Origin of the sequence: Paraburkholderia sp. Ac-20340 (assembly GCF_017104965.1) — a bacterium.
In the GTDB taxonomy this organism is placed as follows: Bacteria; Pseudomonadota; Gammaproteobacteria; order Burkholderiales; family Burkholderiaceae; genus Paraburkholderia.
In genome coordinates this window covers 393,026-623,711 of sequence record NZ_JAAGPR010000001.1, presented here as the reverse complement: position 1 = coordinate 623,711, position 230,686 = coordinate 393,026, and the positions used below count along the sequence as shown (strand labels likewise).

Below are 230,686 nucleotides of genomic sequence, written 5' to 3'. Positions count from 1 at the left end.
CACATGTGATCGTCGCCGCAAGCTGATGACGTCTCTGCGTTAAGTGCCTATGCCGTTGATCGCCGTGACTTTCCCGCATTGCGGGAAATAGATTCCTCTTTCCGCTCTAGGTTCGATCGGGCCTGCGAATATACACTCGCCCAAAAGCAAAATAATGAAGTGGGCGGAGACACAAGGCGCGAGCCATTCGCATGAGTCGGCCATTGCTTGCATCAATCCGTATGATGATTCCTATGTATTCCGAAATAATCGTGCGAATGATCGCAGGGATTTGCCTTGCCTGAAAAATCTAACAACGATGCAACCTACAGGAGCGGAGATTCAATGAACAAGATGTGGATGGGGATCGCAATGGCTGCGGTCGCGGCGTCGGCGCATGCGCAAAGCAGCGTGACCTTGTACGGCATTGTCGATAACGGGATTCAATACGAAACGGGTCAGCCCAAAGGGCATGTGTTCGGCGCGCAGAGTGGCGGTTGGGCGCAGTCCCGCTTCGGACTCAAAGGTGCTGAAGACATCGGCGGCGGAACGAAAGCCGTTTTCCAGCTCGAATCGCGGTTGAATACCCAGAACGGCAGTCTGGCGAATGGCAGCTTTTTCGAAGGCCAGGCCACGGTGGGTTTGCAGAACGATAGTTGGGGGCAACTCAAATTCGGCAATATGGGTTCGGCGGAGATCAGCCAGTATTCTGGCGACGTCGATCCGCAGCAGACCAAGAAATATGCGATTGGCACGCTGGTGCGCGGCCGGATCTTTTCGCAGGCTGGCAATGGCGTGGAATACCTCTCGCCGAAGATGGGCGGATTCATTGTGCAAGGCCAGTACGATCTGACCAATTCGCCTAAATGGAATGCCGGAACGCCGGGCAGTGCGCCAGGCCAACTCGGGTCATCCACGGGACTGGGCAGCGCGCAAGGCCGCACGGACGGCATCAAGCTGTCGTTCCAGAGCGGCGGGCTCTTCTGGCAGGCCACGTACGACGAAGTGCGTGATCCCAACGGTCAGTTCAGCAATGTCTATCTGGCTTCGCGCTCGATACTCACGGGCTTGACCTATGCGTTCGGGCCCGTGGTCGCCTACGTGGGATATCAACATCTGAGCGCACCCAATGCTTCGAATGAAGGTTATTTCGGCAGCGCCACGCCCACTGCCTTGCCTGCCGGTACATCGTTGCCCACGGCGGTCAATCATGAATGGATCGGCGCGATCTGGCAGAGCACACCGGCCCTTGCGATTACCGGTGCGGTTTATCATGCCAACGCCAATAACGGCAATGGCAATGCAACCTTGTTCACCTTGGGCGTGAATTACTCGTTGTCAAAGCGGACCTTGCTCTACACTGAACTGGGCTATGTGCGCAACAGTTCGACGTCGAATCTCGGCCTGGATGGCGGTCTGTACGGTGCGAATACGAATTTCGACCCAACGAGCGCGAGTGCGTCCAGTACGAATCCGAACTACGGCAAGAGTCAGTTTGGCGTGATTGCGGGGATCGCAACGCAGTTTTAACGTGAGGGGGAAGGGCGAGCAACGAAGCGTTCGCCCTTTGTTTTGAGGGAGAAAAGCGCGCAGCACTATCTACGGAAGCGTGTGGCCACATGCTCGGGAATATTCTCGGGCGTCACCACGACGACCGACGATGAAGGAGAAACCGCCGATTCCGGCAACAAGCGGTGAAAGTGCATGATGTGCTGGCATGCCGAGCGCATGTCCTGGCGCAAGTCGTGATAGAGAATGGCGTGAATCTTGCCTTCACGAAGCAGTTCGACATTGTCGCGATCCAGATCGTGCCCGATGTAGCACTTCGGCGTCTGCCCGTGAATCTCTAGCGCGCGCAGAATTGCGCGATTCCCGCCGCCCATGGAGTACACCGCAAGCACGTCGCGACGCGAATCTAGGGCTTTTTTTACGAGCTTTTCTGTGGGACCGTCGAGTCCGTGCCCACCACTCGCGTCGATCAGATCAAGGCGCGGATGGCGGGTTCGAAGCCCGCGCCGAAAGCTGATTTCGCGCTCCTCTTCGCCGCGAAAGCGCTCGTCGCTCATGGTGATCAGCACGCTGCCGGCAAGATCGCCAAGCCAGCGTTCGAGTAACCAGGCCGCCGTCGCTCCTGCTACGCGATTATCGAGCCCCGCATAAGCGATTCTTCCCGAGAGCGGTATGTCGGTGAAAATCGTGACCACGGGAATACCACTGCGTTTGAGTTCGCCAATGGCTTCCGTGATTTCGGGCACATCGCGCGCTTTCAAAAAAATGCCATGACTTCCGCGCTGGGCAATCGAGCGCAGCGCCGCGACCACTTCTGCCGTGGTCATGGTCTCCTGCATCAGAAAGCGCGGGCGGAAAATAGCGGGCTGCAGTGTAGGGAGTTCGGCCTCCAGTGCGTCGCGGATTTCATCGGCGAAACGATTGGGGGCCTCGACGATCACATCGACAATGAGTTTGCGCCCGGACGAATGCGCATAGTGCTCCTGCTGTTCCAGTTCCTTGATGGCCTGCTCGACGCGTTTGCGCGTCTGCTCGCGCACGTTGCCGCGATCGTTGATTACGCGGTCGACGGTCGCGACGCCCACCCCTGCCTGAAGCGCGATTTCCTTGATCAGAAAGCGATGGGCCACGAACTCATCTCCTCATTGATGGATTGCTGATGATCCGATGATAGCCGCGCCTACGCGAATTGAGCATTGAACGCATGGCAGAAGCATAGCGTTATGCCGGGATGTTTGAATAAAATCTCGGGTTATCCCCTAGTTTGATTGATTGCTGATGTGTTTTTGACGCATCAAAAACACATCGATTGCCGTATTCTTCCACTGACATGACCCGGATGGCAGGAGATGGACCAGTTCAAGGAAGTTCAGCTTTTCGTCGAGGTTGCAGAGACGGGGAGTATCAGCCGGGCAGCGGAGGCCGTCGAACTGTCGATCTCTGCTGCGAGCCGTTATCTGATTTCGCTGGAGTCGCGCCTGGGTGTGCAACTGGTGCGCAGAACCACGCGCAATCTCTATCTCACGGAAGCGGGCGCGGAATTCCACCGGCGCTGCAAATCCATTCTTGCGGATCTGGGCGAAGCGGAACTGGTCGTGAAAGACGCCGTGGCGCGCCCGAGCGGATTGCTCAGGGTGACTGCGTCGCTATCGTTTTGCATGCTGCATATCGCGCCGATGTTGCCGGAATTCAATGCACGTTATCCGGACATCAGTGTCGATGTGGTGGCCGCGAATCGCTATTACGACATCATCGAAAACGGTATCGATGTTGCGATCCGCACCAAAGTGCTGGAAGCCGACAGCAATATCACGGTGCGCCGGCTGGCTTCTACGCGACGCATTCTGGCGGCGTCGCCTGGCTATATTGCCGCGCACGGCGCGCCGCGCTTTCCCGCTGAATTAGGCAAGCATAAGGTGCTGAACTACGGCCTTGCCGATAATCCACGCGATCTTGCTTTTCAGCGCGACGGCGAATGCGTGGTGGTGAAAGTCAGGCCGTTGCTCGAATCGAACGATGGCCAGGTCTTGAGAGTTGCCGCGCTAGACGGTATGGGCATTCTGGTCCAGCCGAAATACATCATTTACGACGATCTCGTCGCTGGCCGTCTCGTGCCGGTGCTGGACGAATGGGATTTGCCGCGCCTGACCATGAATATCGCATTTCAGACGCGCTCGCATATGCCGGTCAAGGTTCGCCTCTTTATTGAAGCGCTCGCGGAACGCTTTCGCAAGCACGACTTCGAGCGGCTTTGGTCCGAGTAATGGCATATACCATCGCGTGAATGCGCTGCAGCCAGCGACTTTCCCGCGAAACGCGAAATAGATTCCCTTTTCAACTCTGTTTTGCCGGCGCGAGCGAATATAGACTTCCTTCAAAGCAGTACAAGAACACGGAAGGAGACGCTCAATGCAACAAGCTGGATCTCACGCCTCTCAATCGGCATCCTCGTATTTCGACGAGGCACGTTCCGCGGATGTTGTGAACGCTCGCATGGGCGCGGATGTCGATCCGCGACTCAAGCAGGTCATGGAGGTGCTCGTCAAGCACCTCCATGCCGCGGTCAAGGAAATCGAGCCGACTCACGAAGAATGGTTTGCCGCCATACGCTTTCTCACTGAAACCGGCCAGATGTGCAACGAATGGCGGCAGGAATATATCCTGTTGTCCGATATTCTCGGCGTGTCGATGCTGGTCGATGCGATTAATCATCGCCGGCCGAACGGCGCTACACCGAACACGATTCTCGGGCCGTTCTATGTCGAGAACGCGCCGCAATATGAAAACGGCGCGAACATCTGCCTTGATGGCAAAGGCGAGCCGCTGATCGTCGCAGGACGTGTCACCGACATTAACGGCCAACCGGTGCCGAACGCGAAGCTCGAAGTCTGGCAGACCAACGACGACGGTTTCTACGACGTCCAGCAGAAGGGTATTCAACCCGACTCGAATTTGCGCGGCGTGTTCACCTCGGATGCTACCGGTGCGTATTCATTCCGGTCAGTCAAGCCGCGCCACTATCCGATTCCCTCCGATGGCCCGGTGGGCAAACTGCTGGGCGCGATGGGCCGACATCCGAACCGTGCGGCGCATTTGCATTTCATCGTGACGGCACCGGGCTACGAGCCCGTGATTACGCATATCTTTACGCCGGATTGCCCGTATCTCCCGGAGGACGCCGTGTTTGGCGTCAAGAGCGATCTGATCGCCGATTTCAAACAGATCGACGATGCCGAGGCCGCAGAAAAAGCCGGTCTGGCAGCGCCTTTCTGGTCGGTGACGTGGGATTTTACGCTGGCACCTGTCACGAAATCGGCCTGAAGGTTTCGGTTTCTCCTGGCATTCCGAATTAATTTACCCACTGGATACTGGAAATGAGCACGAAAAGCAAAGAGCTTCTGGCCGCCTATTGGACGCTGGCTGGCGACGTCTATCCGGGGGCCCCGACGGAAATCAGCCCCTACACGCTGCGCGAACGCGCCGAGGCAGCATCGAAAGCGGGCTGGCGAGGCATCGGTCTGATTCTCGACGATCTCGAACACAGCGTCGATCAATATGGCGTCGCGGGCGTGAAGCAGATTCTCGACGATACGGGCATGAAGTATTTCGAACTCGAAATCCTGATGGACTGGTATCTCGATGGCGAAGTGCGCGCTAAATCCGATCATTTCCGCCGCCGTGTGATTGAACTGGGCGCGCAACTCGGCATGCGCAATCTGAAGATAGGCGCGAACCCCTTCGATACGACGCCAGCGGATTTCCCGCGCATGACCGCCGAATTCGCGACGCTCTGCGAAGACGTCGCAACGATTGGCGCAACGGTGGCGATCGAATTCATGCCGTTCTCGGTCATTCGCAATATCGGCGACGCTTTGCAGATCGCGCAAGGCGCCGACCAGCCCAATGGTGGCTTGATGGTGGATCATTGGCACGTCGCGCGCTTCGGCAGCCCGTATAGCGAAGTTGCGGCTATTCCCGCACGCTTTATCAAGGGCGTCGAACTGGATGACGTGGCCGCACAGATTCGCGGCACCTTGCTGGACGACTCGACTTTCAATCGGCAGTTGTGCGGCGAAGGCGTCGCCGACTGCCCGGCATTCGTTCAGGCGCTGGAACAGGCCGGCTGCGATCTGCCTTATTACGGCGTCGAATTGATTTCGGAGTCGTTCCGCAAGCTGCCATTGGAGCAAATGGCGAAGCGCGCGTATGACACCACCATCGCGCAATTTTCTGCCACGAATCGTGCCCTGGCCTGATCCGGTCATTTTCGCCGATCGAAACCACTGAATATCTCTGGAGACAAACATGATTCGAATCGCCGTCCTTGGCGCTGGCCGGATTGGCCGCATTCACGCCGGCAATGCCGCTGCCATTCCGAACGCGAAGCTCGTCGTGGTGGCCGATCCGGTGCCTGCTGCGGCCAATGCACTCGCGGAACGTCTGGGTTGCGAGGCATCCACCGATTGCATGGCCGTGCTTCAACGCAGCGATATCGACGCCGTCGTGATCGGCACGCCGACCGACACGCATATTGCGTTCATGCTCGAAGCGGTGGCACGCGGCAAAGCCGTGCTTTGCGAAAAGCCCATCGATCTCGACATGGAGAAGTCGCTGGCCGCCGCGCGCGAAGTCGAGCGTCGCAATGGCCGCGTGATGCTGGCGTTCAATCGTCGCTTCGATCCCACGTCGCAGGCGTTTCGTCAGGCCATTGACGCGGGCGATGTGGGCGAAGTGCGCCAGGTGATTATTTCGAGCCGCGACCCCGGCATGCCTCCGCGCGATTACGTCGAGCACTCGGGCGGCATCTTCCGCGACATGGTAATTCACGACCTCGATATGGCGCGCTGGCTGCTCGGCGAAGAGCCGGTGGAAGTGATGGCGATGGCGAGCCGTCTCGTCGATTCATCGCTCTCCGAACTCGGCGACTTCGATACGGTGATGGTCCAGTTGCGCACGGCATCGGGCAAGCAATGCCATATCAACTGCTGTCGTGAAGCGGTTTATGGCTACGATCAGCGCATGGAAGTGTCGGGCTCGAAAGGCATGCTGCTACAGGAAAATCTGCGCCCGTCCACGATCCGCCGATGGAGCAAGGAAGCGACCGATGTGCGCGAGCCGCTGCTCAACTTCTTCCTCGAACGTTATGTCGATGCTTACCGTAATGAGTTGCAGGCTTTTGTCGATGCGTTGAATAACGGCACGCCGCTGCCGACTTCGGTTGACGACGGCCTGAAGGCGCTGCGCCTTGCTGAATGTGCGCTTGAATCCGCCCGTTCCGGCAAAGCCATTACGGTCTAATTCACGAGCAGGAGGAAAAAAGTCATGGCGCACAACATTGATTCTGCAGAAACGATTGGCGTAGCGTGTCTGGGCATTACGCATCCGCACACATCGGGCCGGGTGAAAGCGATTCAGCGCAGAAGCGACGCGAAGATGCTCGGCGCGTGGGACACCAGCCCCTTGCTTACGCCCTTCGTGGATGCGTTAGGACTGCAGGCGCGCACGAAAGAAGAGATTCTTGCCGATAAGAACGTACATGTCGTGCTCGTGCATTCGAAGAGCGACAAGATGGCGGAACTGACCATCGAGGCGCTCGAAGCCGGCAAGGCAGTGCTGTGCGAAAAGCCGGCCGGGCGCAGTTCCGAAGACGCCAGGCGCATCATGCAGGCCGTCGAGCGCACAGGTGGGCTCGTGCAGGTGGGATATTGCTGGCGCTTTGCACCGTCGGTCGACGCGATGCAGGCTGCGCTGAAAAGTGGGCGTCTTGGCAAGGTCGTGCAGGTGCGTGCGCACGGCGGCTGCTCGCACGACGAAGCGGGAACGGCGCATATGACGCAGCCAGGCGATATTGGTGGCGCGGTGTTCGTGATCGGCTGCCATCTGGTCGATCGCATTCTGCTGCATTTCGGTACGCCGAAGTCAGTCAACGCGCGTATCACGAAGTTCCCCGATTTCCACGGCGACGAATCGCGTGAAGATGCCGCGGGCGCAGTGCTCAATTACGGCGACAAGATTGTGACCATCGACTTTATGTCGTGGGACGTGCTGCCATGGACGGAAAGCTGGGACATCACGGCTTATGGCACCGAAGGCATTATGTCGTCGCGTTCGCTGCCGGCCAGCTACAAGATTTACGACGCAGGCAAGGGCGATTATCCCGAAGGCTGGACCGAGTGGCAGGAAACCAGCTTCCCCGAAATCTGGGCCACGAAAAAAACCGAGTATTCGCCGGATATCGCTGAAATTGGCAACCCGGTGTATTTCGACCGCGAATCGACTGCGTTCTTCGACGCATTGCGCAATGGTACGCCGTCTGTCGTGCCAGCAAGTCAGGCCTACAACATCAGCCGTGTGATCGAGGCCATGTTCGCTTCGTCGAAAAAGGCAGGCGCCGAGGTCTTTATCGAGTAAGCGGAGTCAGCGGAAACCGGTCTCGTGGGAGGCCGGTTCATCCAGAATCATTCAATCAAAGATAATTAGTCATACTGATCAGGAGACAAGCATGAACATCGTCAAGCGTGCCGTAATTGCTACGGCTATCGGTATCGGCCTTTCCGCCATGTCGGTTTCTTTGTACGCGCAGGACAAGGGCGTGATCGGCATTTCGCTGCCGGACAAGACTGAGTCGCGCTGGCTGACCGATGGCAAGAGCATGGTCGAGGCGCTCAAGGCCAAGGGCTATAGCGCCGACTTGCAATACGCGAACTACGATGTGCCGACCCAGGTGAATCAGGTCGAAAACATGCTGGCCAAAGGCGTGAAAGCGCTGATCATCGCGCCGATCGACGGCAAGACGTTTTCGGATGCACTGGCCTACGCGCAGAAGAAACATATCAAGGTCATCTCCTATGACCGCCTGATCAGCCAGACCAGGGATGTCGATTACTACGCGACGTTCGATAACTATGGCGTGGGTGTGCTGCAGGCGCAAAGCATCGTGGCGCAATGGCAGAAGAAGGGCAGCAAGACGCCGTTCAATATCGAACTCTTCGGCGGTTCGTCCGACGATAACAACGCACACATGATTTACGCGGGTGGTATGTCGGTGCTCAAGCCTTATATCGATAGCGGCAAGTTCGTGATTCGTAGCAAGCAGGTGGCGTTCGAGAAGATCGCGACGCGCAACTGGGACGGCGCAACGGCGCAATCGCGCATGGACAATCTTCTCAGCGCCTTCTACGGCAAGGAGCATCTTGACGCCGTGTGGACGCCCAATGACGCGATTGCCATCGGCGTGATTTCTTCGCTCAAGGGCGTGGGCTATGGGACGGCCCAGGCGGGTATGCCGGTCGTCACGGGCCAGGATGCGGACGTGCAGAACGTCAAGGCGATCATGCGCGGCGAACAAACCACCACCGTATTCAAGGACACGCGCAAGCTTGCGAGCGTCACCGCCGATATGGTGGACGACGCGCTCGCCGGCAAGACGGTTCCCGTCAACGACACGAAAAGCTACAACAACGGCGTGAAGGTCGTGCCCACCTATCTCGTGAAGCCGGTGCTGGTCGATAAGGATTCGGTGCAGAGCATGCTGATCAACAGCGGTTATTACACGCAAGCGCAAGTCAAGTAATGGCGGCAGTGCGGTGACGTGATCGGGCGTGTAAAGCGCGAGCCTGTGAGAAGCGAGGAACAGAGAGATGGACACGATTCTGGAAATGAAAAGCATCCAGAAGACCTTCGGCCAGGTCAAGGCATTGAATAACGTCAACCTGCGCGTCAGGAAAGGCGAGATTCACGCGATCTGCGGAGAGAACGGTGCCGGTAAATCGACGCTCATGAAGATTCTGAGTGGCGTCTATGCCCATGGTTCGTATGCCGGCAGCGTGGTGTATGACGGCGAGGAACGCGCCTTTTCGGATATCACCGATAGCGAGGACGTGGGCATCATCATCATTCACCAGGAGCTGGCGCTGGTGCCGATGCTCTCGATTACCGAGAACATTTTTCTTGGCAACGAGCAGTCGCGGCGCGGCGTGATCGACTGGCAGGGGTCGCGTGCGCGCGCCAGGACGCTACTGGAGAAAGTCGGGCTGAACGATTCGCCGGACGCGCCAGTGGGCACGCTGGGTATCGGCAAGCAGCAACTGGTGGAAATCGCGAAAGCGTTGTCGAAGGAAGTGCGGCTGCTGATACTCGACGAACCTACGGCAAGCCTGAATGAGAAAGACAGCGAAACGCTGCTCGATTTGCTGCTCGATCTGAAAGAGCGCGGTGTGACGTCCATCATCATTTCGCACAAGCTCAATGAGATTTCGCGCGTTGCGGACAGCATCACTGTCATTCGCGATGGTTCTACGGTCGATGAACTGGATTGCCGCGCGCAAAGCGTGAGTGAAGACCGCATCATCAAGGCGATGGTCGGACGCGAAATGTCGGATCGCTATCCAAAGCGCACGCCTAATATCGGCGAAGTGATTTTCGAGGTGAAGGACTGGCGCGTCCAGCATCCCACGCAGCGCGATCGTGCGGTGATCAAGGGCGTCAATCTGCAGGCGCGCGCGGGCGAAATCGTCGGCATTGCGGGGTTGATGGGTTCGGGGCGAACCGAACTGGCAATGAGTGTGTTCGGCGGCACATATGGTCAGGACATCAGCGGGACGGTGCTGCTGCATGGAAAGCCGGCTGATGTTTCTTCCGTGCGTAAGGCGATCGATGCGGGCCTGGCGTATGTCACCGAAGACCGCAAAGGCAATGGTCTGCTGCTGGACGACGATATTCAGACCAATATCTCGCTGGCCAATCTCGCGGGCGTTTCAAAATATGGTGTCCTGAATGAACACGGTGAAGCCAGCATTGCAGCGGAGTACCTCAAGAAACTGAGAATTCGCGCGCAGGGCGTGTCCCATGTGGTGGGCAACCTGTCGGGCGGCAATCAGCAAAAGGTCGTGCTCAGCAAATGGCTGTTTTCCGAACCCGATGTACTCATTCTCGACGAGCCGACACGCGGTATCGACGTCGGCGCTAAATACGAAATCTACAGCATCATCAATCAGGCGGTTGCGGCGGGTAAGTGCGTCGTCATGATTTCTTCCGAGATGCCGGAGCTTCTTGGCATGTGCGATCGCGTTTATGTCATGAACGAAGGCCGCTTTGTCGGCGAGTTCAGCTCGGAAGAAGTCTCGCAGGAAAAGATCATGCGGGCAATCATGCGTAATGGAGGCATCTGAAATGCGTAAAGCTCTCTCGCCCATGGCTGAGCAGGAAGTGGAAGTCAAGAAAAGCGAAATCGTGGCGGCGTTCAAGCGCGGCGCCAGTGAATATGGGCTGCTGTTCTCGCTCATCGTCATTATGGTGTTCTTTCAGGTGGCGACGGGCGGCGTGCTCATGCAGCCGCTCAACCTGACGAATCTGGTGCTGCAAAACAGCTATATCGTCATCATGGCGCTTGGCATGCTGATGGTGATTGTGGCGGGGCATATCGATCTGTCGGTGGGTTCGACGGCGGGGCTCGTTGGCGCACTGGCTGCGGTGTTGATGGTGCAGTTCAATGTCAACTATGTGCTGGCCACGCTGATCTGCATTGCAGCCGGCGCACTGATCGGCGCCGTGCAGGGCTACTGGATCGCGTTCTGGAAGATGCCATCGTTCATCGTCACGCTGGCCGGCATGCTGGTGTTTCGCGGGCTGACCAATCTGGTGCTGCAAGGCCAGTCGATCGGCCCGTTTCCCGATAGCTTCGCTGCCGTGAGTTCGGGATTCATTCCCGATGTATTCAACGGTCAGGATCTGCATATCACGTCGATTGTGCTTGGCGTGCTGGTGGGCGCGGCGTTTTTCGCCATCGAGTGGCGCCACCGCGCGAGCGCCGCGAAGCACGGCATGGCCAAGGGTTCGTTTTCGATGTTCGTGGCGAAGAACGTCGTGCTTACCGCCTTGATCGTTTATTTCTGCTATCTGCTGGCGTCGTATCGCGGCTTGCCTACGGTGCTCGTCATCATGGGCGTGCTGATTGGCGTGTACACCTTCGTGATGAATCGTACGACGATCGGCCGCCGTGTCTACGCGGTGGGTGGCAATGCCAAGGCCGCGCGCCTTTCCGGCGTGAGCGTACCGGCCGTGAGTTTCCTCACGTTCGTCAATATGGGCGTGCTCGCCGCACTGGCAGGGATTATTTTCGCCGCGCGCCTCAATAGCGGTACGCCTAAAGCGGGGACCGGTTTCGAACTCGATGTGATTGCCGCGTGCTTTATCGGCGGAGCGTCGGCATCTGGTGGCGTGGGCAAGGTCGTGGGTGCCGTGGTGGGCGCATTCATCATGGGCGTCATGAATAACGGCATGTCCATCATGGGCATCGGCGTCGATTATCAGCAGGTGATCAAAGGCATCGTGCTGCTGGCCGCGGTGTTCGTCGATGTCTACAACAAGAACAAGGCTTAAGGCGCCGATATGATCAAGCACATCGTAATGTGGAAGGTTCGCGGCGAAACGCCCGAGCAGAAAAGGGAAACCGCGCAGTTCGTGAAAACGGCTTTCGAAAGTCTGGCGGGCAGGATTCCCGGACTGACGAAGCTGGAAGTCGGCATGGATGTCAGCAAGGTCGATTATGCGTGCGACGTCGTGCTGTATACGGAATTCGCCAGTCACGCAGATCTCGAAGCCTATGCTTCGCACCCCGAACATATGCGCGTCAAGCAGGTGCTCGGCGACTGCCGCATCGCACGACATCAGGTCGATTACGTCTGACACTTCGCGGAGAAACGGCTTATGTACGAGTTCACTTATACGACACATGCCGCGCGCGTGGTGTTTGGCGCGGGCAGCATGAATCTGGTCCAGCAGGAAGTCGAGGCGCTGGGCGCGCGCCGCGCGATTGTTCTGTGTACGCCGCAGCAGCGCGAGCAGGCGGAGGCAGTGGCCGCTTTGCTTGGCCCGCAAAGCGCAGGCGTATTCGATGGCGCACAGATGCACGTGCCGATCGAAAATGCGCGCCGTGCGCGCGAGTTCGCGAAAGAAGCTGGCGCCGATTGCGCAGTGGCGATTGGCGGCGGCTCGACCATTGGCCTTGGCAAGGCGATCGCGCTGGAGTCGTCGCTGCCTATTATCGCGATTCCCACGACCTATGCCGGATCGGAGATGACGCCGATCTTTGGCATAACTGAAGATGGCTTGAAGCGCACCGGCCGCGATGCCAAAGTGCTGCCGAAAACCGTGCTCTACGATCCAGAGCTATCGGCGGGGTTGCCTGCGCAGTTGTCGTTCGTCAGCGGCTTGAATGCCATTGCGCACGCTGCGGAAGGGCTGTACGCGAAAGACGGCAATCCCGTGATGGCCTTGATGGCCGAAGAGGGCATCCGTTCGCTGGCGAAGGGGCTGCGCGACATCAACAAGCGTCACCGGAACATGGAAGCGCGCAGCGATGCCCTGTACGGCGCGTGGCTTTGCGGCATGGTGTTGGGTAACGTCGGCATGGCGCTGCATCACAAGCTTTGCCATACGCTGGGCGGCACCTTCAACCTGCCGCACGCCGAAACGCATGCCATCGTGCTGCCTCACGCACTGGCCTATAACAGCACGGCGGCGGAAGACGCGATGCTTCGTATCGCCCGTGCGCTCGACACGACGAACGCCGCGCAAGGACTTTACGATCTGAGCCGTGAACTGGGTGTGCCCGCGAGCCTCGCTGAAATCGGGCTGCGCGAAGAAGATCTGGACCGCGCGTGCGAAGTGGCGATGTCCAATCCGTACTGGAATCCGCGTGCGATTGAAGCGGCACCGCTGCGCGAACTGCTGCAGCGCGCCTGGGCCGGACACCCGCCACGCGAATAACGCGCGCTTTTGCGCGAGCCGATAGAAAAATGGCGCTGCAGGCATGAAGCCCGCAGCGCCATTACGCATTGCACGATCAGCAAAACTACGGTGCCAGCTTCACACCGTAGCGATGCGATCAACGCTTAGATCTGCACCGTGTCGGCGACTTCCTTGAAGTCTTCGATCTTGTCGAAGTTCATGTACTGATAGATCTTGTCGCCATTCGCGGTGAGCACGCCCATATCGGCCATGTACTCTTCCTTGGTCGGGATCTTGCCCAGACGCGAGCAGATCGCTGCCAGTTCCGCCGAGCCCAGATACACGTTCGTGTTCTTGCCCAGACGGTTCGGGAAGTTACGGGTCGAAGTGGACATGACCGTTGCGCCTTCGCGCACTTGTGCCTGGTTACCCATGCACAGCGAGCAGCCCGGCATTTCGGTACGCGCGCCAGCCGTGCCGAACACGCCATAGTGGCCTTCTTCGGTCAGCTGCTTCTGGTCCATCTTGGTCGGCGGAGCGACCCACAGCTTGACCGGAATGTCGCGCTTGCCTTCGAGCAGCTTCGAAGCCGCACGGAAGTGACCGATGTTGGTCATGCACGAACCGATGAACACTTCGTCGATCTTCGCACCGGCGACATCCGACAGCGTCTTCACGTCGTCCGGATCGTTCGGGCAGGCGACGATCGGCTCATGCACTTCGGCCAGATCGATTTCGATGACGGCTGCGTATTCTGCGTCTGCGTCCGGCTGGAGCAGTTGCGGGTCGGCCAGCCACGCTTCCATCGCCTTGATACGACGCTCGAGGCTGCGCGGGTCCTGGTAGCCTTGCGCGATCATCCACTTCAGCAGCGTGATGTTGCTGTTGAGGTATTCGATGATCGGTTCCTTGTTCAGGTGCACCGTGCAACCGGCTGCCGAACGCTCTGCCGATGCATCCGACAGTTCGAATGCCTGTTCGACCTTCAGATCGGGCAGACCTTCGATTTCCAGAATGCGGCCCGAGAAGATGTTCTTCTTGCCTTGCTTGGCGACTGTCAGCGTGCCTTCCTTGATGGCCCACAGCGGGATGGCATTGACGAGGTCACGCAGCGTGACGCCCGGCTGCATCTTGCCCTTGAAGCGCACGAGCACCGATTCCGGCATGTCCAGCGGCATCGTGCCGGTAGCAGCCGCGAAGGCGACCAGACCCGAACCTGCCGGGAAGCTGATGCCGATCGGGAAACGCGTGTGCGAGTCGCCGCCGGTGCCGACGGTGTCGGGCAGCAGCATGCGGTTCAGCCACGAGTGGATCACGCCGTCGCCCGGACGCAGCGCGATACCGCCGCGCGTGCTGATGAAGTTCGGCAGCGTCTGGTGCGTCTTGACGTCGACCGGCTTCGGATACGCTGCCGTGTGGCAGAACGACTGCATGACGAGGTCGGCCGAGAAGCCCAGGCAGGCCAGGTCCTTCAGTTCGTCGCGGGTCATCGGGCCCGTGGTGTCCTGCGAGCCAACCGAGGTCATCTTCGGTTCGCAGTACGTGCCCGGGCGCACGCCCTGGCCTTCCGGCAGACCGCATGCGCGGCCGACCATCTTCTGTGCGAGCGAGAAACCCTTGCCGCTGTTGGCCGGCTGTTGCGGCAGGCGGAACAGCGTCGACGGTGCGAGGCCCAGCGCTTCACGCGCCTTGGCGGTCAGACCACGGCCGATGATCAGCGGAATGCGGCCGCCGGCGCGCACTTCGTCGAACAGCACGTCGGACTTGACCTGGAACGTGGAGATGACTTCGCCGTTCTTGAAGGCCTTGCCTTCGTACGGACGCAGTTCGACCACGTCGCCCATGTCCATCTGCGACACGTCGAGTTCGATCGGCAGTGCGCCGGCGTCTTCCATCGTGTTGTAGAAGATCGGAGCGATCTTGCCGCCCAGGCACACGCCGCCGAAGCGCTTGTTCGGGATGAAGGGGATGTCTTCGCCCGTGAACCACAGCACCGAGTTGGTTGCCGACTTACGCGAGGAACCCGTGCCGACCACGTCGCCCACATAAGCGACCAGGTGACCCTTTTCCTTCAGCGATTCGATGAACTTGATCGGGCCGCGCTTGCCGTCTTCTTCCGGCGTGATGCCAGGACGCGCGTTCTTGAGCATCGCCAGCGCGTGCATCGGGATGTCCGGGCGCGTGGTGGCGTCAGGAGCGGGCGACAGGTCGTCGGTGTTGGTTTCGCCGGTGACCTTGAAGACGGTGATGGTCAGGCTTTCCGGCACTTCCGGACGGCTCGTGAACCATTCTGCGTCGGCCCAGCTTTGCAGCACGGCCTTGGCGTTTGCGTTGCCTTTATCCGCGAGTTCCTTGACGTCATGGAACTGGTCGAACATCAGCAGGGTTTTCTTCAGCGCGTCGGCTGCAACCGTGCCGACTTCGGCGTCGGACAGCAGCTCGATCAGCGGGGCGATGTTGTAGCCGCCCAGCATGGTGCCGAGGAGTTCGGTCGCGCGGGCACGCGAGATCAGCGCGCAGGCGGTTTCGCCCTTGGCCACAGCCGCCAGGAAGCCAGCCTTCACGCGAGCCGCTTCGTCCACGCCAGCCGGCACGCGGTTGGTGATCAGATCGACGAGGGTCTGCTCTTCGCCTGCGGGCGGGTTGGTCAGCAGTTCAACCAGCTCGGCGGTCTGTTGGGCCGTCAGCGGCAGAGGGGGAATGCCGAGCGCGGCGCGCTGGGCTACATGAGCACGGTAATTTTCAAGCATGGGGGACCTGCTGATATTGCGTTTCAGGGGAAGGCTCTTCGGCACTCCGAGGCTGTGCCAGGCACTGCTTTGACCGCGATTTTAACGGGATTGAGCGCTCGCGTCAAATGTCTTATGTCTTATATAAGAGTTAAAAAAGCCTTCAAAATCATGGATGTAGCGACGGTAATGGTTTTTGTGCGGAAAACTGGCGGGATGCCCGAAGGCATGAGCGGGAAGGGGTGTTCTGGCCCCGTCTGCGGGGCGCGTGCGCGGTTTTCGGGCCGCTTCGGCAACCGCTCGCTGGCTTTGGCGCGGACCGGCCAGCGAGCGGTTCGGTGGAACTGGGTGGAACCGGTGGAATTGCGTTGCGTAGCGCGGATCAGGTATTCGAGCCGATCACGTTCAGGCCGCCGGCGCCGCTGAACGTCAGCGTGTCGTTGGTGTTCAGCACGTTGTCCCACGAACTGCCGCGCGTCGTCACGACCTGCGAGCCATTGGAAAACGCGCCGTCCGAACCCGAAGAAACGACGAGGCCGTTAAGGAACGGATTCTGCGAATTGCCGTATTCCACCGTTTGCCGTCCCCCCGGCGGCAACGTAACCGTCACGATCGGACCGGCTTGATTGGGTTCCGATCCCAGACGGGAAACGAGTTCGATTGAAAGTGACAGGCCGCTTTGGTTGATGAGCTTCTTGTAAGCCATGATTCGCTATCCTTAATAAAGTAAGGTGCCTCGGGCTGCCGCCGGTATTTCACGACTTCTGCAGGCGCGCGGCGGTTCGCGCCCGCTATGACTGGAATCTGGAAAAAAGCACACGTGATGGCGCCTGCGTTGCGTTATCGGCAATGCATTGGACGCTTCGAAAGCGATGATCGTGGGAGTTTTTTGCGTGCTTTGAATGGGCTCGCGCGCCGTGAAAATTCGTGGTTTTCAGGGCCGGTTCTCTGTCTTTTGTTCTGAGGAAAATATAGGCGATTCGCAGTGCCTGGCAGGGCGATAAAAGGGCTTCCTATCCAGGTAGATAGTTAGGGTTGCGGTTGACGGATATGCTGCAGGCATTCAATCGAATTGGATTGGCGTGATTGGCCAATTTCAGTAATTTACTTTTTCGATAATTGAATAAGGAATGCGTATTTTCGAAAAATCATATTTCGAAAATCGATGTCAGCATCACGGTGACATTCGCCGGCTGTGGTAGCCGTGTGCTTGCTGGTGCGGAATCTGTTCCGGGGTTTGCCCCGAAGCTTGCCCGGCCAGTTGCCATTCCCGCTAACCCGCATCGGGCAAAATAGGCGCGTCGAGACGCGGGTGGCGGCATCGCCCAGTCTCTGTGGTTCTCATCGGAATGTGGAGATGCGCTATGGAAAACTTCCCGCTACGTTGCCTGGCGCTTGCTGCGTTGGCGCTGTTGCTGGCTGGGTGTGCCGCCTATGGCGTGCCGCAGAACGGTCCGCATCTGAGCCCGACCGAGTGCCGCGATCTGGCGGCGCTCAGGACCAACGCGCCGCCCACGATGGCCGAACATCAAAGCGAACTGGCCGCGCTCAGGAAAGCGGGCTACAACCCTTCGCCGTGGAACGACGACCCGTACTATCCCGACGATCTGCAGGAAGCGCAGCGCATCGTCGATTACTGGTTCACCACGGAATGCCAACCGGGTGAGCGCCAGTGAAAGCATGAACTTGGGGGGGGTGGAACTCCTCGTCTTCTTGGCTCGACGGCGTTTCAGGTGGCGTCCGACCCCGTAAAAAATCTCACAGGGCAGCCTTGCTTTCCAATTAGATGATGACTACCATCTAATTAACGTCAAATCTGGAAGCAGCCGCCGCCATGAGAAAGTCGAAAGCCGAAACCGCCGAAACGCGTCGCCGCATCGTGGAAGTCGCGGCTGAAGCGTTTCGCGCCAACGGCATCCACGCCACGGGCCTCGCCGATGTGATGGCCGCAGCCGGGCTTTCGCACGGCGGTTTTTATCGGCACTTCGAGTCGAAAGATCAACTGGTGGCCGAGGCCTGCGAAGCCGGCACGGTCAGCATTCTCGAATCGCTGGAAAATGCCGCCGGGGCGAGCGTGGGGGCAGAAGGACTGCGCGCCGTGGTGGACGCTTACCTTTCCAGCGCGCATCGCGATGCGCCGGGCGCGGGATGCCCGCTTGCCGGCATGGGCAGCGAACTCGCTCGCGGCGACGAAGGCACACGTGCCGCGGCATCGCGTAGCGTCGAGGCGCTCGTGACCCTGCTGGCCTCGCGCACCGGCGATCCGCAGGAAAAGGCGAACCGCTCGCAGGCCGTTTTCGCACTCTCGGCGATGATCGGTGCGCTGACCGTCGCGCGCATCCTGAACGATCCCGAAGCGTCGGACGCGCTGTTGAGCGATGTCCGGCAGCAGATCGAAGCGATCGCACCGATCGAACCAATCGAACCAATCTAATAATAAGCATCTACGGATGCCGCTTTACTCGCTCCAAAATGTGCATATGCACAGATTAGAAATGCAGTCCCTCTGAACTCATGTAACGGAGAACCGTCATGCAACAACGCAAATACCTCATCACTGGCGCCACGGGCAAAACCGGCGTGCATATCGTCAATATCCTGCTCGAAGCCGGGCACGCAGTACGCGCGATGGTGCGCCAGGAAGACGCGCGTAGCGCAGCGCTGCGCGCAGCGGGCGCCGAAGTCGTAGTGGGCGATCTGCTCAATCACGACGACCTGATTCGCGCGACATCGGGCGTAACGGGCGCGTACCTTTGCTATCCGGTGTCGCCGGGCTTTATTCAGGGCACCGCGTATTTCGCCGAGGCGGCACGCCGCGCAGGACTCGAAGTCGTGGTGGAGATGTCGCAGATTTCCGCACGCGAGAATGCGAAAAGCCACGCCGCGCGCGATCACTGGATTGCGGAGCGCCTGCTCGACTGGTCGGGCGTGCCCACGATTCATATCCGCCCGACGTTCTTTTCCGAATGGCTGATTTTCCCGTGGGTGCGCGACACCATCGTCAAGGAAGGCCGGATTGCGCTGCCGTATGGCGAAGGGCGTCATGCTCCGATCGCGGCAGAGGATCAGGCGCGTTTCATTGCCGCCGTGCTGACGCAACCGGCAGCGCATATCGGCAAGGCATATGAGTTGTGCGGTCCCGTCGAGATGGATCACCACGCTATCGCCGATGAAATCAGCCGGATCATCGACCGCAAGATTGTGTATCGCCCGGACACGCTCGATCAATATCGCGCGCATCTGCAGCAGTATGGCCTTTCTGAATTCACGATCCAGCACTTTATTGAAGTTGCCGTCGATTACCAGAACGGCGTCTTCAAGGGCACCGACCAGGTGATCGAACGCGTGACCGGCCAGGCGCCGCAAACCGTGGCCGAATTCGTTCGCGCGCATCGTCAGCTTTTTCAGTCCTGATTCATTACGGCATCCTTATCAAGGTGATTAACATGAAAATCGCAAATTCCGTTGTATTCGTCACTGGCGCAAGCCGTGGTCTGGGTCTGGCTTTCGCGCGCGAAGCGCTGGCGCGCGGTGCGGCGAAGGTCTACGCGGGCGTGCGCAATCCGGCCGGCTTCAACGAGCCAGGCATCGTGCCGATTGCGCTCGACGTCACCGATGCGGCTTCGGTCGAAGCCGCCGCAAAAGCAGCGCCGGATGTCACGGTGCTGGTCAATAACGCGGGCATTGCCGAAGTGACCGGCTCGCCGCTGGCGCACGAAGCCGAAGCGCACGCGCGCCGCGTGTTCGAAACGAACTACTACGGCGTGATGCGCGTGACGCGCGCATTCGAGCCCGCGCTGCCCGGCGACGGACGCGGCGGCATCGTCAACGTGCTGTCCGACGTAACGTGGCGCACGGTGCCGATGCTCGCACCGTACGCCGCATCCAAAGCCGCCGCCTGGAGTTTCACCAACACGCTTCGCGCCCAGCTCAAGACGCGCAACATCGGCGTGGTGGGGCTGCATGTCGGCTTTGTGGATACCGATCTCACGAAAGACTTCGACGTTCCCAAGGCCAGTCCCGTCGATGTCGTCAGGCAGGCATTCGATGCGCTCGAAGCGAATGAAAGCGAAGTGCTGGCGGACGAGGGCAGCCGCACGCTGAAAGCGACGCTTTCACTGCCGGTGCCCGCTTATATCGATCCCGCCGTGCTCGAAGGAAAGTGAGCAACGCGCAATACGCCGCGGCTCACGCCTGGTTCACATCCGGTTTCTGCGCCACGTTTCGCTCGGCAATTCGCCGAACTGCTCGCGGTATTCGCTGGCGAAATTGCCGAAGTGCCAGAAACCCCAGCGCGTCGCGACCTCGGTAACGGTCGCGGCGTGCATCAATTCCTGGCGCACCCGCGCGAGCCGCACGGCGCGCATATAGGCGAGCGGGTTGATGCCCGTGGCCTCTTCGAAGGCGTATTGCAAGGTACGCCGGCTCGCATGCATGCGCGCGCAAAGCTCGGCCACCGAAAGCGGGCAATCGGGCGATCCTTCGACGATATCGCGCACGCTGCGCACCAGTTGCCAGTTCCGGGCGATGCGCGCCTCGCCGCGCTGCTGCGGGGCGATATCGGGAAACTCATGAAGCGCTTCGCTCAGTCCATAGACGATGGACTTTTCAAACGACGCCACGCTTGCGCGATCTGCGAGCAGACGTGGCGCCGCGCTCACGCTATCGAGCAAAACCCTTAGCACCGCGCGAAACCGTTCGAGCCGCTCTGGCGCGATGTTGACGATGCCCGATTTCGCGCCGATGCGCGCAATCACCGCTTCTAATTGAGCGCGCGTGGCCAGATCCGCCACGGCCTCGGGCTCGATTTCCAGATTGACGAACAGATGCTGGTCGGGCGAGAGAAATTCGAAACCGTCCTTGCCGGAGAACACGTGAAGCGCGTCGAGATGGCTCGTCTGTCCCGACAGCAGGGCGTGGCCTTCGAGCTGAAACGGAATGCCCAGCGCGAATTTGTGTTCCGAGACACAGCCGCGCTGATAGACCGTGCGGTTGAGCTTCTCGACCAGCACTTTCACGCCGCCCGCCATGAACCAGCGCACCGAGCCGTCGAACAGGCCGCGCGAAAGCTGGCAATAGCTCTGGTTCCATGTGTCGAGCAGCGCCGCCTGTTCGTCGACGCTGTGACAGCTTCGAAACTGTATGGCCTCGTCCGGCCAGTGGCCCGCTTCCATTGAGTCTCCAGATGGGTGAGGCCGGCAATGTGGCCCCGCGCTCGCGCTTCGCAACCCTGCTGCCGCTCACTGCGCGATTCCTGATTTTTACGGCAATTTTATTTTTTTGCCAAATTTGGATAGTTCCCGTTTTTTGGCGCACCTAACTTGTGCATACCTTGCATACGAACAGGAGCCAGGCATGAGTGAAAGGTCCAGAAAGCTGGAAGGCAAGATCGCGATTGTGTCGGGCGGAGCAACCGGAGCGGGCGGCGCGGCGTCGCTGCTGTTCGCCCGCGAAGGCGCCCAGATTGCCGTGGTCGACGTCAATCGCGGCGCGGGCGAGGAAGTGGTGGCGCGCATCCGCGCGGAAGGCGGCGTGGCCGAACTGTTTGTGGCGGACGTTTCACAACGCGCCGCCGTGGACGCTGCAGTAGAGGGAATCGTCGAACGCTTCGGCCGTATCGACACCTTGTTCAATCACGCGGGCAGTATCGTGGTGAAGCCATTTCTGGACACCACCGACGACGAATACGACTGGCTCATGAACGTCAACGTGAAGAGCATGTTCATGATGACGCGGGCCGTTTTGCCCCACATGCTGGCGGCGGGGCGCGGCTCGATCGTGTGTACGGCGTCGATATCCTCGGTGGCGGCCACGCCGCTGGAAGTGCTTTACTGCACCACCAAGGGCGCCTGTGCGATGTTCGCGCGCGCCATTGCCGTGGAGTACCGCGATCGCGGCATACGCTGCAATGCGGTGTGTCCGGGCTTCATCAACACGCCGCACGGGCAGCGCGAAATCAGCGCGCTCGCGAAATATGGCTTCGATGCCAGCGAAGCCGCGCTGTCGCTCCAGCAAGGGCGTCTGTGCAAACCGGAAGAAGTGGCGCAGGCCGCCTTGTTCCTCGCCAGCGACGACGCCAGTTTCATCAACGGCGCGCATCTTTTTGTCGATAACTGCTTTACGGCTGCGTGATACGGAATCCTGATCAATGGATAACGGCTTCGACGCTTCAACCACCTCGTTTGAAGGATCGTCACATGGACGCGAATACGATTGAACCGGCGGCGGAAAACGCCGACCACGACGTCTCGCTGCTACACAAGATGGGCTACGCCCAGGAGTTGTCGCGCCGCATGGGTGCGTTCTCCAATTTTGCTGTGTCGTTTTCGCTGATCTGTATTCTGTCCGGCGGCATTACCTCGTTCCAGATGGGCTTTTCCGCTGCGGGCGGCGCGTCGATCGGGCTGGGCTGGCCGTTGGGATCGCTGTTCGCGCTGGTCGTGGCGGCGGCCATGGCGCAGATTGCCTCGTCGTATCCCACCGCCGGCGGGCTCTATCACTGGGGCTCGATTCTGGGCGGGAAAACGTGGGGCTGGCTCACGGCCTGGTTGAATCTGCTCGGGCTGGTGTTCGTGGTCGCGGCCATCAATTACGGCACCTACGACCCGTTCTTTCGCACGCTGATTGCACCGATGTTCGGCGTGAATCCCGATTCGCTCGGCTGGTGGGATCAGACGATCTTTCTCACGCTGATTACCGCTTCGCAGGCGTTTCTGAATCATCGCGGCATCCGCATTACGAGCAAGATCACCGATCTTTCCGGCTACCTGATTTTTGTGGTGACCGTGGTGCTCGTGGTGTCCCTGCTCGCGTATTCGCCAGTGAAACTGGATCTTTCGCGTCTCTATACCTTTACGAACTTCACCGGCACGGACGGCGGCGCATGGCCGAAGCAGACCATGGCGATGGCGTTTCTCTCGGGCCTGCTGCTGACCGCTTATACGATTACGGGCTTCGATGCTTCGGCTCACACCTCCGAAGAAACCCATCAGGCGGCGCGTAACGTGCCGCGCGGCATCGTCGGATCGGTGTTCTGGTCGACGACGTTCGGCTATGTGATGGTGTGCGCCTTCGTGCTCGTCATGCCGGATCTCGCCGCGGCCGTGAAGCAGGGCACCGGCTTCTTCCAGGCCATCCTCGCGCCGATTCCCACGCCCTTGCGCATCACCATCGAGTTGCTGATGTTCTTCATCAACTACGCGTGCGGTCTGGCCGCCGTGACCTCGACTTCGCGCATGATGTTCGCATTCGCACGTGATGGCGGCCTGCCGGGATCGAAATGGCTGCGCAAGGTCAATCCGGCCCATCGCACGCCGGGCGTGGCGATCTGGACGTCGGCTGTGCTGGCGATTGCCGCGACGCTTTACGGCGATGCATTCACGGTCCTGAGCGCAGGCAGCGCGGTGTTCCTGTTCGTTTCGTATGCGATGCCGATTGCCGCGGGTATCCGCGCGGAAGGCCGCACGTGGACGGAGAAGGGGCCGTTCCAGCTGGGCAAACTGTCGAAGCCGTTTGCCATTGCGGCGGTGGTCGGGGCGCTGATTCTCGCGTATGTCGGCATTCAGCCGCCTAACGAGAAAGTGCTGTATCTGATCGGCGGGCTGCTGTTCGTGCTGCTGGCGATCTGGTACGTGGGCGGCGTGCGCAATCGCTTTGCCGGGCCGCCGGTTGCGCAAACGTCGGCACAGGCATCGCTGGCGCGCGAACAGCAACTGGAATTGGCCGAACGCGAAATCGGCGCTAAATAAAGGCGCTATTCAATCCTGCTGCGCGTGATCCATCGGCACGATCACGCGCACGCAGAGGCCGCCATCGGGATGATCGCCAATCTTGAGCGTTGCGTTGCACCGTTGCGCGAGACGACGCACGATCGACAGGCCGATACCCCAATGCGCGCCCAGCGCAAGGCCAGCCGCACTGGAAGGCGTGGTGAGCGGCGTATCGTCGAGCGTGCCCGCGCCGATGCCGCTGCCGTGATCGCGCACGCTCAGGACCCATGCGCGCGCGCCGCGCGCGGTGCGAATTTCAACGGGCGGCGCGCCGTGTGCAAGCGCATTGCCGACGAGATTTTCAACCAGCCGCGTCAGCGCCGAACGCGGCAACTGGAACGCGTCGCCGGCTTCGAGCTTGACGACGATGCGGGCATCGTCCGCCATCGCGCCATAGATAAAGCGGTCCTTCAGCCAGGCTTCCACGCCCACCGGCGCATGGATGGCGCCATGGCCGCCGGCCGTTTCCACGAACTGCCGCGCCACATCCTGAAAGTGATCGATATCTTCGACCAGAGCCACGCGCAGATTCCAGCGCGCCACATTCATGGCGTAGGCGCGCAGCCGGGCGGCGCGCGACTCGATCTGCCGAAGGAAACCGCCGAAGCATTCCGACTGGTCTTCCAGCATGCTGCTGCGGCGTTGCAGGAGGTCGCCCAGCGCGCGCGCCAGGCCGTGCAGTTCGCGCGGATGGCACGCGGGCTCAGTGACTTCGTGGCCCAAAGGCAGGCTCAAACTGGCGGTGAGTTCATGCAGATCGTCGCGGATTTCGCGCAGCCAGTAGCCGCGCAGCGCCACCAGAAACGCGCAGAACGCCAGCAGGCAGGCGGCGAATCGCGCGTCGAACCAGTGCGCCAACGTTTGCACGCTGGCGAACCCAGACGCGCCGGAATCGTTCAGATGCAGGGCGCCTGCAGCCGATTCGGCGTCCGTGGCCCAGACCGCGTCGCGCAGATGCGGTGCGACGCCGCGCTCGAGATCGACCATATGCGGCTTGATCGATACGGCCGCCACCACGCCTTCCGCTCGCATGGGCGGATCGAGTTCCGCGTCGGGCTGCCACGCCGGATGTTCCTGCAGCGAAACGGCCGGGAAACCAGCGCTGCCGGAAAAGAAGGGCGAATCCGCGTTGGGATCGCGAAAACCGACGTACGCCAGCATCAACGATGCAATCGATAACAGTGCGATTCTGGCTAGCAAGTCGGTCACCCCGTATTTTTTCTTGATATCGAATAGTTCGCTTTACGACGTCGGGCGTCGCGTGCGATAGCCGTAGTTTCGGACTATGACGGGCATTGTCCGCGATGCAGGGCGATTCAAAAGCGTCGAAAAAGGGCGGAAATGCAGGTCTTTTCCGCTTTTGAGCGGACGAAAAGCAGCGAAATGGAAGACCAGCACAAGCTGAACGCAAGGCGCAAGCAAGTGTGCGCAGCGTGAAAACGCGGCGTTCGGAGGGAGCGTTGGGCAGTGAAAGGCGCCGCGCACGTTGGTGCGCGACGCGTCTGGAACGCGGGCTCTTTAAAGCACGCGTTGGACCGTGCGTGCCGAGTCCGTGATGTCCTGGCCGAAGCCGGCAATCGTATTGCAGCCGGTCAGGCCGATCGTGGTAGCGGCGATCAGAAGGATCGCCAGAGTACGAATGTGCATGTCAAACCCCGCGTGATAAACGACGGCCGGCTTTGCGCTTTATTGCTTTCAGCTTTGCGTTCTGCGTTGCGTTGAGCTTTTGCGTTCTCTTCACCGGCACGGGCGGAAGTCTATCAGCACTCGGCGCTGCGGTGCCTTACATCGGCTTCTGGATAAAGCGCCGTTTATTGCGTCGCGTGCGTCGCGACTTCGTTCACACGCGGCGCACGCTTCGCACGCCAGCGTGCGTAGGCGGCGGTCAGCAGCGGGGCGAGCAGGGACGTCACGATGGTCGAGGCCGCAATCTGCGGCGTGGCCACGGCTACGAGCGCGCCCAGCCGCGGATCGACCGCTGCGATGGCCGTAGGAGTAGCGACGGCATTGCCAGCCGTCGTCGCGGCGGCAATGCCGCCCACGCCCGAACCGCCCATCAGACGCGAAGCCAGCACGTTGAAAAGCGCGCCCGCAGCCAGCGTAATCAGCCCGAGCACGATGCCCGAAAGACCGGCGCCGAGAATCGCGTGCAGATTGATCTGTGCGCCCAGTCCGAAGGCAAAAAACGGAATCAGCAGGTCGCCGCCCGATTTGAGGAACTTGCGCATGTCGGCGTCGAGATTGCCGAGCACCATACCGATCACGATCGGCAAGACTGTCGCGACCAGATCGAGTACGGGAATTTTTGCGAGGCCGGAAAGTCCGAGCGCCACCATCGTGACGAACGGCCCTTCGAGAATCGACAATACGGCAAGCGCGCCGCGATCCATTTCGTCGCCGAATTGCCGTGTAAGCGCCGCGTAAAGGCCCATATTCGCATTGGTGACGGCCGCGATGATCGCCATGCCCGACAAACCGAGAAAGCCTTCCGCGCCAAAGCATCGACTGACGACCAGACCAATCAGCACGCCGCTCACGAGTTTCGCAATCGTAATGGCCGCGCCATTGCGCAGTGCACGCGGCGCGGTGCGAAATTGAATTTCCGCGCCCATGCAAACAAAAAACACCGCCAGAATCGGCAGAGCACCGTGCGCGAGTTGCGTCGAAAAACTGCCGATGCCGAGCACACGCGGCGCAAATGTATTGAGCACGCTGCCCCAAAGCAGAGGAATGACCATCATGCCTCCGGGAAAGCGCTCAATGGCCTTTTTGATTTTCATCTTGAGTCTCCTTCGTTATTGTCCGGCGCGGGCGCGCGGTTTTGCCTGATGTTTTGCTCATGGCGCCCGGCCGGTTTCATCGGTCAACGCGATACTGCACGCCGCATTACATTTGCGCGCCAATCATCCACGGCACAAATTCCTCATTGCCGATACCGAGTGCCTCGCTCTTGCTTTTACCGCCCGAGGCGACTTCGACGATCATGCGGAAAATCTCTTCGCCCTTTTGCTCGACGCTGGCCGTGCCGTCCATGATGTCGCCGCAATTGATATCCATATCGTCGGCCATGCGGCGATACATCGGCGAATTGGTCGCGAGCTTGATGGACGGCGCGGGCTTCGCGCCAAAGCACGAACCGCGGCCCGTGGTGAACACCACGAGATTCGCGCCGCTGGCGATCTGGCCGGTTGCGCCCATCGGGTCGTAGCCCGGCGCATCCATGAAAACAAGGCCATTCGTGTCGATCGGCTCGGCGTAGCGATAAACGCCCATCAACGGCGACGATCCGCTTTTCGCAACGGCCCCGAGCGATTTTTCGAGGATCGTCGTGAGGCCGCCGGCCTTGTTGCCGGGCGTCGGATTGTTGTCGATACTGCCTTTTTCGCGCTGCGCGTAAGCTTCCCACCAGTGAATGCGCTCGACGATTTTTTCGCCCACTTCCTGGCTGATCGCGCGGCGCGTCAACAGATGTTCCGCACCGTAAATTTCAGGCGTTTCCGAAAGAATGGCGGTGCCGCCATGTCGCACGAGCAAATCGACGGCGGCGCCCAGCGCGGGATTGGCCGTGATGCCCGAATAGCCGTCGGAGCCGCCGCATTGCAGGGCGATATTGATGTGCGAAACCGGCAAAGGCTCGCGCACGGACTGATTCGCGACCGGCAGCATGGCCTTCACGGCCGCAATGGCGGCGTCCACGGTCTTTTGCGTGCCGCCTTCTTCCTGCATCACGAGCGGCACGAGCAGCGGGCCCGGCTCGACGCCTTCGGCAATGAACATCGCGCCCATCTGATTGGCCTCGCAACCCAAGCCGATAATCACGACGCCCGCGAAATTCGGATGCTTTACATAGCCGCCAATCGTGCGGCGCAATTGCGCGATCCCTTCGCCATGATGGTCGATACAGCAGCCGAAGCTGTGGGTGATCGGCACGATGCCGTCGACATTCGGATACGCGTCGAGCGCGCCTGGCGTGCTGAAATGCTGCGAAACCAGCTTGGTGACGGTGGCCGAGCAGTTCACCGTGCTGATCACGCCGATATAGTTGCGGGTCGCGACGCGGCCGTCCGCGCGGCGAAAACCATTGAACGTGAGCGGCATGCTGGCCGGCTCGACGCACGTGACGTCCTGGCCAAAGGCATAATCACGGTCGAATTCGCCGATCGAGAGATTGTGGACGTGGACGTGGTCGCCGGCACGAATCGGCTGTGTGGCAAAGCCGATGATCTGGCCGTAGCGGCGCACTGGCGCGCCCTGGGCAACGTCGCGGCAGGCGACCTTGTGGGCGGCGGGAATATCGGCGGCGCAAACAAGATTGTCGAAATCGGCGAGAATCGTACCGGCGGCAAGGGCGCCGCGTGCGATCAGCACGTCGTCGAGGTCGTGCAGTTTGATGGCGAGCGTAGCCTGGCTCATCGTGTCCTCCTGAATGTGGGGTCGGGGTGCCGGGCACGTCTCGTCGTAGTGGCTTGCGAGCGTTGACCGGCGTGGACACATGATCGGGCGGCCAGGAGACAGGCGCAAATTGGTCAGGCCACTTTATTCCGCGCCATCCAGGCAAAGCGAACAGAGAGTCGAAAGTGGAAAGTCGTTTAAAGAACACAGGCGCGCTGGCCCAGACGGTCAGGCGCATCGAGACAGGTATTCAGGAGGGGCTCTGGCTGGCTGAGGAGCGCTTGCCTTCCGAGCGTGCGCTCGCCGAGACCTATGGCGTGTCGCGCGCGACGGTGCGCGAGGCAATCGCGCGGCTCGCGAGCAAAGGCGTGCTGGAGACGCGGCGCGGCAGCGGCGTATATTTGTTGCGCGCGAAACCGGTTGGGCTGGCGGCGCCGTGGCTGCAGTTGATTGCCGATACGCCGCCATTGCGTTCGGAAACACTCGAATTCCGGCTGGTATTCGAATGCGCGGCGGCGCGTTTTGCGGCGCTTCGTTCGTCGGGGCATGAACTGGAGCGCTTTGAAACCATCCTCGAACGCATGCGCGATGCCGTAGCACGCGCCGATGTGGATGCCGAAGCCGCAACCGATGGCGAATTCCACACGGCGCTGACGGCCGCGTCGCATAACCGTTTGCTCGACCAGTTTTACGCGAGTGTGATTTCGATGTTGCGCGAGCATATCGCAAGCAATACTTACGATGCCACGGTGAACAATGCGAACGCGGCGACTCAGGCGCGCCGAAGGCTCGATCAGCACGAATCGATTTACTACGCGATTCGCGACCGCAATCCCGATGCGGCACAACAGGCGATGTATCTGCATATCGATTACGTGGGCAAGCAGTTCAATGTTTAAGCAGTGAATCAAGGAATGAAGGATGGACAAAGCAAAAGACGATGTGCCTGAAAACGGCGAATACGTAGCGATCTGCAAGGAAAACAATCCGCTTTCGGCGGCTGCAAATGGTCACAGCGAGGTATTCCCGCGCGCGCTGGTAATCGTGAAGGACGGTTGGGCCACGTTTTACCGCGACGGCGAGGAGATCTGGAATTGCAACGCACGCTATGCCGCGGCGAATTTCGTGCTTCAGAAGGAGTAAGGGGCGAGCAGGATTGCGCCCGGATGTGAATAGAGCAGCACACCGCTAACAATAACCTTGAAGCGTGCCGCGCATGACTCGCAATGACCCGCCCAGAGTATTCACTTCCAGGCGCCCTTATCGATGGGCACGGATTCTATTCAGCGTTCTGGTCATTGCGCTCGCCGCGGCGGGCATCGGCGGCTGGCTGACCTTGCGGGCCAGCTTGGCGCAACTCGAAGGCACGCATGCCGCGCCGCTTTCCGCCACGGTAACGATCGAGCGTGACGCATTGGGCGTGCCCACCGTGACCGGCCGCACACGCGACGACGTGGCCTATGCGAGCGGCTTCATTCACGCGCAGGACCGCTATTTCCAGATGGATTTGCTACGCCGGGTTGCGGCGGGCGAAGTGGCGGCGCTGATCGGACCGGCGGCGCTTGCGCTGGACCGGCGCGACCGGCCTTTGCGCTTTCGCGAGCATGCGCGGGCTGCGCTCGCGGCCTTGCCGGCGGAACAGCGGCAATGGATCGAGCGTTACACCGCAGGTGTCAACGACGGACTTCAGGCGCTGCGCGCGCGGCCGTTCGAATACTGGCTGCTGCACACGCGTCCGGTGCCGTGGCGCGCCGAAGATACCTTGCTGACGGTCTATGCGATGTATTTCGACCTTCAGTATGAACAGGTTGCGCACACGTTATCGCGTGCGGCATTGCGCGAGCGCGTTCCCGCCGATCTCTATACGTTCCTGCTCCCGGCGACTACGCATTGGGATGCGCCGCTCGATGGCGAACCGGCATCGGCGTCATGGCCTGTAGCGGTGCCTGCGTCGCCGCCGTGGCTTAAAAGCGCGATAAACACCGCCGCAACGAAGCCGGAAACCTTAGCAATACCAGGTAATCTGCCTGGCTTCATTGATGGAACCGGCCCTGCTGGATCGATGGTCGGCAGCAACAGCTTTGCCGTCGATGGCGCTCACGGCGCGCAAGGCGGCGCACTGGTGGCGAGCGATATGCACCTCGGTTTGTCCTTGCCGAACATCTGGTATCGGATGTCGCTGATTTATCCCGCAGCGGATGGCACCGAACGGCACATCACGGGCGGGAGTCTGCCGGGCACGCCGCTGGTCGTGGCGGGCAGCAATGGTCATATTGCGTGGGCATTCACGAACAGCTATGGCCGCTTTGTCGATCTGGTCGAATTGCAGCGTGATCCGGCCGATTCGCTGCGTTACCGCGTGCCAGGCAATACGTGGGAGAAGGCGCGAGTGATTCACGAGCGCCTCGAGGTGAACGGCGGTGCGAGCGTCGATCTACCCGTCGTTCAAACGCGCTGGGGCCCGCAAATCACGGCCGGTTCGCACGCATATGCGCTGCACTGGGTCGCGCAGGACCCGCAGGCAGTGAATCTGAATCTCGCGCTGCTCGAAGGCACGACAACCGTCGCCGATGCCTTGCGCGCCGCCACGACCTTCGGCGTGCCCACGCAAAACTTCACGGTGGCCGATGCGCAAGGCCATATCGGCTGGACGCTCGCTGGGCCATTGCCGCGTTTCGCCGATGCGGATATCGGCGCGAACACTACGGCGCTCGCCAGTTTGCCAACGGCTTCCAGTACGTATATCGGCTGGCAGGGTTATCGCGCGAGCGATGCGTACCCCATGCGTATCAATCCGCCAGTGGGCCGGCTCTGGACCGCGAATAACCGCACGCTGCCTTTGCAGGAAGCGGCACATATAGGCGACGCGGGCACTGACCTGGGCGCGCGCGCCACGCAGATCCGCAACGATCTGCTCGCGCTGCCGCAGGCCCGTGCGAGCGACATGCTGGCGATCCAGACCGACGATCGCGCTTTCTGGATCGACCACTGGAAGCGCATCGCGCTCGAAGCACTCGATGCGCACGCACTGGAAGGTCATCCGCAGCGCGCGCAATTTCGTCGTCTGATCGAAACATGGAATGGGCGCGCCGATGCCGATGCAGTCGGTTACCGCCTGGTACGTGCGTTCACGTTTTCGCTCTACGATGCGTGGTTCGGCGCGCTCGACAAGCAACTCGGCGCGATGGCGCCTGGCTTGAGCTATCACGCGGCGAATACGCGCAATGTCGCGACGATGGAAACACTCGCCGATCATCACGCGTGGATACCCGAGGGTTTTGCGAACTGGCAGGCGTTCATGCTGGACCGCATCGATCACTCGATGGCGCAATTGCCGAAGGGTATGAGTCTGGCTGACGCGCGCTGGGGCGAGCGCAATCGCTCGCAAATTGCGCATCCGTTCGCGCGCATGGTGCCGGCCTGGTTGCCGTGGGTGCGTGGCTGGCTCAGCACGCCGCCCGATGCGTTACCGGGCGACATCAATATGCCGCGCGTGCAGACGCCGAATTTTGGCGCGTCCGAGCGCTTCGTTGTGTCTCCCGGGCGCGAGCAGGAGGGCATCTTCGAGATGCCGGGCGGACAGTCGGGGAATCCGCTTTCGCCGTACTTTATCGCGGGACACGAAGCGTGGGTGCATGGCGAGGCGACGCCGTTCCTGCCCGGCACGCCGGTGCATACGTTGACCTTGACTGCCTCCGGCGAGCGGTCATCGCCGTAACCGGAGACAGTGAGCACAGGTTCAATGCGGTTTGTAGCCGTCCGTGAGCGTGCCGATAAACGCTATGATGTCCTGAATATCCTGATCCGACATCGCAGGCTTATCCGCGGGCTTGCGGTCGAATGGCGCATCGGCGTAATCGACATTGCCTTGCCAGGCCTTCGGAATATCGTTGTACACCTGCACCTTTCCCGAGGCATCGCGCGGATAGATCTTGCCCGGATCGGTATTGCGCAGATTGTAGAAGTCCATCACCTGCTTCAGGTCGTGATACACGCCGTTGTGAAAGTACACATGGCGAATCGCGCTGTTGCGCAGCGTCGGCGTGAGGAACATGCCGCAGTATTGCGTCTGCTTCGACAGGTCCTGGCGAATCGGTCCGCACAGGCCGAGGTCGAAGAATTTTGGATCGCGATTCGCTTCAAGGCGCGGATTGCGCGGCACGCCCAGCGCTTCGTATTGCGTATCGGTGAAAAGCGGCGGCAGGCCGTCCGAAGTCGGCTGGCTCAAATGGCAACCGGCGCAATTGGCTTTCTTCGAATCGTTGAACAGACGCAGGCCGCGCAGTTCCGCATGCGTGAGGCGCGCCTTGCCTTGCAGCCAGTAATCGTATTTGCTGGTGAAGGCGTGGAAGTCGGGTTCCTCGAATTCGTAGCGCCCGACGGCGAACATCGCCTCGGCGGTCAGCATGGTCGGATTGGCAAAAATGCGCGGGCCGAACAGCTTGCGGAAGCTGTCCGCATAGCTGGCGTGCGCGAGTTTATCGGCGACCGTGGCGGCGTCCGGGTTCGCCATTTCGGTGGGATTGAGCAGCGGCCCGAGCGCCTGGCGCTGATAGGAATCGGCACGGCCGTCCCAGAACAGGCCGCCTACGGGCACCATCGCGACTGTCGTGGGCGTGGCGCCCGCTACTTTGTCCGCGCGCTGCGTGCCCATTGCGGCTTGCGCGAGCGCGTTGAAATCGGGCGGGGCGGCGGCATCGGCGGCATCGGGGCCGATGCTGAACGGCGCCTGCCGGTACAGATACGCAAGCGAGGGCGGCGGCCGGTAGCTCTGGCGATCGAGGTTGGGCCCGCCCAGTTGCACGTCGAGATCGTTCGGCGGTCCGTAGGCGCGCGTCGCGCTATGGCACGACGCACACGACTGCTTGCCCGAGGCCGACAGCGACGTGTCGTAGAAAATCTGCTTGCCAAGTTTCGCGACCGCGCTCAGCGGTGCCTGCGGCGGCAGCACGAGCTGCACGGGATGCGGATTGGCGCCGGTGAGATCTTCCACGGCGTCGCCCACTTGCTCGGGCATGCGTTCGGGCCAGGCGAGCGCATAGCCGGCCAGCCCGGCGACGGCGACCAGTGCGAGCGCGCAGCCTGCAAGCAGGCGCTGGCGGCCGCGCGAGGGTCCTTTAAGTCCGTTAGGCCCGGTGGAATCGGCAGGAGACGACGTGCTGTACGGTTGCGTTGACATAAGCGGGTGATAAGCGATACCGGCGAAGCCCTTGAAAAACCGGGGCGATCGAGCCGGGTAAAAAATGCATCGATCCGACCGCGGCCGGACCGATGCACAAAGGAGCGTCCTGATGGGATGTCTCGCAACGGAACGCGCATCGATGGTCAGACGTTTTGCGCAGGTTTTACGCTTAGAGCGACGGCCCAGTGATCGCTGCCGGTGCGGCCGAAAGCTGCGTGCCCTTGTTCGAATCGAGGTACAGCGTCGCATTCGGCGACGTGCTCGCGAAGTTGAACAGGTTCATGATGCTGCCCGCATTCGCGTCGTTCGAACCCTGGCCGATCCGCGCGCCACCCAACCAGTTATCCTCGATAAATCGGACAACTGAGGATTGCGTGACGACCGTGGTGCTATCGACGAAGTTCGCCTTCGCATACGGCGAGATCACGAGGAACGGAATGCGCGTGCCCGGACCGCAGCGGCCGTTCACCGCGCCGCCGTTCACGCCCACGCCCTGTACCGCGCCCGTGGCGTTACAGACGCCCGCGCCGTTGAGCTGGTCGGCGCCCGTCACCGCGGTCTTGGTCGTCTGGCCGGTCGTTTCCGCCGAGGTTGAATCGAACGAGGAGGTCGTCGGCGCGATGTACTGGTGGTCATACCAGCCGTCCGAATCGTCGTAGGTCACGATCACGGCGGTGTCTTTCCAGTCCGGCTGCTGCTGCAGGAAGTTCACCACGCTCGTGACGAAAGACTGCTCGTCGAGCGGGTCGGAGTTGCCCGGGTGCGCGTCGGCAACGGCCGGTGCCTTCAGGAAACTCACCGACGGGAAGTTGCCCGCCTTGACGGCCGTGAAGAAGTCATTCACGTCGTACTGGTGATGCACCGGCGTGGCCGAATTGTCGAGCGGATCGGTGTAGCCGATCGCCGCCACCGAAGAGGGACGCGTATGCGCGAGGTTCTGCGTGCTCGTGTAGTACTGGAACCACGCGTGATGCTGCACATAGTCGTTTTCGCTCGCCCCGAGCACCGACGAATACGTCGAGCGATTGCAGCCCGTCGTGCCGTTCGCGTTCACGGTCTGCAGATTGAAGCCGCCCATGAAGCCGCCCCACGTGACGCCGCCCGAATTGAGCAGGTCGCCGATGTTCTTCGACTTCAGCGCCGCCGTGGTGGTCGAGCCGGCTGCGACCGTACAGGCGTCGCCGGTCGGGTCGAGGTCGCCGGTCAGCGTCCAGCCGCCTTGCAGGTCATACACCACATCGGTCGACGGGCTCGACGTGGCGCTGCCTGTCACCACCGCGCCGTTCTTCGTCACCACGGTGCCGTTGTGCTGGCCTGAGATCACCGAAATCGCGCCGGGCGTGGAGGGACCATAGGTGTCCGTGTAGGCGTTGTCGCTCATCGCAAAGTGCTGCGCGTAATTCCACAGCGCTGTGACGGTGTTGCCGTCGTAATAGCCCATCACGAGGCCCGGCTCGCCGAACGTATTGGCCGAACCCACCGCGTTGTTACCCGTGTTGAGCGGGAACAGATCCATCTTGCCGCCATCGGCTGCAAGCTGTTCGGGCGTGTAGTTGTGGTTCTGGCTTTCCGTGGCGGCCTGCGAACGATCGAGACGGAACGGGTTGATGTTCGTGCCGCTCGGGTTGTTCGTGTTCGAGACTGTCGGGTTGCTGGTCAGCAGTGCCGAGGTGAGGCCGTTGACCGTGGGCGTGCCCGAGGCGGCCGTGAAGACCGGCTCGCCTTCGGGATTCTGCGCGTTCGGGTAGGTGCCGAAGTAGTGGTCGAAGGACTCGTTCTCGCCAAAGATCACGACGAGGTGCTTGATCGGCGTGGCCGTTTTGAGGGCGTCCTGCGTCGATACAGCGGCAGTCGTCGAGGACGGATTGTTATTGCTGCTGCCGCAAGCAGCGATCACGGCGACAGCAGCAGCGATCGAAACGGACAGCAAAATCTTTCTTGAATGCATTTAGCGCACTCCAGGGTTTTTAATATGGCGCTTCGTCTTATGGGTCGAAAGCAGGCGGTTGTGTATTTGCAGAAAACGCAATGGTTGCTCTTTGATGGCGCCGTCAAAGTGGCCGCATTGAAGCATTTCATTGTGAAACTTTTATAAATAATTTCGAATAATTGCCGAGTAATATTCGGCAATTGTTGCGATAAACAAGCGGAATAGGCGTGACTTTCGCCCTGCATCAGGCAGGTAAATGAAAGCAATGAGCGAGGCGGGGCTTAAGAAGAAGTTACAGCGTGGAATGGATCGCCGAATGGGAAATGGCTTCCTGGTCGATCAATAAATCATTGATAAATCACTGTGAATGACAGATTCAGGCGGTGAAATAAAAAGTAAAAAACGTGTTATTAATTTATGGAAATATTTCAATTCAATTTCTGCGTGGTTTCAATTGCATTCTGCAATTGGACGTCTTTTGCCGATTTTTGCAGTTTTTGAATGGTTGTTCGCGCAACGGGTGCTAGTCGGCAATCGTCCGGCCAGGCACGGGAAAATGCACGCCGGCGCGTTGTGCGGCAGCGCGGATATGCGCCTCGATCGCCTCGCCCGCAATGGCCGGATCGCGCGTCTTGAGCGCCGCCACGATGGCGCTGTGCTCGCGGTAGGTCGAAAGCACAAGCTCGCGCCGGTAGAACGGCATGCGCTGGCTTTCCTTCATGATGTCCGCGCTGCTGCGCAGAATCGATTCGATCGCCGCGTTGCCCGCAAGACTGACGATGCGCATATGAAAGTCGAAGTCGAGTTGCGCGGCTTCGTCGAGTTCGTCGCAACTGAGCGCCGAGTGCAGCGCTTCCAGATTCGTCTCGAACCACGCCATGTCTGCGTCGCCGATCGCTAAGGCCGCCATGCGCGCCGCGAATCCTTCCAGCGCGTAGCGCATCTGGTACGTGTCGGGCAGGGAGGTCTGATCGGCGAATCGCCACGGATGTTCGCTGGCGGCCTGGGCGCTCGTCACGTACACACCCTTGCCCGCGCGGATCGTCAGCATGCCGAGCGCTTCCAGCGTGGATAGCGCCTCGCGCAGCGACGCGCGGCTGATCTCCAGTTCCTCGGAAAGCTGGCGCTGCGCCGGCAACAGGCTGCCGACCGGATACAGGCCGTTTTCGATCCGTTCGCGGATCGTGGCGATGGCGGCGTCGGTGACGGTGTGCGGAACGTTCTTCATTGGGGTGGGGCGCTCACGTGGTCTGACCGGTATTGTAGTCCGGCGCGCGAGCCGCACAGGCGCCGCGTGGTGGCCTCTACCGTGTTGTCGAGGGTAAACACGGTTTTTTGGCGCCTTGACTCCACTATATCGGCTTCCTACTATCCAACATAACAGCACTGGTCAGACCAGTCGGAACAGTTGCTCGCCCCCCTTGCAGGCTGTGCATGGGACGGGACTCGGCGATCAGGCGCCACGTCCCATCGACAAAGGAGAAAGTCGTGACGAAGTTCTTCAATTCGCTGTTTGGTCGGGTGGTCATTGCGCTCATCGCGGGCATCGCGGTCGGGGCGATATTCCCCCATTTCGCCCAGTCGCTCAGACCGCTAGGCGATGGCTTTCTCAAACTCATCAAGATGGTGATCGGGCCGATCGTGTTCTGCGTGGTCGTGAGCGGCATGGCGCACGCGGGCGACCTCAAGAAGGTGGGGCGAGTCGGTCTGAAGTCGGTGATTTACTTCGAAGCGATGACGACGGTTGCCCTCGTGATCGGCGCGATACTCGCTTACGTGACGCGGCCGGGCGCAGGTATGAATGTGAATCTGCATTCGCTCGACGCCGCTTCGCTCGCCACGTACACCGAGAACGCAAAGAGCCTGAAAGACACGGCCGCGTTCCTGCTGAAGATTATTCCCGATACCGCATTCGATGCTTTCGCGAAAGGCGACATCCTGCAGATTCTGGTGTTTTCCGTGTTGTTCGGCAGCGCGCTTTCGCTGCTCGGGCCGAAAGCGCAGCGCGTGAATGCGATTGTGGATGAACTCGCGCAGGTGTTTTTCCGCGTCATGGGTTTCATCATCAAGCTCGCGCCGCTGGGCGTGCTCGGTGCGATTGCTTTCACGACCGGCACGTATGGCGTGGCTTCGCTCAAGCAACTCGGTCTGCTGGTGATTGTGTTCTACGCGAGCTGTATCGTGTTCGTTGCGGTTGTGCTGGGTATCGTGATGCGTCTTGCGGGCTTCAATATCTTCAAACTGATTCGTTATTTGCGCGAAGAACTGTCGATCGTACTGGGCACCGCATCGTCGGATGCCGTGCTGCCGCAGGTCATGCGCAAGCTCGAATTCATGGGCGTGAAGGATTCCACCGTTGGCCTCGTGATTCCGACCGGCTATTCGTTCAACCTCGACGGCTTCTCGATCTACCTCACGCTGGCCGTGATCTTTATCGCGCAGGCCACCAATACGCCGCTTTCCGTGCATGACCTGATCGTGGTGGTGCTGGTTTCGCTCGTGACATCGAAAGGCGCGCACGGCATTCCGGGCTCGGCCATCGTGATTCTGGCCGCGACGCTTTCCGCGATTCCCGCCATTCCCGTGCTGGGCCTCGTGCTGATTCTGCCGGTGGACTGGTTTGTCGGCATCGCCCGTGCGATTACGAACCTGATCGGCAACTGTGTGGCAACGGTGGTGGTGGCGGTTTGGGAGCGCGATATCGACAAGGCGCGTGCAAAGCGCGTGCTGAATTTCGACGAAGGTTTTCTCTTTGTGCCGGGCGGCAACGAAGAAGCCGCGAATCAGGCCGATGCGCACGACGGTCTGCTCGGCGGCAAGCCCGCCCATGCATGAACATGCCGAACCCGCTGTAATCGATTCGAATAACTGAACATTTTATTTGCAGGAGACACAATCATGGCGATTCCGACGCTCGATCCCAATGCACCGGCTTTCACGCGCCGCTACATGAACCTTGCGGATTCGCGCCTTGGCGCCCGCGCGCTGGTCGCAAGCGATGAGTTTTTCGCGCCGAAGGAGCGCATGCTGGAACCGCAGGCCGCGGTCTTTATTCCGGGCAAATACGACGATCACGGCAAGTGGATGGACGGCTGGGAAACGCGCCGCAAGCGCACGACGGGCCACGATTTTTGCATCGTGCGGCTGGCGCGACCGGGCGTGATTTATGGCGTCGATCTCGACACCAGCCATTTCACCGGCAACTTCCCGCCGGCGGCTTCGATCGAGGCGTGCCATGCGGATAGCAGCGAAGACGCGCCGCCCGCCAACGCCGACTGGCAAACCGTTGTGCCCGCAACGACGTTGCAAGGCAACCAGCATCACTACATCGAAGTGAGCGATACGCGGGCCTTCACGCATCTGCGCGTGAATCTCTATCCCGATGGCGGTCTCGCGCGCCTGCGCGTCTATGGTCAGCCCAAACGCGACTGGAACGGTGTGGAGAAGGGCAGTCTCGTCGATCTGGCCGCCGTCGAAAACGGCGCGTATCTGGTGGCGGCAAACAACCAGCACTTCGGCATGGCGTCGACCTTGCTGATGCCGGGGCGCGGCGTGAATATGGGCGACGGCTGGGAAACGCGCCGCCGCCGCGAGCCGGGCAACGACTGGGCCATCGTGGCGCTGGCGCGGCCGGGCATCATCCACAAGATCGAAGTCGATACGGCGCACTTCAAGGGCAATTATCCCGACCGTTGCTCACTGCAGGCCGCTACCGTAACCGGCGGCACCGACGATTCGCTCGTCACGCAGGCGATGTTCTGGCCGGTGCTGCTGGACGAGCAAAAGCTCGAGATGGACAAACAGCACATCTTCGAAAGCGGCCTTGCGGCGCTCGGCCCGGTCACGCACGTGCGTTTCAATATCTTTCCGGACGGCGGTGTATCGCGTCTGCGTCTGTGGGGCGAACTCGCCTGAACGGAGACGTGCCATGCAAACCGTACAGGCCTTGCAACTGGAACCGCTCACGCGTGAAGCGTTCGCGCCGTTTGGCGATGTGATCGAACTCGACGGCGCGCGCCATTTTCCGATCAATGGCGGCACGACCGAACGCTTTCACGACCTCGCACATATCGACGTGGGCGAAGCGGGCGGCCGGCCGCTCGTCAGCGTGTTTCGCGCGCAGCCGCGCACATGGCCCGTGGCGATCACGATGATGGAGCGGCATCCGCTCGGCAGTCAGGCGTTCGTGCCGCTCGCGCCCACGCGTTATGCCGTAGTCGTGGCGCCCGCAGGCGAACTCGATGCCACGCAACTGCGTGCGTTCTGGGTGGACGGCACGCAGGGCGTGAATTATGCAAAAGGCGTCTGGCACCATCCCTTGCTCGCTTTCGACCGCGTGAGCGACTTCCTCGTGATCGATCGCAGCGGCACGCAGCCGAATTGCGATGAAACCGATCTGGCGATCGCGTGGGAGCTTGCCGAACCGCGTTGAATCATCACTCGAATCACGACTGCAGTCACCCCATGAATCCGCGCCCCAAAACGGCGCGGATTTTTTTCGACTTGCGCTGGCGAGCGCCTTCTGTTTAATCGCTATTGCGTTGGTCAACCGCGATAAGGAAAAGTTATCACGCTAAGAAAAAGTGATTTGGCGGATATTTTTGATGAACGAATACTCAATCACACCTTCATCAACGTCTACGCCGGAGCGCTTTTATGAACCCTGTGATTCTGCCCGCCGCGCCAGCCGACGCACCCTCACGCGCCACACCGGCCAGTCGCAACGTGCGGACGATCGCCGCCTGTTCGATCGGCAATGCGCTGGAAATGTACGACTTCACGGTGTACAGCTTCTTTGCGATGCTGATCGGCAAGCTGTTCTTTCCCACCGATAGCGCTTACGGCTCGCTGCTGCTGGCGGTCGGCACGTTTGGCATCGGCTTCGTCATGCGTCCGCTCGGCGCGCTGGTGATCGGCAGTTTCGCGGACCGGCGCGGGCGCAAGGCGGCGATGACGCTCACCATCGCCTTGATGGTCGTCGGCACGCTTGGCCTCGCGTTCGCGCCAACTTATGCCAGCGCGGGTACGTGGGGCTCGCTCGTGGTGGTCGGCGCGCGCATGGTGCAGGGCTTTTCGCTGGGCGGCGAAATTGGTGCCTCCACTTCGATGCTGATGGAGTCGGGCGGCTTCGGCAGCCGTGGCTTCCGGATCGGCTGGCAAGGCGCCAGCCAGGGCTTCGCGGCGGTGCTCGGCGCGCTCAGCGGCGCGGTGCTGTATGCAAGCCTCGACGCGGCCGCGCTCGAAAGCTGGGGCTGGCGCGTGCCGTTTCTGCTCGGCCTGTTGATCGCGCCGGTTGGCCTTTATATCCGCTCGCATCTGGACGAAACGCTCGAACGCGAGAGCAGCAGCGAAGCGCAACCGCTCACCGAACTCTTTTCCTCGCACAAGAGCAAGATCGTGCGTGGCGTCCTGTCGATCGTATCCGGCACGGTGGGCATGTATCTGATCGTGTTCTTCATGCCGACGTTTCTGGTGCGTGTGCTGCATCTGCCCGCATCGCTTTCGCTGATGGCGGGTTGCGTCTCCGGCGCGACCATGGCCGTGATGTGCATCGTATCGGGCCTGCTGGCCGACCGCATGCGTTCACGCAAGCCGATGGCGCTGACTTCGGTCGTGCTCACCGCGCTGTTGATCTATCCGGCGATCGCGCTCATGACATCGCATCCGGGCGTGCCGCTGGCCCTCGCGATTGTCGCGGTGCTGACGGCGATCAGCAGCCTGGGCGGCGCGCATCTGCTGCTCCTGCTCATGGAGATGTTCCCGGCGCGCGTACGCGCGAGCGGATTGTCCGTGATTTACAGCATCGCCGTGGCCTTGTTCGGCGGTACGGCGCAACTGATCGTGACCTGGCTGCTTGCCAAAACCGGCAACCCGATGTCGCTCGCGCTCTATATGGTGGTTTGCGGTTTTATCACCGTCTGCGCCATTTCCAGCCTGCCCGAGACGCGTACACGCGCTTCATGACACTCCGCGCGGCGCGCTGATGCCAGCGAAACGCCGCGCCTTCCGCTGCACTGACGATTCCTGAACGTAGCTGTGTCGCGCGCTCGCGAAATGCGGGCGGCGGGACACCGCTCGTCCCGACATTCGAATTTTTAACGACCCCACGCCAGCGGAGCTTCCGAATGAAATGCACTTTGCGCGCGCTTGTTGCCGCGCTTTCCACGGGCACCTGCCTGCACGCACTCGCCGAAGTCTCGCCGGGTGCGCCTTCCGACGCTGCCTCCACCACGGCCAGCACGGCCGGATCGCAGATGCAATCGACCTTTGCGTTCTGGGGATCGGGACTCGGGCCGCAGACACTCGGCGTCGCGCCGCAACGCACCTTCGTGACGCTCTACGGCACCGTGGATGAAGGCCTCAACTACACGCGCGGCGGCTCGCAGGGCGTCGTGCGCGTGCAGTCGGGCGGGGCGCTGACGTCGAAATTCGGCCTCTACGGCCAGGAATATCTGGGCAATAACTGGAGCGCGTTATTCCGGCTTGAAAATGGCTTTATGGCGAACACTGGCACGACGCAGGATTCGACGTCGATGTTCAATCGCGCATCGTATGTGGGTATGCAGAATCCGTTCTATGGACAACTCACGTTTGGCCGCCAATACACCTCGGGCGGCGCGGCGGCATTGGGCGCCGACCCGTTTCTCGGCCCGGCGCACGAATCCGCCTATACGTATTTGCTGGCCACTTCCGATCTGGGCACCGGCGCGAACAGCGATGCACTCGGTCGTCTGCCGAACACGATTCGTTATATCTCGCCACGTGTCGGCCACTTCGGTATCGACCTGAGCTACTCGTTCAAGCAGGACCAGGAAGTGGGACCGGCCGTGCATCAGCGCTCGGCGATGGTCTCCTATTCCGGGCGTCGCGTGATTATTTCGGCGGCGTTCGGGCAGGGCTGGTGCGATCCGGGCATGTCGGGCGATTGCAGCAGCACGGCCAACGATGCGCCGGGCAAACGCACCGACACCTATCTCGCGAGCGTGATGTTCGATGTCGGGCCGTTTATCGCGCAGGGTGCGTATATCCGCTACGTGCCGCAGGCGCAAACGAGTGCGATTGCGAATCTTTATCTGCTGGGCGTGCAGAAGTGGTGGGGCGTCGATCTCGTGCGCGCTTCCGCTGCGATGCGCGATACGACGATTTCGGGCGACTACGCTTACGGCGGCACCGTCGGTATCGATCATTTTCTTTCGAAGCGCACTTCGCTTTACGGCCGCGTGGGCGTGATGCGAAACGGTCCGCATTCGAGCATCACTTACAACTACGACAGCGGCTCGCCATCCGCAGCACCGGGCCGCACGTTCTCGAGCATCACGCTGGGCATGACGCATACGTTCTGAAAAAGAACGCGTAGCACAACCAGGCATCAATAAATCAATCTTCACTATCAGGAGCGCACCATGTCGATCGAGCTTGTCGACGATTTCATCGAAAGCAGCAAGCAACGCTACGTCACGCTATCCGACGATATCTGGCAATACGCGGAACTTGGCTATCACGAGCAGCAATCGGCGGCCGCACATATCGCCTTGCTGAAAAGCGAGGGCTTTCGCGTGCGCGAAGGCGTGGCAGGCATTCCGACTGCGTTTGTCGCGGAAGCGGGCTCGGGCGGCCCGGTGATTGCCATTCTCGGCGAATTCGATGCGCTTTCCGGGCTGAGCCAGGAAAGCCTTGCGCTGTCGTGCTGCCCGTCGAGCGAGATTGCCAATGGCAACGGTCATGGCTGCGGCCATCATCTGCTGGGTACGGCCGCGCATCTTGCAGCGGTTGCGGTCAAGGACGCGCTCGCGCGTGCCGGTATCGAAGGCACGGTGCGTTTCTATGGCTGTCCCGCGGAAGAAGGCGGCTGGGGCAAAACCTATATGACGCGCGCGGGGCTGTTCGACGATGTGTCCGCGGCCATCACATGGCATCCCGGCGTGGCCAATACGATCATGAATCTGGAAAGCCTGGCCGTAAAACAGGCGTATTTCCGCTTCAAGGGCGTGGCTGCTCATGCGGGCGCGTCGCCGCATCTCGGTCGCAGTGCGCTCGATGCGCTCGAACTCATGAATATCGGCACGAATTTCCTGCGCGAACATATGTTGCCCGACGCGCGCGTGCATTACGCGATCACGGATTCAGGCGGTATCGCGCCCAATGTCGTGCAGCCCAATGCGAGCGCGCTCTATATGATTCGCGCGCCGCGCAATCGCGACGTCAAGGAGCTTTACGAGCGCGTGTGCAACATCGCGCGCGGCGCTGCGTTGATGACCGATTGCCAGCTTGAAATCGAGGTGCATTCCGCGTGCTCGAACCTGCTGCGCAATCACACGCTCAATGAGTTGATGCAGGCGAAACTCGCGGAATTGGGCGCGCCGGCTTATACGCGCCAGGAACGCGATTTCGCCGATTCGATGCATCGCACCACACGCCCCGACGAGATCGAAATGGCGGGCCGCATGCTGCAAGCCGCGTGGCGAGAGCCCAAAGCGCTATTCGACCGCATCGACTCGCTCGATAACGATCGTCCCTCGCAGATGCATGGCTCGACCGATGTCGGCGATGTGAGCTGGGTGACGCCCACCGTGCAGTGCATGACTGCGTGCTTTGCATTCGGCACCTCGCCGCATTCATGGCAGTGGGTCGCGCAGGGCAAGAGCGCGATTGCGCACAAGGGCATGGTGCTGGCGTCGAAAACCATGGCGGCGACGGCGCTCGAACTGTTCTCGAATCCGCTGCTGCTGGCGGCCGCGCGCACGGAACTGAGCGAGCGTCTCGCGACCGAGCCCTACGTGTGCCCGATTCCGCAAGATGTCGAGCCGCCGTTGCCGCGTGCGGCCTGACGCGAACCGAAGCAAATTGAAGCGAACTAAAGCAAACTGAGCGCAACGGCTTTATGGCTTGTTATGCTGCCCCGTGACCGATCATCGAGCGGGGTTACCTTGAAGCTGCGACAACTCGAGGCGCTGCGCGCCATCGCCGAGGCGAAAAGCCTCCACGAAGCGGCGCGCCGCCTGTTCCTCACCCAGCCCGCGATCAGCCGGTCGATTCGCGAGCTGGAAATCGAACTGGGCTTGCCGCTGCTCACGCGTTCGGCGCGCGGCGCAAGCCTCACGCCGTTCGCGCATCAGGTGCTCAAGCGCAGCCAGGTCGTGCAGCGCGAAGTGGGCCGCATTCTCGAAGATGCCGCTGCCGCGCGCGGCGAACTGGCGGGGCAGTTGCGGATCGCCGTGACGCCGCCCGCCTCGACGCGCGCACTCGCCGATACGCTGCTGGAACTGGTGGCGGCGCGACCCGGCGTGCGGCCCGAAGTCATCGAATGGCGTGCGGAAAATATCGCCGATGGTCTCGACGACGGCACGATCGACGTCGGCGTTTTCACGCAGTATCGCGAGCCGCGCACGACGGCGTTCGAATGGGTTCGGCTCTATGAACTCGATGTGGTGCTGTCGATTCCCGCGAGCTGGCGCGGCAAGCGCACCATGAACGTGACGGAGATTCACGCGCTGCCCTGGATCGTGCTCGATGCGCCTGAAGACGACGCGGGTTTTGTCGCCACGTTCTTCGGCCGCTATGGACTGCCGTTGCCGAAACAGACGCTGCGCTGCAGCTCGATGAATCTCTATCTGGATCTGGCGATGCGGATGGAAGCGGTCGCCGTGTGGACCTCGCTCGCGCGGCCTTATCTGGCCGAGCGCGAACGCGCGGGGAGTGTGATTCTGCTCGACGTCGACGAACCATTGCCGCGCTCCGGCGTGTATCTGGCGTATTCGAGCGAGGATCTGCTGACGGCCACGGCGCAGGATTTTATCCAGCGATTGAGCGGCAAACTGATGGCCGACGAGCGCTCGCGCTCGCCAGCAGGTCTTATCTACGACGAATTCGTCTGACCGTATTTGTCTGACCGTATTTGCCTGACTACTGGCCGCGCCCGGCTGTCACATTCTTCATGCGCGCTTTTCAAGGCGCGCCTTTTAAAACAAATTTGTGCAGGCGTCTGCAATCGCCTTGCATCCCCATTGCGGCTTTCTACAATATAAGGCGATACGCAATTTTTGCCTTGCCGCGCGCTCACGCCCGCTTCAGCGATTCACTCAGTTCTCCGTCTACATTTTCTCTTTTCGTCGCGCCATTTCCTTTTTCGACTGCTACCGGCCATTGGCTACGAGCGATGGGCTACCGGCGGCCGTCCGTCCTGTCGACAGTGCCCAACGGAGGCAACCATGAGCTATCACCTTGAAGGCCGTCTGCTGGAGGTTTGCAACTGTCGCGTGCTGTGTCCGTGCTGGATTGGCGAAGATCCCGATTTCGGAACCTGCCAGTCGATCGTGGCCTGGCATTTCGATCAGGGTGCGATCGAAGGCGTCGATGTCGCCGGCTGCACGCTGGCCGCCGTGTGCAATATTCCGGGCAACGTATTGCAGGGCAACTGGGCCGTCGCGATCTATCTCAACGACGATGCCACGAAGGAACAGGAAGACGCGTTGCTCGAGGTCTACACGGGCAAGGCGGGCGGCCCGATTGCCGATCTCGCGAAGCTGATCGGCACGGTGGTGTCCGTCGAGCGCGCGCCGATCCAGTTCGATGTGGTGGGCGGCAAGGGTACGCTCAAGATCGGCCAGGATTATCACGCGGATCTGGAGCCTTACATGGGGCCCTCGGGTGCAAAGACGACCTTGTCGGATACGGTGTTTTCCACGGTTCCGGGTGCGCCGGTATTCGTCGGCAAGGCGCCGCTTTATCGTTCGAAGAATGCGGCGCTGGGCATCGATATGAGTCTGAAGGACCATAACGCATTGCAAAGCACGTTCCGTTTCGATTCTTGACGAGCGTGTGATTCGCGCGCATCGCGCGGGTCGACCATGCCCGACACTGCGCGACATCGGCGCATTTTCGTGCCCGTGCTCGGCGCGATGGTGCTGCTCGCGTGGCTGACCTTGTGGCTCTGGGCGCGCAGTCCGTACGGGCGTTATCTGGAGCATGGCGAGCCGCTTGCCGCTGGGCCCGCTGCCGCGCTATGCCGCGCCATTCCGGGCGGCTCGCCGGTCCTGCAAGCCGTGCTGTACGCGCTCTCGTGGACGCTGATGATCATGGCCATGATGCTGCCGACCACGCTGGCGCTGTTCAACGCGGTCGAGCGTATCGTCGCGGGGCGGCCTGACCGCTCGCGTGTGCTGTCGATGCTTTACCTCGGCTATATCGCGGCGTGGAGCGCCTTCGGGCTGCTGGCGCATGGATTGCACGCGCTGCTGCTGGAAGGCGTCGCGCGCGTCCCGGCGATGATCGGCAACGGCTGGTTGATCGGTGCCGTGACGCTTGCGAGTGCCGGTGCGTTTCAGTTCAGCCAACTTAAACATCGGTGTCTGGAGAAGTGCCGCATGCCGCTGGGTTTCGTGATCGGTCATTGGCATGGCGCAGCGCCTGGTCGCGAGGCGCTTTCGTTAGGCTGGCATCACGGGCTGTTTTGCGTCGGGTGCTGCTGGGCGTTGATGTTGCTGATGTTCGTGGTCGGCACCGGCAGTCTCGGCTGGATGCTGGTGCTCGCGTGCGTCATGGCGATCGAGAAGAACTTCGCCTGGGGACAGCGGCTTGGCGCACCGCTGGGAGCCGTGCTGCTGATCTGGGCGGCATGCATTGTCGCGAGCCATGCCTGATGCGCTTCTATTCAATCTTCGATGCCTGAGTGCGGATATGGACCCTCTTCAACCCGCCGCGCGCACCGTGTTGCTCACCAGCGTCACGATGGTGGCATTCGCTTCCAACTCGCTGTTGTGCCGGCTGGCTTTGCAGCACGGCAGCATCGACGCCGCCAGTTTTTCCAGTATCCGGCTGGTTTCCGGTGCGGTCATGCTGCTGATACTCGCGCGCGCGAACGCGGCCCGCACGCTGCCCGCGAAAGGCGACTGGCTCGCCGCTGTCATGTTGTTTGGCTACGTGGCATTTTTCTCGTTTGCGTATGTGACGGTGAGCGCGAGCACGGGCGCTTTGATTCTGTTCGGCGCGGTGCAATTGACGATGTTCGCGGCCGGTCTGCATGCGGGCGAGCAGTTCGCGACACCCGCGTGGCTGGGTCTCGTGCTCGCGCTTGCGGGTCTCATCTATCTGGTTTCGCCTGGCATTACCGCGCCCACTTCGGTGGGCGCCGCGCTAATGAGCGTGGCAGGCGTGTGCTGGGGCGTGTATTCGCTGCGCGGCCGTGGCGTGGCGAATCCGCTGGCGGCCACGGCGGCTAATTTCTTGCGCGCGGCGCCGTTGGCGCTGGTGCTGAGCCTGTTTTTACTGGGCCGTTCTCACGCCACGCCCGCCGGTATCGCGCTGGCGATCACTTCCGGCGCGGTGACATCGGGGATCGGTTACGTGATCTGGTATGCCGCGCTCAAAGGCCTCTCAGCCATGCGCGCCGCAACAGTGCAGCTTTCCGTACCGCCGATTGCCGCGTTTGGCGCGGTATTGCTGCTTTCGGAGGCGATCACGATGCGCCTCGTTTTGGCATCGGCGGCAATTCTTGGCGGCATTGCCATGGCGATGACGAGCCGCACGCAAAGCCAGCGCCCGGCACCGTTGCTCGATGAGCGTCAAAAACAGCCGCGCCGTAATGGATAGGACATGTAAAGCGGGATCGTTTAATAACGATTCAAATTCCCATTTAAATGATAAACGTTACTGTTTTGATTCAGGATCAAAGTATTGCTTAACGGCCAGGATACAAACTGTTTCAATTACGCTAACCCGCGCTCCACGCGTCTTTCACGGAATCCTAAAAGGAAATCGAAAGTAACGCTTCACGGCATTTTCTTATTCGGCTCCTTATCTCCTCTGGGGCACATTCGTGCCTCACTCAGAATTCCAATCAAGAGGTGAAGAATGAGCGAATCGAGAAAGTGGTTTGTAGCCAGGGCGATTTTCGGTGCGAGCATGCTGGCATTCGCGAGCATGAGCGCGATAGCGCAGGATCAGGATGGCGATCGCCATCGGCAATACACGCATGTGTTGTTGATCAGCGTGGATGGCATGCACGAGGCCGATCTGGAAAACTACATCAGGTCGCATCCGCAATCCACGTTCGCAAAGCTCGTCAAACACGGTGTCGAATACACGCACGCCTCCACGTCCAGACCTTCGGATTCGTTTCCTGGGCTTCTGGCGTTCGCAACGGGCGGCAGTCCGCTCAGCCACGGCGTTTTTTATGACGATACCTACGATGCCACGCTTTATCCGCCGGGCAGCAATTGCACCGGCACGCCCGGTACGGAAGTCAGCAATTTCGAAGCCCTAGACTGGGATCTGAGCCAACTCGATGGCGGGTCGCCGCCCGCAGGCGCAACCTATGATCCGCGCAATCCGCACATTAATCCGGCGAAGCTGGCGCTGCGCAAAACGTCCAGCGGATGCGAACCGGTCTGGCCGCATCGGTATATGAAGAACGGCACGAATACGATTTTCGAAGTCATTCATCAGGCGGGTCTGCGCACGGCCTGGTCGGACAAACATCCGGCTTACGAAATCATCAATGGACCTTCGGGTGTGGGGCTCGACGAACTCTATGCGCCCGAAATCAATTCGACTTCACTGCAGACCAATGGCTTTCCGGCTGCGCCCGCCGGCGACGACTGGACTTCCGATCCGCTCTATACGCGCACTTATGACGGCTTCAAGGTCAAGGTCGTGCTGAACTGGATTCACGGGCTCGATCAGACCGGCACGAAACAGGTGGGCGTGCCTGCCATCTTCGGCATGAATTTTCAGGCGGTGAGCGTGGCCCAGAAGGTCACGGTGGCGATGGAGGGCGCTTCCACGACCCGCGGCGGTTATCTGGATGCCGCCGCCACGCCGACACTGCCGGTCACGCAATCGCTCGATTATGTCGATGGCGCATTGGGGCAAATGTACGACGCGCTGAAAGCGAGCCATCTGCTGCATTCGACCTTGTTTATCGTCGGCGCCAAACACGGTCAGTCGCCAATCGACGTCAGCAAACTTCAGATGCTGAGCGGCTCGAAGAATGCCTATGCGAAGGCCGACGTCAGCGATGTGGCGGACCTCTTGACCAATGGCGGCGTGCCGGTTGCGCAGGAAACAGCGGACGACGTCTCGCTCATCTGGCTCAAGAATCACGGCGATGCGGCCAAGGCGGTGTCGATCCTGAGCGCCGATCAGGCAGGCAGCAATACCACCCATATCCAGACGCTCTATCACGACGCAACCTTGAAGACGATCTGGGGCAATCCTGCCGGCGGGCGCGTGCCCGATCTCATCGTTCAACCGATACCAGGCACGATTTACAGCAAGAGCGCGGCCAAACTGGCGGAACACGGCGGCCTGTCGGCGGACGATACGAACACCTTACTGGTGCTCTCCAATCCGCATCTGAAGAAGAATGTCGTCAATGCGCCGGTCACCAATATGCAGGTGGCGCCGACCATTCTCAGGGCGCTTGGGCTCGATCCGCGCAGGCTGGTGGCCGTTCAGCGCGAAGGGACGCAGACGCTGCCGGGACTCGAAACGTCGGATGACGAAGATACCGACGATTAAACTGTGAAATGGAATTGATGCAATAGAAAAAGCGCCGACGGTAAGGTTCGATTTAAAACCGTCGGCGCTTTTTGCTTTTTGTTTATGGCGTGTCGCTTGCTGTTTAACGCGCCATCAGATCCGCGCCTTTGCAACCCGGATCGGGTTTCTCGCCGAGCGAAAGCATCGTGAAGCCATTACGTTCCTGGCGCACGACGCCATATTGCGTATCGGCGTCGCCGGGCTTCTTCGTCTGCAAGCCGATCTCCACCTGATAGCGGTCTTTGCCGCTGGCACACGCACGCACGGGACCATAGTTGAGCAACTTGCTGTGGTCCTTGATGCTGGCCATCAGCGATTGGCGCGCGGCCAGTAGCGCGTCCGCAGCGTGCGGGTCGCTCCAGTTGCGTGCGCTGGCGTCATCCACGGTCAGCCATGCGTCGACGAAATCGCGCCCGTTGATGGCAGCCGGTTGAACGCGCTCGACCGTATCGCCCTTGACGCGGTAACGATAAACCGCCTTGCGCGTAATGAGTTCGGCGTCGAGCGGCGAGATGCTGGTGCGCAGTTCGAAACCATCCGGGCGAGCCTTCAGTGTCAGTCCGCCGCCGGTGACGTCCAGATCTTCGGCATAGGCATGATCGAGATGAAAGAGGCTGCGCTGCGCCTGCTTGTCGTCCGCGGGCGCGAGTACATCCAGGCCGAAGTTATGCCAGCGCGACGAACACCACGGCCCGCCATGTGCCACCGCAATTTGCCCGCCGGGCAGCACGGCGTACTGGAACGTATCGCCGAAAGCGCCCGAAATGCTGTCGTAATTGTCGCTCTGCCAACGCAGCACGCGACGCCATGTAGCGCCGTCCCATGCGTACGCAACGAGCAGATTGTCGTCGCCGCACGGAATGCCGAAGCCCGCACGTACGAGCATGAGCGGCTTGCTAGCCGCATTGCGCGTGACGCTCACATTGATCGCGCCGCCGATTGTGCCGCTGCTATCGGCGGCAGGCGGCGTTTTCACTACGCCGAACGACGCCTCTAACGCGCGCTGCAAGGCGTCGGGTTGCGCACGCGCGTCGCTGCACGAGAGGCGCGCGTCGATCGCGTTGACGAGCGCATCCTTGAACGCCCGCATTTCGGTGCGCTGCTGTGCCGATACCGATTCGCCGTCCGGGTCCGACTTGTCGGCCGGGGCGTTCTGCAGCCGATGCTGTGCTTCGATTGCGAGGCGGCCAGCCGCTTCCGCATCGACGCAACTGGTGGACGCCCAGGCGAAGGAGGGCGCGGCAATCATCGCAAGCAGCGCAGCCCGCAGCGAAATCCGTCTCATCCCTGCATATAACGAATGCGTTTTTGAATTCATATCGACTCGAAGTGAAAGGATGCGCGAGCGGGCGCTGATTTTAAAAACGGCGGCTATTTTATGCCAATGCGGCGTACCAGGTCGTTTTTGCGCCATCAATTCATTCATGACGCATCGGAGTCACGCGTTTTCTACATCATAATGATGGCCCGTTTGGTGGCCCATTTAACTTGCTCACTTCCGATGAAACGTCGCGCATCGTTGTACCATTCCCGCCGGTTGATCGCTGGCGTTGCCACGTGCCTTAGCCTTGCGCACGGCCCGCTCGCGCAGGCCGACGAAACCGTGCACTCGATCGACGGCGTGCGCGGTGCGTTACATTCGAGCGACACCCGCCAGATGTTCGACGCGTCGATGAGCGGCAAGCAGAACGACGGGTTCGGCACGAGGCTGCCGGCCGGTTTTACGACGGCGTTTCTGGTCGCACAGATGGCGCCGGGGGAAGACGCAGGTAGCGTTGTGATGGCGGGCGCGAAGCCTTGGCCGCTGCGCCCGCATAGCTACGTCGCGATGCTTTGCCTCGCCGATAATCCCGCCGATGCCGCCGAGGCCCGAAAGTATGGCGCACCTCCATGCGATATTTTGGGCGATGACGCCAGGGACGCGCGGCGTGTCTGGTTCGGCGTTTTTGAAAGTACGGAGGCGGGCGCACCGCGATTGGTGGCGCGCACCGAATCGCCGGTCGCAACACCGACCGACTGGAACGACACGAATATCGAACTGCCCGATAGCCTTGAAGAAGGCGCTGCGGGAAGCGACATGAAGGCCATGCCCACAAGCTGGTCGCGTTTCGATCTCGCCGCTTATCAACTGCGCACGGGCGAATACGCATTCGGTGTGCGTGCCGGCTGGAGCGTGGGTTACGCGGGCGGCGGAGCCGATTTCGAAGCGCTCTATCTTTTCGCCATCGACGGAAACACACTACATGTCGTCTTCGCGCAGCCAATGGCCTTCGACAAGATGATCGCTGGCGACTGGCACAAGGACGGCACGCGCAGCCACGACGTCGACGACGGAGCCAATGCGCTGACCGTGCTTCCTTCGACAACGGCGGGCTATCACGATCTCCAGCTGCGGGAGAAAGCGGGCGGCAAATGGCGTCGCACCTTTAAATGGTCGAGCGCGGACCATCGCTATCAATAAGCCGGCGGCCAGGGCAAAGCCGAGAGGAGGGCCGCAAGCCTTTCCGATGAGTTTTCGCGAACGCAGGCATCGGAATATGTCACTTGTCGCCCCAATTGTGGCTACTTAGGATCAATCCGACTAGTCGCGGTGGGAGCGCTCGGCACAGCCGACGCGGGCCCGGTCTTCACTCTCTCGTCGGATGCCCAGCATGATCGACCCCAATAAAAGCAGACGCGCCAGCCTCGCGGTATTCGCGCTGCTCTATCTCGGCTACTGCATTTCGTATATCGATCGCTCGGCGATTGCCTTGTCGCTGGTGGCGATCGGCAAGGAGTTTCACGTAGGCTCGGCGGCGCTCGGCGTGGTCATGAGCACCTTTTACATCAGCTACGCCGCCATGCAGATTCCTGGCGGCTGGATTGCCGACCGCTGGGGCAGCAAGAAAGTCATTGTCGTTTCGGTGGCGTTCTGGTCCGTGTTCACGCTGATGACCGGCCTCGCGTGGTCGCTGGCCTCGCTGATCGCGATCCGCTTTATCTTCGGTCTGGGCGAAGGCGGCTATCCTGGCGCTGCGGTCAAGGGCGTGACGGAATCTTGCGCGCGCGCCGATCGTCCGAAGATGTCCGCGTTGTTGATGTCGTCGAATTACGTGGGGAGTTTTATTGCGCCGCTCGCCATTGCGCCCCTCATTTTGCTGCTGGGCTGGCGTCATGCGTTTGTCGTGGCGGGTTGCGCCGGTCTGGTGTTCGCGCTCTTTTATCTGTTCGCGGTAAAAGATACGCATCAGAAACGCGATTCGACGGGCCGCACCGCGCGCATCGACGGCGCCGCCACGCGTGCGCTCCTCAAAATGCCGCTGATGTGGAAGATTTTGCTGACCTGGTTCGGCATGGGCATCGTCAACAAGGGACTCGATGCCTGGATGCCCGCCTATCTGCTGACCGAGCGCCATCTCGATCTCAAGGCGGTCGGTATGCTCACGCCCTTGCCATTCGTGGCGGCGAGTATTTCGACGGCGCTGGGCGGCTGGATTCTCACGCGCTGGTTCGATGGCCGCGAGAAGTGGTTGATGGCGGCCTGCTGCGCGATTTCAGGCTTCTTTCTCTATGAGATGTATACGGCTGAAACGGTGACGGGCGTGATTGCGTTTCAATCGATCGTCTACTTCTTCAAGTCGTTCGTGTTTGCAGGCGTATTCGCGCTGCCGGCTAAATTCCTGCCGCAAAAACTCATTGGCACGGGCGCGGGTATGGTGAATTTCGGCGGACAGGTCGCGGGATTCGTTGCGCCCGCGGTGATTGGCCTGCTGGTCTCCGTTACCGGCAACTACAACGCCGTATTTGGTTTCCTGATCGTGGCGACGGCGTTTGCGCTCGTGACCAGTCTGTCGATCCGTCTCTCGCCCGAAGCCGATGCACGACTGGGCGCGCCCGGCGAGGCCTGAGCGCATTGGCGGACAATGAGGCGCTATGATGGAGCATTCCGCGTATTCCCATCGATCCATCATGAGCGCCCGTATTCTTCAGGAAGCCGCTGTTCGCTACTTCCTCGAAGTGGTCAACACCGGTTCCGTTGCCGATGCCGCCAGCCGGCTCAATGTCGTGCCGTCGGCGGTGAGCCGCCAGATTGCGCGGCTCGAAAGCGAACTCGGTACGCCGCTTTTCGTGCGTCAATCGCGCGGCATGGTGCCGAGCAAGGCGGGTGAAATGCTCGCCGCCTACGCGCGCCGCTCGCAACTGGACGCCGAACAGATTTCACTGGAAATCGACGCCTTGCGCGGCGAAGCCGAACGCACGATCCGTATTGCCTGCACAGAAGGTTTCTCGGCCGCATTTTTGCCGCGTGCAATGGCGGAGTTTCGCCGCACGGTTGCGCCCGCTTCGTTTGAAGTCGTGCTCGATACGGCGGCAGGCGTCACGCAGCGCGTGCGCGAAGCCGAATGTGATATTGGCCTCACATTCAGTTTCGGGCCGGAAAAAGATATTCAGGTGGCGTTTGCCGCGCCTTCGCCGATCTTCGCAATCGTGGCGGCCTCGCATCCGCTTGCGCAATCGGCGCAGGTGTCGTTTCGGGAATTGCTGGCTTATCCGCTTGCCTTGCCGGGCGTTCAATCCACATTGCACAAGCTGATCGATATCTATTGCAGCCGCGAAGGCGTGGCGTGCAAAAGCGTGCTGAGCAGCGCCACGCTAGAAACGCTGCTGGGTTTTACGCTTGCCAGCGACGCCGTCACTTTCAGCGGCGAACTATTCGTGCGCCCGCGTCTCGCGAGCGGGGAACTGGTGGCGTTGCCCGTGCCGGAACTGACTGCGAGCGAGCGCACGGTGGAAATACAGACGCTTGCGCGGCGCGCATTGCCGCCCTTGCTGCAAGCGTTTATCGAACGTTTGAGCGGCGAACTGTCGTCGCATGTCGATTGAAAAAGCAGTGATCAAAAGTGAATTGACCTTTCGATAATCATCACTGGCGGTGGTATTGGTCGTCGTCTACATTGGGCGAACTCCTGCTTGCCGCTAAATGGACTGTCCGATGAACGATCGCCACGAACTCACCCGTCATAGCGCTGTCGCGCTGCGCGCGCTGTTGCAGACGCGCGAAATCTCCGCCGTTGAATTGCTCGAAGCCTGTATCGCGCGAATCGAAACACTCAATCCTTATGTGAACGCCATCACGGCCACGAGTTTCGAGCGCGCGCGCATCGAAGCCCGCGCAGCCGATGCGGCACTCGCGCGTGGCGAATCCGTTGGCGCCTTGCACGGTTTGCCGATCGGCATCAAGGATCTCGAAGAGACCGAAGGCCTCCTCACAACGTACGGCTCGCCGATCTATCGCGCGAATGTGCCGGCGCAGGACAACACGCTGGTGCGCCGTCTGCGTGCAGCCGGGGCGATCGTCGTCGGCAAGACCAACGTGCCGGAAATGGGTGCGGGCGCAAACAGTTTCAATCCGGTTTGGGGCGCGACGGGTAATCCCTTCGATCCGCGCCTGAATGCGGGCGGCTCCTCGGGCGGATCGGCGGCGGCGCTCGCGCTCGATCTGGTGCCGCTCGCCAGCGGCTCCGACACGGGCGGCTCGCTGCGCATTCCCGCTGCGAAATGCGGTGTCGTCGGTCTGCGTACCTCGCCGGGACTCGTGCCGAGCGATCGCAAACCGCTCGGCTGGACGCCGATTGCGGTCGTGGGCCCGATGGGCCGCAATGTCGAGGACACCTGGCTGCAACTCGCGGCGACAGTCGGCCAGTCGGGCAGCGATCCGCTCGGCTATCCGTTTGCCATGAATCCGACCATGGACGGCCGTGCGCTCACGGATGTATCGAAACTGCGTATCGGCTACACGGAAGATTTCGGCGTGTGCGAAGTCGATAACGATATTCGCGCCGTGTTTCGCCGCAAGATCGAATACCTGCGCCGCGAGGTGGCGATATGCGAGCCGATCGAGGTGGATTTCGCCGGCGCGCATCGTTGCTTCGACGTGCTGCGCGCCGAAGCCTTTGTCGCGGGCCTGCAAAAAGCCTATGAAGCCGACCCGGATTCGCTCGGACCCAATCCGCGCGCGAACTATGAAATGGGTATCAACCTCGGACTCGCGGATTGCGTGCGCGCGCATGGCGATCAGACGCGCCTGTTCCGCCGCTTCCAGACGCTATTCGATCGCTACGATGTGATTCTTTCGCCCACCACGCCGGTTTCGCCGTTCCCGTGGGTGCAGCCGTATCTGAAATCGGTGAATGGCGTCGAGCTGGAGAATTACTATCGCTGGCTCTCGCTCACTTATGTGGTGACGCTCGCGACCAATCCGGCCTTGTCGCTGCCGTGCGGTGTCGATCATCGCGGCATGCCATTCGGCTTGCAGATGATCGGCGCATTTCGCGGCGATCTCGCGCTGCTCGATGCCGCGCGTGCCTTTGAAACGCTGTTCGAAACTTCCGAAGAAACGCGACGTCCTATTCCCGACGCCGCGAAACTGCGCGCATCGAAAGTGGACCTGAAGTCCATCGTCACGCATCCGCCCGTGCTCGATGCTGTCGCGTCTTCCCATCACTCCGCCTCCGCTGTCTGAATTCAAAATGATCGAATCGATTTACGGCAAGCCGCTCGACACCTGGCTGCACGAATACCCGCTCCTGCGCGAACTCATGGCGCTCGAACCTGTCGAGTGGTTCAATCCGGCCGTCGCGCCGCTCGCTGAAGCGATTCACGACATTCCGCTCGACGCCGCCCATATCGCCGACGCGAGCGCGCGTCTGCAGCGATTCGCGCCGTTCCTCGCCGAGGCTTTCGACGATGTGCGCGCGGCGGGCGGCATCATCGAATCGCCGTTGACGGAAGTGCCCGCATTTGCACAGGCACTGAGCCAGCGCTACGACGTCGAAACGCCTGCACGTCTGCTGCTGAAACAGGATAGCCATCTGCCGATTTCCGGTTCGATCAAGGCGCGCGGCGGTATTTACGAAGTGCTCTTTCACGCCGAGCAACTCGCTATCCGTCACGGCCTGCTCAAAGAAGACGACGATTACCGCGTGCTCGCGGGCGACGCATGCCGTGCGCTGTTTCGCCAGCACAGTATCGCGGTGGGGTCGACGGGTAATCTGGGTATGTCGATCGGCATTGCCAGCGCAACGCTGGGCTTCGCGACGACCGTGCATATGTCCGCCGATGCGCGGCAGTGGAAAAAGGACCGTTTGCGCGCGCATGGCGTCACAGTGGTGGAATACGCGGGCGATTATGGCGAGGCAATCGAAAGCGGGCGGCGTCTCGCGGAAAACGATCCGATGTGCCATTTCGTCGACGATGAAAACTCGACGACGCTGTTCCTCGGCTATGCCGTCGCGGGCGAGCGTTTGAAGCGTCAGCTCGACGCCGCGAACGTGCGCGTGGATGCGGCGCATCCGCTCTTTGTGTATCTGCCGTGCGGTGTCGGCGGCGGTCCTGGCGGCGTGGCGTTCGGTCTGAAACTCGCGTTCGGCGATGCCGTGCATTGCGTCTTTGCGGAACCGACGCATTCGCCCTGTATGTTGATGGGCGTGCTCACCGGGCTGCACGAAGCGCTTGCCGTGCAGGACTTTGGCATCGACAACGTGACGGCCGCCGACGGTCTTGCGGTGGGGCGTCCGTCCGGTTTCGTGGGCCGCGCGATGCAGCGCATGATCGACGGCTATTACACGGTCGATGACCGCGAACTCTATGCGCTGCTCGCGCTGATGGCGCAAACGCAGGATATCCGTCTGGAGCCGTCTGCGCTGGCGGGCGCGCCAGGTTTCGCGCGCGTTTCGAAGGCGCCGCAGGACTATCGCGCGCGCATGCAGCTCGACGATACGGCCATGCAAAATGCCACGCATGTGATCTGGGCGACGGGCGGCGGCATGGTGCCGCCCGCGGAAATGAACGCGTATCTCGAGACGGGCCGCCAGGCGCTGGCCTAGAAAATGCGCTCGGGTTTGGTAGGCTTGACGGCTTCCAGCAGCGGTTTGCCGGTAGCGATCTCGCTGCCAACCCGCACAATTACGGCAGGCACGGCGATGATCGCGTGAATCACCATCGCTATCGCGAGATACACACCAAACTCCAGCCGCCGCAGCATACCGGGAGCACGGCCTTCCTTGTCGCCGAGGAAGGCCGCCTGCAACGACGCCACGTTTTTCCATTGCGCACGGTCGATTTCATCGCGCGTCGTGCGGCGATAGAGATTGCGGCTACGGCAACCCAGTGAAAATGCCCGCCACATTCTGCGTGGCTGCAAAATCCATCCTGTCGACAAGGCAATCAGATTCATGATGCCGAGTATCGGCGACGCCAGCATCGATCCGGTGCCCAGCTCCCACGCGCTGACTTCTCCTTCGCCAATTCGCCCCACGCTGTAACCCGTGATCATGTGGTGCAGATCGTGATATTTCAGGTAGCGATGCCGGGTTTCGATATTCGGCAATGGCACCAGCAGGCAACCGGTAAATACCGGCACTGTGCGCGGATGCGGGCCTTTCGAGGACGGCGCAAAACCGCAGCGTCGATAAAACTCGTTGAGTTCTTCCTGTAGCGTCATGGTCTCTATTCGATAAGCGTCGCGCTGATATTCATTTTAAATAGCGCGTGATTTGCGCGTCATTGGCGTGATTTGCGCGCGTTCATGCTTATACACCACACCGCTGAAATAGCGGTCCGCTAACGCGCAAGCGTCCAGATCAGCGAGCCTGAAAAGAGCGCGACCACGATCGACGCGCATCGCTGGATCATGGCGGGGCGCATACGCGGCAGCCGACCTTCGCGCGGCGCGGCGCCAATTGCGATCCAGATGCAGCCGATGGGAATCAGCAGCAGCGCGAAGATCGCCATGGCTTCCAGCCACGTTTCGAATGTCGTGAATGCTTCGGGCGGAAAAATCGATCCGGCAAACAGAATGGCTTTGGGATTGAGCACGGTTGCGCTGAACAGCGTGCGCGCGCCAATAACCCTGGCTGCGGACGTTTCGATCGAATTAGCCGTGAGCCACAGGCGGATGGCGAGCCACGCAAGGTAGAGCGCGCTGGCGAGGCGCAAGGTCCTGGGCAGCCATGCCAGCGACTGTGACGCGTGTGTGAAGCAGAGGCCCCACAACGAAATCGATACCAGATAGCCCGCCAGTTCCGCGACGCTCAGATGGGCGGAACGCCGGAAGCCCTGACCGAGGCCGGCGGCGGCGAGCAGGGTATTGGTCGGTCCTGGCATGAGCAGCACGATCGCGCTGCCCGACGCCATCAGCGCGGCGGTGGAAAAGGAGAGCATGGGAGGATAAGTGGGGTCAAACAAAAACCGGACAGGAATCAAAGAGCATTCAGACTGGATCGGTGCGCCATCACAGCCGTCGGGCGACATTTTAAGGCTTTCGCACCCGCGGCCGCATTCAGTCATATTCAGCGGAATTCAGGCGGAGCGGCACATCTCATTAGCGCGCGAGTGCATTGAACAGGAACGTTGCAATCACAACGTTATCGATCTGTCTATCTCGATTCACCCTTTTTGCGCGCGTGCGGTGAGCATGCAGGAATCCTCGATATTCGCTGGATCGACCGGATCGGCTGGATTGCAGCGGGTGGTCGTCACCGGCATGGGGATCGTCTCGTGCCTGGGCAATACGCTGGACGGCGTAGCCGCGCGCCTGCGCGAAGGGCGCGGCGGCATCACGCGCGTGGAGGCCTGGCGCGCGCGCGGCTTCGCGAGTCAGGTGGCGGCGGTCGCAACCGTGGAGGGCGAAACGCCGTTTGCGCGCAAGGCCGAACGCTTTATGGGCGATACCGCGCGCTTTGCCTGCCACGCCGCGCGCAGCGCCATCGCCGATGCGGGTATCGACGAAGCGGCTTTGCGGCACCCGCGTGTTGGCGCGGTGGTCGGCTCGGGCGTCGGCACGATGTCGGCGTATGACGCGGCCATGGCCTGCGCGCAGGCGCGCGGCGTGGACCGCGTGCCGCCCTATACCGTGCCGCAGGCCATGAGCAGTACCGCATCGGCGAATCTCGCGCATGTGTTCGGCATGGAAGGCGTGACGTATTCGCCGTCATCGGCCTGCACGACATCGGCGCTGGCGATCGGTCAGGCGATGCAGTTGATCCAGACCGGCCGTCAGGATGTGGTGCTGGCGGGCGGCAGCGAGGCGCTGCACGACAACATGACGTTGATGTTCGACGCCATGGGTGCGCTGTCACGCGGCTTCAACGACACGCCTGGGCAGGCGTCGCGGCCCTACGACGTGCGCCGCGATGGCTTCGTGATCGGCTCCGGCGCGGGGGTGCTGGTGCTCGAATCGCTTGCCCACGCGCAGTCGCGCGGCGCGCGTATCTACGCCGAACTGACGGGCTTCGGCCATTGCACGGACGGCGTGCAACTGGTCGCGCCGCAGGCGGGCGGGATTGCGCGCGCGATGCGTGCATCGCTCGACGAAGCGGCCTCGTGGCCCGATTACATCAACACGCACGCGCCTTCGACGCCTTCGGGCGATGTCGAGGAACTGCTCGCGCTGCGCGCCGTGTTTGGCGCGGCAGTGCCGGCGTTTTCGTCGACCAAGGCCTTGAGCGGCCATCCGCTTGGCGCCTGCGGGGCGCACGAAGCGATCTACACCTTGCTGATGATGCGCGACGGCTTTATCGCGGGCGCCGTGGGTATCGACGATCTCGATGCGGGCGCGGCGGAAATGCCGCTCGTGCGGGCGACGCGGCAGGCGCGCATGGCTTCGGCGATGTCGGTTTCGTTTGGGTTCGGCGGGAGTTGCGCGAGCCTGATGTTTCGCGCCTGGAACGACAAGTGACGTTGCAGGCAACCCTGAAAATGACGAGGAAAACCATGAGAACACCGAGCCTGACACTGAGCGCAGCCGCGCTGATCAGCCTGACGCTGGCCGCTTGCGGCACGGAACTGAAGACGCTGCCGTTGCAGGGCGCGTTGCATCCCGTTACGTCTGTTACGAATACCGCGAATGCCGCACCGGCTACGCCGAATGCGGTCTCCGATGTGGCGGTGTATTTCGGTGCGCAGCCGCATGCCGACGTCGTGCACCGTATCGGCGATGCGTCGCACGCTATCCGTGTCGCGCGCGCAACCGACGACGGCGATGTCGCCTGCAACAAGGCGCTCGCGGAAGGACTCGACAAGCTGCGCAACGACGCCCGCGAGAAGAAGGCGAACGCCGTCATCAACGTGACCACGCGCTTTCATGGCAGCCACTCGGAATCGTCCACCGAATTCAACTGCGGTCTGAGCCGCAGCGCCGCGGCGATCGTCGTGAAGGGCGATCTTGTCGTGCTGCAAGCCAATTGATTCATTGACCCAACGGAGAGCAAAAAAGATGAAGAAGCTTTGGATGCTGAGCGCGCTGTGCGCGGCTTTCGCAACGTCGCACGTCTACGCGCGCGATTCGGTGAGTACCTATGCGGTGGACGCCGCGCTCAAGAGCGAGCCAGGCAAGGTGAGCGACGATATCGGCCTGTATTTTGCGGGCCAGTCGCATCCGGCCGTGCAGAAAACCATCGGCGAGTTTGCGACCAACAAGAAGACCAATGCGTTCGGCAAGAGCGATGAAGCGGCCTGCCAGCACGTGTTTCTTTCGGCCGTGCTGGAACTGCAGGAACGCGCGCGCAAGGAAGGCGGCAACGCGGTCATCAACATCAAGAGCAACTACAAGAAAGACCTGCGCGCGAGCGCCACGGAATTCACCTGCGGCGCGGGCGCCGTGGTGGCGGGCGTCGCGCTGGTGGGCGACGTCGTGACGCTGAAAGCGAAGTAAGCGCGGAAACGCACGGCCTGAGTTGTTGAAGCGGGGGCCCATGCCAGCACGGGCTGCCGCTTCAATCGGCCTGATCGCTATTTGTCAGACCGTTGCGTCCGCTTTCACGGCTGCCACGTTGACAAGCGTTTCGCGCCGCTTGCCGGGCTTCGGACGATGCAGACCCAGACGCTCGAACAGCCCGAAGTCGGCGGCACGGCTCCACCACAAATAGGGGAGCGAGACATTGCGCTTTGTGAAGCGGAATCCGCCATGGCGTATCATTTCAAGATACTCGTCGGCGCTTTTCTGCACTTCCATCGGATGGCGGAACAGCAGGCGGATCACCCATGAACGAATGTAGGCCTCGGTGGACTCGGCGAATAACAGGATGCCGCCGGGTTTGAGCACACGATGGAATTCCGCGAGCGCGCGTTCCTGTTCGACCAGGTGATGAAAGGTCTGGTGACAGAACACGATGTCCGCGCTGGCCGAGGGCAGCGGCAGGTTCGCGCAGTCGCCATGCAGTACGTCGAATGCGATTTGCGATGGATTCGGACAGGCACGCGCGGCCTGCCTCGCAAGTTCGAGCGAATCTTCGTGATAGTCGATACCGACGATGCGACGCGGGTGAAACGCCTCTGCGAGCAGGTGAAACGATTTGCCCTGGCCGCAGCCGACATCGACGATCGTAGGAGCCGTGGGCAGAGGCGGGTCGATCAGGCGTTTGAGGTCGTTGATCGCGACACGCAGGACATGATGTTCCCACGTGTGCGTGCGGAGAAACCAGATGCCGAAGGCCGTCTCCGGCACGAACGGCACCTGCTTTGATTCGGAAACCGACATATTTTTTCCCCGATGCATTTCCGGTCCTGGAAGAGAAGGGGCATTGTAATGGCAAGGGCGGCGTGAATGGCGTGAGGTCGACGTCAAAGCGGTCATCGCGTCGCGCATTCGTGCGACGCACGCAGGAAGAGCTTAGGAATTATGGAACACAGTCAGGAAGAGACAGTAAAGGACGCTGCGATCCAGCGTGAAACGGTCGACGTGGCCATCATCGGCGCGGGTCCTTCGGGTGCGCTTGCGGCGGCGCTGCTGCGCAAGTCCGGCCGTTCGGTGCTGGTGCTCGAACGTCAGCATTTTCCGCGCTTTTCGATCGGCGAAAGTCTGCTGCCGCAGAGCATGGCGTACCTCGAAGAAGCGGGCATGTTGCAGGCCGTTGTGGAAGCCGGCTTTCAGTACAAGAACGGTGCGCAGTTCGTGTGGCGCGATCGCGCTACGGCCTATGACTTCCGCGATAAACATTCGCCGGGCTGGGGCACGACGTATCAGGTCGAGCGCGCGAAATTCGACGACGTGCTGATTCAATGCGCGGCTCAGCAGGGTGCGCAAGTGCGCTTCGGTCATACGGTGCTGGCGATGCATCCGGGCGACGCGCCGGTGCTCGAAGTGGCCGACGAAAGCGGCGCGCGCTACGACGTTCACGCGCGCTTTGTGCTCGATGCGAGCGGCTTTGGCCGCGTGCTGCCGCGTCTGTTGAATCTGGAAGCGCCAACCGGCATGCCCACGCGCGCGGCGATCTTCAGCCATGTGCGCGACGGCCTCGCACTCGACGACTTCGATCGCAACAAGATCTGCGTCGCGACGCATCCTGAGCATCGTGATGTGTGGTTCTGGATGATTCCGTTGGCGGGCGGCCGCTCGTCGGTGGGCTGCGTGGCCGACGCCGCGTTTCACGACATGCCTGAAGACGAGCGCGAGGCGCGTCTGCGCACGCTGATTCGCGAGGAACCGACGCTGAACCGTTTGATCGGCGACGCCCCTTTCGTGATGCCGGTGCGGCAGATCGGCGGCTATGCGGCCAATGTCGAACGTCTGCACGGGCCCGGTTATGCATTGCTCGGCAACGCGGGAGAGTTTCTCGATCCGGTATTTTCGTCGGGCGTTACGATCGCATTGCGTTCGGCGCGTCAGGCAGTCCAGGTGCTGGAGCGCGTGCTCGAAGGCGAGACTGTGGATTGGCACGCCGACTACGACGTGCCTTTGCGCAAGGGGATCGATACGTTCCGTGCGTTCGTCGAGCGCTGGTACACGGGCGAGTTGCAGGACATCATTTATTACCCGCGCCAGACGCCCTTGATTCGACGCATGATCTGCTCGGTGCTCGCCGGTTACGCATGGGATGAGAGCAATCCGTATGTGGCGGAACCGGATCGCCGGCTCAATACCTTGTACGAGGCCTGCAAGTCCTGAGCGAATGGCGCGGCAATACGCATCAGAACTTGTGCGTAATGCCGACGATGACGCCGCGCGCGGTCGCGCCCGGCGTCATGGCGATACCGGAATACTCCGTGCCGTTGAGCGTGTAGCTGGCCTGATTGCGGTTATCGATCAAACCGGCCGCAGCGTAGAGAATCGACGACTTCGAGAGAAAGTATTCATAGGACAGACCGATCTGTTGCGCGTTGTTGCCCTTTCCGGTGCGATCGTGCAGATAACCGTACATCACTGCGATCTCATTGGCCGGATTGAACAGGTAGGAAGCAGAAGCCGAATAGGTGGCTTCATTCTGGCTATGATCGGATTGGGTTTCCGTGTGATAGACCAGATAAAAGCGTGCCGCCTTGACCCGTAACGACGTGACGGCGGTGAAAACCTTCTGCATCGACGTGCCGGTTGCGTTGTCCTGCTGGTCGTAGCCGGCCGCAACGTGCCACGGTCCATTGATGTATTTCACCACTACGTTATAGGTTTGAATGCCGTTGGAGGGCTGCGTGGTGGAGTCGCGCAGGCCCACCAAAAATTGCGCGGTTAGGCCGTGCCAGTCTGGCGTAAACCAGGTAATGGCGTTGCTTGCCCGCACGGAGACATCGTCGAAATCGTTGAGCGGCGAGGCAATGGATTTCGCGGCCAGCGGATCGATTTCGCCGTCCAGATAGAGATATTGAGGCTTCTTTTGCCGGCCAAAGCGCAATTCGCCGAAGCTTCCCGACAAACCGACCCAGGCAAGACGATTGAATGCATCGGCTGAATTCTGTGCTGCGCCATTTACGGCGGAAAAGCCTTGTTCCAGCTGGAAATTCACATGAAGGCCACCGCCCAGATCCTCGTGGCCGATGAAACCATAGACGGTTGCGAACAGACCGCCCGACGAAGCGCGGATCACATGATTCGCACCGCCGCCGCTCTGATATTCGATGCCGTTATCGACGATGCCGTAGAGCGTGACGGAAGACTGGGCATGGGCGGGCTGGAAGGAAAACGACGAGATCGCGGCGGACGCGGCGAGAAGGGTCTTCTTCATTTATCTCCATGTCTGTTTATTGTCGGCACCCTGACGAAATCGCAAGGCCAGCCCATGGTAGGAAATTGAAGGAGCGGAGTCCCTGCAATAAATGTTGATTCGCTTGAATTTTTTGCTGATGCGAACGCGGGTGATGCGTGCGGTAATTTGTGGAGTGGTGTGTGGGTGGTCGGTTAATTTGACCGGTATGCACGTGGGTAAAGTCGTGCACAATAGCGCGCATGGATACTGCAGATCTTGAACGCCTCGTTACGCTTGCGATGCCCTTTGGGAAGTACAAAGGTCGGCTGATTGCCGATCTGCCTGGGCATTATCTCAACTGGTTTGCAAGGGAGGGATTTCCGCCGGGGGAGATTGGCAGGCTGCTCGCGCTGATGCAGGAGATGGATCATAACGGGCTGCGGGAGTTGCTGGTGCCGTTGCGGAAGCGGGGGTAGGTTTTGGTTTTTTTGTGCTGCTTTTTGGGCATTTCCTTGTTTTCGTGTCGGTCTATTAGCGTTGCCCCTGTGCGGGGCGGCACCTACTTTTCTTTGCAGCGGCAAAGAAAAGTAGGCAAAAGAAAGCCGCTCACACCGCCAGTGTGACGCAGTCGGCAAACCGCCTTTTAGGGGGAAAGGTATAGGAGCATCCGGTCCCTCGCACCCTACCACTAAGTGACAAGGCGCCCGCCCACCCGGGGGCGCTGCGCGCCCCGAGGGGCATAACGCAAACGCAAACCGAAGGTTTGCTGGATTCACGAAAACGCTTGAATTTCAGGGGTTTCCCACGCATACCCGGCCGTTGCACGCGCAGCGAGCAACGGGATGAATGACGGCTTTGTCACTCAGTTTGAAGGTGCGGGATGGCAGACGCCCCTATACCATTCCCCGCGTAAGGCTGTTTGTGGACTGCGTCATTCTGGCGTTTGTAGCGGCTTTCTTTTGCCTACTTTTCTTTGCCGCTGCAAAGAAAAGTAGGTGCCGCCCCGCACAGGGGCGACGCTAATAGACCGACACGAAAACAAGGAAATGCCAAAGAAAAAAACCACCTAAAGCACAACCAATTCCGCAACTCGGCCACAAAAAACCATCAAAAACTCTGCCAATCCGTCCCCGAAGGGACAGCAGCAAGCTGCATCGACCCAGACGACACCGAACTGCCACCAAGCGCACTACGCCCAACAACACCAACCCGCCGCCTAACATCCGCCGCAATAGCAACTCCCTTAGCCCCCAGCGACTCCCCCCCAGTCTTAAAGATCGACACAGCGGCCCGCAACGAAGCAGCCTGATCTGCCATAGCCTGAGCCGCAGCAGACGCCTGCTCGACCAGCGCAGCGTTTTGCTGAGTGACTTCATCCATCTGCGTCACAGCGACATTAACCTGCTCGATACCGGTACTCTGCTCGACCGAAGCCGAAGCTATCTCGCCCATAATATCCGTCACACGCTGCACCGAACGCACGACTTCGCTCATCGTTTGCCCAGCATCCTGCACAAGCGCAGAACCGCTTCGCACATGCCGCACCGACGTTTCGATCAACTCCTTGATTTCCTTCGCCGCACTCGCGCTACGCTGCGCTAACGTGCGCACCTCGCCAGCCACCACAGCAAACCCACGCCCCTGTTCGCCAGCCCGCGCCGCTTCCACAGCCGCATTGAGCGCAAGAATATTCGTCTGGAAAGCAATGCTTTCGATCACCGCGATAATCTCGGACACCTTCGATGAACTGGACGAAATGTCCTCCATGGTGCCGATCACGCGATGCACGACGTCGCCGCCGGCAGCGGCCGTCTGCGATGCCGTCGCTGCAAGCGTGCTGCCTTGACGCGCGTTGTCGGTATTCGCCTTGACCGTCGAGGTCAGCTCTTCCATGCTGGCCGCCGTTTCTTCGAGCGACGCCGCCTGTTCCTCCGTGCGCTGCGAGAGATCGAGGTTGCCTTGCGCAATTTCGCCGGCCGCCGAGGAAATCGATTCAGCAGATGATTTGATATCCTGAACAATGCTTGTCAGGTTCGAGCGCATGGCGTTGAGCGAGGCCATCAGACTGTGCTCGTCACCCGGCGTCAGTGCAATCGGCACAAGCAGGTTGCCTGCTGCGATCTGCCCGGCAATCTGCTGCGCGTCGCTGGGCTCGCCACCCAATTGACGCAACACGCTGCGCGTGAGGACAACCGCCGTCACGATCGCCACCACAATTGCCAGCGCAACCAGCGACCCCACCAGCGTGCGGATATTGCGGTACGTCGCAACCGCGTCCTTTTGCGCGACGGCGTTCGCATCGTCTTCCCGGTTAGCCAGTTCAACGGCCTTCGCCAGCCACGCGCGCTGTGGCGGGCGCGCTTCGGTCATGATCGTGTGCGTGGCGGTGGCGATATCGTCGGCGAGCGCCTGTTCGATAGCCTTGTTCATCGGCGGGATGGCAAGCGCCTCGGCGCGATCGACATCGGCGATCAACGTGCGCTCGGCATCGCTCGTATTGGTTTCGTGCGCGAACATGTCGCGCAACTGTCTGGCGGCATCGGCGTAAATCTGATTCTGTTTGTGGATTCGATCGACTTCGCCAAGCAGTTCCTGATGATCCTGCAGAAATGCGAGATTGCGCACGGCGATAGCGCGGTCCTGAATCGACGATTTCAATACATTGGCAAGCCGCGATTCGGTGTTGTTGACGCGCGCGATCTCGTCGAGTTTCGCGTTCAGTTCGGAAAGGCCATAAAACGCCAGGCCCGCTACCGCAACCAGCAAGAAGGTCAGCAAGGAGAAGCCCGCGATCAGGCGGGTCGATAGCTTCATGTTGCGCATAGGCCTCCCAGGCATGTGTCGAACGTTGTCGACGTATGGTTATGTCTGTGGTTACGGCATCATCCGGCGTTTCTGAAGGGTGATAGAAAGCTTGTTAGCGTCTATTCAGAAGGTGCTTAAATAGTTTGCCTCGTTGAGGAGGCAACGGACCTGCAGTAATTACCGATAATTACCAACGACTGCCCGCGACTTCATCGAAGACGTTGAGGTCGAACACGCGTTGCCTCTCGGGCGTAGCGAAGCCGCCGAAGTTCATCAATCATGAACATGAAAATATTGCCCCGATAATTTCCTGTTTTGATGTTTATAACACCAGAATTTGATCATTGTGTTTTCAATGTATTTTTCATGCAGGCGGAATGGAATTGATTGATGCCTGCCGGAATTTTCTGTGTTTTGATATGCTCCATCTCGTTGCTCGCGAAACTTAATTCAGATCATGTGAATTCATTTCCCTGATTTGTTAGTTAACATTATCGAAGCAATGAATTATCTGAGTTGCATATGTTGGCCATCAACGCATGCATAAAGACGGATTTTGCGAATTTATTTATTCGTGCAATGTCCCATATCCATAGATTTCCTCTGCATTGAGTTTTTCATACGGCAAATCGCCTTGGCGCTCAGGGGAGTGCAGACTTATGGAAGTCAAAAAGGGCTGTTCCGCATGGTTAACGCAGCTTGCTGCGATGACCTTGATTCATCGGGGTTGTCATGGGCATCGTCCAGCAACTCGGTGACGATTCCGGCCCGACGGCGGTTCATGCAAGGGCGCGGCTATTCAGCCCGTTAGCAGTGAGCTTAAAACCAGTTTGAAGCCAGATACCAACAATCCTTCGCTGGAGTGAACGCATGAAGCAATTGGCACGCCTTTCGCGCCTCGCCGCGGCAATGACGGCAATGGGTTTTGCATCTATTGTTTTTGCCGATGCAAGGTACAAGATGACAACACCGCTTCCCCCTCAGATCCTGACGCCATCGACGGTCGAAACGCGCATCGGCAAGCTGGAGTTCACGGATGGCGTGCCTACCCCGTCGACCGCGCAACTCGTGTATGACAACCTCGATTTTCAGCGTGGTGTCGAGGCGTTCCTGAACGGCATTCCTGGTGCATCGCTCGTGGCCATGCGCGAAGGCATACGCTCCTTCGGAGCCGACAACGGTACCATCGCGCTGGCTGAGACACTGACGGACTCGCGGACCTTGCTGCTGACCGCAAACACAGAGTCTGTCTATTTTTTTGGCTGGCTTGATCTGAAGAACGGACCGGTCGTGGTCGAAGGGCCGCCGAACGTACTCGGCGTGATTGACGACTTCTGGTTCCGATACGTTGCCGATTTCGGTAACGCCGGGCCCGATCGTGGCAAGGGTGGCAAATTCCTCGTCGTTCCGCCCGACTACAAAGGCGAATTACCCACGAGTGGTTACTTCATCGTCAAATCGCGTACTTACGGGAACGTGGTCGTCGGACGCGGCTTTCTCAAGGATGGCTCACCGGCGCCAACTGCTGCGAACATCAAGGCGCATCTGCGTGTCTATCCGTATTCCCAGCGCAATAACCCGCCGCAGACGCATTTCGTGAATTCCTCGGGCGCGCCCATCAACACGATTCATTCCAACGATTTCAGTTTTTACGAGGAAATCAATCAGATTGTTCAGGAGGAGCCGGCGGGGGCGTATGGGCCGGATATGACGGGAATCTTCCGGTCGATCGGCATTGAAAAGGGCAAGCCATTTGCGCCGGACGCGCGCATGAAGAAGATTCTTACTGAATCAGTGGCGGTGGGTAACGCGACGGCCCGGGCGATCGACTTCGCGACGCGTGATCCGGCAGCGCGCATTTATCCGGACCGGCACTGGAACACGCCATTCATTGGCGGCAGTTATCAGTGGCTCGCGAACGGCGCGCGCAATTTCGATGCGCGCACCATGTTCTTCTATGCTGCCACCGTCGATACGCCGGCGATGGCGGTGGCAATGCCGGGCGTCGGGTCTCAGTATGCGTCGGCTAACCTTGACGCCAGCGGACGGCCCTTCGACGGCGGCAAGGATTACGTGCTTCACGTTCCGGCAAACGTGCCGGCGAAGGACTTCTGGTCGATCGTCGTCTACGACACCCAGACGCGATCGATGCTCCAGACGGACCAGCAGTTCCCCAGCGTATCGAGCCAGAAAGACCTGAAAGCGAATGCCGATGGTTCATACGACGTGTATTTCGGGCCGAAAGCACCGGCCGGGAAAGACAGCAACTGGATTCAGACGATCCCGGGCAAATCGTGGTTCACCATCTTCCGTTTGTACGGGCCGCTACAACCGTGGTTTGACAAGACCTGGAAGCTTGAAGATATCGGAGAAGCTTCCGGTAAGTAGTATTCCGGACCTCTCTGGTTCCCGTGATTGTAAAACCCACTGCGCGAAAGCGACTCCCACAGAACGTCACGCCCGCTGATCGTATTTCCCTGATCAGCGGAGCAATCCGGACTCGTTGAGTTCCCCGCTTTTGGCTCGTTCTGCGATTCGGATAAAGGTGTCGGCGACCCATGGATCGAACAGGCTTCGTCGGCCATCGGAGATGATTTTCAAGGCTGTGTGGTGAGTGCGTGCCTTCGAATAGACGCGATTCTGCACAATGGCGTCGTACGTGTCGATGCGGCTATCAGTGTAGATATTGGCGCTGCGCAGGGCTGCGCCGACCTGCTGATCCGTGTAGGCCGCAGCCTGATCGGTGCTTTGCGTGACGGTCTGTGCGTGCACCGACAACTGGTTGTTCACCACGCCCAGTTGCTGCTCCAATGCGTAGATCTGGCCGCCATTCACTGCGTCGGTGCTTCCGCTGGTAATGGCGCCATCGGCTACGCCAGTGACGATACGTGCACCGTCGGTGCCCGCGACGTCGACAACCGAGCCGTTGGTGTCCGCCGCGACGGTGATCGCGCCTGTCGTCGCGTCCTGGCACACGAGCCCGATTTCGCCGTTGTTGATCTGCTGGTTCAAGGTCGTTACGCTATCTTCGATGTTCGTGACTCGACCATCGATGTTGGTCAGCGCATCGCCCACGTTCGCATAGGTGTTGTTGCAGATGTTGTACGTGGGGTTGCGCCAGTTTCCGTTTCGGGATCTTCTTGAACGCGCGACCGAATTCGCGTTGGAGCAGTTGGCGTTGGACAGGCTCGATGTGGAGGTGTCGGCGCGCGATGTCAGCCGTGGCCTGGTGGCGTTGCGCGTGGTCATTGGCCCGCGTGCCGCCAGTAAAGATCATCTGGCCGGCGAGTCGATTGAATATCCGCAGTTCGTCAAATCGTTGGCGACGAGTCTGGGTGCCAAGCTGGAAATACGCTGGGAAGGCCAGGACGCTTTCATGCAAATCGAAATACCGCTTACGCGCGCCGGAGGGGCAGTTCAGATGTAATGCGGCAAGCGTCGGCCGCCAGGCTTCGGGCATCGAACCCCGGAGCCTGGCGCAGCCCGGACTTGATTGCGATCGGTGACGCAGTGTTTCGTTCTACACAGTTTCCTGCGAGCTTGCCGGGAATCCCTTTTGCCCATGCGCAGCGCGCTTCTGGCCAAGCCAGCGTACGAGCTCATTGGGTGCCAGCGCTTTCGCGTAGTACCAGCCCTGGGCGTACTGTACGCCGCGCTCCAGCAGCCACGCCGCCTGAGCGGCCGATTCGACGCCTTCGGCGACGATCTCTACATTGAGTTCGTGAGCCATGGCAATGATGTGAGGCGCAACAATACTCGAAACGCTGTTTTGCACAACCGTATCGACGAACGACTTGTCGATCTTCAGGACATCGACCTCGAAGGTCTGGAGGTACGCGAGGCTGGAATAGCCGGTGCCAAAATCGTCGATGTAGACCGGGTGGCCTGCCGCCCTGAATGCAGCAATGACGCCCCGCGTGGAGTCCGCGTTCATCAAGCTGCGCTCTGTAGCCTCAATGCGGATCTGGTTTGGCGCGATGCCAGTCCCGTTGAGCGAAGAATCCACGAGATTCAGGAAGCGGAACGTCGACAGATCTTCGCTGCTCAGGTTGATCGTCACGTAGAAGGAGGGGGTGGCGACCAGCAATGCGCCCAACTGCGCGATGGTCTTCTTCAAGACAAGATCGGTCAGTGGTTGAATGAGTTGATTCTCCTCAGCGACCCGCACGAAGACTTCAGGCGATACGCTTCTCCCGTTCAACGTCCAGCGCACCAGGGCTTCAACGCCCACGCATTCGCCATCAGCCAGCCGGACGACGGGTTGATAGACCACATCGATCTTGCGCCTTGCAATGGCCCATTCGAGCGTCGCGGGAAACGAAAGTTGCCGCGTGACGCGCCGGTAGGTGAGCCAGCCTGACGTTGCGGCCACAACGACGCCAATCGATAGCCACGTCGCCAGCACTTTGGGCCAGTCTGCGAGAACACTGCTGCGCGGGGATCGGACAACGACGCCCAACGGACGTGTCGATGAGCGTGCGACAGCGTAATACCACTGGTCGCTCTCCAGATTTCCGTCATGCCTCCATGCGTCCAGCATTTCGCCACGGTCGGCGCCAGGTGAGATGGCCAGGAGCGTGTTGGTCGTCGTCTGGATCGCCGCGATGGGGCGTCGCGCTGGATCGATAAGATCGACATAGGAGCTTGAGTCAATCGCCACGTAATTGCCATTGCGGCCGATCTGGATGTCCTTACGTACCTCGCTCAGCGGACTCTGTTGCTGAAACCAGACGAGATACCCGTCTTCGCTGCGATAGTCCGGCGCCGGCAATTCGAGTTCCTTTGCGCGTACGTCTCCAAGCAGGGGCGAGCAGAGATAGCGGCCATTGGCATACGCGCCCGCATCCTGAACGTAGCGATAGTTGTAGATCACACGTGCTGCCTGATGCAGTCGCGCTGCCGAGCAGGCAGCACCAGGGAGCCGGTCAAGGTCGGATAGCGCGGCAAACGCCTGATAAGTCACCAGCTCCGCGCGTATGACCGCCTTGTTTGCAAACTCGAGCAATTCCGTTCGCTCGCGGCTTTCGACATCCTTGTTGGCGATATAGACGCTGATGAACACAGGGCCGATCGTGGCCAGGAATCCAAGTGCAATCGAAGTTGAAATCAGCGTGACGCGCTTGATCATGGCTAAGTCCAGCAGGATTGCATGCCTGGCGGTTTCTGGCGATTAACCAACTGCAGCTGGCGCCTGAATCAAAAGTAGCAAACGGACGAACTCCAGTCCATGTTCCGAAACTTTTCCGATTCCCAACCTGACGATGACATGAGACCGTCAGGCGCGATCAGGAAGCGCACGGGATTCGGGAGTGCCGATTCGGAGCACGGTTGCTCGTGAGCACGTTTAAGGAAGGAAAGGCAGGGAGGTGTGACGCGGTTTCATACATCGGAGTTTTATCGGAAAACGTATACATTATGATAATAATAATTATCCTTATACTTACATTACATAAGCATCGACCCGGCCAGTCAAACCAGCCCGCGCCACAAATCAAGCCCGATCCAACGCCTTGATCGCCAGCGCCGTCGCCGCTGCGCGCGTCTCCACGTGAAGCTTGCTGAACAGATGTTCGAGGTGCTTGTTCACCGTTCGCGGCGCCATGCCGAGAATATCGCCGATGTCGCGATTGGCTTTTCCTCGCGACACCCATAACAGCACTTCGGCCTCGCGTGCCGTCAGCGCGAAGCGGGCCGCAAGCGAGTTACGGTGCACATGGTCGTCGATTTCGGCGAGGATAATCATCCATTCGCCTGGTTGAAGCGCAGGCGTCACGCTCGCCGTGCGCCGCACGTGTCCCGCGACGATCTCGTGAACCGCATCGGCGGGGCTTCCGCGTGCGAGCCAATCGACGAACCAGGCACGCAGGAGCGGTGGCAGGAAGGCGGACACACCCGTCTTCGCCGAGCCCTCCGTGTCATCGTCCGGGTAGGCCGCAACGAGCCGCGCCGCGTGCGGACTTTGCCAATGAACAGCGCCGTCAGCGCCCACCACCAACGCCGCACGCGCATCGATCGACAGCGCTGCCTGCGCATAGAGCTGCGAACGCGAGCGCTGCACATGGGCGCCGATTCGCGCGCACACTTCCTCGGGCCGGACCGGCTTCGTCACATAATCCACGCCGCCTACCCGGAAAGCGCGCACCACGTGCTCGCTCTCCGTCAGCGCCGTCATGAAAATCACGGGCAGATGTTCGTGGCGCGCGTCCTGTTTCAGGCTGCTGCAGGTGTCGAAGCCGTCCATGCCCGGCATCATCGCATCGAGCAGCACGACGTCGGGCGTGACGCGCGCAAGGCGCTTGAGCGCATCTTCGCCCGAAAGCGCGACCAGCACCGCGTAGCCGTTCGCCTGCAGCGTATGGGAGAGAAACGCCAGATTGTCGGGCGTATCGTCGACGATCAGCACGACGGGACGATGGCCGACCCACGCGGGCATCGCGTCCGCGCGGCTCGGGTTGCATGCGTCACGCGCCGTCGGCGCGTGCAAGCAGGTCGAGTTCATGCTCAAGCTCCCTTAGCTGAAAGCGTTCCGCCAATTCCCGCAAGACATCGATCTGCTGCTGCAGGGCGGGCCAGGTCGCGCGCGTCGCGTCGAGCTGCTCGATCACGCCTTCGACATAGCCGACATCGAGATGCGCGCGCAGGCGTTCGACGACCGCCTTCGGCCAGACGGCAGGCGGTTCGGTAGGCCGTGGAAGCGCGGGCATCGAGATTTCGGATGCAATCCAGTCGAGTTCCAGCAACTGCGCGAGTTTGTCGACGAGCAGGCTCACCTGAAGCGGCTTGACCAGATAGCCGGCGCAACCGGTGGCGCTCGCGCGCTCGCGATCGTCGGCGAATGCATTGGCGGACAGCAGCAGGATGGGCGCGTTCGACAACTGGTTTTCGCGAATCAGCCGGCTGGTTTCGTAGCCGTCGAGCAGCGGCATGGAAATATCCATGATGATCGCGTCCGCCGTGTGGGTGGCGAGCCAGCGCAACGCGTCGGTGCCGCTCGCGGCTTGCGCGACTTCGAAGCCGAGCGGTGTCAGCAACTCCACGACGATGCCGCGGTGATCGGCGAAATCGTCGACCACCAGAATCGCGCGGCGCGGCCCCGTATAGCCGCGAATCGCCGCCAGCTCGGTGGGCGCAGCGACGCCGCTTTCGACCGCGGGCGCGAACAGACGCACCACGAAGCGCGTGCCGCGCCCGACCTCGCTGTCGACTTCGAGGCTGCCGCCGAGCGCCTGCGTCAGCAGCTGGCAGATCGTGAGGCCGAGGCCCGCGCCGCGATCGTGCGCGTGCGCAGCCTCGCCGCGTTCGAAGGGGAGAAACAGGCGCTCCATTTCCGCCGATGGAATGCCGGGACCGGTATCGGCGACTTCGAATTTGAGCGTGTCGAGCACATGGCTCACGCGCAGCGTCACCGTGCCGCTGGACGTGAAGCGGATCGCGTTGCCAATCAGGTTGGTGAGAATCTGGCCCATGCATTTCTGGTCGGTGCGCACCGTGGCGGGCAGGCGGCCGACCGTTTGCACATCGAAGGCGAGCGCTTTTTCCAGCGCCTGCGGCCGCAGCATCGACGTGACATGCGCGACGAAATCCGCCAAAGGCACCTTGGCGATATTCAATTGCAGTTTGCCCGCCTCGATGCGTGCGACGTCGAGCAGGCCGTCGACGAGCGCCAGCAGATGCTCGCCGCTGCGGTGGATCGTGCGTACCGCGTTGTAGCGCGTGGGCGTGAGTTCTTCCTTCGCCTGCAGCAGCAATTGCGCGTAGCCGAGAATGCTGTTCAGCGGCGTGCGCAATTCATGACTCAAGCCGGAAACGTAGCGGCTCTTGGCCTGGTTGGCCGATTCGGCGGCGGCCGTCGCGCGCTTGAGCGCGGCATCGGTTTTCTGGTGCGCGTCGATTTCGAGCATCAGCAGTTCGTTTTGCCGCTGCGACTCTTCCTGCGTGACGCGCCGGCTTTCGCGCTCCAGCACGAACCACCACGCCGCGATGCAGCCCACCAGCGAGAGCGCGAGAAAGATCTTCAGGAAGCTGCTGCCGAGTGCAGAGCCGATCGATGCGTCGGTGGCGGCTATCGACGTCGCGCTTTGCGACCAGATCAGATAGAGCACGCTCGACAGCACGGCGAGCATCGCCAGCACAAGGCTCGCGTAGTGAATCAGGCGCAATGCGCCGGGGCCGAGCCGTGCGCCCGGCAACACGCGATGGAGCGCGCGGTCGGCTTGCGAAACGAAGCGCGCGTGCGGCTTGCAGCGGTCGTGGCAACGCGAGTCGAGCGAGCAGCACAGCGAGCAGATGGTGCCGCCGTAGGCCGGGCAGTGAGCGGTGTCGTCGGGTTCGAAGCTGTTTTCGCAGATCGCGCAGCGCAGCGAGGTGGCGTCGCCGGTCGGTTGCGCTTCGCGCGCGATGTAGTAGCGCCCGCGCGTGGCGATGGCGAGCACGGGCGCGCACGCAAACGCCACGCCAAAAGCAATGAACGACGACATCGCCTTGGCAAGCACGCCGAACAGGCCGCTGTGCGCGAGCATGGCAACGGCCGCCGCGATCAGCATCGCGCCCACGCCCACGGGATTCACATCGTAGAGATGCGCGCGCTTGAATTCGATATGACGCGGGCTATAGCCGAGCGGCTTGTTGATGACGAGATCGGCGAACAGCGCGCCCACCCACGCAATCGCGATGTTCGCGTAGAGCGACAGCACCTTGCCGATCGCGTCGAACACGCCCATTTCCACCAGCAGCAACGCGATCATCACGTTGAAGACGAGCCAGACCACGCGCCCGGGATGACTGTGCGTGAGGCGCGCGAAAAAATTCGACCACGCGAGCGAGCCAGCATAGGCATTCGTCACGTTGATCTTCAACTGCGAGACGATCACGAACAGCGTCATCGCGGGCAATGCCCAGCCTGCGAGCCCGAACGGATCGAGCAGCAGATGGTAGGCCACGAGATACATCTGCGTGGGCTGCGCCGCGTGGCTCGCATCGACTTCGTACTGGAGCGCGACAAAGGCGAGAAACGCGCCGCCGAGCATCTTGAGCGCGCCCGGCACGATCCATCCCGGTCCCGCCGCGAGCAGCGCCAGCCACCAGCGCGTGCGGTTTTTCGCCGTGAGCGGCGGCAGGAAGCGCAGATAGTCCACCTGTTCGCCCACTTGCACGATCAGCGCGAACACAACGGTGGACGCCTGTCCGAATGCAATCAGGCTGAACGCGCGGCCTTGCGGCGCGAAGCCCGCGAAGGTCGTCCATTGCGCGAGCAGATCCGGGTGATGCCACAACACCGCCGCATAAGGCAGCACCAGCAGCACGAGCCAGAGCGGCTGCGTCCAGCTTTGCAGGCGGTTGATCAGCGTGATGCCGAACATGACGATCGGTATCACGACGAGCGAACTCACCACATAGGCGATCGCCAGCGATAGATGGAAATAGAGCTGGAGCGCGAGCGACATGATGGCCGCTTCGAGCGCGAAAAAAATAAAAGTGAACACCGCGTACAGCAGCGAAGTGACCGTCGAACCGATATAGCCGAAGCCCGCGCCGCGCGTGAGCAGATCCATGTCCACGCCGTAGCGCGCCGCGTAATAGCTGATCGGCAGGCTTGTGAGCCAGATCAGCACGGACACGGCCGCAATGGCCCAGAACGCGTTCGTGAAGCCGTAGTTCACGACGAGACTGCCGCCAATGGCCTCCAGCACCAGAAACGACACCGCGCCGATCGCCGTATTGGCGACGCGCAATTCCGACCAGCGCCGAAACGAGCGCGGCGTAAAGCGCAGCGCGTAGTCCTCCAGGGTCTCGTCGCCGACCCAGGCGTTGTAGTCGCGGCGCACCTTGACGATGCGTTGCGTGCTGGTCGCGCCCGCTGACGGGGGGCTCTGGGGCATGAGGATGATCCGTGTTGGTGCGCGGGCGGCAAGAGCGGGATGCGATGCAAATTACATTCCAGTTCATGCGCCGGGAATACGTCAATCGACGTATTCCGATCGTCAATTTGGCTTTCTACATTGCGTCCAACACTCGACCCAGCCCGCTGCGACCCGCACCGGGCACCCGATAAGGAGAACGTGATGTCCGCAGACGATCGATTCGATGACGATGCCCAGATGCCTTCGCTGCTGCGCCGGAAAATGCTCGGCGGTCTCGCCGCCGCGCCGCTGATGGCGCTGGGCCTGCCGCGCGGCGCGTTTGCGCAGACGCCGCCCACGGCGAAGGTCAATACCACGGGCCTCGCGGTGACGGACACCACGGTGACGGTCGGCCAGCTTCACTCGGCCACGGGCACGATGGCGATTTCCGAGACCGGCTCGATCCAGGCCGAACGCCTGGCTATCGAGCAGATCAACGCAATGGGCGGCGTGCTGGGCCGCAAGGTGCAGATCATTCAGGAAGACGGCGCCTCCGACTGGCCGACTTTCGCGGAGAAGTCCAAAAAGCTGCTGGAGAACGATCACGTCGCAGCGGTGTTCGGCTGCTGGACTTCGGCTTCGCGCAAGGCGGTGCTGCCGGTGTTCGAGAAGGACAACGGCCTGCTTTACTACCCGACCTTCTACGAAGGGCTCGAACAGTCGAAGAATGTGTTCTACACGGGCCAGGAAGCGACCCAGCAGATTCTCTGGGCGCTCGACTGGGCCTCGAACACGAAGAAGGCCAAAACTTTCTTCCTGATCGGTTCCGACTACATCTGGCCGCGCACCTCCAACAAGATCGCGCGCCGCCATATCGAACAGCATCTGCACGCGAAAGTGGTGGGCGAGGAGTATTACCCGCTCGGCACGACGGAATTCGCCTCGCTGATGAACAAGATCAAGCTCGCGCGCCCCGACTGTATTTTTGCGACCGTGGTGGGCGGCTCGAACGTGGCGTTCTACAAGCAGCTCAAGGCCGCGGGCATCACGCCGCAGAAGCAGTTCCTGCTGACGTTGTCGGTCACGGAGGACGAAGTGCTCGGCATCGGCGGCGACAACTTCGCGGGCTTCTATTCGTCGATGAAGTACTTCCAGTCGCTCGATAACGACAACAACAAGAAGTTCGTCGCGGCCTTCAAGGCGCGCTACGGGCAGAAGTCGGTGATCGGCGATGTGACCCAGGCCGCTTATCTCGGTCCGTGGATCTGGAAGGCCGCGTGCGAGCGCGCGGGTAGTTTCGACGTGGACAAGGTGGTCGCGCATTCGGCCGGTATCGAGGTGGCGAACGCGCCGCAAGGCTACGCGAAGGTCGATCCGAACCATCACCTGTGGAGCCGCTCGCTGATCGGCGAAGGGCAGGCGGACGGCCAGTTCAAGGTCGTCGCGCAGTCGGCGCAGCCGATCCAGCCGAATCCGTTCCCCAAGGGCTACATGTAATCCGTCAACCGCAGCGGCGCGGCGACGCATGACGCCGCCGCGCGAGGAGCGTTCGATGTCCGCTACCGATATTTTCAACATCACGCTGATGCAGGGCTTCGCCGGTTTGAGCCTGTTCAGCGTCCTGCTCCTGATGGGGCTCGGGCTCGCCGTGATCTTCGGCCAGATGGGCGTGATCAATATGGCGCACGGCGAGTTCATGACGATCGGCGCCTACACGGTCTACATGTTCTCGTGGTTCTCGCAGAACGTCTGGCATGCATTCACGCCCGTGTACTTCTTCTTCGCGATCCTGGCGGCGTTCGCGCTGTCCTTCGCCGCGGGCTGGCTCGCCGAATGGGCGCTGATCCGCCATCTCTACAAGCGGCCGCTCGACACGCTGCTCGCCACCTGGGGCCTGAGCCTCGGCATGCAGCAGGTGTTCCGCTCGACCTTCGGGCCGAAGGAAGTGAGCCCGGCGCTGCCCGACTGGCTGATGGGTTCCTGGGAGCCGAAGCCGGGCCTCGACATTCCCGTGAGCGGCATGTTCGTGATGGGCCTCGCGCTGCTGATGACGGGCGGCCTGCTGCTCATGCTCTATCGCTCGCGCTGGGGCTTGCGCGTGCGCGCCACGGTCGCGAACCGGCCGATGGCGAACGCCGCGGGCATCAACACGCGACGCACCGACCGCATGACCTTTGCGATTGGCTGCGGCATCGCGGGCGTGGCGGGCGCGGCGTTTACGGCCATCGGCTCGACCGGACCGACGAGCGGCTCGCTCTATATCGTCGATTCGTTTCTGGTGGTCACGTTCGGCGGCGCGGCGAGTCTGCTCGGCACGGTGGCTTCGGCGTTCGGCATCGCGCAGATGCAGTCGATCAGCGAGTTCTTTCTCTCGGGTTCGATTGCGCGCGTGCTCACGCTGCTGACCGTCGTGGTGATTCTCATGCTGCGCCCGCAAGGCCTGTTCGCCTCGAAGGTGCGGCGCGTTTAAGCGCGCGCGGTATTGCACATGGCGCACACGCCGCACAAGCCGCACCAGCCTCATTCACAGCTTCATTCGTATGGAGAGATGGACATGGAACCCATCCAACCCACGGCCGCCGGCGTTTCCCCGCGCTCCGGCCGCGGCGCGCCGCCAGCCGGCTGGCGCGCGCGCGTGGCGCGGCTCGACGCCTCCGGCTACGCGGGCATCGTGCTGCTCGCGCTGCTGATCGTGGTCGTGTTTCCGCTCGCGCTCGACACGTTCCGCTTGAACCTGATGGGCAAGTACCTGACCTATGCGTTCGTGGCGATCGGCCTCGTGATCGCGTGGGGCTATGGCGGCGTGCTCAGTCTCGGGCAGGGCGTGTTCTTCGGCCTCGGCGGCTACGCAATGGCGATGTTTCTCAAGCTCGAAGCATCCAGTCCGGCCGCCACGCGCACGCAGACCACGCCGGGCATTCCCGACTTCATGGACTGGAACCAGCTCACCGCACTGCCGGCGTGGTGGAAGCCGTTTCACTATTTACCGTTCTCGATCCTCGCGGTGCTCGTCGTGCCCACGGCGCTTGCTTTCGTGATCGGCTACGCCATGTTCAAGCGGCGCGTGGGCGGCGTGTACTTCGCGATCATCACGCAGGCGGTCGCGCTGATTCTCTCGGTGCTGATCATCGGCCAGCAGGGTTATACGGGCGGCGTGAACGGCATTACCGATCTGCGCACGCTGCTCGGCTGGGACATTCAATCCGATCACGCGAAGCTGGTGCTGTATTTCGTGAACGCCGTGCTGCTGATCGGCGCGCTGCTTGCCTGCCGCTGGGTCCAGCGCAGCAAGCTCGGCACGCTGCTGCTGGCGATGCGCGACAAGGAAGACCGCGTGCGCTTCTCCGGCTACGACGTCGCCATGTTCAAGGTGTTCGCGTTCTGCCTCGCGGCGCTGCTGGCGGCGATTGGCGGCGCGATGTTCACCCTGCAGGTTGGCTTCATGTCGCCGTCGTTCGTCGGCATCGTGCCGTCGATCGAAATGGTGATCTACGCGGCCATCGGCGGGCGCATGTCGCTGGTTGGCGCGGTGTATGGCGCGATTCTCGTCAATCTCGGCAAGAGCTGGTTTTCGGAGAGCTTCCCCAATCTCTGGCTCTATCTGATGGCGGCGATGTTCATCGGCGTGGTGATGGTGTTTCCGAATGGGCTGGCGGGCCTCTACGACGAGCATGTGCGCCCGCGCGTGCGGCGCCTGCTCGGCGCGGCGAACAAGGAGGCGTGAAGCATGAGCAATACCGACTTTCTGCTCGCGATCGAAGACCTGACCGTGTCGTTCGACGGTTTCAAGGCGATCGACGCGCTCAATCTCTATCTCGAACGCGGCGAACTGCGCGTAGTGATCGGCCCGAATGGCGCGGGCAAGACCACGCTGCTCGATCTCATCTGCGGCAAGACGAAGGAAACGGCGGGCAGCATCAAGTTTCGCAACGAGGAAATCACCAATCTCGCGGAATTCCGCCGCGTGCGTAAAGGCATCGGCCGCAAGTTCCAGACGCCGTCGATCTACGAAAACCTGAGCGTGGCGCAGAACCTGGAAGTGTCGTTTCCGCGCGGACGCAGCGTGTTCGGCGCGCTGGCTTACCGCGAAGACTCCGAAGTGGCCGACCGCGTGCGCGCCGTGGCCGACGAGATCGGGCTGGCGGCGTCGCTCGATATGGAAGCGGGGCTGCTTTCGCACGGCCAGAAACAGTGGCTCGAAATCGGCATGCTGCTTATGCAGGATCCCGAATTATTGATGCTCGACGAACCGATCGCAGGCATGAGTGTGCGCGAGCGCGAATTGACGGCCGATCTGCTCGACCGGATTTGCCGCAACCGCTCGATGATCGTGATCGAGCATGACATGGCCTTCGTCGAGCGAATCGCGCACAAGGTCACGGTCATGCATCAGGGCAAGATTCTCGCGGAAGGGCCGATGGCGCAGGTGCAGGCCGATCCGCGCGTGATCGACGTTTATCTGGGCCACTGAATTGGCCACTGAGTTGAGCATCGAACGACAACACGGAGAACACATCATGCTGGAAGTCGACGATCTCGTCGTCAGCTACGGGCAGAGCGAAGTGCTGCACGGCATCGGCTTTTCGGTTGCGCAAGGAGAAAGCGTGGCCGTGATGGGCCGCAATGGCATGGGCAAGACGACGCTGTTCAAGGCGCTGATTGGCATGCTGCCCGCCAGCCGCGGCACGGTGCGCGTGGGCGGCGCCGACGTTTCGAAGGACGAGAGCTATCGCCGCGTGTCCAAAGGCATCGGCTATGTGCCGCAGGGACGGCAGATTTTCGCTTCGCTGAGCGTCGAGGAAAACATCCAGACGGGCCTCGAAAACGCACAGAGCCAGCGCGTGCCCGACGAACTTTACGCGCTGTTTCCCGTGCTGTTCGACATGCGCAAGCGCAAGGGCGGCAATCTCTCGGGCGGTCAGCAGCAGCAACTCGCGATTGCGCGCGCGCTCGCGACCGACCCGAAGGTGCTGCTGCTCGACGAGCCCACCGAGGGCATTCAGCCGTCCGTCATCAAGGACATCGCCCGCGCGCTCAACCAGATTCGCACGAGCCGCAATATCGCCATCGTTGTTTCGGAGCAGGTGTTGAGCTTTGCGCTTGACGTCGCCGACCGGCTCTTCGTGATCGAAGGCGGGCGCTTCGTGCATCAAAGCACGCGCGATGCGGGCGACACCGAGCGCATCCGCGAATACCTCTCCGTCTGAGCGCGGCGCGGCTCTCGCGCGCCGCGCCGTATGTCAATCCGCGAAACCAGGAGCGAACGCAATGCCCGACACTCTCATCAAGGTCGATCTGAACCAGTCGGCCTACGAAAACGAACAGGTGCACAACCGCTGGCACCCCGACATTCCGATGGCCTGCTGGGTCAAGCCCGGCGACGATTTCATCCTCGAAACCTACGACTGGACCGGCGGCTTCATCAAGAACGACGACAGCGCCGACGACGTGCGCGACATCGACCTGTCGATCGTGCACTTTCTCTCCGGCCCGGTGGGCGTACACGGCGCGGAGCCGGGCGACCTGCTGGTGGTGGATCTGCTCGACATCGGCGCGAAAGACGACAGCCAGTGGGGCTTCAACGGCTTCTTTTCGAAGACCAACGGCGGCGGCTTTCTGACCGACCATTTCCCCAGCGCGCAAAAATCGATCTGGGATTTTCACGGCGTCTATACGAGTTCGCGCCATATTCCGGGCGTGAATTTCGCAGGCCTGATTCACCCGGGCCTGATCGGTTGCCTGCCCGATCCGAAGCTGCTGGAGACCTGGAACGCGCGCGAAACCGCGCTGATCGCGACCGAGCCCGAGCGTGTGCCGCCGCTCGCGAATCCGCCGTTCGCGGCCACCGCGCACATGGGCAAGCTCGCGGGCGAGGCGCGCGATAAAGCCGCCGCGCAGGGCGCACGCACGGTGCCGCCGCGCGAGCATGGCGGCAATTGCGATATCAAGGATCTGTCGCGCGGCTCGAAGGTGTTTTTCCCCGTCTACGTGGATGGCGCGGGCCTATCGGTCGGCGATCTGCACTTCAGCCAGGGCGACGGCGAGATCACCTTCTGCGGCGCGATCGAAATGGCGGGCTGGGTGCATATGCGCGTGAATCTGATCAAGGGCGGCATGGCGAAATACGGCATTCGCAACCCCGTATTCCAGCCCAGCCCGATCACGCCCAACTACAACGATTACCTCATTTTCGAAGGCATTTCCGTCGACGAGCAGGGCGGCCAGCATTATCTCGACGTGACCACTGCGTATCGCCAGGCGTGTCTGAACGCCATCGAGTATCTGAAGAAGTTCGGCTATTCCGGTGCGCAGGCGTATTCGCTGCTGGGCTGCGCGCCGGTGCAGGGGCATATCAGCGGCGTGGTCGATATTCCGAATGCCTGCGCGACCTTGTGGCTGCCGACGCAGATATTCGACTTCGACATTCGCCCTAACGCCGATGGCCCGATCCAGCACATCAAGGGCGGCGTGGATCTGCCGTGTTCGCCGGATCTCGCGAAGGCTTGAGTCTGCGGATGTTTTTAAAAGGAGGCTGTCATGCCGATCTATGACTTCGAGTGCGCGAATTGCGGGCCATTCTCCGTCATGCGCCGCATCGCCGAGCGCGACAAGCCGTGCCGTTGTCCCGCGTGCGGGGAGGAGGGCGGCCGCGTTATCGGCGCGCCCGCGCTGGCCTTGATGGCGGGCACGAGCCGCGCCGCGCACGCGACCAACGAGCGTGCTGCACATGCGCCGCGTCAGTCCGGCGACGGGCCGCCGCTGCGTCATCGCGCCGGTTGCAGTTGCTGTTCGGGCGGCGCGGCGAAGCTTGCCGGAGCGGCGTCGGACGGCCTCAAACGGCCGGCGGGACGGCCCTGGATGATCAGCCACTGAGTTGCGCCGCGCGCGAGTCTGCCACTCAAAGGCCGGGGACTTTGCGCGCGGCATCAACGCGTTCAAGGAGAAAGCGTCATGCGACATGGTGATATTTCGAGCAGCCGCGATTGCGTGGGCGTCGCGGTGGTCAATTACAAGATGCCGCGTTTGCACACCAAAGCGGAGGTGCTGGACAACGCGCGCCGTATCGCCGACATGGTGACCGGCATGAAGCGGGGTTTGCCGGGCATGGATCTCGTGGTGTTCCCCGAATATTCCACGCACGGCATCATGTACGACCGCGAGGAGATGTTCGAGACGGCGTCCACGATACCCGGCGAAGAGACGGATATTTTCGCGGCGGCGTGCCGCAAGGCCAACGTGTGGGGCGTGTTCTCGATCACCGGCGAGCGCCACGAGGAACATCCGCGCAAGGTGCCGTACAACACGCTCGTGCTGATCGACAACCACGGCGAGATCGTGCAGAAGTATCGCAAGATCATGCCGTGGACGCCGATCGAAGGCTGGTATCCGGGCGACCGCACCTATGTGACGGACGGGCCGAAGGGCCTCAAAATCAGCCTGATCATTTGCGACGACGGCAACTACCCGGAGATCTGGCGCGACTGCGCGATGAACGGCGCGGAATTGATCGTGCGCTGCCAGGGCTATATGTATCCGGCCAAGGAGCAGCAGGTGATGGTCGCGAAGGCCATGGCGTGGATGAATAACACCTATGTGGCCGTGGCCAACGCCACGGGTTGGGATGGCGTGTATTCGTACTTCGGCCACTCCGCGATTGTCGGTTTTGATGGGCGCACGCTCGGCGAATGCGGCGAGGAGGAAATGGGCGTGCAATACGCGGAGTTGTCTGTCGGCATGATTCGCGACGCGCGGCGCAACATGCAGTCGCAGAACCATCTGTACAAGCTGCTGCATCGCGGCTATACCGGCACGATCAATTCCGGCGATGGCGCTAACGGCGTGGCGGCCTGTCCGTTTGGCTTCTATCGGCGCTGGGTCGAGGACCCGGAGGGCACGCGCCGTAGCGTCGAAGCCCTGACGCGCGCGACGCCCGGAACCGCGGAATGTCCGATCGAAGGTATCCCGCACGGCGAATGAGTGTTGAGCGCGCGATCGAACCGTGAGCACGTCGATCGCTTCCGCTTAACCGTCCGTGGACCGGTGAGAACTAGCTCGCCGAATCCGGAAAATCCGGACGGAGTTCGGCTTCGATCTGATCGATCGTCGGGAGGCCTGTTTCCATCGCCGGCGGCACTTCGCGCATCAACTGGTATTCGGCCACGCCCATCGGCTTGGCCATGCCTCGCAAGGCATATTCGGCCACAAGCCGGTTTTTCTCCTTGCACAGCAGCAGCCCGATGGTCGGCTGGTCGTCCGGTGCCTTCACCTGCGCATCAATCGCGGACAGATAAAAGTTGAGTTGCCCGGCGTATTCCGGCTTGAAGGGCGTCGTTTTCAATTCGACGACCACGTAGCATCTCAGCTTCAGGTGGTAGAACAGCAGGTCGATGAAGAACTCGTCGCCGCCGATTTCCAGCCGGTACTGGCGCCCGACGAAGGCGAAGCCGGCGCCCAGTTCCAGCAGGAAGCGCGTGATGTGTTGCGTGAGCGCGCGCTCGATGTCGCGTTCCTGCGCGCTTTCGGTCAGGCCCAGAAAGTCGAAGATGTACGGATCTTTCAGCGCGTCCCGCGCGAGATCGGATTGCGGCGACGGCAGGCGATCGGCGAAATTCGTCACGGCGTTGCCTGCGCGCGAGTGCGCCGCGGTCTCGATCTGCATGACCAGAACGCTTCGCGACCAGCCGTGTTCGAGGGATTTTGCGGCGTACCAGAGGCGCGAAGGCGCGTCGTCGAGCTTGTCGAGCAAGGTGACGACGTGGGACCACGGCAATTGTGCAACGGGTTGTTGCACAAATTCCGGCTGCGGGAACGCCTGAGCCAGCGCGCGCATGTACTTGAGGTTGCGTGGCGAGAATCCACGCATGTCGGGGAACGCCGCCTTGAGATCGCGCGCGAGCCGGTCGATAACCCCGGCACCCCAGCCTTGAGCCAGTTGCCGCTCGAGAATGTCCTGACCGATCTGCCAGTACAGCGTCACCAATTCCCGATTCACGCTGGCGACGGCGCGTTGGCGCGCATGTTCGACGCGCTGTTTCACCTCGGCGAGCCAATGGCGATAGTCTTCGGCCCAGGCGGGATTGGCTGGTTCGTTGGTCATGCGCGGTTTGGTCGGACTGCGGTTGTGAAAATCAGGAGCAACACGTGCACAGCGTACTGGCAGACGAGGCGCCGTGCCAGCGATACGGGGTTGAGATTATAACATTCGACCCTAATGAAGATGCGATAATTAAGATTATGTTAAGTCATGGGTCGCGCCACAAAACCCAAAACAAAACGGCGCGGTCCCCACACCAGGCAGGCACCGCGCCGTCGACATAAACGCCAATCGTTCCTTAATTCACCGCCGCCTGCGCTGGCACACTCGTCTCGCTCCAGCCGCCGCCCAACACCTTATAAAGCGTGATCAGGTTCGAAAGCTGGGACATCGTGTCCGTCACAAGCTGCTGCTGCGCCGTATACAGCGAACGCTGCGCATCGAGCAAAGTCAGAAAGCTATCCGTGCCGCGCTGATATCGCGCCTGCGCAGTGTCGTAATACTCCTGCGCGGCCGTCACGTATTCGCGGTCGGCTGCCGTCTGCGCGACATACGTGCTGCGTCCCGCCAGCGCATTCGCCACTTCCTTGAACGCCGTCTGAATGGCCTGCTCGTAATTGGCGATCTCGATTTTCTTTTCGACGTTCGCCACATCGAGCGTCGCCTGGTTATAGCCCCATTCGAAAATCGGCACGCTGATAGTCGGCGCGAACGCCCACGCGCCGCTGCCTGCCTTGAACAGCCCCGACAAACCGGTACTCGACGTACCCGCCGTCGCCGTCAACTCGATCTTCGGGAAAAACGCCGCGCGCGCCGCGCCGATATTCGCATTCGCCGCCTTCAGCGTATGTTCGGCTTCGACGATATCGGGCCGGCGCGTCAGCAGATCGGACGGCACGCCCTCGCCGATATCGGCCAGCATCGACTGGCTTTGCATCAGCGTCGTGCGCGGCGGCAGATCGTCGGGCAACGGGCAGCCGATGGCGGCCACCAGATTGTTGCGATCCTGCGCCACGGCACGCGTGTACGCCGCCAGATCCGAACGCGCGCTCGCCAGCGTCGTGCGCGCCTGCTGCACGTCCTGGATCGACGAACTGCCGCGATCCATCATTTTCAGCGTCAGCTCGAAGGTCTGCTGATCGGCATCGACGGTGCGCTGCGAGATTTCGAGGCTGGCTTCATCGGCGAGCAGTTGCAGATAGTCCGTCGCCACCGTGGCGACCAGGCTCAACTGCGTGCTCGTGCGCGCGGCATCGGTCGAGAGGTACTGTTCGAGCGCCTGGCGCTTCAGACTGCGCAGGCGGCCGAAAAAGTCGATCTCCCACGACGACATGCCCACGCTCACCGAACTCGACGAACTGATCACGCCCGCCGATCGCTCGCGCGTCAGCGAACCCGAGGCCTCGATCGCCGGTCCGAGATTCGCGCGCGCGATGCGGTACTGCGCTTCGTATTCCTCGACGTCGAGCGCGGCCACGCGCAGATCGCGGTTGTTCTCCAGCGCCAGTTCGATCAGGCGCTGCAGGCGCGCGTCGCGGAAGAAATCTCGCCAGCCCATGTCCGCCGCGAGCGGCGCTTGCGCGTTCGCGGGGTTGTTCTGCGTAGCGCCTTGCGCGGCGTTTTGTGTCGTGCTGCTTCGATACGCGTCGCCGGTCGGCCAGCCGTTATCGACGGGCGCGGCGGGCCGCTGATACGCCGGGTCGAGCGAACACGCGCAGAGCGTGCTCGCGATCAAGGCGCTCATCCATTTGAGTTTCATGCTTCCCCCTTTTGCGCCTGATCGTCTTGCGCAGCGTGGCCATGCTCGCCAAACAGGCGACGCACCACGACGAAAAACACCGGCACGAAGAAGATCGCCAGCACGGTCGCGGAAATCATGCCGCCGGTCACGCCGGTGCCGATCGCGTGACGCGCGCCCGCGCCTGCGCCCGAGCTGATCACGAGCGGCAGCACGCCGAAGATGAAGGCCAGCGAAGTCATCAGGATCGGCCGCAAACGCATATGCGCGGCCTTGATCACGGCATCGAGCAACGAGTGCCCTTCGTCCTGCAGATCCTTGGCGAATTCGACGATCAGAATCGCGTTCTTGGTCGACAGGCCGATGGTCGCGAGCAGGCCTACCTTGAAGTAGATATCGTTGTCGAGGCCGCGCAGATGCGCCGCCGCCAGTGCGCCGAGCGCGCCCAGCGGCACCACCAGAATCACCGCGAGCGGCACCGACCAGCTCTCGTAGAGACCGGCCAGGCACAGGAACACGACGATGATCGAGATGGCATAGAGATACGCCGCCTGCGAACCCGCCTCCACTTCCTGGAACGATTGCCCGGTCCACTCCACGCCGAAACCGGCCGGCAGCTTCTTCGCGATCTCCTTCACGGCGGTCATCGCCTCGCCGGTACTCGAACTGCCGCCGGCCTGCGCGGACATTTCCATCGCGAGTTGCCGGTTGTAGCGCTCGATCTGCGGCGGGCCGAACGACCAGCGGCTGGTCGCGAACGCCGAGAACGGCACCATCTGGCCGTCGTAGCTCGACGTGCTGCTCGACGAATCCGAAGTCGACGAACTGCTCGAAGAAGACGTCGAAGAGGACGACGAACTCGACGAAGATGAAGACGAACTCGCGCGCACGAACCAGTTGTTGATATCGGACGGCATCATGCGGTACTGCGCCTCGCCCTGCACATACACCTTCTGGATACGCCCCGTGTCGATGTAGTTATTGACATACGAGGAGCCGAACGCCGTTTGCAGCGTGTCGTTGATATCCGATACCGAAAGCCCCAGCGCAGAAGCCTTTTCACGATCGATATCGACCGTGAGTTCCGGCGTGTCCTCCAGCCCCGAAGGCCGCACCATCGCCAGCGCGCCGTTCTTCGCGGCCAGCGCCATGAACTGGTTGCGCGCGGCCAGCAGCTTGTCGTGGCCCTGCCCCGCGCGATCCTCGATTTCGAAGTCCAGACCGCTTTGCGTGCCGAGTTCCTGAATCGCGGGCGGATTCAGCACGAACGTCTGCGCATCGCGATTCGCGCCCAGCTTGCGATTGGCACGCGCGATGATCTCGGCCGCGCTATCGTGCGCGCCGCGCTCGCTCCAGTCCTTCAGCGCGACGAAGGCCAGCGCGTTGTTCTGCCCTTGCCCGTTGAAGCTGAAGCCGTTCACGGTAATCATCTGCGCCACGCCCGGCTCGTCGTGCAGGAAGTAGTTTTCCGCCGCTTCCACAGCCTTGAGCGTGCGCGATGCAGGCGTGCCCACCGGCGTACTGATCGACACGAGGAAGTAACCCTGATCCTCATCCGGCAGATACGACGAAGGCAGCGTCACGTACAGCAACGCGACGAGACCGCCCATGCACGCATAGACCAGCATCCAGCGCACCGGCCGCGAAATCGCACGCCCGACGACGCTGCTGTAACGGTCGTTGCCCGACGCAAACTTGCGGTTGAACCAGCCGAAAAAGCCGCGTTTTTCGTGTTCGCCTTCCTCGACCGGACGCAGCAGCGTCGCGCACAGGGCGGGCGTGAGCGTCAGCGCGAGCAGCACCGAAAGCACCATCGCCGAAACGATCGTGATCGAGAACTGGCGATAGATCGCGCCAGTCGAGCCGGAGAAGAACGCCATCGGCACGAACACGGCGGTCAGCACCGTGGTCACGCCCACCAGCGCGCTGGTGATCTGCTTCATCGCCTTCTGGGTGGCTTCGCGCGGCGAAAGCCGTTCCTCGCTCATCAGGCGTTCGACGTTTTCCACCACCACGATCGCATCGTCGACCAGCAGGCCGATGGCCAGCACCATCGCGAACATCGACAGCACGTTGATCGAGAAGCCAATCACCGCCATCACGCCGAATGTGCCCAGCAGCGCGACCGGCACGACGATGGTCGGAATCAGCGTCGAGCGCACGTTCTGCAGGAACAGATACATGACGATGAACACCAGCACGATTGCCTCGAAGAGCGTCTTGACCACTTCCTCGATGGAGATGCGCACGAACGGCGTCGTGTCGTACGGGTAGTTGATCTTCACGTCGTGCGGCAGTTGCGGCTGGATTTCCGCGAGCTTCGCGCGCACTTCGCGCGCCACTTCCATGGCGTTCGCGCCGGTCGCGAGCTTGATCGCCACCGCCGAAGACGGCTGGCCGTTGTAGCGCGACGAGGTGTCGTAGCTGTCGCCGCCCACTTCCACGCGCGCGACGTCCTTCAGGCGCACTTTCGAGCCGTCGGTATTGACGCGCAGCAGGATGTCGCCGAACTGATCGGCTGTGGTCAGCAGACTGGACGAGCGGATCGTCGCGTTGATCGCCTGCGAGTCCGTCGCGGGCGCGCCGCCCACCTGACCCACCGAAAGCTGGATGTTCTGGTTGGTGATCGCCGTGGTGACGTCCGAAGTCATCAGCCCGAAGCTGCGCAGCTTGACCGGATTGAGCCAGATGCGCATGGCATGCTGCGCGCCGAACAGCGTCACGTCGCCCACGCCGTTCAACTGCGAGATCGGATCTTCGATCTGCGTGGCGATGATATTGCCGAGGTCGATCGAGTTATAGCTGCCGCCAGGCGACGACAGCGCAACGATCATCATGAAGTTGTTCGACGCCTTCGCAACCTGAATGCCCTGCTCCTGCACGGTCTCGGGCAGCGAGGACGTCGCCTGGCTCACCTTGTTCTGCACCTGGACCTGGGCGATGTCGGGATCGGTGCCCGCATTGAAGGTAAGCGTGATGGTCGCCTGTCCAGCCGAACTGCTGGTCGACGACATATAGAGCAGGTTGTCGATGCCGCTCAGTTTCTGCTCGATCACCTGCGTGACGGTGGCCGCCACGGTGTCGGCCGAAGCGCCCGGATAGGTTGCCGTCACCTGCACGGAAGGTGGCGCGATCGTCGGATATTGCTGGATGGGCAGCGTGGTCAGGGCCGCCGCGCCCACCAGCATGATGACGATGGCGATCACCCATGCGAGGATCGGCCGCTTGATAAAGAAGTCCGCCATGCGCCGCTCCTTATCGAGCTGCCGGGGCGGCGGCTGTCGAGGCTGCCGATGCCGCCGATGCCGCCGATGCGGAGGAAGCCGTCGGCACCGCAGAAGCCGTATCTGCCGCGACCTTCACCTTCGCGCCCACGCTCACGCCCTGCAGGCCGCTCACCACGACGCGCTCGCCGCTGTGCAGGCCGTCGGTGACGATCCATTGATCGCCGTAGGCATCGTCGGCCTTGACGCTGGCCTGACGCACGGTCGACGACGCATCGACCACATAGACGCTCGCCTGCCCGTCCGAGCCGCGCGTGACAGCGATCTGCGGTACGAGGATCGCGTTGTCGTCGGCGCCCTCTTCGAGCTTCGCGCGCACGAACATGCCCGGCAGCAATTCACGCTCGGGGTTCGGGAAGATCGCGCGCAGCGTGACCGAACCCGTGGTCGTATCGACCGAAATGCCGGAGAACTGCAGCGTGCCCGTGTGTGCGTAGGCCGTGCCGTCTTCCAGCACGAGGCTGACTTCCGCGCCGTTCTCGCCCGAGCGCTTGAGCTTGCCGGACGCCAGGGCCCGGCGCAGCTTCAGCCACTCCGCGCTCGAGCGCGTGACGTCCAGATACATCTGGTCGAAGGCGTGGATGGTCGCCAGCGCCGTGGTTTGATCGGAGGTGACGAGCGCGCCTTCCGTGACCGACGAGGCGCCGATACGCCCGGAAATCGGCGCGGTAATGCGCGTGCGGTCGAGATTGACGCGCGCCGACTCCAGCGAGGCCTGGTCGGCAATCACATCGGCTTCGTCTTCGCGCACGGCGGCGATCGCGTCGTCGTAGTCCTGCTGGCTCACGGCCTTGATCTTGACGAGATCGACGTAGCGGTCGGCCTTGGTTTTCGCCGATGCCAGCGTCGCCTTTGCCTTGGCGAGCGTGCCGCGCGCTTCGTCGTAGCTCGCCTGATAGGAGGCCGGATCGATCTGATAAAGCTGCTGCCCGGCCTTCACGTCCGAGCCTTCGACGAACAGGCGCTTCTGCACGATGCCGCTGATCTGCGGGCGCACGTCCGACACCTTGAGCGACGAGAGCCGCCCGGAAAGTTCGGTGGTCAGCACGATATGGGTTGGCTGCACGGTCTGTACGCCGACTTCGGCAGCCGGAGCCGCCATGGGCGCCTGCTGCTTGCTGCAGCCGGCCAGCGCCGCAATGCACGCGCCAACGAGAATGGCGCACGTCCTGATGGCAACGCGTGGCCGCGCCGCCCCTTGCCGCAGAGAGTGATTTGCCTTCATAAAAATGCCAAGGGTGCGAGAAGTTATTGTTGACATGCTTGATGTCGGAAAGCGTCTGGCTTGCCGATCGATGTCGATCGCATCGTCGACCGAGCGACCGATGATGCGACAAAGACTGCCAGGCTGGCTTACTGATTATTTCCGCGCTCAGGCCGCGGCCTGCATCTGCGCGAGATGCCGCAGCAGTTTGGTCACCATGACGGAGACGACGAGCGAGAGAATCACGAAAAATATCGCGAGCGGCGTCAAGGTCTGCACGGACACGAACCCGGCCAGACCCATCATCGCCGATGAAACCAGCAGCAGCGCGCAGCCCAGAATGGCGCTGGTCAGCCCGGCAATGTGCGGAAACAGCGAATTGCCTTTGGCCATCAGCGTGGGATACATCGCGCCAGCGCACAGACCCATCACCAGAACGGGCACGGCGAGCGTCCAGACCTTCAGGCCGACCGTGAGCGCGAGCACCAGCATGGCGATCGCCGCGCCGGCCATCACGCGCGTGCCGATGCGCAGGCGCTGCTCCGGCGTCGGCAGGCGCGGGCCGTGCAGGCGGTTCGACAGCCCGCCCAGAAAGTACATCATGCCGATGCCCAGTGCGAGGTAGCCGAAAAAGGTCGGCGGTTTGTGGAGCGTGTTTTGCACCATAAAGGGGCCGACGATGTTGAAAACGAGCAGGATGCTGTAGCAAAGTCCCTGGGCGAGAAAGCAGCTTTGAAACACCGGGCTCGACAGCACCTTGCCAGCGTTGTGCATCAGCGTGCGCGGTTCCAGGTGCACGGGCTGGCGCAGGGTTTCGCGGTAGCGCCACAAAAACACCCACATCACGACCGAACAGGCGAGCAGGAAAACGAGGCACGCCTGCCAGCCGAACCACGTCTGCAGATGCGCGCCGATCACCGGCGCGACGATCGGCGCAAGGCCCCACGCGATCGACATATAGGTGAAGGCGTGCATCAGCGCCAGGCCGGTAAAGGAATCGGTGATGATGGCTTTTGCCAGCAGATTGGTGGTGGCGATCCCGAAGCCCTGCAGGCAGCGGGCCGCGAGAAACAGGCCAATATTGGGCGCGGCGAGCGACAGCACGCAGCCGATCGTGTAGATCACGAGGCCGCCGGCCAGCACGCGCTTGCGCCCGTAGGCGTCGGCGATCGGGCCGAAAATCAGCTGGCCGAGCGCGTAGGCCGCCATATAGCCGGACACGCTGGACTGGATGGCCTGCGACGAGGTGGAGAAGTAATGCGCCATTGCGGGGAGCGCGGGCACATAAACGTCGATGGCGAACTGGCCGGCCGAGGCGAAGAGGCAGATCAGGATCAGCAGGAAACGCGGGGAATTCGATGCGCGCGCCAGACCCTCGGCGCGGTCGATGCTTTCGTGGCTCATGAGTACGTCGAAGTTACGATTTCGGCGCACATACTAGCATCGCGTTGCGGCCCGTTCCCCAATATCGGCCTGCCCGCAAGGGACAACTGAAGAAAAACAAATATCAGGGCACGGTCCTTGCTCTTAATTTTTGCTGGCGGCGCTCGTTAACCAAGGCAAGACCCAACAGGGCATGGCCGCCGCGAGGGCAATAGCGCTCCCCACTCCGGGGAACGGGACTCAATCGTTGGCTGATATTCGCTTCACGGGGAGCAAACAGGCATGGAACGCAATTACGACTACATGGGCTATGCGATTCGCGTCAGCACGGATTCTATTTCGGAGCCTGTGCTCAGACAAATGCGGATGAGCGACAGCGGTTATATCGCCATGGTTTCGATTTTCAAGCCGGACAGCGCGACGCCCTGCTTTCCCGACATGCGCCTGATGGATCTCGGCGACCGCTGGTTCAGGACGGAAGTCGATGCGTTGATGCGCGGTTATAGCGTGGGGCGTCGCATTGTCGAAGAGGCGCTGGGAAAGCGGGCGGCTGCCTGACGGTCGGTGCGTCCGCCAGAGGACTTTTTCGTATCCTCATGAGTCTCCTTAAAAAGGATGACTGATTAACTGCGCCGTTGAAGTGCGTGTTTTTTGTCGGGCAGCAGCGGTTTACGCGGGCATGGGTTCGGCCGATCGAGACACGCGGCGCGCGAACAGTTCGCGGATTTCCGCTTCGATGGAACCTTCGAAGATGAAGACGATGCGCGAGGTTGTATCGCCTGCTTCGTGCGCGTCGAGATACGTTTCCGGGTACAGATACTGTTGTACGCCGTGAATGACGATGGGCTTCGGCGACTCTTTTACGTTGAGAATGCCCTTGGTGCGCAGCAATTTTTCGCCATGCCGCCGCGCGAGTTGCTGCAGGAACGCCGTCACGTCGGGCCAGGAAAGCGGCTCGTCCACGCGCAGCGCGAGCGTGGAAACCGAATCGTGCGGCGCCTGCCCTTCGCGCCCGAAACCCTTCGTGGGTTTTTCCCAGCACACATCGGGCAGATGGCGCACGACCGCATAACGTTCGTGATCGAAAATCGCCTGCATGACCGCATCCAGATTCTGCGAATCCAGAATCCGCGCGCCGGGATTCAGCGCTTCCAGTACCGCTCTCATCACCTCGAACCTGCCGGACAGATCCGTCTTGGTCACGATGAGCTTGTCGGCGACGCCGATCTGCCGATGGCGCTCCGGCCGGTCGCGCGATGCATCGAGCGGCAGCACGCTGTCGACGGTCGCCAGCACGGTCTGCAGGCGGAACGCAGCGTTCAACGTTTCGTCCGCCAGCAGATGGCGCAGCATCGGCACCGGATCGGCGAGACCGGTGGTTTCGACCACGATGCGATCGAACGCCGGCAACTCGCCGCTGGCCGCCCGGCGGCGCAGCGACTTCAGCGTTTCCGACAGGTCGGTTTTCATGTTGCAGCACACGCAGCCGCTTTTGAGCAGATAGGTGTCGTCGTCCGGACGGCCGACCAGCAGATGATCGAGGCCGATTTCGCCAATCTCGTTGATGACGACGGCGGTGCGCTGCATGCGCGGGTCGGCGAGCAGGCGGCTGAGCAAGGTCGTTTTGCCGCTGCCCAGAAAGCCCGTCAGCAAGGTGACGGGAACGCGATTGGCGAACATGTTCGTGTGCTCCAGACGATCGGTGGCCCTAATCAGGCTTGCCAGGCTTCGTTGCGTTCGAACACGCGCTGCCCCTGCAGCACGGTGGTCAGCACCTGCGTGCCAGCGATCTGCTCCGGCGACGCCTCGAAAAGGTTGCGATCGAGCACGATGAAAGTCGCGTCCTTGCCGGGTTCGAGACTGCCGCACTGCGCGCTGCGGCCCACGGCAATCGCGCCGTTGAGCGTGAGCATGCGCACGCCCACCGACAAGGGCACGCTTTCGTCGCCGTGTTCGAGCATGCCCGCCAGCGCCGGGAAGAGGTTCGGCGTGGGCGGCAGCAGCCAGTCCGATCCCACTGTCATGGTCGCGCCATGCGCGTGCAAGGTGCGAAAGTCATAGGCGCGGCCCAGCGCTTCCTGATACTCGGGGATGTGCCAGATCGCCGGCGACATTTCGGCGATCACGCCGAGTTCGGCAAAGCGTTCGCGGTCGGCGTTCGAAACGTAGTGCGCGTGCGCGATATCGTGCATCTGGCCCGGCTTGCGTTCGACGCTGCTGGCGCGCTCGTAGTTATCGAGCCCGATACGCACCGAACCGTAACCGGTGCAGTGCGACTTCACGATCATGCCGTCCGCCGTCCACGCCCTGATCTTCGCGCTCAGTTCGTCGGAATCGAGCAGCAGGTTGTAGGTGATGGGCACATCGGTGTGCGGATCGAGCGGCACGTGGCTGAAGGTGGGCGCCATCGAGGTGCCGTCCAGCGCGACCTTGATCGCGTTCACGTTGACGCGCTTGCCCGCGTACTGCGCGCGTTCGGCAATCACACGCTCCTGTTCGTCGCGTTCGCATTGCGCGAGGATCAGCGAACCCCAGGGGATATGGCAGGTCAGGTTCAGGTTGAGATTGCCGGCATCGTCGAGGCACTTCGCCGCCGCCAGAAACGGCCGGTTCGCCGAGGCCTCCTGCACCGACGTAATCCCATAAGCGTTGCAGATAGCCGCGGCTTTGTGCAGCGCGAGCGCGTTCTCCTGCGCCGTGAATTCCGGCGCCACCATGTAGAGCGGCGCCCACGCCTGCTCGCGCAGCACGCCGGTAGGTTCGCCGCTCACTGCGTCCTTGACGACGGTGCCGCGCGGTGTGCTCGGCGTGTCGCGATCGATGCCCGCCGCCGCCAGCGCCAGGCTGTTGGCCATGACGTTGTGATACGAAAAATCGTGGATGACGATGGGCACGCCCGGCAGCACGTCGTCCAGCCATTGCCGCGTCAGCACATCGGCGGTGAACACCAGCGGGTTATAGACGCTGCCGAACAGCCAGCCGCGATCCGCATGCTTATGCCCGTGGTTGTCGCCGCGTTTGTCCCCGCGTTTGTGCCAGTAAGCGCGCAGTTGGGCGGCGAGTTCGTCCAGCGTCTGCGGATCGTCGAGCTGACACGAATGTTCCAGTTGCCGGCGCGCGGCCCAGATCAGGTGCGAATGCGCATCGTGGATGCCGGGCATGACCATGCGCCCGGCAAGATCGATCGTCTGCGCGTTACCCGCCGCCTTGAGCACCTCCGCGCTGCTGCCGATCGCGAGAATCTTGCCGTCCCGCACATGGATGGCTTCGGCCCATGGCTGGTCGTCGTTCACCGTGTACACCCGGGCATTGTGGTAGATCGTGTCTGACATTGACTGGCACCTGCAAGGTTGCGAGACATGGCGCAGACCGCCATGCGGTTAAGGCATCGGCATGCGCGTTCGAGCAATTCCAGAACACGACGTCGATGACGAGATGGGCTCAATCGCAAAACGCCGGTGAAATAGCGGCGAAAACCGCGCGCTATCGGCGCGGCTAAATGGCTAGAACGTCGACACGGTCGCTCAGAAACCCTGTTGCACGATCCAGTCCGCCGTTATGTCGACGGCCTTGCGCATCGTTGCGACCAGTTCGTCGATCTGCGCATGCGTCATCACCAGCGGCGGCGCCACGATCAGGCGGCCATTGGTCGAGCGCACGATCGCGCCCTGCTCGAACGCCACCGAGCGGCTATGCCAGGTGATATCGGCTTCATTGGCGTAACGCTCGCGCGTGCTCTTGTCCTTGACGAACTGGATCGCCGCGACCGCCCCGCCGCCCTGGATTTCGCCGATCAGCGGATGATCCGCGAAGGTTTCTCCGAGCAGCTTTTGCAGGTAAGGACCGGTATCCGTTTTCGTGCGCTCGACCAGTTGCTCGTTCTGCAGCACGTCCAGATTGGCCAGCGCGACTGCTGCGGCAAGCGGGTGCCCCGAATACGTCAGGCCGTGCGCGAAGACGCCGCCCTTCTCGACCAGCGCTTCGCCGATGCGGCGGCTCATGATCAGGCCGCCCATCGGCACATAGCCGGACGTCAAGCCCTTGGCGACGCAGATCAGATCGGGCGTGAAGCCGAAATAGCGATGCGCGAACCATTCGCCGGTGCGGCCAAAACCGCCGATCACTTCGTCGGCGCACAGCAGCACGTCGTACTGACGGCAGATGCGCTCGATTTCCTGCCAGTAGCCCTTGGGCGGGAAAATCATGCCGCCCGCGCCCTGGAACGGCTCCGCAACGAAAGCGCCGACGTTATCCGCGCCCAGTTCCAGAATCTTGCGTTCGAGCGATTGCGCGGCTTTCAGACCGAACGCTTCGGGCGTGAGATCGCCGCCGTTGGCGAACCAGTACGGCTCGTCCACGTGGGTGACGTTCGGGATCGGCAGATCGCCCATTTCGTGCATGAAACTCATGCCGCCCAGCGACGCGCTGCCGACCGTCGATCCGTGATAACCATTGACGCGGCCAATCAGGATTTTCTTGTTCGGCTTGCCGACGACGTCCCAGAAACGGCGCACGGTGCGGATCAGCACTTCGTTCGACTCGGAACCCGAGTTCGTATAGACGACGTGGCTGAACGGATCGCCCAGCAGACCGAACAGCCGCTCCGACAACTCGATGACCGAAGGATGCGTCGTATGGAAGAACATGTTGTAGTACGACAGTTCCTTCATCTGGCGCGCGGCGGCTTCGATCAGTTCGGGACGGCCATAGCCCACGTTCGTGCACCACAGACCCGACATGCCATCGAGATAGCGGTTGCCATCGGAATCCCAGAGATGACTGCCCTCGCCGCGCACCATCACGCGCGGGCCTTCGGCATTGAGCGCCTTCTGGTCGACGAACGCGTGGATGTGGTGCGCCGCGTCGGCGCGCTGGAAATCACGGGTCGTACGAAGCCCGGCCTGGGGAGCGTTCATAAAGCATCCTGAAGTGTTGTGATGGAAATCGCGCGAAGCCCGCAGCCGCACCGAACCATGGCCCGCCTGCAAGACTGTCTCCTTGAATGCTGATAAGTTTTTACGTCTAAAATATTTTTGTCAATTAAATATTTGTTCGACGCAAGCCCCTCCCTTATCCTTACGCTTCAGGAAACTTTGCAGAGGGACCGATGAGCGGTCTGCGAGAAAGACAGAAGCAGGAACGCCGGGCGTTGATTGCCGGCGCGGCGCTTGCGGAATTCAAGTCGAACGGTTTTGCCGCGACGACGGTCGAGAACATCGCCAATGCAGCAGGCGTTTCCCCGCCGACCGTGGTGAACTACTTCGGCAGCAAACAGGGCGTGCTGCTCGCGCTGCTCCAGGAACCGGATCATCGTTCGATCGAGGAATCCAGCCTGCGTGTGCGCGATTTCACCAACCCGGTCGATGCCCTGTGCGATCTCGAAATGACGGTCACGGGCAATCAGGTCAAGTCGATTCCCGCCTCGCTCTGGCGCGAGATCATCCCGATCTGGCTCAACGGCGATGCGCCCGAGGTGTTCCGTGCGTGGAACGATGCGGTCGTGGCGGGCGCGCAGGTGCTGCTCAAGCACTTCTGCGCGAATGGCGTCCTACGTAAGGATCTCGATGTCGAACTGGTCGCGCGCATGATCAACGACTGGGCGAACATCGCGTTTGTCCGCCTCGCTGCGCAGGACGAGCCGGATATGGCCGCGCATGGCGAGTACATGCGCAAGGTGTTCACGGTTCTGTGCGAAGGGATTGCGCGCTAAGCGGATCAAGCGTGCCTTCGCTTGGGGCTCAGCGCGCCGGAACACCGGCGAAGGTTGGATTTTGAGGATGTTGCTATAACGGTCTTCCCGTGCGATCAGCACGCATGCCGATGGCGCTCGTGGACAGAAAAACCGCTTGCCGCATTACGCATGTTTCTGGGACGCGACGCGGCATCACACGGCACTAAGCCGCGCTTTCCATCCGCGCATCGAACTCGGCGCGCGCGGCCTCGACGGCGTCCATATTGCGCAGCGTCCAGCCATACAGCGCCTTGAACGGCGCCTGCAACGAACGCCCGAGCGGCGTGATCTCATACTCGACCGCAACCGGCGACACCGGAATCACGCGGCGCGAGACCAGCCCATTGCGCTCCAGCCGACGCAGACATTGCGTGAGCGCCTTTTGCGTCACGCCTTCCAGATGGCGCTTGATGGCATTGAAGCGCATCGGGCCGCCATCGAGCACGGTCAGGATCATCATCGACCACTTGTCGGCGATCTGGTCGAACAGCAACCGGCTCGGACAATTCACAGAAAAATGCTCTCGGCAGTCGGGCATGGTTTCCTCAAAGATACCTGGGCGAAACAAAGTGCGTTATTGACGTCTGGTATCCAGAATATACCATTCGGGTTGCGGCTGAATTTCACGAAATTCCGCTGGATTTCAGCCAATTCCACTCGATACAACCCGATCCAACCCGATTCAATCGACACGGAGCCCACTTTTCCATGCCGTCGTTTTCGACCGATATCCTGTTTCAACCGTTCACGGTTGGCTCGCTGACCTTGCCGAACCGCATCGTCATGGCGCCGATGACGCGCTCGTTCGCGCCTGAAGGCATCCCCGGCGCGCACAACTCCGCCTACTATCGCCGACGCGCGGAAGGCGGCGTGGGCCTGATCCTTTCCGAGGGCACGGTTGTGAACCGCCCGGCCTCGCGCAACGATCCCGGCATTCCGTTCTTCCACGGCGACGAAGCGCTGTCGGGCTGGAAGCACGTGATCGACGAAGTGCATGCAGCGGGCGGCAAGATGGGTCCGCAGCTCTGGCACACGGGCGCGGTCAAGAGCTTCATGAGCGACTGGACGCCCGATGCGCCGGTCGAAAGCCCGTCGGGTTTCGATGCGCCTGGCGTGGAACGCGGCGTCGCGATGGCCGATGCCGATATCGCCGATACCATCGCCGCTTTCGCCCAGGCGGCCGCCGACGCCAAACGGCTCGGCTTCGACACGATCGAACTGCACGGCGCGCACGGCTATCTGATCGACCAGTTTTTCTGGGCCGGCAGCAATCAGCGTGACGATCGTTATGGCGGCCCGAGCATCGGCGAGCGTGCGCGCTTTGCGGCGGAAATCGTGGCGGCCGTGCGGGCGGCGGTCGGGCCGGATTTCCCGATCGTCATTCGCGTGAGCCAGTGGAAGCAGCAGGATTACAAGGCGCGCCTCGCGCATACGCCGCGGGAAATGGCGCAGTGGCTCGAGCCGCTCGTCGAGGCCGGTGCGAACGTGCTGCATTGCTCGCAGCGCCGCTTCTGGGAGCCGGAGTTTCCTGAAGTCGACGGTGAATCCGGGCTGAATTTTGCAGGCTGGGCGAAGAAGCTGACCGGCGCGGCGACGATCAGCGTGGGCTCGGTTGGGCTTTCCGGCGATTTTATGGCGGCGTTTGGCGGGGAAACGTCGAAGAGCGTTGGCCTCGATCGTTTGCTCGAACGCATGGAGCGCGATGAGTTCGATCTGATCGCTGTGGGCCGCGCGCTGATCAGCGATTCGCACTGGGTCGCGAAAGTGCGGGATGGGGATGTTGATGGGTTGAAGGGGTTTGAGCCTGGGGCGCTGAGGGAATTGGTTTAAAGGCCAGTTTGGGGCGTGAGTGGGGGCGCCGTACAGTTCAGCGAAGCTTTGCACCCTAACCTATGCCTCTGCGCCAAACCAGATTGAGCAGGTCCAGTATCGGGCACGGAACGCAGTTCGGTTTCGTGCCCGATACTTCGATTTCAGCTCACTCTGGCAAAGCACAGTTTTCTCTGCGTGAAACTCAACCTGCCTGCGCTGGTACGCGAGGGGGCGCCGGCTGCTGGACCTGTGTACCCATCTGTCCGGAGTCGCCCTTTAACAACGTGCGCGGCAACACGAAGCCGGTGAAGATGCGTTGAGTGAACGGGTTATTGGCCTTCTCGGCCGTAATGCGGTAGCGCATTGCACCACCGTCTTCGGCCGTGAAACTCAGATCCACGCTATTGGCTGTCGCACCATTCAACCGCGCGCGGCTGACAAGCCGGAATACCGACCACGCGCCCTGGTAGACGAGACTGCTGCTGTTGCCGCTTCCGTTTACAAGCGTGATGCGGCTTTCGGTACTGCTGCCCAGGCTGTTTGGCCAGATCAGGCTCACACTCGCACTCGGACCGTGGTCGTACGGAATCAGTTGTCCTTCCACACCCAGCAGGCTGCTGCGACGGTTCGGCGTCAGGCCGAGCGGCTCGACGTTGAACTGCACACCGAGCGCGCCTCGATTGTTGAAAAACGCATCGCGGATACGGCCAGCCGCCTCGAGCTGGGTCATCACGTCGGTACGCACGAGATATCCGCCACGACGTTCGGAGTACAGCGCGTCGAGATTGTCCTCCAGGAATACCTTGAGATACTTGTCGCGGAATTGCTGCAGCCTGCCTTGCGGCCCGAAGAATGCTTCAAAGTCCTCTAGCGATGCATCGGTGCGGCTTGCCGGGTCGAAGGGATATCGACCGGACAGATGAGTGTTGTAGAAACTATAGACGTCGGTGTCCCAACGCCGCTCAAGTTCGCGCAGCGCCTCGACCAACAAAACCTGCGAGGACTGATCTGCGATCGACTTGACTTGCTGGTTGAGCGGTTCGGGCAAACCAGCCGCAATACGTTGCAGGTTCGTGATGGGATCGGGTCCTTTGAGGGCGAAGCGGTCGAGCACGACAGTCAGCGCTGCTTTGCCGCGGTCCGGGCTGTCCTGAACGGATTTCACCACGTCACGCACGCTGGCGATGCCCGCCATCAGTTCATCGAGGTAGGCTGGCTTGCTACCGTTGACCGTCAGCAAGCCGGTGAGCGATGCAAACGGCCGACCGATGTCTGCTGCCTGGCTACGGTCGACATCACTGGGTTCTGTGACACTTTTGGTCTTCGATTCCGTGTCTTGCGCATAGAGGATTGTGTTATCCCGCGTTGTTTCCAGCAGACGCCGGATGGGAGCAGCAGGGCTGGTGAGGCTTTCCAGTACGCTCGCCGCCTGACCGATATCATTGAAATCCACGATATCGAGCTGCTTGAGCGCACGGCGCCAGGTGCCGACGTAATCGGCGCTGTAGATAGCGCGTACTCGCTCGCCCAATGCCTGTTCGTCGGCGTTCGAGTAATCGATACGATTGCGTTCGCCAAGCGTCCACTGGTCAATCATGGCTAGCTCAGTGAGATTGTGGCTGCGCGGCCCGAAATAATCTCGAAAGCCCCGTGCCGTCAGCAGTGCGGGAATGAGCGTTCCGGGTGCGGTGCCTGCGTTTGCCGCATCGTCAGGCTGAGCCGTAGTCTGCACGACGGGCTTGTACACGATGTCAAATGCCGGTCCAATCTCCTGGCGGAGATCGAGCGGTGCATGCAGCATCTCTTGCGCCTGCTGTTGCATCGTCAGATAGACGCGCTGAGGCATTGGAAACTGCCGCAACTGCTGCTGCAGTTCGCTGACGCGCGCGCTGTACTGCGGCAGACTCGTGTCGGCATACTTCATTGCATAGTCGAGGTGGCGCATCAGCGCCTTTTGGGTCGCGCCATCATCCGGCATCGCGGTTTGCCAATATCGCGACATCCAGTCTTCGACGATCGGTGCACGTCGGTTGGCCTTATCTTCGATCATGCGATACACGCGCAATGCATCGAGTTGCGCGCTACTGTTGGCAGCGGCAGCATTAAGCGTATCCATGACGCCGCCGGCCAGTTCGGGCAAGAAACGCCGTGACAGCAATTGCAGGTAGGCCTCGTCCACCTTGGGGCCGATTCTGCGTCCCTGGTACAGGCCCATGTTGGCCAGCACTGGCCACGCTGAGCGGTAGTCGCCATACACGGAGACGGCCTTACGGATCTGATCCAGCGGCTGCAGCAGATTGCGGCCTGTTGGATCAATACGGCCATCGATATCTCGCGCACTGAATTCGCGGCTTTTGGTTAGCACGCTCAATGCCATGTCGCGATTGACGACGAAATAGTGATGCCAGCCGCCGATGATCACGAGACTGCCGAGCGCCGCGACACCACAGCCTACGAGCATGCTGCGCCGCTTGTCGGCGAGTACTTTCAGGTTATCGCCTGCAAGCCCGGCTTCAGGATAAATCACCTTCTGAAACAGCTGCTGTGCGAAATAGACGGAGCCTCGCCCGGCTGGCTGGGCACGTGAGAGCGGTGCATCGACGCGATAGGACTGCGCTGCGGCCGAGACGAAAGCATTGGCCATCAGACCTTGCTGATAGACCGAGGAGAAATAGACACCGCGTGGCAGCGCGGGAGTGGCATAGCGATCGCTGGCTAGAACGTCTGCAAGAAACGCGAAGAGGACCGGCCGTATGCCGTCGAACTCACGCACGAGCGAGAAAAGACCTTCGCGTTGTTCCAAGGTTGCCAATTCGCCTAGTGCGTCGAAAATCTGTTCATTGAGCCGCGAAATGAAGGTGTCGTAGCGGTCGCCCAGTTCCTTCTGCCACGCATTGAAGTGCTGAGCGGAGTCGAGCGAGAAAGTAAAGCCGAGAATGTCCTCGCGTGCAGCACGTGGTAACCGCGAGAAGAATGCATCGAATCCTTCGAGCTGATCGATCTTGCTCAGCACGACATAGACCGGGGGCCGGGTGCCTAGCCGACGACTAAGTTCTGTAAGGCGGGCACGCAGCACAATCGCCAGCGCCTTACGATCGCTCGGCTTCTGGTTGATCAGCGTGACAAGATCGATCACCAGCACAATGCCATTCAATGGCCGTCGGCTGCGGTTGCGCCCGAGCCAATCGACCAGGTTTTCCCATAGGCGCCCTTGCGTACCCGGCGGCGGCACATACAGCGCGTCAGCCGCTCCGTTTGCCTTCGCGCTCTCGTCTGCGCCCTCGGATACGTTCTCGACTTGTGCATCCGCTGCCTGCGGCTTCACCAGATCGGACTGGCTGATGATTTCGCCCGGTGGATCGATCAGGACGGCCTGGTCACCGATCCACCAGTCAATCGCCCAGGTCAGATAGGGATCGCGGGACGCTGGCTGACTCGCCGCCTTCGCGACGCCGGTGACAGAAAACTGCTGGCCAGAACGGTTGATCAAGCTCGTCTTGCCAGCACCTTCCTGGCCGAGCACCAGATACCATGGAAGCTGATAGAGTGCGTTGCGCCCTGTCAGGTTGGCCTGCAGCGTTGCGAGACTACGGTCGAGCGAACGCTCCTGCGCCTGCACGTAGTGAAGTCTTTCGTCCTGCTTCAGTTCTATTTCGCGTTCCCGCTCGGCTTCGAGTTTCTGGTTTCGGCTACGCAATTTCAACAGCCAGATAACGAGCGGGACAAGGAGCACCACGAGCGTTAGCAACACTCGCGCTGCAAGACCTGCCAGCGGATGGCCCGCGCGCCATACCCACTGCGGCCCGAGCCACCAGATGGCGACGAGGACAAATACAAGCCCAAGTAACAGCAGCGCTGGCACTGCGCCGCGGAAATGCTTCCGTAGGGTGGCACCGCACCGCGTAATAATCGACTTAAACCTCATCATCATGATCCTTCCTGCCCCTTCCTTCCGTGTTCAAGGACTACTGATGGCGGCAACTGCTTTGCCAGGTGGCCGAAAAGATCCGGCTCCCATTGCTCTGCGAGCGTGCCCCGCATGGTGCGTGCGACGTTGGCATACAGGTCGGCGGCCAGAAATGACAACCCACGCGAGGCAAGCACGTCGGCAGCAATGACGGTAACGTGACAGCGCTGGCGTGGGGTACGAAACGCCGTTTGCATATCCTGTAGCCGCTTGAGCACGACCTCTATGCCTTCCCGATCGAGTTGCATGACGAGCTCGTCACGCAGACTCGTGTATTCCTGAACCGCGTCAACCGGGCTTTGCTCCTGAGCGACCCCGCTGAGCCACTGCAATGTTTCCTCGTCAACAAAGGGCCGTCCGTCGCTGAAACACAGTTTGGCCACCATTGGCATGCGTCGGACGAACCTGGCCGCGGCGTGACGAATCGCGTCTGCCACCTCCTTCATCTCCAGCCGATCGGCGATGCCGGCTGCCAGATAACTGCCTCTTATCCAGTAAGGCGAGCCAGCTACGCTTTTTTCAACACGCTGCAGCAGCACAGGCGTCACCGCGTTTCGTCCCAACGCTTCCTGATAGCCATCCACGATGTCGACGGGCACACCGGCCAGCTCGGTGCACTGCTCTCGTCGCGCGGGTGGCGCGGCACGCAGATGTCCCCAAAGTGCGAAACGACGCAACAGATACCCGGTTGGATCATAGGCATCCTGAACATTGACGAAGTCGGAAACTGTGAGCAGGGAGCGACGATTTTCGCGTTCCTCGCCAAGGCGGAGCGCACCGCCCCCACTGAAAAACTCTTCGCTGATCCCCGTGGCGGACTGACGGCTCGAGCCCAAAGGGCGAACGCTTTCCGGTTCGGGTGTACGTGCCGCATCCACGCTCTGATTCAGCCTGAGTTCCAGCGTTTCCAATGGCGCCGGGTCGAGCTGCGCAGTCGTGCACGCAGCCACTAAACTGGCAAGTGCCTGTTGCGCCTGCGTCTGCAGATCTTTCGCGAAGGCTTGCGGATCGAGCGCACCTTGCGCTTCAGTGAGTCGGCCGAGCAGCATGGCGACCAGCTTGCGCCGGGCGGTGTGTCCACTCGGACCAGGCCGGGGGAAACCGCTTTCCCAGTAGGACTGCACCATACCAGCCAGTAGCCCGAGCGCATCCACCCATGCCAGCCAGCTTTCCTCACGTAGGCAAGCCGTCATCAGGTGGCCTGCCACGCGGAAATGCTTGCACTACTGGGTCAGATAGGCCCTCGCAGTGGTGTCGATGAGCGTCCAGTCAATGCCTGCTTCATGCAGCCCACCGAGTTTGATCATCTCCAGGTCCATGATCTGGAAATGCTCGTCGTTCTCATCAAAATGACCGGCTGGATGGAGCGCCTCCACGGGCTCCAGCAAATGCGTCAGGTCAAGGGGGCGATATCCACTCACCAGTGACAAGCCTCGCGTTCCTGATCGATCAAATTCTTGAGCCCGGTCGCATCGAACTCACGTCCGTCCAGCGACGCATTGCTACTCTCGATCTTCAGGCGAGCACCATTGCCGATGCGGCGCAGCAATTCGATAGCGACCAGCCCTCTTCCGGAATCGACGACGTTACCGCTTTCCAGCACCTGCCATGTGGTGGCATCAGAGATTGCACGACCATCCATCGCAAGACTCACACGAATGCGATTGTCCAACAGCAGTTCCGGGCTAAGCAGTTGCAGCCGAGTGATGCCCGACTTACAACTAATCGCGAGCCAGGGCCCCTGCGGACTGTCGCCGGCTCCCAACGCTGGCGCCGAAATGACGATCTGCGACTGGTCTGGGCCGCCGTCGGGCGAGCGCGACATCAGGAACTGATAGCTTTCTTTCTGTCGCGTTGACTCGTTGCGCCGGACCAGATCAGCAATAGCCGGTTGCGCGATGGCCTCGGGACTCGATGCGGCTGTAACCACCGACGTACCCGACGCAGTAGCTGCTGCTGTTGCCGACGGTCTGGCAAGTCCAGCTGGCGTGCCCGCCACGGTATCAAAGCACGCAAGACGTTGCATGGGCGACACGATAGCTGTGCAGGCTGATATAGGGGGCGTTACCGCAGGCGTCTCCTGTCGCGGATGACATCCTGAAACAAGCAACATCATAATCAGCAATCCTGATAAACAAGATAACCTCATGAGGCATTAATCTCCTGATCCAGCTTCCACTTCTGGCACTTTCTGGCCAATGTTCGTTTGGGGATACCAAGACTTTCGGCAGCACGCGTGCGTGATCCATCCGAGAGTTTGAGACGTCGTCTGATCAGTATCCGCTCGAAGGCATCCATTGCTGCTGGTAGATGATCCATCGAGAGGAGATCCTGCAGACCCGTCTCCGCTTCTGCTGGCGCGGCGACGAGCTCGTGGCTGATCATCAGACGACGCACAATGTCGAGTCCGATTACCCCGTTGCGTCCAGCATGCTCGGCTGCGGCCATGACGAGATTGCGCAGCTCACGCACGTTGCCCATAAACGGCCGCTGCTTCAACCATGCTGTCGCCCGCGGATCGAACCCAGTAACGTTGCACTGCCGCTCCCGGTTGTACTGAAGCAGCGTATGACCAGCCAGCGCTGGGATGTCTTCAGCGCGTTCTCGCAGTGGCGGAAGCGCGAGCGTCATCTGGCGAATGCGGAAGTACAGATCCTCACGAAAGCGACCCTCCCGGATCAACTGGGGTAACGGCTGGTGCGTCGCGCAGATTAGTCGGAAGTTTGATTCGCGCTCGCGAGTAGCACCAACCGGGCGATACCGTTTTTCGTTGAGCACGCGAAGGAGCGTCGCCTGAAGCATTACAGGCATATCACCGATTTCATCGAGGAAAAGCGTGCCACCGTCGGCCTCAGCAACCAGACCGTTGCGCGATTGCGTTGCGCCGGTAAAAGCACCTTTAACGCTGCCGAAAAGCTCGGCCTCGATGAGTTCGGCAGAAATGGCCGCACAGTTCACCGGGACGAACTGGCCGCGCCTCGATGAGGCCTGATGAATCAGCCAGGCCACATGGTCTTTGCCGGAACCGGTTTCTCCGGTAATCAACGTTGACAGGCTGGAATCGGCCAGCCTGAGCATGTCTTCGCGGATACGCTTCGCAGCAGCGCTGTCGCCAACGAATCCTGAAGCAAGCAAACGCGTGGCGCGGCTGTGCCCCTGTTCGACTTCGAGCTTGTGCCGGACCGTGCGCTCATAACGCGACGTCCCCGCTTCGTCGAGTTCGCCGCACAGCCGGGCAAAGAGCCGCTCATGCGTGTCGATCAGCAGTCCCCACACAGTGTTGCCACGCCATGCATCCAGTATGTCTGCCGATGCAACCACGACGAGGACGCCCAGTGCCTGCTGTCGAGCGTTGCGTAACGGAAGTGCCAGAAGAGCGTGGCGCGCAGGAAGCTGTTCGCGAAGCAACTCGAAGCTCGCTCCAACTGCCACCAGTTTGCCGATGTCCGCGATCTGACAGGGCTTGCCCTCCAGCAGACTGTAGACGAGTGGATTTTCCAGCTCGTCCATTTCTATATCTGGCCAGCCCTCGAGCGAGGTTGTGGTGGCCGCCAGAGGGGTTAAACACTTGCCGGTCACGTCCGACCTGTAGCAGAACGCAGCCGCCAGTCCAGCATTGTCGCGTGCTGCCAGCAGAAAGCCACGGGTCATCGTGTCGAGCCGGGTCGCGGACACGAGCGTTAGCCCGATCGCTGCTACCGCGTGCGCGTCTATCACGTTCGCCATCAATGTAGATCCGCAGAGAACGCACGCCCATCCCACGCGAGCGACGCACCGGAAAATGGCTCGCCCGAGGCAATACGCTTGAGCACGGCCAGAGAAAGTGGCGGCAGCAATTCGCCATCGATGCTCGCGTCAAGCATGCGCGCACCATTCTCGTGGCGAGTGCAGCGCGTACGTAACTCGGTTCGCACGCGGTCGTCTACCGTCAGATTGGCCTTGTAGCGTTGCGAGAACTGGGCCTTCAACCGGTTCAGACGCGAATCGACGATTTCGGCGAGCACCTTTTCATCTAGATAGCGGTACGGCACGACCTGCATACGAGCGAGGAGTGCTGGCTTGAAGAACTTCATCAAACGCGCGCGCAACGCGTCTTCGCCGAGATCGCTGAGTGACTCGTCCTGTTGATCGAAGCCAAGATTGGAAGTCAGCATAAACAGGACGTTTTTGCAGTCGATCAGACGACCTTCACCATCGGCAACTTCGCCCTTATCGAATGCCTGATAGAAAATGTTGAGGACTTCCGGATGCGCTTTCTCAACCTCGTCGAGCAGTACCACCGAATATGGCCGTTGGCGGATGGCTTCGGTCAGTATGCCGCCCTCGCCATAGCCTACGTATCCGGGCGGCGCGCCTAGCAGGCGCGAGACGGTGTGTTTTTCCTGATACTCAGACATATTGATCGTTGTCAGGAACTGCTGACCGCCGAACAGTGCATCGGCGAGTGCGAGCGCTGTTTCCGTTTTTCCCACGCCGCTCGGTCCGACGAGCAAAAAGGCGCCGAGCGGCGTGCCGGGCCTGCGTAGATCCGCCATCGCAGTCAACAGGTGCCGATAGAGGCGATCAAGCGCTGTATCCTGTCCCTTCACCCGTCTGCGCAGCGTTTCAGGTAGCGACTCGAGCCGCTCCATGCGGTCGCTGTTGATTGATGCAGCGGGAATGCCGGTCCAGTCGGCGATGACTTGTGCGATCTGTTCGTGTCCCACGTCGGCATGCAGCAGCGCACCGTCGCGCTGGAGTGTGGCGAGTTGCTCAACGGCTTGCGCGACTTTGATACACGTGTTTTCGCCAGCATCGGCACCGTCCGCATTCCCACTGGGTTCTTCCATGCCCTGACGGAGCGAAAGGATTTCGTCGACCAGCGTGCGCTGCTTGCGCCACGCGTCGTGCAGTCGGGCGGCGCGATCATCCCCATCGCTGCGCAGATCGACAAGCGCCTTGATCCGGCGCGTGTCTACGGTGCGTCCCGCACGTTGATCACGTTGCAGATGGTCGATTTCGGCTTCGACCTGCAGCTTCTCGTGCTCAAGCGCCGCTAGCTGTCGCGGCGGCTCAGCCAATGCGGTGGCCACCCGGGCACAGGCAGTATCCAGTACGTCGATCGCCTTGTCGGGCAACTGTCTTCCGGAGAGGTAGCGCGCCGAGAGTGCGACCGCCGCGTGGATTGCGTCATCGCCGATGTAGACCTGATGCGCCTGTTCATAGAGTGCTCGCAACCCGCGCAAAATATGCGTTGCCTGGGTCTCGTCAGGCTGTTCCAGCTTGACCAGCTGGAAGCGCCGCGAAAGTGCCGGGTCCTTTTCGAAGTATTTTTTGTACTCTGACCATGTCGTGGCAGCGACCATGCGTACGTCACCGCGCGCCAGTTCGGGCTTCAGCAGGTTCGCTGCATCGCTGCCGCCGGTGGCGTTGCCTGCGCCTATCAGTGTATGCGCCTCATCCACGAAAAGAATGACCGGCTGCGTAGACGCCCTAACTTCGTCGATCACCGCTTTCAGCCGCTTTTCGAACTCACCTTTTACCGCGGCACCCGCCTGCAATGCCCCGAGATCGAGGCCCCACAGCGCTACCTGCCTCAATGGTTCGGGCACTCGCCCCTGCGCAATTCGCAAAGCCAGGCCCTCGACGACCGCACTCTTACCGACCCCCGCGTCTCCCACAACGATCGGATTGTTCTTGCGCCGCCGCGACAGGATGTCGATCATCAGATCGATTTCCCTATCCCTGCACAACACCGGATCGATGCGGCCCGCACGCGCCTGGGCCGTGAAATCATGACCGAATTTCGCCAATGCGGTGTCGGCAGTATCGGCTTGAGATGCTGGATTCGATGCTGCCCCGTCAGGTGTTTCGATCGAGTTGGCCAGTAACGCCGCAAATTGCTTGCGCAAGGTTTCGCGGTTGACGGTATCGAACCGATGAACTGCTGCGAGCGGCAGGTAACGCGCGGCATTCAGCAATGCCGCGAGGAGCAATGTCCCACTCCGGATACCGCTCTGCCCGAGCTCTGCGGAACCAATCAGCCACGCTTCCTGAAGCAACTCCACCAGCAATGGCGAAAACGCTGGATATTGCCCGCTACTCTCGTCCTGCACCGAAAATGCTGTCGCCAGAGCTTGACGAACTGCATCGACATCCAGACCGGATCGTCCGAGGACGATGCGAAGATCATTTTCTGGTGTGTCCAGCAGTTTGAAGAGTACGTGGGAAACGGTCACTTCTGCGCCACGCTGACTGATGCATAGACTCGCCGCCTCCTCAAGTCCATGCCTACAAATAGGATTCAGTTTTCCTACGATAGCGGCCAAGTCAATTCTGATCATATCGTCAGTATCTATCTGTTATTTCACGGCTTCCATCCAGGACCATGAGAGTTTGTTGTGTTAGCAACGTACTGTTCTCATGTGACGGGCATTGCTCCATGTATTCGAGTTTTTCGTCATTCCCCAAAAGGGGTTAAAAAAACATTTAACGGACTTTCATGACATAAGAGCATTCTTAAATTTGAGGCATAAGAGCGATACCTTTGTGCTAACAGAGATGATCGAAATAATACTCAACGTCGGCTACCAAAATACCGTTAGGATCGTCGTCTGATTTTTCTGTGTTGCCTATTCGATCGTTTGCGCGGTTTCATGATCTCGACCACACCAGCACGCTTTGGCATGTGGAATCAGCCGGGTTAGATGGATGACAGTCGTGCTGTGACGAAACCATGTCTCGTATGCAGGTCGTTTCCGATATTCATAAGGAGTCTGAACGTATGGCCAAGAAAGCGACTTCCGTTGCGCCTCAGGAGCGCATCAATATCAAATATGTTCCCGCTACGGGTGACGAGCAGGCGGAAATCGAACTCCCTCTGAAACTCCTTGTGACAGGCAATTTCAAGGGGCATGAGGAAGCTACGCCACTGGAGGAACGTCAGGCGGTCCGCATCGACAAGGACACGTTCGATGACGTCATGGCCAAGGCTGAGCTCAATCTCAAGCTGGATGTGCCTGCAAAACTGGCAGTAAACGGCGAGGACGACACGCTCGCAGTCGACCTGAAATTCCGGTCGATGAGTGACTTTGCGCCCGACGCGATTGCACGGCAGGTGCCGGAACTTCGCAAGCTGCTGGATCTGCGCGAAGCGCTCGTTGCGCTTAAAGGTCCGCTAGGTAACGTACCCGCGTTTCGCAAACAGCTTCAGGCGCTGCTCGCCGACGATCAAGCTCGCGCGCAACTCGCCAGTGAACTCAATCTTGTCCTGGACCCTACGCAGAAGCACTGATCGACGCCAGTCATGGCGTCTGCTCTACCCCACTTTCAATTGCTCGTGTTGACCTAAGGATCATCGCCCAATGAATCAGCAGGAAAGCCCCATTGCAGAGCAGGATCAACCCGCCAGTGGTTCTGGCGTTGCGTCCACTGGCCTGATCGAACAGATCATGGCGCAGACCCATATCGAACCTGGCCACGAAGGTTACGCGGTGGCAGAGCGCGGCGTTGCCGCCTTCATCGCAGAAATGCTGAAGTCAGGCGAACAGGAGCAGCCTGTCAACAAGCTCCTCGTCGATCAGATGATCGCCGAGATCGATCGCAAGCTCAGCCTGCAGATGGACGACATCCTGCATCACCCGGCGTTGCAGGAACTCGAGTCGGCATGGCGCGGCCTCAACCTTCTCGTTAGCCGCACCGATTTCCGCGAGAACAACCGGATCGAAATGCTGCATGTCACCCAGAGCGAACTGCTGGATGACTTCGAAGGTTCGGCAGATATTACCCGCAGCGGGCTGTACAAACATGTGTACACGTCTGGCTACGGCCAGTTCGGCGGTGAGCCGGTTGCAGCCATTGTTGGCAATTACACCTTCGGTCCTTCCGCCGCCGACATGAAGCTGCTTGGCTATCTGGCGTCGGTAGGCGCCATGGCGCATGCGCCTTTCATTGCAGCGGCGGGCGCCGAGTTCTTCAACCTGCAAAGTTTCGAGGATCTGCCGAATCTCAAGGAAGTCCGGGATATCTTCGAAGGCCCGCGCTTTGCGAAGTGGCGCAGCCTGCGTGAGTCCGAGGATGCACGCTACCTGGGATTGACCATGCCGCGCTTCTTGCTGCGCCAACCTTACGATCCGCTCGAAAATCCGATCCGAAGCTTTGACTATCGCGAATCGATCGACGGCAAGCACCGCAACTATCTCTGGGGCAATACTGCGTGGCTTATGGCTACCCGTATCACCGAGAGTTTCGCGCGCTATCGCTGGTGTCCGAACATCATTGGCCCGCAGTCAGGCGGTGCAGTCGATGATCTGCCAGTGCATTTATACGAATCGCTCGGGCAGCTACAGGCCAAGATTCCGACTGAAGTGCTTATCTCCGACCGCAAGGAATTCGAGCTTGCCGAGGAAGGCTTCATTCCGCTGACCATGCGCAAAGACAGCGACAACGCTGCTTTTTTCTCGGCCAATTCGATCCAGAAGCCGAAGCTTTTTGCCAAAACGACTGAAGGGCAACAGGCGCAGACCAACTACAAGCTGGGCACCCAGTTGCCGTACATGTTCATCATCAATCGCCTGGCGCACTACATCAAGGTGTTGCAGCGCGAGCAGATCGGCAGCTGGAAGGAGCGTCAGGATCTCGAGCGAGAGCTCAACAAGTGGCTCAAGCAATACATTGCCGACCAGGAGAATCCTTCATCCGACGTACGGAGCCGCCGTCCCCTGCGCGCCGCGCATGTCGAGGTTCAGGAGGTAAATGGCAATCCTGGCTGGTATCAGGTTTCGATGGCCGTGCGCCCGCACTTCAAATATATGGGCGCTAATTTCGAACTCTCTCTCGTCGGCCGTCTCGACCGGGAATAAGGACGAAAACCATGCCACGGTCGCCTGGTCAGGGCAGTCTGTTTGAGCGGCTCGAAGCTGATGCTTCACCTGCCCGAATCTACACGCGGCAGCAACAGGCCGCTGCGCGGGTACGGGCGATCGAGCAGCATCTGCAGTGGTTGCTCAACAGCCGTCAGGGTTGCTCGCTCAGCAGTCCGGAACTTGGCCTGCGCGATTTCAACGACGCTCTGGCCGGCACGGCCGACCTCATGTTGCAGTTACGAGGCGAGATCGAGGTCATGGTGCGGCAGTTCGAACCTCGTGTCACCGTGCTCGGGGTGCGGGCGTGCTCGCACCCCGAACGCCCACTAGATCTGCATTTCAGGATGGATTGCATCGTGCCCGTCCATAGTACGGAAGAGCAGGTCGAGATCGACCTGGTCATCAGCCACCGGAACCAACAGGCGCATATCGCCTGATATCTTGCCAGGGAACGCCGCAAACCATGCCGTTGCGACAGAAGTTTCGCGAGGAACTGAGCTATCTCCGTCGGCTCGGACGCGAGTTTGCCCGGGAGAATCCACAACTCGCACGCTTTCTCGGCGATGAAGCAACCGATCCGGATGTCGAGCGCCTGCTCGAAGGCTTCGCCTTTCTGACTGCCCGGATTCGGGTGAAGATCGAAGACGATTTCCCGGAACTTACGCATTCGCTGCTGCAGGTACTGTGGCCCAATTATCTGCGCCCGCTGCCGAGTGCAGTCATGATGCGCTTCGATCCGGTCGAACGTTCCATTACGCAACGCCAGGTCATTCCCAAAGGGACCTGTATGCTTTCCCGGCCCGTCGATGGCATGACGTGCCAGTTTCGCACCTGCACCGACGTCGCACTTTATCCGCTCCGAATGGCTGCGGTAAGCGACGCGCATTCGCGAGAAAAATCGATCGTCCGCATTGATCTGGCGACAATTGCAGGCAATGCGCTGGACACCATCGACTGCGACAGGCTGGATTTTCACCTGACCGGCGACGACGTGACAGCACGAACGCTATATCTGTGGCTTGCGTCGTATCTGTCCGAGATCCGTGTCGAAGTCAACGGCAAGACCCAGCGGCTTGCTACTCGCCACCTCGTTTTCCCCGGCTTCTCTCCTGAAGAAGCGCTGCTGCCGTATCCGAAGAACGTTTTCGATGGCTACCGCATCCTGCAGGAATACTTTATTTTTCCTCAGCGCTTTCACTGCTTCGCGCTGACTGGCCTGCGATCGTTGTGGCCATCGGATACCTCCGATCAGGTACGTCTGGAGCTACATTTCTCTCGCCCGATGCCGGCGAATACCCGGCTGCGGGATTCCGACATTTCGCTGTACTGCGCGCCGGCAGTCAACCTGTTCGAGCACGATGCGGAGCCCATCAGCCTGAACGGACGCTCGGTCGACCAACGCCTGCGGCCGGCTGGGCAGCGGCCCGACTGCCATGAAATATTCAGCATCGATCTGGTGCAAAGCTGGCGCCGCGGTTCGGACATCCATCATGGGCAGCCATTGCGGACATTTCATCCGTTCGAGTCGTTCCAGCACGAGATCGAACATGCGCACGGACGGACCGCGCTCTACTACCGCACACGCATTGAACCGGCGCTTAATGGCGATGGCGTGACCCATCGGATTGCATTCGTTCGCGGCGACGAACAGGGCTATATCGGCGAGAGCGAAACCGTATCAATCGCGTTGACGTGCACCAATCGCGACCTGCCACTGTCACTAGGCGTTGGCGATATCTGTCTACCGACGCAGACCACGCCTACGTTCGCCCGATTCAGCAATATCGCGCGTCCGACGCCTGCTTACCGCCCTGTGCTGGACGGTGAGTTGCAGTGGACCTTGATCTCGAATCTCTCTCTGAACTATTTATCGCTGCTTTCGACGGAACCGCTCAAGGCGGTAATCCGAGCCTACGATTTCGCAGCGCTGCATGACATCCAGCTTGCGCGTGCCACACGCAAACGTCTCGACGGAATCGGCGACGCGGTCACCGCGCCAGCAGACAGGTTGATCAAAGGCCTGCCGATCCGGGGTCTCAAGACGCTTCTCACACTCGACCAGGCGGGCTTCCTCTGCGAAGGCGATCTCTACCTTTTCGGCACGGTGTTAAGCCACTTCTTCGCCTTGTACGCAAGCATCAATTCATTCCATCAGCTGGAAATTCTCAACGCCAGCAATAACGAGCGCTATCAATGGCCATGGCACACGGGCAAACAACCCCTGATCTAGCCGATGTCTTGCTGGCCGACGCAAGAAATTACGACTTCTTCCGTCTGCTCGAGCATTTGCATGGCTTGCACGGCGATGATCTGGAAACACTGGACACCCTTGAGCCGGAGCATCAGCGTGTGCGTCTGGGCAGCCATGCGGGTTTGGGTTTCCCTGCCTCGGACGTGCTGATGGCAGAACGTATGCCAGCGCACGCGCGTAGTGCCTATCGTGTACAAACCACGTTCTTCGGCATGCACGGTGCGGACTCGCCATTGCCCGGCTATTACCTCGACCGGCTCGCATGGGAGCAAGGCCAGGGTGTCGGCATTCGTACCGCGTTTCTGGACTTTTTCAATCACCGGTTGCTGACGCTGCTGCATCAAGCGTGGCGTAAATACCGCTACTACGTGCGCTTCCGGCAAGAAGCGAAGGACCGATTTTCGCGCTATGTCTTCGCCCTAATCGGGCTGAACGACGCGCAGTTGCGCGGCACGACTCCCTTACCGTGGAGCCGGCTGCTTAGCTATGCCGGTCTGATCGCGAGTCCAAGTCGATCTCCGACCATTGTTTCGGGCGTGATCGCGCATTGCTTCGATCTTCCGCATGTCCATATCCGGGAATTCGAACAGCGATATGTCCATGTTCCGAAAGAGCAGCAGTTGTCACTCGGCAAACACAACGGCGAGCTGGGCGACAGTTTTGTGATTGGCTCACGGGTTCGCACCCGACATAGCAAGTTTACCGTGGTGATCTCCGGACTAAGCCAGCAACGCTTTCGCGATTTTCTGCCCAGCGGCATCGACCATGCACGGTTGCGCAAACTGATCGATTTTCTGTTGCGCGACCCCGCTGCATGGGATCTCGAGTTGGGCCTGCGACACGAAGAAGTGCCGCCATTCAATCTTGGGCGCACTAGCGGCGCCAACCTCGGCTGGACCAGTTTCATCGATAACAAAGCCCTCAACCGTACTTCCATCGTCAGAATCAGGGTGCGCTCATGAATCTTGCTGCTACCGCGCGCCGTATCGCGCTGGTTGTCACCAACCCGCAGGCGTTGCAGCATGGCTGTACGCCGCGTCATAGCTTCGACCGTGCCGGCGGCACCATCGGTTGCCGGGGTGCAAACTGGATGCTCGCCGATCGCAACGAGCGCATCCATCCGATCCATTGCGAAATACTCGTGAAGGACGGTGGATTCTGTGTAGTCGACCGTAGCGGCCAGACACGCATCAACGGCAATGACAGCCCACTGGGTCTTCAGGTCGCTGCACAGTTAGGCGATGGCGACTTGCTGGAAATCGGCCCCTATCAGGTAGCCGTTCACCTCGCCGAGGCAGGTTCGCTCGCACATCAGAGCGTTGAGGATCTCGTTGGCTCCTCAGTTCAGCGGGACGTGACGGCAGGTCTTCCATTAGCCGGTGACGATGAACTCGGACCGCAAGGCTACGCAATACAAGAAACTCAGAGCGCTGCAGGCGGCTTGCACGCCGATCTCGATCCCCTGCTCGCACTCGATGCGGCCGAACGGCCACAACCGGCGTTCGCGGCTTCGCGCAGTCTAGACCCTGTTCACTACGGAATGGCGCCGGCCCGATCACAAGTTGATCACGCCGCCACTCGCTTCGAGGCCGTATCCGGCTCCCCCAGATCTCAACCCGGAGATTACCGCATGGCATCACAACCCGTTGATTCACCCGAGGTGCAGGAATGGATCAACGCCCAATCCTCTTCCCACGGCACACCGCAACAAACTGTCGCGCCTCTGCTAAGTGGTCTGGGTGCGCCTTTGGGCATCTCGCCCGGTACACTTGACGAGCAGGCCGCCTACCGTCTTTTGCTCGAAGCCGGGCAAGCGCTAGGCGCCACGATCCGGGGACTGACTGCGCTTTACGACAACAAACCGGGCAATGCGCGCGGCCCTGCCTTGCTTGACCGCACACTCCAGCCCATCGAGGACAACCCGCTGCGTTTGGGCCTGGGTTTTCCGGAAACCGTCCAGGCGCTTTTGGCAAGCAACCGAAGTGTGGTGCATCTCTCGCCAATGGCAGCGATCGACGAGAGCCTGTCGCAAGTCCGGCGACACAACGCAGCCTTGATTGAAGCCATCAATGCAAGTCTTCAGGCGCTCCTGCGGGCCTTTTCGCCTGATGTGCTACTGCAACGGTTCCGTCGCTATCGGCCAGATGGAACGCAGCAGTCCGACGCGCAGGAATGGGCCTGGCAGATGTACACGCACTACTACAACGAACTGGCGTCTACGCGACAGAAAGGGTTTGAGAAGCTGTTCTGGGAAGTCTTCGAGCAGTCCTATGATCAGGCTCTGCGGAATGAAGCACCATGATGAGTCCGATGTCATTGCGCCTTCTGGCCGTGATCGTGTCAGGTCTGGCCGCGAGCGGGTGCAGCGTCTTCGGCGGTTCGAGCGGAAATAACCGTGACAATGGTCCTGTTACCCAGATTGGGTTGGGTCTTTACGCCAGTCCCGATGTGAATCCAAATCCCGATAGCGCATCCGCCGACGCATCGACACAGGGTTATGTGACGCAGCAGCCCGCAGCGTTGACAGTCGATCCTGCGGCCAGCGGCGGTCCTTATCTGCTTAATCTCAAAAGCACGAGCAAAGCCGATCTGACCACGCAACTACGTTCCCTGCTCGACTATCTGCAGCACGAGAACAAGGCGAGCGACGTACAGACACTCGCCGCACGCGTGCAGTTCAATCCGGACGCGACGGGTTCCGCCGGGTTGGGACTCGATGCACCCTCCCCCTATTACGCGCTCGGCCCGCAGGTCGTCGCACTGCCCACGCAATGGAACTTGCCGAAGGGCGCTCCTGTCTCGCGCATCGTCAACAATCCGCCGTTGCCACTTGACATTCCGGGCAAGTCAAGCGGGGCACCGGCGCTCGGCCAATATGCGGACAGCGCCTCGGTTGCGCTGTCGCCGGATACTCCCGCAGCAGCGCCCGAACTACGCGCGGTGGCCACGCCGGTCACGTTCAAGATCCTGCAACTCAAGGACGATTCGGTATTCCTGAATGCGGGCTACGACCAGCTCGCAAAGGACCTGAAGAAGTCACTGGGCAGCACCTACGTCGATGATGAGGACTATGTCCTCCAGCCAGGGCAATACAAGTACATCGACTACTCGGCGATCAGCAAAAAAACCCGCTACATCGCCGTACTCGCCAACTTCCATAACCAGAATGGCGCGACCTGGAAGCAGGTTCTTCGCCTCGAACAGCGCGGCTACCGCTATGCCCTTCTCGTGGTCTTCCGCGACTCGGAAGTCTCCATTGTCGACGAAGGCTATCGCGCTCCACCTCCGGGCAAATAATCATGACATCACGTAATCCTGTCATCTGGGCTGAAGGTCTGTTCGTCAAGCCCCAGCATTTTCAGCAGCAGACACGCGCGCTCGAACATCTTGTCAACCAGCGGGCGAGCAGCATCAGCGAACACCTTTACGGGTTCACCGAACTGGAACTCAACCAGGAATATCTGAGCTTCGGCAAGCTTGCCATCGTGCGTGCACGCGGCATCATGCCGGACGGGACGGTATTCGACATTCCCAATGACCAGCCGCCACCTGTACCGCTTGCGATCACCGATGGCTCAGCCGCGAACCAGATGGTGTACCTCACCTTGCCGTTACGCTCCGACGGCGTGCTGGAAGTGCAATGGCCGGACAGCTACGCCAATGCGCGCTACCGTGTGGCGTCAGAGGAAGTGCGCGATACGCACAGCCAGGAAGGCGATTACGTCTCCATGGAACTGGCCAGTGCGAACCTGCAACTCAGCCTCGAGCGGGACGACCGGAGCGCGTTTACCGGCATCGCGCTCACCCGCATTCTGGACCGACGCCCGGATGGCAGTCTGGTGCTCGACGAGGCGTTTTATCCAACCAGCCTCTCGCTCAACGCGGTCCCGCCACTGCACCGCTTCCTCGGCGAAACGGCCGGCCTGATGCGCGAGCGCGCGAGGAATATTGCAGAGCGCATCGGCTCGCCTGCACAGTCCGGTGTCGCCGATGTCACCGACTTCAATCTGCTGCAAACCCTCAACCGTCTGCAGCCGCATTTTCAGCATCTGGCACGACTGCGCCATGTTCATCCAGAGCAGGTCTACGTAGCCTTCAGCCAGGCGTGCGGGGAACTGGTGACGTTTACCGACGAAGGACGCCTGCCGCAGGAATACCCAGCCTATCAGCACGACAACCTCCGTCTGTCATTTCGTCTGCTGGAGGAAACGCTACGCCGCTCGCTGAGCACGGTACTGCAACCGCGCGCGGTATCGCTGCCAATCGTGCGGCAGCAATATGGCGTCCTTACGGCTACGGTACAAGACCGCAGCTTGCTCGCGAGCGCGGACTTTGTCCTCGCCGTACGAGCGCGCATGCCACTCGAAGTGCTACGCCAGCAATTCGTCCAGCAGGCCAAGGTCACGTCTATCGAAAAGTTGGGCGAGCTGGTGAGTCTGCAATTACCAGGTATCCCACTAAGTCCGATGCCGGTTGCCCCACGCCATTTGCCGTACCACGCCGGATTCACCTACTTCCAGCTCGAGCGAAGCCATCCTGCATGGAAGCTGATGCACGACACCGCCGGCTTTGGCTTCCACATCGCCGGTGACTTCCCAGAACTGGAACTGCAATTCTGGGCCATCAGGAGCGAATGATATGTCAACCCGCGACAATCTCGTCGAACCCGGCATGCTGAATGCAGCGCCGGCGCCCATCGTGCCTAACAAGCGCGACATCGGCTATTCAACCATCGCGGGCATCGATCACGATGCGGATCTCGGCTTCGCGTTGCGCGGACAGAGTTACAACGCACTCGTGAACGGAGCCTTGCCACTCTTTGGACTGGTCATCCGTTTGCGCAAGCTCGACCAATACGACAACGTCGAGCATCTCTACTCCACAGTGCGCGACCAGATTGCAGCGCTCGATGAAGAAGTGCACGGGTTAGGTTACGACGGTGCCACCCAGCTCGCTTTTCGTTACGCACTATGCACCTTCATCGACGAAGCCGTTATGGCTACGCCGTGGGGATCGCATTCGAAATGGGCAGCGCGCTCGTTACTCAGTAATTTCCATAATGAAACGTGGGGCGGAGAGAAGTTCTTTACCGTTCTCTCGCGCATGCTGATGGACGCGCGCAAATACCGCGACGTGCTCGAGTTCAAATATCTGTGTCTTTGCCTCGGGTTTCGCGGTCGGTACGGCTTGCAGCACAACCAGTCGGAAGCACTCCAGGCCTTGATCACGAAGCTCCACAGTGCACTGCGTGGATTGCGGGGCGATACTCCGGAAGCACTAACCGAGGCCCGCGCGCAGGTTGCCTCGCGACGTTATCTCATGGGTCTGTCCTGGCCATGGTGGACACCGTGGCTCATCGCCCTTGTGGTTCTCGCGCTCGTCTACGCTGGCTATGCACTCAGTCTGCACAGTACAACGGATGAGGTGCTGCACTCGCTCGACACCATGCTCAGGCGTTAATTCGAGCTTCTACGAGGCAAACGGATGGTCGCCTGCTGTCGCCGGCCAGCGCATCGAGCGGGATACAAAAGATAGGACCAGCAACCAGCCCAAAAAAACGGCCTGCATTCCGCAGGCCGTTTCCACATCTGATCAGAAGATCAGGATTCCAGCGGCTTGCGCCAGTCGTCAGCCGCTTCCGTACCGGCGATTGCGTGCGTCCACGTGATCTTGCGATAGGCGAGCGATACCTTGATCAGTTGGGTGTAGTCGGATTTCGACGCATCCTGTGCGTGCGGCAGCACCGTATTGATATCGACGACCGTTGCGTCTTCGAGCTTGGTCGTGAAGAAATGCTCCTGCTTGCCTTCCGTCGACGTGCGATACCAGTGCGTCTCCACCACCGGCAGCATTTCGCCAGAGGCAAGCGCCTGATACATAAGCGGAACAGCCTTGTTCAGCGCACAGGTGAACACGTACGGCTTGTGCACGCGCTGGCCCGACGGCTGACCGCTTTGCGGATCGGTCGGGGTCGTGACGCGATGCTCAATTTCCTGAACGAGAATCTGATCTTCGTGACCCTCAACGAAGACGTTACCGACGGAGTCGGCAGTGGTGGCGCCCTTCGTGATGTTGCCCTGGGTCTTGCCGGTGATGCTGATATAGGCGGGAGTCGGCATGTGCGATCCTTGAATAGTTCATCAGGATGCGCGAAACGGATTTTTCGCGCGTCATCAAAAAATGACGTACCTATTAATGCAGTATCCGTGCCAGTAATTATGAGAAACGGGAATGCCCTGAAATCAAGCGTTTTGCGTCATGCGTGATCGACTAACGTTAACTGATTTCCGATGATCGCGGAGCCATCGTTGGCTCGATTTCAGTAAGCCCCCTTTAATTAAACGATTTCCAATAGGCCAATATTGGCTACATCTGGTCAATATTGGCCCGATTCCAAATTCAGACAACAGAAAAGCATTTAGGCATTCAAATTTTCCCACCCCCATCCATTCCCCCCACCGCCGCCCTCAACTGCTCCCGCAGCCACACCAGCCCCGCATCCGCCGACCGATGCTTATGCCACTGCACCATCTGATGCATTTCCGGCATATGCAGCGGCACATCGCGAATCACGATCGGCTCATGCCTTTGCGCGAGCTTCGCCAGCCTGCGATGCACCGTAGCGATCCGCTGCGTCCCCACCACAAGCTGCGACGCGGCCGCAAAACTATACGTCGTCACCTCGACGCGCCGCGCAACGCCTAGCCGCTGCACGAACCAGTCCTCCAGCGCCGGCTGCCCCTGGCCGGGGAGCACCACGATATGCCCCGCATCCAGATAAGCCTCGCGCGTGAGCGGCGCGTCGGCAAGCGGCGAACCCTCCCACAGCACACAACAAAACGCCTCGTCGAGCAGCGTCTCTGCCGGATGATCCGCCGAGCAATACTCGCGCGGAATGATCAGCAGATCGGCGTCCGCGCGTTCGAGCGCACGCTCGGGATGCTGAACCTGCGGCCGTAGATCGATGCGGATATGCGGCGCCGCTTCATACACACGCGCCAGCACATGCGGCATCAGCGTGGTCAAGGTGTAGTCCGACACCAGCAGCCGGAATGCGCGCGTCGACTCGGCGGGCACGAACGCGGGCTGCGTCGAGATCGTCGCCTCCACGCGCACCAGCACGTCACGCACCGCATCGGCGAGTCCTTCCGCGCGTGGCGTCGGCTCCATCTTGCGGCCGACCTGCACGAGCAGTTCGTCGTCGAAATACTCGCGCAGACGCGCGAGCGCATTGCTCATCGCCGATTGGCTCAGATGCACGCGTTCCGCCGCGCGACTGATGCTGCGCTCGCTGAGCAGCGCGTCCAGCGCCACCAGCAGGTTGAGATCCAGCTTGTTGAAACGCATGCGTTCCGTCTCCGAATAGTCTTCCCGATCCGACCAGGGTTGACCCTTGGTATTCAGCAAATCGATTCGCCGAATGGATCGAATCCATTTTTCATATAGATCGACGCATCTTAACCTAGCCGCACCCACAACAAAAACCAACACGAAGCGGTTCACAGAATCGCTCAGGAGACACCATGCAAGGCACTATCCAACGCATCGGCGGCGCGTGCGCGCTGGCAACGCTCGCGACAATCATGTCGATGCCGCAGCACGCGCAGGCATTCGAAGGCGGCATTTCGCCTTATCCCGCAAGCGCGACCGGCGACAACATCGCGTCGATGCCGCCGTTCCCGGGCCTGTTCGCGCTGCAGCAGTTCAATTACAGCTTTTCGAATGGCCTCTACGGCAACGACGGCCAGAAACTGGCGGTGCCGTTTCACTCGTCGGTTGCGACATCGGTGACGCGTCTGCTTGCGTCCTATCCGTTCGAGATCTACGGCGCGCGCTTTTATTCGCAGCTCGTGATTCCGGTGGTCTCGCTGCATACGACCGTGGCCGGCCAGCATTCGTCGCAAAACGGTTTGTCGAATATCACGGTCTCGCCGGTGATCGTCGACTGGCGGCCGACGCGCGAACTCTCGTTCGCCGCGGGTCTCGACATCGCGCTCGAAACCGGCTCGTACAGCGCGACCAAAGCCAGCGTGGCCGTGGGTTACACGTCCTTGCAGCCGGTATTCGCCGTGCGTTACGACCAGCCCGGCGGACTCGATATCGGCATCTCGAACCGCTTCCTGCTCAACCAGCGCAATTCGACGACGAACTACACGTCCGGCGATGCCTGGCTCGGCGAATTCGAAGCCGGCTGGCATCTCGGCCGCTGGAAGCTCGGCGTGGTGGGCTCCTACCTCAATCAATACAGCGACGACACCCAGAACGGCGCAACCGTGAGCGCCGGCTACCGCACGCGCAGCTTCGGTTTCGGTCCGTCGATCGTGTACGACGCCGGTCCCGTGAAGATCAATCTGAATTACCAGCAAGGCCTCTACGCGGCCAATACCTCGAAGAGCAACAACGTCTGGCTCAACATCGCGGTCCCGTTGATGTGATACCCGTCGCAAGACGTGCCGCAGAGTTTCAACCGTCAGCAAGGAAACGTTGAAGATATGTTCCGTTATTTCCCCACCAATTACGTCTGGAATCTGTCGATCGATCTCGCAATCGAAATGGGTGCGCGCATCGGCGAAATCGAGGCGATGTGCGCCCCGCTTCAGGAAGCCGCAAAGCAACCCGATGCCGAAGGTACGCGCGCGTTCCGCGAAGCCTGGGTCAAGATGGCCGACACACTCTGCGAACTTGCTCAGGATGACGAATCACATGGCCGATTGCTGTCCGCCGGTGCGAAATACAAACGGGCGAGCGCCTATCTGATCACGAGCGAACGCATGCTCGCGCACGATTCGCCGGGACGCATCGACCTGTATCGCCGCGAACTCGATCTGTTTGCAAAAGGCATTGCACTCGCCGGCGACAACTGCGAACGCGTGGAAATTCCGTACGGCGATGGCCATCTCTCAGCGCTCTATGTGCGCGCAAAAAATGCCCCGGCACGTGCGCCGCTGCTCGTCCAGGTGAATGGCCTCGATTCGACCAAGGAGATGAAATATTTCGTCGGCCTGCCCGCGTGGCTCGCGGAACGCGGCGTATCTTCGCTGATCGTCGATCAACCGGGCACCGGCGAAGCGCTGCGTCTGCACGATCTGACCGCCGTCTATGACAGCGAGCGCTGGGCGAGCCGCATCGTCGACTGGCTGGAAACGCGCGACGACGTGGACCCGAAGCGTATCGGCATGGAAGGCGTGTCGCTCGGCGGCTACTACTGCCCGCGCGCCGTGGCCTTCGAACCGCGCTTTGCTTGCGGCGTAGTCTGGGGCGCGAATCACGACTGGCGCGACGTGCAGAAAAAGCGCCTGCAACGCGAAGGCGATTTCCCGGTTCCGCATTACTGGAAGCACGTGTGCTGGGTCTGGGGCGCAAAAGATATCGACGATTTCATGCGCATTGCCGAAGACGTGCATCTGGACGGTGTGCTCGATCGCATTCGCGTGCCCTTCCTGGTCACGCACGGTGAAAAGGATACGCAGATTCCGCTCGCCTGGGCCCATCGCACCTATGAGCAGTTGATCAATAGTCCCCAACGCGAACTGAAGATTTTCACCGATCGCGAAGGCGGCGCGCAGCACGCGAGTTTCGATAACTCGATCAACGCCGGCCATTACATCGCCGATTGGGTGGCGGAAACGCTCGGCGGCAATACCCGCCTTTAAATTCCGCCGATCATAAAATTAAATACGAAGGATTACGTAATGAATATTATCGGCCCGGATCGCCTGGTCTTTGGCGTGGACGATGTCGCCGCATGCAGCCAGTATCTCGTCGATTACGGCCTGCTGCCGGTCGTGGCGGACGCGAAGGACACCGATGGCGCCAGCGCAGGCGGTCGATTCGAAGCGCTCGATGGGACATCCATCGAGATCCGCCGCGCTGACGACGCACGCCTGCCGCCTCCGCTCGGGACCGCGAGCATGCTGCGCAAAACGATCTACGGCGTGGCCGATGCAGCGGCGCTCGAACAGATCGCCGCAGAACTGCGCAAGGATCGCGAAGTCCGCACGCTCGCGGACGGTTCGATCGAAAGTACCGACGACATGGGGTTCACGCTCGGTTTCCAGATCAGCGTGCGCCGCCCGCTCGAACTCGCCGCCGAAGCCATCAACGCGCCCGGCGCGCCTGCACAGCGCGCGCCCAACGTGGTCGCCGCGAACGATGCGGCCGTGCTCACGCCGCGCACGCTCTCGCATGTCGTGTACTTCGTGCCTGATGCCGCACGCGCCGAAGCGTTCTACGTCGAACGTCTGGGCTTTCGCTGCACGGACCGCTTCGCGGGCGTTGGCCCCTTCCTGCGCCCTGCCGGCACGCTCGATCATCACACGCTGTTCCTGATCGAAACGCCGCCGTTCATGAAGGGCTGCGAGCACTTCACGTTCCATATGGGCGGGCCGAGCGAAGTCGTGCAGGCAGGCACGCGCTTCGTCGAAAAGGGCTATCAGTCGTTCTGGGGGCCGGGTCGTCATCGCTTTGGTTCGAACTGGTTCTGGTACTTCAACAGCCCGCTCGGTTGCCACGTGGAATACGACGCCGATATGGACCTGCACGACGACGCCTGGCAGGCGCGCTCGGCACCGATGGGCGCGGATGCTTCGCAGCTTTTCCTGCTGCAGCATCGCGAAAAGTGGGCGCCGGGCGGCCCGCCGGCGTGATCTATCTGACCGATCTCGACGCGCTGCCCGAACCGTGCTCGCGCGGTTTTGACCCGCATAACACGGGCCGCGCGACGATTTTTGTCGTGCGTCACGCGAGCGGCGTGCGCGCCTGGCGCGATGCCTGCCCGCATTACGGCGATACGCCGATGGCCTGGCGCAAGGACGCCTGGCTCGATGCGGGCGGCACGCGCATCGTATGCCATGCGCACGGCGCGTGGTTCGACATCGAGAGCGGCGTGTGCGTGAAAGGCCCCTGCATGGGCCAGCGATTGACGCCGGTCGCACTGCATATCGACGCGCAAGGTCGCGTTTTTATGCAGGATACCGAATCAATATCGAACATTAAACAGCAAGACCAGGAGACATCATCATGAACCAGCCAATGCGTCGCGTACTCGTCGTGGGCGGCGGATTTTCCGGCATGACGACCGCAATCGAATGCGCAAAACGCGGCTTCGAAGTCGATCTCGTCGAAATCGACGCGGGCTGGCGCTCGTACGGCGCGGGCATCAGCATCGGCGGCCCGACGCTGCGCGCGCTGCGCACCGTGGGCGTACTCGATACCTTTCTCACGCGCGGCTTTGCGGGTGACGGCGTCAATCTGTTCGCGCCCGACGGCACGCCGCTCGGCACCCTGCCGACACCGCGCGTGGCCGGCGACGATGTGCCCGGCGGCGGCGCGATCATGCGCCCCGTGCTTGCGGATATCCTCGCGCAGGCCACGCGCGCGGCGGGCGTCAACGTCAAACTCGGCTATACGTTCGAGCGTCTGGACGCACACGCCGACCACGTCGACGTCACGCTCACCGATGGCAGCGAAGCGCGCTATGACCTCGTCGTAGGCGCCGACGGTCTCTACTCCAAGGTCCGCGCCGCCACCTTCGCCGACGCGCCCACGCCGCGCTATACGGGTCAGGGCGTCTGGCGCGCGGTGTTGCCGCGTCCGCAGGAAATCGTGTGCGCCTCGATGTGGCTCGGCCATAAGGTCAAGGCCGGCCTGAATCCCGTTTCCAATGATGAGATGTACCTGTTCGTCACCGAAGACCGCCCCACACGCGCATACGTGGAAGCCGTCAACGCGCCGGAGATGTTGCGCGACCTGCTCGCGGGATTCAGCGCACCGGTGCTGCAAACGGTGCGTGCGCAGATCGGCGCGCAGTCTAGCGTGATCTATCGCCCGCTCGAAAGTCTCTTGATGCAACGCCCGTGGTCGAACGGACGCATCGTGCTGGTCGGCGACGCGGTGCACGCGACCACGCCGCATATGGCATCGGGCGCGGGTATCGGCATCGAGGATGGCATCGTGCTGGCAGAAGAGCTCGCGCGTCACGACACCCTCGCCGAAGCCCTTGCGGCGTTCGAGTCGCGCCGCTTCGAGCGCTGCCGCGTGGTGGTCGAGAATTCGGGGCGTCTGGGCGAGATTGAAATCGCCAACGGCGACCGCGCCGAACATGCGCGCATCATGCACGAGACGCATCACTATCTCGCGCGCGCGATTTGAGCGGAGACCAGCCATGGATCATGACGCCATGCTGACGCCTGAAGTCGCTGCATCCGCTTCGGCGCGAACGCGCACCGGCTACGGCCGTTCAGCCCTGGCCGCGCTGATGGTGGCGCATTGCGCGGGCATGGTTGATCTCGTCGCGCTGCCGGTCTGGGTCGCGACGCTGATCGGCGGCATGCAGCTCGACGCGCAGCACGCGGGCGCCTTGCCCACGCTATTTCTCGCGGGCGTGGTGGCGAGCAGCGCGATGTGCTCGCCGTTGCTGCTGCGGCTTTCGGCGCGTTTTTCCGCGCGCGCATGGGTGGCGGCCAGCTTTGCACTGGCGGCGCTCGCCTTCTACAACGCGGGCGCGGCATCCAGTTACGCCGCGATGGCGGGACTGCATCTGCTGGCCGGTCTTGCGGTGGGCTGCAGCCTGAGCATCGCGCACGGCACGATCGGGCGCAGCGCGAATCCGCACCGGCTGTTCGCGTTCGCGGGCTTCGCGCTCGGCGTGTTCTCGATTGCGTTTCTCGGTGGCACGCCGCACGCAGTCGCGGCCTACGGCGCGCGCGCATTCTTCACGATCGTGGCGGCCGTGATGGCGATGGCGGCGTTGATCAGCGCAGTGGCGTTTCCCACCTTGCGCGCCGCGCAGGCAAGCGCGCACCATGCCGCGAAAACGCGTCTCGCCGCGCCGGTGTACTTCGCGATTGCAGGCGTGATCTGCATGGCGCTCACGCAGGCGATGATCGCCAGCTTCGTGGCGCGCATCGGCGTCGAACGCGGCTTTGGGCTTGAGGCGGTCACAGCCGTGCTGATCGCGCTGGGCCTCGTCAATCTGTTGCCCGCGCCGCTCGCTGTGCTCACGCAGCGCCGCCTGGATGCGCGCAGCGTCGTGCTTGTCGGACCGCTTGCGCAATCCGCACTGGCGCTCACGATCACGTTCGGCAGGGGCTTTGCGCCCTACGCTGCGGCCACCGCGATGTTCCCCGCCGTGATGATCTTCTGCCACACCTACGCATTCGGCCTGCTCGCGCGTCTCGACTCGAGCGGGCGCGCCGCAGCCGCCACGCCCGCGATGGTGATGGCCGGCGCAGCCGCTGGCCCGCTGCTCGGCGGCGCACTGGTCAAGCACCTCGGCTATGGCAGCCTGGGCTGCGCGGCGCTCGCGGTCAGCGCGCTCGCCTGCCTCTGCTTCGCGCGCGTACCGCGCGCAATCGACATAACTGCGAACAATACTTCGCACACCAAAGGACATGCCTGATGAAACCCGTGCGCCGCTTTATCGATCTGTCGATCTATCTTGAGAACGACGTTCTTTCCGATCCGCCGCCGCTCGCGCCCAAAATCACCTATCAAAAGCACGCCGATACGCTGCCCGAATTCATGGCCATGCTGCCTGGCACACGTGCGGAAGATTATCCCGATGGCGAAGCGGCAGCCGCCGAGTGGGTCACGCTCACGACGCATAGCGGCACCCACCTGGACGCGCCCTGGCATTTTCATTCGACGATGGATGCCCGTTTCGGCGAGCCGCGTCCCTCGATCACCATCGACGAAGTACCGCTCGAATGGTGCTTTCAATCCGGTGTGAAGCTCGATTTCCGCCACTTTCCCGATGGCTACGTCGCGACTGCCGCCGATGTCGAAGCCGAACTCGCGCGCATCGGTCACACGCTGGAGCCGCTCGATATCGTCGTGGTCAATACGCGCGCGGGCTCGCGCTATGGCCATAACGATTACCTCGGCGCAGGTTGCGGCATGGGCCGCGAAGCGACGCTCTATCTGCTCGAACGCGGTGTGCGCCTCACGGGCACCGACGCGTGGAGCTGGGACGCGCCGTTCTCGTACACGGCACAGCGCGTAGCCGAAAACGGCGACGCCTCGCTGATCTGGGAAGGTCACAAGGCGGGCCGCGAAATCGGCTATTGCCATCTGGAGAAACTGCACAACCTCGAAGCGTTGCCGCCGCACGGCTTCACGATCAGTTGTTTTCCGCACAAGATCCGCAAGGCGTCGGCCGGCTGGACGCGCGCCGTTGCCATCGTCGAAGAGGATGCAGCATGAAGTTTGCCACCCGACGCAACGCACACCGCGACGGCGAATTGCTGATCGTTTCGCGCGACCTCACACGAGCCGTTTCGGTGCAGGATATCGCGCCGACGCTACTCGACGCGCTCGAACGCTGGGATGCAGTCGAGCCGCAACTCGCCGCCCGCTATGACGCATTGAACGCAAACCGCGCGCAAGATGCGTTTGCGTTCGATCCGCACGCTTGTGCCGCGCCTTTGCCGCGCTGCCCGCAATGGTGCGATGCATCGGCTTTTCTCAATCATGGGCGCCTGATGGAGCGCGCATTCAATACCGAACCCATTCCCGATTTCGATACGATTCCGGTGATGTATCAGGGCGCGAGCGACGACTTTCTCGGGCCGCATGAAGCGGTGCCGTTGCCCGACGAGGCGCACGGTATCGATTTCGAAGGCGAATTCGGCGTGGTGACCGGCGCGGTGCCCATGGCAATCGATTCGAGCGCCGCGCTGAACCATATCCGTCTGATCGTGCAATTGAACGACTGGAGTTTGCGTGCACTCGGCCCGCGTGAAATGAAAACGGGCTTTGGTTTTTTGCAGGCAAAACCGTCAACCAGTTTTGCGCCTGTTGCCATTACGCCCGATGAATTGGGCGCGAACTGGCAAAGCGGGCGCGTCACGCTGGATCTGCACGTCGAATGGAATGGGCAATGGTTCGGCAATCCGTCGGGAGCCGAAATGAATTTCGATTTCGGTGCGCTGGTTGCGCACGCGGCCCGCACGCGCCGGCTGTCGGCAGGGACGATTATCGGTTCGGGAACGGTTTCCAATGCCGATCGCGCGGCCGGTTCGGCATGTATTGCCGAGCGTCGTGTTATTGAAATTCTCGACCGCGGCGCACCTGTCACATCTTTCATGCAATTCGGCGACCGGGTACGCATGGCGGCACGATCCGAACATGGCGTTACGCCATTCGGCACGATCGATCAGGTGGTTTGCCGCGCCTGATTTCCAGCTACGCAGGCGGGCCTTTTCATGCGCGAAAAATAAGCGGTAGAAGATGCTGTCCGCGCGGCAAAAATAACGTCTGCGTGCTGTTTGGACGCGCAATTCGCTGTGCGTTGCGCCATGTGTATGGCTACTATCGAGCGACAGTCCTTGAAGGATTCAACGCTGAATCCACTCATCTCTCACGTCACTCAACAGGGCCATTACGCCATGTCCAGCTCACCGCTCATTGAAGCCGATCGCAAGCATCTGATTCACCCCGTCATCAATTACCGCGCTCACGAGGCGCGCGGCGCCACCGTGCTCGAATCGGGGCACGGTGCGTGGCTTCGCGATATCGACGGTCATGAATTGCTCGATGCGTTTTCCGGGCTCTGGTGCGTGAATGTCGGCTATGGCCAGCAGAGCATCGTGGAAGCCGCCACGCGCCAGATGACGCGCCTGCCGTACGCAACAACCTATTTCCACTTTTCCTCCGAACCGGCCATCGAACTGGCGAAGAAACTGGTCGACGTGACGCCGGCTTCGTTGCAGCACGTCTATTTCACGCTAGGCGGATCGGACGCAATCGATTCGGCCATCCGCTTTATCACGCACTATTTCAATGCCACCGGCCGCCCGGCCAAGAAGCAGATGATTGCGCTCGAACGCGGGTATCACGGTTCGTCGTCGGTGGGAGCGGGACTGACCGCATTGCCCGCGTTTCACCGCAATTTCGATCTGCCGCTGCCGAACCAGCATCACCTGCCCTCGCCTTATGCCTATCGTCGCGAAGAGGGTGCCGATGATGCCGCGCTCATCGCCGCATCGGTTGACGCACTCGAAGCGAAGGTGGCGCAACTCGGCGCGGAAAACGTCGCCGCGTTCTTTTGCGAGCCGATTCAAGGCTCCGGTGGTGTGATCGTGCCGCCGCGCGGCTGGCTCAAGGCAATGCGCGATGCTTGCCGCCGCCTCGATATCCTGTTTGTCGCTGATGAAGTCATTACCGGTTTTGGCCGAACGGGCCCGCTGTTCGCCTGCGAAGCGGAGAACGTCGAACCGGATCTGATGACGGTCGCCAAAGGACTCACTGCGGGTTATGCGCCAATGGGCGCCGTGTTGATGTCCGATGCCATTTATCAAGGCATCTCGGGCGACAAAAACGATACGGCGATTGTCGGTCACGGTCAAACCTATTCGGCTCATCCGGTGAGTGCTGCGATTGGCCTTGAAGTGCTGCGTCTATACCACGAAGGCGGTTTGCTCGCGAATGCGCAGGCGTTCGCACCGCGCTTTTCCGCTGGGCTCGACGCCTTGCTCGATCATCCGCTGGTGGGCGATTCGCGTCATCGCGGATTGCTCGGCGCGCTTGAACTCGTGGCGAATAAACACACCCGCGCACGTTTCGATGCGACGCTCAAGCTTTCGGATCGTATTGCCGCTGCGGCATATAAAAACCGCCTGGTATTCCGCGCATTCGGCGACAACATTCTGGGTTTCGCGCCCGCGCTCTGCTATGGCGAAGACGAATTCGAGCAACTCTTTACGCGCCTGAAGCGCACGCTCGACGACGTTCTCGAAGATAGCGAAGTGCGCGCCGCGCTTTCGAAATAAAATGCCGAACGCCGCGAAATTCTCTATGAGTTTCGCGGCATTTTTAAATCGAGCAAATTGAGTTTGAGGCGGCGACGTGCCCGGCCGATTTACGCGTTAGGTGCGCGTGCATTGAGCCATTCGACTGGCGTTTGCCCCAGCACGCGCTTGAAATGGCGGCACAAATGGCTTTGATCGAAGAAGCCCACTTCAGCGGCCACGAGCGAAGGCGAAACGCCGCGTCGCAACAAGCGCTGCGCATGACGCACGCGCACGATGCGCACATATTGCTGCGGCGAAACGCCCACTTCCTGACTGAAACGTGCTGCAAAGCGTGAGACGCTAAGGCCCGCAACATCGGCGAGATCGGTCAGGCTGATCGTCTCCGCGAAGCAGGCGTCGATAAAATCGAGCGCGCGCTGGACGGCGCGCGTCGTGCCGGCATCCTGCGTGGCGGTAGTCGGATCGTCGGCGCGCCGCGCCGTTGGCAAACCGTGCAAGCCCGAAGCAGTCAGCATCGCATGCATGGCAATCAGGTCGCCGGTACGGACTGCGGCACCGCTTGCGCACCGCCTGCGGGCGATTGAAACGCCGCAAAGCGCCGAATATCGAACAGGTCGATGGGCGTGGATGTCGCGCCCGTATCGATCAATTCGGCCATCGTATCGCCCACGCCCGGCCCAAGCTGGAATCCATGCCCGCAGAAACCGAATGCGTAGAACAGACCGCTCGTCGTGCCGCTCGCGCCCATGATCGGCCGGTCGTCGGGCATATAGCCTTCCACGCCACTCCAGACGCGAATGATATTGAGCCGCTTGAGCGCGGGCGCGACGCGTTGCGCCTGACGAAACTGCAGCAACGTGCTTTGTGGCAGCACTTTCGCGCGACGTGCATCAAGAAACGCGGGACCCCGCGCGCAACCGCCAATCACGATATTGCCGCGCGCCACCTGGCGGAAATACACCACTTCCGCAATTTGCGGCGAAGACACACCCACGGCTGGCGCAATGCTATAAGGCACCGGCTCGGTCACGGCCATTTGCGGACCGTGCACGGCAATCGGCACCGGCTCGCCAAATTGCTCGCTCAAGGTACTGCCCCACGCGCCCGCCGTAATCAATAGAATCGGCGCATGAAACGTGCGGCCATCGGCGCTGGTTGCGCGAAACTCATTGCCTTCTTTTTCGACCGCAACGATATCCGTATTTTCGAAAATCTGCGCGCCCATCTTTGCGGCCGCGCGACCGAAAGCCGGCGCTGCGAGTCGCGGGTTTGCATGTCCGTCGATCGGCGCATAGGAACCGGCCAGCACTTCAGGGCCGATAAACGGAAAGCGCTTGCGCAAGGCATCGCCGTGCAGCATCTCCAGATCGAGACCGTAATGCTTCGCGTCCTGAGCGTAGGTCTCGAACATATCGGCCTGTTCGGATCGGTAACAGACGCGCAAATGTCCCGACATCAAAAACTCGGCATCGTGCCCGATCAATTCGGGCATCCGCAGCCAGATTTCGCGCGAGCGATTCGCCAATGGCAATTGCGCGAGCAAACGCCCCTGGCGGCGCACATTGCCGAAATTGGTGCCGCTCGCCTGCTGACCAATCAACTGGCGTTCAAGCAGAATCACCGACTTGCCACGGCGACGCAGAAAAAACGCAGCGGCGGAACCCATGAAACCGCCACCCACGATCAATACATCGGCTTGAGCGCGTTTCACTCGCTATCCTCCACAGTCGCAATTGCCAGTGGTTTCACGGGCGCCTGGCCGCGCAAACGGCCAACCTGCTCGAGCGGCACGCACGCAGCCGCGGCGATGATTTCCGCCCCGGCATGGCCGCAATATCGCCCTTGACACCGGCCCATGCCGACACGGCTCAACGCTTTCGCGCGATTGGCTTCCTGCGCGCCTTCGTCGCGAATCACGCGGCGCAATTCGCCAGCAGTAATGCCTTCGCAACGGCACACAATCGTTTCGTCAGGCAGCTTTGCCGCCTGCTGCGCGGGCCAGACAAAAGCCTGCGCAAGCCCTTCGCGAAAGCGATCCATGCGACGCTGTTCGCGCTTGAGCGCTTCGATCACGGCGGAATCGGGCGAATGCCCCAGATCGGTCAGCGCCGCATAAGCCGCGAGACGCCCCGCGTTTTCCGCACCGTCCGCGCCCAGCACGCGCACGCCGTCACCCGCGAGATAAACACCGGGTTCGCTGCTGCGGCCAAGCTCGTCGATTTTCGGCAGCCATTGACGCGTTTGCGCGTCGAATCGAAATGCGCAGCGCGCGAGATCGGCAAGCTGCGTTTCTGGGCGCAGGTGATAACCCATGCCGATGGCGTCGCATTCGATCTGCTCGATCGCGCCGCTCGCATTGCGAAAGCGCACGGCTTGCACGCCTTCATCCGGCGTGCCGATAATTTCGACCGGCTCGATGCCGTTATACAGCTTCACGCCCGCCTGTTTGAGCGACGCAACGAGTGCGCTGCCTTTTCGCAAAACGTCGAAACGCGCAAGCAGCTTCGGCAGTGCGCGAAAGCGCGCGCTGGTCACCGACGTATCGAGCACGGCCGCGACCTGTGCGCCGGCCTGCACATACTGGCTCGCGACGAGATACAGCAGCGGCCCGGTACCCATGAACACCACGCGACGCCCAATCGAACAGGCCTGCGATTTCAGCGCGATCTGCGCCGCGCCCAGGCTATACGTCCCGGCAAATTGCCAGCCTTTCACGGGTATCAAACGATCGGTAGCGCCAGGACACAAAATGAGCGCGTCGTAATCGAGTGCGCTCGCATGACCGTCACGCACGATATGCAGCTTGCGATCCCAGATATTCCACGCGAGCGTATGCGGGCGATAATCGATTTGCGCACGCACACGTGCGAAAGTCTCGTGCAGATCCTGAGCGCGCGCCGCCTCCGTGCCATAGAGTTTTGCATAAGGACGCGTAAAACCCTCTGGCTGACGGCGATAAATCTGCCCGCCATCGCGGCGGCTTTCGTCGATGAGCGTTGGGCGAATACCGGCGGCCAGCAGCGTCTGCGCGCAGCGCACGCCAGCCGGCCCCGCGCCGACGATCACAATGCGAGGTTCGCCCATTGCGCCTCCGGTTGAGTGGTCACAAGGCGCATACCGGATTCAACCACGGTCGTGCAGGCACGCAGACGCTCGCCTGCATCGGTCCAGACCCAGCAATCCTGGCACGCGCCCATCAGGCAATAACCGGCGCGCTTTTCATCGCCGAATTCCGATTGACGCACATGGCGCACGCTGCACAGCATGGCGGTCAGCAGCGTATCGCCTTCCAGCGCTTGCACGGCTTGACCGTCAATCACGATATCGACTTTGGCGCGCCCGGTTTCGCCAAGCCGCACGAATCGCCCGTTCATGCGGCCGCTCCCGCTGCGCCTTCGGGCGCGCTCTGCGTCGTTTCGCTGCTGTGATTGCCCAGCACATGGCGCAGGAATTCGCGCGTGCGCGCCTCACGCGGCGTACACAGCACCTGCTTCGCGCTGCCCTGTTCGATGATGTGGCCGCCGTGCAAAAAGCACACACGGTCCGCAACTTCGCGCGCAAAACCCATTTCGTGCGTGACCACCAGCATCGTCATGCCTTCCTTCGCGAGCGTGCGCATCACATTGAGCACTTCGCCGACGAGTTCGGGATCGAGCGCCGAAGTCGGCTCATCGAAAAGAATCGCCTTGGGTTTCATCGCAAGCGAACGCGCAATGGCCACGCGCTGTTGCTGACCGCCCGAAAGCTGATGCGGATAGTAATGAAGCTTGTGGCCGAGCCCCACCTTGTTGAGCAGTTCTTCGGCTTCGCGCTTCGCGATATGCAGCGGCTCCTTCTTCACATGCAGCGGCCCTTCCATCACGTTCTCAAGCGCCGTGCGATGCGGAAACAGATTGAAGCGCTGGAACACCATCCCCACCTGCGTGCGCAGATGGTTGATATTGCGCGAGCGCTGTTCGACACGCTGGTCGAGCAATCTAATCTCGCCCGCATCGTACGATTCCAGCGCATTGATACAACGCAGCAGCGTCGATTTGCCGGACCCGGACGCGCCGATCAGACACACCACCTCGCCCTGTTCGATCTTGAGCGAGATGCCGTTGAGCACGGGCGTCGTGCCGAAGCTCTTGTGGACATCGGTAATTTCGATCATCGCAACCTCACTTCTTCGCCTTGTGCTTGCCAAAACGGCGCTCGAGATGACGCGTCATGCTCATGAGCGGCAAGCTCATCAACAGATAGCCAATTGCCACGAGCGTATAAACGGTGATGTTCTGGAACGTCGATGCCGCAATCAGTTGCCCTTGCCGCGTCATTTCCGCCACCGTGATGGTCGAAGCGAGCGACGAATCCTTGAGCATCATCACCAGCGTATTGCTGTACGGCGGCAGCGCCACTTTCACCGCCTGCGGAAGAATCACGCGCACCATCGTTTTCACGCGGCCCATGCCGATCGATTGCGCCGCCTCATACTGGCCCGGATCGACCGCCTCGATGCCCGAGCGGATGATTTCCGCCACATAGGTCGAATAACCGAAACTCAAGCCGATAATGCTCGCCTGCAGCGCCGACACTTCGATATGAAAGTCCGGCAAGACGAAATAAATATAGAACAGCAGGACGATCATCGGCAGGCCGCGCACCACATTGATCATCGCGCTGACCGCCGTCACCACCGCGGGATAGCGCGACATCTTGAGCAGCGCCCAGACAAGACCCAGGGCGGTGCTCAGCAGCAGGCAGCCGAGCGTGATGACGATACTCATCACGGCGCCTTGCAGCAGGATCGGTACAAAATCGACTATGTCGTGCCAACGCATGGTGTGCCTTATGCTTTCGTTCGCCAACGCGGGAGCGTTCGCGGGGACATACGCCGCGCCACGAAGGCGGGCCGGGCCGGAACGCAGCGGCGGGAAAGTGCAGCCCGCGCGGCGTTCCAGTCATTCACTCGCGGATCAGCCCGCCAGGTGCCACTTCTTCAGGATCTTGTCGAGCGTGCCGTCGGCCTTCATCTTCGTGAGCGCGTCGTTCACTTTGCCAAGCAGCGCCGTGTTGCCCTTCTTCACGCCCACGGCGATATCGAACTTCTCCATCGGCACATAATCGTCGTCCACACGCGTGCCGGCCATCGCGCCCGCGGCTTCCTGCGCCTTGAGAATCGGATAATCGTTGAAGCCCGCCACAATGCGGCCGATCGCAACGTCACGCGTCATATCGGCCGGGCTGTCGTACATCTTCACTTCCTTGAAAATGCCGAGCTTGACGAGCTGGTCGCCGTAATCGGTGCCCGTGGGCGCACCCACCGACATACCCTTCATGTCCTGCACCGACTTGTAGTTGGTCTTGTTCGATTCCTTGACGATGATGCCTTCGCCGAATGCCGTGACCGGCTGCGAGAAGTCCACCACTTCGGCGCGCTTGGGCGTGGGCGTCATGCCCGCCACGATGATGTCGATCTTGCCCGAGGTCACGGCCGGAATCAGCGCCGAAAACGGCACGGCCTGATACGACACATCGAAGCCTTCGCGCTTGCCGATCTCGCGCACGACATCCGGCATGATGCCTTCGATCTTCTGCGTCTTGACGTCGAGAAAGGTGGTCGGTGCGCTCGACGGCGGCGAACCGGCGGTCACCGTCGGGGTATCGGCGTGGGCGGCGGCACTCAGCAGCGAGAACGTTGCAGCAGCAATAGCAGCGGCGGAAGCGAATGCAAATTTGTTACGCGACATGGTCTGGTTTCCTTGGGGACTATCTGGACTATCTCTGCGGTCGCGCCGTAATGAATACGGCGCATGGCATCGGCTCAATGAAGCACATCCTGCAACCGGTAATACGCGCCGACGAGCGGCAGAAACCACGCGCGCCCGAAATGTCCGGGAATCGCAGGCCATTCAAGCGTTCGCCACGGGTTGCGCGAGGCGGCGCCGAACATTACGTCGGCCATCACGCGGCCCATGTGCACCGACATCTGCACACCATGGCCGCTGTAGCCCATCGAATAAAACAAACCTTCATGCTCGCCTGCGCGCGGCAGCCGGTCGGCCGTCATATCGACAAGACCGCCCCAGCAATAATCGAGGCGCACGTCGGCGAGTTGCGGAAAATACTCCAGCATGCCGTCACGCAGAATGCGGCCGCTCTTTGCATCGGAGCGCGGATTCGACATCGCAAAGCGCGCGCGGCCGCCAAACAGCAAACGATCGTCATGAGTCGGCCGGAAGTAATTGCCGATCTGGCGCGTCGTCACGTACGAACGGCGCGTGGGCAACAGCGCATCGAGCCGGTCTTTGCCCAGCGGCTCCGTTACGACGATAAAACTGCCCACGGGCGCAATGCGGCGGCGAAACCATTGCAGCGGACCGGTCTGCGAGGCGCCCGTCGCGAGCAGCACGCGATCGGCGCGCACGCTGCCGCTTTTGCACTGCACTTCATAGGCGTGACCGCCCAGCGGCTTGAGGCCCACAACCGCAGTTTCTTCGTAAATCTGCGCACCGTGACGGGCGGCGGCTTCAGCCAGACCCACGCCGAATTTGCCCATATGCATCTGCATGCCGTCGCGCTGCACAAGGCCACCGTAAAATCCGTCCGATGCAATTTCGTCGCGAATGCGGTCAGCAGAAATCAGTTCGATATCCGGATCGACATCGCGCTTGAGCGCTTCGAACGTCCTGGCCAGCGATTCATAGTGATGCGGCTTCGCGGCGAGCTTGATCTTGCCGCTCTTGCGCAGATCGCAGTCAATCTGTTCTTCCGCGACGATCTGCGCGACCGACTTCACGGCTTCGGCATAAGCGCGATAGAACATCGACGCGCGCTCCTTACCGAGCTTCGCGCTGAGCGCCGCGTAATCCTGCGCGACGCCCGTATTGCAGTGCCCGCCGTTGCGGCCCGACGCCTGGCCCGCGATGCGCCCCGCTTCCAGCACGGTCACCGACAAACCGCGCTTTGCCAGCGCCAGCGCCGCCGAAAGCCCGGTGAAGCCGCCGCCCACCACCGCCACGTCCACGCGACCGGCTAGCGGGTGCTGGGCGGGCTTCGTCAAGCGTGGCGCGGTATCGAGCCAGTACGATTCGAGCTTCATCGTGATGCGTTCCTGATGACGGACAGTGGCGACGCTTACAGGCCGAGTTGTTCCGCGAGATGCGGCAGGCTCTTCACTTCGTTGACCTGGTAATACGGCGTGAGCGGTTCGTGATTGCGGTTCACAAAAGCCTTGTGCTTGATGCCCATGTCGTAGGCGGTCATGAGGTCGTAGCGGAAACTCGACGACACGTGCAGCACGTCTTCAGGATTGCAGTCGAGCTGGTCGAACATGTATTCGAACGCCTTGCGCAGCGGCTTGTATGCCTGAGCCTGCTGGGCGGTATAAACCTTGTGGAACGGCGCGCCGAGCTTCGCCACATTGCTGTCGATCTGCTCATCGGCGGCATTGGAGAGAATCACCAGCTTGTACTTCGTGGCCAGACGCGCAAGACCTTCCGGCACGTCGGCGTGCGGGCCCCACGTGGGCACGGCGTCGTAGATCTTCAGCGCGGTGGCTTCTTCGAACGGCACGCCGGTGCGTTCGCAGGTACGGCGAATCGAATTGACGACCACGTCGCGATACGGCTTCCATGCGCCGAGCACTTCATCCAGACGATAACCACGGAAGAATTCGACGAATTCATTCATCTTCGCCGGGTCGAGCTTGTCGCCGTAAAGCTGGCGTGCGGTTTCGCCCATCTGGAAGTTGGTCAGCGTGCCGTAGCAGTCGAAGGTGATGTACTTCGGCTCGAAATCGATCATGGTCTGCATCCTGTCGTCGTGGCGAACCTGCTTTCAGGTTCTATTCAAGTGAGAACGGCGAGCTGCGTATGAATGCCAACTGATAAGTCATGCTGACGAAATCAGCGCGGCCCGGGGTTTCGGTGAAGCGCTGCGCTCAACCCGTGTTCATTGAAATGAACCCAGTACGGATTGCGCGCCATTGAGGCGAAATTGAAACTCAGACGGTGTCGAAATCGATCAGCACGCTCTTGTGGCGCAGGCTGGCTTCCAGCGCCTGGCGGCCAAGATCCTTGCCGATGCCCGACTGCTTGAAACCACCGGTCGGGATAATCATGTCGCCACTGCGGCCATAGCGATTGATCCAGACCGTGCCCGCTGCAATGCGGCGCATCGCCCGCATGGCCTGACCAATATCGCTGGTATGCACGCCCGCCGCGAGCCCGTAGGTCGGATGCGCCGCGAGCGCAATGCCCTCGTCTTCGTCTTCGAAGGTCTGCACCGTGAGCACCGGGCCAAACAGTTCCTCGCGCACCGCAGGCGTGTCCTGGCTGACGTTGCCAAGCAGCGTCGGGCGATGGAACCAGCCATCGTCGGTGCCTTCGAAAAAGCCGCCGCCGCACAGCACTTCTGCACCTTGCGCACGGCTTTCGTCGATCAGCGTTTCAATACGCCTAGCCTGAGCGCCGCTGATGATCGGTGAATAGCGCGTCGCGCTCGACCACATTGCGCCGGGCTCAATGCCCGCGAGTTCATTCTGGATCGCGTCGATCAACGGCTCGGCGATCTGGCGGTGAACGATCAGCCGCGTGCCAGCCACGCAGGCCTGACCGCCATTGGCGATAAAGCCACGCGCCACGCAGCGCGCCGTATGCGCGAGGTCCGGCACCTGGGCAAACACGAGTTGCGGGCTCTTGCCGCCCAGTTCGAGCGTGACCGGCTTGGTGCCATGAAACGCCGCTTCACTCATGATCGCCGCACCGGTGCGCGTCGATCCAGTGAAACTGACCTTCGAAATATCGGGGTGGCGAGTGATGGCCGAACCCGTCGTCGCACCGCGTCCGTTCACGACATTGAAAATGCCCGGCGGCATGCCTGCTTCGATCGCGAGTTCCGCGAGACGCAGCGTGGAAAACGGCGTCATTTCCGAGGCTTTCAGCACAACGGCGTTGCCGGCCGCGAGTGCGGGACCGCATTTCCACGAGCACATCGAAAGCGGAAAATTCCACGGTGTAATCGCACCGATCACACCGTAAGGCTCCGAGGCGACAAAACCGAGACTGCCTTGACGCGTCGCTGCAATATCGCCGCCGAGTTTGTCGGCTAGTTCAGCGAAGAAGCGAATGGCTTCGGCCGTGAACGGAACGTCGGAGGCATACGCTTCCGCGACCGGACGCGTCGAACTGACTGCTTCGAGCTGCGCCAGCGCCACGACGTTTTCGTCGATCAGTTGCGCCCAGCGCGTCAGCACACGAGCACGCTCGCGCGGCGAACGCGTGCCCCAGCCGCTGGTCTTCCATGCCTGCAGCGCATTCGACACGGCGTAATCGACCGTCTGCGCCGTGCCGTCGGGCACGTAACCGAGCAGTCGCCCATCCGAGGGACGATGCACGGCGATCGGCGTTTCATCGGTCTGGTAATACGCGCCGCCAATGAAATGGCCCTGGGGCAGCGCGATGGCGGACGGATCGAAATCCAGCGACGGAGTAGTCATGCTCAGCCTGTTCGAAAACCCGGTTATATCGGCGCAGGAGCGCTCGCGATGTTCAGCGAGTGCGGCTTCGCCGCTTCAGCAAGTGGCGCTGTTCTGCCCAAGCGGCAGAATGAACAACCACGCGATGAAGTTCATTATAGTGAACACGCGATGCTTGGCTAGTGATCAAAAATAATTCTGCGAATTGCATTTTCATGCGTGATGCTTACGCGAGAATCGGGCCAGGGCTTACCCGTAACTCATTGGCGAGCGACTGGAATAGGCAGACGAATGCAGTCGCGCAATGCATTCAGGCGTTGCGGCTACAAGAATGAACGAAGGGAGAGACAGCGAGAGACAGCGCGGGAGAAACAGCAGGGACGCGGCGCTGGCAAGGCACAAAGCCAGCGCCGGCAAGCAACTTAGAGATGGATAACCGGCGGGCGCGTATTCATGATCCACAACAGCCGCGCGGTCTTGCTGCTTTCATTCTTCACGCTATGGGGGACCGTGCTCTTGAACTGGAAGCTATCGCCAGCACGCAGTTCCGCACGTTGATCGCCGACGTTCAGAATGACCGTGCCCTCCATCACGAGGCCACATTTCTCGCCGACGCCCACCAGCACTTCTTCCGACCCCGACCCAGCCGGCAGCATGATGACCATCATCTGCAGATCGTGCTCGCCATGCGGCGAGAGCAGCTCTTTCTGCATGCCGTTCTTGCCGACTTCGAAAAGCGGCCGTTCCGCCGAGCGCCGCACGAAATCGCCCGTGAGCGGATCGGACGGCGCGTCGTCCTCTTCCAGCAGCGCGCTCAGCGGCACATCGAGCGCCTGACGCAGGCGCTCCAGAATGCGCACGGACGGATTCGCCTTATTGCGCTCGACCTGGCTTACGGTGCCGACCGACACGCCGGCGCGCAACGCGAGTTCATTCACGGACAGACCGCGCGCGTTGCGCAGCGCCTTCAGGCGCGCGCCGACATCGGCATGGCTCGGCAGCGCGGCGACTTTCTTGCTGGACTGGGTTCGCATGAGATTCCTGTTGAATTCGGTGCCGGACGCGCGAAAGCGGTTCGTGCCCTATCGCTCGCGCACGATTCCGGTGCACGGCGCGGTGCAAAGCGATGCAGTGGCGCGTCCTGCGCGCAACATTGAAAGCGCGCACAATGCCACTCATTATATTGAAACTTCTCGCAATGCGATGAACAATAAAAAAGCCGCGCGACGTGAATCGTTGCGCTCGCGCAAGACAGGAAGATTGTCCTATGAAGCGCCCCAGACCCCATGCGACAGTCGAATCTGAACAAGCCGTCCAGGCCGCCCTACAGGAGTCCGCTGTGTCCGAAACCGCCGTCAAGCCCGCCCCTCAATACCGCCGTTTCACTGTCGACGACATCGACGCTGCCCATGGCCTGTCCGTGGCAGTGCGCTGGCCGCATCGCCCGGAAGACTGGCGCTTCGCCGTGGATGCGGGCACCGGCTTCGTTGCCGAGGAAAATGGCGTCGTGATCGGCACGGCGCTGTGCTGGAAGTTCGGCGCGGACCGTGCAACGCTGGGCATGGTGATCGTTTCGCCCGACGAGCAGGGACGCGGCATCGGCCGCAAGCTGATGGAACTCGTGGTGGAGGAACTGGGTGAGCGCGTGACCTTCCTGCATGCCACGCCCGCTGGCCAGCCGCTTTACGAAAAGCTCGGCTTTACGGCCTGCGGCACGCTCACGCAACATCAAGGCACCGTCGAGCAGGCACCCGAACTCGTGCTCCTGCAAGGCGAAACGCTGCGCGTCGCGACGGCCGCCGATCTGCCCGCGCTAATCGATCTCGCTTCGCGCGGCTGCGGTCTCGATCGCAGCGCGACCTTGCCTGCCCTGCTCGATGTGGCGCAAGGCGGCGTCGTGCTCGAGCGCAACGGCGAAATCACCGGCTTTGCACTCGCGCGCCGCTTCGGACGCGGTTACGCCATTGGCCCCGTGGTTGCGGCACCTTCAGCGGACCATACGCGCGCCAAAGCACTCGTCTCGCACTGGCTCGCACAACATGTGGGCAATTTCGTGCGTATCGACGTGCCGGGCGGAGCCGGTATTGAAGCCTGGCTGCCCACCGTTGGCCTCGTGCCGGTCGACGCTGTCGTCAAGATGGTGCGCAACGCCAGCGCCGCCCAGCACAGTGGCGAGCCCGACGCCGCCTGGCGCGCCTACGGCATCATCAATCAGGCCATGGCCTGATGCGCAGCGTTGCCGCGCATTTATCGACTGAAAATCCTTCCCAGAGAACTCTCGCATGAGCATGGACGCCTATCCGATCGAAGTCGCGTTCCCCGATATTTCCGCGCATGCCGAAGGCAACACGGGCATCGCCTATGTGCATACGTTCGATTCGGGCGTGCCCGGCCCGCATGTGATGGTGAACGCGCTCACACACGGTAATGAAGTCTGTGGCGCGATCGTCGTCGATGCCTTGTTGCGCGCGCAACTACGTCCGCGCCGAGGCCGTCTCACGCTGGCCTTCGCGAACGTCGACGCCTACGCGCGGTTCGATCCGGCCAACCCCGACAAGGCCCGCTTTGTCGATCAGGATTTCAACCGCGTCTGGACCGCCGCAACGCTCGACGATACCTCGCGGCGTTCAGTCGAACTCGATCGCGCGCGCGCGATGCGCCCCGTGATCGACAGCGTCGATCTGCTGCTCGACCTCCATTCGATGCATGAAAAGAGCGCGCCGCTGATCGTTGCCGGACCGCTCGACAAAGGCATTGCGCTTTCTGCGCAGCTTGGCGTGCCCGCGACCGTGATCTGCGACGAAGGCCATCCTGAAGGCCGGCGCATGCGCGACTACGAAGGTTTCGGCGACAAACACAGCCCAAAGAACGCACTGCTGATCGAGTGCGGGCAGCATTGGGAGAAGCGTGCCGTCGATGTCGCGCGCGACAGTACTGCGCGATTTCTGCTGAACGCAGGCGTCGTCGACGTGCATGATCTGCCCGCCGGATGGCTCGCTCCTCTGCCCGCGCAGATGACGGTTGTACGCGTAACCGAACCGGTGGTCGCGACCAGCATGGATTTCCGTTTCGCTGGGCCTTATACGGGGCTTGAAACCTTCGACAAGGCCGGCACGATCATCGGCTGGTCGAATGGCGAGCCTGTCACCACGCCTTACGACGACTGCATGCTCGTCATGCCTTCACTGCGTCAACTGCGGCCCGGCGTGACCGTGGTGCGACTCGGCCGCATCGAACAACGTCTCGATCACACTTCACGTCAACAGGAATTCATTCAGTGAAAGTTCAGCAGATCCAGCAATCAGTGCATATCGCGGGACTCGAAGATTGGGGTACGGCAGGCTTGCCCGATACGGAGCCCGCGCGCGTCACCGGTCGCCAGGTGGTCATTCCCGGTGCCGAAGCCGTGGATACCGGTGTATTCGAATGTTCGCCGGGTACGTATCGCCGCTCGGTGAAAGAGGCCGAAGTCATGCATTTTCTCGCGGGATCGGGCAGCTTCACGCCCGACGGCGAAGAGACGCTGCATTTCAAGGGCGGAGACACGATGTTCTTCGAAGCCAATACCGAAGGCCTTTGGCAGATCGACGAAACGTTGCGCAAGATCTATGTGATTTTCTGAAGCCGATTCATTCGCGTGCGGTCCACCGTTCGTGGACTGCATACTCACTCGCACCACCCTCAAGTCCCTGCATGGGCGGCGGATGCTTGAAATGGTGGTGACATAAGTAGGCATCCCTCGCCTACGCGCTTCACATCCCGATCCAGCCCTGAGCGGCAAGTGATCGCGGCCGCGCCGTGCACGCCGGAACTGTACTCTTCGAATCGCCAGCAAAGTGTGCGTCCTCGGGCCACGCGAGCACCAGTACGCTTCGTACTCACACTCCGCTCGTACCGACGATTGAATCGACCGCCCTTTCATGATTATTCGCCCCACGCCGAACTGGTTTCGTATGCTCTTTGTCTGGCACGGCTCCGTGCTAAAGGCGATCATTCCCCAACTGGCGTTTATGACACTCGTAAGCGTGCTCGCGATGTACTCGCACGGCCGCATTTTCGGCGAAAAAATCCCGCTGAATACGACGCCTTTTACGTTGTGCGGCGTAGCGCTAACGATCTTTCTGGCGTTTCGCAATAACGCCAGTTACGAACGCTATTGGGAAGCGCGCCGCCTGTGGGGCAATGTGTTGATTGCGGCTCGCGCACTCATTTCACAGTTTCGCAATTACGTCCCGGCAAGTTCCGCGCCGTACGAAAACCGCCGGATTCCGCGCCTGCTCATTGCGTTCGCCTATGCATTGAAACACCAGTTGCGTCACTCCGATCCTCGTGCGGATCTCGAACGCCTGCTCGGCTTCGAACAGGCTGCAAATCTCACGGCACGCGTATTTCAGCCCATTGTGTTACTCGACGAAGCACGCCGCCATCTGGCGGCACTCAATCGCTCGGGCGCGCTTTCCGATACGAAACTCTGGATGCTCGATCGCCAGCTGAACGATCTGGGCGCGGCGGTTGGCGGCTGCGAACGCATTCTGTCCACACCGATTCCGTTTGCCTACGGCGTGCTGCTGCATCGCACCGTCTATGCCTATTGCGCGCTGCTGCCTTTCGGGTTAATCGATTCGATTGGTTTTGCCACGCCACTCATCTGTGTATTCGTCTCTTATACGCTCCTAGCGCTCGAAGCCATCGCCGGCCAGATCTCCGATCCCTTTGGCCTTGCACCGAATAATCTCGCGCTCGATTCCATGACCTGCACGATCGAGCGCGCCGTGCTCGAACTGTGCGACGAAGCCATGCCGCCGCCCGTCCAACCCGGCCCGCACTTTCAACTGACCTGAAACAAAACGGAGTGACCATGATGTCCAGCCCCGTGAGCGCCGATAGAACCGGCAGCGTCGTTCGAAACGTACTGCGTCATCGGCGTGACGAAACCACTGCGGCCGTCGATCATGTCGTAGAAGAGTGCCCGGTTGCACTGGTATTCAACGGCATCTCGCATGCTGTCATGATGGCGACGCCCATCGATCTGGACGATTTTGCATTGGGTTTTGCCTTGAGCGAAGGCATCGTCGAACGTGCGAGCGATGTGTTCGAAATCGACAGTTTGCTACACGCCGAAAGCGCGGAAGTGCATTTGCGGGTTTCCCAGGAAGCGTTTATGGCGCTCAAGGGCAAGCGTCGCGCGCTTGCGGGTCGCTCGGGCTGCGGCGTCTGTGGAATCGAAAGCATCGAATTGCTCGATCTGCATCCCGCACCCGTTGCATCGTCCTGCAACACGCCCACGATCGCGAGCATCGCGGTCGAACGGGCCTCACGTGAACTGCGCGAGCATCAGCACCTGATGCATGAAACCGGCGGCATTCACGCCGCGGCGTGGTGCAATGTCGATGGGAAAGTCATGCAGGTATTCGAGGATGTGGGGCGGCACAACGCGCTGGATAAACTGATCGGCTGGCTTGCGCGCACGCGCATTGATACCGTGCAGGGCTTTGTCTTTCTCTCCAGCCGTGCAAGCTACGAACTGGTTCGCAAGGCAGCGCGCGTGCGCGTGCATACGCTCGCGACCATTTCCGCGCCCACCTCGCTTGCGATCAATGTGGCCCAGGAAGCCGGCATCCGTCTGCTGAGTTTTTGCCGTGGCGATGGCTTTGTCGAATACCTCGCGCCCGACGCGTCTATCTCGCGCACGACGCCGCAAGCTTGCCAACCGTGATGATCGCCTGCTCGATTTCAGGTGACCACGGCATGCTGTAATTCAGACGGATAAAGTTTCGATAACTATCCGTCACCGAAAACATATACCCCGGCCCAATCGTAATGCCGCGTGCCAGCGCAAGCTGATAGAGTTTCATTGAGTCGACCTTGGCCGGCAACTCGATCCACAGCACGTAACCGCCCGCAGGACTCGACATGCGCGTGCCTGCGGGGAAGAAGCGCGTGACCATCGCCTTCATCAGATTGGCCTGCTGCGCGTAGCTTTTGCGAAGGCGCCGCAAGTGATGCTCATAGCCATCGCGTTCGAGGAATTCGGCGATCGCCAGTTGCGGAATTACCGAGGTGGTCAGCGTATTCAGAAACTTGAGCTTTTCGACCTGATCGCGAAAACGTCCCGGCAATGCCCAGCCAATGCGGTAAGCGGCCGTGAGACTCTTGGAAAACGATCCGCAATGCAGCACGAGTCCCTTTTTGTCATACGATTTGAGCGTAGTGGGATGGGACTCGCCAAAATACAGTTCGTTATACACACCATTTTCGATGATCGGAATATTGGCCTTCGCGAGCAGATCGACCAGTTCGCGCTTGCGTTCATCCGGCATCTGGAAACCGAGCGGATTCTGGAAGTTGGGCATCGCCATGCAGGCCGCAACCGGCTGCGCCTTGATGATGCTCGCCAGCGCGTCAATATCCATGCCGTATTCCGGGTGCGTCGCCACCTCGATCGCCTTCATGCCCGAACGCTCGATGGCGTGCAACATCGCGTAGAACGTCGGCGACTCCACGGCAATCACATCGCCGGGTTTGGCGACCGCCTGCAGACACAGATTGATTGCCTCGGTTGCGCCTACCGTCACGATGATCTCGTTCGGGTCCACGGCCATGCCGTTTTCCAGGTAACGTCGGGCAATTTGTCGCAGCAATTCCGGGCTACCCGGCGGCAAAGCGTTGGTTACACCCCACAATGATTTCTTGCGCCCAACCGCAGCCCCATAACGATTAAGTTTTTCGTAAGGAAATAGCTGCGGATCGGGATAGGGCGAACCCAATGGCACGGCATCGTCAGCGCCAATCGAGCGCAGCGTGGACAGCACGAGCCGGCTCACATCCACTTCCGCCGATGCCGCCACCGGGCGGCTCGGGCGCAATTCGTCCGAATGCACAGCGCTTTCGCTCACGCGCGCGCTCACGAAATAGCCCGACTGCGGGCGGCTTTCCAGCACGCCACGGCTTTCCAGCAGCAGATAGGCGCGAATCACGGTGGTAATGCTGATGCGGTGCTGCTGGCTGGCCTGGCGTACCGAAGGCACACGGTCGCCTGGCCGGAATACGCCCTTATGGATCAACGTTTCAATGTCGTCCGCGAGCTTTTCATAGAGTTTCACTGCTTTCTCCCCGTTCTCACAGCACTGCCAGCGCAGTGTACTGCGGCGCGCGAAACTGTACTCTAAGTGATCGCCGGATTCTGTGTGTCATGCGCGCAGCCCTTAACTTTTACGCTTGCGCATAACCAAGCACTGCGCGCGGCACGCCCTGTGGAACCCTCCCGGGGCCGCGCGAACGACAACGGAGCCAGGCGTAATGGACAAGCTGAAACCAAAGGGCAAAATCGAGGCCTATCATCATCCCGCCGCGGGCTGGGGCGCGCTCAAATACGTCGCCATCAATCTGATCAAGGAACGCGTGTCGGGCGGCAATTACCGCACGCTGTTCAAACAGAACCAGCCCGACGGCTTCGACTGCCCCGGTTGCGCGTGGCCCGACCGCGAGCACGCCTCCACGTTCGAGTTCTGCGAAAACGGCGTGAAAGCCGTGGCCGCCGAAGCGACCACCAAGCGCGTCACGCCCGCATTTTTCGAGGCGAATACCGTCGAGTCGCTGATGAAGCAGACCGACTACGAACTCGAACAGCATGGCCGCCTCACCGACCCGATGGTGTACGACGCCATCAGCGACCGCTATCTGCCGATTGCATGGGACGACGCCTTCGCTCTGATTGCGAAGCACCTCAAGGAACTCGATTCGCCCGACGAAGCGGCGTTCTATACCTCGGGCCGCGCGAGCAATGAAGCCGCCTTTCTGTACCAGTTGTTCGTGCGTATGTACGGCACCAATAACTTCCCCGACTGTTCCAACATGTGCCACGAAGCGACGAGCCGCGGGCTGCCCACGACAGTCGGCATCGGCAAGGGCACGGTGACGCTCGAAGATTTCGAACTGGCCGACACCATCATCATCTTCGGCCAGAATCCGGCCACCAACCATCCGCGTATGCTCGGCGAACTGCGCGAAGCTGCCCGGCGCGGCGCGACGATTGTTTCGGTGAATCCGCTGCGCGAACGCGGTCTCGAACGCTTCACCAGCCCGCAGCATCCGCTGGAAATGATTACCTTCGGCAGCACGAAGATTGCCTCGACTTTCATTCAGCCGAAACTCGGCGGCGACTTTGCGCTGATCAAAGGCGTGGCCAAGCGCCTGATCGAACTCGACGATGAAGCCATCGAAAACGGCACCGAACGCCTGCTCGATCTCGACTTCATCCAGCAGCACACGCAGGGCTTTACCGCTTTCGCCGAAGACCTGCGTAACGAAAGCTGGCCGCTGCTGGAAACGGAATCCGGCGTGCCGCGCGAAGATATCGAAGGGCTCGCGCGTATCTATGCGAACGGCAAGCGCGTGATCGCAACATGGGGCATGGGCATTACGCAACACAAGCATTCGGTGCAGACCGTGCATATGCTTTCCAATCTGCTGCTGATGCGTGGCAATATCGGCCGCGAAGGTGCAGGCCTGTGCCCCGTGCGCGGCCATTCGAACGTACAGGGCAATCGCACGGTCGGCATCGAAGAAAAGCCCTCGCAAGCCTTTCTGGATCGCCTCGGCAAGGTATTTGATTTCGAACCGCCGCGCGAACACGGTCTGGACGTGGTCGAAACCGTCGAGCACATGATCGAAGGCCACGTGAAAGTGTTTATGGGTCTGGGCGGCAATTTCGCCATGGCCACGCCCGACACACTGCGCACCTTCGATGGCCTGCGTTCGTGCAAGCTCACCGTACACATCACCACCAAACTCAATCGCAGCCATCTTGTCCACGGCGAAAATGCACTGATCCTGCCGACGCTCGGGCGCACCGAAATCGACGTACAGAACGGCGTCGCGCAAGGCGTGACCGTTGAAGATTCGATGAGTATGGTGCACATCTCGTACGGCATGAACAAACCGGCCTCGCCGAATCTGATGTCGGAAACCGCCATCGTCGCGAACATTGCGCACGCCACGCTAGGCGACGATAAAGTGGACTGGCTCGCGCATGCAGGCGATTACGCGAAGGTTCGCGATGCCATCGAACAGACGGTCGAAGGTTTCGATCAATACAACGAGCGTATCAAGCATCCCGGCGGCTTCCATCTGCGTGTGGCTTCGCGCGAACGCGACTGGAAAACCGATACCGGCAAGGCGAATTTCATGGTGCATGCGGTGCAGCAGGACACGCCTATTTCGCGCGCAAAAGCGCAGCACGGCGACCGCCTCATGACCCTCATGACGACGCGCTCGCACGACCAGTACAACACCACGATCTATGCGCTCGACGATCGTTATCGCGGCGTATTCGGTCAGCGGCGCGTGGTCTTTATCAATCCCGCCGATATCGCCATGCTCGGCTTCAAGAACGGTGACTGGGTCGATATGAGCACCGTATGGGAAGACGGCATCAAGCGCCGCGCCGATCACTTCCGCCTCGTGGAATACGACATTCCGCGTGGCTGCATTGGTGCCTATTATCCCGAGACCAATCCGCTCGTGCCGCTTTCCAGCGTCGGCGACGTCTGCAATACGCCGACTTCAAAGTCGATTCCGGTGCTGCTGCACGCTTCTTCCGAGCCGCTCGAACTGCCGGTTTTCTAAGGCTGCATCGCTCGACGCCTCATTGCCGCGCGTAGCGCGCCTACGCGCCCGCGCGGCCGATATTCTCCTTTGCCTGGTCATCACCATGTCTTTCGAAGCGCTCAATCTGGCGCGCGGTCAATTTGCCATGACCGCGATCTTCCATATACTCTGGCCGATTTTAACGATCAGCCTTTCCGCATTTCTGCTGGTCGTCGAAACGCTCTGGGTCAAAACCAGCAACGTAATCTGGTATCGCCACGCACGTTTCTGGAGCAAACTGCTGATTCTCAATTTCGCCGTAGGCGTGGTAAGCGGCATTCCGATGGAGTTTCAGTTCGGCACGAACTGGGGACCGTTTTCGCAATACACCGGCCAGTTCTTCGGCAATATTCTGGGCTTTGAAGGCGCAATGGCCTTCATGCTGGAAGCGGGTTTTGTCGGCATCATGATGCTCGGCTGGGGCCGCGTACCCAAGGGCGTGCATCTGTTCGCCACCTCGATGGTGGCGCTGGGTTCGTCGATTTCCGCGTTCTGGATCATGGTCGCGAATTCGTGGCTGCAAACGCCGCGCGGCGTGGCCGTTGTGGGCGACAAACTCGTCGTGACCGATTATGTGAAAGCGATCTTCAATCCCGATATGGCATGGGGCGTCTCGCATATGTGGTTCGCGGCGCTGGAAACCGGTCTGGTCGTGATCGCAGGTATTTCGGCCTACTACCTTTTCAGGCGCCGTAACCCAGAGTTTTTCGTGCGTTCGTTCAAGCTCGCACTGCTGCTGCTCGCCTTTGTCGCGCCTGTGCAGATCTGGCTCGGCGATTCGAGCGGTGTGGATGTTTTCGAAACGCAGCCAGCCAAGGGCGCAGCCATCGAAGGCCATTGGCAAACCAATGCGCCGGGCACTGGCGCGAGCTGGTCGCTGCTTGCATGGCCGGACGCCGCGAAGCAGCGCAACGACTGGTCGCTCGAAGTACCGGGCATGCTGAGCATTCTGGGCACGCACAGCCTGCACGGCAAAGTCACGGGTATGAAAGACATTCCCCTGGCCGACCAGCCGCCCATGTTGCCGCTGCTCTACTACGCCTTCCGCGCGATGGCGGGCATCGGCTTCCTGTTCATGGCGCTCGCATTCTGGACGCTCTATGCGCTGCGTAAATCGCGCGGTCATCTGGAGGCCCTGCTCGCGCAACGCAAACTGCTGCTCGCCTGGGTGCTGGCGATTCCACTGCCGTATATCGCCGTGGAATGCGGCTGGATCGTGCGCGAAGTGGGACGTCAGCCGTGGGTCGTGTATGGCCTGCTGCGCACCGATCACGCCGCCTCCGCCATTCCCGCCGGCGCAATCACGGGCAGCATGATCATGTTCGCCGGCTTCTTTGTCGTGCTCATTACGTCGTTCTTTGTATTCGCGCGCCGCTGGCTGCGCAATGGCCCGGACCTCACGCTGATGCCACCAGTGGAGACCGCTCATCGAGCCGTTCCCCACACCGTCGACTATTGAGCGCCGCTCCATTCAATACGCCTCTGGCGCATTCATCGCACAGGAAGTCATCATGAATCCCGCTTCAACTCAGGACCTGCTCAACCATGCGTGGTTCGGGCTTATCGGCCTGATGCTCGTGTTGTACGTCGTCACCGACGGCTTCGATCTGGGCGTCGGCATTCTCACGCTGCTGCGCCGCCGCGAAGGCGACCGCGACCTCATGATCCAGTCGATCGGTCACGTCTGGGACGCCAACGAAACCTGGCTCGTTGCGCTTGGCGGAGCGCTGTTCGGCGCCTTCCCCGCCGCCTACGCGATGATCCTCTCCGATCTCTATGTGCCCGTGATGATGCTGATCGCCAGCTTCATCATGCGCGGCGCGGCAATCGAATTCCGCCACGCCGCTCGCACCAGCAAGACGGTGTGGGACCGCGTGTTCGGCATCGGCAGCCTGCTTGCGGCGATTTCGCAAGGCATCGTGCTTGGCAAGATACTCACGGGTTTCGTGCCGGGCCTCGCCAGCACCGGCTTTGTGGTGGTAACTGCCATCGGCGTGGTGTCGGGCTACTGTCTGCTGGGCGCCACCTGGCTCGTGAAAAAGACGACCGGCGAGATTGAAAACCGTTCGCGCCGTCACGCCATTGTGGCCGTCTTCACGACCGTGGCCGCGGCACTCGTAGTGTCGATCGCCACGCTCAAACTGAGCCCGGTTGGCATGACGCGCTGGCAGGATCAAGGCGTCTTCCATCTGCTGATCGCGCTCGGCGTACTCGCGGCACTGGCGTTTGTCTATGTGCTCTATTCGATTCATATGCGTGGCGAGCACGGGCCATTCGTGGGCGCAACGCTGCTGTTCGTGCTGTCGTTCGCGGGCCTCGCGCTGAGCATGTTCCCCTATATCGTGCCGGGACAACTCACGGTAGCCGCTGCGGCTTCGGATGCCACGACGCTCACCTTCATGCTGTTCGGCATCGGCATCGTGTTTCCGATCATGATTGGCTACAACTTCTATCAGTATCACCTGTTCCGCGGCAAGGTCGTACCGGTCAAGCACTAAGGCGCTTCATGCCGAAGCCGATACCGTGTATCGGTTCAAAGAAGACTCCCAGCGAACCGCCACTTCATGAAATGAAGTGGCGGTTTTTTGCATGGAACACCACACGGCATTCCACTGACGATTCACGGCCTTATCGCTTTTGCGAAAACCGATTTCGATATATTTCAATAAACATATTGCCGATATATTCAAAAAAACACAGCGCGTGAATCCATTTAAATTCCTTTCATTTATTGCTTGTCTCTATTTATTGACTATCTACACTGAAACCCTGACGCCCGCGCTGCCATTCCACGCTTGTGCCCAATCGCGGTGCAGCGCATAGCCGACACTCCGCCAGGCGTGCGGAGGACCCAAGGAGTTTCCCATGACGAAACTACGTGATGTGCCCGGCGTTCATACCTACACCGGTCCCGCAGGCGGATGGGGCGCACTCAAGGCCACCGCGCAGGCCGTGCATGACCAGATGGAAAGCATCGAGGCGCCCATCACGCTGATGCGTACCAACCAGCCCGACGGCTTCGATTGCCCAGGCTGCGCATGGCCGGACAAGGAGCATCGTTCGACTTTCCAGTTCTGCGAAAACGGCGCGAAAGCCGTCACCTGGGAAGCGACCACGAAACGCGTCACGCCGGAGTTCTTCGCCGCGAACACGATCGCCTCGCTATTGCAGAAGAGCGATTACGAACTGGAAGACATGGGCCGCCTCACGCATCCCATGGTGTACGACCGCGCAACCGATACGCTGCGCCCGGTGGATTGGGAAGACGCCTTTGCGCGTATCGGCGAGATTCTGCGCTCGCTCTCGCCCGATCAGGTGGAGTTTTATACATCCGGGCGCGCGTCCAACGAAGCCGCATTTCTCTATCAATTGTTCGCCCGCGAATTCGGCACCAATAATTTCCCCGATTGCTCGAACATGTGTCACGAACCCACCAGCGTGGGACTGCCGCAATCGATCGGTATCGGCAAAGGCACGGTCTCGTTAGACGATTTCGATTCGACCGAATTGATCATCGCGATTGGCCATAATCCGGGCACCAATCATCCGCGCATGATGGGCACGCTGCACGAAGCGGCCCGACGCAATGTGCCGATCATCGTTTTCAATCCGCTACGCGAGCGTGCGCTCGAACGCTTCGCCGATCCTCAAAGCATGATGGAAATGGCGACCTTCGGCTCGACGCGCATTGCCTCCACGTATTTCCAGGTCGATGCGGGCGGCGATGCCGCCGCGATCAAAGGCGTGATGAAATCGCTGCTGCAAATGGAGTCGGAACAAGGCGGCGTGCTCGACAAGACTTTCATTGCCGCGCATACGAAAGGCTTCGACGCCTTCGCCGCCGATCTGGAAGCCACATCATGGGACGATATCGAAAAGGCCAGCGGGCTCGCGCGCGCCGATCTCGAACACGTGGCCATCGCCTACGCGAAATCGAACGCCACCATCGTCACCTATGGCATGGGCGTGACACAGCACAACAAGGGCACGGCGAACGTGCGCCTGATTGCCGATCTGTTGCTGATGCGCGGCAACATCGGCAAGCCGGGCGCCGGTATCTGCCCTTTGCGCGGCCATTCCAATGTGCAGGGGAATCGCACGGTAGGGATTACCGAAAAGCCCTCGGCCGCTTTTCTGAAACTAATTGAAGACGCCTGCGGATTCACGCCGCCGGCCGCCCACGGGCACGACGCGGTGCAAGCCATGCAGGCGATGATCGAAGGCAAGGCGAAAGCGCTGCTTTGCCTGGGCGGCAATTTCGCGGTCGCCCTGCCCGACCCTGAACAGGCGTTCCCGGCGATGGCGGCTCTCGACGTGGCCGTGCATATCGGCACCAAACTCAATCGCACGCATCTGCTGGTCGCGAGGGAGACGTATGTGTTTCCGTGCCTCGGGCGCACGGAACTCGACATGCAGAGCACCGGGCGTCAATCCATTACGGTCGAAGATTCGATGTCGATGGTTCATGCGTCGGCCGGCAAACTCAAGCCGGCTTCAGAGCAATTGCGCTCGGAACCCGCCATCGTCGCGGGCATGGCGCGTGCGACGATGCCGAACTCGAAAGTCGACTGGATGGATCTGGTCGCCGACTACGACAAGATTCGCGAACTGATCGAGCGCACCGTGCCCGGCTTCGAGGATTTCAACCAGCGCATTCGCGTGCCGGGCGGCTTTCGCCTGCCGCTGCCGCCCACCGAACGCCAGTGGCACACGCCTTCGGGCAAAGCCGAGTTTTCGGTCTACGACGGCGTCAAGGAAGACGCCGACGTGCTGGGCGCGGAAAACGTCCTGCGTCTCATCACGATACGCAGCCACGATCAGTACAACACCACCATCTACGCGATGGACGATCGCTATCGCGGCGTGTTCGGGCGGCGCGATGTGCTCTTCATGAACGCCGACGATATGGCCGCCCACGGTATCGAGCACGGCGATCTCGTCGATATCGAAACGGTGACGTCGGGGCGCGTGCTCAAACTCAAGAACATCACCGCCATCGTTTACAGCATCGCAAAAGGCTCGGTCGCCGCCTATTATCCAGAAGCGAACTTGTTGGTTCCGCTCGACTATATCGACAAGGAAAGCGGCACACCTTCATACAAATCAGTGCCAGTTCATGTGGTACGCGCGTCGACGCAGCCGTGATGAAATGTAGCCGGGCCAGCCAGCCCTTAGCTGGTGCGTGACACGCAAATGCAATCGTCACCAGGAGTTCACAAGAATCATGAATATCTTCGACGCATTTCATCTGGCCCGGCTGCAGTTTGCGTTCACCGTTTCATTCCATATTGCGTTTCCTGCCATCAGCATCGGCATGGCGAGCTTTCTCGCGGTGCTGGAATGGCGTCTGCTGCTTACGGGCGATGTCGCTTATAAGGACATGTATCGCTTCTGGGTAAAGATCTTTGCCGTGGGGTTCGGCATGGGCGTGGTGTCGGGCGTCGTGATGGCCTATGAGTTCGGCACCAACTGGAGCGGCTTCTCCACGATAGCGGGCAATATTACCGGTCCGCTATTGACTTACGAAGTGCTGACCGCGTTCTTCCTGGAGGCGGGTTTTCTCGGCGTCATGTTGTTTGGCTGGAATCGCGTGAGCCCCAAAGCGCATTTCTTTGCGACGGTGATGGTGGCGATCGGCACGCTCATTTCCACTTTCTGGATTCTTTCGTCGAATAGCTTCATGCAGACGCCGCAAGGCTATGCGATCCAGAATGGCCGCATCGTGCCGGTGGACTGGTGGAAGATCATCTTCAATCCGTCCTTCCCGTTCCGGCTCGCACATATGACGATTGCGGCGTTTATCGTCGCCGCTTTTATCGTCGCGGCCTGCGGTGCGTGGCATCTGCTCAAGGGGCGTCGCGATGTGCCGGTCAAGCGCAGCTTTTCGATGGCGCTCTGGATGCTGCTGTTTCTGGCGCCCATTCAGATCGTGGTGGGCGATGCGCACGGCCTCAATACGCGCGAATATCAGCCCGCGAAGATCGCCGCGATCGAAGGTCTATGGGAAACCGAGCATGGCGGCACCGCGCTCAATCTCGTCGGCCTGCCCGATATGAATGCCGAAGTCACTCGCTACGCGATTCAGGTTCCCCATCTTGGCAGCCTGATTCTCACGCATAGCTGGGATGGAGAAATTCGCGGCCTCAAAGAGTTTCCGCCGCAAGACCGGCCTTTCTCGCCCATTGTGTTCTGGACTTTTCGCTTGATGGCGGGCCTCGGCATGCTGATGCTGCTGACCGCCGTGCTCGGCTTGCTATTACGGCGCGGTGGAAAACTCTATGAAGCCCGCTGGTTTCAGTGGCTGGTTTTCTGTATGGGTCCATCGGGTATCGTCGCGCTGCTCGCGGGCTGGATCACCACCGAAGTGGGCAGGCAACCGTGGACCGTATATGGCGTGGTGCGTACGATCGATTCGGTTTCCCCTATCGGCGCACAACAGGCGGGTGTCTCGCTGCTGATCTTCGTGATCGTCTATTTCCTCGTATTCGGCACCGGCGTCTATTACATGCTGAAAATGATGAGTAAAGGCCCGGGAACCGGCGTGGAAAGCACGGAATCGCTCAAGTATCCGGGATTGCACAATCGCGCACTCGACGCCGTGGTGGGGGACTAAGGCCATGCAAATCGACCTTCCTGTGATCTGGGCCGCCATCATCGGCCTCGGCGTGTTTATCTATGTGATGCTCGACGGTTTCGATCTCGGCATTGGTCTGCTGTTTCCCTTCTTCGAAGGCAAAGCCGAACGCGAAGTGATGCTCAACACCGTTGCGCCGGTGTGGGACGGCAATGAAACGTTTCTCGTACTAGGCGGCGCAGGCCTGTATGGCGCGTTCCCCGTGGTCTATGCGACACTGCTGCCCGCCAATTACATGCCGCTCATCTTGATGGTCGTGGGCCTGATCTTTCGCGGCGCGGCATTCGAATTGCGCGCCAAGGCCACGCGCACGCAGCATGCGTGGGATCTCGCCTTCATTGGCGGATCGGCAATGGCAGCCATGTGCCAGGGCATCACGCTGGGATCGCTTTTGCAGGGCATCAAGATCGTCGACGATAAATTCGCCGGCGACCCTTTCGACTGGTTCTCGCCGTTCAGCATATTCTGCGGATTTGGCGTGCTGCTCACCTATGCGACTTTAGGTTGCGGCTGGCTGATCCTCAAAACCGATGGCGAGTTGCAGCGCAAAATGCGCATGGTCATGCGCCCGCTCGTGGCGATCCTGCTATTGGCGATTGCGATCGTCAGCCTGTGGACCGTGCTGGGCCTGCCCGCCGTGCGCCACCGCTGGTTTCTCAGCGGCGATCTGGGCTACTTCCTGCCGGTGCCGATCCTGGTGGTGCTGTGCGTGTGGGGCATCTATCGCTCGCTGAATCTCAGTCACGAAGCAATGCCTTTCATTCTTTCGCTGGCGATCTGCTTTCTCGGCTATACGGGTCTTGTGATCAGCATCTGGCCGTATATCATTCCGCCTTCGCTGACGATCTGGGATGCGTCGTCGAGTCATTCGAGCCAACTCTTTGCATTGGTTGGCACGGTGATCGTATTGCCGATCATCCTCGTTTATAACGCCATGCAATACCGCGTATTCCGCGGCAAGGTGCGCGAAGGCGATCACGGTTATCACTGATACCCACGCGTTCCGGCGCTCACCCAACTGTACTGCTTCAAACCGTCGCGGACTGTGCACCGACGGCGGCGCAGCGCGGCCCTATGCTGTCGGTCATTGCTGAAACGATATCGCCGCACTGCCGTTCGTACTCCACGCAACGCCGATATCGTTCAGTCCGACTGTATTTAACGGGTCCGACCAGGAAAGTGAACGCCATCGCTGAAGCCATCATCGCCGAGCCCGCACGTGACGGCCTTGCCCGTCCGCTGCGCGATCTGCGCCTGTCCGTCATCGATCAGTGCAACTTTCGCTGCACGTACTGCATGCCGCGCGAGGTATTCGATTCGAATTACCGATTCCTGCAGGCATCGGAACGGCTTTCGTTCGAGCAGATGCTGAAGCTCGTGCGGGCGTTCGTCGCGCTGGGCGTCGAAAAGGTCCGCATCACGGGCGGCGAACCTTTGCTGCGCCGCGGCCTGGAAACCTTTATCGAGCGGCTCGCGGCCATCACGACACTGCGCGGCGCGCCGCTCGACATCGCGCTCACCACCAATGGCTCGCTACTCGCCGCGCGTGCGCGTGGACTGCGCGATGCCGGTCTCTCGCGCGTCACGGTAAGCCTCGATGCACTCGACGACGCCATCTTTCGCCGTATGAGCGACGTGGATATGCCGGTCGCGCGCATTCTCGACGGCATAGAGAAAGCGCAAGCGGTGGGCCTCGCGCCGGTCAAGGTCAATGCCGTCATCGAGCGCGGCGTCAACGATAGCCAGATTCTGCCGCTCGTGCGCCAATTCATGAATAGCGATATCGCCGTGCGTTTTATCGAATTCATGGATGTGGGCGGCGCAGCGGGCTGGTCGAATAGCACGGTGCTCACTGCACGCGATATGCGCGCAATCGTCGAAAGCGAATTTCCACTGATTGCAGTCGACGATTCCGATGGTTCGGCGACATCAGTGAATTATCGGATCGCGAATGGTCAAGGCACCGTGGGTTTTATCGCCAGCGTATCGCAACCGTTCTGCGGGAAGTGCTCGCGTGCGCGTGTATCCGCAGACGGGCAACTCTACACGTGCCTGTTCGCGACGCAAGGCGCCGACCTGAAACCCTGGCTTGGCGAAACGACCTCCAGCGAACAATTGATCGACGCGATCAACACCCGCTGGCACACGCGCGACGATCACTATTCGGAACTCAATGCAGACCGGCGGCGCAGCGGCCAGCGCAAGACGTGGCCTACGGTGCGTATGTCGCTCGTTGGCGGCTGAATAGGCGCTGAAGCGGCGGCTGACTTCACCGCATCATTTATCGAGGAACGCCCATGATGACCACACATTCAGCGCCTGATACTTCGCATCACGTCGATCACTCGCCCAGCGCCGAATCCGCCCTGGTGTCAGGCAGCATCGCAGCGGGATTCGAAGTGCGCGTGCAAGCCACGTCCATCGACGTGGTTGCGGAAGTCGCGCCCATCATGCGCAATCCGAACGTGGGCGCCATCGTGGATTTTATCGGCATCGTGCGCCATAGTGGCGACCGCGACGATGTCGTTGCGCTCGAACTCGAACATTATCCCGGCATGACCGAGCATTCGCTCTGGAGCATTGTCGAGGAGGCATCGGCGCGCTGGTCGCTCGATGCCGTGAAGATCGTCCATCGCGTGGGACGCATCGCACTGGGTCATCCCGTGGTGCTGGTCGTCGTGGCCGCGCCTCATCGATCGGCCGCCTTCGAGGCCTGCGAATTCATCATGGACTTCCTGAAAACGCACGCGCCTTTCTGGAAAAAAGAAATCGGCCGCGACGGCAGCGCGCATTGGGTCGACGCGCGTTCGCGCGACGAGCAGGCCATGCTGCGCTGGGGTTAAGAGCGCACAGAACACAACGATCTTGATCGAAACGACTGGACTGACTCAATGAAACTGACCATCAAGTATTTCGCCAGCATCCGCGAGAAGCTGGGCATGGCGCAGGAAACGCTGGAGATCGAGGCACCGCTTATCAGCATCAGCGGTCTGCGCGACCGGCTGATTGCGCGCGGGCCGCACGAAGCCGAAGTGCTGGATAGCGCGCGCCCGGTACGCGTGGCGGTGAATCACGAAATGGTGGCCGATACGTTCGTGCTCAGACAGGACAGCGAAGTGGCATTCTTCCCGCCAGTGACAGGCGGTTAATTATCGCAAGGTGTCTCAAGGTATTGCACGACACGCACAGCCGATCATTCAGAAAGGCTTTCACTCTCCCCAAAGCCCTGCTTTGGGGATTTTTTTCAGCCCTTCAAATCGACGTCGAGCGCCGAGGCCAGCACGGCCCAATTCGCATTGCCAGGCGCTGCGCCGCGTGAAAAAGGCCGGTAAATCTTGTCGCCGCGCTGAATATCGGAACCCGTGAGCGCGCAGATGCCGCGTTTTCGCGCAATGCACAGGCGCCACAGTTGTTCCGTGTAGTGCCCGCTGGTGGGATCGCTCCACGACACGGAAATGAGATTGTCCTTGCACACGTCGACGAAAGCCAGATTGGCGCGGCGCGCGGGAACGGCGTCGACGGTTTCGTGGTGTGCGGCGTCAAGGCCATGAAGCACGGAGCCGCCGCCGAGCAGCGTGAGCGTGTATTGCCAGGCATTGCCGGTATTGAGTTGCTGCATGGCGTGTCTTTCCTTCAATGCGGGGTTAGGGCTCGAATTGGGACTGATTCGTACGACCTGTATTTCCGGAGCGAGCGAAGCCATTGCGCTGAATTGCATGCTAGCACTCGAATCACGAAAATGATCTATTTCGTCCCGATACGATGAATCGGTCTGTTTGTATTCGTCAGGCTATTTAGCTCTGACAAATGCACTGCAATCGCTCAGCGATACCGTGGATCGTAGTGCCCGCCAGACCGTCCCAGGCATCACACTCCGGGCGGGTTCAAAGGAGTACAGTTTCGGCCTGACGCTATTCGAGCGCTCCTGGCAGCGTATTCGTCTGACTACGGACGGCCGCTCGTTGGGCACTTCCGCAAGGTCCTGGTGCATTCGAGCGCCGGGCTTGCGGTTTCGAATCAAGGCATTCGAATTCTGGAAAAACACTCGCAGCATTCAAAAAGTCTTACCGAGCCGTAACAAAAACGTCGCAATAACACAGTAAAGTGACGGCCATTTTACGCGCCGATCATGCTTGCTTCGTTACTTGCAGCGTTCTACGAGACCGTCCGGCAAGGCAGCATCACCGCTGCCGCCCGGCGGCTCGAAGTAAGCCAGCCCACTGTCACCTCGCGCATCCAGCAACTCGAAAAGCAATATGGCGTCGAGTTGTTCTACCGGCGCGGCAGCCGTCTCGATCTCACGCAGACCGGCGCAGCACTCATGCCGATGATCGATCGCATGATGCAGACCGAGCACGACATCGACTTCACGCTGCGCAACGAGCGCGAACTCTTTGCGGGGAGTTTCCGCATCGGCGCCACGGGTCCTTATTACATTCTTCCCACCATCGCGGCATTCCGGCGGCGTTATCCGCATGTGCAGCTTGGCATCGAGATCGACAACTCGCAAGGCGTGCTCGAAGCGCTGATGGAATTTCGCGTCGATGTCGCCGTCTCGTCGAATGTCGTCGATGATCCCAATCTCGTATGCCACCGTATCGCCGACGATAAGCTCGTGCTCGTCGTCGCGCCCGATCATGCACTCGCAGGCAAGGGCCAGGTGGAACTCGGCGTGCTCGAAACACAAACGCTGCTGCTGCGCGAACCCGGTTCGCGTACGCGCGACGCCACCGAAGCCGCGCTCGCGCGTCACGCCATCGAGCCCGCCGCGCTCATCGAAATTGGCGGACGCGAAGCCATTTGCGAAGCGATCCGTCACGGCCTGGGCTGCTCGCTGATGCCTTCGGGCGAAGTGCCGCGCGGCGCATCGCTGGTGGCGGTATCGATCGCGCCGGAAGGCCCGGTGGTCCACGAATATCTCTATCATCTGCGCAGCCGCGCGAACACGCGCATCATCAGCGCCTTCATGGCGACGCTCACCGAGACATTACCCCTCACCCAAAAATTGCCGATACACCCATAGGTAATCTTTGGTAAAACGAAATAAGCCCGTCTTACCTGCTTCGTAAGATTCCCTGCACTCGCCGGACTGTCCGGCGCTACGAACACCAGGGGACACACGATGACGAGGCAGGCAACCGCGCAAACAGCGGTGCAGGCGCTATGCGGGCTCGTGCTCGCAGGCGCGTTGGCAGGATGCGGAGGCGATGCGGCGCAATCGCCTGGTACGCAGGTCAATTCGAGCACCGCCAACAGCGCGACGAGCAACAACAGCAGTACCACCACCACGCCCGTCAACAAGATGCTCGTGATCGAGCTCGACGGCGTGACGTACAACGCGCTCACAACGGCCATCGCGGCAGGCAAGCTGCCTAACCTCGCCAGACTCAAGATCGCACCGGCGTATAGCGGCGGGGTGAACAGCACGCTCAGCCAGCAGCCGAATCTCGATACGCCGGGCTGGGCCACGCTCATGACCGGCACCTGGGCCGATCGTCATCAGATCAATTCCGATGCCTCCGGACAGGCGCTGCATGCGCCCACCGTATTCTCCATGCTCAAATCGGCGGGTGCGGGCACGTTGGGCGCGGCAGTCGATTCGCCGGGCTATGCCGCGATCCTCGCGCCCGAGCAGAACGCGGGCTTCCTCGATAGCGTCGTCAATTGCGCATCGGTCGATAGCTGCGTAACGAAGCAAGGCGTCAGCATGATCGACAACGGCTATACGTTAGTCGTCGCGCAATATCATTCGGCGCAGGACGCGGCGCTCAACTGGGGCGTCAACTCGACGAACTATGCCAGCACACTCGCGCAACTCGATAGCGCCGTGGGCACGTTGATCGCCGAAACGGCCCAGCGCAGCAACGAAAACTGGCTCGTGATGGTCAGCGCGAGTCACGGTCTGAACGCGGCGGGCGGCACCGACGGCCTGCCGCTCGCGCCGGAATCCACCAGCTTTATCGGCATGAACGTGCAAAGCAACGGGCGTCAGGGCAGCAGCGCCGCGCCCACGTCGCTCGCGGATCTCTATACGCGTGCAAGCATCGCCGATATCGCGCCCACGCTGCTGGCATGGCGTGGCGCATTGCCCGCCGCTGCAAGCTATGCGCTCGACGGCGGCGAACTCACTGGCCAGCCGCCGGTATCGCAACTGCTGGGCGTGACGGGCAGCGATAACGCCAGCACCGTGCTCACGTGGACCGCGCCCAGCAGCGGCGCGATCACCGTGCTGCGCGACGGCCAGCAGATCGCTGCGCTGCCCGCCGGCACGACCACCTATACGGACAGCAATCTGGGTGTGAGCACAACGGGCGCCTATACGTTCAATTACACCGTGGCGGCGGGCACCGCGCCGGTTGCATCGCTGATCCGCGTGGCCTATGTCGCGCCGCCACCGCCCCCGGCGCCGCCGCCCGCACTCGCCACCACGCTCACGAACGGCCTCGCCACCTACTACCCGTTCGGCGCGCTGCCGGCAATCGACAAAATGGGCGCAAGCACGCTCGCCGCGTGGGCCTCGGACGCCGATGGCGGCGCGCTCACCACCGATGCATTCGGCGGCAAGGGACTCAAGATCGACACCAGCGTCGTCGATACGAATGGCTTCGACGGCTATCGACTGCAGCAGACCAACGACGTAACGAAGCAGGCGCAGTTCACGCTCGGCTTCTGGTTCATGACCTCGTGCCAGAACCTCACGGGCAACGGCACGCCGATCCTGTCGAACAAGAACTACTACTCCGGCGGCAATGCGGGCATTGCAATCGGCCTGTTCCCGGGCTCCAGCACGAGCTGCAACGTGCGCTTCAATATCGGCGATGGTAGTACGCGCAACGATATGAATTCGGCGACCGTCACCGCCAACAAGTGGGCGTATGTCGCGCTCACCATCGACACGACGGGCAAGACGATGACGGGTTACGTCTTCGATCCGGTGCTGGGCGAGCAGAAGTACAGCACGTCCGTGACGGCGAATGTGGCGAAGCTGCCGGGTCTCGGATCGTTCGGCCTGAACGAGGACGGCACGGGGCAGTACTACATGAACGCCTGTAAAGACACCGCGCCCTATACCGCCGGCAAATGCGCAGCGACGCCGCCCGATGTGCAGTCTTTCGGCGATCTCGCGTTCTGGTCGCGCACGGTGACGGAAGCCGAATTGCAGACTGTCTACGGTTCCGGCAAGCCGCTTTCCACGCTCCTGCCCTAAGGGATTCGTTCTAGAGATTCCACGATGAATAAAGACTCTATGAAGCCATTGCATCGCGTGCGCAACCTGGGCGCTTTCACGCTGCTCGCTGTTCTCTCGGCTTGCGGCGATGGTGCGGGCAGCAACGCCAGCGGCACTGCAGCAACGGTGAGCGCTGCGGCAGCCGGTGCGGGCGGCGCGAGTGCGCCGGTGGCGATCGTCGCCGCGCCTGCATCGGGGGCCTGTGCGGCCTCGGGCACCACGGCATCGCAGCCTTTTCTCAACACGCAACTGGACTGCGCACCTTGAACGTCGCGGGCCTCGCCGCCCGCGCGACAGATCGCCGATCAATCTACGAATCAGCGCACGCATCAGCGCGACGCGCACCGGCCTGCCCGGTCGCGTCTGCCTGCGCGCGCGCCCACATCGACACCACTGCCCATCATGACTTCAATGGATCGCCGTCATTTCCTGCGCGCCGCCGCGGCGGGCGCCTCGCTCAGCCTGTTTCCGCCCGCGATCCGGCGTGCGCTCGCGATTCCCGCGAACAACACCACCGGCACGATCAACGACGTGCAGCATGTCGTGATTTTCATGCAGGAAAACCGCTCGTTCGATCATTACTTCGGCACGCTGCCCGGCGTGCGCGGTTTCGCCGATCGCTTCACGATTCCGCAACCGGGCGGCGCGAACGTCTGGCAACAAAGCGACGGCAGCCGCACGGTGCTGCCCTTCTATCTCGACAGCACGAAAGGGAACGCACTGCTGGCAGGCGGCGCGCATTCGTGGACCGATTCGCACAACGCCTGGGACAACGGCCGCATGACGCAATGGCCGAAGTCGAAAGGCGATGTGTCGATGGGCTATCTGCAAAGCGCCGACCTGCCGTTTCATTTCGCGCTGGCCAATGCATTCACGATCTGCGACGCGTATCACTGCTCGCTGCACGGCGGCACGAACTCGAATCGCATCTTCATGTGGACCGGCACGAACGGCCCCACCGGTTCGAACTACGCCGTGGTGAATAACAACGGCTGGGACGGGCTGGGATCGTCGGCAACGGGGCTCACATGGACCACCTACGCGGAACGTCTGCAAGCGGCCGGTGTGAGCTGGAAAGTCTATGAAAACCAGCCCGACAATTACACCGACAACCCGCTCGCCGGCTTCGCCTCCTTCCGCAAGGTCAACGAGACCGTGCCGGGTTCGCCCAATGCGCCTTATACGGCGGCAATGGAAGCGCTCTCGCCGCTTTACAAGGGCATCGGCAATACCATGCCCGATGGCGGCTTCCTGCAGGCCATGCGCGACGATATCGCCGCCGGTCAATTGCCGCAGGTGAGCTGGATCGTTTCGCCGCAAGCCTATTGCGAGCACCCGGGCGCATCCACACCCGGCCAGGGCGCGTATTACCTGCAACTGCTGCTCGACACGTTGACCGCGAATCCAGACGTCTGGAGCAAGACCGTGCTCATCGTGAACTACGACGAGAATGACTGCTTCTTCGATCACATGCCGCCGCCCGACGCGCCTTCGCCCAACGGCGACGGCACGTATGCAGGCAAATCCACCGTCACCACGCAGTACGAATACTTCACGGTGCCGAACCCGCCCGGCGATTCGTCGCCGCTCAAACCCGATGGCCTGCCCTATGGTCCCGGCCCACGCGTGCCGATGTTCGTCGTGTCACCGTGGAGCACAGGCGGCTTCGTCAATTCGCAGGTGTTCGATCACACTTCCGTGCTGCGTTTTCTCGAAGCGCGCTTTGGCGTGAGCGAGCCGAATATCAGCCCGTGGCGACGCACGGTATTCGGCGATCTCACTTCGTGCTTCAACTTTGCGACGCCGAACGACGCCACGCCCGCCGCAATGTCCGCGCCGACCAAAGCCGCTGCGGACGCGCAAAGTGCGCAGCAAAGCGCATTGGGATCGGTGCCGGTGCCATCCGTCGCCACGCAGACGATGCCGAAGCAGGCGCTGATGCAGCGCCCCTCGCGCGCACTGCCTTATCACCTGCATACGAGCGCCAACGTCGATACACAGAACAGCGCCGTGTGGCTCGTATTCAGCAATACGGGCAGCGCGGGCGCGGTGTTCCATGTCTACGACCAGTTGCATCTGGATCGCGCGCCGCGCCGCTACACCGTGGAAGCGGGCAAGGAACTCTCGGATATCTGGACGCCGGTATCGACGGACAACGGCGCTTACAGCCTCTGGGTGCTCGGCCCGAACGGCTTTCATCGCGCGTTCACAGGCAATGTCGTTGCGGCCGCAACGGGTCCGAAGCCCGAAGTGCGCGTGTGCTACGACGAAACCAACAACGCCGTGTATCTGACCATCATGAACACGGGCACGACCACCACGAGCGTGACGGTCACGAGCAACGCCTATCGCGCCGATGGCCCCTGGAATTACAGCGTGCCCGCCGGTATGCAGGTCGAGCCGTACTGGTCGCTTACGGCATCGAATGGCTGGTACGACTTCACGCTCGCCGCCGAAAACGGCGTGACGCGCCGCTTCGCGGGCCGCGTCGAAACCGGCAAGGACAGCGTGAGCGATCCGGCGATGGGCGCAGCCAATTAGGCCTCGCTGTCCACGCTATACGCGATGAAAAGACCGTTTCACCTCAACCACAGTCACACAACGACATAACCGATGAACTCGCAGATGAACACGCTTCGCCTTTCCTGTTTTTCGCTTGCCCTGCTCGGCGCCGGTTCGGCCGCAAGTTCGGCTGCCTTCGCAGCCGATAGCGTCACGCTCTACGGCGTGATCGACACGTCGATCCAATATGTGAACCACGCGAATTCACAAGGCGAGCATCGCTGGGGCATGGCCGACAGCAATCTCTCGGGCAGCCGCTGGGGCGTCAAGGGCGCCGAAGATCTGGGCGGCGGTCTCAAGGCTATTTTCCAGCTTGAAAATGGCTTCAATCCGAATTCGGGCGGCTTCCACCAGGGCGGCCGTATGTTTGGCCGACAGGCATTCGTGGGCCTTTCCGGCGACCAGTGGGGCACGGTGACGCTCGGGCGCCAGTATGATCCGCTCGTCGATATGATCCAGCCGCTTACGGCCGATAACGACTTCAGCAGCATGTTCTCCACGCCGGGCGACGTCGATAACAACGACAACAGCTCGCGCACGAACAACGCAATCAAATACGTTTCGCCGGTGTTCTCGGGCTTCCAGTTCGAAGGCCTTTACGCACTCGGCGGCGTGGCGGGTCAAACGGGCTCGGGCCAGACGTGGTCGGGCGCGGCCACGTACTCGATCGGCCAGTTCAGCGCGGCAGCAGGCTACTTCTACGCGGCCAATGCAGCATCGAGCGTCAAGCGCACGGGCTGGAGCAGCACCTCGGACGGCACCTTCGACGGTAACTTCGATCCGAATACTCCGCTGAACAATGGCTATGTCACAGCGAAGTCGATTGGCATTGCTTCCGTTGCGGTTCAGTACGTGATGGGACCGGTGAAGATGAATCTGCGCTATAGCAACGCGCAGTATCGTCCTGATGCGCAATCGGCTTTCGGCAGCACGGAACGCTATAACGTGGGCGGCGCGTATGTCGGCTATCAGGCCACGCCTGCGCTGTTGCTTGGCCTTGGCTATATCTATACGAAAGCCGATGGCAATACGTCCGCGACATATCATCAGGTTTCCGCCGGCGCGGATTATTCGCTTTCGAAACGCACCGATGTCTATCTGATGGGCACATGGCAGCACGCGAGCGGCACGCAGGGCAACGGCAAGGGCGGCACCGCACCGGCTGAGGCATCGATTGGCTCTTACGGTTATTCATCGAACAACACCGTGCAGGCCATCGCGACCGTGGGTATTCGCCACAAGTTCTGATCGACGTAGCACACTCCGGGATGAATGACCGCGCATCTGGGATGCGCGGTTTTTTATTTGCGCATCAAGGCGTGCGGTCCACTCGCTATTCGATCATCGTGTCCTGCGATGCTTGCGGCAACATTACAAACCACCCAGCCAACCCAATAAAAAATTTCGTGCGCGCTGTAACCCGTGGCAGGAGGGCTGCGAATTAGCTGGTGTATCCGCGACGGATACCCACTACCTCTACCACTGGAGAATACTCATGTCCGCCAAGCTCAACGTCAATGCCGCCCTGCTCGCTGGTGCTGTTGCAAGCCTGCTCGCCTCCACCGTTCACGCAGCGCCGCTCACCCAGGCCGAAGCCAGCGCCGCTATCGCAGCGCACAAGGAAAAGTGCTACGGCGTCGCGCTGAAAGGGCAAAACGACTGCGCAGCGGGCCCCGGCACGACCTGCCAGGGCACCTCGGCGATGGACTTCCAGGGCAACTCGTGGAAGTTCGTTCAAGGCGGCACCTGCACGAGCATCCAGGTGCCGGGCGGCGGCCACGGCTCGCTCATGCCGATGAAGTCCTGATTCTGCGTGATCCATGGGAGCGGGACGATCATGAGCGATTTAATCCGATCAATGGCGTTGAACGTGCCCGGTCGTTCTGCTCTCGTGGGCACCAGTTTCAAACCCGCGCATCTGAATGCGATTCTCGAAGAAGGCTTGTCTGAAGGCTTCTTCGAAGTGCATGCCGAAAACTATATGGGTGCGGGCGGGCCGCCGCATCGCGCACTCACCGCCATTCGCGAGCGTTATCCGCTTTCGTTGCATGGCGTGTGCATGTCGATTGGCGGACCGGATGCGCTCGATGCCACGCACCTTGCGCGCTTTCGCGATCTCGTTGCGCGTTACGAACCGGCCTTCGTTTCCGAACATCTCGCGTGGTCATCGCACGGCGGCACATTCTTCAACGACTTGCTGCCACTGCCCTATTGCCGCGCAACGCTCGACCACGTATGCGCGCATATCGACAGAATGCAGGACGTCATTGGCCGACCGATCCTGCTTGAAAACCCCTCGACATACGTGATGTTCGCATCGTCGACGATCAGCGAAACCCACTTTCTGCGCGAAGTCGCGCAAAGAACCGGTTGTGGCTTGTTGCTCGATGTGAACAACGTATTTGTTTCCGCAGTGAATCACGGCTATTCGGCGCACGACTATCTCGCGGCCTTTCCGCTCGAATACGTAGGTGAAATTCACCTGGCCGGTCACAGCGAACAACACGACGATGAGAACGCACCGCTACTGATCGACAGTCATGATCGCCCGGTTGCCGATTGCGTCTGGGATCTTTACGCCAAGGTGATCGGGCAAACGGGCGCCGTGCCTACGCTGATCGAATGGGACAGTGATTTTCCTGCATTTTCGCAATTGCGTGCGCAGGCCGAAACGGCGCGGCAAATCATGACGGATCAGATTCTCTTTCATCACGAGCGAGATTGCCATGAAGCCTGAACCGCACACGTCGTATCCGGCGGCTTTCACACCGGGCTTGATCGATCCAGCGATCTGCGCACCGGATGACGTGATCGCCGCGCATGGCAAAGGTGTCGTCAACCGGTACAACGTCTATCGCAACAACGTGACGGTGAGTTTGATCGACGCGCTCGCCGCGATTTATCCGGCTGTTCAGCGCATCACGGGTATTGAGTTTTTCCGTGCGATGGCGCGCTTTCACGTGCGTGCCACGCCGCCGTCTTCGCCATTGCTATTCGAATACGGGCGAGCCTTCCCGTCCTTTATCGAATCGTACGAATACGCGCGCGCGATGCCCTGGCTCGCCGATACTGCCCGCGTCGAACGTGCATGGCTCGACGCTTATCACGCAGCAGATGCCGGGCCTTTATCGGCACACGATCTGGCTCGTATCGACAGCGGCTTGCTCGCGCAAGTGCGCTTCGTTGCGCATCCGGCAACGCGCATTGTCCGCTCGCGCTTTCCTGCGGTTTCCATCTTCGCAATGAATCGACGCGAAGGCCCTGTCGAGCCGCTGCATTCGAGCGATGCGGAAGATGCGCTCATCACACGTCCCGATCAGGACGTAATCGTTTCGCGCCTGCCCGCTGGCGGCGCGGCCTTCCTGCTCGCGCTTCTTTCAGGTTTATCGCTCGGCGAAGCCATTGAAACCGCTTTCGCCGACGATGAGTCCTTCGATATTCAGACCAATCTGCAGGCGATGATTTCCGCCGGCGTTTTCACTGCCATTCGTCCCGGAGCACCATCATGATGTCGACCCAGCAAGACCTCAAACCGTCCTTGCCTGCTTTCGTTACAACGACGATCGCGCGGGCGCGTCACGTAATCGAAAAACTCGCGCAACCGTGGCTCGTGCAACTGCTGCTACGCCTGGCGCTTGCCGTGCCGTTCTGGCGATCCGGCATCCTCAAATGGAGTGGTTTTCTTCATCTCAACGATACGGCCATTACCTTATTCACCGACGAATTTAAACTGCATTTGCCGGGCGGTCCTTATCCTTTTCCTGCGCCGGCGATTTTCGCCTTTCTTTCCGCATGCGGAGAAACTGGATTTCCCGTGTTGCTGGCGCTGGGCCTGGGCACGCGTTTCGCCGCGGTGGGCCTGTTCCTGATGACCTGCATTATCGAATTGACGGTTCCCGATGGCTGGCCCATACATATCACGTGGGCCGCTATGGCGCTGGGCATTGCGGCCTGGGGGCCGGGCGCGATTTCGATCGACTGGCTGCTGGGCGATCGCAACAGCCGGTCCTGAATCGAGGCGCGGCGGCATCGCCACCGCGCCTTGCTTTAAAGCCTAGCTTTGGCTCATGCGTGACAGCGCTTCTTCTGCCGTATTGTTAGCGCGCTTAAGGCTCATATAGAGCAGTAAAGACGCACAACAGAACACACAGGCGAGCCCCACCGCTGCACGCGCATCGAGCATTTCGATCAACTCGCCGCCCGCCGCCGAGCCAATGCCGAATCCCAGCGAGAGCACCCCCGGCGAAAGCGTTGCATAACGCCCGACCGTATCCACGCGCGGCATCGTCGCGAAGATCAGCGTGGCCGCGCCCGTCCAGGCCACGATAAAGACGATCGCGGCAAGCGCGAAACGGTCAGGCGTTTGCGGCATCGTCAACGCCGCCGCCGACACCACGCATGCGCCGATGTTGACGACGGCCCAGCGCCGCAAACCGTTGCCCCGCCCGAGCCGCGGCATCACCACGCATGCGGCCAGACTCACGAGATTCGCCATCACCAGCGTGGTTGCCACACGCGCTTCGCTCAGGCCGGAACGCATGCCAATCTGTTCGAGAAACGTCCACAGCACGCCCACGCCAAAATACAGCGCGAACAAACTGCCGAGCAGCAAGATCACGCCGCGTAGATCGACATGCGCACTTTCGCTGGCATCGGCATCGACAAAGGCCTCCTGTTTTCCGAACAGCGCAACCGCCGGAAGAAACGCGAGCGACAACACGCCGATGCACACATACGTGCCGGTAGCATGCGCCATCCCGCCGACGACGGGCAGCACGTAGCCGAGCAAGGCCATACTCCAGAGCACCTGCAACAACACCAGCCAGCCGATGTTGCGCTCCGCGGATTTCGTATAGGACAGGCACGTCATGGCAATGCCGCTCATCGCACCCGATCCGATCCCCGCCACGGCGCGCACGACGATAAAAAGCGTTAGCGTGTGCGCAAACGGTGTGACGAAATTCGCCAGCGCCGATAGCAGAATCGTCGCAGTGAGCGTGATGCGCACCGGCTGGCGCGCGAGCACCGACGCCATCAACAAGGTGCCCGCCGCCATGCCGAACACCTCGCCCAGCACCGCAATGCCCAGTTGCGCCGCGCCGAATCCCCATTGCTGCGCGATCTGCCCGACGATCGCGGGCAGCCCCCAGAAGACGGTCGGCGCGACCGTGCCGAGGGCGAGCATCGCCAGCAAAAAGACAGCGCTGTTTTGCGAAACAGATTCAGACGAAGCTTGATTCACGATGTGGCCTCCGAATGGAATGTCGTTGCCCGAATCACGCGCATTCCATCGCTTTGAGGCTTGCGCTTTGCAACTGCTCGCCCAACGCGCCCTGCGCATACGTCACTGCGCCATTCATCATCGTGACGCCGATATTGACGCGGCCGATATCGTGCTTTTTCACTTCGAACAGATTGTCTTCGAGCACGATCAGATCGGCGCGCTTGCCCACGGTCAGCGAGCCGATTTCATGTTCCATGCGCAGTTGGTACGCGCCGTTGATCGTGTACGCGGCAATCAGTTGCGGCACGCTCAAACGTTCGTTGATATCGGGGAACACAGGCGCGTCGGGTTCGCCTGCAAGCTGGCGCGTGTGGCCCGATTCGATATGCTCGACTGGCCGATGCTGGCAACGGCATTGGCACGCCAGCCCATCCATGCCGATCGAAACCGTCACGCCTTCTTCAATAAACGTGCGGAACTTGTACATATTGCTCCAGCGCTCCGTGCCGTAATGCTCGCGGATGAGTTCGGTATAGACGTCCACGACACCCCACTGCAATTGCGTATTCGCCATCACACCCAGACGGCGGAAACGCGGGATATCGTCGGGATGGGTGAGAAACGCGTGCGTGATGACGTGGCGGCGTTCGCGCGGCGGATTGGTGGCGTTCACGAGTTCGAAGCCATCGAGCGCGGTACGCACGGCCGCATCGCCGACACAATGCACCATGACGTCGATATGTTCCTTATCCGCCTGCAGCAAATATTGTTTGAATTGATCGATGGGCATGGTCGGCTCGCCGCAGGTGTGCGGACGGTCCGCATACGGTGCGAGAAGATAGGCCGTGTGATTCGCTTCCGTGCCGTCGAGAAAGAGTTTGAGCGCCTGCGCTTTCACAAGCGGCGACTGGTATTTCGCGCGATATTCCACCAGCGTGCCCACGGGGTCCTCGACCGGCCCGAGCGCGGCGTAACTGCCCACCACGCGCAGTTTGAGATTGTTCGCGCGCTCCATCGTCTGCAGCGTTTCATAAAGCAGAGTCTGATCGCCGCTCGGGTCCAGAAAGCCCGCATCGAATACCGTCGTAATGCCGGCAGCCACCAGTTTTTCCTGCCACACGCCAATCGATTGCAGATACAGATCGATACCGGTGGGCAAATACCCCGCATCGCTAATGCGCCGCATCAGCAGCGAATAAGCAGCGCCGTCGACGACCAGGCCGGTCGGTTCGCCCGTCACCGGATCTTTCTCGAACCAGCTCGAACCCTCTTCCACAGGCGGCGTATCGGCGTCGATACCGCCAATTTCAAGCGCCTTCGAATTGACCCACATGCTGTGGAAATCGGTCGAAAGCAGGCAAACCGGTTTGTCGGCGCAAATGGAATCGAGCGTTTCCTTACGCAGCATTTCCGGCGGAATCGTAGCCTGAATCCAGCCCATGCCCGTGATGCTTTTTTCTTCCGGATGGCCGTTCACATAGTCGGCTAAGGCCGCGAGGACTTTCTGCGGATCTTCGTAATTGACGAACGCCTGAAAAGCAAAAGCCGTGGTCGAAAAATGCCAGTGCGATTCCACGAAACCCGGCAGCATCAGACGGCCGCCCACGTCCACGACTTTCGTTTCTCCGCCGATAAAGCGCGCAAGCCCCGCTTCGTCGCCCACAAAAACAATGCGATCGCCGCGCACCGCCACGGCATCGGCCCAAGGTTTGTGCGGGTCCACCGTGTACACCCTGGCGTTGCGGAACACGATGTCTGCAAACGGTACGCCGAGATCGTGGCCGGAAGTGAGATTGTGAGTTTGTGTCGCCACCTGTCGCTCCTTTGAGTCGTAATCGTTCGATGTGGCGCGAAATGTATCCAGCCGTAATTGCGCGGTCTGCCCTGTTTTGGGGGGGCATGCTGCCGGTGTTGCCCTGGGTTGTCCTGGGTTGTCCTGGCAGACAGCGCATTTCTGGTCGGTTAAGGTGGCGCTATTCCCGACCCGCAGGCGCAACGCAATGGCCCCCGACACCCACGATCTCCAGACGCTCACCATTTCGCCCCGCGCACTGGGCGATCTTGTCGGACGGGTGGGCACGCCGGATTTCGTGCGCTCGCTCGGCCAGTTCGTCACCGGCGATATTCAGGCCGACGCCATTCATCTCGAACGATTGCGCCCCGATGCCCGCAGCCCTTCCGGCTACACGACGGAATGGATCGGCAGCACCGGCGAGGAATACGCGCTGATCTGCGAAATCATGGATCGCTACTACGCGAGTTATTGCGATCGCGATCCGCTCTTTGTGTCGATTCGCGGTTCGACCGGCAAGTTGCTGATCCAGCGCGACGTGGGCGCCCTCACCGACGACGGCTTGCGCAGAGAGATTTTCATGCCCGCGCGCATCGCGCAGGAATGCGTGATTTCGCACGGCACGCGTAACGAGCGCTATTCGCTAGGCCTCGCGCGCTGCGAAGGTCGCGCGGCGTTTTCGCTGCGGGAACTGGCCGTGTTGCAGCAGATGGGGGAATTCCTGTTTCCGCTGTGCGAAATGCATTCGCGAACGGCCTCGGCAAGGCGCATCAGCACGCCGCGCCGCGAGGGCACGCCCGTATCGCGTTTCGAAGAACGCATCGCGCGCGAGGAAATCCGTCTTTCACGCCGTGAAGGCGAGATTTGCCGTAGCCTGCTGAGCGGCAAGACCATTCCAGAAAGCGCGCAGATGCTGGAATTGAAGCTCTCGACTGCTGAATCCTATGTCAAGCGTGCGTTCGCCAAACTCAATGTGCGTACGAAATGGGAACTGCTGCAGTGGGCGCATTCGTCCGAATAAGACGCTACAAAGCGTCACTCCGCGTATACTCCCCCACAGTACTTGTGGCATACTCCCGTCCAGTATGTGACCGGGAGCCATCATGCCCCACACCGTCGAAGAGAAAAAACGTGTTCTGGCCCGGGTTCGCCGCGTACGCGGCCAGCTTGACGCGCTCGAGCGCGCGCTGGAAGAGGGCACGGATTGCGGGCCCATCCTTCAGCAGATTGCCGCCATGCGCGGCGCCATCAACGGCCTGATGGCCGGGGTGCTCGAAAGCCATCTGCGCGAGGAGTTTTCGAGCCTCGCCAGCGCCAACGACACCTCGCAAAAATCCATTGACGAAGTCGTTTCTCTCGTGCGTTCCTATCTGCGCTGATCCAGCGTCGATCGTTCGCTGACTGTTCATTCATCGCGCCGGCGGCCGCCCGAGCGGGTCCGGACCTTTTGACTTACTCACCAGGATTGCTATGAAATCACGTGCAGCCGTTGCATTCGGGCCGGGCAAGCCCCTCGAAATCGTCGAGATCGACGTCGAACCGCCCCGCAAGGGCGAAGTGCTGGTGAAGATCACGCATACCGGCGTGTGCCACACCGATGCCTTCACGCTTTCCGGCGATGATCCCGAAGGCCTCTTCCCCGCCGTGCTGGGCCATGAAGGCGCGGGCATCGTTGTCGAAGTGGGCGAAGGCGTCACCAGCGTCAAACCCGGCGATCACGTCATTCCGCTCTACACCGCCGAATGCGGCGAATGCCTGTTCTGCAAGAGCGGCAAGACCAATCTGTGCGTGGCCGTGCGCGCCACCCAGGGCAAGGGCGTGATGCCGGACGGCACGACGCGCTTCAGCTACAACGGCCAGCCGGTCTATCACTACATGGGCTGCTCGACGTTCAGCGAATACACGGTCGTGGCCGAAGTCTCGCTGGCAAAGATCAATCCGGATGCCAATCCGGAACAGGTCTGCCTGCTCGGTTGCGGCGTGACCACGGGTCTGGGCGCGGTGAAGAACACCGCCAAGGTCCAGGAAGGCGATACCGTGGCCGTGTTCGGTCTCGGCGGTATTGGTCTCGCGGTGATCCAGGGCGCGAAGCTCGCGAAAGCCGGCCGCATCATCGCCGTCGACACCAACCCGGGCAAGTTCGAACTCGCGCAGGCCTTTGGCGCGACCGACTGCGTGAACCCGAAGGATCACGAAAAGCCCATCCAGCAAGTGATCGTCGAGATGACGGGCTGGGGCGTGGATCACAGCTTCGAGTGCATCGGCAATGTGAATGTGATGCGTGCGGCGCTGGAATGCGCGCATCGCGGCTGGGGCCAGTCGGTGGTGATCGGCGTGGCGGGCGCGGGCCAGGAAATCTCCACGCGTCCGTTCCAGCTCGTGACCGGCCGCCGCTGGCTGGGCACGGCGTTCGGCGGCGTGAAGGGCCGCTCGCAACTGCCGGGCATGGTCGAAGACGCCATGAGCGGCAAGATCCAGCTTGCACCGTTCGTCACGCACACGAAGGATCTCGCGGGTATCAACGAAGCCTTCGACCTGATGCACGAAGGCAAGTCGATCCGCACCGTGGTTCACTTCTAAGCGTCGCCACGCAAGCCTGCACGCGGCACGTCGTTCGTGCCGCTACCCTTTGCCCACTGTCTTCAGTGACGGTGGGCAAAGCGGCCAACGTTTCCCTCTTTTCATCGCCATATCGATCTGATTGTCCATGCAACGACTGCGGTCGAAATGGGCGATGTCCTGGCAATTTATTTTTCCGCAATTTGATTGATCGCTTTAAAGCATCTTTAAAGCCATTCATTCATCCATGCAGCATAGCGTGTAACAGTGTTTGACAAAGCGCTGCAACACACTCTATTTTTCCTCCGCATTCTTTCATTACCAAATCTTTCCACGGGGAATCTCTAGAGGCCGTTCAGGCTTCATGGGCTTCCCTTTGTCTTTTTATCCGCACTGGCTTTGCTTTTTCATAGGCATCCTGATTAATTTTCACCGCAACAAGTTGTATTAAAAATGTCGGATATAGAAAGTTAATTGTCAGCCGCTGTATGCGCCGACGTGGGACCGTATTGGCTTTTAAAAACGTTCCCTTCCGGCAAACGCGGCTTATCTGCTTGCGGTATTCACCATTCACAGGGACAGATATGAATGCGGACAGCCGTAGTAGCCTCGATCTCAGCCGCCGCGCCCGCCTGCGCCTCGCCGGGACTGGCGCGTTGATCCTGAGCGTATTGATACTGGCGGGATGCGGTGGCGGCGATAGCGGATCAGGCGCCTCGGCCACGGCAATGAAACAGGTGGCCGCCGCGCAGCAAAACGCCAGCGCCAATTCGAATGCCAATCAACCTTATACCGACCCTATCGCCTATTCGCTAAATGCCAAAGACGGCCTGTCCGCCAGCCAGGTCGCGGAAAAAGCCGCCGTCATGCACTACCAATGGAATTCTGGCAAAACCACGATCAATTACACGACCACCACCGGGCATTTGACGGCATCGGATGCCAACGGCAATCCCGAGGCCACCATGTCCTATGTCGCCTATACCGCGCCTTCGACCAACGGTTCGCCGCGCCCCGTCACCTTCATCTATAACGGCGGCCCGGGTTCTTCCTCGATCTGGTTGCGGCTTGGTTCGTTCGCGCCCACGCGTGTCGCCACGCCTGATCCGCTGCTGACGAACTGGCCGAATTTCCCGCTCGTCAATAACACGGAGAGCCTGATCGACACCACGGACATGGTCTTTATCGACCCGCCCGGCACCGGCCTTTCCGAAGCGATCCTGCCGAACACCAACCAGAAGTTCTGGGGCTGCGATACCGATGTGGACGTGATGCGCGACTTTATCCTGCGCTATCTGGCCGCGAATAACCGCAGCAGTTCGCCGATCTATCTCTACGGCGAATCGTACGGAACGCCACGCACCGACATGCTCGCGCTCGCGCTGGAAACCGCGGGCGTGCAACTGAGCGGCATCGTGCTGCAATCGGCCATTCTCAACTATTTCGCCGATGCGATCGAAGCCACGGCCATCACGGATTCCACGGCCGGTCTGCAACTCGATACCGATACGCTAGCGGGCTATTACCCCGGTTATGCGGAAGTGGCGGCGTATTTCAATCAGGTTTCGCCGCCTTTGATCGATCAGGGACTATTCGCGCTGCAATCGGAAATCTTCGCAACGGGCCAGTACAACCACTTCAAGAAATACTCGCAGACGTGGGTACTCAGCCAGCTAGGCATTCCCGACGCACTCGGCACGCCCGTTTTGCCGCCGGCGCGCACGCTGGATTCGTGGCGCTGGCCGTCGAGTCTCTCGCAGCAGGCTTTGCAGGGCTATTTCAACGTGAATGGGTTCAACTACTCGTTGATCCCGGGCACCACGATTGGCCGCTATGACGGACGCGTTTCGCTGCCGAATTCCGATCCGCGTTTGCAGGCCGATGGCGATCCATCGGACATCCTGATTTCGCAGCCGTTCACGACTGCGCTGGCCACGCAATTGCCGGATTATCTCGGCTACAGCGCGCCTAACGCGACGTATATGCCGCTGAACGACAGCATTATCGAAGTCTGGGACTTCTCGCACGACGGCCAGCCACTGCCCGATACCCTGCCCGATCTGCTCGGCGCGATCACGCTCAATCCGCAATTGAAGGTGCTGTCCGAAAACGGCTATCACGATCTCGCCACGCCGTTCTTCAATACGGAAAAGCAGCTCGCGCGTTTGCAAACCGTAGCGGGATTGAGCGCGAATCTGGAGGTCAACTTCTTCCAGGGCGGACATATGATTTATCTCGACGATGTCGCGCGCCCGAAGATGAAAAGCGATCTGATCAAGTACTACGCAGGCCAGCCGATTCCCCAAGCGCTTTCGGTGTGGACGCTGCCTTCGCCGTGGCCCGACGAAGACCCCGCCGGTTCGACCACGGCGATTGCACAAACTTCCGCACAACGTTAATCACGGCATACGCACGCGCGGCCCGGCACCAGCGGCCGCACAACGAATCGATGCAACCCTCTGAATGCGAGTGATCATGTATCTATCCGACAAGCTCTGGCGTATCGCGCCGCTCATCGTGGGATTCGCCGTGATCGGCACGGCGCAGGCAGCAACTCAATCCGTCGCGCCGGTCCAGTTGCCCAAGGGCGGCCATGGCGTGGACGGACCGTTCTTCCCGACGAACCGTCCGCAAGCCGTAACGCCCTCGACAGGCACGCAATTGCAGCAGGAAGCGCAAAAGCGCATTGAAGCCCGCCTTGGCGCGAATACCGTGTTGAGCGATGGCGCGACCGTGAGCAAGACCCAGGCGCAGACCAACGGCCTGGGTTTCATTGCGCAGCATTTCGATCAGATCGATACGGCGCACACGGGCCGCGTATCGATCAACGACGTGCGCCAATATCTGCAAAAGCAGCAACAGCAGTGATGTAAAACCGTAACGCAAAAAAATGGCCTCACCGTCGGGTGAGGCCATTTCGCACTGGGTATCAGGTCGCTTATTGCAACACACGCGCCGGCAGCAGCTTGCCTTCCCAAAGCAACGCAGCAGTCTTGACGAACAGCAGTCCAATCACGCCATTCGCAGCAGCAAACAGAGCGAATGCGAGTTCATGTTCCCAGAGCGGACCACCATGCTGGGCGATGAGCATCGCGAGCGTCGGCAGTGCGGCCACGCCGAAGCTGAAGGCCCAGTACGAAGGTGCAAAAGCCTGAGCACGAATCCACGGCAGCAGACGCAGCAACAGAAGCGCCTGATACAGACCGTAGCCCAGCAGCGCGTAGGCCACGAATCCTGCTGCGCCCGCCAGCGACACGTGCATGCTGTTCATGATCGCCATCCATGCGACACCGCCTACCACCGGCGGCGCAAGTTGCACGCCGAAGGTCGGACGCAGTGCCGGCGCAGTCGGTGCGGCCAGCGCGGCGCGATTAAGCAGCTTCGATTCGATGGCAAGCCACGACAGCGCGCCGCTACCGAAGAACATCAGCGCCAGTTCGGGCAAATCGAACGACGCTGCCGTTGCTGCTGCCACGAAACCGGCCGCCACCGTCGGCAGATAAATTGCGGGCGTGACGAGTTCCGCGTTACGTCCGCCTTGCCAGAGCCGCCCGTGCAACATCACGCCAACGCCGATCTGCGCCACCGCGCCCGCCACGAACAACGCCAGACCGAGATCGTGCGACCAGAGCTTGAGCGCCTGCGCGGCCAGCATCGTCGAAACCGGCGCCAGCGCGACGAAGGACGATTGAACTTCGTGCTGCCATTCCTTGCGCGCCGCCTCGCGATGGGCGACCCACTTGAGCGCGTACATCGCCATCACGGCGGCCCACACCACCAGCCCGAGCACCGTCAGCGCCGATGCCGCAAAAGCCGGCACTTCCCACAGCTTCGCCGCCACCCGCCATGCGCCGCCCAGTGCCAGCGTCCCGACTGCGATGCCGAAAAAGCCAGCCGGCATCGGTTCATGTTTTGTCATCCATGCGTACATGACATCACTCCCGAAACTTGAGGCAGCGAAGGCCGCCGTCGATGGAGTGACTTTATGCGCGGGCGGGCGCGGCGCGAATGCCGGGCCGTTTCAACAACATGCCCGATCGTCTCATGCGTATTTCCGTTCGCGCCCCGAGCCGACTCACCCAAACGTGAACGTATAAACCCGCGCCCCCGCGTCGAGAAAGCGGATCTCGAATGTTTTGTCCCCAATCGCGCCGCGCTGGCGCACCAGTTGATAGAGCCGCGCGCTGGTCACGACGCCCGTGCCATCGGCGGCAACATCGGCGCCATGTGCAGCGCCCGGCGGCCTTCCGTCGATGGTGATGCGAAAGCGCACCGGCTTCCCATCCGCGGAAGGCGCCACCACCAGGTGCAGATCGCGCGCATGAAAGCGATACGCCACGCCCGCCTGCGCAGCCGCCGGGACCGCCGATTCCGCGCCAATCGTCCAGCGTCCGTCGAGCGCCCACGCGTTGAGCGGCAGATCGGCGGGCAGCGTGTAACTCGCGGCCGTATCGGCCTGCAACGATTGCGGCGAAGCGAAACCGCGTCCTTCGCGATAACCCAGATACGTTTCGCCGGAGCCGGTATCGGCAAGATCCGCCGGAGCCTGCGCGCCGCTCGCGTTCGCTTGCGGCGCAGCATGGGCATCGGCATCGGCTTGAGCGGCACGGCCGTTTTCAGCCAGCAGTTGCTGGATCGCCTGTTCGGCCTGTGCGTAGCCGCCCTCGCCGAAGTGGTGATAACGCACCTTGCCTTGCGCATCGACGATATAAAACGCCGGCCAGTACGCATTGCCGAAGGCATTCCAGATGCGATAGTCGTTATCGAGCGCCACCGGATAGTGAATGTTCAGATCCGCCAACGCGCGCTTCACGTTGCCTTGATCGTGCTCGAAACCGAATTCAGGCGTATGCACGCCGACCACCACCAGCCCGTCGTGCTGATAACGCTGCGCCCACGTCTTCAGATACGGCAGCGTGCGCAGACAGTTAATGCACGAGTACGTCCAGAAGTTGACCACCACGACCTTGCCGCGCAACGACTGCGGTGTGAGCGGCGCCGAATTCAACCACGCCGATGCCCCATCGAGCGACGGCAACGTGCCTTGCACCGGCAGCGAAACACCCTCATTCGAAGGCGCCGATGCCGAAACCCGCACGATATGCGCTGCATTCGCGCGCTGCGTCTGCTGCGCGACGCTGGGCCTGACACTGCGCTTTACAACAGGGTGAGCCACCGGCGCACTCAAGCGCTGCGTCAAGCGGCTTTCCAGATCCTGCGTCGGCGAACCGGGCAAATGCACCAGCACGCGCGTATCGAGCCCGAATGCAATCGCGCCCACGGTCACCAGCACGAGCGCGCCCAACGCGCGGCGCACATGCTCGCCGACACCGAGCGAACGCTTGAGCGCGTCCATCGCCCGCTTGCCGAGACTCGCCACGATCGCCAGCGAGCAAGCCGCCCCCACCGCATACGCGCCAAGCGCCGCCCAGGTCTGCCAGCTCACGCCATGGCGCACCGCGCCCGTGAGGATCAAACCGAGGATCGGCCCGGCACAAGGCGCCCACAGCAATCCCGTCGCCGCGCCGAGCAACAGCGCCGAACCGATCTGCCCCGCAGCGCCTTGCGCATTCGAGCGCGTCATGAAGCGATCGGCAAGACCCGTCAGCGGCTGCGCGAGCCGGGTGGCCAGCGCGGGCAACAACAAGGCCGCGCCGAACACCGCAAAGAGCGCCAGCGCTACATAACGCCCGTACTGGCTCAACTGCGCTGCGCCATCGAGCCCCGCCGCGCCCAGCCCGGTGAGCAGCGCGAAGGTGCCCGCAAGCCCGATCAGCATCGGCAGGCGGCCGGTGACGAACGGCTGCTCCGAACGCGCGAAAACAAACGGCACGACCGGCAGGATGCACGGACTGAGTACGGTGAACGCACCGCCAATGAAGGCAACCACGAGCAGTAACATGAGACGGTCTCCAGACAGATCCACATCGAAATCAGGGGGGGCGATTCGGCAAATTCGGAAGCAACGCGACGCCCCTGCCATGAACCGTATTTCAATGTCCTGATGTATCGGAGGCATGTCGGGAAACCGCGTGCAGCGCATCGTCATGTGTCGCGCAGCGGATGGGACACATGCGGATACACACGGTCCAGGACAGCCAGGGAACTCGGGACATGAAGCCGACGTTTTGTATCGCCGTGTATCCGCCACTCACGGCGACACACTGCGTTGCAAAGGTCACGGGGACGGGACATGTAGCAGATACGTGTGCGCGGTCCAATAGGCTCGCATCCCAACCCTTCATGGAGATTCCGTCATGTTCGAACGCCTCAAGATTGCCGCCGTCGCCACGGCGCTGGCCGCCACTGCCGCCTATGCCGTATTCGCTTCGACTGCCAGCCCCGCCGCCACCGAACCCGCTGCCGTGCAGAACGGCGCACCCGCGCCCGACTTCACCGGCATCAACACCTGGATCAACAGCCAGCCGCTCGATCTGAAACAATTGCGCGGCAAGGTCGTGCTGGTCGAGTTCTGGACTTTCGATTGCATCAATTGCGCGCATACCGTGCCTTATGTGAAGGAGTGGTATTCGCGCTATCGCGACAAGGGTCTCGTGGTGGTCGGCGTGCATACGCCTGAACTGCCGTTCGAACGCAATACCGACAATCTGAAGAAAGCCGTCCAGCGCTTCGGCATTCAGTATCCGGTTGCGCAGGACAATTCGTATGCCACCTGGAATGCCTATAACAACCAGTATTGGCCCGCGCTTTATCTGATCGACAAGAATGGCAAGCTGGTCTACAGCCATTTTGGCGAAGGCAATTACGATGAAACCGAGCAGACGATTCGCACCCTGCTGGGAACCGATGCGAAGCAAGGTTAATCGCCAGGAAATAAAAAGACCGGATTCCTCAGGAGTCCGGTCGATAAAAAAGCGCGCCATTTAAAAAATGGCGCGCTTTGCTTTTGTTGCGGAGACAACTTACAGATGCGTCACCTGCAAGATCGCTTCGGCGAATGCTTTCGGCGCTTCCTGCGGCAGGTTATGACCGATCCCGCCAGTCAGATTGCGATGCAGATACTTGCCGGTGAACTTCTTTGCATAGGCTGCGGGGTCCGGGTGCGGCGCGCCGTTCGCGTCGCCTTCCATCGTGATGGTCGGCACGGAAATCGTCGGACCGGTGGCCAGACGCTGCTCAATGGCATCGAGGCGCGCTTCGCCCTGTGCCAGCCCCAGACGCCAGCGGTAGTTATGAATGACCACCGCCACGTGATCCGGGTTCTGGAACGACGCGGCGCTGCGTTCATAGGTGGCATCGTCGAAATTCCATTTGGGCGAGGCCAGTTGCCAGATCAGCTTGTTGAAGGCATCGCGGTTCGCCGCGTAGCCTTGCGCGCCGCGCTCGGTCGAGAAATAGAACTGATACCACCACTGGAATTCGGCCTTCGGCGGCAGCGGATTCTTGTTCGCTGCCTGGCTGCCGATCAGATAACCGCTCACGGAAACCAGCGCCTTCACGCGTTCGGGCCACAGCGCGGCGATACAACCGGCCGTGCGACCGCCCCAATCGTAGCCGCCCAAAATGGCCTGATCGATTTTCAGCGCGTCCATGAGCGCGACGATATCGACGGCCGTGACGGCCTGCTGGCCATTGCGCGGCGTGTCGGCAGACAGAAAGCGCGTCGATCCATAGCCGCGCAGATACGGCACGATCACGCGATAACCGGCGGCCGCGAGCATCGGCGCGACTTCGACGAAGCTGTAAATGTCGTACGGCCAGCCATGCAGCAGGATCACCGGCTGACCGTTCGTCGGACCGGCTTGCGCGTAGCCCACATTCAGCACGCCCGCATCGATCTGCTGGATCGGCCCGAACGACACGCCGCTGCCCGTGCGCGTGTTCGACGCGGCGCCGTCCTGGGACTGCGCGTGGGCCAGACTGCTCAGGCCCAGGTCCGCGAGGCTCAGGCTCGCCAACGTAGTGCCGAGTATCCGACGACGCCGGACATTGACGGGATCTGACATGACGCTTTTCTCCTTGTTGATCGACAGGTACGAGGCGACATCGGGATGACTCGGCCTCGTCAAACAGGCAGCCGGCGGGCTGCAGGGCATTTATATCGGAAGCGGGCAGACGCCATGTATCCCAATGTGTCTGCCCGCTTTACGTACACACAGCGAATCAAAATTGCCGCGCCTGCACGGGTTTCATGCGCGGTTTCATGCGTGGCTTCAATCAAGCACGCGGATCGACCGGCGACGCAGGCACGCCACGCGCTTCGATATCCCGGCCCGCAAGCAGGCACAGATCTTCGCGATGATGCGCAGCGACAATCTGCACGCCCACCGGCACGCCGTTCACGAGGCCCGTCGTCACGGCGAGGCCCGGCAGGCCCACGGCCGGCAGCGCACGCAGCGTCAGTTGCGCTTCCCAGACCCGATCGAAACCGTCCTTGCCCTGCATGTCGAGGTCGCTGGCAAACGGCAACTCGCTCGACACCGGCATGAGCACGACCGCGTATTGATCGAGAAAGAGCCGCCATTGGCGCGCGAGCGTCGTGCGCCGCACGAGCGACTGGCTGATGACATCGGCGGGCAGGCGGCGCACTTTCTCGCGCGCCGCCGCGATGACCGCCGCCGCGCCCGGATCGCCATCCTTTTCCACTGCGCTGGCAAGCGCGTCGAAACCATCGCCCAGCCACAGCCGCTCCTGAAGCTGCGCGGCTTCGCGTATGGACGGCACATCGTCGATTTCCTCGACTTGCCAGCCCGCGTCGCGCAGACGATTTGCGGCGTCGCGCAGCGCGTCTTCGACTTCCTTCACCGTATTCAGGCCGCCAGGACGCACGCACAGCGCCGCGCGACGCGGCACTTCGCGCCCTTCCACGGGCAGCGCCACGTACCACGGGTCGCGCAGATCCGGCGCGGCCAGCGCCACCAGCCCGAGGCGCAGATCTTCGATAGTGCGGCCCATCGGTCCCGCCGCCGACATCAGTTGCGCGCCGATCGCCCGTTCCGGCGACGAAGCATTGAACGCCGGCACGCGGCCGAGCGTCGGACGCAAGCCGTGCACGCCGCACGCATAAGCCGGATAGCGCACCGACCCGCCGATATCCGTGCCCAAAGCCAGTTGCCCGATGCCCGCCGCAACGGCAGCCGCGCCGCCACCGCTCGATCCGCCCGGCGTCAGCGACGGATCGCGCGGATTGAGCGTGCGGCCATGCACCTGATTCGAGGTGAACCAGCGCAGCGCGAAGGTGGGCGAATTGGTGCGCCCGAGCAATACCGCGCCCGCACGCACGAGGTTATCGACGGCGGGACTATTGAATTCGGCGATCAGGTTTTGCTGGGCGCGCAGACCGTTGGTGGTCGCAAAGCCCGCCTGATCGACGTTGATCTTGGTGGTGACCGGCACGCCTGCGAGCGGCCCCGGATCTTCGCCTCGCGCGATAGCCTGATCGACGGCATCGGCCTGTTTCAACACTTCTTGCGGATGGACGGCCACGACCGCATTGATGATGGGATTCACCGCATCGAGCCGCGCAAGCGCCGATTCCGCTGCTTCGCGCGCCGAGACTTCACGCGACCTGATATGTCTTGCCAGTTCAGCTGCCGTCAATTGCCAGAGTTCAGACATGAATCCTCCGTGATGTATGACTGAAATGAATGACTGAAGCCTTGCGTTCACAGGTGGTGAGCTCCCGGCTTCGGGTTCGTGGAAGCGATTGAAGCAGCCGCATGTATCTGGATTGTGTCCAGCGCGCGTTCGCTTCGGGCCGCGTGGGCCTGACGCCGCGCGGGCGGCCGGGTTTGTGTCTCTATGTATCTGCGCGTTGCCCAGATACAGGGAATTGCAATACGGCACGTTGGCGAAACATGCCAGATACGTCCGCTGGTTTTAATACGTCAACGCCGCAGACAACGCTTCAAGCCGTGAACAAGGACGGCCTGGCAGGTCGATCAAGCGGTCGTCCTTTTCTCACTTTCTCATCTACTGATTCAAGGAGAACGTCATGCAAGTTTCGAAGATCGCTCTGGCTTTTGCCGCAGGTGCCACACTCGTTGCCGCTTCCGCTTCGTTCGCAGCCGTGCCTGCATCGGCCGATACCGCCACGCAGGCAGCAGCACAAGCGCAAGCGTGGACGCCGGTTCAGCAAAACGCCAACGCAAAGATCACCCGCGCCCAGGTGCGTCAGGAACTCGTGAATGCCGAACAGAACGGCCAACTCGACGCCCTGCGCAATCTCTATCGCGGTAGCTGATTCACCGCGCGAATCAATTCAGTTTGCATAGCGCTTTAACCAGGCGATCAAACAGACTATCAATCTACCCGGAAATCATCATGAGCCACGCAGAACAAGTCCTTTATACCGGCAAGACCCACACCACCGGCGGTCGCGACGGCGCCGCCCGCAGCGACGATGGCCGCCTCGAGGTCAAGCTCGCGCCGCCTGGAGCGAGCGCGCCGGGCACCAACCCGGAACAGATGTTCGGCGCGGGCTGGTCGGCCTGTTTCATTGGGGCGATGGGATTGGCGGCCGGGCGCCTGAAGGTGGCGCTGCCGCGCGAAACGGCGGTCGATGCGGAAATCGACCTTGTGAAAAGCGACGACGCCTATTCGCTGCGCGCGCGTCTGAACGTGAGTCTGCCGGGCGTGGAACGCGAAGTGGCGCAGCGTCTCGTGGAAATGGCGCACCAGACCTGCCCGTATTCGAAGGCCACGCGCGGCAATATCGATGTGGAAATTACGGTAGTTGAAGCGTAAGCGAATCAGTTTCCAATCAGTGCGCGCCGCCTTTCGTACGGAATCCGTATCGAAAGGCGGCGCGTATTATTGCCGATCAGGCATTGCTCGACCGTCCAGACCTCCAGCAGCGCTGGAAATATGATGCAGCATTTACTGCGCCGCGCTATCGAGCAGATACGCGTCGTACACCACCGCATTGCCTAGCCGCATCGCGTAACCCACGGCCATCGCGCGATTGAGCCACGCATATTTCTTCGACGACGTTTCGAAGTTCATATAAAGCCGGAAGTAATACTTCGAAGGGTCGACAGGTTTGCCTTTGGCAACATCGGCGAGCACATCGGCGGGACCGTAACGCATGCCGCGCGTCTGCAGATAGACGTATTCGCCGTCGTCCATCTTCAGCAGATAGCGCGTGTCGATCATCGCCACGCCGTCTTTCGTCACGACCTGCCAATCCGCGCCGTTGTTGAGAATTTCGCCCTTCACGAGCGGCCCTTCCACGTGTCCACCCGTGATCGGAATGATGCGGCGTTTGCCCGCATCGTTGCTCGCGCCGAGTTCCCAGATCGGCGCAGTCAGATCGACACTGAAGCGGCCCATATAAGTCAGATGCGGCTTGGGCGGATCGAAGGTGACGTTGGGTGTGTCGGCTTCGGCAGCGAGCGACTGGCCCACGCACAAGGTCACGAACGCAGAGGCGAACAGACGCCGGAATAACTTGTTCATTCGGTATCCTTTGTAATCAATTACAGCAATGCCGGTGTGATATGCGGCAATGGCGCAGCGCAACCCGCTTCGACCAATGCCAGACGATGCGCGAACGCCGCCAGCGGATAGTCGAAGAAAAAGCGCGCGGTCTCGCGCTTCTGGGCGTAAAAGGGATCGTCGCTAACCGTGTGCTCCGGCGACGATGCCAACCGCAACGTGCGCGTCCAGGCGAACGCCAGCAGCAGCCAGCCGATCAGCGCGAGATAATCGTCAGCGACACGGTAGGCGGTTTCGGAATCTTCGGCATGATGGCGCGCGACGCGATGGGTGACGCGCTCCACGTCGTCGGCCAGCGCGCCGAGTCGCGCACCGCCTTCGCTCTGCTGTGCTTCTGCGCGCACATGTGCGAGCAAGAGCGCCAGAGCCGCCTGATCGTCGGCGAGTATCTTGCGAATCAGCAGATCGATCGCCTGAATCTCGTTCGTGCCTTCATAAAGCATGCTCACGCGACTATCGCGCAACGTTTGCTCGATGCCATATTCGTGGATATACCCGTAACCGCCAAACACCTGCAGCGCATTCGACGCGGCCGCGAAACCATTGGCCGTAAAAAACGCTTTCGCAACCGGCGTAAGCAGCGAAGCCAGCCGCTGCGCTTCGCCACGCGCAACAGGATCGGCGTGATGTGCGGAAATATCGAGCCAATGCGCAATCCAATAGCCGATCGCGCGCTCGCCTTCGACCATCGCCCGCAATTCCATCAAAATGCGCCGCATGGCCGGATGAAACGCAATAGGCGCGGGCCGCTGCGGGTCATGGTCCGCATTCGGCGGCGCGCTGATCGCACGCATCTGCACGCGTTCCTGCGCATAGTCCGATGCACGCTGCCACGCCGTATGCGCGTGACCGACACCCTGCATCGCCACCTGCAGGCGCGCCGCATTCATCATCACGAACAGGCACGCGAGGCCGCGATGCGCCTCGCCCACCAGCCAGCCGTGCGCATTTTCGAATCGCATCGTGCAGGTGGGACTCGCCTTGAGCCCGAGCTTTTTTTCGATGCCTTCGCAATGCACGCCATTGCGTGTTCGTCCATCGTCCAGCCACGCGGGCACGACAAAGAGCGATAGACCTTTGGTGCCCGCAGGCGCATCGGGCAAACGCGCGAGCACGAGATGAACGATGTTGTCGGTCAGGTCGTGCTCGCCGCCGGTGATAAAAAGCTTCGTGCCGTCGATGCGGTAACGTTCGCCATCCGCATCGGATACATCAAGCACGGCGCGTGTTCGCAGCAACGCGAGGTCGCTGCCCGCCTGCGGCTCGGTGAGGCACATCGTCGTGAGCCACGCGCCGCTTGCGACCTTCGGCAGCCAGTCACGTTGGATGCGCGCGCAACCATATGCGGCGAGACAGGCCGTCGCGCCATGCGTGAGCCCCGGCGACATCAGCCAGGCGTGATTCGCGCCCGCGAGCATTTCCTGCAAGGCCACGTCGAGCAGTTGCGGCAAGCCCTGACCGCCGCGCTCGACATCAAGCGCGAGCGTTGGCCAGCCCGCTTCCACATACGCCGCGTAAGACTCGCGAAAACCCGCCGGCATCGTCACTTCGCCGTGCTCGAAGCGACAGCCTTCGGTGTCGCCGCTCGCGTTGAGCGGTGCGACGCGCTCCTGCACGAAGCGCGCCGCTTCTTCGAGCACCTGCTGCGCGGTCTGCGCATCCAGATCGGCCCATGCGGGCACTTCGCGCCACCATGCGGCGGCGTCCAGCCATTCGGCGATCACGAAGCGCATATCGCGCAACGGCGCCCGATACGTCGATGTCATGAGACGTTTTCCTGCCGCGCAACGGCAACGTTACGCGGCGCCGAAAGCAGCACATCGGGATCATCGGCATCGGGCGCGTGCATCGCTTCGACCAGCGCATTGCGATGTTGCAGCACCGCACGCTGATTGATCGAGCCTTTATCCGTGACCTCGCCCAGATCGAGCGATGGCGGCACTGCCAGCAAACGCAGACGCGCGATATACGTTGCGCTGCCCGTAGCGCTCGCATTCAATCGCGCAACCAGCGCCGCGAAGAACGCACGCACGGCAGGCGCGGCGAGCACGTCTGCTGCGCTCGCCTGATTGCCGGACCCCGCGAGCTTGCGACACGCATCGAGGCGCGGAAAGATCATCACGCCCACATCGTCGCGATTCATGCCGGTGATGACAGCGTCCTGCACATACGGCGCGCCTTCGCTGATGATGCGCGCGCGCATCGGCCCGACGCTCACGAAGGTGCCCGACGCCAGTTTGAAGTCCTCGGCGATGCGGCCATCGAAGGCCAGACCCAGTTCCGGCTGCTGCGGATCGACAAAGCGCACGGCGTCGCCGGTGCGGTAATAACCCTCTTCGTCGAACACGTCTTTGGCATGCTCGGGCAGCGCGCGCCAATACCCGCTCATCACGTTCGGGCCGCGAAAACGCACTTCCAGCTTGCCATCCACCGGCGCGATCTTGGCCAGACATCCCGGCGCAGGCAGGCCGATATAACCGGCGCGCGCCACCGGCCCCGTGGTGAACAGACACGAGGGCGCCGTCTCCGTCATGCCCAGCCCCGCCATGATGCGAATGCGCTCGCCGCAATGCGCGAGCGTCACGCGTTCGAGCCGCTCCCACGCCGCCTGCGAAAGCCCCGCACCCGCGAAGAAATACATCTTCACACGCGAGAAAAAACGCTCGCGCAGCGCGGCATCGGTTTCGAGCGCGACGGTCAGTTCTTCCCAGCCTTTGGGCACGTTGAAATAGATCGTCGGCGCAATGTCACGCAGATTGCGCAGCGTTTCCTCAAACTTGCCAGGCACGGGCTTGCCATCGTCGATATAAAGCGTGCCGCCGTTATACAGCGCGATGCCCACGTTATGACTGCCGCCGAAGGTGTGATTCCACGGTAGCCAGTCCACCAGCACGGGCGCTTCGATGCCGAATTGCGGGAACGTCTCCAGCAGCATCTGCTGATTCGCGCAAAGCATGCGGTGCGTGGTGGGCACGGCTTTGGGCAAGCGCGTCGATCCTGAAGTGAAGAGAAACTTGGCGATGGTGTCGCCGTCGATTGCCGCGTGCGCAGCGTCGGCGCCTTGCGGCGGCGTGTCGAGCAGCGCCGCAAAACGCGTGACGGGCGCACTTGGGCGTTGCGAAGGCGCGGCGCTCACCCGTTCGACATCGGCGGGTAGCACAGTGTCCAGTGCTTGCGCGTAAGCGTCGATATCGTCGGCGAAAACGAGGCCCGGCGTGAGCAGTTCCAGCACATGGCGCAGCTTGCCGTAATCGCCCGAAAACAGCGAATAGGCCGGCGAAATGGGCGCATACGGAATGCCCGCCCACATCGCGCCAAACGCCATCTGCAGATGTTCGATGCCGTTGCCCGAAAGAATCGCAACGGGCCGCGCCGCGCTCAGGCCGCGCTGCAGCAGCGCCGCACCGATCGCGCGCGCCTGTTCGAGCATCTGCGCGTAGGTGACGCCCTGCCATGCGCCGTTTGCGTCGCGCCGTGCAACGAGCAGGCGGTCGGGGTGGTCGAGCGCGCCGCGCTCCAGACGGTCGGTGAAGCGCTCGGGATAGGCGCCCAGCGGCTCGCCCGCCTCCAGATACCAGCACTCGCCGCGCCGCTCGATACGCGGCGAGACGGAACCGATGGCCACGCCCCGGCATCCGGGTGCGCCGCCTGCGTGGTTGTGGTCCGATACCAAAACCTGTCTCCTGGTTGTTCCAGCTTTGTCCTGCTAGTCCTGATTATCCCGGTTGGGACGCCGCTCGTGCTTTTTGTCTCTGCGGGTATCCGCGAGCGGCGTGGCTTCTTTTTGCGTGGACTGCGGATGCGCGTTTAGCGCTTGTAAGCCTGCAGACCGGGCTTGATGCTCTTGTCGTCGAGGAACTGCTTGAGGCCCTGCTCGCGGCCGCCTTCCTTGTCGCGATAGTTCGCCTGATCGAGCTTGGCGTACAGATAATCCTCGTTCTGCTCCCACGTCAGTTCGCGGCTGCGCTTGAAGCCATGCTTCGCATTCCGAAGCACTACCGGATTCTTGTCGAGCAGCTTTGCGGCCAGCGCCAGCGTTTCCTCGCGCAGTTGCGCACGCGGCACGCTCTTGTTGACGAGGCCCATCTGCGCGGCCTGCGGGCCCGTGAAAGTTTCGCCCGTCATGATGTAGTACAGCGCCTGGCGGTGACCCACCGTATCGGCCATCGCCTTGCTGACCAGATTGCCCGGCGGAATGCCCCAGTTGATTTCCGACAGGCCGAACACGGCTTCGTCGGCGGCAATCGCCAGATCGCAGGCCACCAGCGGCGAGAACCCGCCGCCGAAGCACCAGCCATTGACCATCGCGATGGTCGGCTTCGAATACATGCGCAGCAACTGCCATTGCCAGCGGCTCGCGTCGCGGCGGATACGTTCCTGCAGCACGTCCGGGCCCGCATCGACTTCGCGGAAGTATTCCTTCAGGTCCATGCCGGCCGTCCAGGCATCGCCTTCGCCGGTCAGCACGAGCACCTGCGCTTCCGGGTCGAGTTCGATCGTCTCGAGAACGTCGATCATTTCCTTATTGAGCGTCGGGCTCATTGCGTTACGCTTTTCGGGGCGATTGAATGCCACCCACGCGATCCCGCCCTGCACCGTAACATTGACCGTTTTCCAGCGACCTTCGTAGCTCATTGTCTTTCTCCGTGGACATTGCCGCACTCGCGGCTTGATCTCAATTTACTATCAGGCTACCTGATATGTAAAGTAGAATATGATGTCGTTGGTACAAACCCTGAACGTCACGTCGATGACCCGTAAAACTGCTCCCACGCCCCCTGTCGCCGAACCCAGCCCGCACGCCGTGCCGCCCATGCGCCTGAGCTATCTGATTGGCCAGCTCGACCGCATCGTGTCGCGCCGCCTCGCCGAAGCGCTCGCGCGCCACGGTCTTACGTTGCCGCAGTACACGGCGCTTTCGGTGTTGCGCGCGCGCGGTCAATCGTCGAATGCGCAGATTGCCGAGCGTTCGTTCATCACGCCGCAATCGGCCAACGAAGTGGTGAAGACGATGGAAGCGCAGGGCTGGGTCACGCGCGCCGCCGATCCGCTGAACCGCCGCATCGTGTTGCTCTCGCTGACCGATGCGGGCGTGCGGCTGCTCGCGGATTGCGACGCTGCCGCCGATCACGTGGAAGGCGCCATGCTCGACGATATGGATGCCCAGACTGCGCAGGCGCTGCACGGCTTGCTGCATGCGTGCGTGCGGAATCTGCGGGCGGCCTGAAGCGGCTCGAAGCGATGTGCAGCGCCGCCGCGCGCCGCTCAGGACATTCTGGGGACATATCGACGCGCAAGAATGTCGCATTGCAACACATCGTCCTTGCATTCCAGGAAGGGGAGCCTATAATAGGGAAAACCCCTAGGTAATCACCCTGATCGAATCGAGGACATCATGGCTGCGCTCATCGCTGCACTTTCGTCTAACGTGAATCACGCTGTTGAGGCGCTCAGCCGCCTTGGCACGAAGGCGCTCAACCGCCACCTGGAATACTGCGAACTGCTCGCAGAAGCCCAGCGCCGCTACTAAGCGGCCCGCGGGCAGAATCCGCCCGTAGTCGTGCTCTTGTTGTAAGGCATCACCGTGCGCCGGAAGCGTTGTGCTTCTGGCGTTTGCGTCGTGTGTGCCTGTAGAACGCCGTTTTTCGGGCGCGCAGATTCGCACGCGCGCCCTGTCCATTGTTGCGGCCCCGTTCACGGGCACGCCGCCTGCTGTATCAGTGCCATCACAACGGGTGGCCCTGAACCATGGACGAATTCTTCAATCGGCTCTTCCATCTGCAACCGTCGCTGCTCGCGACGGTGACGCACGACGTTCTCCATTTGATCGTCGCGGTGCTCATCATCGCGATCGGCTGGTGGATCTCGAACCGTATCGCCCAGCTTTTCGCCAATATGCTCGCCCGCTCGCACGCGGACCCGACGCTCGCGCCCATGCTCGCCGGCATCGCCGCGTGGGCCGTGCGGGTGATCGCGATCGTCGCGTCGCTGAGCGAAATCGGCATTGCGACCGCCAGCGTGCTGGCTGCGCTCGGCGCGGCCGGGCTGGCGATCGGTCTCGCCTTGCAGGGCACGCTGCAGAACATCGCGGCCGGCATCATGCTGCTGATGCTGCGGCCGTTCCGCGCCGGCGACGTGATCGAAGGCAGCGGCGCGGCAGCGGGCATCGTGCGCGAAGTGGGCCTGTTCACCACGCGTATCGAGCGCGGCGACGGCAACGACGTGTTCGTGCCGAACAGCCAGATCTGGAGCAATCCCGTCATCAACTACAGCAGCGGCGGCACCCAACGGGTCGACGTGACGGTCGATCTCGCGCGCCGCGATCAGGTCGATTCCGCCATCGGCGAACTCAAGAAAATGGTTGCCGACGAGCCGCGCGTGCTGGCCGGCAACACGCTCGCGCCGACCGTTGCCGTCGAGAGTTATCCGTCGAAGGGAGGCGTGCGGCTGCGCATCGCCGCATGGGTGCGCAACGCCGATGCCGCCTACGCCGCCGACGATCTGCGTGCCCACGCGCGCGAGGCGCTGGACAGCGCAGGACTGGCGGTGACGGGCACGCCCGCGCGGCATGAGCGCGATGAAATGAACGCGGCGCTATCGCATTCGTAACGGGAAGCGCCGTATAAAAAGCGCGCGCTCGTGTATCAGGAGCGCCGCGCCGTTGGGGGCAGTTGAGGCAATAGCGACCGTTTCGGGCGTCGCGCAAGACCGGTGCGCGACCCGCTGCTAAACAGCGCATTCGCAGCGCAGCATTTTGCGGGAGGATGGCCATGTCGATGCAAGCAAAGCTCGACCGCTGGCGCAATGTGTCGCGGTTCCTCATCGCCCGTATGACGGACTACGGGGAATTGTTCATGATCGAACTGGCCGAGACACGTGCACGCATCATGCGCGAAATGCTCGCGCTGGTGGCACTGGCGGTCACCCTGCTCTTCACGCTGTCGTTCTTCTGTTTCGCGCTGATTGCCTCGGCGTGGAATACGGCGTATTTCCTCGCGGTAGTCTGGGGCATCGCTGCGGCCTGGCTCCTGCTCTCGCTCGCCGCGCTGCTGATTTTCCGCGCACAACGGCATGCACAATCGTTCGGAGTACTGCGCGACGAATTGCGAGCCGATGTCGAAACGGTCAAAGAGGCACTCAAATGAATCGACGTACCCGCCTGCGCCACGCGCGCGAAGCCGCCTTGCTCACCCGCATGGAAATGGCGCGCACAGAACTGCTGCTCGCCAATATCGGCTTGCGGCTGGGACTTGCCGCGCCGCGCGATCAGTCTCTGTCGATCGCGAATCTTGGCCGCGCGCTGGCTGGCGCGCCGCGCGTCACGCTGCTGGGATCGGCGCTACTCGGCACGGTGGTGTTCGGGCCGAAACGCGTCCTGCCGATGATGGCGCGCTCCGGCTGGCTGGGCTGGATCGCGCACAACGTCCGCATCCAGTCCGCGCGTTCGACGCGCCCGCATCATTCCGCGTGAATTTCGTTGGTCAGCGGCTGACCTTGTTCGAACTCGGCAATGCTGCGCAAGGTCGTTTCGCAGATCGTCGAAACGGCTTCGCGCGTGAGAAACGCCTGGTGCCCGGTCACGATCACATTCGGGAAGGTCATCAAGCGTTGCAGGACATCGTCGTCGATGATCGTGCCGGAGAGATCGCGAAAGAACACATCCGCTTCCTGCTCGTACACGTCGATCGCCAGCCCGCCCAGTTGCCCGCTCTTGAGCGCCGCCAGCGCCGCCTCCGTATCGATCAGTCCGCCACGGCTCGTGTTGATGAGCAGCGCGCCGCGCTTGGCGCGCGCCAGCGTATCGGCGTTGATGACGTGGTAGGTCTGCGGCGTCAGCGGGCAATGCAGCGAAACGATATCGGCGTTCAGGCCAATTTCGCCCGGCTGCCCATAGCGTCCACCCAGCGCTTCGAATTCCGGCGAAGGATAGGCGTCATAGCCGATCACATCGCAGCCAAAGCCAACCATGATGCGCGCAAACGCACGGCCGATCTTGCCCGTGCCGATCACGGAAACAGTCTTGCCGCACAGGTCGAAACCCATCAGCCCGTCGAGCGCGAAATTGAAATCGCGCGTGCGGTTATAGGCGCGATGAACCTTGCGATTGATCGCCATCAGCAGCGCAACGGCGTGCTCGGCAACCGAATTGGGCGAGTAATCGACCACGCGCACCACCTTGATGCCGATATCCGCAGCGGCCTTGAGATCGACATTATTGAAACCGGTGCAGCGCAACGCGACCAGTTCCGTGCCGCCGCGCGCGAGCGTTTCGAGAATACCGGCGTCGGCCTTGTCGTTGACGAAGATACAGATCGCGCGATGGCCCGCCGCCAATCCTACGGTATCCTCATTGAGTGGATCGTCGAGATATCTGAGTTTATGGCCGTGCCCCGCATTCGCGGCATTGAGAAACTCGCGGTCATAAGGCTTGGCACTGAATACGGCGATATCCATCTACTTGCTCCGGATAAAGATTCGTGAAATACGGCTTCGTCGTCAATGCATCAGCGCATCAACGCGACGGCGATCTCCACGAACAGAATTTTCACAATAGTCATCGACGGGAAAATCATCGCGTAGCCGACGTCCGGAAGATCCGTCGGTGCCACGCGGTTGGCAAACGCCAGAATCGCCGGGTTGCCGGTCGCGCCGCTGAGTACGCCCATCGCCGCGTCGAACGGCAGACGGAAAATCCACAGGCAGCACACCGCCGTGATGATCAGCAACGCTAGCACAATGACCAGCCCATACAGCAGGAAAGAAACGCCAGTTGTGCCGACTGTCGCAAAGAACTTGGGCCCGGACGCCATGCCCACCTGCGCCAGAAAGATCGTCAGGCCGAAATTGCGCAGCACCAGATTGGCCGTGAGCGGCATGGTCCAGACGAACGGGCCAAAACGCCGCACCCGTCCGAGACACAGCGCCACCAGCAGCAGCGCCGCCAGACCGAGCGTCAGGTGGCCAACGCCGGGAATCGGCACCGGAATCACGCCCGCGATCAGCCCGAGCGCCGCGCCCACGCCGATCGAAATAAAGCTCAGTTCAGCGGTCCCCTTGATCGAATCGCCGAAGAACGCGCGCATGCTTTTGTGGTGAACCTGATTGGCCAGCAGCCCGACGCGGTCGCCGAATTCGAGGATCAATTCCTGGCCCGGCATCATGTCCACATCGCCGCGCCGCACATGCGCAATCGAACAGGCGACGCCATCAGGAAAACGCAGATCGCGCAGCGCATGCCCGACCACCAGCCGGCTCGACGCGAACACGCGCATATAGGCCAGATCTTCGCGATGGTTGGTCATGCGGCCCGGCTGCAACTCGCCGCATAAAGCCGTGGTATCGCGCAACAGCAGCGGATCGGTGGCGGTGGCGAGCAGCACGTCGTCGGCCTGAAGCACGAGATCGGCTTCGGGCTGCTGGTTGTGATGAGCGCGCCGCACCGCCGCGATAAAGACGCCGTGCGGCAGACGCTGGATCAATTCCGACAGCTTCAGGCCGATCAGATCGGGGTTCCTGAGCGCGATTTCGGCGGTCTCGATCAGCCTGGGCGGCGGCGGCACGATTTTGGGCTTGAGCACGGCGCCGAGCGCGTAGAGAAACAGAATTGGCCCGGCCACGCCAAAAGGATAGGAAACGCTGTAACCCACCGTCGCGCCATCGCTTTTCATCGCGGCCATGGCGGCCTGCAGACTGGCGGTGCTCGTGCCCGAACCCGCGAACATGCCCAGCGCCTGATCGAGCCGCACGCCGAACAAGGGCACCAGTGCGATGGCCACGAAGCCCGCGCCGATCACACCGAGGATCGCCGCCGCGTTGGCCTTGAGTCCGTTGGCGCTCGTCAGCCCTTTGAAGAACTGGTCGCCGTATTGAATGCCGATGCCGTAAAGAAACAGCAGCAGGCCGAGCGTGCCGAGCAAGGCAGGCGGCGCGGACTTCGGCGCCCATCCGCCTATTGCAAGCCCGACGAACAGCACCGCGCCGGAACCCAGCGACACGCCCTTGATGCTCAACTCGCCCACCACATAGCCCAGCGCCACCGTCACGAAGAGCGTGAGCAATGGCTGGGTTTCCAGCAGCGTCTTGATCGCGTCCATGCAAGGCATCCTTGTCGACGAACCGGAGGCTGAAACCGCCTCTCGCTGCCTCGCATTACAGACCATTCTTTCGCGCGCTGCGTTTAAAGCGCTCAATTGAAAGCGCGCGAATTGGAAAGACGCGCCCAGCGCGCATGCGGATTGCCGATGTTTGCATACACGTGCACGGCTTGAGCGCAGCGCGCGCTGGTGTAGCATGCTTCAAGTCGGACGGCGGCTTATGGCTTATCGATCATGCCGCCAGCCCGCGCCTGGAGACCTTGCCGATGTCCACCGACTGGAAGCGCCGTATCCGCCTGTTCGTGCAGCGTTTCTGGCAACCGACCAGCGCCTGCATGACCTGCATGCCCGGCAGCTGGACCAACATCATGAGCGCCGCGCATTGGGCGCTGGCGTTCAAGACCGGCCTCTTCACCGGCCTGCTGGCCGTGCTGCTCACGTTCACGCCGCTGGCAAAACTCTATTCGAATCGTTATGGCAACGCGCTGGTCATGGGCGCGCTGACGGCCATCGGCGATACCTACTCGCATCCCAGCCATTACGTCTTTCCCGAAGCGCTGCTCACCGGCATGGTTTCGGGGCTGATTACGCTGGGCGCGTCATTTCTGTTCGAAGACCGGGCGCGGCGCTTACGCCATGTCTGGGCGCGTCTCGTCGGTTAGCGTCGCCGCATTGCATCAATCGCGATCGGGCGCACCGAGCGGAAAGAACGCCCGATACGGCCGCGCCTCTTCCACCGCGCGCGCAAACGAAGGACGCGCCAGCAAGCGCGCCCGATACGCGCGCAAATTCGCAAACGCCTCGGGAATGCGATGGGTCCAGTCTGCGTAGAACAAGGAAGGCGCCGCCGCGCAGTCCGCCAGCGTGAAATCCTCGCCTGCCGCCCACGTGCGGCCAGCCAGTTCCTCGTCGAGCCACGCATAGGCCAGGTCGAGTTTCTGCGCGGCCCACGCCAGGCCTTCTTCACGGCGCGCGGCGTCGCCGCTCAACGCGCCATCGACGGCGCGCTGCATCGGCGTCATCACATGCAGATCGAAGAAACGGTCGAGAAAACGCACGTCGAGTGCCGCCTGCGGGTCGGCGGGCAATAGCGTCACGGGCCCGGGATGGGCCTGCTGAAGATATTCGATGATGATGCTGGACTCGGCGACATGGCGCTCGCCGTCCAGCAGCAGCGGGAACTTGCGCAGCGGCCAGCGCCGCAACCACTCGGCCGAATGCGGCGAGTCCGGCCCGATGGCGCGAAACTCAAACGGCGTGGCGTTCTCGTACAGCGCAATCAGCGCCTTCTGCGTGTACGAGGAAAAAGGATGACCGTAGAGCGCGAGCGACATCGTGAGATCTCCTGTGCAGCAACACAAAAAGCATCCGGGATTTGCCGCTCTCCATCATAAAACTTCCGCGATCTAACGAACCGGAGAAACGCCGCTCATCTGGCCTCGACTTGCCAGGAATGCAGCAGCGAGCGGGTTTGCGCACTCACGGTGGCTTTCACAAACTCCGCGTTTTCGCCGTCGATCTCGTCCCAGCCAAGCATCGACAACGTCGACTCGCGCGCGACATGGAACGCAAAAAACTGCCCCCAGATGCTGATCATGCGCACGATGGTCAGCGGATCGTTTTCTTCGCGTCCCGTGATGCGCGCGATCAGGGCGGCGTTCACCTTGTTCATCGGCGTACGCAGACGATCGCGCAACACTTGCGAGCCAATTTCGGGCTCGCCGCCGCCTTGCTCGCGCGCAAAGAAGAGCCGGCGGTCGGTTTCGCGCCCCTTTCTGAACATCAGATCGGCAATGGCGCACTGAAGGTCGATGAAGGCGTCGACCAGTTCGCTCTGGGGCTTGTCGCCTTTCAGCGTCTCCTGCGCCTGCACGAGCGCCGGCTCCAGAACCTGCAGGGCATCGTCGACGAGCGCCTCGGCGCAGGCCCGATAAACGCCCTCCTTGTTCTGGAAGTAATACTGCAGCGCAGGCGCGTTGACACCCGCGCGGGCCGCGATGTCCCGTGTCGAAGCACCGGCGAATCCGTACTGGCCAAACAGGGAAATGGCGGCGTCGATCAGCTTTTTACGGGTTTCTTCGCCGCGTGCGTAGCCACCTTCTGCCGGGTGGCGCGGGCGCCTGGATTCAGACATAGGAAAAAGATTCAGTAGGAAAACTTCCAAAATATAACACTTGACAGATATTTTCCGGATGGAATAATTCGTCCAATTGGAATAAATTGGGGTTTTCCACACCATGTCGACGACAGCAGGGGCGCCGGGCCGCGAAGGCCAGGACACACAACAAAGCGCGCAAACGCGCGGTTCGAAACGCGGCATGCTGATTGGGGCCGCAGTCGTAGCGCTGATCGGCGGGGCAAGCTGGGCGGGCCACTGGTGGCTGGTCGGGCGCTTTATCGAGAGCACCGACGACGCCTATCTGCAGGCCGATAGCGTGACGGTCGCTCCCAAGGTGAGCGGCTATATCACCGATGTCTTCGTGGCGGACAACCAGGTCGTCAAGGTCGGCGATCCTTTGGTGCGGCTCGACACCCGGCAGTACCAGGCGGCGCTCCAACAGGCCAAAGCCACCGTCGATGCGCGCAATGCCGACATCGAACACGCGAACGCCCAACTCGCGCAGCAGCGCGCCAATATTGCCCAGGCGCTCGCCCAGGAAGACGTGGCGCGCGTCAGCCTGCGCCATGCGCAGGACGAAGTCGCGCGCTACACACCGCTCGTGGCGTCCGGCGCGGAAACCGCGGAAAAGCTCTCTGAACTCAAAAGCTCGCGCGATCAGGCGCAGGCCACGCTGGCCGCCGATCACGCCGCTGTCGAATCGGCCCGCTCGCAGGTGGGCGCACTGACCGCGCAACTCGGTCAGGCGCGCGCACAACTCGAAGCGGCCAAAGCGAGCACCGCACAATCCCAGCTCGATCTCGACCATACGGTGGTGACGAGTTCCATCGCGGGCCGCGTCGGCGACCGTACGGTGCGCGTCGGGCAGTTCGTGCAGCCCGGCACGCGGATGCTGTCGGTCGTCCCCGTCGCGGACCTCTATCTGACAGCCAACTTCAAGGAAACGCAGATCGGGCGCATGCGCATCGGTCAGCCCGTGGACATCTCCGTCGATGCGCTCTCCGGCCACAAGCTGCACGGCGTCGTCGACAGCTTCTCGCCGGGCACGGGCGCGCAGTTCGCCCTGCTGCCCGCGGAGAACGCGACCGGCAACTTTACGAAGATCGTCCAGCGCGTGCCGGTGCGCATCCGTCTGGAAACCGGCCCGCAAACGCGCAAGGTGCTGCTGCCAGGCATGTCCGTGACCGCCGAAGTCGATACCCGATCCTCGCGCGACGACGAGCACCGCATCGACGCCGAGAATCATCGTGAGTAACGCAAGCACGGCTTCGGCAAACGCGGTCAGTGCGGTCAGTACGACGAGCGCGCCGCATGCTCAGGGCGAGCGTGCAAGCGCCTCGGACTGGATTGCGGTCGCGGCGGGCGCGCTGGGCGCGCTGATCGCCACGCTCGACATCTCGATCACGAACTCGGCGCTGCCGCAGATTCAGGGCGAAATCGGCGCGACCGGCACCGAGGGCACGTGGATTTCCACGGGCTACCTGATGTCGGAAATCGTCATGATTCCGCTCGCCGCGTGGCTCACGCGCGTGTTCGGCCTGCGCAACTTCCTGCTCGCCAACGCGACGCTGTTCATCGGCTTTTCGATGATGTGCGGCTGGTCGGGCTCGCTCGCCGTGATGATTATTGGGCGCATCGGCCAGGGCTTCACGGGCGGCGCAATGATCCCGACCGCGCAGACCATCATCCGCACGCGCCTGCCACCTTCGCAGTTGCCCATCGGCATGACGGCGTTTGGCCTGACCGCGCTGCTCGGGCCGTTGCTGGGCCCGGTGGTCGGCGGCTGGCTGGCCGAGAACATCAGCTGGAGCTGGTGCTTTTTCGTCAACCTTCCCGTGTGCCTCGCGCTGATTGGCCTGCTGATTTACGGGCTCGGCCCTGATCGTCCGCACTGGGAAGAATTCCTGAAGGCCGACTGGATTGGCATCGTCGGGCTCGCGATTGGCCTCAGTTCGCTCACCGTGGTGCTGGAAGAAGGCCAGCGCGAACGCTGGTTCGAATCGCAGATGATCGTCAGCCTCACCTTTGTGTCGCTTTTCGGCATGGTGCTGATCGGGATCTCGCAGTATGTCGCGAGAAAGCCGATACTGCGCCTCTCGCTGATGCGCAACATGCGTTTCGCCAGCGTGAATGTGATTGTCTTTATGGTGGGCGCGGGTCTCTATGGCATTTCGTATCTGCTACCGCAGTTTCTGAGTCAGGTTGCCGGTTATAACGCCGAACAATCGGGCATGGTCATGCTGCTCTCCGGCATCCCCGCGATGCTGACGATGCCGATCCTGCCGCGCCTGCTTGGCAAGTTCGATATTCGTGCGCTTGTGATCACGGGGCTGCTGCTTTTCGCGTGGAGTTGCATGCTCGACACCACGCTGACCGCGCTGAGTGTCGGCCACGATTTCACCTGGTCGCAGCTTCTACGCGGCATTGGGCAGATTCTCTCGATGATGCCGCTCAATCAGGCGGCCATGGCGACCGTCTCGCGCGAAGAATCCGGCGACGCCGCGGGCATCTACAACATGGCGCGCAATCTTGGCGGCTCGGTCGGCCTGGCGATTATCGGCACCTTGATCGATCGGCGCGAAACCTTCCATACGGCCGTGCTTCGCGAGGCGGTCACGAATAACTCGATCATCGGACAGGAACATATCGTCGCGAGCGCGGCGAGCTTTTTTGCGCAGACCGGCGACATGACCTACGCGAAGCTGCAGGCGCTGGGGCAACTGGCTGCGCAGATCCAGACGCAGTCGATCGTCATCACCTATTCGGAAACGTTCTGGGTGCTCGGCGTCGCCTTGCTCGCCTGCATTCCGCTCGCCTTCCTGCTCAAGAATCCGCGTCCCGGCGCGGCTCCGGTAGAAGCTCATTGAAGTGTATTGAATCCAACATGACGGCAACCAATTCCCTCCACCCTCGCGTGAGCGCAGTCAGTGCAATCGCCGTGGCATGCGCCGCGTGCCTGCTGGCCGCCTGCACGGTTGGGCCCGATTATTACGGCGCGCCTGCGGTTGCGCCCGAAGCGGCCAGCGCCGCCAGTTTCGTGCGCGCTCCCGCGAAAGGCGTCGTCGCCACTTCGCCCGCGCCGAATCAATGGTGGCTGGCGCTCAACGATGCGCAACTCGATTCGTTGATCGCGGCCGCTTTCGCCCATAACCCGGATCTGCGCGCGGCGCAGGCACGGCTGCGCGCCTCGCGCGCGCAGTTGCAGCAGCAACGTGCGGCCGAAATGCCCAAGCTTTCCGCCGATGCCGCCACAGTACGCATGCGCGAGCCCGATCTCAGCGCGCTGTCGTCGGCCGATTCGAGCGCAGGCTCGTCGGGACGCGGCCCTCTTTCGCTGTACACCGCAGGCTTCGATGCCTCGTGGGAAATCGATCTGTTCGGCGGCACGCGCCGCGCGATCGAAGCCGCGGATGCGCAGTCCGAAGCCGTCAATGCCGATCTCGCCGATGCCCAGGTTTCGCTCGCCGCCGAAGTCGCCCAGGCGTATATCGGCTTGCGCGACCAGCAGCAGCGCCTGCTCATCGCGCAGCGCACGGCCGAGCTGCAGCAGAAAAGTCTCACGCTGACGGAGCAGCGACGCGCGGGCGGCACGGCCGCCGATGTCGATGTCGAGCGCCTCACGACGCAGGTCGAAAACACCCGCTCGACCATCACGCCGCTCGCCTCCCAGGTGGAAATCTCGCTCGATGAGCTTGCCGTGCTCACGGGCAAGGCGCCGGGCGCGCTCGACGCCGAACTGGCGCAGGCGAGTGCATTGCCGAACCTGCCAACTGACGTAGCCGTGGGTGATCCGGCTAAAATGCTCGCGCAGCGCCCGGACATTCGCGCAGCGGAGCGTCGTCTCGCATCGAGCAACGCGCAAATTGGCGAACACATCGCCGATTTTTTCCCGAAGGTCACGCTGTACGGCGATCTGAGTTATTCCGCCGCCGACCCAGGCCACCTGTTCCGCAAGGAAAACGCCACCTGGCTGGGTGCGCCTTATCTCTCGTGGAACCTGTTCGATTTCGGCCGCACGCTGGGCGCCGTGCACGGCGCAGAAGCGTCGCGTGACGAAGCCATCGCGAACTACGAAAAGGCGGTACTGGGCGCGCTCCAGGATGCGAACGACGGCTTGTCGCGCTACGGCTACCAGCGCGAACACCTGGCGACGCTGCTGAAGGTCCAGAAGTCCGCGGTGCATTCGGCGGAACTGACGCGGCAGCGCTATCGCGCCGGCACCGTCAGTCTCGTCGATCTGCTGGACACGCAGCGTGCCGAATTTTCGGCCCAGCAGGACGTCGTCGCGGGACAGGCGGAACTGCTCAAGGATTATGTTTCGCTGCAGAAAAGCCTGGGCCTCGGTTGGCAACAGCCGCAAACATGATCGCCGACCGTTGTTGAATTTTGCCCTTCGTTGTCTTTGATGCCATACCCCACACTCGTAGCGTGCCGCCACTGTGACGCCCTTTTCCGCAGGCCTCGCCTCCTGCCCGGAGGCCAGACCGCGTGCTGTTCGCGGTGCGGCTCGACGCTCTACCGGGAAAGCGCCGCGCAACTCGACAGCCTGTGCGCCATCACCGTCGCCGCGCTCGTCACCTTCATCATCGCGCAGGCGTTTCCCATCATCGAGCTGGACGCTAACGGGATTACCTCGGAATCGAGCCTGATCGGCGCGCTCGCGGTCTTGTGGAGCCAGGGCATGTACGCCGTCGCCTCGCTGGTGTTCTGCGCGACGGTGTTGTTTCCGCTCGTCGAGATCGTGGCGCTGCTCTATCTGCTGCTGCCGATCCGGCGAGGCATCGTTCCGCCCGGCTTTCGCCACGTGATGCACGTGATCGGGTTCGTGCGGCCGTGGGGCATGCTCGAAGTTTTCATGGTGGGCATTCTGGTCGCCATCGTCAAACTGGTGAGCATCTCGCGCGTGATGCCGCAGACCGCGCTGTTCGCTTTCGCGGCGCTGACCTTGATGCTGACCGTCGTGGCGATGTTCGATTTTCGCAGGCTCTGGGAAATAGCGGATTCGTTGCGCGCACCACTAATCGGCGGCGATAACGACCCGGGCCATTACGCGCCGAAGTTGCGCTCTACGCGCGACTCCAGCGCCGAGGGTGCCGATGGCGTCGCGGGCCACGTCACCGCCAAAGACGCCGGTCTGGCCTGCTGCCATGTCTGCGGTCAGCTGGAGTCGCGGCAGCTTCTCGCGCGCACGCCGCGCAAGTCGCACAAGCAGCACAAGCCGCGCTGCACGCGCTGCCATGCGCCGATGCACCTGCGTCGGCCTGACTCTCTGCGGCGCACCTGGGCGTTCCTGAGCGCCGCGGCGATTCTCTACATTCCTGCGAACGTCCTGCCGATCATGAACACGGCGACGCTCGCACATGATCGCGGCGACACCATCCTGAGCGGCATCGTCCACTTCTGGCTGACCGGCGAATGGCTGATCGCGAGCATCGTTTTCATCGCCAGCATCATGGTGCCGATGCTCAAGATCTCTGCGCTCGCGCTCCTCGCCTTGACCTCGCAGCGGCGCTCCAGATGGCGCACCGCGGAACGCACGACGCTTTACCGCGTTGTCGAAGTCATCGGCCGCTGGTCGATGCTCGATATCTTCGTCATCGCACTCACCGTTGCGCTGGTGCGCTTCGGCACGTTCGGCACGGTCACCGCGGGCCCGGGCGCCATCGCCTTCGGTGCGGTCGTCATTCTGACGATGCTGGCGTCGATGCAGTTCGACCCGCGACTCATCTGGGACCCGGTTTCCCGCGCCGCGCCGGTCGCTGAAGAACCCTCGCAATACACCATGGAACATCCGCATGACTAGTCCGAAAGGAACCCACACGCCTTCCGGCGACGACCACGTTCCGGGCGCAAGCGAGCCCGAGATCGTCCAGCCCAGACGCTGGCTGCCCTCGCTCGTCTGGATCGTGCCGCTCATCGCGGCGCTGATCGGCATTGCGCTGGTGGTGAAGTCCGTCGCCATGCGCGGGCCGACGCTCACGATCACGTTCCTGTCCGCCGAAGGGCTCGAACCTGGCAAGACGAAGGTCAAATACAAGGAAGTCGAGATTGGCTCGGTGCGCGCCATCAAGCTCTCGCCCAACCTCTCGCACGTGCTGGTGACGGTCGAACTCACCAAGGACGCCGAGAACTTCGCGCGCAAGGACAGCCGCTTCTGGGTGGTGCGTCCGCGCGTGGGGGCGGGCGGCGTATCGGGCCTGGGCACGCTGCTTTCCGGTTCGTACATTGGCGCAGATGCCGGCCGTTCCGACGAAACCGCCAGCGATTTCACCGGACTGGAAACGCCGCCCGCCGTGACCATCGACGAGAAAGGTCATCGCTACTCGCTGCATAGCGCGGATCTGGGTTCGCTCGATATCGGCACGCCGATTTTCTATCGGCGCATTCAGGTCGGCCAGGTCACCGGCTATGCGCTCGACAAGGATGGCGCAGGCGTGAGCGTGCAGGTGTTCGTGCGCGCGCCCTACGATCAGTACGTGGGCACGAATACGCGCTGGTGGCACGCGAGTGGCGTGGACGTGAAGCTCGACGCCAGCGGTTTCAAGGTCAACACGCAGTCGCTCGCGACTGTCGTGGCGGGCGGTCTGGCGTTTCAGGCGCCGACTGGCCGCGCGATGGGCCCGCAGGCGCCCGACAACGCCACCTTCACGCTCGCCTCGGACGAAAGCGAAGCCATGCGTGAGCCCGACGGCACGCCGTCACGTGTGGTGATGTACTTCAACCAGTCGCTGCGCGGCCTTTCCGTGGGCGCGACGGTGGATTTCCGCGGCATCGCGCTCGGCCAGGTGACAGATATCGGCATCGAATACGATCCGAAGCAGCGCAATTTCACCATGCCGGTGACGATGGATCTGTACCCGCTGCGTCTCGTGCGCAAGAACCGCGGCGGCGCCACGCCACAGCCAGGATCGCCGCAAGGTCGCGAGTTCATTCAGCGCCTCGTCGAGCGGGGCCTGCGCGGACAATTGCGTAACGGCAACCTGCTGACGGGCCAGCTTTACATCGCCCTCGATGTGTTCCCGAATTCGCCGCCTGCGAAGTACAACCTCGACAGCGACCCGATGGAACTGCCGACGGTGCCGAACTCGCTGGAAGAACTGCAACAGCAGGTCGCCGACATCACGAAGAAGCTCAATCAGATTCCGTTCGACAAGATCGGCAATAACCTGAACGAGTCGCTCAAGAGCGCGAACCAGTTGTTCGGCAAGGTCAACAACGAACTGCTGCCGCAGATGAAGGGCACGCTCGACGAAGCGCAAAAGACCTTCAGCGCCGCTCAGTCCACGTTGCAGCAGGACTCGCCGTTGCAGTCGGACGTGCATCAGGCGCTGCAGGAACTCACGCGCACGCTGCAATCGCTCAACTCGCTCTCGGATTATCTGGAGCGCCACCCCGAATCGCTGCTGCGCGGCAAATCAGGAGACACGCCATGACGTTTTGCCGGCTTAACCCGCGGCTTCCTACCGCGCTTGCGACGTTCGCCTCGGCGTTCGTCCTCGCGGCAACGCTCGCGGGCTGCGCCTCGCCCGCCAGCCGTTTTTACACGCTGAGCCCGAGCGGCGACGGCGCACGCACTTCGCAGGCCGCCGCGCCGGTTGGCGCGGGCAATCCGGCGTGGCTCATCGAGCTTGCGCCGGTCGATGTACCGCCGCAAGTCGCGAAGACGCAGCTTGTCGTGCAGACCGACGCCACGCAGGTGAAGGTGCTGGAACAGGAGCGCTGGGCGTCGATGCCCGGCGACGAAATCCGCCGCGCGCTCTCGGGCGATCTCACGCGGCAGTTGAACACCATCGACGTGTATGGCTCGCCGCATCCGGCTAACGTGCCGGTCTATCGCGTGAGCGTGAACGTGCAGCGCTTCGAATCGTGGCCCGGCTCGCATGCGCTGCTCGACGCGGTGTGGAGCGTGCGCGCACTCGATACGCAAACGGTGATGACCTGCCGCAGCGTAATCGACGAGCCCGTGGGCAACGGTTACGACGCCCTCGTGGCGGGTCATCGTCATGCGGTCGATGCGCTGTCGCAATCCATTGCGCACGGCATTCGTGCAATTAGCGACGGGCGGGCAAAAGGAGCATCGCTGCGCTGTCCGGTCTAGTCCTATCCGCGCGGCTAACGATGCAAGCGTTTGAGTATCGGCAGCAGTGAATCGCGCACGAGCGCGTCGTCGGAATCGACGGCGCGCTCGCTTCATCAAACGGCGCGCGTCATCGCAAACGCGTCGGCCGCCGCCACCGTATCCAGCGCCTCGCGCAACAGCGCGATCTTGCCGTCGCGCGCCACCAGCCGCCCGGCGTACATCTGCCGATAGATTTTCCCCGTCGACGGCACGAGCGCTTCGACTTCATATTCGGCGAAAACCTGCTCCGGCGTTTCAATCAGATAGCGCACGTTTTTAAACGCGAAATCCGGCACTTTGGCGAGTAGCGAGGCGATAAAACCTTCAATCGCTTTCGGCCCCTGCGCACGCCCATCGATGCCGAGCGATTTCAGATACGGCAATTCCAGCACGCCATCGTCGGCGAACAAGAACGCGGCGGCACGCGGGTCGCGAATCGATTCGACGTACGCGGCAAGCAGTTGTTTAGCATGACTCATGATTGACTCGATATAAAAGGCGTTAATGGCGGCGCTTCTTATTGCAGACGCGTCTTCAATGCCGTTGCCATCTGCTGCATGGCGGCGCGTGTCGGGGCATCGGCGGCGAGCACGTTGAGCAGGCCGAAATCGTGGATCGTGCCTTTGTACTGCGTGGTCGTCACTTCATTGCCCGCCTGATCGAGCCGATGTCCATAGGCCTCGCCTTCGTCGCGCAACACGTCGAACTGCGCCGTCTGGATCAGCGCGGGCGGCAAGCCCTTCAACTCGTCGAGCGTGGCGCGCAGCGGCGATGCGTAGCGCTCGTTACGCTGGTTACGCTCGCCTGCGTCGCTCGCGTCGGCGATGTAGGCGTTCCAGAACCACTTCATCATGTCGCGGCTCAGAAAGTAGCCGTTTTCGAAAGCGTCGTAGGAGGCGTTATCGAATGCGTGGTCCGTCACCGGCCACATGAGGCCCTGGAAGCGGATGGCCGGCCCTTGACGATCCTTCGCCATCTGGCTGACGACCGCAGCCATATTGCCGCCCACGCTGTTGCCCACCACCGCCAGCCGCGCCCCATCGACGCCGATGGCTTCGCCCTGCGCGGCGACCCACTTCGTTGCGGCGTAGGCCTGGTTGATCGCAACCGGATAGCGCGCTTCGGGTGAAGGCGTGTATTCGACGAACACGGCCGCCGCGCCCGACTGCACCACGAGATCGCGCACGAGGCGCTCGTGCGTCGGGTAATCGCCGAGAATCCAGCCGCCGCCGTGGAAGAACATGAACACGGGCAACACGCCTTGCGCCTGCTGCGGCTTGACGATGACGAGCGGCACGCTCAGGCCGTCCTGCTCGATGACACGGCGCGTGACATCGATACCCGAAACGTCCACTTCCACACTGCGCTGCGCGCCTGCCAGCACCTCGCGCGCTTCGGCGGGCGTGAGCGTTTCGATGGCCGGGCCGGTGCCGCTGTTGAGCGCAGCGAGGAAGGCGACGGTTGCGGTATCGGGCGTGTTCGGGGTGTTGGGCGTGGCCAGCGTGGCTTGGGTGGTCATCGTGATTCTCCTTTCCGGGTGGTTGAGTGGCTGGCGACCTGATGTCGTGCAGCCGATGGAAAGGAGAATACGGATCGGGAGATATTTGCGAAATAGAAGTGTTTGAAACCTATCGTTGCATAAATGCAATGATAGGCCTCGCATTACGCTTTAGGCCAACGCCAGGTGGGATCGGAAAGATGCTCGGCGAAGTAATCGGACAGCGCCGACACCTTCGCGGGCCGCGCCCGCGCCGATGGCGTGACGAAGTACAAACCGCCCTTCGTCAGCGACCAGTCGGTGAGGATCGCTTCGAGCCGGCCATCGGCCAGATATTCTCCGGCGATGAATTCGGGTAGTTCCGCAATCGCGAGACCATCGAGCAGCGTGGGCAACAGCGCATCGGAATTCGTCACGCGCAGCGGGCCGGTCGGCATCACCGGTTCTTCTTCGCCTGCCTCGTTCGTGAAACGCCAGACATCGCTACGCGCGCGATACGCGTACGAGAGGCACGGCCGATCCACCAGTTCACGCGGATGCGCGGGCCGCCCTTCGCGCGCCAGATACTCAGGCGACGCCACCACGTATTGCGTCACCGCGCACAGCCGCCGCGCCACCAGCGACGAATCGGGCAACGCGGCGATGCGCAGCGCGGCATCGAAGCCATCGGCAACGAGATCGACCGACGCATCAGATAGATGCAGGTCGATCGACACCTCCGGATACGCGCGAAAGAAGCCCGGCAGCAGCGGCGCGACCCAGCGCAGCCCGAACGACATCGGCACCGCCAGGCGCACCAGCCCGCGCGGCTGCACCGACATCTCGCGCGCCGCGCTTTCCGCCTCCTCCGCCTGGCGATAAATCTCGCCGGCCTTCTCGCAGATCGTGCGGCCGAACTCGGTCAGCGCGAGCTGGCGCGACGTGCGGTTGAAAAGCCGCGCGCCCAGCCGGTCCTCGAGCCGGGCCACGCCGCGCGAGACCGTCGCCACCGACACGCCCATCACGCGCGCCGCCGCCGCGAACGATCCCTCCTCGGCGACCTTCGCGAACATCGCCAGTCCTTCGAAATCAGGCAGCTTCGCCATTTGCCCTCATCTTTTCATTTATGCAACGTTGGATTGCAATCAATTCTATTTCGAAATGCCTGGGCCGTCGATATTCTTCTCACATCGCAGCACGCAACACCGAACACACCCTTCCCCTGAACACTGAACCGAACGAAAGGAGCAACACCATGGCACGCAAACTCGACAACAAGATCGCACTCGTTACCGGCGCAACCAGCGGCATCGGCCTGGCTACCGCCCAGCGTTTCGCCGACGAAGGCGCGCACGTCTACCTCACCGGCCGTCGTCAGGCCGAACTCGATGCCGCCGTGAAGAGCATCCGCGAAGCAGGCGGCCAGGCGACCGGCGTGCGCGTCGATTCCACGAAGCTCGACGAACTCGACGCGCTGTACGCACAGATCAAGGAAGAACAGGGCCGCCTGGACGTGCTGTTCGCCAACGCAGGCGGCGGTTCGATGCTGCCGTTCGGCAACATCACCGAAGAACACTTCGACGACACCTTCGACCGCAACGTGAAGGGCGTGCTGTTCACGGTGCAAAAAGCGCTGCCGCTGCTGACGAAAGGCGCATCGGTGATCCTCACGGGGTCGACGGCGGGCAGCGCGGGCACGGCGGCGTTCAGCGTGTACTCGGCGTCGAAGGCTGCGGTGCGCTCGTTCGCCCGCAACTGGATTCTCGACCTCAAGGACCGCCAGATCCGCGTGAACACGATCAGCCCCGGCGCGACCCGCACGCCTGGTTTGCTCGACCTCGCCGGTGACGACGCCGACCAGCGCCAGGGTCTCGCCGATTACCTCGCCGCGCAGATCCCGATGGGCCGTCTGGGCGAGCCGAACGAAATCGCCAGCGCCGCGCTGTTCCTCGCTTCGGACGATGCGAGCTTCGTGAACGGTATCGAACTGTTCGTCGATGGCGGCCAGCAGCAGATCTGAACGTGGCATGGGCGCACGGCTGCGAACTTCAGCATCCGTGTGCCCGAACGGAGTTTCATCATGATCGGACATCGCCCTTTTCTTACGCTCGGCGCCATCGGAAGCGACTGGCTCGACGCGCGGCTGCATTTTCGCGTCGGCATGACCGGGCGCGCGGAGCATACGACGCTCGGGCCGCTCGTCGTCTGGAACGACGACACATTCGCGCCGCGTTCGGGCTTCGGCCTGCATGCGCATCGCAACGTCGAGATCGTCACGTGGGTGCGCTCCGGCGCGATCACGCACGAGGACGACGCGGGCAACCGCGCGCGTCTGGTCGCCGATTCCGTCCAGGCGATGAGTGCGGGCACAACGATTCATCACGCCGAGCGCAACGAGGAAGATGTGCCCGCGCGGGTGTTTCAGATCTGGCTGCGCCCGCGCACGACAGGCGGCACGCCGCGCTGGGCAACGCGCGTGTGTTCGCGCGAATGTCGCGAAGGCCGCTTCGTGACGCTGGCAAGCGGCGATCCGCAAGACGTGCGCGCGGGCGCCCTGCCGATTAACGCCGACGCACGCGTGCGTGTCGCCACACTGCGCGAAGGCATGACGATCAAGCACATGTTGCCGATGCGCGGCTCGGCGTATCTGGTCGCCGATCACGGGCTTCTCGACGTGGGATCTGTCCGGCTTGCGCCACGCGACGGCGTCGCCATCAGGGACGAGGCGCAGCTAGATCTGATCGCGCATGGCGATACCGATGTCGTGATCGTCGAACTGCTGGAACCCTCGACCCAGCGCGACTAGTTTTGCCGCAAATACTCACTCGGCGGCACGCCCAGCACTTTGCGGAACATGGCGGCGAACGCACTCGGGCTGTCGTAGCCGTGTTCCAGCGCCAGTTCGAGAATCGACACGCCTGCTGCAAGACGCGGCAAGCTCAGCAACAGACGCGTATGTCGCCACCACGCGCCCGGCGTCATGCCGGTTTCACGCCTGAAGGTGCGCGCGAGCGTGCGCGCGTTCATGTTCGCGGCGACGGCCCATGAAGCGAGCGTCACCGGCTCGGACGGCTCGCGAATCAGCCGCGCGCACAACGCGGCCAGTTCGGGATGGTGCGGCATCGGCACATGCAGGTCGAGCGACGGAGCAAGCTCGATTTCGTCGAGGATCAAGGCCAGCACGCGGCCCGTGCGATGGTTCAGGTCGTAGTCGGCAGGCAGGCCGCTGGTCGCGAGAACCAGCTCGCGCAGCAACCCGCTGACACCGATAACCCGGCACTCGCGCGGCAGGCTCGAACGCACTTCATGCGCGACAAAAAGGGAGCGCAGGCGCACATCGCCGGCCATCTGGATGCCGTGGCGCGTGCCCGCGGGCAGCCAGACCGCGCGGCCGGGCGGCACGACCCAACTGCCGTCGTCCGTTCGCACGATCATGACGCCGTCGATCGACAGGATCATCTGCGCCTGGGCGTGCGTGTGCGGCGCGAATTCGTCGCCAGCGGCGGACTCCGTGGCGAGCACACCAATCTGCTTCACCTTGTCGGAAGCGTCGAGCGCCTGAAAAAACTCGTTCATGTGTCCATATCGCGACGATGAATGCTCATTGCGCGCGCGATGAATAAAGAGCGCCAACATAACATGGCACGACTGTTTGATTCCATGACACTCGATGCCTGCCGCTCCCACTCACCCTTGCCCTTGCCCGCCCTACCGCTCGACACCCTTTGCCCGAGGCCTCGCGTTTGCGTTCAGTGCGCTGCTTGCCGCCTGTTCCGTCGGCGAGCCCTATCGCGCGCCGTCAGCCAGCCCGGCCCAGAACGCGCCTTTCGATGCCGCCGCCTCCACGCCGCAAGTGCTCTCCGCCGCGCCGCCCGACCACTGGTGGCGGTTCTATGACGACCCGGCGCTCGACGCGCTGATTGGCGAGGCGCTGGCACAAAACCGCGATCTGGCCGTTGCCGCCGCGCGTGTCACGCGGGCCCGCGCGGTGCTGGCGCAGGCCGATGCGGCGCAGTTGCCATCGACGCAAACTTCATTCGGCGTCGATTACGGCAAGCACGAGACCGATCAGATCGTGGCCGCCGCACGCGACACGGGCAGCGCGCCGTCGCGCTTCGGCTGGGCGCCGGGCTTCGCGCTGTCCTGGGAAATCGACTTCTGGGGACGCGTGCGCGATCTCGTGGACGCCGCCCACGCGGATGCGCAAGCCCAGCAGGCCGCCTCCGACGCCTTGCGCGTGAGCGTGGCCGCCGAAACGGCGGCCGCGTATGTGCGCGCCTGTGCCTACGCCCAGCGTCTCGACGTTGCGCAGCATTCGCTTGACATCGCCGATCGCATCGCGACGCTCACGCAGCGGCAACAGGCGCTGGGGCTGGTTTCGTCGATGGAGTCCGTGCGTGCGCGCGCCTTCGCGGACGACGCGCGTGCGCGTCTTCCCGCGCTCGACGGCGAACACCGCGCGGCACTCTATGAACTCGCCGTGCTGCTTGGGCGCACGCCCGCCGATATTCCGGCCGCCGCTCGAAGCTGCCGCCAGCCGCCCACGCTCACGCAGCCCTTCCCCGTGGGTGACGGCGCGGCGCTGATCCGTCGCCGCCCCGATCTGCGCGAAGCCGAACGCAAACTGGCGGCCGCTCATGCACGCGCGGGCGCGGCGCAGGCCGCGCTGTATCCGTCGATCACACTCGGCGGCTCCGTCAACTGGCTCTCGACCACCGGACACCCGGCTTCGATCGGCGACCGCTATGCGCTCGCGTGGAGCGTGGGTCCGCTCATCAGCTGGAATTTCCCGGATCTCGCGGCGAGTCGCGCCCAGCTAGGCGCGGCCCGTGCCGACGACACCGGCGCACGCGCCGCGTTCGATGCGCAACTGCTGCGCGCCCTGCAGGAAACCGAACAGGCGCTCGCCCGCTATGGCGCGGCCTGGCGCGAGCACGACGCGCTGGAGACGGCGCGCGCCGGCCACGCACACGCCTTCGAGCTGGCCGAACGCGAATTCCGCGCTGGCGCGATCGATTCGCTCGGCGTGCTCGACGCCGAGCGCAGCCTGAGCGCCGACGACGCCGCGCTCGCGCAGTCATCGCAACGGCTCGCACTGGACCAGGTCACGGTTTTCAAGGCGCTTGGCGGCGGCTGGCAGCCTTGAGCGCGCGAGTCCCCTTTCTCTTCTCTCATTTCAAAAGAAGACTGTCTGCATGAGTACGACTGTTGATAACGAAATTCAGGCCGATGTCGGGCGCAGCACTACGGCGCGCCGTGCGCGGCGTCCGTGGATCGTCGCGGGGACGTTGCTGGCGTCCCTGGCGGCGGCGGGCTGGGGCTGGCACTGGTGGCAGGTGGGCCGCTTTATCGAAACGACCGACGACGCCTACGTGCGCGCCGATGTCGTGACCGTGAGCCCGCGCATCGCGGGTTATGTGACGCGCGTGCTGGTTGACGATAACCAGACGGTTCATCGCGGCGATCTGCTCGCCACGCTCGACGACCGCGATTACCGCGCGAAAGTGCAGGCCGCTCAGGCCGCGTTGCTGGAGGCGCAGGCGGCCGTGCAGGAAAGCAGCGCGGCCGCGCAGACGCTCGGCGCGCAACTCGCGCAGCAGGGCAGCACGATCGCGCAGGCGCAAGCCGATGTGGACGCTGCACGCGCCGAAGCCGCTCGCCGTGATGCGGACGCAAATCGCTATCGCACCTTGCTGGCCGACGAAGCGGCGAGCGGTCAGCATTGGGAAGCGGCGCACGCCGATGCGCTCAAGGCGCGCGCCGCGCTCGCGCACGCCATTGCAGCGGCGCAGGGCCAACGCGAGGAACGCGACGTGTTGCGCAAGCGCCTCGCGCAGAACGACGCCGCGACGGCGGCCGCTCACGCGCGCGTGGAAGCGGCGCAAGCGCAACGGGCGCTCGCGCAACTCGACCTCGAACACACGCGCATCGTCGCGACGCAGGACGGCATGGTCGGCCAGCGCAGCGTGCGCGCGGGCCAGTATGTCGAGGCCGGCACGCCGCTGCTTGCGGTGGTGCCGCTGCACGCCGTCTACGTGGTGGCCAACTTCAAGGAAACGCAGCTTGCGGCGATGCGCGCGGGCGAACCCGTCGAGCTGGACATCGACACGTTTTCGGGCAAGGCGCTGCATGGCCGCGTGAGCGGTATCGCACCGGGCTCGGGCGCCGAGTTCGCCTTGCTGCCGCCGGACAACGCCACCGGCAACTTCACGAAGATCGTGCAGCGCGTGCCGGTGAAGATCGCGCTCGACGCCTTGCCGCGCGATGTCGTGCTGCGGCCCGGCATGTCGGCGATCGCGCGCGTGGATACGAAAGGGGCGCGGCGATGAGTACCGTCGCCCGACGTTCGCCCGCGCCTGACGAATCCCGCGATGCGCACGATGCTCCCGCAGAAGCGGTCTCGCTGCGCTCGTGGGTCGCCGTGCTCGGCGGCGTGTTCGGCTGCTTCATGGCGGGCATGAACGTTCACGTCACCAACGCCTCGCTGCCCGACATACGCGGCTCGCTGGGCGCGAGCTTCGAAGAAGGATCGTGGATCACCACCGCCTATCTGGTCGCGGAGATCGTCGTGATTCCGCTCACGGGTTGGCTCGTGCAGGTGTTTTCGGCGCGCCGCGTGCTGCTGGTGGGCGCATCCGGGTTTCTGGCGTTCTCGCTGGCCTGCTCGCTGGCGCCGACGATCGGCACGATGATTGTCGCCCGCACCTTGCAGGGCGCATTCGGCGGCGTGCTGATTCCGCTCTCGTTCCAGCTGATCGCCACCGAATTGCCGAAGTCGCGTCATCCGCTCGGGATGGCGCTCTTTGCGGTGGCCAATAACGTGGCGCAGGCGGCGGGGCCGTCGCTGGGCGGCTGGCTCACGGATACCTATTCATGGCGCTGGATCTTCTATCTTCAGATTCTGCCCGCGCTGGCGCTGATCGCGGCGATTGCATGGGCGATCCGCCCGGTTGCCGTCGATACAAAAAAGCTGCGCAGCGCCGACTGGCCCGGCATCCTGACCATGGCCATCGGTCTGAGCGCGCTGCAGATCGTGCTTGAAGAAGGCGAGCGCAAGGACTGGTTCGCGTCGAGCGGCATCGTGCTGCTTGCGTGTATTGCAGCGCTCGGCCTGATCGCGTTCGTCGTGATCGAGGTGCGCCGCGCGCAACCGTTTATCAATCTGCGCCTGCTTGCCGGCTATAACTTTGGCCTTGCCAGCCTGATGCAGTTTCTATTCGGCGCGGTGGCGTTTGGCGTCGTGTTTCTGGTGCCGAATTATCTGGCCGAGGCACAAGGCTATAGCGCGCGCGATATCGGCATGGTGATGATTCCCTACGGGCTCGTGCAGTTCGTCATGTCGTTTCTCACACCGCCGCTGATGCGCCGCACGAGTCCGCGCAGCGTGATTGCGCTTGGCTTTCTGCTGGTTGCGGCAGGTTGTTTGATGAACATTCATCTCGATGCCGATTCGGCGCGCAATGTCATCGTGCCGTCGCTGATCGTGCGCGGCGTGGGACAGTCGTTTGTGGTGATTGCGCTTTCGGTGATGGCCGTCAACGGGATCGACAAGGCGCAACTGGGTTCGGCATCGGGCGTGTTCAATATGGTGCGCAACGTGGGCGGCGCAATTGGCATCGCGCTCGTCAGCCAACTGGTGGTCGAGCGGCAAAAGCTGCATGCGGCGCGTATCGGCGAAGCGGTGACGCCTTATGCGCAGGCATTTCAGGAGCGTATGGTGCTGCTCGCGCGCGCGGTGTCGCGGCTGCACATACCGCGCGTGGACGGACTGCCGCGCGGGCGTGTTGACGGCACGTATGAAACGGCGCTCGCGCTGATCAATCAGCGTGTCATGCGCGAAGCGTTGCTGATGGCATACAGCGATACGTTTCTGATTGCGGGTCTCGCCATGCTCGCGTGTGTGGCCGGGGCGTTTGCATTGCGCGGAGCCAGAGCATGATGGGCGAGCCGGTTGCCAATTCGCGAGAGATCGGCTAAACGCTGCATCGGCAAATCCCGCCTCGTTCGTCGCCGAAGGTGCAGTCGGCGTCAACGTGTTCCGTTGCGCCAGCGGCCAGGGCGCGGCACGCATTCTGCTCTAGTGCCCTGCAGTGGTCAGGCACGCACCCGGCAAACTCCGGGCGATGCCGCCGACCGCCTCACCGCACGAAAGGAGCAGCCATGAATCAGACGACACTGGGCGCGGGCGTCGAGACGCCGCTTGTGGCATCGCAACACGGCCTGCCGCGCGAGGCCGTTTCGTGGGGCGCGATACTCGCGGGGGCCGTGGGTATGGCGGCGTTCTCGCTGATCCTGCTCACGCTCGGCACGGGGCTCGGCTTATCGTCGCTTTCACCGTGGCCGGGCAGCGGCGCGCATGCAAAAACCTTCGGCGCGGCCGTGGTCATCTGGGTGTGCGTTTCGCAGATCATGGCCTCGGGTCTCGGCGGCTATCTGGCCGGACGTCTGCGCCGCCACTGGCCGCTCATCAGCGGCGATGAAACCCACTTCCGCGACACCGCCCACGGCTTTCTCGCCTGGGCGCTGGCCACGCTCGTGACGGCCGGCCTGCTGGCCTCGGCGGTATCGGGCATCGGGCGCACGGCGGCGCTGGCTATCGCCGAAACCGGCGCACATTCGGCAGCGGGCCTTGGCGCCGTCGATCGCGGCAATGCGCAGACCGCGTGGCAAACCTGGCCGGTCGGCTATCTGATCGACGGCATGTTGCGTCCGGTCGAAGGCGCATCGGCGCAGGTGGAAACGCGCCCGGAACAGGCGCTCGCTTCGGTCACGGAAAAGCAGGAAATCGCGCGCATCTTCCTCAACGCCCTGCCCTCGGGCGGCGCGCTCTCGCCTGAAGACTCGCGCTATGTCGCCCAGGTCGTCGCGCAACGCACGGGCCTTTCGCCCAGCGATGCACAGGCCCGCGTGAACACGACCTACACGCGCCTGCAGGACAAGATGAACGCAATGGAAAGCGCCGCACGCGCCGCCGCCGACGCCGCCCGCAAAGCCACCATCCACGCCACGCTCTGGCTGTTTATCTCGCTGCTGATGGGTGCGTTCGCCGCGAGTTACATGGCAACCGTAGGCGGCCGCCTGCGCGAATTCTGACCGCTCCACAGCGATCGTTCCAACGTCACGCGACGTGACGAAACCTCTCAGGAGACTGACATGCGCTCGATTCTTCTCTATATGCTTGGCGTGCCGATTCCGATCATCATCCTGATCGCCCTGTTCTGGCATTGATCGCCTCGCCTTTGACATCTGCCCGGCTGTCGCAGTAAAATTATTTCATCATGCGTTGAATATTAGTGCGCGCCACAAGCGTGCCGTCGTTCCCGAAGAACCTTCACAGAAGCCGAATCCGATGGACAAGCTGGGCAGCATGAAGATGTTCGTGGGCGTCGCAGAAGCCGGCGGCTTTGCCAAAGCCGCCGCGCGCGCGTCCCTCAGTACCGCCGCCGTGTCGCGCGCGATCATGGAACTCGAGGCCAGTCTGCAGACACGCCTGTTCAATCGCACCACGCGCCAGATCTCGTTGACCGAAGCGGGCCGCCGCTATCTGGAGCATTGCGAGCGCATTCTCAACGAGGTCGATCTCGCCGATGCCGAAGCCATGGGCGCCGCCGCGCAACCCAACGGCCGCCTGCGCGTGCATGCGACGGCGGGTTTCGGCCAGCATTACCTCACGCCGCTGCTCGCGCGCTACACGCAGCAATTCGAAGGCGTTTCCGTCGATCTGGTGCTGGCGCAGCGCACGCCCGATCTGCTCGAAGAGCGCTTCGACGTAGCGATCGTGGTCGCGCAAAGTCTCAAGGATTCGTCGCTGGTTTCGCAGCGGCTGGGCTTGTCGCGCTCGGTGCTGTGCGCGTCGCCGCACTATCTGTCGAGGCGCGGCACGCCCGCCGCGATCGCCGATCTCGAAGCGCATACCTGCGTGCAACTCACGCATCAGGATCTGCCCTCGACGCCGTGGATTTTCGAAGACGCCGACGGTCACGAGCAATCGTTCCGTCCCGCGCGCGAAGCGCCCTTCACGGTGAATATCGCCGAGGCGCTGGGCGAAGCGATTCGCGCGGGCATGGGCATCGGCATGCTGCCGATTCCGACTGCGCTGCAAGGTCTGCGCGACGGCACGCTGGTGCAGGTGCTGCCGCATGCGCGCCTCAAACCGGTCAACGTCTTTGCGTTGTACGCATCGCGCCAATACCTCGACGCCAAGATTCGAACGCTGGTGGAATTTCTGCGCGATGCCGTCCCGCGACGCGTGGCCGAGCACGAGCAGGAACTCGGGCTATGGCACGCACGTTATGGGCGCTCGACAATGTGCCCCGCCTAAGATCATTTAGTTAGTCAAGCCAACCAATTAAATAAAAACCGCCGCGCACCATCCATGACGATGGTGCGCGGCGGTTTTTTTATGTCGATCGATCAGGCGAGGCGAATTTTCGGCTGCACCCAGCCGTTGATGCGCTCAGCCGTCCACAGCAGCGTTGCCTTGCGCAAACCATGCAAAGCCTGCTGATGACGCCGATACAGCATCGCATGACTCAGTTGCGCGAGGCGTCCGCGAATAAAGCCGCCACGGAAGAACCCGAAGCGCCCGAGCGTGCCGAACGCATCGTAATCGCTTAGCGAGACCAGCGAACCAAAATCATGAAACGCAAACTCGGGCATCGGCTTGCCTGCGAGCCAGCCCGGCAGATGGCGCGCGAGAAATTCGGCCTGCTGCGTGGCGACCTGCGCGGTGGGCGCGAGTGCGCGCTCGGCGCCGGCCGGCGTGAGGCTGGAACAGTCGCCGAGTGCGAACACATGGTCGTCCTCCGTGGATTGCAAAGTCGGTCCGACCACGATCTGGTTCGCGCGGTTGGTCGCGAGGCCGCCCAGGCCATTGAGGAAATCCGCCGCCTTCACACCGGCGGCCCAGACCATCAGATCCGCTTGCGCGAGCGCGCCGCCGTCGTAGACGAAGCCGCTTTCGGTCGCCTCGGTGACGCGCGTGCCGGTCTTCACGCTGAAGCCGATCTTTTCGAGTTGCTGCTGGCTGGACGCGGAAATGTTCGGCGGAAACGCGCCCAGAATGCGCGGGCCGCTCTCCAGCAGCGTCAATTGCAGACGCTCGCGGATCGAGGCATCGCCATAAGCGCTGGCCACTTCCAGCAGGCGGCTGAGTTCCGCCGCCAGCTCGACGCCCGTCGCCCCGCCGCCGACGATCGCCACGCGCAGCGCCTCGTCGCGCGCGACGCTGCGAAATGCGCGCGCACGCAAGGCTTCGTTGAAGGTTTCCGCCTGCTTCTGGCTGTCGATGAAATAGCAGTTGCCCGCGACGCCCGGCACGCCGAAATCGTTCGCCCGGCTGCCCAGCGCGAGCACCAGCACGTCGTATCCGACTTCGCGCGGCTCCAGCACCGTGCTGCCATCGGGCGAAGTGAGCGCGCCCAGTTGCACGCGACGCCGCGCGCGGTCGAGCCCGAGCATTTCGCCGGGCTCGTAGCTATAGCCGTGCTCGCTGGCGTGCGCGAGAAAGATCACCTGCTGTTGCTGCACATCGCGCGTGCCGGCCGCGATCGTGTGCAGCATCGGCTTCCAGATGTGCGTCGGGCTTTTGTCGATCAGCGTGATGCGCGCCTTGCCCGCGCGCCCGAGCGTGTCGCCCAGCTTCGTCGCCAGCAGGATGCCCGCGATGCCACCACCCACGATTACGATGCGTACCGGACTCGTCATGTTTAATTCAACACGCAATGAATAAAAATCGATGGTAAACCCTCGCCATGATCCATGTCAAACGTTTCGCCGTGCCGCGCGAGCCGCTGTGCCGCCGGTTGCGCGCGCGCGCTCGGGTACACTCACGTCCATCGAAAAACGGGAACGCTCATCGGCATGAAAGAGAAGGTCACGGCATCAGCAACTGCAACGCCCACGCCCGTGCGGCGCGGCCGCGGGCGGCCGGCGCAGGACGCCTCGGTCGGCCGGGATGTGCTGCTGCGCAACGCGCGCAAGACCTTCGGCACGCGCGGCTACGACGCCACCAGCGTGCGCGAGATCGCGCGCGAATCCGGCGTCGATCCGGCTTTGCTCGCGCATCATTTCGGCTCGAAGGAAGCGCTGTGGACTGCCGTGGTCGAGCAGATCGCCGAGCATGCCCGGCCGTTGATCGCGGGCACGGGCGCCTTGCGCGACGCCGATCTGGACGCGAAGGCGCGGGTGGACCGCGCCATGGAAATCTATATCGACAAGGTGTTCGAGGAACCGGACATCGGCCTGTTCTTCTCGACGGCCGCGACGGAAGAAGGCGCGCGCATGGATTTCCTCGTCGAACGACTCATGCGGCCCTATTACGACGTGCTGGTACCGCTGCTCGACGATGCCGCGAAACAAGGCGTGCTCAAGGTGAAGGACGCCGACATGCTGTTTTTCGTGCTGCTCAACGGCGTGAGCAAGACCGTGGGCTACGGTCACCTGATGCGGGCGTTCTCCTCGCTGCCCGACAACCCGGAGCAGTTCAAGCGCACGGTGCTGGAAACCACCCTCTCGCTGCTCGCCTGAGCGCGATCGCATCGACGCCTTGCGCGGGCTTGGGAATGAAGCCCGCCGCCTCGCCGAATCCCCTTCTTTTTAGCTGATCTGGCGGCCTTGCCGCCGCGGCGCATCGCGTCCGCCTGCATCCGCTCCGCCCCTTCGCGGGCGCTATTCGGCCTTCCGTAAAGGTTATTTGCACCACAGTGCTGCGAATTTGCGGGCAGGATTTCGTTTTTCTTAATAAAATGTACCAACTGGTTAATCTAGCACAAGGCTTGACGGTTGCGCCCCATTACAAATGGTCGCAGGTCAGCCGACTGCGAGGCGAGCCTTTAGCCTCCATTCGAGAACGAAACGATGTCGAAGCAACCAACAGACTCAGATAAACAGATTCCAAAGGCCGCGCGTGTCGGCCTGACCCTGGTAGGGGCCGTCGGCCTGCTGCTGGGCCTTTATTTCCTCATTGGCGGCGGCATGCTGATCGCCCGTGGCGGCAGCTGGTATTACCTGCTGGCCGGCCTCGCGCTGTGCGCCACCGGCGTGCAGTTCGTACGCCGCCGCTCGAACGCCTTCACGATTTTCCTCGTCTTCCTGATCGCCACGGCGCTGTGGGCCGTGTGGGAAGTGGGCTTCGACTTCTGGCAGCTCAACGCGCGTATCTTCATGTTCTCGATGATCGGCATGCTGCTCGCGCTGTTCATCCCGCTGCTGCGCAAGAGCGAAGGCAAGGCTCCGGCCTGCCGCGCGGCCTTCGGCATCGCCGCTGTGCTGGCGCTCTTCAACGCCGCGTTCGTGTACGGCATGTTCGTGCCGCACGGCAAGTTCGGCACCGAAACCACGACGCCGATCGCCGGCGCCGCTGGCATGGGCGACTGGACTGCATACGGCCACTCGGCCGGCGGCGACCGCTTCGCAGGCGCTGCGCAGATCAACCGCGACAACGTGAAGGATCTCCAGGTCGCCTGGACGTTCCACACCGGCGACACGCCGCTCAGCCCGGACGGCGGCGGCTCGGAAGACCAGGAAACGCCGCTCCAGGTGGGCAAGACGCTGTTCCTGTGCTCGCCGCACAACACCGTGATCGCCGTCGATGCCGCCAGCGGCACCGAAAAATGGCGCCACGCATTCCCGACCAAAACCACGGTCTGGGTACGTTGCCGCGGCCTCGCCTACTTCGACAGCACCAAGCCGCTCGTGCAGCCCACGGTGACCGGTTCGACGCCGGTTTCGGCGATCGAAGCGTCGGGTGACCCCGCCGCCTGCCGCCGCCGTATCTACATGAACACGATCGATGCGAAGCTGGTCGCGCTCGACGCCGACAACGGCAAGCTCTGCGACGACTTCGGCGATCACGGCATCATCGACCTGAAGGCAGGCCTCGGCAGCGCCAAGAGCCCGCTGTATCAGCTGACTTCGGCGCCGACCGTCGCGGGTACGACCGTGGTGGTGGGCGGGCGCGTCGCCGACAACGTCGCGCTCGACATGCCTGGCGGCGTGATCCGCGGCTTCGACGTGATGAGCGGCAAGATGAAGTGGGCGTTCGATCCGGGCAATCCGGACGATCACGCGGCACCGGCTCCCGGCAAGATCTTTACGCGTTCGACGCCGAACGTGTGGGCGCCGATGACCTACGACGCGACCTCGAACACCGTCTACATGCCGGTCGGCAACGCCGCGATCGACCTGTGGGGCGTCAAGCGCACCGACCTCGACGAGAAGTACGGCGGCTCGATCCTCGCGCTCGACGCCACCACCGGCGCCGAAAAATGGCACTTCCAGACCGTCCACCACGACCTCTGGGACTACGACGTGCCGATGCAGCCGACGCTGATCGACTTCCCGATGGATGACGGCAAGAAGGTGCCGGCGCTGATCATCGGTACGAAGATGGGCCAGCTGTTCGTGCTCGACCGCCTGACCGGCAAGCCGCTCACCAAGGTGATCGAGCAACCCGTCAAGCCCTCGAAGATCTTCAACGAGCCGTACGCGAAGACGCAGCCGGTTTCCGTGGGCATGCCGCAGATCGGCGCTGAAGTGCTCAAGGACGCCGACATGTGGGGCGTCACGCCGATCGACCAGCTGATGTGCCGCATCACCTTCCGCGGCCTGCGCTACGACGGCCTGTTCACCGCGCCGGGCACGGATTACGCACTGAGCTTCCCGGGTTCGCTCGGCGGCATGAACTGGGGCGGTCTGTCGTACGACCCGAACGCCGGCATGATCTACGTGAACGACATGCGTCTGGGCCTGTGGGTCCATCTGGTGAAGGAAAAGCAGCGCGGCGGCACCTCGGACGGTAACGAAGCCGTCAACGCGGGCATGGGCGCCGTGCCGCTCGGCGGCACGCCGTACTCGGTGACGAAGGACCGCTTCTTCTCGCCGCTGGGCATTCCGTGCCAGAAGCCGCCGTTCGGCAGCCTCACGGCGATCGACCTGAAGACGCGCAGCGTGGCGTGGCAAGTGCCGCTCGGCACGGTCAAGGACACGCGCCTCTACGGCGTGCAGATGCACATGCCCACGCCGATCGGCATGCCGACCATCGGCGGTTCGCTGACGACCGGCGGCGGTCTGGTGTTCTTCGCCGCGACCCAGGATTACTACCTGCGCGCGTTCGACAGCTCGACCGGCAAGGAAGTCTGGAAGGCCCGTCTGCCGGTGGGCAGCCAGGGCACGCCGATGAGCTACACGATCGACGGCAAGCAGTACATCGTGATTTCGGCAGGCGGCGCACGCCAGTCGCCGGATCGCGGCGACTACGTGATCGCTTACGCCCTGCCGCAGACGCACTAAGCCATCACGCCGGAACAGATTGATTTCCGGCCCGCAGGGGCGCGTACCATACGCGCCCCTGCTGCTTTATCAGCATCGCAATTTTTAACTACTCAGTTCAAATAATTCTTCAGAATCCGGAATCGCCGGCCGCGCGGCCGACATCATCCGGGTCGATATCAGGGTTGACGATGAAATCAGAACACTTTTTCTGGGGCGGTTCGCTGCTCGTGTGCGCCGCCGCCATCTCCCAGCCAGTCATGGCGCAGAACAGCCTGACGCTGTACGGCAACGTAGACGAAGCCATCACCTACGCGAACAACCAGGGCGGCCACTCGAACGTGTACATGCGCAACGGCAATCTGTACGCATCGAAGTTCGGCTTCAAGGGCTCGGAGCAGCTCAGCTCGACGCTCAACGCGATTTTCGATCTGCAGGAAGGCTTCGACCCGGGCACCGGCGCGCAGCAGTCGGCCGGTCTCGCGTTCAACCGCTATGCGTTCGTGGGTCTGCAGGACAGCCGTCTGGGCACGCTGACGATGGGCCGCCAGTACACGCCGTACTATCTGCTCGCCGGCACGCTCGGCCCGGTCACCTACCTGACCGGCGCAACCGGCGCGCATCCGGGCGATATCGACGGTTTCGATACCGACATCCGCGCGAATAGTTCGGTTACCTACACATCGCCTTCGATCCATGGCGTGCGCGGCAGCGTGCAATATGGTTTTGGCGGCGTGGCTGGCAGCATGAAAAGCGGCAGCATGTTCAGCGCGGCACTGCGTTACGATGGCGGCCCGCTTTCGGTTGGCCTCGGCTATCTGCGCATGGACAACACGGAATACACGGGCGGCTTCGATCCCAGCGCGAGCGCCACATTCCCGCATTCGACCATCAATACCGGTTATCTGTCGGCGCGCACGGTTCAGCACGCGGCGGCGCTGGCCACGTACACGTACGGCAATCTGCTGTTCGGCGTGAACTATTCGAACGTGGTGTATCGTCCGGGCGGCCATTCGCTCTTCACCGATACCGCCGTGTTCAACACCTACGGTGCGCTGGTGAGCTACCACGTGAGCACGCCGATCGAAGTGTCGGGCGGCTATAGCTACACGCGCGCGTCCACGGCGAACGGCATTCACGATGCCGCGCGCTATCAGCAGGTTTCGCTGCGCGAGATGTATCACCTCTCGAAGCGCACGACGCTGTACACCATTCAGGCCTATCAGCACGCTTCGGGCCAGACGCTGGGCGCGAATGGCGCGGGCGATCTCGTCGATGCCGTGGCGATGGTCGGCGACTCGCAGAACACCTCGGCGTCGTCGACGGGCAATCAGTTCGTCGCCATGTTCGGTATCGCGATCGCGTTCTAAGCCACGCGTTTTACGGTTTCAGGCAACACGCAAAAGTTTGGGCAGCGATTTCGCTGCCCTTTTTTTATGCCGTCGATAAAGCATCAGGTCTTGTGATGGAGCTTGAGGCAATCGGCGCCGTAATCGGCGGTCAGGGATTTTTGCGCGGCTTGCAGGTCGCTCGGGTAGACGCCGTTGTCGTCGCCGGGGTTATAGCCGCGCGCTTCGAGTTCGGCCAGTTCGCCCATCAATTGCGCATGCGTGACCTTACCGGCCGCGACGTGCTTGAACGGGTAATCGGCGCATTGTTGCGGAGTCAGGCGTGGCCCGGCGAAAGCGGCCAGACTCACGGTTGCTGCGGCCAGCGCAGCCAGGTATCGCAGAGACGCATGCATGTGGGCCATCCGATAGGGTTTTCGGGTTCGAAACGATGTGCGGACAGCTTAGGGGACGGCGAGTATGGCAACATCATCGGCCAGATGTAAGTTTTTTTAATTGGCGCGATTTGCGGCGTTTTAGCGCGGCCACGGTTGTTTTTGCAGCCGCGATGGCGTGATTTCAGCGCCTGACGCGCACGCGCGGATCGCACCAACGGCATGAAGCCGCGAGCTTGTTTATGCTGGGCGCCATGCGAGCGAACCGTCATTGACCAACCACCATGCCGATCTATCTCACTTCGACCGAGGCGGCCACGCGCCTGGGCGTCTCGCGCCAGACGCTCTACGCTTACGTGAGCCGTGGCCTGCTGCGCGCCGAAAGCGATCCGGCCTCGCGCGAGAGCCGTTATCTCGCGGCTGAAGTCGAGCGCCTCGCCGCCGAACGTGCGCGTGGACGCAATCCGAAAGAAGTGGCGCGCGCGGCGCTGGACTGGGGCGCGCCGGTGCTCGAATCGGGCATCACGCTGATCGAAGACGGGCGGCTATCGTATCGTGGCGTCGATGCGCTCGATCTGGCGAAACAGGCCAGTCTCGAAGACATCGCCGCGCTGCTCTGGCAATGCGATAAAAACAGCGCCTTCGTGTCCCACGCGCCGCAAGCGCCCGATATCTTCAACACCCTGCTCGACCACTATCGCGGCCAACACGCGGAACAGGCGCTGCTGCCGCTCTTTGCGGTGGCGAGCGAAGACGCGCCCACGGCCATCGGCCAGCGCAACGCGGCGAGCGAGATGCAAGGCTGCGGCGATCTCGTGCGCCTGCTGGCCGCCTGCCTGCTGCGCACCGCACCCGATACCGCGCCGATCCACGAACAATGCGCTCGCGCCTGGGGCGTCGGCGAAGCGGGCGCGGAATTGATCCGCATGGCGCTGGTGCTGTGCGCCGATCACGAACTGAACGCCTCGAGTTTTACCGCGCGCTGCATCGCATCGACGGACGCCAGTCTGCGCTCGGTGGTCATCGGCGGACTCGCGGGATTGTCGGGCGGCCGCCATGGCGCCACGACGGCGCGCGGCGAAGCGCTGTGGGACGAACTCGGCGATATCGATCCCGAAACGCGCCTGCACGCCCGCCTCGCACGCGGCGACGACCTGCCCGGCTTCGGCCACCCGCTTTATCCCGATGGCGATGTGCGCGCCGCCTGCCTGCTCGCGCGCGTGCTGCCGGATCATCCGCAATGGAAAACGCTGATGGACCTGGGCAGTACGTTGATCGGTGCGCAACCGTCGCTCGATCTCGCGCTGGTTGCCGTGCGGCGGCATTTAGGGCTGCCCGTGGGTGCCGCGTTCGGGCTGTTTGCGCTGGGCCGCTCGGTGGGCTGGATCGCGCACGCGCTGGAGCAGCGCGAAAATCCGCATCTGATCCGCCCGCGTGCGGTTTATACGGGCAGCCGCCCGGCCGCAAGCGATAAGCAAAGCAATCCAGCAAACGCACGCAAACCCGCACCCAAACGCACACGCACAGGCACACGCAGCGGCAAAACCGAAGCCGACACCCAACCCGGCCCCGACATGTTCACCACCCTCTTCAAGATCATCTAGCTTTCGATCCGCTGAAACGGCCGTTTCATTTTTCGTACGGGTTTTCGTGCGCGTTCCTGACGATTTCCCGGCAAATATTGCGGCAAACGAAATAGAGTGTTTCGAGCGGCCTTTTTCAGCGCTTTGCACGGTTTTTCAGGGCCGATCGTGCGCGCCGCGACGTCGTGCCGCGCGCAAATTTGATACGATACGCGCGAGGAGAATTGCGGCGCATAGCGTGTCGGGCGTGCAGTTCATTCCGCCTGCCCGCATGAGCCTCTCGTTCCCCCTTTGTCCGGTGTGTCCGCGTAGTTTTGACCGAGTCAGTGCTTTGCCGGACGTCCGCCTGCCCATCCATTTTTTCAAGGAGTTCCGCCATGTGGACCAAGCCCGCTTACACCGAC

Annotated in this window: 199 protein-coding genes and 2 pseudogenes (2 of these 201 cut by a window edge); 129 read left to right on the top strand and 72 right to left on the bottom strand. The window is 61.6% G+C overall.

The window, feature by feature from the left end; genetic code table 11:
- Together G3N59_RS02895 and G3N59_RS02890 are read left to right on the top strand one after the other, a co-directional pair.
- Positions 1 to 26, top strand: the 3' portion of a protein-coding gene (locus tag G3N59_RS02895; protein ID WP_205981012.1) for a methyltransferase domain-containing protein. 787 nt of this gene lie to the left of the window's left edge; the window shows 26 of its 813 coding nt (coding positions 788-813); the start codon falls outside the window, past its left edge; the stop codon is at positions 24 to 26.
- 298 nt (positions 27 to 324) lie between these two features.
- The gene (locus tag G3N59_RS02890; RefSeq protein ID WP_205981011.1) at positions 325 to 1,509 is read left to right on the top strand and encodes a porin; all 1,185 of its coding nucleotides are present in this window, start codon (positions 325 to 327) and stop codon (positions 1,507 to 1,509) included.
- A gap of 65 nt (positions 1,510 to 1,574) precedes the next feature.
- On the opposite strand, the gene G3N59_RS02885 is transcribed toward G3N59_RS02890, so the two are convergent.
- Positions 1,575 to 2,618: a LacI family DNA-binding transcriptional regulator gene (locus G3N59_RS02885; protein ID WP_205981010.1), complete on the bottom strand. Its 1,044-nt coding sequence runs from the start codon at positions 2,616 to 2,618 to the stop codon at positions 1,575 to 1,577.
- Between the two features lie 219 nt (positions 2,619 to 2,837).
- Between G3N59_RS02885 and G3N59_RS02880 the strand changes: the two genes are divergently transcribed.
- The 10 genes from G3N59_RS02880 to G3N59_RS02835 all read left to right on the top strand — a co-directional run bounded on the left by G3N59_RS02880 (position 2,838) and on the right by G3N59_RS02835 (position 13,257).
- Positions 2,838 to 3,752, top strand: a complete 915-nt coding sequence (locus tag G3N59_RS02880; RefSeq protein WP_205981009.1) for a LysR family transcriptional regulator — start codon at positions 2,838 to 2,840, stop codon at positions 3,750 to 3,752.
- 145 nt (positions 3,753 to 3,897) lie between these two features.
- On the top strand, positions 3,898 to 4,809 hold the full coding sequence (locus G3N59_RS02875; RefSeq protein ID WP_205981008.1) for an intradiol ring-cleavage dioxygenase: 912 nt from the start codon (positions 3,898 to 3,900) through the stop codon (positions 4,807 to 4,809).
- 53 nt (positions 4,810 to 4,862) lie between these two features.
- A complete protein-coding gene (locus tag G3N59_RS02870; RefSeq protein WP_205981007.1) occupies positions 4,863 to 5,744 on the top strand; it encodes a TIM barrel protein in 882 nt (293 codons plus the stop codon).
- 49 nt (positions 5,745 to 5,793) lie between these two features.
- Positions 5,794 to 6,786, top strand: a complete 993-nt coding sequence (gene iolG, locus G3N59_RS02865; RefSeq protein WP_205981006.1) for an inositol 2-dehydrogenase — start codon at positions 5,794 to 5,796, stop codon at positions 6,784 to 6,786.
- Positions 6,787 to 6,810: 24 nt separating this feature from the next.
- Complete coding sequence (locus G3N59_RS02860; protein ID WP_205981005.1) at positions 6,811 to 7,899, top strand: Gfo/Idh/MocA family oxidoreductase; 1,089 nt, start codon at positions 6,811 to 6,813, stop codon at positions 7,897 to 7,899.
- A 91-nt stretch (positions 7,900 to 7,990) separates the two neighbouring features.
- Positions 7,991 to 9,061: a multiple monosaccharide ABC transporter substrate-binding protein gene (gene chvE / locus G3N59_RS02855; RefSeq protein WP_205981004.1), complete on the top strand. Its 1,071-nt coding sequence runs from the start codon at positions 7,991 to 7,993 to the stop codon at positions 9,059 to 9,061.
- Positions 9,062 to 9,128: 67 nt separating this feature from the next.
- On the top strand, positions 9,129 to 10,658 hold the full coding sequence (gene mmsA, locus G3N59_RS02850; protein ID WP_205981003.1) for a multiple monosaccharide ABC transporter ATP-binding protein: 1,530 nt from the start codon (positions 9,129 to 9,131) through the stop codon (positions 10,656 to 10,658).
- A gap of 1 nt (position 10,659) precedes the next feature.
- Positions 10,660 to 11,868, top strand: coding sequence for a multiple monosaccharide ABC transporter permease (gene mmsB / locus G3N59_RS02845; protein WP_241023127.1), 1,209 nt, complete (start codon positions 10,660 to 10,662; stop codon positions 11,866 to 11,868).
- A 9-nt stretch (positions 11,869 to 11,877) separates the two neighbouring features.
- Positions 11,878 to 12,174, top strand: coding sequence for a Dabb family protein (locus G3N59_RS02840; RefSeq protein WP_205981002.1), 297 nt, complete (start codon positions 11,878 to 11,880; stop codon positions 12,172 to 12,174).
- Positions 12,175 to 12,195: 21 nt separating this feature from the next.
- Entirely contained in the window at positions 12,196 to 13,257 is a 1,062-nt protein-coding gene (locus G3N59_RS02835; RefSeq protein WP_205981001.1) for a maleylacetate reductase, read from the top strand.
- A gap of 125 nt (positions 13,258 to 13,382) precedes the next feature.
- On the opposite strand, the gene acnB is transcribed toward G3N59_RS02835, so the two are convergent.
- Complete coding sequence (gene acnB, locus G3N59_RS02830; protein WP_205981000.1) at positions 13,383 to 15,968, bottom strand: bifunctional aconitate hydratase 2/2-methylisocitrate dehydratase; 2,586 nt, start codon at positions 15,966 to 15,968, stop codon at positions 13,383 to 13,385.
- Between the two features lie 361 nt (positions 15,969 to 16,329).
- A complete protein-coding gene (locus G3N59_RS36870) occupies positions 16,330 to 16,653 on the bottom strand; it encodes a hypothetical protein (RefSeq protein WP_241023126.1) in 324 nt (107 codons plus the stop codon).
- A 658-nt stretch (positions 16,654 to 17,311) separates the two neighbouring features.
- On the opposite strand from G3N59_RS36870, the gene G3N59_RS02820 reads away from it, so the two are divergent.
- From G3N59_RS02820 to G3N59_RS02805, 4 genes are all read left to right on the top strand, one after another.
- Entirely contained in the window at positions 17,312 to 17,623 is a 312-nt protein-coding gene (locus tag G3N59_RS02820) for a DUF4148 domain-containing protein (protein ID WP_205980999.1), read from the top strand.
- A gap of 158 nt (positions 17,624 to 17,781) precedes the next feature.
- Positions 17,782 to 18,381 (top strand): TetR/AcrR family transcriptional regulator, encoded by a 600-nt coding sequence (locus tag G3N59_RS02815; RefSeq protein WP_205980998.1) that lies wholly within the window; start codon positions 17,782 to 17,784, stop codon positions 18,379 to 18,381.
- A gap of 98 nt (positions 18,382 to 18,479) precedes the next feature.
- Positions 18,480 to 19,361: an NAD(P)H-binding protein gene (locus G3N59_RS02810; protein ID WP_205980997.1), complete on the top strand. Its 882-nt coding sequence runs from the start codon at positions 18,480 to 18,482 to the stop codon at positions 19,359 to 19,361.
- 32 nt (positions 19,362 to 19,393) lie between these two features.
- A complete protein-coding gene (locus G3N59_RS02805; protein ID WP_205980996.1) occupies positions 19,394 to 20,113 on the top strand; it encodes an SDR family oxidoreductase in 720 nt (239 codons plus the stop codon).
- Between the two features lie 33 nt (positions 20,114 to 20,146).
- On the opposite strand, the gene G3N59_RS02800 is transcribed toward G3N59_RS02805, so the two are convergent.
- Positions 20,147 to 21,121, bottom strand: a complete 975-nt coding sequence (locus G3N59_RS02800) for a helix-turn-helix domain-containing protein (RefSeq protein ID WP_205980995.1) — start codon at positions 21,119 to 21,121, stop codon at positions 20,147 to 20,149.
- A 181-nt stretch (positions 21,122 to 21,302) separates the two neighbouring features.
- Here G3N59_RS02800 and G3N59_RS02795 point away from each other — a divergent pair, with 181 nt between their 5' ends.
- Positions 21,303 to 22,079, top strand: coding sequence for an SDR family oxidoreductase (locus G3N59_RS02795; RefSeq protein ID WP_205980994.1), 777 nt, complete (start codon positions 21,303 to 21,305; stop codon positions 22,077 to 22,079).
- 65 nt (positions 22,080 to 22,144) lie between these two features.
- Entirely contained in the window at positions 22,145 to 23,695 is a 1,551-nt protein-coding gene (locus G3N59_RS02790) for an amino acid permease (protein WP_205980993.1), read from the top strand.
- Between the two features lie 9 nt (positions 23,696 to 23,704).
- Here the strand turns inward: G3N59_RS02790 and G3N59_RS02785 are convergent, their stop codons facing one another.
- The 4 genes from G3N59_RS02785 to G3N59_RS02775 all read right to left on the bottom strand — a co-directional run bounded on the left by G3N59_RS02785 (position 23,705) and on the right by G3N59_RS02775 (position 28,129).
- Positions 23,705 to 24,916 carry a HAMP domain-containing sensor histidine kinase gene (locus G3N59_RS02785; protein ID WP_205980992.1) on the bottom strand — a complete coding sequence of 404 codons (1,212 nt, stop codon included), beginning with the start codon at positions 24,914 to 24,916 and terminating at the stop codon, positions 23,705 to 23,707.
- 318 nt (positions 24,917 to 25,234) lie between these two features.
- Positions 25,235 to 25,363: a hypothetical protein gene (locus G3N59_RS37250; RefSeq protein WP_277397885.1), complete on the bottom strand. Its 129-nt coding sequence runs from the start codon at positions 25,361 to 25,363 to the stop codon at positions 25,235 to 25,237.
- 164 nt (positions 25,364 to 25,527) lie between these two features.
- Positions 25,528 to 26,496: a 2-keto-3-deoxygluconate permease gene (locus G3N59_RS02780; RefSeq protein ID WP_205980991.1), complete on the bottom strand. Its 969-nt coding sequence runs from the start codon at positions 26,494 to 26,496 to the stop codon at positions 25,528 to 25,530.
- A gap of 106 nt (positions 26,497 to 26,602) precedes the next feature.
- On the bottom strand, positions 26,603 to 28,129 hold the full coding sequence (locus G3N59_RS02775) for an altronate dehydratase family protein (protein ID WP_205980990.1): 1,527 nt from the start codon (positions 28,127 to 28,129) through the stop codon (positions 26,603 to 26,605).
- A 164-nt stretch (positions 28,130 to 28,293) separates the two neighbouring features.
- Between G3N59_RS02775 and G3N59_RS02770 the strand changes: the two genes are divergently transcribed.
- The 3 genes from G3N59_RS02770 to G3N59_RS02760 all read left to right on the top strand — a co-directional run bounded on the left by G3N59_RS02770 (position 28,294) and on the right by G3N59_RS02760 (position 31,826).
- Positions 28,294 to 29,007, top strand: a complete 714-nt coding sequence (locus tag G3N59_RS02770; RefSeq protein WP_205980989.1) for a FadR/GntR family transcriptional regulator — start codon at positions 28,294 to 28,296, stop codon at positions 29,005 to 29,007.
- Between the two features lie 22 nt (positions 29,008 to 29,029).
- Complete coding sequence (locus G3N59_RS02765; protein ID WP_205980988.1) at positions 29,030 to 29,251, top strand: hypothetical protein; 222 nt, start codon at positions 29,030 to 29,032, stop codon at positions 29,249 to 29,251.
- A 73-nt stretch (positions 29,252 to 29,324) separates the two neighbouring features.
- Entirely contained in the window at positions 29,325 to 31,826 is a 2,502-nt protein-coding gene (locus G3N59_RS02760; protein WP_205980987.1) for a penicillin acylase family protein, read from the top strand.
- 21 nt (positions 31,827 to 31,847) lie between these two features.
- Here G3N59_RS02760 and G3N59_RS02755 read toward each other — a convergent pair whose 3' ends face one another.
- The 3 genes from G3N59_RS02755 to G3N59_RS02745 all read right to left on the bottom strand — a co-directional run bounded on the left by G3N59_RS02755 (position 31,848) and on the right by G3N59_RS02745 (position 36,448).
- The gene (locus G3N59_RS02755) at positions 31,848 to 33,125 is read right to left on the bottom strand and encodes a cytochrome c peroxidase (protein ID WP_241023158.1); all 1,278 of its coding nucleotides are present in this window, start codon (positions 33,123 to 33,125) and stop codon (positions 31,848 to 31,850) included.
- A 334-nt stretch (positions 33,126 to 33,459) separates the two neighbouring features.
- Positions 33,460 to 35,238, bottom strand: a complete 1,779-nt coding sequence (locus G3N59_RS02750; RefSeq protein ID WP_205980985.1) for an alkaline phosphatase family protein — start codon at positions 35,236 to 35,238, stop codon at positions 33,460 to 33,462.
- Between the two features lie 505 nt (positions 35,239 to 35,743).
- Complete coding sequence (locus tag G3N59_RS02745) at positions 35,744 to 36,448, bottom strand: FCD domain-containing protein (RefSeq protein ID WP_205980984.1); 705 nt, start codon at positions 36,446 to 36,448, stop codon at positions 35,744 to 35,746.
- 260 nt (positions 36,449 to 36,708) lie between these two features.
- Here G3N59_RS02745 and G3N59_RS02740 point away from each other — a divergent pair, with 260 nt between their 5' ends.
- The 11 genes from G3N59_RS02740 to G3N59_RS02690 all read left to right on the top strand — a co-directional run bounded on the left by G3N59_RS02740 (position 36,709) and on the right by G3N59_RS02690 (position 49,737).
- Positions 36,709 to 38,055: a C4-dicarboxylate transporter DctA gene (locus tag G3N59_RS02740; RefSeq protein ID WP_205980983.1), complete on the top strand. Its 1,347-nt coding sequence runs from the start codon at positions 36,709 to 36,711 to the stop codon at positions 38,053 to 38,055.
- A gap of 63 nt (positions 38,056 to 38,118) precedes the next feature.
- On the top strand, positions 38,119 to 39,135 hold the full coding sequence (gene alc, locus G3N59_RS02735) for an allantoicase (RefSeq protein ID WP_205980982.1): 1,017 nt from the start codon (positions 38,119 to 38,121) through the stop codon (positions 39,133 to 39,135).
- Positions 39,136 to 39,148: 13 nt separating this feature from the next.
- Positions 39,149 to 39,652, top strand: coding sequence for an ureidoglycolate lyase (locus G3N59_RS02730; RefSeq protein WP_205980981.1), 504 nt, complete (start codon positions 39,149 to 39,151; stop codon positions 39,650 to 39,652).
- A 224-nt stretch (positions 39,653 to 39,876) separates the two neighbouring features.
- Complete coding sequence (locus G3N59_RS02725) at positions 39,877 to 41,184, top strand: MFS transporter (RefSeq protein WP_205980980.1); 1,308 nt, start codon at positions 39,877 to 39,879, stop codon at positions 41,182 to 41,184.
- Between the two features lie 161 nt (positions 41,185 to 41,345).
- Entirely contained in the window at positions 41,346 to 42,563 is a 1,218-nt protein-coding gene (locus G3N59_RS02720) for a porin (RefSeq protein WP_205980979.1), read from the top strand.
- A 60-nt stretch (positions 42,564 to 42,623) separates the two neighbouring features.
- Positions 42,624 to 44,048, top strand: a complete 1,425-nt coding sequence (locus G3N59_RS02715; RefSeq protein ID WP_205980978.1) for a M20 family metallopeptidase — start codon at positions 42,624 to 42,626, stop codon at positions 44,046 to 44,048.
- A gap of 99 nt (positions 44,049 to 44,147) precedes the next feature.
- Positions 44,148 to 45,095, top strand: a complete 948-nt coding sequence (locus tag G3N59_RS02710; RefSeq protein ID WP_205980977.1) for a LysR family transcriptional regulator — start codon at positions 44,148 to 44,150, stop codon at positions 45,093 to 45,095.
- Positions 45,096 to 45,428: 333 nt separating this feature from the next.
- Positions 45,429 to 46,031 carry a DUF1326 domain-containing protein gene (locus tag G3N59_RS02705; protein WP_205980976.1) on the top strand — a complete coding sequence of 201 codons (603 nt, stop codon included), beginning with the start codon at positions 45,429 to 45,431 and terminating at the stop codon, positions 46,029 to 46,031.
- A 36-nt stretch (positions 46,032 to 46,067) separates the two neighbouring features.
- The gene (locus G3N59_RS02700; protein WP_205980975.1) at positions 46,068 to 46,859 is read left to right on the top strand and encodes a DUF2182 domain-containing protein; all 792 of its coding nucleotides are present in this window, start codon (positions 46,068 to 46,070) and stop codon (positions 46,857 to 46,859) included.
- A gap of 37 nt (positions 46,860 to 46,896) precedes the next feature.
- Positions 46,897 to 47,808, top strand: a complete 912-nt coding sequence (locus tag G3N59_RS02695; RefSeq protein WP_205980974.1) for a DMT family transporter — start codon at positions 46,897 to 46,899, stop codon at positions 47,806 to 47,808.
- A 261-nt stretch (positions 47,809 to 48,069) separates the two neighbouring features.
- Positions 48,070 to 49,737 (top strand): alkaline phosphatase family protein, encoded by a 1,668-nt coding sequence (locus G3N59_RS02690; RefSeq protein ID WP_205980973.1) that lies wholly within the window; start codon positions 48,070 to 48,072, stop codon positions 49,735 to 49,737.
- Between the two features lie 103 nt (positions 49,738 to 49,840).
- Here G3N59_RS02690 and G3N59_RS02685 read toward each other — a convergent pair whose 3' ends face one another.
- The gene (locus G3N59_RS02685) at positions 49,841 to 51,043 is read right to left on the bottom strand and encodes a hypothetical protein (RefSeq protein WP_205980972.1); all 1,203 of its coding nucleotides are present in this window, start codon (positions 51,041 to 51,043) and stop codon (positions 49,841 to 49,843) included.
- Positions 51,044 to 51,217: 174 nt separating this feature from the next.
- Here G3N59_RS02685 and G3N59_RS02680 point away from each other — a divergent pair, with 174 nt between their 5' ends.
- The 5 genes from G3N59_RS02680 (at position 51,218) to dsdA (ending at position 57,623) form a co-directional block, all read left to right on the top strand.
- A complete protein-coding gene (locus tag G3N59_RS02680) occupies positions 51,218 to 52,219 on the top strand; it encodes a hypothetical protein (RefSeq protein ID WP_241023124.1) in 1,002 nt (333 codons plus the stop codon).
- Positions 52,220 to 52,409: 190 nt separating this feature from the next.
- Positions 52,410 to 53,645: an MFS transporter gene (locus tag G3N59_RS02675; protein ID WP_205980971.1), complete on the top strand. Its 1,236-nt coding sequence runs from the start codon at positions 52,410 to 52,412 to the stop codon at positions 53,643 to 53,645.
- A gap of 61 nt (positions 53,646 to 53,706) precedes the next feature.
- Complete coding sequence (locus G3N59_RS02670) at positions 53,707 to 54,621, top strand: LysR family transcriptional regulator (protein WP_241023123.1); 915 nt, start codon at positions 53,707 to 53,709, stop codon at positions 54,619 to 54,621.
- Positions 54,622 to 54,730: 109 nt separating this feature from the next.
- Positions 54,731 to 56,260, top strand: a complete 1,530-nt coding sequence (locus tag G3N59_RS02665) for an amidase family protein (RefSeq protein WP_205980969.1) — start codon at positions 54,731 to 54,733, stop codon at positions 56,258 to 56,260.
- A gap of 7 nt (positions 56,261 to 56,267) precedes the next feature.
- Positions 56,268 to 57,623, top strand: a complete 1,356-nt coding sequence (gene dsdA, locus G3N59_RS02660; RefSeq protein ID WP_205980968.1) for a D-serine ammonia-lyase — start codon at positions 56,268 to 56,270, stop codon at positions 57,621 to 57,623.
- Here dsdA and G3N59_RS02655 read toward each other — a convergent pair.
- Positions 57,620 to 58,240: a hypothetical protein gene (locus G3N59_RS02655; RefSeq protein ID WP_205980967.1), complete on the bottom strand. Its 621-nt coding sequence runs from the start codon at positions 58,238 to 58,240 to the stop codon at positions 57,620 to 57,622. The genes dsdA and G3N59_RS02655 overlap by 4 nt on opposite strands.
- A gap of 119 nt (positions 58,241 to 58,359) precedes the next feature.
- Entirely contained in the window at positions 58,360 to 58,959 is a 600-nt protein-coding gene (locus tag G3N59_RS02650) for a LysE family transporter (RefSeq protein WP_205980966.1), read from the bottom strand.
- A 253-nt stretch (positions 58,960 to 59,212) separates the two neighbouring features.
- On the opposite strand from G3N59_RS02650, the gene G3N59_RS02645 reads away from it, so the two are divergent.
- From G3N59_RS02645 to G3N59_RS02635, 3 genes are read left to right on the top strand one after another with little or no spacing between them, the layout of a single operon-like run.
- Complete coding sequence (locus tag G3N59_RS02645; RefSeq protein WP_205980965.1) at positions 59,213 to 60,475, top strand: beta-ketoacyl synthase N-terminal-like domain-containing protein; 1,263 nt, start codon at positions 59,213 to 59,215, stop codon at positions 60,473 to 60,475.
- A gap of 35 nt (positions 60,476 to 60,510) precedes the next feature.
- Complete coding sequence (locus tag G3N59_RS02640) at positions 60,511 to 60,984, top strand: signal peptidase (RefSeq protein ID WP_205980964.1); 474 nt, start codon at positions 60,511 to 60,513, stop codon at positions 60,982 to 60,984.
- A 28-nt stretch (positions 60,985 to 61,012) separates the two neighbouring features.
- Complete coding sequence (locus G3N59_RS02635; RefSeq protein WP_205980963.1) at positions 61,013 to 61,450, top strand: excinuclease ABC subunit A; 438 nt, start codon at positions 61,013 to 61,015, stop codon at positions 61,448 to 61,450.
- Positions 61,451 to 61,534: 84 nt separating this feature from the next.
- On the opposite strand, the gene G3N59_RS02630 is transcribed toward G3N59_RS02635, so the two are convergent.
- Positions 61,535 to 62,275: a class I SAM-dependent methyltransferase gene (locus tag G3N59_RS02630; RefSeq protein ID WP_205981078.1), complete on the bottom strand. Its 741-nt coding sequence runs from the start codon at positions 62,273 to 62,275 to the stop codon at positions 61,535 to 61,537.
- 141 nt (positions 62,276 to 62,416) lie between these two features.
- On the opposite strand from G3N59_RS02630, the gene G3N59_RS02625 reads away from it, so the two are divergent.
- Positions 62,417 to 63,682 (top strand): NAD(P)/FAD-dependent oxidoreductase, encoded by a 1,266-nt coding sequence (locus tag G3N59_RS02625; protein WP_205980962.1) that lies wholly within the window; start codon positions 62,417 to 62,419, stop codon positions 63,680 to 63,682.
- A 22-nt stretch (positions 63,683 to 63,704) separates the two neighbouring features.
- Here G3N59_RS02625 and G3N59_RS02620 read toward each other — a convergent pair whose 3' ends face one another.
- Complete coding sequence (locus tag G3N59_RS02620; protein WP_205980961.1) at positions 63,705 to 64,733, bottom strand: porin; 1,029 nt, start codon at positions 64,731 to 64,733, stop codon at positions 63,705 to 63,707.
- A gap of 221 nt (positions 64,734 to 64,954) precedes the next feature.
- Here G3N59_RS02620 and G3N59_RS02615 point away from each other — a divergent pair, with 221 nt between their 5' ends.
- Positions 64,955 to 65,170, top strand: coding sequence for a DUF3820 family protein (locus G3N59_RS02615; RefSeq protein ID WP_205980960.1), 216 nt, complete (start codon positions 64,955 to 64,957; stop codon positions 65,168 to 65,170).
- 631 nt (positions 65,171 to 65,801) lie between these two features.
- Here G3N59_RS02615 and G3N59_RS02610 read toward each other — a convergent pair.
- A complete protein-coding gene (locus tag G3N59_RS02610) occupies positions 65,802 to 67,517 on the bottom strand; it encodes a methyl-accepting chemotaxis protein (protein ID WP_205980959.1) in 1,716 nt (571 codons plus the stop codon).
- 184 nt (positions 67,518 to 67,701) lie between these two features.
- A pseudogene (locus tag G3N59_RS02605) lies at positions 67,702 to 67,776 on the bottom strand (DUF2252 family protein); the annotation flags it as partial.
- A gap of 593 nt (positions 67,777 to 68,369) precedes the next feature.
- Between G3N59_RS02605 and G3N59_RS02600 the strand changes: the two are divergent.
- Positions 68,370 to 69,887 carry a DUF1254 domain-containing protein gene (locus G3N59_RS02600; RefSeq protein WP_205980958.1) on the top strand — a complete coding sequence of 506 codons (1,518 nt, stop codon included), beginning with the start codon at positions 68,370 to 68,372 and terminating at the stop codon, positions 69,885 to 69,887.
- 93 nt (positions 69,888 to 69,980) lie between these two features.
- Here G3N59_RS02600 and G3N59_RS02595 read toward each other — a convergent pair whose 3' ends face one another.
- Entirely contained in the window at positions 69,981 to 70,574 is a 594-nt protein-coding gene (locus tag G3N59_RS02595; RefSeq protein WP_205980957.1) for a hypothetical protein, read from the bottom strand.
- Between the two features lie 10 nt (positions 70,575 to 70,584).
- Between G3N59_RS02595 and G3N59_RS02590 the strand changes: the two genes are divergently transcribed.
- Complete coding sequence (locus G3N59_RS02590; RefSeq protein ID WP_205980956.1) at positions 70,585 to 70,926, top strand: hypothetical protein; 342 nt, start codon at positions 70,585 to 70,587, stop codon at positions 70,924 to 70,926.
- 93 nt (positions 70,927 to 71,019) lie between these two features.
- Here G3N59_RS02590 and G3N59_RS02585 read toward each other — a convergent pair whose 3' ends face one another.
- The 3 genes from G3N59_RS02585 to G3N59_RS02575 all read right to left on the bottom strand — a co-directional run bounded on the left by G3N59_RS02585 (position 71,020) and on the right by G3N59_RS02575 (position 77,377).
- Positions 71,020 to 72,627, bottom strand: a complete 1,608-nt coding sequence (locus G3N59_RS02585; protein WP_205980955.1) for an EAL domain-containing protein — start codon at positions 72,625 to 72,627, stop codon at positions 71,020 to 71,022.
- A 363-nt stretch (positions 72,628 to 72,990) separates the two neighbouring features.
- Positions 72,991 to 73,932 (bottom strand): response regulator transcription factor, encoded by a 942-nt coding sequence (locus G3N59_RS02580; RefSeq protein WP_346777844.1) that lies wholly within the window; start codon positions 73,930 to 73,932, stop codon positions 72,991 to 72,993.
- 28 nt (positions 73,933 to 73,960) lie between these two features.
- Complete coding sequence (locus G3N59_RS02575; RefSeq protein WP_205980953.1) at positions 73,961 to 77,377, bottom strand: ATP-binding protein; 3,417 nt, start codon at positions 77,375 to 77,377, stop codon at positions 73,961 to 73,963.
- A gap of 183 nt (positions 77,378 to 77,560) precedes the next feature.
- On the opposite strand from G3N59_RS02575, the gene urtA reads away from it, so the two are divergent.
- The 8 genes from urtA to G3N59_RS02535 all read left to right on the top strand — a co-directional run bounded on the left by urtA (position 77,561) and on the right by G3N59_RS02535 (position 85,315).
- Entirely contained in the window at positions 77,561 to 78,835 is a 1,275-nt protein-coding gene (urtA, locus tag G3N59_RS02570; RefSeq protein ID WP_205980952.1) for an urea ABC transporter substrate-binding protein, read from the top strand.
- A 55-nt stretch (positions 78,836 to 78,890) separates the two neighbouring features.
- Positions 78,891 to 79,808 (top strand): urea ABC transporter permease subunit UrtB, encoded by a 918-nt coding sequence (urtB, locus tag G3N59_RS02565; RefSeq protein ID WP_205980951.1) that lies wholly within the window; start codon positions 78,891 to 78,893, stop codon positions 79,806 to 79,808.
- Positions 79,809 to 79,892: 84 nt separating this feature from the next.
- On the top strand, positions 79,893 to 81,062 hold the full coding sequence (urtC, locus tag G3N59_RS02560) for an urea ABC transporter permease subunit UrtC (RefSeq protein ID WP_205980950.1): 1,170 nt from the start codon (positions 79,893 to 79,895) through the stop codon (positions 81,060 to 81,062).
- A 3-nt stretch (positions 81,063 to 81,065) separates the two neighbouring features.
- Positions 81,066 to 81,809, top strand: a complete 744-nt coding sequence (gene urtD / locus G3N59_RS02555) for an urea ABC transporter ATP-binding protein UrtD (RefSeq protein WP_205980949.1) — start codon at positions 81,066 to 81,068, stop codon at positions 81,807 to 81,809.
- A 46-nt stretch (positions 81,810 to 81,855) separates the two neighbouring features.
- Complete coding sequence (gene urtE / locus G3N59_RS02550; RefSeq protein ID WP_205980948.1) at positions 81,856 to 82,545, top strand: urea ABC transporter ATP-binding subunit UrtE; 690 nt, start codon at positions 81,856 to 81,858, stop codon at positions 82,543 to 82,545.
- Positions 82,546 to 82,606: 61 nt separating this feature from the next.
- Positions 82,607 to 83,845 carry a formamidase gene (fmdA, locus tag G3N59_RS02545; protein WP_205980947.1) on the top strand — a complete coding sequence of 413 codons (1,239 nt, stop codon included), beginning with the start codon at positions 82,607 to 82,609 and terminating at the stop codon, positions 83,843 to 83,845.
- Positions 83,846 to 83,875: 30 nt separating this feature from the next.
- Complete coding sequence (locus G3N59_RS02540; protein WP_205980946.1) at positions 83,876 to 84,211, top strand: zinc ribbon domain-containing protein; 336 nt, start codon at positions 83,876 to 83,878, stop codon at positions 84,209 to 84,211.
- Between the two features lie 78 nt (positions 84,212 to 84,289).
- Positions 84,290 to 85,315 carry an aliphatic amidase gene (locus G3N59_RS02535; RefSeq protein WP_205980945.1) on the top strand — a complete coding sequence of 342 codons (1,026 nt, stop codon included), beginning with the start codon at positions 84,290 to 84,292 and terminating at the stop codon, positions 85,313 to 85,315.
- A gap of 70 nt (positions 85,316 to 85,385) precedes the next feature.
- Here the strand turns inward: G3N59_RS02535 and G3N59_RS02530 are convergent, their stop codons facing one another.
- The 5 genes from G3N59_RS02530 to G3N59_RS02510 form a co-directional block, all read right to left on the bottom strand.
- Positions 85,386 to 86,435 (bottom strand): PDDEXK nuclease domain-containing protein, encoded by a 1,050-nt coding sequence (locus tag G3N59_RS02530; protein ID WP_205980944.1) that lies wholly within the window; start codon positions 86,433 to 86,435, stop codon positions 85,386 to 85,388.
- 235 nt (positions 86,436 to 86,670) lie between these two features.
- Complete coding sequence (locus G3N59_RS02525) at positions 86,671 to 88,131, bottom strand: efflux transporter outer membrane subunit (protein WP_205980943.1); 1,461 nt, start codon at positions 88,129 to 88,131, stop codon at positions 86,671 to 86,673.
- A complete protein-coding gene (locus tag G3N59_RS02520; protein WP_205980942.1) occupies positions 88,128 to 91,355 on the bottom strand; it encodes an efflux RND transporter permease subunit in 3,228 nt (1,075 codons plus the stop codon). The genes G3N59_RS02525 and G3N59_RS02520 overlap by 4 nt, the downstream gene beginning before the upstream one ends.
- Positions 91,356 to 91,365: 10 nt before the next feature.
- Positions 91,366 to 92,496, bottom strand: coding sequence for an efflux RND transporter periplasmic adaptor subunit (locus tag G3N59_RS02515; RefSeq protein WP_241023122.1), 1,131 nt, complete (start codon positions 92,494 to 92,496; stop codon positions 91,366 to 91,368).
- 270 nt (positions 92,497 to 92,766) lie between these two features.
- Positions 92,767 to 94,002: a multidrug effflux MFS transporter gene (locus G3N59_RS02510; RefSeq protein WP_205980940.1), complete on the bottom strand. Its 1,236-nt coding sequence runs from the start codon at positions 94,000 to 94,002 to the stop codon at positions 92,767 to 92,769.
- Positions 94,003 to 94,263: 261 nt separating this feature from the next.
- On the opposite strand from G3N59_RS02510, the gene G3N59_RS02505 reads away from it, so the two are divergent.
- A complete protein-coding gene (locus G3N59_RS02505) occupies positions 94,264 to 94,539 on the top strand; it encodes a hypothetical protein (protein WP_205980939.1) in 276 nt (91 codons plus the stop codon).
- Positions 94,540 to 94,650: 111 nt separating this feature from the next.
- Here the strand turns inward: G3N59_RS02505 and G3N59_RS02500 are convergent, their stop codons facing one another.
- The 3 genes from G3N59_RS02500 to G3N59_RS02490 form a co-directional block, all read right to left on the bottom strand.
- Positions 94,651 to 95,661, bottom strand: a complete 1,011-nt coding sequence (locus G3N59_RS02500; protein WP_205980938.1) for a GTP-binding protein — start codon at positions 95,659 to 95,661, stop codon at positions 94,651 to 94,653.
- A gap of 32 nt (positions 95,662 to 95,693) precedes the next feature.
- The gene (locus G3N59_RS02495) at positions 95,694 to 97,313 is read right to left on the bottom strand and encodes an amidohydrolase (protein ID WP_205980937.1); all 1,620 of its coding nucleotides are present in this window, start codon (positions 97,311 to 97,313) and stop codon (positions 95,694 to 95,696) included.
- Positions 97,314 to 97,505: 192 nt separating this feature from the next.
- Complete coding sequence (locus tag G3N59_RS02490) at positions 97,506 to 98,897, bottom strand: aspartate aminotransferase family protein (RefSeq protein WP_205980936.1); 1,392 nt, start codon at positions 98,895 to 98,897, stop codon at positions 97,506 to 97,508.
- 191 nt (positions 98,898 to 99,088) lie between these two features.
- On the opposite strand from G3N59_RS02490, the gene G3N59_RS02485 reads away from it, so the two are divergent.
- Positions 99,089 to 99,691, top strand: a complete 603-nt coding sequence (locus G3N59_RS02485; protein WP_205980935.1) for a TetR/AcrR family transcriptional regulator — start codon at positions 99,089 to 99,091, stop codon at positions 99,689 to 99,691.
- Between the two features lie 184 nt (positions 99,692 to 99,875).
- On the opposite strand, the gene G3N59_RS02480 is transcribed toward G3N59_RS02485, so the two are convergent.
- The gene (locus tag G3N59_RS02480) at positions 99,876 to 100,250 is read right to left on the bottom strand and encodes a helix-turn-helix domain-containing protein (protein ID WP_205980934.1); all 375 of its coding nucleotides are present in this window, start codon (positions 100,248 to 100,250) and stop codon (positions 99,876 to 99,878) included.
- A gap of 170 nt (positions 100,251 to 100,420) precedes the next feature.
- Here G3N59_RS02480 and G3N59_RS02475 point away from each other — a divergent pair, with 170 nt between their 5' ends.
- Complete coding sequence (locus G3N59_RS02475) at positions 100,421 to 101,542, top strand: NADH:flavin oxidoreductase (RefSeq protein WP_205980933.1); 1,122 nt, start codon at positions 100,421 to 100,423, stop codon at positions 101,540 to 101,542.
- Between the two features lie 184 nt (positions 101,543 to 101,726).
- Here the strand turns inward: G3N59_RS02475 and tssM are convergent, their stop codons facing one another.
- The 6 genes and pseudogenes from tssM to tssH form a co-directional block, all read right to left on the bottom strand.
- The gene (gene tssM / locus G3N59_RS02470) at positions 101,727 to 105,455 is read right to left on the bottom strand and encodes a type VI secretion system membrane subunit TssM (protein ID WP_205980932.1); all 3,729 of its coding nucleotides are present in this window, start codon (positions 105,453 to 105,455) and stop codon (positions 101,727 to 101,729) included.
- A pseudogene (tssA, locus tag G3N59_RS02465) lies at positions 105,452 to 106,702 on the bottom strand (type VI secretion system protein TssA); the annotation flags it as partial. The gene tssM and the pseudogene tssA, both read right to left, overlap by 4 nt.
- A gap of 12 nt (positions 106,703 to 106,714) precedes the next feature.
- Positions 106,715 to 106,921 (bottom strand): hypothetical protein, encoded by a 207-nt coding sequence (locus G3N59_RS02460; protein ID WP_205980930.1) that lies wholly within the window; start codon positions 106,919 to 106,921, stop codon positions 106,715 to 106,717.
- A complete protein-coding gene (locus G3N59_RS02455; RefSeq protein WP_205980929.1) occupies positions 106,909 to 107,517 on the bottom strand; it encodes a type VI secretion system-associated protein TagO in 609 nt (202 codons plus the stop codon). Before G3N59_RS02455 ends, G3N59_RS02460 begins: the two co-directional genes overlap by 13 nt.
- A gap of 119 nt (positions 107,518 to 107,636) precedes the next feature.
- A complete protein-coding gene (locus G3N59_RS02450) occupies positions 107,637 to 109,142 on the bottom strand; it encodes a sigma-54 dependent transcriptional regulator (RefSeq protein WP_205980928.1) in 1,506 nt (501 codons plus the stop codon).
- Between the two features lie 74 nt (positions 109,143 to 109,216).
- Complete coding sequence (tssH, locus tag G3N59_RS02445; protein WP_205980927.1) at positions 109,217 to 111,814, bottom strand: type VI secretion system ATPase TssH; 2,598 nt, start codon at positions 111,812 to 111,814, stop codon at positions 109,217 to 109,219.
- Between the two features lie 440 nt (positions 111,815 to 112,254).
- On the opposite strand from tssH, the gene tssB reads away from it, so the two are divergent.
- The 9 genes from tssB (at position 112,255) to icmH (ending at position 122,045) form a co-directional block, all read left to right on the top strand.
- Entirely contained in the window at positions 112,255 to 112,764 is a 510-nt protein-coding gene (gene tssB, locus G3N59_RS02440; protein ID WP_205980926.1) for a type VI secretion system contractile sheath small subunit, read from the top strand.
- 70 nt (positions 112,765 to 112,834) lie between these two features.
- On the top strand, positions 112,835 to 114,331 hold the full coding sequence (gene tssC / locus G3N59_RS02435; RefSeq protein WP_205980925.1) for a type VI secretion system contractile sheath large subunit: 1,497 nt from the start codon (positions 112,835 to 112,837) through the stop codon (positions 114,329 to 114,331).
- Between the two features lie 11 nt (positions 114,332 to 114,342).
- The gene (gene tssE / locus G3N59_RS02430) at positions 114,343 to 114,771 is read left to right on the top strand and encodes a type VI secretion system baseplate subunit TssE (RefSeq protein WP_205980924.1); all 429 of its coding nucleotides are present in this window, start codon (positions 114,343 to 114,345) and stop codon (positions 114,769 to 114,771) included.
- 26 nt (positions 114,772 to 114,797) lie between these two features.
- Positions 114,798 to 116,564: a type VI secretion system baseplate subunit TssF gene (gene tssF / locus G3N59_RS02425; protein WP_205980923.1), complete on the top strand. Its 1,767-nt coding sequence runs from the start codon at positions 114,798 to 114,800 to the stop codon at positions 116,562 to 116,564.
- Complete coding sequence (tssG, locus tag G3N59_RS02420; protein WP_205980922.1) at positions 116,528 to 117,547, top strand: type VI secretion system baseplate subunit TssG; 1,020 nt, start codon at positions 116,528 to 116,530, stop codon at positions 117,545 to 117,547. Before tssF ends, tssG begins: the two co-directional genes overlap by 37 nt.
- On the top strand, positions 117,544 to 118,887 hold the full coding sequence (gene tagH, locus G3N59_RS02415; protein WP_205980921.1) for a type VI secretion system-associated FHA domain protein TagH: 1,344 nt from the start codon (positions 117,544 to 117,546) through the stop codon (positions 118,885 to 118,887). Before tssG ends, tagH begins: the two co-directional genes overlap by 4 nt.
- The gene (gene tssJ, locus G3N59_RS02410; RefSeq protein WP_205980920.1) at positions 118,884 to 119,882 is read left to right on the top strand and encodes a type VI secretion system lipoprotein TssJ; all 999 of its coding nucleotides are present in this window, start codon (positions 118,884 to 118,886) and stop codon (positions 119,880 to 119,882) included. Before tagH ends, tssJ begins: the two co-directional genes overlap by 4 nt.
- A gap of 2 nt (positions 119,883 to 119,884) precedes the next feature.
- Positions 119,885 to 121,222, top strand: a complete 1,338-nt coding sequence (gene tssK, locus G3N59_RS02405; protein WP_205980919.1) for a type VI secretion system baseplate subunit TssK — start codon at positions 119,885 to 119,887, stop codon at positions 121,220 to 121,222.
- Position 121,223: 1 nt separating this feature from the next.
- On the top strand, positions 121,224 to 122,045 hold the full coding sequence (icmH, locus tag G3N59_RS02400) for a type IVB secretion system protein IcmH/DotU (protein ID WP_205980918.1): 822 nt from the start codon (positions 121,224 to 121,226) through the stop codon (positions 122,043 to 122,045).
- 140 nt (positions 122,046 to 122,185) lie between these two features.
- Here icmH and G3N59_RS02395 read toward each other — a convergent pair whose 3' ends face one another.
- Complete coding sequence (locus G3N59_RS02395; RefSeq protein ID WP_205980917.1) at positions 122,186 to 122,704, bottom strand: Hcp family type VI secretion system effector; 519 nt, start codon at positions 122,702 to 122,704, stop codon at positions 122,186 to 122,188.
- A gap of 307 nt (positions 122,705 to 123,011) precedes the next feature.
- A complete protein-coding gene (locus G3N59_RS02390; RefSeq protein WP_205981077.1) occupies positions 123,012 to 123,932 on the bottom strand; it encodes a LysR family transcriptional regulator in 921 nt (306 codons plus the stop codon).
- A gap of 236 nt (positions 123,933 to 124,168) precedes the next feature.
- Here G3N59_RS02390 and G3N59_RS02385 point away from each other — a divergent pair, with 236 nt between their 5' ends.
- The 9 genes from G3N59_RS02385 (at position 124,169) to G3N59_RS02345 (ending at position 133,354) form a co-directional block, all read left to right on the top strand.
- On the top strand, positions 124,169 to 125,020 hold the full coding sequence (locus G3N59_RS02385; protein ID WP_205981076.1) for a transporter: 852 nt from the start codon (positions 124,169 to 124,171) through the stop codon (positions 125,018 to 125,020).
- A gap of 57 nt (positions 125,021 to 125,077) precedes the next feature.
- On the top strand, positions 125,078 to 126,238 hold the full coding sequence (locus G3N59_RS02380; protein ID WP_205980916.1) for a prolyl oligopeptidase family serine peptidase: 1,161 nt from the start codon (positions 125,078 to 125,080) through the stop codon (positions 126,236 to 126,238).
- A 39-nt stretch (positions 126,239 to 126,277) separates the two neighbouring features.
- A complete protein-coding gene (locus tag G3N59_RS02375; protein ID WP_205980915.1) occupies positions 126,278 to 127,231 on the top strand; it encodes a VOC family protein in 954 nt (317 codons plus the stop codon).
- Positions 127,231 to 127,608: a Rieske (2Fe-2S) protein gene (locus G3N59_RS02370; RefSeq protein WP_205981075.1), complete on the top strand. Its 378-nt coding sequence runs from the start codon at positions 127,231 to 127,233 to the stop codon at positions 127,606 to 127,608. Before G3N59_RS02375 ends, G3N59_RS02370 begins: the two co-directional genes overlap by 1 nt.
- The gene (locus G3N59_RS02365) at positions 127,605 to 128,735 is read left to right on the top strand and encodes an FAD-dependent oxidoreductase (RefSeq protein ID WP_205980914.1); all 1,131 of its coding nucleotides are present in this window, start codon (positions 127,605 to 127,607) and stop codon (positions 128,733 to 128,735) included. Before G3N59_RS02370 ends, G3N59_RS02365 begins: the two co-directional genes overlap by 4 nt.
- A 13-nt stretch (positions 128,736 to 128,748) precedes the next feature.
- Positions 128,749 to 129,984, top strand: a complete 1,236-nt coding sequence (locus tag G3N59_RS02360) for an MFS transporter (RefSeq protein ID WP_241023121.1) — start codon at positions 128,749 to 128,751, stop codon at positions 129,982 to 129,984.
- Complete coding sequence (locus G3N59_RS02355) at positions 129,984 to 130,787, top strand: cyclase family protein (protein ID WP_205980913.1); 804 nt, start codon at positions 129,984 to 129,986, stop codon at positions 130,785 to 130,787. Before G3N59_RS02360 ends, G3N59_RS02355 begins: the two co-directional genes overlap by 1 nt.
- Positions 130,784 to 131,761 carry a fumarylacetoacetate hydrolase family protein gene (locus tag G3N59_RS02350; protein ID WP_205980912.1) on the top strand — a complete coding sequence of 326 codons (978 nt, stop codon included), beginning with the start codon at positions 130,784 to 130,786 and terminating at the stop codon, positions 131,759 to 131,761. The genes G3N59_RS02355 and G3N59_RS02350 overlap by 4 nt, the downstream gene beginning before the upstream one ends.
- 210 nt (positions 131,762 to 131,971) lie before the next feature.
- Positions 131,972 to 133,354 (top strand): aspartate aminotransferase family protein, encoded by a 1,383-nt coding sequence (locus G3N59_RS02345; protein WP_205980911.1) that lies wholly within the window; start codon positions 131,972 to 131,974, stop codon positions 133,352 to 133,354.
- Positions 133,355 to 133,443: 89 nt separating this feature from the next.
- On the opposite strand, the gene G3N59_RS02340 is transcribed toward G3N59_RS02345, so the two are convergent.
- The 11 genes from G3N59_RS02340 to G3N59_RS02290 form a co-directional block, all read right to left on the bottom strand.
- Entirely contained in the window at positions 133,444 to 133,860 is a 417-nt protein-coding gene (locus tag G3N59_RS02340) for an AraC family transcriptional regulator (RefSeq protein ID WP_241023120.1), read from the bottom strand.
- Positions 133,861 to 133,865: 5 nt separating this feature from the next.
- Positions 133,866 to 135,047, bottom strand: coding sequence for an FAD-binding oxidoreductase (locus G3N59_RS02335; RefSeq protein WP_205980910.1), 1,182 nt, complete (start codon positions 135,045 to 135,047; stop codon positions 133,866 to 133,868).
- Positions 135,044 to 136,420 carry an FAD/NAD(P)-binding oxidoreductase gene (locus G3N59_RS02330; protein WP_205980909.1) on the bottom strand — a complete coding sequence of 459 codons (1,377 nt, stop codon included), beginning with the start codon at positions 136,418 to 136,420 and terminating at the stop codon, positions 135,044 to 135,046. The genes G3N59_RS02335 and G3N59_RS02330 overlap by 4 nt, the downstream gene beginning before the upstream one ends.
- A complete protein-coding gene (locus tag G3N59_RS02325) occupies positions 136,399 to 136,710 on the bottom strand; it encodes a (2Fe-2S)-binding protein (protein WP_205980908.1) in 312 nt (103 codons plus the stop codon). The genes G3N59_RS02330 and G3N59_RS02325 overlap by 22 nt, the downstream gene beginning before the upstream one ends.
- Positions 136,707 to 137,489 carry an amino acid ABC transporter ATP-binding protein gene (locus G3N59_RS02320; protein WP_205980907.1) on the bottom strand — a complete coding sequence of 261 codons (783 nt, stop codon included), beginning with the start codon at positions 137,487 to 137,489 and terminating at the stop codon, positions 136,707 to 136,709. Before G3N59_RS02320 ends, G3N59_RS02325 begins: the two co-directional genes overlap by 4 nt.
- Before the next feature lie 7 nt (positions 137,490 to 137,496).
- Positions 137,497 to 138,156, bottom strand: a complete 660-nt coding sequence (locus G3N59_RS02315) for an amino acid ABC transporter permease (protein WP_205980906.1) — start codon at positions 138,154 to 138,156, stop codon at positions 137,497 to 137,499.
- Between the two features lie 135 nt (positions 138,157 to 138,291).
- Complete coding sequence (locus G3N59_RS02310) at positions 138,292 to 139,065, bottom strand: transporter substrate-binding domain-containing protein (RefSeq protein WP_205980905.1); 774 nt, start codon at positions 139,063 to 139,065, stop codon at positions 138,292 to 138,294.
- A gap of 74 nt (positions 139,066 to 139,139) precedes the next feature.
- Positions 139,140 to 140,417 (bottom strand): FAD-binding oxidoreductase, encoded by a 1,278-nt coding sequence (locus G3N59_RS02305; RefSeq protein WP_205980904.1) that lies wholly within the window; start codon positions 140,415 to 140,417, stop codon positions 139,140 to 139,142.
- Positions 140,418 to 140,452: 35 nt separating this feature from the next.
- Entirely contained in the window at positions 140,453 to 141,121 is a 669-nt protein-coding gene (locus tag G3N59_RS02300; protein WP_205980903.1) for a haloacid dehalogenase type II, read from the bottom strand.
- Positions 141,122 to 141,320: 199 nt separating this feature from the next.
- Positions 141,321 to 142,814, bottom strand: coding sequence for an aldehyde dehydrogenase family protein (locus G3N59_RS02295; protein WP_205980902.1), 1,494 nt, complete (start codon positions 142,812 to 142,814; stop codon positions 141,321 to 141,323).
- 401 nt (positions 142,815 to 143,215) lie between these two features.
- Positions 143,216 to 143,827 (bottom strand): helix-turn-helix domain-containing protein, encoded by a 612-nt coding sequence (locus G3N59_RS02290; protein ID WP_205980901.1) that lies wholly within the window; start codon positions 143,825 to 143,827, stop codon positions 143,216 to 143,218.
- Between G3N59_RS02290 and G3N59_RS02285 the strand changes: the two genes are divergently transcribed.
- From G3N59_RS02285 to fdhD, 6 genes are all read left to right on the top strand, one after another.
- Positions 143,826 to 144,098 carry a hypothetical protein gene (locus G3N59_RS02285; RefSeq protein ID WP_205980900.1) on the top strand — a complete coding sequence of 91 codons (273 nt, stop codon included), beginning with the start codon at positions 143,826 to 143,828 and terminating at the stop codon, positions 144,096 to 144,098. The two genes, G3N59_RS02290 and G3N59_RS02285, sit on opposite strands and share 2 nt — an antisense overlap.
- A 34-nt stretch (positions 144,099 to 144,132) precedes the next feature.
- Positions 144,133 to 145,020, top strand: coding sequence for a GNAT family N-acetyltransferase (locus G3N59_RS02280; RefSeq protein ID WP_346777840.1), 888 nt, complete (start codon positions 144,133 to 144,135; stop codon positions 145,018 to 145,020).
- 61 nt (positions 145,021 to 145,081) lie between these two features.
- Positions 145,082 to 146,074 carry a M14 family metallopeptidase gene (locus G3N59_RS02275; RefSeq protein WP_205981072.1) on the top strand — a complete coding sequence of 331 codons (993 nt, stop codon included), beginning with the start codon at positions 145,082 to 145,084 and terminating at the stop codon, positions 146,072 to 146,074.
- Positions 146,071 to 146,415, top strand: a complete 345-nt coding sequence (locus G3N59_RS02270) for a cupin domain-containing protein (RefSeq protein WP_205980898.1) — start codon at positions 146,071 to 146,073, stop codon at positions 146,413 to 146,415. Before G3N59_RS02275 ends, G3N59_RS02270 begins: the two co-directional genes overlap by 4 nt.
- A gap of 298 nt (positions 146,416 to 146,713) precedes the next feature.
- Positions 146,714 to 147,634 (top strand): bestrophin family ion channel, encoded by a 921-nt coding sequence (locus G3N59_RS02265; protein ID WP_205980897.1) that lies wholly within the window; start codon positions 146,714 to 146,716, stop codon positions 147,632 to 147,634.
- A 17-nt stretch (positions 147,635 to 147,651) separates the two neighbouring features.
- Entirely contained in the window at positions 147,652 to 148,509 is an 858-nt protein-coding gene (gene fdhD, locus G3N59_RS02260) for a formate dehydrogenase accessory sulfurtransferase FdhD (RefSeq protein WP_205980896.1), read from the top strand.
- Here the strand turns inward: fdhD and G3N59_RS02255 are convergent.
- Positions 148,472 to 149,896, bottom strand: a complete 1,425-nt coding sequence (locus G3N59_RS02255; RefSeq protein WP_205980895.1) for a PLP-dependent aminotransferase family protein — start codon at positions 149,894 to 149,896, stop codon at positions 148,472 to 148,474. The two genes, fdhD and G3N59_RS02255, sit on opposite strands and share 38 nt — an antisense overlap.
- Before the next feature lie 196 nt (positions 149,897 to 150,092).
- On the opposite strand from G3N59_RS02255, the gene G3N59_RS02250 reads away from it, so the two are divergent.
- From G3N59_RS02250 to moaD, 9 genes are all read left to right on the top strand, one after another.
- On the top strand, positions 150,093 to 152,420 hold the full coding sequence (locus G3N59_RS02250; protein ID WP_205980894.1) for an FdhF/YdeP family oxidoreductase: 2,328 nt from the start codon (positions 150,093 to 150,095) through the stop codon (positions 152,418 to 152,420).
- Between the two features lie 85 nt (positions 152,421 to 152,505).
- Positions 152,506 to 153,900, top strand: a complete 1,395-nt coding sequence (locus G3N59_RS02245) for a cytochrome ubiquinol oxidase subunit I (protein ID WP_205980891.1) — start codon at positions 152,506 to 152,508, stop codon at positions 153,898 to 153,900.
- A 52-nt stretch (positions 153,901 to 153,952) separates the two neighbouring features.
- Complete coding sequence (cydB, locus tag G3N59_RS02240) at positions 153,953 to 154,939, top strand: cytochrome d ubiquinol oxidase subunit II (RefSeq protein ID WP_205980890.1); 987 nt, start codon at positions 153,953 to 153,955, stop codon at positions 154,937 to 154,939.
- A 367-nt stretch (positions 154,940 to 155,306) separates the two neighbouring features.
- On the top strand, positions 155,307 to 157,586 hold the full coding sequence (locus G3N59_RS02235) for an FdhF/YdeP family oxidoreductase (RefSeq protein WP_205980889.1): 2,280 nt from the start codon (positions 155,307 to 155,309) through the stop codon (positions 157,584 to 157,586).
- 79 nt (positions 157,587 to 157,665) lie between these two features.
- Entirely contained in the window at positions 157,666 to 159,054 is a 1,389-nt protein-coding gene (locus G3N59_RS02230; protein ID WP_205980887.1) for a cytochrome ubiquinol oxidase subunit I, read from the top strand.
- Between the two features lie 4 nt (positions 159,055 to 159,058).
- Positions 159,059 to 160,066 carry a cytochrome d ubiquinol oxidase subunit II gene (gene cydB, locus G3N59_RS02225; protein WP_205980885.1) on the top strand — a complete coding sequence of 336 codons (1,008 nt, stop codon included), beginning with the start codon at positions 159,059 to 159,061 and terminating at the stop codon, positions 160,064 to 160,066.
- 188 nt (positions 160,067 to 160,254) lie between these two features.
- Positions 160,255 to 161,319 carry a GTP 3',8-cyclase MoaA gene (moaA, locus tag G3N59_RS02220; protein ID WP_346777839.1) on the top strand — a complete coding sequence of 355 codons (1,065 nt, stop codon included), beginning with the start codon at positions 160,255 to 160,257 and terminating at the stop codon, positions 161,317 to 161,319.
- Between the two features lie 53 nt (positions 161,320 to 161,372).
- Complete coding sequence (locus G3N59_RS02215) at positions 161,373 to 161,918, top strand: molybdenum cofactor biosynthesis protein MoaE (RefSeq protein WP_205980882.1); 546 nt, start codon at positions 161,373 to 161,375, stop codon at positions 161,916 to 161,918.
- A 48-nt stretch (positions 161,919 to 161,966) separates the two neighbouring features.
- On the top strand, positions 161,967 to 162,224 hold the full coding sequence (moaD, locus tag G3N59_RS02210) for a molybdopterin converting factor subunit 1 (RefSeq protein WP_205980880.1): 258 nt from the start codon (positions 161,967 to 161,969) through the stop codon (positions 162,222 to 162,224).
- A gap of 95 nt (positions 162,225 to 162,319) precedes the next feature.
- Here the strand turns inward: moaD and G3N59_RS02205 are convergent, their stop codons facing one another.
- A complete protein-coding gene (locus G3N59_RS02205) occupies positions 162,320 to 162,694 on the bottom strand; it encodes a DUF3331 domain-containing protein (RefSeq protein ID WP_205980878.1) in 375 nt (124 codons plus the stop codon).
- 510 nt (positions 162,695 to 163,204) lie between these two features.
- On the opposite strand from G3N59_RS02205, the gene G3N59_RS02200 reads away from it, so the two are divergent.
- From G3N59_RS02200 to G3N59_RS02160, 9 genes are all read left to right on the top strand, one after another.
- Positions 163,205 to 164,098: a LysR substrate-binding domain-containing protein gene (locus tag G3N59_RS02200; protein WP_205980876.1), complete on the top strand. Its 894-nt coding sequence runs from the start codon at positions 163,205 to 163,207 to the stop codon at positions 164,096 to 164,098.
- Between the two features lie 99 nt (positions 164,099 to 164,197).
- Complete coding sequence (locus G3N59_RS02195) at positions 164,198 to 166,282, top strand: LamG-like jellyroll fold domain-containing protein (protein ID WP_205980875.1); 2,085 nt, start codon at positions 164,198 to 164,200, stop codon at positions 166,280 to 166,282.
- Positions 166,283 to 166,306: 24 nt separating this feature from the next.
- Entirely contained in the window at positions 166,307 to 166,570 is a 264-nt protein-coding gene (locus G3N59_RS02190; protein ID WP_205980873.1) for a hypothetical protein, read from the top strand.
- Between the two features lie 135 nt (positions 166,571 to 166,705).
- Positions 166,706 to 168,844: a phospholipase C, phosphocholine-specific gene (locus G3N59_RS02185; protein ID WP_205980872.1), complete on the top strand. Its 2,139-nt coding sequence runs from the start codon at positions 166,706 to 166,708 to the stop codon at positions 168,842 to 168,844.
- Positions 168,845 to 168,928: 84 nt separating this feature from the next.
- Complete coding sequence (locus G3N59_RS02180) at positions 168,929 to 170,113, top strand: porin (protein WP_205980870.1); 1,185 nt, start codon at positions 168,929 to 168,931, stop codon at positions 170,111 to 170,113.
- Between the two features lie 247 nt (positions 170,114 to 170,360).
- Entirely contained in the window at positions 170,361 to 170,672 is a 312-nt protein-coding gene (locus G3N59_RS02175) for a DUF2282 domain-containing protein (RefSeq protein ID WP_205980868.1), read from the top strand.
- 30 nt (positions 170,673 to 170,702) lie between these two features.
- Positions 170,703 to 171,602 carry a DUF692 domain-containing protein gene (locus tag G3N59_RS02170; protein WP_205980867.1) on the top strand — a complete coding sequence of 300 codons (900 nt, stop codon included), beginning with the start codon at positions 170,703 to 170,705 and terminating at the stop codon, positions 171,600 to 171,602.
- Positions 171,592 to 172,374, top strand: coding sequence for a DNA-binding domain-containing protein (locus tag G3N59_RS02165; protein ID WP_205980866.1), 783 nt, complete (start codon positions 171,592 to 171,594; stop codon positions 172,372 to 172,374). The genes G3N59_RS02170 and G3N59_RS02165 overlap by 11 nt, the downstream gene beginning before the upstream one ends.
- Positions 172,374 to 172,877 (top strand): DoxX family protein, encoded by a 504-nt coding sequence (locus G3N59_RS02160; RefSeq protein ID WP_205981071.1) that lies wholly within the window; start codon positions 172,374 to 172,376, stop codon positions 172,875 to 172,877. The genes G3N59_RS02165 and G3N59_RS02160 overlap by 1 nt, the downstream gene beginning before the upstream one ends.
- A gap of 42 nt (positions 172,878 to 172,919) precedes the next feature.
- On the opposite strand, the gene G3N59_RS02155 is transcribed toward G3N59_RS02160, so the two are convergent.
- Complete coding sequence (locus tag G3N59_RS02155; RefSeq protein WP_205980865.1) at positions 172,920 to 174,107, bottom strand: MFS transporter; 1,188 nt, start codon at positions 174,105 to 174,107, stop codon at positions 172,920 to 172,922.
- Positions 174,108 to 174,141: 34 nt separating this feature from the next.
- Positions 174,142 to 175,902, bottom strand: coding sequence for an amidohydrolase (locus G3N59_RS02150; protein ID WP_346777838.1), 1,761 nt, complete (start codon positions 175,900 to 175,902; stop codon positions 174,142 to 174,144).
- A 187-nt stretch (positions 175,903 to 176,089) separates the two neighbouring features.
- Here G3N59_RS02150 and G3N59_RS02145 point away from each other — a divergent pair, with 187 nt between their 5' ends.
- The 5 genes from G3N59_RS02145 (at position 176,090) to G3N59_RS02125 (ending at position 181,308) form a co-directional block, all read left to right on the top strand.
- A complete protein-coding gene (locus tag G3N59_RS02145; RefSeq protein ID WP_205980863.1) occupies positions 176,090 to 176,902 on the top strand; it encodes a helix-turn-helix transcriptional regulator in 813 nt (270 codons plus the stop codon).
- 82 nt (positions 176,903 to 176,984) lie between these two features.
- A complete protein-coding gene (frmR, locus tag G3N59_RS02140; protein ID WP_205980862.1) occupies positions 176,985 to 177,260 on the top strand; it encodes a formaldehyde-responsive transcriptional repressor FrmR in 276 nt (91 codons plus the stop codon).
- A gap of 91 nt (positions 177,261 to 177,351) precedes the next feature.
- Positions 177,352 to 178,461 carry an S-(hydroxymethyl)glutathione dehydrogenase/class III alcohol dehydrogenase gene (locus G3N59_RS02135; protein ID WP_205980860.1) on the top strand — a complete coding sequence of 370 codons (1,110 nt, stop codon included), beginning with the start codon at positions 177,352 to 177,354 and terminating at the stop codon, positions 178,459 to 178,461.
- A 563-nt stretch (positions 178,462 to 179,024) separates the two neighbouring features.
- Complete coding sequence (locus tag G3N59_RS02130; protein ID WP_205980858.1) at positions 179,025 to 180,839, top strand: peptidase S10; 1,815 nt, start codon at positions 179,025 to 179,027, stop codon at positions 180,837 to 180,839.
- 76 nt (positions 180,840 to 180,915) lie between these two features.
- A complete protein-coding gene (locus G3N59_RS02125) occupies positions 180,916 to 181,308 on the top strand; it encodes a 2-oxoglutarate dehydrogenase (protein WP_205980857.1) in 393 nt (130 codons plus the stop codon).
- A gap of 70 nt (positions 181,309 to 181,378) precedes the next feature.
- Here G3N59_RS02125 and tehA read toward each other — a convergent pair whose 3' ends face one another.
- Positions 181,379 to 182,359, bottom strand: a complete 981-nt coding sequence (gene tehA / locus G3N59_RS02120; RefSeq protein ID WP_205980856.1) for a dicarboxylate transporter/tellurite-resistance protein TehA — start codon at positions 182,357 to 182,359, stop codon at positions 181,379 to 181,381.
- A 156-nt stretch (positions 182,360 to 182,515) separates the two neighbouring features.
- Positions 182,516 to 184,342 (bottom strand): cytochrome c biogenesis protein DipZ, encoded by a 1,827-nt coding sequence (locus G3N59_RS02115; protein ID WP_205980855.1) that lies wholly within the window; start codon positions 184,340 to 184,342, stop codon positions 182,516 to 182,518.
- 355 nt (positions 184,343 to 184,697) lie between these two features.
- Here G3N59_RS02115 and G3N59_RS02110 point away from each other — a divergent pair, with 355 nt between their 5' ends.
- Positions 184,698 to 185,264: a thioredoxin family protein gene (locus G3N59_RS02110; RefSeq protein WP_205980854.1), complete on the top strand. Its 567-nt coding sequence runs from the start codon at positions 184,698 to 184,700 to the stop codon at positions 185,262 to 185,264.
- Between the two features lie 99 nt (positions 185,265 to 185,363).
- On the opposite strand, the gene G3N59_RS02105 is transcribed toward G3N59_RS02110, so the two are convergent.
- Together G3N59_RS02105 and G3N59_RS02100 are read right to left on the bottom strand one after the other, a co-directional pair.
- Positions 185,364 to 186,407 carry an alpha/beta hydrolase gene (locus G3N59_RS02105; protein ID WP_205980853.1) on the bottom strand — a complete coding sequence of 348 codons (1,044 nt, stop codon included), beginning with the start codon at positions 186,405 to 186,407 and terminating at the stop codon, positions 185,364 to 185,366.
- Between the two features lie 211 nt (positions 186,408 to 186,618).
- Positions 186,619 to 188,019 (bottom strand): amidase family protein, encoded by a 1,401-nt coding sequence (locus G3N59_RS02100; RefSeq protein WP_205980852.1) that lies wholly within the window; start codon positions 188,017 to 188,019, stop codon positions 186,619 to 186,621.
- 376 nt (positions 188,020 to 188,395) lie between these two features.
- Here G3N59_RS02100 and G3N59_RS02095 point away from each other — a divergent pair, with 376 nt between their 5' ends.
- Together G3N59_RS02095 and G3N59_RS02090 are read left to right on the top strand one after the other, a co-directional pair.
- On the top strand, positions 188,396 to 188,644 hold the full coding sequence (locus G3N59_RS02095) for a DUF4148 domain-containing protein (RefSeq protein ID WP_205980851.1): 249 nt from the start codon (positions 188,396 to 188,398) through the stop codon (positions 188,642 to 188,644).
- A gap of 80 nt (positions 188,645 to 188,724) precedes the next feature.
- On the top strand, positions 188,725 to 189,147 hold the full coding sequence (locus G3N59_RS02090; protein WP_205980850.1) for an organic hydroperoxide resistance protein: 423 nt from the start codon (positions 188,725 to 188,727) through the stop codon (positions 189,145 to 189,147).
- A 132-nt stretch (positions 189,148 to 189,279) separates the two neighbouring features.
- On the opposite strand, the gene G3N59_RS02085 is transcribed toward G3N59_RS02090, so the two are convergent.
- The 4 genes from G3N59_RS02085 to G3N59_RS02070 form a co-directional block, all read right to left on the bottom strand.
- Entirely contained in the window at positions 189,280 to 189,858 is a 579-nt protein-coding gene (locus tag G3N59_RS02085) for a DUF3237 domain-containing protein (protein WP_205980848.1), read from the bottom strand.
- Positions 189,859 to 189,878: 20 nt separating this feature from the next.
- Positions 189,879 to 191,663: an acyl-CoA dehydrogenase gene (locus G3N59_RS02080; RefSeq protein ID WP_205980847.1), complete on the bottom strand. Its 1,785-nt coding sequence runs from the start codon at positions 191,661 to 191,663 to the stop codon at positions 189,879 to 189,881.
- Positions 191,660 to 193,570 (bottom strand): feruloyl-CoA synthase, encoded by a 1,911-nt coding sequence (locus G3N59_RS02075; protein ID WP_205980845.1) that lies wholly within the window; start codon positions 193,568 to 193,570, stop codon positions 191,660 to 191,662. Before G3N59_RS02075 ends, G3N59_RS02080 begins: the two co-directional genes overlap by 4 nt.
- A 134-nt stretch (positions 193,571 to 193,704) precedes the next feature.
- Positions 193,705 to 194,532, bottom strand: a complete 828-nt coding sequence (locus G3N59_RS02070; RefSeq protein ID WP_205980843.1) for a p-hydroxycinnamoyl CoA hydratase/lyase — start codon at positions 194,530 to 194,532, stop codon at positions 193,705 to 193,707.
- A 115-nt stretch (positions 194,533 to 194,647) separates the two neighbouring features.
- Between G3N59_RS02070 and G3N59_RS02065 the strand changes: the two genes are divergently transcribed.
- The 5 genes from G3N59_RS02065 to G3N59_RS02050 all read left to right on the top strand — a co-directional run bounded on the left by G3N59_RS02065 (position 194,648) and on the right by G3N59_RS02050 (position 197,368).
- Complete coding sequence (locus G3N59_RS02065; protein WP_205980841.1) at positions 194,648 to 195,124, top strand: MarR family transcriptional regulator; 477 nt, start codon at positions 194,648 to 194,650, stop codon at positions 195,122 to 195,124.
- Between the two features lie 168 nt (positions 195,125 to 195,292).
- A complete protein-coding gene (locus G3N59_RS37245) occupies positions 195,293 to 195,427 on the top strand; it encodes a hypothetical protein (RefSeq protein WP_277397883.1) in 135 nt (44 codons plus the stop codon).
- A 218-nt stretch (positions 195,428 to 195,645) separates the two neighbouring features.
- Positions 195,646 to 196,506: a mechanosensitive ion channel family protein gene (locus G3N59_RS02060; RefSeq protein WP_205980839.1), complete on the top strand. Its 861-nt coding sequence runs from the start codon at positions 195,646 to 195,648 to the stop codon at positions 196,504 to 196,506.
- A gap of 161 nt (positions 196,507 to 196,667) precedes the next feature.
- Positions 196,668 to 197,042: a phage holin family protein gene (locus G3N59_RS02055; RefSeq protein WP_205980838.1), complete on the top strand. Its 375-nt coding sequence runs from the start codon at positions 196,668 to 196,670 to the stop codon at positions 197,040 to 197,042.
- Positions 197,039 to 197,368, top strand: coding sequence for a hypothetical protein (locus tag G3N59_RS02050; protein WP_205980837.1), 330 nt, complete (start codon positions 197,039 to 197,041; stop codon positions 197,366 to 197,368). The genes G3N59_RS02055 and G3N59_RS02050 overlap by 4 nt, the downstream gene beginning before the upstream one ends.
- On the opposite strand, the gene G3N59_RS02045 is transcribed toward G3N59_RS02050, so the two are convergent.
- Together G3N59_RS02045 and G3N59_RS02040 are read right to left on the bottom strand one after the other, a co-directional pair.
- On the bottom strand, positions 197,356 to 198,351 hold the full coding sequence (locus G3N59_RS02045) for a 2-hydroxyacid dehydrogenase (protein WP_205980836.1): 996 nt from the start codon (positions 198,349 to 198,351) through the stop codon (positions 197,356 to 197,358). The genes G3N59_RS02050 and G3N59_RS02045 overlap by 13 nt on opposite strands.
- Before the next feature lie 50 nt (positions 198,352 to 198,401).
- Complete coding sequence (locus tag G3N59_RS02040) at positions 198,402 to 199,991, bottom strand: TrkA C-terminal domain-containing protein (RefSeq protein WP_205980835.1); 1,590 nt, start codon at positions 199,989 to 199,991, stop codon at positions 198,402 to 198,404.
- A gap of 266 nt (positions 199,992 to 200,257) precedes the next feature.
- Between G3N59_RS02040 and G3N59_RS02035 the strand changes: the two genes are divergently transcribed.
- Positions 200,258 to 200,653 carry a hypothetical protein gene (locus G3N59_RS02035; protein ID WP_205980834.1) on the top strand — a complete coding sequence of 132 codons (396 nt, stop codon included), beginning with the start codon at positions 200,258 to 200,260 and terminating at the stop codon, positions 200,651 to 200,653.
- Between the two features lie 15 nt (positions 200,654 to 200,668).
- Here the strand turns inward: G3N59_RS02035 and G3N59_RS02030 are convergent, their stop codons facing one another.
- Positions 200,669 to 201,325, bottom strand: coding sequence for a glutathione S-transferase family protein (locus G3N59_RS02030; RefSeq protein ID WP_205980833.1), 657 nt, complete (start codon positions 201,323 to 201,325; stop codon positions 200,669 to 200,671).
- Between the two features lie 95 nt (positions 201,326 to 201,420).
- The gene (locus G3N59_RS02025; RefSeq protein WP_241023119.1) at positions 201,421 to 202,230 is read right to left on the bottom strand and encodes a CerR family C-terminal domain-containing protein; all 810 of its coding nucleotides are present in this window, start codon (positions 202,228 to 202,230) and stop codon (positions 201,421 to 201,423) included.
- On the opposite strand from G3N59_RS02025, the gene G3N59_RS02020 reads away from it, so the two are divergent.
- From G3N59_RS02020 to G3N59_RS01995, 6 genes are all read left to right on the top strand, one after another.
- The gene (locus G3N59_RS02020; protein WP_205980831.1) at positions 202,229 to 203,365 is read left to right on the top strand and encodes an HlyD family secretion protein; all 1,137 of its coding nucleotides are present in this window, start codon (positions 202,229 to 202,231) and stop codon (positions 203,363 to 203,365) included. The two genes, G3N59_RS02025 and G3N59_RS02020, sit on opposite strands and share 2 nt — an antisense overlap.
- Before the next feature lie 91 nt (positions 203,366 to 203,456).
- A complete protein-coding gene (locus tag G3N59_RS02015) occupies positions 203,457 to 204,977 on the top strand; it encodes an MDR family MFS transporter (protein ID WP_346777843.1) in 1,521 nt (506 codons plus the stop codon).
- Positions 204,978 to 204,994: 17 nt separating this feature from the next.
- Complete coding sequence (locus tag G3N59_RS02010; protein ID WP_205980829.1) at positions 204,995 to 206,476, top strand: efflux transporter outer membrane subunit; 1,482 nt, start codon at positions 204,995 to 204,997, stop codon at positions 206,474 to 206,476.
- Positions 206,477 to 206,515: 39 nt separating this feature from the next.
- Positions 206,516 to 207,913, top strand: a complete 1,398-nt coding sequence (locus tag G3N59_RS02005) for a paraquat-inducible protein A (protein ID WP_205980828.1) — start codon at positions 206,516 to 206,518, stop codon at positions 207,911 to 207,913.
- Entirely contained in the window at positions 207,906 to 209,543 is a 1,638-nt protein-coding gene (locus G3N59_RS02000; RefSeq protein ID WP_205980827.1) for an MlaD family protein, read from the top strand. The genes G3N59_RS02005 and G3N59_RS02000 overlap by 8 nt, the downstream gene beginning before the upstream one ends.
- A complete protein-coding gene (locus tag G3N59_RS01995) occupies positions 209,540 to 210,208 on the top strand; it encodes a PqiC family protein (RefSeq protein WP_205980821.1) in 669 nt (222 codons plus the stop codon). The genes G3N59_RS02000 and G3N59_RS01995 overlap by 4 nt, the downstream gene beginning before the upstream one ends.
- Before the next feature lie 95 nt (positions 210,209 to 210,303).
- Here the strand turns inward: G3N59_RS01995 and G3N59_RS01990 are convergent, their stop codons facing one another.
- The 3 genes from G3N59_RS01990 to G3N59_RS01980 form a co-directional block, all read right to left on the bottom strand.
- Positions 210,304 to 210,708, bottom strand: coding sequence for a nuclear transport factor 2 family protein (locus tag G3N59_RS01990; protein ID WP_205980820.1), 405 nt, complete (start codon positions 210,706 to 210,708; stop codon positions 210,304 to 210,306).
- Between the two features lie 38 nt (positions 210,709 to 210,746).
- The gene (locus G3N59_RS01985; RefSeq protein ID WP_205980819.1) at positions 210,747 to 211,748 is read right to left on the bottom strand and encodes an alpha/beta hydrolase; all 1,002 of its coding nucleotides are present in this window, start codon (positions 211,746 to 211,748) and stop codon (positions 210,747 to 210,749) included.
- A gap of 143 nt (positions 211,749 to 211,891) precedes the next feature.
- Positions 211,892 to 212,812, bottom strand: coding sequence for a LysR family transcriptional regulator (locus G3N59_RS01980; RefSeq protein WP_205980818.1), 921 nt, complete (start codon positions 212,810 to 212,812; stop codon positions 211,892 to 211,894).
- A 149-nt stretch (positions 212,813 to 212,961) separates the two neighbouring features.
- Between G3N59_RS01980 and G3N59_RS01975 the strand changes: the two genes are divergently transcribed.
- Positions 212,962 to 213,726 carry a glucose 1-dehydrogenase gene (locus tag G3N59_RS01975; RefSeq protein ID WP_205980817.1) on the top strand — a complete coding sequence of 255 codons (765 nt, stop codon included), beginning with the start codon at positions 212,962 to 212,964 and terminating at the stop codon, positions 213,724 to 213,726.
- 60 nt (positions 213,727 to 213,786) lie between these two features.
- The gene (locus G3N59_RS01970) at positions 213,787 to 214,512 is read left to right on the top strand and encodes a pirin family protein (protein ID WP_205980816.1); all 726 of its coding nucleotides are present in this window, start codon (positions 213,787 to 213,789) and stop codon (positions 214,510 to 214,512) included.
- Here G3N59_RS01970 and G3N59_RS01965 read toward each other — a convergent pair.
- On the bottom strand, positions 214,509 to 215,282 hold the full coding sequence (locus G3N59_RS01965) for a helix-turn-helix transcriptional regulator (RefSeq protein ID WP_205980814.1): 774 nt from the start codon (positions 215,280 to 215,282) through the stop codon (positions 214,509 to 214,511). The genes G3N59_RS01970 and G3N59_RS01965 overlap by 4 nt on opposite strands.
- Before the next feature lie 94 nt (positions 215,283 to 215,376).
- On the opposite strand from G3N59_RS01965, the gene G3N59_RS01960 reads away from it, so the two are divergent.
- The 5 genes from G3N59_RS01960 (at position 215,377) to G3N59_RS01940 (ending at position 222,027) form a co-directional block, all read left to right on the top strand.
- A complete protein-coding gene (locus tag G3N59_RS01960; RefSeq protein WP_205980812.1) occupies positions 215,377 to 216,852 on the top strand; it encodes a TolC family protein in 1,476 nt (491 codons plus the stop codon).
- A 49-nt stretch (positions 216,853 to 216,901) separates the two neighbouring features.
- The gene (locus G3N59_RS01955; protein WP_205980811.1) at positions 216,902 to 218,035 is read left to right on the top strand and encodes an HlyD family secretion protein; all 1,134 of its coding nucleotides are present in this window, start codon (positions 216,902 to 216,904) and stop codon (positions 218,033 to 218,035) included.
- Positions 218,032 to 219,645: an MDR family MFS transporter gene (locus G3N59_RS01950; protein ID WP_205980810.1), complete on the top strand. Its 1,614-nt coding sequence runs from the start codon at positions 218,032 to 218,034 to the stop codon at positions 219,643 to 219,645. Before G3N59_RS01955 ends, G3N59_RS01950 begins: the two co-directional genes overlap by 4 nt.
- A gap of 221 nt (positions 219,646 to 219,866) precedes the next feature.
- Positions 219,867 to 220,799 carry a hypothetical protein gene (locus G3N59_RS01945; protein ID WP_205980809.1) on the top strand — a complete coding sequence of 311 codons (933 nt, stop codon included), beginning with the start codon at positions 219,867 to 219,869 and terminating at the stop codon, positions 220,797 to 220,799.
- A 256-nt stretch (positions 220,800 to 221,055) separates the two neighbouring features.
- Positions 221,056 to 222,027, top strand: a complete 972-nt coding sequence (locus G3N59_RS01940) for a LysR family transcriptional regulator (RefSeq protein WP_205980808.1) — start codon at positions 221,056 to 221,058, stop codon at positions 222,025 to 222,027.
- A gap of 92 nt (positions 222,028 to 222,119) precedes the next feature.
- Here G3N59_RS01940 and G3N59_RS01935 read toward each other — a convergent pair whose 3' ends face one another.
- Positions 222,120 to 223,412 (bottom strand): NAD(P)/FAD-dependent oxidoreductase, encoded by a 1,293-nt coding sequence (locus tag G3N59_RS01935; protein ID WP_205980807.1) that lies wholly within the window; start codon positions 223,410 to 223,412, stop codon positions 222,120 to 222,122.
- 156 nt (positions 223,413 to 223,568) lie between these two features.
- Here G3N59_RS01935 and G3N59_RS01930 point away from each other — a divergent pair, with 156 nt between their 5' ends.
- The 3 genes from G3N59_RS01930 (at position 223,569) to G3N59_RS01920 (ending at position 228,346) form a co-directional block, all read left to right on the top strand.
- Positions 223,569 to 224,234, top strand: a complete 666-nt coding sequence (locus tag G3N59_RS01930) for a TetR/AcrR family transcriptional regulator (protein ID WP_205980806.1) — start codon at positions 223,569 to 223,571, stop codon at positions 224,232 to 224,234.
- A 330-nt stretch (positions 224,235 to 224,564) separates the two neighbouring features.
- Positions 224,565 to 226,997, top strand: a complete 2,433-nt coding sequence (locus G3N59_RS01925; protein WP_205980805.1) for a membrane-bound PQQ-dependent dehydrogenase, glucose/quinate/shikimate family — start codon at positions 224,565 to 224,567, stop codon at positions 226,995 to 226,997.
- Between the two features lie 170 nt (positions 226,998 to 227,167).
- Positions 227,168 to 228,346 (top strand): porin, encoded by a 1,179-nt coding sequence (locus G3N59_RS01920; protein ID WP_205980803.1) that lies wholly within the window; start codon positions 227,168 to 227,170, stop codon positions 228,344 to 228,346.
- 83 nt (positions 228,347 to 228,429) lie between these two features.
- On the opposite strand, the gene G3N59_RS01915 is transcribed toward G3N59_RS01920, so the two are convergent.
- Positions 228,430 to 228,720, bottom strand: coding sequence for a DUF4148 domain-containing protein (locus G3N59_RS01915; protein WP_205980802.1), 291 nt, complete (start codon positions 228,718 to 228,720; stop codon positions 228,430 to 228,432).
- Between the two features lie 263 nt (positions 228,721 to 228,983).
- Here G3N59_RS01915 and G3N59_RS01910 point away from each other — a divergent pair, with 263 nt between their 5' ends.
- Positions 228,984 to 230,303, top strand: a complete 1,320-nt coding sequence (locus tag G3N59_RS01910) for a citrate synthase family protein (RefSeq protein WP_205980801.1) — start codon at positions 228,984 to 228,986, stop codon at positions 230,301 to 230,303.
- Positions 230,304 to 230,659: 356 nt separating this feature from the next.
- Positions 230,660 to 230,686, top strand: partial view of a pyrroloquinoline quinone precursor peptide PqqA gene (pqqA, locus tag G3N59_RS01905; protein ID WP_084162062.1) — the 5' end (the start) only. The gene runs 45 nt beyond the window's last position; 27 of the gene's 72 nt are visible here — the first part of the coding sequence; its start codon is at positions 230,660 to 230,662; its stop codon lies off the right edge, out of view.

Coding starts and splice junctions, on each gene's coding strand:
- G3N59_RS02890 (WP_205981011.1), top strand. CDS start 325: ATGAACAAGATGTGGATGGGGATCGCAATGGCTGCGGTCGCGGCGTCG.
- G3N59_RS02880 (WP_205981009.1), top strand. CDS start 2,838: ATGGACCAGTTCAAGGAAGTTCAGCTTTTCGTCGAGGTTGCAGAGACG.
- G3N59_RS02875 (WP_205981008.1), top strand. CDS start 3,898: ATGCAACAAGCTGGATCTCACGCCTCTCAATCGGCATCCTCGTATTTC.
- G3N59_RS02870 (WP_205981007.1), top strand. CDS start 4,863: ATGAGCACGAAAAGCAAAGAGCTTCTGGCCGCCTATTGGACGCTGGCT.
- iolG (WP_205981006.1), top strand. CDS start 5,794: ATGATTCGAATCGCCGTCCTTGGCGCTGGCCGGATTGGCCGCATTCAC.
- G3N59_RS02860 (WP_205981005.1), top strand. CDS start 6,811: ATGGCGCACAACATTGATTCTGCAGAAACGATTGGCGTAGCGTGTCTG.
- chvE (WP_205981004.1), top strand. CDS start 7,991: ATGAACATCGTCAAGCGTGCCGTAATTGCTACGGCTATCGGTATCGGC.
- mmsA (WP_205981003.1), top strand. CDS start 9,129: ATGGACACGATTCTGGAAATGAAAAGCATCCAGAAGACCTTCGGCCAG.
- mmsB (WP_241023127.1), top strand. CDS start 10,660: ATGCGTAAAGCTCTCTCGCCCATGGCTGAGCAGGAAGTGGAAGTCAAG.
- G3N59_RS02840 (WP_205981002.1), top strand. CDS start 11,878: ATGATCAAGCACATCGTAATGTGGAAGGTTCGCGGCGAAACGCCCGAG.
- G3N59_RS02835 (WP_205981001.1), top strand. CDS start 12,196: ATGTACGAGTTCACTTATACGACACATGCCGCGCGCGTGGTGTTTGGC.
- acnB (WP_205981000.1), bottom strand. CDS start 15,968: ATGCTTGAAAATTACCGTGCTCATGTAGCCCAGCGCGCCGCGCTCGGC.
- G3N59_RS36870 (WP_241023126.1), bottom strand. CDS start 16,653: ATGGCTTACAAGAAGCTCATCAACCAAAGCGGCCTGTCACTTTCAATC.
- G3N59_RS02820 (WP_205980999.1), top strand. CDS start 17,312: ATGGAAAACTTCCCGCTACGTTGCCTGGCGCTTGCTGCGTTGGCGCTG.
- G3N59_RS02815 (WP_205980998.1), top strand. CDS start 17,782: ATGAGAAAGTCGAAAGCCGAAACCGCCGAAACGCGTCGCCGCATCGTG.
- G3N59_RS02810 (WP_205980997.1), top strand. CDS start 18,480: ATGCAACAACGCAAATACCTCATCACTGGCGCCACGGGCAAAACCGGC.
- G3N59_RS02805 (WP_205980996.1), top strand. CDS start 19,394: ATGAAAATCGCAAATTCCGTTGTATTCGTCACTGGCGCAAGCCGTGGT.
- G3N59_RS02800 (WP_205980995.1), bottom strand. CDS start 21,121: ATGGAAGCGGGCCACTGGCCGGACGAGGCCATACAGTTTCGAAGCTGT.
- G3N59_RS02795 (WP_205980994.1), top strand. CDS start 21,303: ATGAGTGAAAGGTCCAGAAAGCTGGAAGGCAAGATCGCGATTGTGTCG.
- G3N59_RS02790 (WP_205980993.1), top strand. CDS start 22,145: ATGGACGCGAATACGATTGAACCGGCGGCGGAAAACGCCGACCACGAC.
- G3N59_RS37250 (WP_277397885.1), bottom strand. CDS start 25,363: ATGCACATTCGTACTCTGGCGATCCTTCTGATCGCCGCTACCACGATC.
- G3N59_RS02780 (WP_205980991.1), bottom strand. CDS start 26,496: ATGAAAATCAAAAAGGCCATTGAGCGCTTTCCCGGAGGCATGATGGTC.
- G3N59_RS02775 (WP_205980990.1), bottom strand. CDS start 28,129: ATGAGCCAGGCTACGCTCGCCATCAAACTGCACGACCTCGACGACGTG.
- G3N59_RS02765 (WP_205980988.1), top strand. CDS start 29,030: ATGGACAAAGCAAAAGACGATGTGCCTGAAAACGGCGAATACGTAGCG.
- G3N59_RS02760 (WP_205980987.1), top strand. CDS start 29,325: ATGACTCGCAATGACCCGCCCAGAGTATTCACTTCCAGGCGCCCTTAT.
- G3N59_RS02755 (WP_241023158.1), bottom strand. CDS start 33,125: ATGCCCGAGCAAGTGGGCGACGCCGTGGAAGATCTCACCGGCGCCAAT.
- G3N59_RS02750 (WP_205980985.1), bottom strand. CDS start 35,238: ATGCATTCAAGAAAGATTTTGCTGTCCGTTTCGATCGCTGCTGCTGTC.
- G3N59_RS02745 (WP_205980984.1), bottom strand. CDS start 36,448: ATGAAGAACGTTCCGCACACCGTCACCGACGCCGCCATCGCCACGATC.
- alc (WP_205980982.1), top strand. CDS start 38,119: ATGGCGATTCCGACGCTCGATCCCAATGCACCGGCTTTCACGCGCCGC.
- G3N59_RS02730 (WP_205980981.1), top strand. CDS start 39,149: ATGCAAACCGTACAGGCCTTGCAACTGGAACCGCTCACGCGTGAAGCG.
- G3N59_RS02725 (WP_205980980.1), top strand. CDS start 39,877: ATGAACCCTGTGATTCTGCCCGCCGCGCCAGCCGACGCACCCTCACGC.
- G3N59_RS02720 (WP_205980979.1), top strand. CDS start 41,346: ATGAAATGCACTTTGCGCGCGCTTGTTGCCGCGCTTTCCACGGGCACC.
- G3N59_RS02715 (WP_205980978.1), top strand. CDS start 42,624: ATGTCGATCGAGCTTGTCGACGATTTCATCGAAAGCAGCAAGCAACGC.
- G3N59_RS02705 (WP_205980976.1), top strand. CDS start 45,429: ATGAGCTATCACCTTGAAGGCCGTCTGCTGGAGGTTTGCAACTGTCGC.
- G3N59_RS02700 (WP_205980975.1), top strand. CDS start 46,068: ATGCCCGACACTGCGCGACATCGGCGCATTTTCGTGCCCGTGCTCGGC.
- G3N59_RS02695 (WP_205980974.1), top strand. CDS start 46,897: ATGGACCCTCTTCAACCCGCCGCGCGCACCGTGTTGCTCACCAGCGTC.
- G3N59_RS02690 (WP_205980973.1), top strand. CDS start 48,070: ATGAGCGAATCGAGAAAGTGGTTTGTAGCCAGGGCGATTTTCGGTGCG.
- G3N59_RS02685 (WP_205980972.1), bottom strand. CDS start 51,043: ATGAGACGGATTTCGCTGCGGGCTGCGCTGCTTGCGATGATTGCCGCG.
- G3N59_RS02680 (WP_241023124.1), top strand. CDS start 51,218: ATGATGGCCCGTTTGGTGGCCCATTTAACTTGCTCACTTCCGATGAAA.
- G3N59_RS02675 (WP_205980971.1), top strand. CDS start 52,410: ATGATCGACCCCAATAAAAGCAGACGCGCCAGCCTCGCGGTATTCGCG.
- G3N59_RS02670 (WP_241023123.1), top strand. CDS start 53,707: ATGAGCGCCCGTATTCTTCAGGAAGCCGCTGTTCGCTACTTCCTCGAA.
- G3N59_RS02665 (WP_205980969.1), top strand. CDS start 54,731: ATGAACGATCGCCACGAACTCACCCGTCATAGCGCTGTCGCGCTGCGC.
- dsdA (WP_205980968.1), top strand. CDS start 56,268: ATGATCGAATCGATTTACGGCAAGCCGCTCGACACCTGGCTGCACGAA.
- G3N59_RS02655 (WP_205980967.1), bottom strand. CDS start 58,240: ATGACGCTACAGGAAGAACTCAACGAGTTTTATCGACGCTGCGGTTTT.
- G3N59_RS02650 (WP_205980966.1), bottom strand. CDS start 58,959: ATGCTCTCCTTTTCCACCGCCGCGCTGATGGCGTCGGGCAGCGCGATC.
- G3N59_RS02645 (WP_205980965.1), top strand. CDS start 59,213: ATGCAGGAATCCTCGATATTCGCTGGATCGACCGGATCGGCTGGATTG.
- G3N59_RS02640 (WP_205980964.1), top strand. CDS start 60,511: ATGAGAACACCGAGCCTGACACTGAGCGCAGCCGCGCTGATCAGCCTG.
- G3N59_RS02635 (WP_205980963.1), top strand. CDS start 61,013: ATGAAGAAGCTTTGGATGCTGAGCGCGCTGTGCGCGGCTTTCGCAACG.
- G3N59_RS02630 (WP_205981078.1), bottom strand. CDS start 62,275: ATGTCGGTTTCCGAATCAAAGCAGGTGCCGTTCGTGCCGGAGACGGCC.
- G3N59_RS02625 (WP_205980962.1), top strand. CDS start 62,417: ATGGAACACAGTCAGGAAGAGACAGTAAAGGACGCTGCGATCCAGCGT.
- G3N59_RS02620 (WP_205980961.1), bottom strand. CDS start 64,733: ATGAAGAAGACCCTTCTCGCCGCGTCCGCCGCGATCTCGTCGTTTTCC.
- G3N59_RS02615 (WP_205980960.1), top strand. CDS start 64,955: ATGGATACTGCAGATCTTGAACGCCTCGTTACGCTTGCGATGCCCTTT.
- G3N59_RS02610 (WP_205980959.1), bottom strand. CDS start 67,517: ATGCGCAACATGAAGCTATCGACCCGCCTGATCGCGGGCTTCTCCTTG.
- G3N59_RS02600 (WP_205980958.1), top strand. CDS start 68,370: ATGAAGCAATTGGCACGCCTTTCGCGCCTCGCCGCGGCAATGACGGCA.
- G3N59_RS02585 (WP_205980955.1), bottom strand. CDS start 72,627: ATGATCAAGCGCGTCACGCTGATTTCAACTTCGATTGCACTTGGATTC.
- G3N59_RS02580 (WP_346777844.1), bottom strand. CDS start 73,932: ATGCCCGCGTGGGTCGGCCATCGTCCCGTCGTGCTGATCGTCGACGAT.
- G3N59_RS02575 (WP_205980953.1), bottom strand. CDS start 77,377: ATGCCCCAGAGCCCCCCGTCAGCGGGCGCGACCAGCACGCAACGCATC.
- urtA (WP_205980952.1), top strand. CDS start 77,561: ATGTCCGCAGACGATCGATTCGATGACGATGCCCAGATGCCTTCGCTG.
- urtB (WP_205980951.1), top strand. CDS start 78,891: ATGTCCGCTACCGATATTTTCAACATCACGCTGATGCAGGGCTTCGCC.
- urtC (WP_205980950.1), top strand. CDS start 79,893: ATGGAACCCATCCAACCCACGGCCGCCGGCGTTTCCCCGCGCTCCGGC.
- urtD (WP_205980949.1), top strand. CDS start 81,066: ATGAGCAATACCGACTTTCTGCTCGCGATCGAAGACCTGACCGTGTCG.
- urtE (WP_205980948.1), top strand. CDS start 81,856: ATGCTGGAAGTCGACGATCTCGTCGTCAGCTACGGGCAGAGCGAAGTG.
- fmdA (WP_205980947.1), top strand. CDS start 82,607: ATGCCCGACACTCTCATCAAGGTCGATCTGAACCAGTCGGCCTACGAA.
- G3N59_RS02540 (WP_205980946.1), top strand. CDS start 83,876: ATGCCGATCTATGACTTCGAGTGCGCGAATTGCGGGCCATTCTCCGTC.
- G3N59_RS02535 (WP_205980945.1), top strand. CDS start 84,290: ATGCGACATGGTGATATTTCGAGCAGCCGCGATTGCGTGGGCGTCGCG.
- G3N59_RS02530 (WP_205980944.1), bottom strand. CDS start 86,435: ATGACCAACGAACCAGCCAATCCCGCCTGGGCCGAAGACTATCGCCAT.
- G3N59_RS02525 (WP_205980943.1), bottom strand. CDS start 88,131: ATGAAACTCAAATGGATGAGCGCCTTGATCGCGAGCACGCTCTGCGCG.
- G3N59_RS02520 (WP_205980942.1), bottom strand. CDS start 91,355: ATGGCGGACTTCTTTATCAAGCGGCCGATCCTCGCATGGGTGATCGCC.
- G3N59_RS02515 (WP_241023122.1), bottom strand. CDS start 92,496: ATGGCGGCTCCGGCTGCCGAAGTCGGCGTACAGACCGTGCAGCCAACC.
- G3N59_RS02510 (WP_205980940.1), bottom strand. CDS start 94,002: ATGAGCCACGAAAGCATCGACCGCGCCGAGGGTCTGGCGCGCGCATCG.
- G3N59_RS02505 (WP_205980939.1), top strand. CDS start 94,264: ATGGAACGCAATTACGACTACATGGGCTATGCGATTCGCGTCAGCACG.
- G3N59_RS02500 (WP_205980938.1), bottom strand. CDS start 95,661: ATGTTCGCCAATCGCGTTCCCGTCACCTTGCTGACGGGCTTTCTGGGC.
- G3N59_RS02495 (WP_205980937.1), bottom strand. CDS start 97,313: ATGTCAGACACGATCTACCACAATGCCCGGGTGTACACGGTGAACGAC.
- G3N59_RS02490 (WP_205980936.1), bottom strand. CDS start 98,897: ATGAACGCTCCCCAGGCCGGGCTTCGTACGACCCGTGATTTCCAGCGC.
- G3N59_RS02485 (WP_205980935.1), top strand. CDS start 99,089: ATGAGCGGTCTGCGAGAAAGACAGAAGCAGGAACGCCGGGCGTTGATT.
- G3N59_RS02480 (WP_205980934.1), bottom strand. CDS start 100,250: ATGCCCGACTGCCGAGAGCATTTTTCTGTGAATTGTCCGAGCCGGTTG.
- G3N59_RS02475 (WP_205980933.1), top strand. CDS start 100,421: ATGCCGTCGTTTTCGACCGATATCCTGTTTCAACCGTTCACGGTTGGC.
- tssM (WP_205980932.1), bottom strand. CDS start 105,455: ATGATGATGAGGTTTAAGTCGATTATTACGCGGTGCGGTGCCACCCTA.
- G3N59_RS02455 (WP_205980929.1), bottom strand. CDS start 107,517: ATGCAACGTCTTGCGTGCTTTGATACCGTGGCGGGCACGCCAGCTGGA.
- G3N59_RS02450 (WP_205980928.1), bottom strand. CDS start 109,142: ATGACCCGTGGCTTTCTGCTGGCAGCACGCGACAATGCTGGACTGGCG.
- tssH (WP_205980927.1), bottom strand. CDS start 111,814: ATGATCAGAATTGACTTGGCCGCTATCGTAGGAAAACTGAATCCTATT.
- tssB (WP_205980926.1), top strand. CDS start 112,255: ATGGCCAAGAAAGCGACTTCCGTTGCGCCTCAGGAGCGCATCAATATC.
- tssC (WP_205980925.1), top strand. CDS start 112,835: ATGAATCAGCAGGAAAGCCCCATTGCAGAGCAGGATCAACCCGCCAGT.
- tssE (WP_205980924.1), top strand. CDS start 114,343: ATGCCACGGTCGCCTGGTCAGGGCAGTCTGTTTGAGCGGCTCGAAGCT.
- tssF (WP_205980923.1), top strand. CDS start 114,798: ATGCCGTTGCGACAGAAGTTTCGCGAGGAACTGAGCTATCTCCGTCGG.
- tssG (WP_205980922.1), top strand. CDS start 116,528: ATGGCCATGGCACACGGGCAAACAACCCCTGATCTAGCCGATGTCTTG.
- tagH (WP_205980921.1), top strand. CDS start 117,544: ATGAATCTTGCTGCTACCGCGCGCCGTATCGCGCTGGTTGTCACCAAC.
- tssJ (WP_205980920.1), top strand. CDS start 118,884: ATGATGAGTCCGATGTCATTGCGCCTTCTGGCCGTGATCGTGTCAGGT.
- tssK (WP_205980919.1), top strand. CDS start 119,885: ATGACATCACGTAATCCTGTCATCTGGGCTGAAGGTCTGTTCGTCAAG.
- icmH (WP_205980918.1), top strand. CDS start 121,224: ATGTCAACCCGCGACAATCTCGTCGAACCCGGCATGCTGAATGCAGCG.
- G3N59_RS02395 (WP_205980917.1), bottom strand. CDS start 122,704: ATGCCGACTCCCGCCTATATCAGCATCACCGGCAAGACCCAGGGCAAC.
- G3N59_RS02390 (WP_205981077.1), bottom strand. CDS start 123,932: ATGCGTTTCAACAAGCTGGATCTCAACCTGCTGGTGGCGCTGGACGCG.
- G3N59_RS02385 (WP_205981076.1), top strand. CDS start 124,169: ATGTCGATGCCGCAGCACGCGCAGGCATTCGAAGGCGGCATTTCGCCT.
- G3N59_RS02380 (WP_205980916.1), top strand. CDS start 125,078: ATGTTCCGTTATTTCCCCACCAATTACGTCTGGAATCTGTCGATCGAT.
- G3N59_RS02375 (WP_205980915.1), top strand. CDS start 126,278: ATGAATATTATCGGCCCGGATCGCCTGGTCTTTGGCGTGGACGATGTC.
- G3N59_RS02365 (WP_205980914.1), top strand. CDS start 127,605: ATGAACCAGCCAATGCGTCGCGTACTCGTCGTGGGCGGCGGATTTTCC.
- G3N59_RS02360 (WP_241023121.1), top strand. CDS start 128,749: ATGGATCATGACGCCATGCTGACGCCTGAAGTCGCTGCATCCGCTTCG.
- G3N59_RS02355 (WP_205980913.1), top strand. CDS start 129,984: ATGAAACCCGTGCGCCGCTTTATCGATCTGTCGATCTATCTTGAGAAC.
- G3N59_RS02350 (WP_205980912.1), top strand. CDS start 130,784: ATGAAGTTTGCCACCCGACGCAACGCACACCGCGACGGCGAATTGCTG.
- G3N59_RS02345 (WP_205980911.1), top strand. CDS start 131,972: ATGTCCAGCTCACCGCTCATTGAAGCCGATCGCAAGCATCTGATTCAC.
- G3N59_RS02340 (WP_241023120.1), bottom strand. CDS start 133,860: ATGCATGCGATGCTGACTGCTTCGGGCTTGCACGGTTTGCCAACGGCG.
- G3N59_RS02330 (WP_205980909.1), bottom strand. CDS start 136,420: ATGGGCGAACCTCGCATTGTGATCGTCGGCGCGGGGCCGGCTGGCGTG.
- G3N59_RS02325 (WP_205980908.1), bottom strand. CDS start 136,710: ATGAACGGGCGATTCGTGCGGCTTGGCGAAACCGGGCGCGCCAAAGTC.
- G3N59_RS02320 (WP_205980907.1), bottom strand. CDS start 137,489: ATGATCGAAATTACCGATGTCCACAAGAGCTTCGGCACGACGCCCGTG.
- G3N59_RS02315 (WP_205980906.1), bottom strand. CDS start 138,156: ATGCGTTGGCACGACATAGTCGATTTTGTACCGATCCTGCTGCAAGGC.
- G3N59_RS02310 (WP_205980905.1), bottom strand. CDS start 139,065: ATGTCGCGTAACAAATTTGCATTCGCTTCCGCCGCTGCTATTGCTGCT.
- G3N59_RS02305 (WP_205980904.1), bottom strand. CDS start 140,417: ATGAAGCTCGAATCGTACTGGCTCGATACCGCGCCACGCTTGACGAAG.
- G3N59_RS02300 (WP_205980903.1), bottom strand. CDS start 141,121: ATGATCGATTTCGAGCCGAAGTACATCACCTTCGACTGCTACGGCACG.
- G3N59_RS02295 (WP_205980902.1), bottom strand. CDS start 142,814: ATGACTACTCCGTCGCTGGATTTCGATCCGTCCGCCATCGCGCTGCCC.
- G3N59_RS02285 (WP_205980900.1), top strand. CDS start 143,826: ATGAGATTCCTGTTGAATTCGGTGCCGGACGCGCGAAAGCGGTTCGTG.
- G3N59_RS02290 (WP_205980901.1), bottom strand. CDS start 143,827: ATGCGAACCCAGTCCAGCAAGAAAGTCGCCGCGCTGCCGAGCCATGCC.
- G3N59_RS02275 (WP_205981072.1), top strand. CDS start 145,082: ATGGACGCCTATCCGATCGAAGTCGCGTTCCCCGATATTTCCGCGCAT.
- G3N59_RS02265 (WP_205980897.1), top strand. CDS start 146,714: ATGATTATTCGCCCCACGCCGAACTGGTTTCGTATGCTCTTTGTCTGG.
- fdhD (WP_205980896.1), top strand. CDS start 147,652: ATGATGTCCAGCCCCGTGAGCGCCGATAGAACCGGCAGCGTCGTTCGA.
- G3N59_RS02250 (WP_205980894.1), top strand. CDS start 150,093: ATGGACAAGCTGAAACCAAAGGGCAAAATCGAGGCCTATCATCATCCC.
- G3N59_RS02245 (WP_205980891.1), top strand. CDS start 152,506: ATGTCTTTCGAAGCGCTCAATCTGGCGCGCGGTCAATTTGCCATGACC.
- cydB (WP_205980890.1), top strand. CDS start 153,953: ATGAATCCCGCTTCAACTCAGGACCTGCTCAACCATGCGTGGTTCGGG.
- G3N59_RS02235 (WP_205980889.1), top strand. CDS start 155,307: ATGACGAAACTACGTGATGTGCCCGGCGTTCATACCTACACCGGTCCC.
- G3N59_RS02230 (WP_205980887.1), top strand. CDS start 157,666: ATGAATATCTTCGACGCATTTCATCTGGCCCGGCTGCAGTTTGCGTTC.
- cydB (WP_205980885.1), top strand. CDS start 159,059: ATGCAAATCGACCTTCCTGTGATCTGGGCCGCCATCATCGGCCTCGGC.
- G3N59_RS02215 (WP_205980882.1), top strand. CDS start 161,373: ATGATGACCACACATTCAGCGCCTGATACTTCGCATCACGTCGATCAC.
- moaD (WP_205980880.1), top strand. CDS start 161,967: ATGAAACTGACCATCAAGTATTTCGCCAGCATCCGCGAGAAGCTGGGC.
- G3N59_RS02205 (WP_205980878.1), bottom strand. CDS start 162,694: ATGCAGCAACTCAATACCGGCAATGCCTGGCAATACACGCTCACGCTG.
- G3N59_RS02200 (WP_205980876.1), top strand. CDS start 163,205: ATGCTTGCTTCGTTACTTGCAGCGTTCTACGAGACCGTCCGGCAAGGC.
- G3N59_RS02195 (WP_205980875.1), top strand. CDS start 164,198: ATGACGAGGCAGGCAACCGCGCAAACAGCGGTGCAGGCGCTATGCGGG.
- G3N59_RS02190 (WP_205980873.1), top strand. CDS start 166,307: ATGAATAAAGACTCTATGAAGCCATTGCATCGCGTGCGCAACCTGGGC.
- G3N59_RS02185 (WP_205980872.1), top strand. CDS start 166,706: ATGACTTCAATGGATCGCCGTCATTTCCTGCGCGCCGCCGCGGCGGGC.
- G3N59_RS02180 (WP_205980870.1), top strand. CDS start 168,929: ATGAACACGCTTCGCCTTTCCTGTTTTTCGCTTGCCCTGCTCGGCGCC.
- G3N59_RS02175 (WP_205980868.1), top strand. CDS start 170,361: ATGTCCGCCAAGCTCAACGTCAATGCCGCCCTGCTCGCTGGTGCTGTT.
- G3N59_RS02170 (WP_205980867.1), top strand. CDS start 170,703: ATGAGCGATTTAATCCGATCAATGGCGTTGAACGTGCCCGGTCGTTCT.
- G3N59_RS02165 (WP_205980866.1), top strand. CDS start 171,592: ATGAAGCCTGAACCGCACACGTCGTATCCGGCGGCTTTCACACCGGGC.
- G3N59_RS02160 (WP_205981071.1), top strand. CDS start 172,374: ATGTCGACCCAGCAAGACCTCAAACCGTCCTTGCCTGCTTTCGTTACA.
- G3N59_RS02145 (WP_205980863.1), top strand. CDS start 176,090: ATGGCCCCCGACACCCACGATCTCCAGACGCTCACCATTTCGCCCCGC.
- frmR (WP_205980862.1), top strand. CDS start 176,985: ATGCCCCACACCGTCGAAGAGAAAAAACGTGTTCTGGCCCGGGTTCGC.
- G3N59_RS02135 (WP_205980860.1), top strand. CDS start 177,352: ATGAAATCACGTGCAGCCGTTGCATTCGGGCCGGGCAAGCCCCTCGAA.
- G3N59_RS02130 (WP_205980858.1), top strand. CDS start 179,025: ATGAATGCGGACAGCCGTAGTAGCCTCGATCTCAGCCGCCGCGCCCGC.
- G3N59_RS02125 (WP_205980857.1), top strand. CDS start 180,916: ATGTATCTATCCGACAAGCTCTGGCGTATCGCGCCGCTCATCGTGGGA.
- tehA (WP_205980856.1), bottom strand. CDS start 182,359: ATGACAAAACATGAACCGATGCCGGCTGGCTTTTTCGGCATCGCAGTC.
- G3N59_RS02115 (WP_205980855.1), bottom strand. CDS start 184,342: ATGTTACTGCTCGTGGTTGCCTTCATTGGCGGTGCGTTCACCGTACTC.
- G3N59_RS02110 (WP_205980854.1), top strand. CDS start 184,698: ATGTTCGAACGCCTCAAGATTGCCGCCGTCGCCACGGCGCTGGCCGCC.
- G3N59_RS02105 (WP_205980853.1), bottom strand. CDS start 186,407: ATGTCAGATCCCGTCAATGTCCGGCGTCGTCGGATACTCGGCACTACG.
- G3N59_RS02100 (WP_205980852.1), bottom strand. CDS start 188,019: ATGTCTGAACTCTGGCAATTGACGGCAGCTGAACTGGCAAGACATATC.
- G3N59_RS02095 (WP_205980851.1), top strand. CDS start 188,396: ATGCAAGTTTCGAAGATCGCTCTGGCTTTTGCCGCAGGTGCCACACTC.
- G3N59_RS02090 (WP_205980850.1), top strand. CDS start 188,725: ATGAGCCACGCAGAACAAGTCCTTTATACCGGCAAGACCCACACCACC.
- G3N59_RS02085 (WP_205980848.1), bottom strand. CDS start 189,858: ATGAACAAGTTATTCCGGCGTCTGTTCGCCTCTGCGTTCGTGACCTTG.
- G3N59_RS02080 (WP_205980847.1), bottom strand. CDS start 191,663: ATGACATCGACGTATCGGGCGCCGTTGCGCGATATGCGCTTCGTGATC.
- G3N59_RS02070 (WP_205980843.1), bottom strand. CDS start 194,532: ATGAGCTACGAAGGTCGCTGGAAAACGGTCAATGTTACGGTGCAGGGC.
- G3N59_RS02065 (WP_205980841.1), top strand. CDS start 194,648: ATGACCCGTAAAACTGCTCCCACGCCCCCTGTCGCCGAACCCAGCCCG.
- G3N59_RS37245 (WP_277397883.1), top strand. CDS start 195,293: ATGGCTGCGCTCATCGCTGCACTTTCGTCTAACGTGAATCACGCTGTT.
- G3N59_RS02060 (WP_205980839.1), top strand. CDS start 195,646: ATGGACGAATTCTTCAATCGGCTCTTCCATCTGCAACCGTCGCTGCTC.
- G3N59_RS02055 (WP_205980838.1), top strand. CDS start 196,668: ATGTCGATGCAAGCAAAGCTCGACCGCTGGCGCAATGTGTCGCGGTTC.
- G3N59_RS02050 (WP_205980837.1), top strand. CDS start 197,039: ATGAATCGACGTACCCGCCTGCGCCACGCGCGCGAAGCCGCCTTGCTC.
- G3N59_RS02045 (WP_205980836.1), bottom strand. CDS start 198,351: ATGGATATCGCCGTATTCAGTGCCAAGCCTTATGACCGCGAGTTTCTC.
- G3N59_RS02040 (WP_205980835.1), bottom strand. CDS start 199,991: ATGGACGCGATCAAGACGCTGCTGGAAACCCAGCCATTGCTCACGCTC.
- G3N59_RS02035 (WP_205980834.1), top strand. CDS start 200,258: ATGTCCACCGACTGGAAGCGCCGTATCCGCCTGTTCGTGCAGCGTTTC.
- G3N59_RS02030 (WP_205980833.1), bottom strand. CDS start 201,325: ATGTCGCTCGCGCTCTACGGTCATCCTTTTTCCTCGTACACGCAGAAG.
- G3N59_RS02020 (WP_205980831.1), top strand. CDS start 202,229: ATGTCGACGACAGCAGGGGCGCCGGGCCGCGAAGGCCAGGACACACAA.
- G3N59_RS02025 (WP_241023119.1), bottom strand. CDS start 202,230: ATGGTGTGGAAAACCCCAATTTATTCCAATTGGACGAATTATTCCATC.
- G3N59_RS02010 (WP_205980829.1), top strand. CDS start 204,995: ATGACGGCAACCAATTCCCTCCACCCTCGCGTGAGCGCAGTCAGTGCA.
- G3N59_RS02005 (WP_205980828.1), top strand. CDS start 206,516: ATGCCATACCCCACACTCGTAGCGTGCCGCCACTGTGACGCCCTTTTC.
- G3N59_RS02000 (WP_205980827.1), top strand. CDS start 207,906: ATGACTAGTCCGAAAGGAACCCACACGCCTTCCGGCGACGACCACGTT.
- G3N59_RS01995 (WP_205980821.1), top strand. CDS start 209,540: ATGACGTTTTGCCGGCTTAACCCGCGGCTTCCTACCGCGCTTGCGACG.
- G3N59_RS01990 (WP_205980820.1), bottom strand. CDS start 210,708: ATGAGTCATGCTAAACAACTGCTTGCCGCGTACGTCGAATCGATTCGC.
- G3N59_RS01985 (WP_205980819.1), bottom strand. CDS start 211,748: ATGACCACCCAAGCCACGCTGGCCACGCCCAACACCCCGAACACGCCC.
- G3N59_RS01980 (WP_205980818.1), bottom strand. CDS start 212,812: ATGGCGAAGCTGCCTGATTTCGAAGGACTGGCGATGTTCGCGAAGGTC.
- G3N59_RS01975 (WP_205980817.1), top strand. CDS start 212,962: ATGGCACGCAAACTCGACAACAAGATCGCACTCGTTACCGGCGCAACC.
- G3N59_RS01970 (WP_205980816.1), top strand. CDS start 213,787: ATGATCGGACATCGCCCTTTTCTTACGCTCGGCGCCATCGGAAGCGAC.
- G3N59_RS01965 (WP_205980814.1), bottom strand. CDS start 215,282: ATGAACGAGTTTTTTCAGGCGCTCGACGCTTCCGACAAGGTGAAGCAG.
- G3N59_RS01960 (WP_205980812.1), top strand. CDS start 215,377: ATGCCTGCCGCTCCCACTCACCCTTGCCCTTGCCCGCCCTACCGCTCG.
- G3N59_RS01955 (WP_205980811.1), top strand. CDS start 216,902: ATGAGTACGACTGTTGATAACGAAATTCAGGCCGATGTCGGGCGCAGC.
- G3N59_RS01950 (WP_205980810.1), top strand. CDS start 218,032: ATGAGTACCGTCGCCCGACGTTCGCCCGCGCCTGACGAATCCCGCGAT.
- G3N59_RS01945 (WP_205980809.1), top strand. CDS start 219,867: ATGAATCAGACGACACTGGGCGCGGGCGTCGAGACGCCGCTTGTGGCA.
- G3N59_RS01940 (WP_205980808.1), top strand. CDS start 221,056: ATGGACAAGCTGGGCAGCATGAAGATGTTCGTGGGCGTCGCAGAAGCC.
- G3N59_RS01935 (WP_205980807.1), bottom strand. CDS start 223,412: ATGACGAGTCCGGTACGCATCGTAATCGTGGGTGGTGGCATCGCGGGC.
- G3N59_RS01930 (WP_205980806.1), top strand. CDS start 223,569: ATGAAAGAGAAGGTCACGGCATCAGCAACTGCAACGCCCACGCCCGTG.
- G3N59_RS01925 (WP_205980805.1), top strand. CDS start 224,565: ATGTCGAAGCAACCAACAGACTCAGATAAACAGATTCCAAAGGCCGCG.
- G3N59_RS01920 (WP_205980803.1), top strand. CDS start 227,168: ATGAAATCAGAACACTTTTTCTGGGGCGGTTCGCTGCTCGTGTGCGCC.
- G3N59_RS01915 (WP_205980802.1), bottom strand. CDS start 228,720: ATGCATGCGTCTCTGCGATACCTGGCTGCGCTGGCCGCAGCAACCGTG.
- G3N59_RS01910 (WP_205980801.1), top strand. CDS start 228,984: ATGCCGATCTATCTCACTTCGACCGAGGCGGCCACGCGCCTGGGCGTC.